This window comes from Rhodococcus spelaei, from assembly GCF_006704125.1.
Taxonomy (GTDB): domain Bacteria; phylum Actinomycetota; class Actinomycetes; order Mycobacteriales; family Mycobacteriaceae; genus Rhodococcus_G; species Rhodococcus_G spelaei.
This window is the reverse complement of record NZ_VIGH01000001.1, coordinates 1-230,686: the sequence shown is the minus strand read 5'-3', so window position 1 is coordinate 230,686 and position 230,686 is coordinate 1. Positions and strand designations below refer to the sequence as shown.

The 230,686-nt window shown below is 69.0% G+C and carries 193 protein-coding genes, 1 tRNA gene and 4 pseudogenes (1 of these 198 cut by a window edge); 99 read left to right on the top strand and 99 right to left on the bottom strand.

What is annotated here, in order from left to right; all coding sequences use genetic code 11:
• The 17 genes and pseudogenes from FK531_RS00995 to dnaA all read right to left on the bottom strand — a co-directional run.
• Positions 1–26 (bottom strand) — tRNA-Ile (locus FK531_RS00995) (it extends 48 nt beyond the left edge of the window).
• Positions 27–126: 100 nt separating this feature from the next.
• On the bottom strand, positions 127–1,488 hold the full coding sequence (locus FK531_RS00990; RefSeq protein WP_142094793.1) for a DUF3566 domain-containing protein: 1,362 nt from the start codon (positions 1,486–1,488) through the stop codon (positions 127–129).
• Complete coding sequence (gene gyrA / locus FK531_RS00985; protein WP_142094792.1) at positions 1,489–4,002, bottom strand: DNA gyrase subunit A; 2,514 nt, start codon at positions 4,000–4,002, stop codon at positions 1,489–1,491.
• Positions 4,003–4,205: 203 nt separating this feature from the next.
• On the bottom strand, positions 4,206–4,757 hold the full coding sequence (locus FK531_RS00980; protein WP_142095295.1) for a GTP-binding protein: 552 nt from the start codon (positions 4,755–4,757) through the stop codon (positions 4,206–4,208).
• 16 nt (positions 4,758–4,773) lie between these two features.
• The gene (locus FK531_RS00975) at positions 4,774–5,148 is read right to left on the bottom strand and encodes a DUF742 domain-containing protein (RefSeq protein ID WP_142094791.1); all 375 of its coding nucleotides are present in this window, start codon (positions 5,146–5,148) and stop codon (positions 4,774–4,776) included.
• A 13-nt stretch (positions 5,149–5,161) separates the two neighbouring features.
• Entirely contained in the window at positions 5,162–5,602 is a 441-nt protein-coding gene (locus FK531_RS00970) for a roadblock/LC7 domain-containing protein (RefSeq protein ID WP_142094790.1), read from the bottom strand.
• Entirely contained in the window at positions 5,599–8,331 is a 2,733-nt protein-coding gene (locus tag FK531_RS00965) for a sensor histidine kinase (RefSeq protein WP_142094789.1), read from the bottom strand. Before FK531_RS00965 ends, FK531_RS00970 begins: the two co-directional genes overlap by 4 nt.
• Positions 8,332–8,654: 323 nt before the next feature.
• Positions 8,655–10,664, bottom strand: coding sequence for a DNA topoisomerase (ATP-hydrolyzing) subunit B (gene gyrB / locus FK531_RS00960; RefSeq protein WP_142094788.1), 2,010 nt, complete (start codon positions 10,662–10,664; stop codon positions 8,655–8,657).
• A gap of 187 nt (positions 10,665–10,851) precedes the next feature.
• Positions 10,852–11,796 carry an alpha/beta fold hydrolase gene (locus FK531_RS00955; RefSeq protein ID WP_142094787.1) on the bottom strand — a complete coding sequence of 315 codons (945 nt, stop codon included), beginning with the start codon at positions 11,794–11,796 and terminating at the stop codon, positions 10,852–10,854.
• Between the two features lie 31 nt (positions 11,797–11,827).
• Positions 11,828–12,931: a PDR/VanB family oxidoreductase gene (locus FK531_RS00950; protein ID WP_142094786.1), complete on the bottom strand. Its 1,104-nt coding sequence runs from the start codon at positions 12,929–12,931 to the stop codon at positions 11,828–11,830.
• A 7-nt stretch (positions 12,932–12,938) separates the two neighbouring features.
• Positions 12,939–13,847 carry a metal-dependent hydrolase gene (locus FK531_RS00945; protein ID WP_142094785.1) on the bottom strand — a complete coding sequence of 303 codons (909 nt, stop codon included), beginning with the start codon at positions 13,845–13,847 and terminating at the stop codon, positions 12,939–12,941.
• A gap of 83 nt (positions 13,848–13,930) precedes the next feature.
• Positions 13,931–14,509 (bottom strand): COG4705 family protein, encoded by a 579-nt coding sequence (locus FK531_RS00940; RefSeq protein WP_220126916.1) that lies wholly within the window; start codon positions 14,507–14,509, stop codon positions 13,931–13,933.
• 321 nt (positions 14,510–14,830) lie between these two features.
• A complete protein-coding gene (locus FK531_RS00935) occupies positions 14,831–15,379 on the bottom strand; it encodes a DUF721 family protein (protein ID WP_142094784.1) in 549 nt (182 codons plus the stop codon).
• 38 nt (positions 15,380–15,417) lie between these two features.
• On the bottom strand, positions 15,418–16,608 hold the full coding sequence (recF, locus tag FK531_RS00930; RefSeq protein WP_142094783.1) for a DNA replication/repair protein RecF: 1,191 nt from the start codon (positions 16,606–16,608) through the stop codon (positions 15,418–15,420).
• Positions 16,609–17,550: pseudogene (gnd, locus tag FK531_RS00925) on the bottom strand (phosphogluconate dehydrogenase (NAD(+)-dependent, decarboxylating)); the annotation flags it as partial.
• Positions 17,551–17,553: 3 nt separating this feature from the next.
• Positions 17,554–18,738, bottom strand: coding sequence for a DNA polymerase III subunit beta (gene dnaN / locus FK531_RS00920; protein ID WP_142094781.1), 1,185 nt, complete (start codon positions 18,736–18,738; stop codon positions 17,554–17,556).
• 636 nt (positions 18,739–19,374) lie between these two features.
• Entirely contained in the window at positions 19,375–20,937 is a 1,563-nt protein-coding gene (gene dnaA / locus FK531_RS00915; RefSeq protein WP_142094780.1) for a chromosomal replication initiator protein DnaA, read from the bottom strand.
• Positions 20,938–21,541: 604 nt separating this feature from the next.
• Here dnaA and rpmH point away from each other — a divergent pair.
• Genes rpmH through FK531_RS00890 form a run of 5 tightly spaced genes read left to right on the top strand, consistent with a single transcriptional unit; the run spans position 21,542 to position 24,144 of the window.
• Positions 21,542–21,685, top strand: coding sequence for a 50S ribosomal protein L34 (gene rpmH / locus FK531_RS00910; RefSeq protein ID WP_072754329.1), 144 nt, complete (start codon positions 21,542–21,544; stop codon positions 21,683–21,685).
• A gap of 22 nt (positions 21,686–21,707) precedes the next feature.
• Complete coding sequence (rnpA, locus tag FK531_RS00905) at positions 21,708–22,085, top strand: ribonuclease P protein component (protein ID WP_142094779.1); 378 nt, start codon at positions 21,708–21,710, stop codon at positions 22,083–22,085.
• Positions 22,082–22,462, top strand: a complete 381-nt coding sequence (gene yidD / locus FK531_RS00900) for a membrane protein insertion efficiency factor YidD (protein WP_142094778.1) — start codon at positions 22,082–22,084, stop codon at positions 22,460–22,462. The genes rnpA and yidD overlap by 4 nt, the downstream gene beginning before the upstream one ends.
• A 4-nt stretch (positions 22,463–22,466) precedes the next feature.
• Positions 22,467–23,543: a membrane protein insertase YidC gene (gene yidC / locus FK531_RS00895; RefSeq protein WP_142094777.1), complete on the top strand. Its 1,077-nt coding sequence runs from the start codon at positions 22,467–22,469 to the stop codon at positions 23,541–23,543.
• 37 nt (positions 23,544–23,580) lie between these two features.
• On the top strand, positions 23,581–24,144 hold the full coding sequence (locus tag FK531_RS00890) for a Jag family protein (RefSeq protein WP_142094776.1): 564 nt from the start codon (positions 23,581–23,583) through the stop codon (positions 24,142–24,144).
• 1,091 nt (positions 24,145–25,235) lie between these two features.
• Here the strand turns inward: FK531_RS00890 and FK531_RS00885 are convergent.
• Positions 25,236–25,469 (bottom strand): hypothetical protein, encoded by a 234-nt coding sequence (locus FK531_RS00885; RefSeq protein ID WP_142094775.1) that lies wholly within the window; start codon positions 25,467–25,469, stop codon positions 25,236–25,238.
• Positions 25,470–26,528: 1,059 nt separating this feature from the next.
• On the opposite strand from FK531_RS00885, the gene rsmG reads away from it, so the two are divergent.
• From rsmG to FK531_RS00865, 4 genes are all read left to right on the top strand, one after another.
• Positions 26,529–27,200, top strand: a complete 672-nt coding sequence (gene rsmG, locus FK531_RS00880; RefSeq protein ID WP_142094774.1) for a 16S rRNA (guanine(527)-N(7))-methyltransferase RsmG — start codon at positions 26,529–26,531, stop codon at positions 27,198–27,200.
• Between the two features lie 61 nt (positions 27,201–27,261).
• Positions 27,262–28,266: a ParA family protein gene (locus FK531_RS00875; protein WP_142094773.1), complete on the top strand. Its 1,005-nt coding sequence runs from the start codon at positions 27,262–27,264 to the stop codon at positions 28,264–28,266.
• Complete coding sequence (locus FK531_RS00870; protein WP_142094772.1) at positions 28,266–29,378, top strand: ParB/RepB/Spo0J family partition protein; 1,113 nt, start codon at positions 28,266–28,268, stop codon at positions 29,376–29,378. The genes FK531_RS00875 and FK531_RS00870 overlap by 1 nt, the downstream gene beginning before the upstream one ends.
• Before the next feature lie 233 nt (positions 29,379–29,611).
• A complete protein-coding gene (locus tag FK531_RS00865; RefSeq protein ID WP_181762766.1) occupies positions 29,612–30,292 on the top strand; it encodes a GNAT family N-acetyltransferase in 681 nt (226 codons plus the stop codon).
• 155 nt (positions 30,293–30,447) lie between these two features.
• Here FK531_RS00865 and FK531_RS00860 read toward each other — a convergent pair whose 3' ends face one another.
• From FK531_RS00860 to FK531_RS00840, 5 genes are all read right to left on the bottom strand, one after another.
• Positions 30,448–31,647 carry an N-acetylmuramoyl-L-alanine amidase gene (locus tag FK531_RS00860; protein WP_142094771.1) on the bottom strand — a complete coding sequence of 400 codons (1,200 nt, stop codon included), beginning with the start codon at positions 31,645–31,647 and terminating at the stop codon, positions 30,448–30,450.
• A 107-nt stretch (positions 31,648–31,754) separates the two neighbouring features.
• Positions 31,755–32,078 (bottom strand): thioredoxin, encoded by a 324-nt coding sequence (gene trxA, locus FK531_RS00855; protein ID WP_142094770.1) that lies wholly within the window; start codon positions 32,076–32,078, stop codon positions 31,755–31,757.
• A gap of 64 nt (positions 32,079–32,142) precedes the next feature.
• Positions 32,143–33,132, bottom strand: a complete 990-nt coding sequence (gene trxB, locus FK531_RS00850; RefSeq protein ID WP_142094769.1) for a thioredoxin-disulfide reductase — start codon at positions 33,130–33,132, stop codon at positions 32,143–32,145.
• A gap of 44 nt (positions 33,133–33,176) precedes the next feature.
• The gene (locus FK531_RS00845; RefSeq protein ID WP_142095293.1) at positions 33,177–33,788 is read right to left on the bottom strand and encodes a TetR/AcrR family transcriptional regulator; all 612 of its coding nucleotides are present in this window, start codon (positions 33,786–33,788) and stop codon (positions 33,177–33,179) included.
• A gap of 145 nt (positions 33,789–33,933) precedes the next feature.
• Positions 33,934–35,163 carry an oxidoreductase gene (locus tag FK531_RS00840; RefSeq protein WP_142094768.1) on the bottom strand — a complete coding sequence of 410 codons (1,230 nt, stop codon included), beginning with the start codon at positions 35,161–35,163 and terminating at the stop codon, positions 33,934–33,936.
• A 94-nt stretch (positions 35,164–35,257) separates the two neighbouring features.
• Between FK531_RS00840 and FK531_RS00835 the strand changes: the two genes are divergently transcribed.
• On the top strand, positions 35,258–35,827 hold the full coding sequence (locus tag FK531_RS00835; RefSeq protein WP_142094767.1) for a TetR/AcrR family transcriptional regulator: 570 nt from the start codon (positions 35,258–35,260) through the stop codon (positions 35,825–35,827).
• A 15-nt stretch (positions 35,828–35,842) separates the two neighbouring features.
• On the opposite strand, the gene FK531_RS00830 is transcribed toward FK531_RS00835, so the two are convergent.
• The 5 genes from FK531_RS00830 to FK531_RS00810 form a co-directional block, all read right to left on the bottom strand.
• Positions 35,843–36,574 carry an RsmA family anti-sigma factor gene (locus FK531_RS00830; protein ID WP_142094766.1) on the bottom strand — a complete coding sequence of 244 codons (732 nt, stop codon included), beginning with the start codon at positions 36,572–36,574 and terminating at the stop codon, positions 35,843–35,845.
• 91 nt (positions 36,575–36,665) lie between these two features.
• Entirely contained in the window at positions 36,666–37,262 is a 597-nt protein-coding gene (gene sigM, locus FK531_RS00825) for an RNA polymerase sigma factor SigM (RefSeq protein ID WP_142094765.1), read from the bottom strand.
• A 70-nt stretch (positions 37,263–37,332) separates the two neighbouring features.
• Complete coding sequence (murJ, locus tag FK531_RS00820; protein WP_142095292.1) at positions 37,333–41,031, bottom strand: murein biosynthesis integral membrane protein MurJ; 3,699 nt, start codon at positions 41,029–41,031, stop codon at positions 37,333–37,335.
• A gap of 404 nt (positions 41,032–41,435) precedes the next feature.
• Entirely contained in the window at positions 41,436–43,850 is a 2,415-nt protein-coding gene (locus tag FK531_RS00815) for a glycoprotein (protein WP_142094764.1), read from the bottom strand.
• On the bottom strand, positions 43,847–44,443 hold the full coding sequence (locus tag FK531_RS00810; RefSeq protein ID WP_435531008.1) for an NUDIX hydrolase: 597 nt from the start codon (positions 44,441–44,443) through the stop codon (positions 43,847–43,849). The genes FK531_RS00815 and FK531_RS00810 overlap by 4 nt, the downstream gene beginning before the upstream one ends.
• A gap of 74 nt (positions 44,444–44,517) precedes the next feature.
• Between FK531_RS00810 and FK531_RS00805 the strand changes: the two genes are divergently transcribed.
• Entirely contained in the window at positions 44,518–45,969 is a 1,452-nt protein-coding gene (locus FK531_RS00805) for a CCA tRNA nucleotidyltransferase (protein WP_142094762.1), read from the top strand.
• Positions 45,970–46,028: 59 nt separating this feature from the next.
• On the opposite strand, the gene FK531_RS00800 is transcribed toward FK531_RS00805, so the two are convergent.
• Positions 46,029–47,552 carry a glycoside hydrolase family 183 protein gene (locus tag FK531_RS00800; protein ID WP_142094761.1) on the bottom strand — a complete coding sequence of 508 codons (1,524 nt, stop codon included), beginning with the start codon at positions 47,550–47,552 and terminating at the stop codon, positions 46,029–46,031.
• A 175-nt stretch (positions 47,553–47,727) separates the two neighbouring features.
• On the opposite strand from FK531_RS00800, the gene FK531_RS00795 reads away from it, so the two are divergent.
• A complete protein-coding gene (locus tag FK531_RS00795) occupies positions 47,728–48,225 on the top strand; it encodes a hypothetical protein (RefSeq protein WP_142094760.1) in 498 nt (165 codons plus the stop codon).
• On the opposite strand, the gene FK531_RS00790 is transcribed toward FK531_RS00795, so the two are convergent.
• Together FK531_RS00790 and FK531_RS00785 are read right to left on the bottom strand one after the other, a co-directional pair.
• Positions 48,222–49,526: an MFS transporter gene (locus FK531_RS00790; protein WP_142094759.1), complete on the bottom strand. Its 1,305-nt coding sequence runs from the start codon at positions 49,524–49,526 to the stop codon at positions 48,222–48,224. The two genes, FK531_RS00795 and FK531_RS00790, sit on opposite strands and share 4 nt — an antisense overlap.
• A gap of 9 nt (positions 49,527–49,535) precedes the next feature.
• Positions 49,536–50,483 carry an NAD-dependent epimerase/dehydratase family protein gene (locus tag FK531_RS00785; RefSeq protein ID WP_142094758.1) on the bottom strand — a complete coding sequence of 316 codons (948 nt, stop codon included), beginning with the start codon at positions 50,481–50,483 and terminating at the stop codon, positions 49,536–49,538.
• A 135-nt stretch (positions 50,484–50,618) separates the two neighbouring features.
• On the opposite strand from FK531_RS00785, the gene FK531_RS00780 reads away from it, so the two are divergent.
• The 8 genes from FK531_RS00780 to FK531_RS00745 all read left to right on the top strand — a co-directional run bounded on the left by FK531_RS00780 (position 50,619) and on the right by FK531_RS00745 (position 57,856).
• Entirely contained in the window at positions 50,619–51,317 is a 699-nt protein-coding gene (locus FK531_RS00780) for a TetR/AcrR family transcriptional regulator (protein WP_142094757.1), read from the top strand.
• A gap of 58 nt (positions 51,318–51,375) precedes the next feature.
• A complete protein-coding gene (locus FK531_RS00775; RefSeq protein WP_142094756.1) occupies positions 51,376–51,981 on the top strand; it encodes a YqgE/AlgH family protein in 606 nt (201 codons plus the stop codon).
• Between the two features lie 130 nt (positions 51,982–52,111).
• Entirely contained in the window at positions 52,112–52,618 is a 507-nt protein-coding gene (locus FK531_RS00770) for a sigma-70 family RNA polymerase sigma factor (RefSeq protein ID WP_142094755.1), read from the top strand.
• Complete coding sequence (locus tag FK531_RS00765; protein ID WP_220126915.1) at positions 52,615–53,349, top strand: anti-sigma factor family protein; 735 nt, start codon at positions 52,615–52,617, stop codon at positions 53,347–53,349. The genes FK531_RS00770 and FK531_RS00765 overlap by 4 nt, the downstream gene beginning before the upstream one ends.
• A gap of 81 nt (positions 53,350–53,430) precedes the next feature.
• Complete coding sequence (locus FK531_RS00760; RefSeq protein ID WP_142094754.1) at positions 53,431–55,182, top strand: thiamine pyrophosphate-binding protein; 1,752 nt, start codon at positions 53,431–53,433, stop codon at positions 55,180–55,182.
• The gene (locus FK531_RS00755; protein WP_142094753.1) at positions 55,142–55,813 is read left to right on the top strand and encodes an SRPBCC family protein; all 672 of its coding nucleotides are present in this window, start codon (positions 55,142–55,144) and stop codon (positions 55,811–55,813) included. The genes FK531_RS00760 and FK531_RS00755 overlap by 41 nt, the downstream gene beginning before the upstream one ends.
• Before the next feature lies 1 nt (position 55,814).
• The gene (locus tag FK531_RS00750; RefSeq protein ID WP_142094752.1) at positions 55,815–56,855 is read left to right on the top strand and encodes a 3-oxoacyl-ACP synthase III family protein; all 1,041 of its coding nucleotides are present in this window, start codon (positions 55,815–55,817) and stop codon (positions 56,853–56,855) included.
• Positions 56,852–57,856, top strand: coding sequence for an aminotransferase class I/II-fold pyridoxal phosphate-dependent enzyme (locus FK531_RS00745; protein WP_142094751.1), 1,005 nt, complete (start codon positions 56,852–56,854; stop codon positions 57,854–57,856). Before FK531_RS00750 ends, FK531_RS00745 begins: the two co-directional genes overlap by 4 nt.
• Positions 57,857–57,923: 67 nt before the next feature.
• On the opposite strand, the gene FK531_RS00740 is transcribed toward FK531_RS00745, so the two are convergent.
• Positions 57,924–58,919, bottom strand: a complete 996-nt coding sequence (locus FK531_RS00740) for a bile acid:sodium symporter family protein (RefSeq protein WP_142094750.1) — start codon at positions 58,917–58,919, stop codon at positions 57,924–57,926.
• An 85-nt stretch (positions 58,920–59,004) separates the two neighbouring features.
• On the opposite strand from FK531_RS00740, the gene FK531_RS00735 reads away from it, so the two are divergent.
• The gene (locus FK531_RS00735) at positions 59,005–59,865 is read left to right on the top strand and encodes a LysR substrate-binding domain-containing protein (protein WP_142094749.1); all 861 of its coding nucleotides are present in this window, start codon (positions 59,005–59,007) and stop codon (positions 59,863–59,865) included.
• A 119-nt stretch (positions 59,866–59,984) separates the two neighbouring features.
• On the opposite strand, the gene FK531_RS00730 is transcribed toward FK531_RS00735, so the two are convergent.
• The 8 genes from FK531_RS00730 to FK531_RS00695 form a co-directional block, all read right to left on the bottom strand.
• Positions 59,985–61,100 carry an NDMA-dependent alcohol dehydrogenase gene (locus FK531_RS00730; RefSeq protein WP_142094748.1) on the bottom strand — a complete coding sequence of 372 codons (1,116 nt, stop codon included), beginning with the start codon at positions 61,098–61,100 and terminating at the stop codon, positions 59,985–59,987.
• 38 nt (positions 61,101–61,138) lie between these two features.
• Positions 61,139–62,569, bottom strand: a complete 1,431-nt coding sequence (locus tag FK531_RS00725) for an aldehyde dehydrogenase family protein (protein ID WP_142094747.1) — start codon at positions 62,567–62,569, stop codon at positions 61,139–61,141.
• A gap of 251 nt (positions 62,570–62,820) precedes the next feature.
• Complete coding sequence (locus FK531_RS00720; RefSeq protein ID WP_142094746.1) at positions 62,821–63,336, bottom strand: HugZ family pyridoxamine 5'-phosphate oxidase; 516 nt, start codon at positions 63,334–63,336, stop codon at positions 62,821–62,823.
• Positions 63,330–64,154: an ABC transporter ATP-binding protein gene (locus FK531_RS00715; RefSeq protein ID WP_220126914.1), complete on the bottom strand. Its 825-nt coding sequence runs from the start codon at positions 64,152–64,154 to the stop codon at positions 63,330–63,332. Before FK531_RS00715 ends, FK531_RS00720 begins: the two co-directional genes overlap by 7 nt.
• Complete coding sequence (locus FK531_RS00710; RefSeq protein ID WP_220126913.1) at positions 64,154–65,215, bottom strand: FecCD family ABC transporter permease; 1,062 nt, start codon at positions 65,213–65,215, stop codon at positions 64,154–64,156. The genes FK531_RS00715 and FK531_RS00710 overlap by 1 nt, the downstream gene beginning before the upstream one ends.
• Positions 65,212–66,174, bottom strand: coding sequence for an ABC transporter substrate-binding protein (locus FK531_RS00705; protein ID WP_142094745.1), 963 nt, complete (start codon positions 66,172–66,174; stop codon positions 65,212–65,214). Before FK531_RS00705 ends, FK531_RS00710 begins: the two co-directional genes overlap by 4 nt.
• A gap of 149 nt (positions 66,175–66,323) precedes the next feature.
• Positions 66,324–67,289: a DUF1648 domain-containing protein gene (locus tag FK531_RS00700; RefSeq protein WP_142094744.1), complete on the bottom strand. Its 966-nt coding sequence runs from the start codon at positions 67,287–67,289 to the stop codon at positions 66,324–66,326.
• A gap of 119 nt (positions 67,290–67,408) precedes the next feature.
• On the bottom strand, positions 67,409–67,918 hold the full coding sequence (locus tag FK531_RS00695) for an SdpI family protein (protein ID WP_142094743.1): 510 nt from the start codon (positions 67,916–67,918) through the stop codon (positions 67,409–67,411).
• A gap of 218 nt (positions 67,919–68,136) precedes the next feature.
• On the opposite strand from FK531_RS00695, the gene leuS reads away from it, so the two are divergent.
• The 3 genes from leuS (at position 68,137) to FK531_RS00680 (ending at position 73,243) form a co-directional block, all read left to right on the top strand.
• Positions 68,137–71,019, top strand: coding sequence for a leucine--tRNA ligase (gene leuS, locus FK531_RS00690; protein WP_142094742.1), 2,883 nt, complete (start codon positions 68,137–68,139; stop codon positions 71,017–71,019).
• A 253-nt stretch (positions 71,020–71,272) separates the two neighbouring features.
• Entirely contained in the window at positions 71,273–72,739 is a 1,467-nt protein-coding gene (locus tag FK531_RS00685; RefSeq protein ID WP_142094741.1) for a glyceraldehyde-3-phosphate dehydrogenase, read from the top strand.
• Between the two features lie 129 nt (positions 72,740–72,868).
• A complete protein-coding gene (locus FK531_RS00680) occupies positions 72,869–73,243 on the top strand; it encodes a nuclear transport factor 2 family protein (RefSeq protein ID WP_142094740.1) in 375 nt (124 codons plus the stop codon).
• Between the two features lie 337 nt (positions 73,244–73,580).
• Here the strand turns inward: FK531_RS00680 and FK531_RS00675 are convergent, their stop codons facing one another.
• A complete protein-coding gene (locus FK531_RS00675) occupies positions 73,581–74,180 on the bottom strand; it encodes a hotdog family protein (RefSeq protein ID WP_142094739.1) in 600 nt (199 codons plus the stop codon).
• Positions 74,181–74,404: 224 nt separating this feature from the next.
• On the opposite strand from FK531_RS00675, the gene FK531_RS00670 reads away from it, so the two are divergent.
• The 6 genes from FK531_RS00670 (at position 74,405) to lipP1 (ending at position 81,303) form a co-directional block, all read left to right on the top strand.
• Positions 74,405–75,568, top strand: a complete 1,164-nt coding sequence (locus tag FK531_RS00670) for a 3-ketosteroid-9-alpha-monooxygenase, oxygenase component (RefSeq protein WP_142094738.1) — start codon at positions 74,405–74,407, stop codon at positions 75,566–75,568.
• A gap of 53 nt (positions 75,569–75,621) precedes the next feature.
• Positions 75,622–76,803 carry an acyl-CoA dehydrogenase family protein gene (locus FK531_RS00665; RefSeq protein ID WP_142094737.1) on the top strand — a complete coding sequence of 394 codons (1,182 nt, stop codon included), beginning with the start codon at positions 75,622–75,624 and terminating at the stop codon, positions 76,801–76,803.
• A 43-nt stretch (positions 76,804–76,846) separates the two neighbouring features.
• Positions 76,847–77,761: a biphenyl-2,3-diol 1,2-dioxygenase gene (gene bphC, locus FK531_RS00660; protein WP_142095288.1), complete on the top strand. Its 915-nt coding sequence runs from the start codon at positions 76,847–76,849 to the stop codon at positions 77,759–77,761.
• 79 nt (positions 77,762–77,840) lie between these two features.
• The gene (locus FK531_RS00655; RefSeq protein WP_142094736.1) at positions 77,841–79,319 is read left to right on the top strand and encodes an FAD-dependent oxidoreductase; all 1,479 of its coding nucleotides are present in this window, start codon (positions 77,841–77,843) and stop codon (positions 79,317–79,319) included.
• Between the two features lie 203 nt (positions 79,320–79,522).
• Positions 79,523–80,380 (top strand): IclR family transcriptional regulator, encoded by an 858-nt coding sequence (locus tag FK531_RS00650; RefSeq protein ID WP_142094735.1) that lies wholly within the window; start codon positions 79,523–79,525, stop codon positions 80,378–80,380.
• Complete coding sequence (lipP1, locus tag FK531_RS00645) at positions 80,377–81,303, top strand: LipP1 family hormone-sensitive lipase (RefSeq protein WP_142094734.1); 927 nt, start codon at positions 80,377–80,379, stop codon at positions 81,301–81,303. The genes FK531_RS00650 and lipP1 overlap by 4 nt, the downstream gene beginning before the upstream one ends.
• A gap of 1 nt (position 81,304) precedes the next feature.
• On the opposite strand, the gene FK531_RS00640 is transcribed toward lipP1, so the two are convergent.
• On the bottom strand, positions 81,305–81,922 hold the full coding sequence (locus FK531_RS00640; RefSeq protein WP_142095287.1) for a PadR family transcriptional regulator: 618 nt from the start codon (positions 81,920–81,922) through the stop codon (positions 81,305–81,307).
• Between the two features lie 198 nt (positions 81,923–82,120).
• On the opposite strand from FK531_RS00640, the gene FK531_RS00635 reads away from it, so the two are divergent.
• Positions 82,121–82,636 carry a flavin reductase family protein gene (locus FK531_RS00635; protein ID WP_142094733.1) on the top strand — a complete coding sequence of 172 codons (516 nt, stop codon included), beginning with the start codon at positions 82,121–82,123 and terminating at the stop codon, positions 82,634–82,636.
• A 23-nt stretch (positions 82,637–82,659) separates the two neighbouring features.
• Here FK531_RS00635 and FK531_RS00630 read toward each other — a convergent pair whose 3' ends face one another.
• The gene (locus FK531_RS00630; RefSeq protein ID WP_142094732.1) at positions 82,660–84,285 is read right to left on the bottom strand and encodes an AMP-binding protein; all 1,626 of its coding nucleotides are present in this window, start codon (positions 84,283–84,285) and stop codon (positions 82,660–82,662) included.
• Positions 84,286–84,413: 128 nt separating this feature from the next.
• On the opposite strand from FK531_RS00630, the gene FK531_RS00625 reads away from it, so the two are divergent.
• From FK531_RS00625 to FK531_RS00615, 3 genes are read left to right on the top strand one after another with little or no spacing between them, the layout of a single operon-like run.
• A complete protein-coding gene (locus FK531_RS00625; RefSeq protein WP_142094731.1) occupies positions 84,414–84,785 on the top strand; it encodes a nuclear transport factor 2 family protein in 372 nt (123 codons plus the stop codon).
• A 17-nt stretch (positions 84,786–84,802) separates the two neighbouring features.
• Positions 84,803–86,464: an FAD-binding protein gene (locus FK531_RS00620; protein WP_142094730.1), complete on the top strand. Its 1,662-nt coding sequence runs from the start codon at positions 84,803–84,805 to the stop codon at positions 86,462–86,464.
• 18 nt (positions 86,465–86,482) lie between these two features.
• Positions 86,483–86,740, top strand: coding sequence for a hypothetical protein (locus tag FK531_RS00615; protein ID WP_142094729.1), 258 nt, complete (start codon positions 86,483–86,485; stop codon positions 86,738–86,740).
• Positions 86,741–86,818: 78 nt separating this feature from the next.
• Here the strand turns inward: FK531_RS00615 and FK531_RS00610 are convergent, their stop codons facing one another.
• A complete protein-coding gene (locus FK531_RS00610; protein WP_142094728.1) occupies positions 86,819–87,667 on the bottom strand; it encodes an alpha/beta fold hydrolase in 849 nt (282 codons plus the stop codon).
• Positions 87,668–88,073: 406 nt separating this feature from the next.
• Here FK531_RS00610 and FK531_RS00605 point away from each other — a divergent pair, with 406 nt between their 5' ends.
• From FK531_RS00605 to FK531_RS00595, 3 genes are all read left to right on the top strand, one after another.
• A complete protein-coding gene (locus FK531_RS00605; RefSeq protein WP_142094727.1) occupies positions 88,074–89,591 on the top strand; it encodes an MFS transporter in 1,518 nt (505 codons plus the stop codon).
• Between the two features lie 214 nt (positions 89,592–89,805).
• Entirely contained in the window at positions 89,806–90,498 is a 693-nt protein-coding gene (locus FK531_RS00600) for a PaaI family thioesterase (RefSeq protein ID WP_142094726.1), read from the top strand.
• Between the two features lie 95 nt (positions 90,499–90,593).
• Complete coding sequence (locus FK531_RS00595) at positions 90,594–91,775, top strand: NADH:flavin oxidoreductase (protein WP_142094725.1); 1,182 nt, start codon at positions 90,594–90,596, stop codon at positions 91,773–91,775.
• A gap of 10 nt (positions 91,776–91,785) precedes the next feature.
• Here FK531_RS00595 and FK531_RS00590 read toward each other — a convergent pair whose 3' ends face one another.
• From FK531_RS00590 to FK531_RS00580, 3 genes are read right to left on the bottom strand one after another with little or no spacing between them, the layout of a single operon-like run.
• A complete protein-coding gene (locus FK531_RS00590; RefSeq protein WP_142094724.1) occupies positions 91,786–92,463 on the bottom strand; it encodes an SDR family oxidoreductase in 678 nt (225 codons plus the stop codon).
• 22 nt (positions 92,464–92,485) lie between these two features.
• Positions 92,486–93,274, bottom strand: coding sequence for an ABC transporter permease (locus FK531_RS00585; protein WP_142094723.1), 789 nt, complete (start codon positions 93,272–93,274; stop codon positions 92,486–92,488).
• On the bottom strand, positions 93,271–94,239 hold the full coding sequence (locus tag FK531_RS00580) for an ATP-binding cassette domain-containing protein (protein ID WP_246097741.1): 969 nt from the start codon (positions 94,237–94,239) through the stop codon (positions 93,271–93,273). The genes FK531_RS00585 and FK531_RS00580 overlap by 4 nt, the downstream gene beginning before the upstream one ends.
• Before the next feature lie 140 nt (positions 94,240–94,379).
• Between FK531_RS00580 and FK531_RS00575 the strand changes: the two genes are divergently transcribed.
• Positions 94,380–98,663 carry a bifunctional nitrate reductase/sulfite reductase flavoprotein subunit alpha gene (locus FK531_RS00575; protein WP_142094722.1) on the top strand — a complete coding sequence of 1,428 codons (4,284 nt, stop codon included), beginning with the start codon at positions 94,380–94,382 and terminating at the stop codon, positions 98,661–98,663.
• Positions 98,664–98,673: 10 nt separating this feature from the next.
• On the opposite strand, the gene FK531_RS00570 is transcribed toward FK531_RS00575, so the two are convergent.
• A complete protein-coding gene (locus FK531_RS00570; protein WP_142094721.1) occupies positions 98,674–99,711 on the bottom strand; it encodes a MerR family transcriptional regulator in 1,038 nt (345 codons plus the stop codon).
• Between the two features lie 13 nt (positions 99,712–99,724).
• Positions 99,725–100,390 (bottom strand): HEAT repeat domain-containing protein, encoded by a 666-nt coding sequence (locus FK531_RS00565; RefSeq protein ID WP_181762765.1) that lies wholly within the window; start codon positions 100,388–100,390, stop codon positions 99,725–99,727.
• Positions 100,391–100,542: 152 nt separating this feature from the next.
• On the opposite strand from FK531_RS00565, the gene FK531_RS00560 reads away from it, so the two are divergent.
• The 6 genes from FK531_RS00560 (at position 100,543) to FK531_RS00535 (ending at position 107,685) form a co-directional block, all read left to right on the top strand.
• Entirely contained in the window at positions 100,543–102,147 is a 1,605-nt protein-coding gene (locus FK531_RS00560; protein WP_142094719.1) for a GMC family oxidoreductase, read from the top strand.
• A 29-nt stretch (positions 102,148–102,176) separates the two neighbouring features.
• The gene (locus FK531_RS00555) at positions 102,177–103,691 is read left to right on the top strand and encodes an aldehyde dehydrogenase family protein (RefSeq protein WP_142094718.1); all 1,515 of its coding nucleotides are present in this window, start codon (positions 102,177–102,179) and stop codon (positions 103,689–103,691) included.
• Positions 103,692–103,860: 169 nt separating this feature from the next.
• Positions 103,861–104,142, top strand: coding sequence for a hypothetical protein (locus FK531_RS00550; RefSeq protein WP_142094717.1), 282 nt, complete (start codon positions 103,861–103,863; stop codon positions 104,140–104,142).
• 72 nt (positions 104,143–104,214) lie between these two features.
• A complete protein-coding gene (ggh, locus tag FK531_RS00545) occupies positions 104,215–105,555 on the top strand; it encodes a glucosylglycerate hydrolase (protein WP_142094716.1) in 1,341 nt (446 codons plus the stop codon).
• Between the two features lie 54 nt (positions 105,556–105,609).
• Positions 105,610–106,350 carry a glycoside hydrolase family 25 protein gene (locus FK531_RS00540; RefSeq protein WP_142094715.1) on the top strand — a complete coding sequence of 247 codons (741 nt, stop codon included), beginning with the start codon at positions 105,610–105,612 and terminating at the stop codon, positions 106,348–106,350.
• A 45-nt stretch (positions 106,351–106,395) separates the two neighbouring features.
• Positions 106,396–107,685 (top strand): DUF2254 domain-containing protein, encoded by a 1,290-nt coding sequence (locus FK531_RS00535; protein ID WP_142094714.1) that lies wholly within the window; start codon positions 106,396–106,398, stop codon positions 107,683–107,685.
• 69 nt (positions 107,686–107,754) lie between these two features.
• Here the strand turns inward: FK531_RS00535 and FK531_RS00530 are convergent, their stop codons facing one another.
• The 3 genes from FK531_RS00530 to FK531_RS00520 all read right to left on the bottom strand — a co-directional run bounded on the left by FK531_RS00530 (position 107,755) and on the right by FK531_RS00520 (position 111,181).
• On the bottom strand, positions 107,755–108,525 hold the full coding sequence (locus FK531_RS00530; RefSeq protein WP_142094713.1) for an amino acid ABC transporter ATP-binding protein: 771 nt from the start codon (positions 108,523–108,525) through the stop codon (positions 107,755–107,757).
• 2 nt (positions 108,526–108,527) lie between these two features.
• The gene (locus tag FK531_RS00525) at positions 108,528–110,276 is read right to left on the bottom strand and encodes an ABC transporter substrate-binding protein/permease (RefSeq protein ID WP_435531007.1); all 1,749 of its coding nucleotides are present in this window, start codon (positions 110,274–110,276) and stop codon (positions 108,528–108,530) included.
• Between the two features lie 110 nt (positions 110,277–110,386).
• Positions 110,387–111,181, bottom strand: coding sequence for an LLM class F420-dependent oxidoreductase (locus FK531_RS00520; protein ID WP_142094711.1), 795 nt, complete (start codon positions 111,179–111,181; stop codon positions 110,387–110,389).
• Positions 111,182–111,281: 100 nt separating this feature from the next.
• On the opposite strand from FK531_RS00520, the gene FK531_RS00515 reads away from it, so the two are divergent.
• The 7 genes from FK531_RS00515 (at position 111,282) to FK531_RS00485 (ending at position 119,220) form a co-directional block, all read left to right on the top strand.
• The gene (locus FK531_RS00515) at positions 111,282–111,761 is read left to right on the top strand and encodes a nitroreductase family deazaflavin-dependent oxidoreductase (RefSeq protein ID WP_142094710.1); all 480 of its coding nucleotides are present in this window, start codon (positions 111,282–111,284) and stop codon (positions 111,759–111,761) included.
• Positions 111,762–111,963: 202 nt separating this feature from the next.
• Positions 111,964–113,037 (top strand): ABC transporter ATP-binding protein, encoded by a 1,074-nt coding sequence (locus FK531_RS00510; RefSeq protein ID WP_142094709.1) that lies wholly within the window; start codon positions 111,964–111,966, stop codon positions 113,035–113,037.
• A gap of 133 nt (positions 113,038–113,170) precedes the next feature.
• Entirely contained in the window at positions 113,171–114,454 is a 1,284-nt protein-coding gene (locus FK531_RS00505) for an ABC transporter substrate-binding protein (RefSeq protein WP_142094708.1), read from the top strand.
• 59 nt (positions 114,455–114,513) lie between these two features.
• The gene (locus FK531_RS00500; RefSeq protein WP_142094707.1) at positions 114,514–115,578 is read left to right on the top strand and encodes a carbohydrate ABC transporter permease; all 1,065 of its coding nucleotides are present in this window, start codon (positions 114,514–114,516) and stop codon (positions 115,576–115,578) included.
• A 143-nt stretch (positions 115,579–115,721) separates the two neighbouring features.
• Positions 115,722–116,603 (top strand): carbohydrate ABC transporter permease, encoded by an 882-nt coding sequence (locus FK531_RS00495; RefSeq protein ID WP_142095285.1) that lies wholly within the window; start codon positions 115,722–115,724, stop codon positions 116,601–116,603.
• 13 nt (positions 116,604–116,616) lie between these two features.
• Positions 116,617–116,808 (top strand): hypothetical protein, encoded by a 192-nt coding sequence (locus FK531_RS00490; protein WP_142094706.1) that lies wholly within the window; start codon positions 116,617–116,619, stop codon positions 116,806–116,808.
• A gap of 159 nt (positions 116,809–116,967) precedes the next feature.
• The gene (locus FK531_RS00485) at positions 116,968–119,220 is read left to right on the top strand and encodes a transglycosylase domain-containing protein (RefSeq protein ID WP_435531006.1); all 2,253 of its coding nucleotides are present in this window, start codon (positions 116,968–116,970) and stop codon (positions 119,218–119,220) included.
• 88 nt (positions 119,221–119,308) lie between these two features.
• Here FK531_RS00485 and abc-f read toward each other — a convergent pair whose 3' ends face one another.
• From abc-f to FK531_RS00470, 3 genes are all read right to left on the bottom strand, one after another.
• On the bottom strand, positions 119,309–120,925 hold the full coding sequence (abc-f, locus tag FK531_RS00480; RefSeq protein ID WP_142094705.1) for a ribosomal protection-like ABC-F family protein: 1,617 nt from the start codon (positions 120,923–120,925) through the stop codon (positions 119,309–119,311).
• Positions 120,926–121,212: 287 nt separating this feature from the next.
• On the bottom strand, positions 121,213–122,310 hold the full coding sequence (locus tag FK531_RS00475; RefSeq protein ID WP_142094704.1) for an inositol-3-phosphate synthase: 1,098 nt from the start codon (positions 122,308–122,310) through the stop codon (positions 121,213–121,215).
• A complete protein-coding gene (locus FK531_RS00470; RefSeq protein ID WP_142094703.1) occupies positions 122,303–122,863 on the bottom strand; it encodes a PadR family transcriptional regulator in 561 nt (186 codons plus the stop codon). Before FK531_RS00470 ends, FK531_RS00475 begins: the two co-directional genes overlap by 8 nt.
• A 330-nt stretch (positions 122,864–123,193) precedes the next feature.
• Here FK531_RS00470 and FK531_RS00465 point away from each other — a divergent pair, with 330 nt between their 5' ends.
• From FK531_RS00465 to FK531_RS00455, 3 genes are all read left to right on the top strand, one after another.
• On the top strand, positions 123,194–123,619 hold the full coding sequence (locus FK531_RS00465; protein ID WP_181762764.1) for a DUF5318 domain-containing protein: 426 nt from the start codon (positions 123,194–123,196) through the stop codon (positions 123,617–123,619).
• Positions 123,620–123,828: 209 nt separating this feature from the next.
• Entirely contained in the window at positions 123,829–126,378 is a 2,550-nt protein-coding gene (locus tag FK531_RS00460) for a transglycosylase domain-containing protein (protein ID WP_435530997.1), read from the top strand.
• A gap of 78 nt (positions 126,379–126,456) precedes the next feature.
• Positions 126,457–128,019, top strand: coding sequence for a glycosyltransferase family 87 protein (locus FK531_RS00455; protein WP_142095282.1), 1,563 nt, complete (start codon positions 126,457–126,459; stop codon positions 128,017–128,019).
• A 12-nt stretch (positions 128,020–128,031) separates the two neighbouring features.
• On the opposite strand, the gene FK531_RS00450 is transcribed toward FK531_RS00455, so the two are convergent.
• Positions 128,032–129,414, bottom strand: a complete 1,383-nt coding sequence (locus FK531_RS00450; protein WP_246097739.1) for a hypothetical protein — start codon at positions 129,412–129,414, stop codon at positions 128,032–128,034.
• A 188-nt stretch (positions 129,415–129,602) separates the two neighbouring features.
• Here FK531_RS00450 and rpsF point away from each other — a divergent pair, with 188 nt between their 5' ends.
• The 5 genes from rpsF (at position 129,603) to dnaB (ending at position 134,468) form a co-directional block, all read left to right on the top strand.
• Positions 129,603–129,890: a 30S ribosomal protein S6 gene (rpsF, locus tag FK531_RS00445; protein ID WP_142094701.1), complete on the top strand. Its 288-nt coding sequence runs from the start codon at positions 129,603–129,605 to the stop codon at positions 129,888–129,890.
• 83 nt (positions 129,891–129,973) lie between these two features.
• Entirely contained in the window at positions 129,974–130,495 is a 522-nt protein-coding gene (locus FK531_RS00440; RefSeq protein WP_142094700.1) for a single-stranded DNA-binding protein, read from the top strand.
• Positions 130,496–130,555: 60 nt separating this feature from the next.
• Positions 130,556–130,798 carry a 30S ribosomal protein S18 gene (rpsR, locus tag FK531_RS00435; protein WP_114720111.1) on the top strand — a complete coding sequence of 81 codons (243 nt, stop codon included), beginning with the start codon at positions 130,556–130,558 and terminating at the stop codon, positions 130,796–130,798.
• A 13-nt stretch (positions 130,799–130,811) separates the two neighbouring features.
• Complete coding sequence (rplI, locus tag FK531_RS00430; RefSeq protein WP_142094699.1) at positions 130,812–131,267, top strand: 50S ribosomal protein L9; 456 nt, start codon at positions 130,812–130,814, stop codon at positions 131,265–131,267.
• Positions 131,268–131,828: 561 nt separating this feature from the next.
• Positions 131,829–134,468 (top strand): replicative DNA helicase, encoded by a 2,640-nt coding sequence (dnaB, locus tag FK531_RS00425; protein ID WP_142094698.1) that lies wholly within the window; start codon positions 131,829–131,831, stop codon positions 134,466–134,468.
• A gap of 64 nt (positions 134,469–134,532) precedes the next feature.
• Here dnaB and FK531_RS00420 read toward each other — a convergent pair whose 3' ends face one another.
• The gene (locus FK531_RS00420; RefSeq protein WP_181762763.1) at positions 134,533–135,129 is read right to left on the bottom strand and encodes a DUF416 family protein; all 597 of its coding nucleotides are present in this window, start codon (positions 135,127–135,129) and stop codon (positions 134,533–134,535) included.
• Between the two features lie 389 nt (positions 135,130–135,518).
• Here FK531_RS00420 and FK531_RS00415 point away from each other — a divergent pair, with 389 nt between their 5' ends.
• From FK531_RS00415 to FK531_RS00400, 4 genes are all read left to right on the top strand, one after another.
• On the top strand, positions 135,519–135,743 hold the full coding sequence (locus tag FK531_RS00415; protein ID WP_220126912.1) for a S1 domain-containing protein: 225 nt from the start codon (positions 135,519–135,521) through the stop codon (positions 135,741–135,743).
• An 85-nt stretch (positions 135,744–135,828) separates the two neighbouring features.
• Complete coding sequence (locus FK531_RS00410) at positions 135,829–136,404, top strand: DUF2716 domain-containing protein (RefSeq protein ID WP_142094695.1); 576 nt, start codon at positions 135,829–135,831, stop codon at positions 136,402–136,404.
• Positions 136,405–136,420: 16 nt separating this feature from the next.
• Complete coding sequence (locus tag FK531_RS22825; RefSeq protein WP_142094694.1) at positions 136,421–136,636, top strand: PLDc N-terminal domain-containing protein; 216 nt, start codon at positions 136,421–136,423, stop codon at positions 136,634–136,636.
• 210 nt (positions 136,637–136,846) lie between these two features.
• Positions 136,847–138,463: an FUSC family protein gene (locus FK531_RS00400; RefSeq protein WP_435530996.1), complete on the top strand. Its 1,617-nt coding sequence runs from the start codon at positions 136,847–136,849 to the stop codon at positions 138,461–138,463.
• Between the two features lie 101 nt (positions 138,464–138,564).
• Here the strand turns inward: FK531_RS00400 and FK531_RS00395 are convergent, their stop codons facing one another.
• The gene (locus FK531_RS00395) at positions 138,565–138,819 is read right to left on the bottom strand and encodes a hypothetical protein (protein WP_181762762.1); all 255 of its coding nucleotides are present in this window, start codon (positions 138,817–138,819) and stop codon (positions 138,565–138,567) included.
• 247 nt (positions 138,820–139,066) lie between these two features.
• Here FK531_RS00395 and FK531_RS23020 point away from each other — a divergent pair, with 247 nt between their 5' ends.
• The gene (locus FK531_RS23020; RefSeq protein WP_220126911.1) at positions 139,067–139,444 is read left to right on the top strand and encodes a cupin domain-containing protein; all 378 of its coding nucleotides are present in this window, start codon (positions 139,067–139,069) and stop codon (positions 139,442–139,444) included.
• 127 nt (positions 139,445–139,571) lie between these two features.
• Here the strand turns inward: FK531_RS23020 and FK531_RS00385 are convergent, their stop codons facing one another.
• From FK531_RS00385 to FK531_RS00355, 7 genes are all read right to left on the bottom strand, one after another.
• Complete coding sequence (locus FK531_RS00385) at positions 139,572–140,120, bottom strand: RNA polymerase sigma factor (protein ID WP_142094692.1); 549 nt, start codon at positions 140,118–140,120, stop codon at positions 139,572–139,574.
• Positions 140,121–140,255: 135 nt separating this feature from the next.
• Positions 140,256–140,687 (bottom strand): hypothetical protein, encoded by a 432-nt coding sequence (locus tag FK531_RS00380; protein WP_142094691.1) that lies wholly within the window; start codon positions 140,685–140,687, stop codon positions 140,256–140,258.
• A 98-nt stretch (positions 140,688–140,785) separates the two neighbouring features.
• Entirely contained in the window at positions 140,786–141,721 is a 936-nt protein-coding gene (locus tag FK531_RS00375; RefSeq protein ID WP_246097738.1) for a C39 family peptidase, read from the bottom strand.
• 120 nt (positions 141,722–141,841) lie between these two features.
• Complete coding sequence (locus FK531_RS00370) at positions 141,842–142,960, bottom strand: hypothetical protein (RefSeq protein WP_142094690.1); 1,119 nt, start codon at positions 142,958–142,960, stop codon at positions 141,842–141,844.
• Positions 142,961–143,155: 195 nt separating this feature from the next.
• Positions 143,156–145,057, bottom strand: a complete 1,902-nt coding sequence (locus FK531_RS00365) for an Hsp70 family protein (protein WP_142094689.1) — start codon at positions 145,055–145,057, stop codon at positions 143,156–143,158.
• Between the two features lie 433 nt (positions 145,058–145,490).
• Positions 145,491–146,903: a GTPase gene (locus FK531_RS00360; protein ID WP_142094688.1), complete on the bottom strand. Its 1,413-nt coding sequence runs from the start codon at positions 146,901–146,903 to the stop codon at positions 145,491–145,493.
• Positions 146,900–148,744: a dynamin family protein gene (locus tag FK531_RS00355; protein ID WP_246097736.1), complete on the bottom strand. Its 1,845-nt coding sequence runs from the start codon at positions 148,742–148,744 to the stop codon at positions 146,900–146,902. The genes FK531_RS00360 and FK531_RS00355 overlap by 4 nt, the downstream gene beginning before the upstream one ends.
• Positions 148,745–148,977: 233 nt before the next feature.
• Here FK531_RS00355 and FK531_RS00350 point away from each other — a divergent pair, with 233 nt between their 5' ends.
• Positions 148,978–150,243 carry a DUF7373 family lipoprotein gene (locus FK531_RS00350; RefSeq protein WP_246097734.1) on the top strand — a complete coding sequence of 422 codons (1,266 nt, stop codon included), beginning with the start codon at positions 148,978–148,980 and terminating at the stop codon, positions 150,241–150,243.
• A gap of 72 nt (positions 150,244–150,315) precedes the next feature.
• Here FK531_RS00350 and FK531_RS00345 read toward each other — a convergent pair whose 3' ends face one another.
• On the bottom strand, positions 150,316–150,816 hold the full coding sequence (locus tag FK531_RS00345) for an SRPBCC family protein (RefSeq protein WP_142094687.1): 501 nt from the start codon (positions 150,814–150,816) through the stop codon (positions 150,316–150,318).
• Between the two features lie 78 nt (positions 150,817–150,894).
• On the opposite strand from FK531_RS00345, the pseudogene FK531_RS00340 reads away from it, so the two are divergent.
• Positions 150,895–151,521 (top strand): annotated as a pseudogene (locus tag FK531_RS00340) (class I SAM-dependent methyltransferase).
• A 9-nt stretch (positions 151,522–151,530) separates the two neighbouring features.
• Here the strand turns inward: FK531_RS00340 and FK531_RS00335 are convergent.
• The 3 genes from FK531_RS00335 to FK531_RS00325 all read right to left on the bottom strand — a co-directional run bounded on the left by FK531_RS00335 (position 151,531) and on the right by FK531_RS00325 (position 154,709).
• Positions 151,531–152,466 (bottom strand): alpha/beta hydrolase, encoded by a 936-nt coding sequence (locus FK531_RS00335; RefSeq protein WP_142094686.1) that lies wholly within the window; start codon positions 152,464–152,466, stop codon positions 151,531–151,533.
• Between the two features lie 135 nt (positions 152,467–152,601).
• On the bottom strand, positions 152,602–153,762 hold the full coding sequence (locus FK531_RS00330; protein ID WP_142094685.1) for a hypothetical protein: 1,161 nt from the start codon (positions 153,760–153,762) through the stop codon (positions 152,602–152,604).
• The gene (locus FK531_RS00325; RefSeq protein WP_142094684.1) at positions 153,762–154,709 is read right to left on the bottom strand and encodes a metal-dependent hydrolase; all 948 of its coding nucleotides are present in this window, start codon (positions 154,707–154,709) and stop codon (positions 153,762–153,764) included. The genes FK531_RS00330 and FK531_RS00325 overlap by 1 nt, the downstream gene beginning before the upstream one ends.
• A gap of 156 nt (positions 154,710–154,865) precedes the next feature.
• On the opposite strand from FK531_RS00325, the gene FK531_RS00320 reads away from it, so the two are divergent.
• Together FK531_RS00320 and FK531_RS00315 are read left to right on the top strand one after the other, a co-directional pair.
• Positions 154,866–155,468, top strand: coding sequence for a TetR/AcrR family transcriptional regulator (locus FK531_RS00320; RefSeq protein WP_142094683.1), 603 nt, complete (start codon positions 154,866–154,868; stop codon positions 155,466–155,468).
• A gap of 23 nt (positions 155,469–155,491) precedes the next feature.
• A complete protein-coding gene (locus FK531_RS00315) occupies positions 155,492–156,361 on the top strand; it encodes an alpha/beta fold hydrolase (RefSeq protein ID WP_142094682.1) in 870 nt (289 codons plus the stop codon).
• A 16-nt stretch (positions 156,362–156,377) separates the two neighbouring features.
• Here FK531_RS00315 and FK531_RS00310 read toward each other — a convergent pair whose 3' ends face one another.
• The 4 genes from FK531_RS00310 to FK531_RS22180 form a co-directional block, all read right to left on the bottom strand.
• Positions 156,378–157,199, bottom strand: coding sequence for an acyl-CoA thioesterase (locus FK531_RS00310; protein WP_142094681.1), 822 nt, complete (start codon positions 157,197–157,199; stop codon positions 156,378–156,380).
• A 125-nt stretch (positions 157,200–157,324) separates the two neighbouring features.
• Positions 157,325–158,167 carry an SGNH/GDSL hydrolase family protein gene (locus FK531_RS00305; RefSeq protein WP_246097733.1) on the bottom strand — a complete coding sequence of 281 codons (843 nt, stop codon included), beginning with the start codon at positions 158,165–158,167 and terminating at the stop codon, positions 157,325–157,327.
• A 165-nt stretch (positions 158,168–158,332) separates the two neighbouring features.
• On the bottom strand, positions 158,333–159,112 hold the full coding sequence (locus tag FK531_RS00300) for an enoyl-CoA hydratase (protein WP_142094679.1): 780 nt from the start codon (positions 159,110–159,112) through the stop codon (positions 158,333–158,335).
• Between the two features lie 110 nt (positions 159,113–159,222).
• Positions 159,223–159,384, bottom strand: a complete 162-nt coding sequence (locus tag FK531_RS22180) for a DUF8730 family Cys-rich protein (protein WP_181762761.1) — start codon at positions 159,382–159,384, stop codon at positions 159,223–159,225.
• A 109-nt stretch (positions 159,385–159,493) separates the two neighbouring features.
• On the opposite strand from FK531_RS22180, the gene pepN reads away from it, so the two are divergent.
• Positions 159,494–162,013, top strand: a complete 2,520-nt coding sequence (gene pepN / locus FK531_RS00295) for an aminopeptidase N (protein ID WP_142094678.1) — start codon at positions 159,494–159,496, stop codon at positions 162,011–162,013.
• A 161-nt stretch (positions 162,014–162,174) separates the two neighbouring features.
• Here the strand turns inward: pepN and FK531_RS00290 are convergent, their stop codons facing one another.
• Complete coding sequence (locus FK531_RS00290; protein ID WP_142094677.1) at positions 162,175–163,650, bottom strand: alanine/glycine:cation symporter family protein; 1,476 nt, start codon at positions 163,648–163,650, stop codon at positions 162,175–162,177.
• A 74-nt stretch (positions 163,651–163,724) separates the two neighbouring features.
• Entirely contained in the window at positions 163,725–164,192 is a 468-nt protein-coding gene (locus FK531_RS00285; protein WP_142094676.1) for a hypothetical protein, read from the bottom strand.
• A gap of 97 nt (positions 164,193–164,289) precedes the next feature.
• Between FK531_RS00285 and FK531_RS00280 the strand changes: the two genes are divergently transcribed.
• Positions 164,290–165,474: a winged helix DNA-binding domain-containing protein gene (locus tag FK531_RS00280; RefSeq protein ID WP_246097731.1), complete on the top strand. Its 1,185-nt coding sequence runs from the start codon at positions 164,290–164,292 to the stop codon at positions 165,472–165,474.
• A 37-nt stretch (positions 165,475–165,511) separates the two neighbouring features.
• On the opposite strand, the gene FK531_RS00275 is transcribed toward FK531_RS00280, so the two are convergent.
• The 3 genes from FK531_RS00275 to FK531_RS00265 all read right to left on the bottom strand — a co-directional run bounded on the left by FK531_RS00275 (position 165,512) and on the right by FK531_RS00265 (position 168,767).
• Positions 165,512–166,330 (bottom strand): alpha/beta fold hydrolase, encoded by an 819-nt coding sequence (locus FK531_RS00275; RefSeq protein WP_142094674.1) that lies wholly within the window; start codon positions 166,328–166,330, stop codon positions 165,512–165,514.
• A gap of 87 nt (positions 166,331–166,417) precedes the next feature.
• A complete protein-coding gene (locus tag FK531_RS00270; RefSeq protein ID WP_246097729.1) occupies positions 166,418–167,011 on the bottom strand; it encodes a class F sortase in 594 nt (197 codons plus the stop codon).
• Positions 167,012–167,030: 19 nt separating this feature from the next.
• The gene (locus tag FK531_RS00265; protein WP_142094673.1) at positions 167,031–168,767 is read right to left on the bottom strand and encodes a hypothetical protein; all 1,737 of its coding nucleotides are present in this window, start codon (positions 168,765–168,767) and stop codon (positions 167,031–167,033) included.
• Between the two features lie 613 nt (positions 168,768–169,380).
• On the opposite strand from FK531_RS00265, the pseudogene FK531_RS00260 reads away from it, so the two are divergent.
• Positions 169,381–169,728 (top strand): annotated as a pseudogene (locus FK531_RS00260) (transglycosylase family protein); the annotation flags it as partial.
• A gap of 247 nt (positions 169,729–169,975) precedes the next feature.
• On the opposite strand, the gene FK531_RS00255 reads toward FK531_RS00260, so the two are convergent.
• Together FK531_RS00255 and scpC are read right to left on the bottom strand one after the other, a co-directional pair.
• Positions 169,976–170,890: an alpha/beta hydrolase gene (locus FK531_RS00255; RefSeq protein WP_142094671.1), complete on the bottom strand. Its 915-nt coding sequence runs from the start codon at positions 170,888–170,890 to the stop codon at positions 169,976–169,978.
• 70 nt (positions 170,891–170,960) lie between these two features.
• A complete protein-coding gene (gene scpC / locus FK531_RS00250; RefSeq protein ID WP_181762760.1) occupies positions 170,961–172,472 on the bottom strand; it encodes a succinyl-CoA:acetate CoA-transferase ScpC in 1,512 nt (503 codons plus the stop codon).
• Between the two features lie 159 nt (positions 172,473–172,631).
• On the opposite strand from scpC, the gene FK531_RS00245 reads away from it, so the two are divergent.
• From FK531_RS00245 to FK531_RS00215, 7 genes are all read left to right on the top strand, one after another.
• Positions 172,632–173,099 carry a nitrobindin family protein gene (locus FK531_RS00245; RefSeq protein WP_142094669.1) on the top strand — a complete coding sequence of 156 codons (468 nt, stop codon included), beginning with the start codon at positions 172,632–172,634 and terminating at the stop codon, positions 173,097–173,099.
• 47 nt (positions 173,100–173,146) lie between these two features.
• Complete coding sequence (locus FK531_RS00240; protein ID WP_142094668.1) at positions 173,147–174,037, top strand: patatin-like phospholipase family protein; 891 nt, start codon at positions 173,147–173,149, stop codon at positions 174,035–174,037.
• Positions 174,038–174,041: 4 nt separating this feature from the next.
• On the top strand, positions 174,042–175,730 hold the full coding sequence (locus FK531_RS00235) for a DEAD/DEAH box helicase family protein (protein ID WP_142094667.1): 1,689 nt from the start codon (positions 174,042–174,044) through the stop codon (positions 175,728–175,730).
• Positions 175,731–175,835: 105 nt separating this feature from the next.
• On the top strand, positions 175,836–176,639 hold the full coding sequence (locus FK531_RS00230; protein WP_142094666.1) for an SDR family oxidoreductase: 804 nt from the start codon (positions 175,836–175,838) through the stop codon (positions 176,637–176,639).
• A 137-nt stretch (positions 176,640–176,776) separates the two neighbouring features.
• Complete coding sequence (locus FK531_RS00225; RefSeq protein WP_142094665.1) at positions 176,777–177,181, top strand: VOC family protein; 405 nt, start codon at positions 176,777–176,779, stop codon at positions 177,179–177,181.
• A gap of 38 nt (positions 177,182–177,219) precedes the next feature.
• Positions 177,220–179,343 (top strand): thiamine pyrophosphate-dependent enzyme, encoded by a 2,124-nt coding sequence (locus FK531_RS00220; RefSeq protein WP_142095276.1) that lies wholly within the window; start codon positions 177,220–177,222, stop codon positions 179,341–179,343.
• An 84-nt stretch (positions 179,344–179,427) separates the two neighbouring features.
• A complete protein-coding gene (locus tag FK531_RS00215) occupies positions 179,428–180,933 on the top strand; it encodes a hypothetical protein (RefSeq protein WP_142094664.1) in 1,506 nt (501 codons plus the stop codon).
• Here FK531_RS00215 and FK531_RS00210 read toward each other — a convergent pair.
• Together FK531_RS00210 and FK531_RS00205 are read right to left on the bottom strand one after the other, a co-directional pair.
• Positions 180,926–181,624, bottom strand: coding sequence for a rhomboid-like protein (locus FK531_RS00210; RefSeq protein ID WP_220126909.1), 699 nt, complete (start codon positions 181,622–181,624; stop codon positions 180,926–180,928). The two genes, FK531_RS00215 and FK531_RS00210, sit on opposite strands and share 8 nt — an antisense overlap.
• Before the next feature lie 52 nt (positions 181,625–181,676).
• Entirely contained in the window at positions 181,677–183,011 is a 1,335-nt protein-coding gene (locus FK531_RS00205; protein ID WP_142095274.1) for an ABC1 kinase family protein, read from the bottom strand.
• A 187-nt stretch (positions 183,012–183,198) separates the two neighbouring features.
• Here FK531_RS00205 and FK531_RS00200 point away from each other — a divergent pair, with 187 nt between their 5' ends.
• Positions 183,199–184,665: a glycoside hydrolase family 183 protein gene (locus FK531_RS00200; RefSeq protein WP_142094663.1), complete on the top strand. Its 1,467-nt coding sequence runs from the start codon at positions 183,199–183,201 to the stop codon at positions 184,663–184,665.
• 48 nt (positions 184,666–184,713) lie between these two features.
• Positions 184,714–185,193 (top strand): hypothetical protein, encoded by a 480-nt coding sequence (locus tag FK531_RS00195; protein ID WP_142094662.1) that lies wholly within the window; start codon positions 184,714–184,716, stop codon positions 185,191–185,193.
• A 40-nt stretch (positions 185,194–185,233) separates the two neighbouring features.
• Here FK531_RS00195 and FK531_RS00190 read toward each other — a convergent pair whose 3' ends face one another.
• Positions 185,234–185,707 carry an alpha-isopropylmalate synthase regulatory domain-containing protein gene (locus FK531_RS00190; RefSeq protein ID WP_142094661.1) on the bottom strand — a complete coding sequence of 158 codons (474 nt, stop codon included), beginning with the start codon at positions 185,705–185,707 and terminating at the stop codon, positions 185,234–185,236.
• A gap of 326 nt (positions 185,708–186,033) precedes the next feature.
• On the opposite strand from FK531_RS00190, the gene FK531_RS00185 reads away from it, so the two are divergent.
• The 3 genes from FK531_RS00185 (at position 186,034) to FK531_RS00175 (ending at position 188,571) form a co-directional block, all read left to right on the top strand.
• Positions 186,034–186,813 carry a hypothetical protein gene (locus FK531_RS00185; RefSeq protein WP_142094660.1) on the top strand — a complete coding sequence of 260 codons (780 nt, stop codon included), beginning with the start codon at positions 186,034–186,036 and terminating at the stop codon, positions 186,811–186,813.
• Between the two features lie 185 nt (positions 186,814–186,998).
• Positions 186,999–187,712, top strand: coding sequence for a hypothetical protein (locus FK531_RS00180; protein ID WP_142094659.1), 714 nt, complete (start codon positions 186,999–187,001; stop codon positions 187,710–187,712).
• A gap of 232 nt (positions 187,713–187,944) precedes the next feature.
• On the top strand, positions 187,945–188,571 hold the full coding sequence (locus tag FK531_RS00175; protein WP_142094658.1) for a hypothetical protein: 627 nt from the start codon (positions 187,945–187,947) through the stop codon (positions 188,569–188,571).
• Positions 188,572–188,634: 63 nt separating this feature from the next.
• Here the strand turns inward: FK531_RS00175 and FK531_RS00170 are convergent, their stop codons facing one another.
• The 3 genes from FK531_RS00170 to FK531_RS00160 all read right to left on the bottom strand — a co-directional run bounded on the left by FK531_RS00170 (position 188,635) and on the right by FK531_RS00160 (position 192,731).
• Positions 188,635–189,642: an NAD(P)H-dependent glycerol-3-phosphate dehydrogenase gene (locus tag FK531_RS00170; protein WP_142094657.1), complete on the bottom strand. Its 1,008-nt coding sequence runs from the start codon at positions 189,640–189,642 to the stop codon at positions 188,635–188,637.
• Positions 189,643–189,735: 93 nt separating this feature from the next.
• Positions 189,736–190,377, bottom strand: coding sequence for a YdcF family protein (locus FK531_RS00165; RefSeq protein WP_181762759.1), 642 nt, complete (start codon positions 190,375–190,377; stop codon positions 189,736–189,738).
• 125 nt (positions 190,378–190,502) lie between these two features.
• A complete protein-coding gene (locus FK531_RS00160) occupies positions 190,503–192,731 on the bottom strand; it encodes an MMPL family transporter (protein ID WP_142094656.1) in 2,229 nt (742 codons plus the stop codon).
• 254 nt (positions 192,732–192,985) lie between these two features.
• On the opposite strand from FK531_RS00160, the gene FK531_RS00155 reads away from it, so the two are divergent.
• Together FK531_RS00155 and FK531_RS00150 are read left to right on the top strand one after the other, a co-directional pair.
• Positions 192,986–194,191, top strand: coding sequence for an RNA-guided endonuclease InsQ/TnpB family protein (locus FK531_RS00155; protein WP_142094655.1), 1,206 nt, complete (start codon positions 192,986–192,988; stop codon positions 194,189–194,191).
• Entirely contained in the window at positions 194,191–195,975 is a 1,785-nt protein-coding gene (locus FK531_RS00150; RefSeq protein WP_142094654.1) for a cholesterol oxidase substrate-binding domain-containing protein, read from the top strand. Before FK531_RS00155 ends, FK531_RS00150 begins: the two co-directional genes overlap by 1 nt.
• Before the next feature lie 30 nt (positions 195,976–196,005).
• Here FK531_RS00150 and FK531_RS00145 read toward each other — a convergent pair whose 3' ends face one another.
• Positions 196,006–196,521: an Lrp/AsnC family transcriptional regulator gene (locus FK531_RS00145; protein WP_142094653.1), complete on the bottom strand. Its 516-nt coding sequence runs from the start codon at positions 196,519–196,521 to the stop codon at positions 196,006–196,008.
• Positions 196,522–196,641: 120 nt separating this feature from the next.
• Between FK531_RS00145 and ald the strand changes: the two genes are divergently transcribed.
• The 3 genes from ald (at position 196,642) to FK531_RS00130 (ending at position 199,311) form a co-directional block, all read left to right on the top strand.
• Positions 196,642–197,748 carry an alanine dehydrogenase gene (gene ald, locus FK531_RS00140; RefSeq protein WP_142094652.1) on the top strand — a complete coding sequence of 369 codons (1,107 nt, stop codon included), beginning with the start codon at positions 196,642–196,644 and terminating at the stop codon, positions 197,746–197,748.
• A gap of 100 nt (positions 197,749–197,848) precedes the next feature.
• The gene (locus tag FK531_RS00135) at positions 197,849–198,649 is read left to right on the top strand and encodes a crotonase/enoyl-CoA hydratase family protein (RefSeq protein ID WP_142094651.1); all 801 of its coding nucleotides are present in this window, start codon (positions 197,849–197,851) and stop codon (positions 198,647–198,649) included.
• 44 nt (positions 198,650–198,693) lie between these two features.
• Positions 198,694–199,311, top strand: coding sequence for a ribonuclease H family protein (locus FK531_RS00130; protein ID WP_142094650.1), 618 nt, complete (start codon positions 198,694–198,696; stop codon positions 199,309–199,311).
• 39 nt (positions 199,312–199,350) lie between these two features.
• On the opposite strand, the gene FK531_RS00125 is transcribed toward FK531_RS00130, so the two are convergent.
• Both FK531_RS00125 and FK531_RS00120 read right to left on the bottom strand, forming a co-directional pair.
• On the bottom strand, positions 199,351–200,265 hold the full coding sequence (locus FK531_RS00125; RefSeq protein WP_142094649.1) for an amidohydrolase family protein: 915 nt from the start codon (positions 200,263–200,265) through the stop codon (positions 199,351–199,353).
• A gap of 306 nt (positions 200,266–200,571) precedes the next feature.
• Entirely contained in the window at positions 200,572–201,573 is a 1,002-nt protein-coding gene (locus FK531_RS00120) for an oxidoreductase (RefSeq protein ID WP_246097727.1), read from the bottom strand.
• A gap of 236 nt (positions 201,574–201,809) precedes the next feature.
• Between FK531_RS00120 and FK531_RS00115 the strand changes: the two genes are divergently transcribed.
• A complete protein-coding gene (locus tag FK531_RS00115) occupies positions 201,810–203,369 on the top strand; it encodes an AMP-binding protein (protein WP_142094647.1) in 1,560 nt (519 codons plus the stop codon).
• 84 nt (positions 203,370–203,453) lie between these two features.
• Here the strand turns inward: FK531_RS00115 and FK531_RS00110 are convergent, their stop codons facing one another.
• Positions 203,454–206,927, bottom strand: coding sequence for an indolepyruvate ferredoxin oxidoreductase family protein (locus FK531_RS00110; protein ID WP_142094646.1), 3,474 nt, complete (start codon positions 206,925–206,927; stop codon positions 203,454–203,456).
• A 160-nt stretch (positions 206,928–207,087) separates the two neighbouring features.
• Here FK531_RS00110 and FK531_RS00105 point away from each other — a divergent pair, with 160 nt between their 5' ends.
• From FK531_RS00105 to FK531_RS00095, 3 genes are all read left to right on the top strand, one after another.
• Positions 207,088–207,600, top strand: a complete 513-nt coding sequence (locus FK531_RS00105) for an Lrp/AsnC family transcriptional regulator (RefSeq protein ID WP_142095272.1) — start codon at positions 207,088–207,090, stop codon at positions 207,598–207,600.
• 30 nt (positions 207,601–207,630) lie between these two features.
• Positions 207,631–208,578 (top strand): DNA-3-methyladenine glycosylase family protein, encoded by a 948-nt coding sequence (locus tag FK531_RS00100; RefSeq protein ID WP_142094645.1) that lies wholly within the window; start codon positions 207,631–207,633, stop codon positions 208,576–208,578.
• 197 nt (positions 208,579–208,775) lie between these two features.
• Entirely contained in the window at positions 208,776–210,194 is a 1,419-nt protein-coding gene (locus FK531_RS00095) for an MFS transporter (RefSeq protein WP_142094644.1), read from the top strand.
• Here FK531_RS00095 and FK531_RS00090 read toward each other — a convergent pair.
• Positions 210,106–211,962, bottom strand: a complete 1,857-nt coding sequence (locus FK531_RS00090; RefSeq protein ID WP_142094643.1) for a helix-turn-helix domain-containing protein — start codon at positions 211,960–211,962, stop codon at positions 210,106–210,108. The genes FK531_RS00095 and FK531_RS00090 overlap by 89 nt on opposite strands.
• A gap of 112 nt (positions 211,963–212,074) precedes the next feature.
• On the opposite strand from FK531_RS00090, the gene FK531_RS00085 reads away from it, so the two are divergent.
• A complete protein-coding gene (locus FK531_RS00085) occupies positions 212,075–213,475 on the top strand; it encodes an FAD-binding oxidoreductase (protein WP_142094642.1) in 1,401 nt (466 codons plus the stop codon).
• Between the two features lie 7 nt (positions 213,476–213,482).
• Here the strand turns inward: FK531_RS00085 and FK531_RS00080 are convergent, their stop codons facing one another.
• The gene (locus FK531_RS00080) at positions 213,483–214,112 is read right to left on the bottom strand and encodes a TetR family transcriptional regulator (protein ID WP_142094641.1); all 630 of its coding nucleotides are present in this window, start codon (positions 214,110–214,112) and stop codon (positions 213,483–213,485) included.
• Between the two features lie 68 nt (positions 214,113–214,180).
• Here FK531_RS00080 and FK531_RS00075 point away from each other — a divergent pair, with 68 nt between their 5' ends.
• Positions 214,181–215,368, top strand: a complete 1,188-nt coding sequence (locus tag FK531_RS00075; RefSeq protein ID WP_142094640.1) for an alpha/beta hydrolase family protein — start codon at positions 214,181–214,183, stop codon at positions 215,366–215,368.
• Positions 215,369–215,437: 69 nt separating this feature from the next.
• Here FK531_RS00075 and FK531_RS00070 read toward each other — a convergent pair whose 3' ends face one another.
• Positions 215,438–216,181: an SDR family NAD(P)-dependent oxidoreductase gene (locus FK531_RS00070; protein ID WP_142094639.1), complete on the bottom strand. Its 744-nt coding sequence runs from the start codon at positions 216,179–216,181 to the stop codon at positions 215,438–215,440.
• Positions 216,182–216,206: 25 nt separating this feature from the next.
• Positions 216,207–217,127, bottom strand: coding sequence for a 3-oxoacyl-ACP reductase (locus FK531_RS00065; protein ID WP_142094638.1), 921 nt, complete (start codon positions 217,125–217,127; stop codon positions 216,207–216,209).
• Positions 217,128–217,349: 222 nt separating this feature from the next.
• Here FK531_RS00065 and FK531_RS00060 point away from each other — a divergent pair, with 222 nt between their 5' ends.
• Positions 217,350–218,954 carry an acyl-CoA synthetase gene (locus FK531_RS00060; protein WP_142094637.1) on the top strand — a complete coding sequence of 535 codons (1,605 nt, stop codon included), beginning with the start codon at positions 217,350–217,352 and terminating at the stop codon, positions 218,952–218,954.
• A gap of 97 nt (positions 218,955–219,051) precedes the next feature.
• Here FK531_RS00060 and FK531_RS22175 read toward each other — a convergent pair whose 3' ends face one another.
• The 4 genes from FK531_RS22175 to FK531_RS00030 all read right to left on the bottom strand — a co-directional run bounded on the left by FK531_RS22175 (position 219,052) and on the right by FK531_RS00030 (position 226,016).
• Positions 219,052–221,826, bottom strand: a complete 2,775-nt coding sequence (locus tag FK531_RS22175; protein ID WP_181762757.1) for a beta strand repeat-containing protein — start codon at positions 221,824–221,826, stop codon at positions 219,052–219,054.
• Between the two features lie 325 nt (positions 221,827–222,151).
• Positions 222,152–224,374: a beta strand repeat-containing protein gene (locus tag FK531_RS00040; protein ID WP_142094636.1), complete on the bottom strand. Its 2,223-nt coding sequence runs from the start codon at positions 224,372–224,374 to the stop codon at positions 222,152–222,154.
• 254 nt (positions 224,375–224,628) lie between these two features.
• Positions 224,629–225,123: a nuclear transport factor 2 family protein gene (locus FK531_RS00035; RefSeq protein WP_142094635.1), complete on the bottom strand. Its 495-nt coding sequence runs from the start codon at positions 225,121–225,123 to the stop codon at positions 224,629–224,631.
• 23 nt (positions 225,124–225,146) lie between these two features.
• Entirely contained in the window at positions 225,147–226,016 is an 870-nt protein-coding gene (locus FK531_RS00030; protein WP_142094634.1) for an LLM class F420-dependent oxidoreductase, read from the bottom strand.
• A 202-nt stretch (positions 226,017–226,218) separates the two neighbouring features.
• Here FK531_RS00030 and FK531_RS00025 point away from each other — a divergent pair, with 202 nt between their 5' ends.
• On the top strand, positions 226,219–227,103 hold the full coding sequence (locus FK531_RS00025; protein WP_142094633.1) for an IclR family transcriptional regulator: 885 nt from the start codon (positions 226,219–226,221) through the stop codon (positions 227,101–227,103).
• Between the two features lie 28 nt (positions 227,104–227,131).
• Here the strand turns inward: FK531_RS00025 and FK531_RS00020 are convergent, their stop codons facing one another.
• Positions 227,132–227,647 (bottom strand): flavin reductase family protein, encoded by a 516-nt coding sequence (locus FK531_RS00020; RefSeq protein WP_142094632.1) that lies wholly within the window; start codon positions 227,645–227,647, stop codon positions 227,132–227,134.
• A gap of 159 nt (positions 227,648–227,806) precedes the next feature.
• On the opposite strand from FK531_RS00020, the gene FK531_RS00015 reads away from it, so the two are divergent.
• The 3 genes and pseudogenes from FK531_RS00015 to FK531_RS00005 form a co-directional block, all read left to right on the top strand.
• A complete protein-coding gene (locus tag FK531_RS00015) occupies positions 227,807–228,688 on the top strand; it encodes an alpha/beta fold hydrolase (protein WP_142094631.1) in 882 nt (293 codons plus the stop codon).
• Positions 228,685–230,379, top strand: a complete 1,695-nt coding sequence (locus FK531_RS00010) for an FAD-binding protein (protein ID WP_142094630.1) — start codon at positions 228,685–228,687, stop codon at positions 230,377–230,379. The genes FK531_RS00015 and FK531_RS00010 overlap by 4 nt, the downstream gene beginning before the upstream one ends.
• Positions 230,380–230,443: 64 nt before the next feature.
• A pseudogene (locus FK531_RS00005) lies at positions 230,444–230,686 on the top strand (hydroxylase); the annotation flags it as partial.

Genomic DNA, 230,686 nt, shown 5'->3' with positions numbered 1-230,686 from the left:
GCTCTAACCGCCTGAGCTATAGGCCCGTACTCGGTGCGAAAAACGTGTCTCTCGAACCGAGGCATGAGATTACCCCACCGACCCGCGGCCGCCCAAATCGGGCCGGTGGGGAATCGAAATGCCAGGTCAGTCGCGGTCCGCCAGCGTCACCTCGACACCACCGACCAGGTCAGTGCAGAGGTTGTAGATGAACGCACCGACGGTCGCAAGGGCGGTGAACAGTACGACGTTGATCACACCGATCAGCGCCGAGTATCCGAACACCTGTCCCGCCGTGACGAGCCCGCTGTTGCCGGTCTCGGACACGATGTCGGTGAAGGCATTGTTCAACCGGTCCCAGACACCCATGCCGTCGAGCACGAGGTACAGGAACCCGACGGCGAACATCCAGACGAAGAACAACGCGACCGAGAGAACGAGGGACACCTTGAGGGCGGACCAGGGGTCGATCTTGCGGATCTGGACGGACGCCCGCAGCGGATCTCCGACCGGCGCGGTCGCAGCGACCACCAGCGACGGCTGCTTGCCGGACACCGGCGCGTGCACCGGCTCAGCGGGGATCGGATGCTTGACCTCGGAGAGGTCGGGCAGATCCTTGGCGAGGTCGGTCCGGTCGATGTGCCGGGTCGGGCCGTCGATCACGGCCGCTTTCGCCTTGGCGGTCTCCCGCTGCGTGGCGCGCGCGGCCTGGTCGGCACCCACGGGCGGGCGCGTGGCGGGCGGCACGGCGCCGGGCGTTCCCTGACCCGCCGGTCCACCGTTGACCTGGGTGCCGCGCTGCCACGGCGGGGTCTGACCCTTGCCGGTCGCGGCGCCCGGACGGGTTCCCGCGGCCGCGGTTCCCTGTGGGCGGACCGCACCGGACGGCTGGGCTGCCGGACGGGCGCCGGTCGCGGGCGGCTGCTGGGTGGGTCGTCCCGTGGGCGCGGTGGGCGGCTGGGTGCCGGCCACCGGCTCGGCCGGGCGCTGCGTGGGGGGCTGGGCCCCCGCAGTGCGACCGTTCTGCGGCGCCGGCGCGGCCGCCGGCTTGGACTGCCCCGTCGGTGCGGTCGGGGCGGGAGTGGGGGCCGCGGACTTCGACGGCTCGGGCGCCGGACCTGCCGGCTGCGTGGGTGCGGCAGATTTCGCCGGCTGCGCGGCGGGAGCCGGGGTGGCCGGCTGCGCAGTACCCCCTTCAGGACGCTGTGCGGACGGCTGCGCCGGGGCACCCGACTGTCCGCTGCCCGTCGGCGCCGACTGCGGCGCGGCGGGAGCCGCGCCGGCAGCGGGGGCAGCGGTCGGCTTCGCGGGTCCGGTCGAGGGCTGCGCGCCACCGCCCTGGCCCGCCGGGGCGCCCGTGGCGGGCGACTTCTCCGCCTGCGAGGGGACCGGGGTCGGCGCTGGTGCGCCGCCCGGTCGGTCCCCCTGCGCCGGCGCACTCGGCGCCTGCTCGGCGGGGCCGGTGGCGGGTGCCACGCGGTCGCTGCCGGGCTGATGGGGAGTGCTCACTTACGACTCCTTCGGTGCGTCGGTCGCGGCGGCGTCGGACTCGTCCGGTTCGTCGGCGTTGCGCGCGATCGCGAGCAGTGTGTCGCCGTCTCCGAGGTTCATCAGACGCACGCCCTTGGTCTGGCGGCCTGCCTTCCGGACCTGCTTCGCAGCGGTACGGATGACACCCCCGCCCGAGGTGATGGCGTAGAGCTCGTCGTCGTCGTTGACGATGAGCGCTCCGACCAGGGTGCCACGGCGCTGGTCGTACTGGATGGTGAGCACGCCCTTTCCGCCGCGCCCCTGGACCGGGTAGTCCTCCATCGGGGTGCGCTTGGAGTACCCGCCGGACGTCGCGACCAGCAGGTAGGTGCCCTCGCGCACGACGTTGAGTGACAGCAGCTCGTCCTCGCCGTTGAACCGCATGCCCTGCACGCCGGAGGTGGCGCGACCCATCGGCCGCAGCGCCTCGTCGGTGGCGGAGAAGCGGATCGACTGCCCCTGCGCGGAGACCAACAGCAGGTCGTCCTCCGCGGAGCAGAGCACGACGCCGACCAATTCGTCCTCGCCGCGCAGGTTGACCGCGACGATCCCGCCGCTGCGGTTGGAGTCGAAGTCGGTCAGCTTGGACTTCTTGACCAGGCCGTTGCGGGTGGCGAGCACCAGGTAGGGCGCGTCCTCGTAGGTCTTGATCTGGATGATCTGCGCGATCCGCTCGTCCGGCTGGAAGGCGAGCAGGTTCGCGACGTGCTGGCCGCGGGCGGTGCGGCTGGCCTCGGGCAGCTCGTACGCCTTGGCCCGGTAGACCCGCCCCTTGGTGGTGAAGAACAGGATCCAGTCGTGCGTCGAGCTGACGAAGAAGTGCTTGACCAGATCGTCCTGCTTGAGCCCGGCGCCCTGCACGCCCTTACCGCCGCGCTTCTGCGAGCGGTAGAGGTCGGTTTTGGTGCGCTTGGCGTAGCCGGTCTCGGTGATCGTGACGACCACGTCCTCGCGCGCGATCAGGTCCTCGTCGGAGACGTCGCCGTCGGCGGCGATGATCCGGGTGCGGCGGTCGTCGCCGTACTTGTCGACGATCTCCTTGAGCTCGTCGCGCACGATCGCACGCTGCCGCTCCGGCTTGGCCAGGATGTCCTCGAGGTCCGCGATCTCGCGCTCGATCTCGGCGAGCTCGTCGACGATCTTCTGCCGTTCGAGGGCCGCGAGGCGCCGCAGCTGCATCGCCAGGATCGCGTCGGCCTGGATCTCGTCGACGGTGAGCAGGTTCATCAGGCCCGCGCGGGCGACGTCGACGGTCTGGGACGCCCGGATGAGTGCGATGACCTCGTCGAGCGCGTCGAGCGCCTTGACCAGGCCACGCAGGATGTGGGCCCGCTCCTCGGCCTTGCGCAGCAGGTAGCGGGTGCGACGGACGATCACTTCGAGCTGGTGGTTGACGTACAGGCGGATCATCTGGTCGAGCCGCAGGGTGCGGGGTACGCCGTCGACGATCGAGAGCATGTTGCAGCCGAAGCTGGTCTGCAGCTGGGTGTGCTTGTAGAGGTTGTTGAGCACGACCTTGGCCACCGCGTCACGCTTGACGGTGACGACGATCCGCATGCCGACGCGGTCCGAGGACTCGTCGTGGATGTCGGAGATCCCCGCGATCTTCGCGTCGCGCACCTGTTCGGCGATCGAGGTGATCAGGTTGTCGGGGTTGACCTGGTACGGCAGTTCGGTGATGACGATCGTGGTGCGCCCCTTGGCGTCCTCCTCGATCTCGACGACGCCGCGCATACGGACCGAGCCACGACCGGTGCGGTACGCGTCGTTGATGCCCTGGCCACCGACGATCAGGCCGGCGGTCGGGAAATCGGGTCCCTTGATCCGCTCCATGACGGCCTCGAGGGTGACTTCCTCGTCGGCCGCGTAGTTCTCGAGGGCCCAGTAGATCGCCTCGGCCACCTCACCCAGGTTGTGCGGCGGGATGTTGGTCGCCATACCCACCGCGATGCCGCCGGAACCGTTGATCAACAGGTTGGGGACACGGCTGGGGAGAACCGTCGGCTCTTGCGTCTTGCCGTCGTAGTTCGGCGTGAAATCGACCGTGTCATGGTCGATTTCGCGGAGCATCTCCATCGCCAGCGGCGTCAGGCGGCACTCGGTGTACCGCATGGCGGCGGCGCCGTCGTTGCCTCGGGAACCGAAGTTGCCCTGGCCGTCGACGAGCGGGTAGCGCAGCGACCACGGCTGCGCCATCCGGACCAGGGTGTCGTAGATCGAGGTGTCGCCGTGCGGGTGGTAGTTACCCATGGTGTCGGCGACCGGACGCGCCGACTTCACGTAGCCGCGGTCGGGGCGGTAGCCGTTGTCGTACATCGCGTAGAGGACGCGACGGTGCACGGGCTTGAGTCCGTCGCGCACGTCCGGCAGCGCACGACCCACGATCACGCTCATCGCGTAGTCGATGTAGCTGGACTGCATCTCCTGCTGGATGTCCACCGGCTCGATGCGGTCGTGCCCCGGTTCCTCCGGCGGCAACGTGGTGTCAGTCATCGGCTCCTCTTCTTCTCAGCGAACGGTCCTGGTAGAGCCTGCGGACCCGGGGCGTGCGAAGCGTCGAAGTTCGTAAGCTCCGATGCCGGCATCGCGCAACCCGTCAAGTCTATAGGTGCAGGTCAGCCAGACCCGGCAGCACTCGCTGATTGTCCGGCATTCCGCGTCGAGTCGGGGGTGCCGCGAGGGGCCGACGGCCGGTTCTAGCCGACCGGCTGGGCGAGCCGGGTGAGCGCGTACTCGGTGATCGCGACCAACGCTCCCTTCGCCGACTCCCGGCTGCGGGCGTCGATGGACAGGATCGGCACGTCCGCGGGCACCGCGAGGGCCTGCCGGATCTCCTCGAGCGGGTAACGCGGCGCGTCGTCGAACTCGTTGATCGCGACGACGAACGGCAGCTTGCGGGCCTCGAAGTAGTCGACGGCGGCGAAGGACTCGTCCAGCCTGCGCGTGTCGATCAACACGATCGCCCCGATGGCGCCCCGGATCAGGTCGTCCCACATGAACCAGAACCGCTGCTGGCCAGGCGTGCCGAACAGGTACAGCACCAGGTCCTCGGCGAGGCTGATCCGCCCGAAGTCCATGGCCACGGTCGTGGTCGCCTTCTGCGGGGTGGCGGCCAGGTTGTCCACGCCGTCGGAAGCGTTGGTGACCAGCGCCTCGGTCCGCAACGGGACGATCTCCGACACCGCGCCGACGAGGGTGGTCTTGCCGACGCCGAATCCACCGGCGACGACGATCTTGGTCGAGGTCACCCGGTCGCGCTGCGGGCTAGATGTTGCGTAGTCCACCGAGGACCCTTTCGATAAGTTCACGACGTTCGCTGTCGCTCGAGTCGTCTTGCAGCGTTGCCAGGATCCGCAGGTGACCGGCGGCGACGAGATCCGCGACGAGCACGCGCGCCACACCGATCGGCACACCCACCCGGGCGGCGATCTCGGCCACCGAGGGCGACTGCGCGCACAGCGCGACGATCGTCGCCTCGATGTCCCCGAGGTCCGGGGCCTGGTTGTCTCGGGACGGCAGCACCTGGATCAGGGCCTCGAGGGCCAGTTCCACAGCCGGTTTCGTCCGTCCCGAGGTGAGCGAGTACGGCCGAACCAGGCTCGGTCCGCGCTCGGTCACCTCGTCGTACTCGTCGTTCATGGCCACATCCCGGTCAGGTCCCGAGCACCGATCGCGGCGTCGCCTCCACGGAGCTGCCGACCCGGTCGACGAGCAACGCCATCTCGTACCCGACCTGCCCGATGTCGCATCCGGAGGAGGTCAGCGCTGCCAGGTGCGACCCGTCGCCGACGCTCATCAGCAGCAGGTAGCCACGCTGCATCTCGACGACCGACTGCAGGACGCCGCCGCCGTCGAAGAGGTTCGAGACCCCGGTGGACAGGCTGGCGAGCCCTGAGGTGACCGCCGCGAGCTGCTCCGCACGGTCCTGCGGCAGATGCTCGCTGCCCGCCATCAGCAGGCCGTCGGCGGAGACCAGGACCGCGTGCGAGACGCCCGGGATCTCCCTGGCGAAGTTCGACACCAGCCAGTCGAGCGGGCGGGCGCCGCCGAAGCCCTGTTCCCCGTTCGAGACGGTTCCCTGATCGATGCTCATCTGTCTCCTCCGATGCTGGTGCGCTCGGCCATGCTCGCTGCGCGGCCCTCGCGAATTCCCTTTTGGTGGCGGCTCAGATTGTCACGGACCGCTTCCGGGTCCCGCAGCCGCGGGCGGGCCGTGGCCCGGTCGGCGGTGTCGACCCCGCCGGGCACCAGCCGATGACCCGGCGTGCGCTGCGGCAGACCCGACTCGGTCCTGGCCTCCACCGGCGCCTCGCTTGCCCGGTGCGCGGCAGTCCAGCCCTGATCGGCCGCCGACGTCCACTCGCGCTTCGCCGGGCCGTCCGACGTGATCGGATCCGTCAGCCAGTCCGTGACCATGCCGGAGAAGATCGGCGTTCCGGTGGTCGTAACGTCCTGGGACGCAGTGGCATTCGGCCGAGCCTGGAAGAACGACGCGGTCTTCGCCGCATTGGTCCGGTAGCGGTGACGCGTCGCCGGGGGCGAATCGACGTCCGCCGATTCGGTCCGCACGGGTTGGGCCGATCCGAACCCCCCGAAGCCCTGGCCGGCCGGGGCGGACACCGGCGGCAGGGGCGCGGACGGAGGCGGCGTCGCGGACGGAACCTGTTGCGCCGGAGCCTGTTGCGCCGGAGCGGGGGTCGGTGGCAGCGGCGCGGGGACCGCGGCACCGGGCACGCGCTGCGGCAGTCCGGTCGCACCGGGGGTCCGCTGCGGCAGGACGCCGGGCGGGTTCGGTGCGGGAGCAGGCGCCGGCCGGGCGGTCTCGGTCACCAACGGCGGCATCTCGTCGGAGCGGACGACGGTCACCTGGGGCAGGCCGGCGGTATCCACGCGCTGCATTCCCGCGGTGTCCACGAGCTGCATTCCCGCGGTGTCGACCCGGGGTATCGGGCCGGTGTGCCCCATTTCGAGCGGCGACACCAGCAGGCTGTCGGGAATGTGCACACTCGCGGTGACGCCCTGGTCGCGCGCGGTCTCGAAGGTCCGCCGCAGCCGCACCGTGATTCCGTGGCGGGCCGCGAGTCGGCTGACCACGAACAGGCCCATGTGCCGGGCGGTCTCCGGGCTGACCTCGCCACCCGAGGCGAGGCGGTCGTTGATCACCGCCAAGTCGCCTTCGGGGATACCGATTCCGCAGTCGACGATCTCGAGCAGCGCACCACCGTCGACGGCGCGCGCGAAGGTGATCTTCACCTTGCTGTCGGGCGGGGAGGCACGCAGCGAGTTGTCGAGCAACTCGGCGAGCAGGTGCACGACGTCGGTCGCGACCGCGCCGCTCAGTGCGCCGTGCGGCGTGGACCCGACCTGCACGCGCTGGTAGTTCTCGACCTCGGACATCGCGGCGCGCACGGTGTCGCCGAGCTGAACCGGCGCAGACTGGGCACGCCGAACCCGGTTGCCCGAGAGGATCAGCAGGTTGTCGCCGTTACGGCGCATGCGGGCGGCGAGGTGGTCGAGCCGGAACAGGCTCTCGAGGCGCTTGGGGTCCTTCTCCTCGAACTCGAGGTTCTCGATCAGGCCCAGCTGCTGGTCGACGAGCGACTTGCTGCGCCGGGCGAGGGTCTCGAACATGTCGCCGATCTGCAGGCGAAGGTGCGCCTGCTCGCCGGCGAGCTTGAGTGCCTGCCCGTGCATGTCGTCGACGGCCCGGGCGAGCTGGCCGATGTCCTCGGTGGTGTGCACCGGGATCGGTTCGAAGTCGGTCACGGCCGAGGAGTCGCCGACCTTGATCCGCTCGATCGCGTCGGGCAGGTCCTCGTTGGCCACCTGCAGCGCGCCGAATCGGAGCCGGCGAATCGGTCGGATCAGCGACCGTGCGACGAGCAGCCCGAGGACGATCGCGGCGAGCAGTGTCGCGAGGACGATCGCGGCGTCACGGATGGCCGCCGACCGCGTCTCGTCGGCGCGCTGGGTGACGGTCGCGGTGATCGCGTCCGAGGACTCCTTGATCAGCGAGCCGTAGATCGCGACGCTCTTGAGCAGTGAGGTACGCAGCTCCATCAACGGCAGCTGGCCGCCGACCGCCGCGTCGATCATGTCGGTGCGCTTCTGAACTCCCTCACGCAGGGCGTTGATCTTGGTGTCCTCGAGCGGGAAGGAGCGCGCCAGCGTGTCGATCATCGCGAGCTCCGCACCGGACGCGGAGATCAGGTGGGTGAGCGGGGCGGTCGGGTTCTTGAGCAGCAGGACCGCGCCGCTGACCTGATCGGCGAGGCGGCGCTGCGAGGACCACGCGCCGACCAGGCGGGTGTGCTCGGCGAGCACCGCCGGGTCGTCGATCGGGGCGACGATCTCGTCGATGACGCGGGTCAGGTCGGAGCGGACGGCGGTGGTGTCGTCGGCGAGGGTCGCGGGGACGGTACCGCCGGGCTTGAACTGGTCACGAAGGCTCTTGATGCTCGCCAGCGACCGGCGCAGCTGGTCCGCGACCGGCGCACTGAGGTCGGGGTTGTCCGCGGCAGCGGTGACCTTGGCGATTCCCGCGTCCACGGCCTGCAGGTCCTCGGGCATCATCGTGTTCGCGGCGAAGCCGGCGGACGCGGTACCGAAGGCCGTGCCGAGGTCGACGATCGCCGGGACGTCGGCGACCTGCTTGGCGGCGGAACTGAAGTTGACGGCCTTGCTCAGCTCGTCCTGCACGCGCAGGCCACCGAGCACCATCGCCACGGTGAGGGGAATCACGAGGACGGCACTGACCTTCCAGCGCAGGCCCCAGCCCTCGAGGTTCCACGGCCTGTTGACAGGCGGCGATTGGGTCTTCATCTTCCAAGCTCACTTTCCACCCAGGCCCGGCACGAGGCCCCGCGCTCGCGCCACTCCCCTGGACCACTGAAACGGTGTTCGGCGGGGGGAATCGAGAACAGATTCCTAGGCGGTACCGGAGTGTAGAGGCTCCGACCCCACGGACAGAAGTCCTAAAGTTCCCAAGTCGTTATCGCGTCGTGACCAACCATGCGACATAGCCGGCAAATCAGGACGCATCAGTCACAGTGGTGCCGTCACATCCCATCAGCTCCACAGGCCCCCCGAGCCGGGCAGCAAAGTGATCTGCATCACAATTCTGCCCGGCTCGGGGTCTCAGCCACTCAGACGTCCAGGAAACGGACATCCTTGGCGTTGCGCGTGATGAAGCTGCGACGCGCCTCCACGTCCTCACCCATCAGGATGCTGAAGAGTTCGTCCGCGGCCGCGGCGTCGTCGAGCGTCACCAGCCGAAGCACTCGAACACTCGGATCCATCGTGGTCTCCCACAGCTCCTTGGCGTTCATCTCGCCGAGACCCTTGTAGCGCTGGATGCCGTCGTCCTTGTTGATCTTCTTGCCGGCCTTGAGGCCCTCTTCGAGCAGACCGTCGCGCTCACGGTCCGAGTACGCGAAGTCCGGCTCGGACCGCTGCCACTTGAGCTTGTACAGCGGCGGCTGCGCCAGGTAGACGTGACCGTGCTCGACCAGCGGTCGCATGAAGCGGAACAGCAGGGTCAGCAGCAGCGTCGCGATGTGCTGGCCGTCGACGTCGGCGTCGGCCATCAGCACGATCTTGTGGTAGCGCAGCTTGGCGAGGTCGAACTCGTCGTGGATGCCGGTGCCGAACGCGGTGATGATCGACTGGACCTCTGCGTTCTTGAGGACGCGGTCGATGCGGGCCTTCTCGACGTTGATGATCTTGCCGCGCAGCGGCAGGATCGCCTGGTACATCGAGTCGCGGCCGGACTTGGCCGAGCCGCCTGCGGAGTCGCCCTCCACGATGTAGATCTCGGACTTGCTCGGGTCGTTGGAACGGCAGTCGGCCAGCTTGCCCGGCAGCCCGCCCAGGTCCGTGGCGCTCTTGCGGCGGACCAGCTCGCGCGCCTTGCGGGCCGCCAGCCGGGCCTGCGACGAGGAGACCGCCTTGTTCACGATCGTCTTCGCGTCGGCCGGGTTGGACTCGAGCCAGTGCGAGAGGTGCTCGTTGCATGCCTTCTGGACGAACGACTTGACCTCGGTGTTGCCGAGCTTGGTCTTGGTCTGGCCCTCGAACTGCGGCTCGCTGACCTTGACCGAGATGATCGCCGCCAGACCCTCGCGGATGTCGTCGCCGGAGAGCGCCGGATCCTTCTCCTTGACGAGCTTCTTCTCCTTGGCGTACTTGTTCACCGTCGCGGTGAGCGCCGCCCGGAAGCCCTCCTCGTGGGTGCCGCCCTCGTGGGTGTTGATGGTGTTGGCGAAGGTGTGCACCGACTCCGAGTAGCCGGAGTTCCACTGCATCGCGACCTCGAGCTCGTGCCCGGTGCCCTTCGCCGTGAACCCGACCACCGAGTTGTGGATCGACTGCTTGGTGCGGTTGATGTGCCGCACGTAGTCCTCGAGGCCGCCCGGGTAGTGGTAGGTCCGGGTGCGAATCGACTGCACCTCGGGGGTCTTGACCTCGCCCGCCTCGTACTCGGCGTCGGCGGCGACCTCCTCGTCGGTGATCCGCTCGTCGGTCAGGGTGATGGTCAGGCCCTTGTTCAGGAAGGCCATCTCCTGCAGCCGCCGTGCGACCGTCTCCGCGTTGTAGGTGGTGGTCTCGAAGATGTTCGGGTCGGCCCAGAAGCGAGTGGTGGTACCGGTTCGCTTGGTCGGCTCGCCCTGGACCAGCGCGCCCGGCTCGGCCATCGTGTAGGTCTGCGACCACTCGCTGCCGTCGCGGGCGATCTCGAGCTCGACCTTGGTCGAGAGCGCGTTGACCACCGAGATGCCGACGCCGTGCAGACCACCGGACACCGCGTACGAATCGGAGTCGAACTTGCCGCCGGCGTGCAGCTGGGTCATGACGACCTCGACGGTCGGGACACCGGAGGCGTGCATCTCGACCGGAATGCCACGGCCGTCGTCGACGACCTGGATGCCGCCGTCCGCGAGCAGCGTGACCCCGACCGCGCTGGCGTAGCCGGCCATCGCCTCGTCGACCGAGTTGTCCACGACCTCCCAGATCAGGTGGTGCAGACCGCGCTCGCCGGTGGAGCCGATGTACATGCCGGGTCGCTTGCGGACCGCCTCGAGTCCCTCGAGGACCGTGATGGAAGAAGCGCCGTAGTCCTTGTTCGGAGTGCTCTTGTCTGACTTCTGGGCAGCCACGGGAGGTCTACTCTCCTTCTCATCTGCACGACGGTCTCATCGGCAAGGCGATCGCGGCCGGCGAGCGGCCGCGAGGTACCCGCCCATCCTACTGGTAGCGGTACGACAGAACGCCTCTACGACACCCCTGAGCTGCCCGTAGACGCAGTTTCAGTGACTGACCTGAGTGCGGAACTGGTCCGCGTCGTCAGGCGGTGACTGTGGAGCCGTCCGTCGCGGCAGCGTTCTCGATGCTGTCGACGAAGCCGGCGGCGATCCGGGCGAGGTCGGCGGAGTGCGAGAGCGGTGCCCAGTGCCCGGCCGGGATCTCGGCGCGACGCAGGTCGGCGACCCACCGCTGCGTCTCCTCGAACCCGAACGGCAGTACCGCCTTGTCGCGGGTGTTGACGATCAACTGGACCGGGATCTCGGTGCGACGCTCACGCGGGCGCAGCAACCGGTCCCGGGTGTTGGCCCGGTAACGCTTCACGCCGTTCGCGGCGTCGCGGCCGATCGTCGCGGCCGGACGCGCCAGAGCCGGATCCATCCCGTCGAACAGGGCCAGGAACCGGGGCCAGCGGGGTGCCAGGAGCCTGCCGGTGACCAGGGCGGGGAGCACCGGGATGTGGAAGAGCAGGGCGTAGAACGACGCGGCGAACTGTGCGAGCACCTTGCCGACGCCCGCCGGGGTGGGACTGGTCAGGTTGCGGCGCATCCAGTGCCCGAGGTGGTCGAAGCACCAACCCGACACGGAGGTCAGCGACGCGATCCGGCGGTCGGCGCCGGGCGCACACACCGCCTCCCACGACTCGAGCGAACCCCAGTCGTGCGCGAGCACGTGGACCGGCGCATCCGGGCTGACGGCGTCGATCACCGCGAACAGGTCGCTCGCGAGCAGTTCGAGTCGGTAGTCCGCGACCGCGGTCGGCACGGTCGACTGACCCGCCCCGCGGCTGTCGTAGGACACCACCCGGAAGCGGTCGGCGAGCAACGGCACGACGTGCTCCCACAGCCGGTGGGTGTCCGGCCACCCGTGCACCAGGACCAGGGTCGGGCCGTCGGGGTTGCCCTGTTCGAACACCGCCAACTGAACGTCGCCGTTGCGCACCGTGCTGGCGACTGCGGGTCGGGAACCGTTGCTGCTGTTGCTCATTCGTCGTTCCTCTGGTTTCGGTGTGACGGATTCACAGGTCCAGCACGAGGCGGTCGCCGGACGCCCGGGACACGCAGATGAGCATCTCGTCCTGCTGCTGCGCCGGGGTGAGTCGGGTCTCGCGGTGCTCGGGTTCGCCGGCGAGCACGCGAACCTTGCAGGTGCCGCAGAAGCCCTGCTGGCAGGAGTACGCCACCCCTGGCAGACGCTCCTTGACCACCGTGAGCACGGACTCGTCGGCGGGCACGGTCAGCACCTCGCCGGTGCTCGCGAGCTCGACCTCGAACTCGGTTCCGTCGAGAACCGGCGGGGCACCGAATCTTTCGAAGTGCAATGCGGTGGCCGGAGTCGCCGGGAACCCGGTGCGCACCAGCTCCAGCATCGGCGTCGGACCGCAGCAGTACACGGCTCCGCCCGCGGTCGCCCTGCCGAGCAGGTCGTCGGCGGTCGGAATGCCGTACTCGTCGTCGGGTCGGACGAAAACCCTGTCCTGTTCCCAGGTTTCGATCTCGTCGAGGAAGGGCATCGACTCGCGCGAGCGTCCCGAGTACACGAACTGCCAGTCCATTCCCGTCCCGCGGGCGGCCCGGACCATCGCGAGAATCGGGGTGATGCCGATGCCTCCGGCGACGAACAGTGCGCTGCCGTGCCCGACGAACGGGAATCCGTTGCGCGGTCCCCGCACCGTGACCGTGGTGCCCGGTTGCAGCCCGTGCATCTCGATCGACCCGCCGCCGCCGTCCGGAATGGCCCGCACGGCGATCCGGTAGTGGGTGCGGTCGGCGGGGTCGCCGCACAACGAGTACTGACGGCGGCGACCGGACGGCAGGTGGAAGTCGAGGTGGCAGCCGGGCTGCCAGGCCGGCAACTCGCCGCCGCCCGGGGCGGCGAAGGTCAGGGCCGCGACGTTCTCGTCCTGCGCCACGATCGTCCGGTCGGTGACGACCATGGTAATCGCACGGTCGGGGTTGTGACCGGCGTGCTCGGGCCTGTAGTCGAAGCGGCTCACCGCACCGAGATAGCGGTCCGCGAACGACTGAAGCAGGCTCATCACCCGGTCGTTGCGGTCACGCCCGCGCAGATCCCGCGGCGCACCCGAGGTGGTGATCGACCGATCCGTGTTCATCGTCGCCATCGCGGCGTCACCGGGCCGCGGCCTGGGCTGCGGGCGAGGTGGCGAGGTAGGCGACGGCCTGCGAGGTCGACCCCTCGTGCGACGGGTGGTACGAGCGGCTGAAGTATCGGCCCATCCGGACGACGAGTTCCTTGGGGCCGGGCAGCACGCCTCGTCTGCCGGCAGCCAGGTAGTCCGACACGTGCGGCTTGCGGCGCTGCGGGGCCCACTGGGCCAACTCGGGGTCGTTCGCCATCAGGAAACGGGTCCCACGAACCCACAGGTAGACGATCGCCGGCGTGGCAACGAGCTGGGTGCGCAGGCGTCGTGACTCGCGTTTGTCGAAGTAGCGCATCACGTCGTAGGCGACCGAGCGGTGCTCGACCTCCTCGGAACCGTGCCAGCGGAGCAGGTCGAGCATGGTCGGGTGCGGGTTCGCCCGGTCGAGCCCCTTCGCATTGAGCACCCAGTCGCCGAGGAACGCGGTGATGTGCTCGATCGCCGCGATCAGCGCGAGCCGCTCGATCAGGTAGTTCTCCGTGCGCCTCGCAGTGAGCGGTCGCGGCCCCAGCAGTTTGAAGAAGACCCATTCCATCTGCGCGGTGAACGGCGTGGGGTCGAGGCCCTGCTTCTTTAGGTGCTCCAGCACGCCGGAGTGCGACTGGGAGTGCATGGCCTCCTGGCCGATGAACCCGGCGACGTCGTCGCGCAGCTTCTCGTCCTCGATCAGCGGCAGCGCTTCCTTGAACGTGTCGACGAACCAGTCCTCACCGGCGGGCAACAGCAGGTGCAGCACGTTGAACACGTGCGTGGCGAACGGATCGCCGGGAATCCAGTGCATCGGCAGGTCTGACCAGTCGAACTCGACGTTTCGGGCCTGCAGCAGGATGTGGTCGGGCTCCGTCGCGGTGGGCGCGTGTGCGGCTTCCGGTGACATCGGATTTCCCCTCCGGCGATCGGGCCTGCCGGTCGCCTGTGGCACAGTTCACTCACAAGAACGGAGGTAACCGTAACACGAGGTTATAGATAAATATAGGCCCAGCCCGTACCCAACCCGAGACCGTCCGCCCAACGCGAGGCCAGCCAGTCGGTCGCCGACGCACCCAAGGGGCGGGTCACCGCATACGATGACCAGAAAGCCGCCACCGCACTCACCCCGGCCCACCGATATGCCATGGCAGGCAAGGCAATTGCAACCGCGAACAGCAGCATCGACGCGAGGTACCCGAGATGCAGCGTGGTGACGGTCAGGTCGCCGGCCACGGTTCCCAGGGCGAAGGTCACCATGACTGTCGCCCAGTAGAACGCTTCCCTGCGACGGGTCGTGATGCTGTGCACGGACAGCGTCTTCTCGCTGCGGTACCAGAGGGCGAAGACCCCGGCCAACACGACGGCGAACCCGATCGTCGACACGGCCAGCGGAATCCCGATGGCGAAATCGACGAGGTCGGCGACCATGGTGCCGAAAATGCTCACCATCACCACGGCGGACCAGTAGGTCCACACCACGTACCGCGAACTCCGGAACTGCGCTGTCAGGCTCGCGATCAGCAGTACACCGGCCCCGCCCACGGCGATTGCGGGCGGAAACCGGTCCATGAGGAAATCGGAGAAGGTCTCCCCCCATACCCGTGGAGAGGACTTTGACCACCCAGAACAGCGCGGTGATCTCGGGAACTTTGGACAGCAGTGAGCCGTCGGGCGAAACATCAACTGTTGCAGGCTTTGTCATCAGCGCACTCTGGCACGAACCGCTGGCAAATCACTGTGAGGCAATCTGCTTGCCAGGCAACCAGATTCACCCGCATGAACTGGTCCTGTCCGACAACCTGGACCGAAACCTAGTGCAGAGCAAAAGAACTGGACACGCCATTCAAAAGGTCCGTGCGATCCCCCGAGAACCGGACCCGCCCCGACCGGTCAGCCGTAGGTGTCCCTCGGTCCGCGCCCACGCACGTGGCGTTCACCCTTTCTCCAACTCGGCGCGGTCGGACCGGTGATCCGGAGGGTCGTGACGACGCCGTCGCCGACCGCCGCCGCGATCTTGGCGAGAATCTGCGACTGCATCATCCGGAGCTGGGTGGCCCAAGCGGTCGACTCGGCGGAAATGCTCAGCACCCCGTCCCGCAGCCCGACCGGCTCGGCATGGGTGGCGATGTCCTCGCCGACCACCTGTGGCCAGCGGCCGAGGACCGTTCCCTCCGACACCTTCGGCGACCAGCCCCGACTCTTGGCGACCGCGCCGGTGAGCGAGCCGAGAGTCTGGGGGTCGCGGCCGTCCGGGCCCGCGCCCGACCAGCCTCGCCGGCCGCCGCTGCGGAGCTTGGCCCGCGGCGACGATCGCCCCTGGCCGACGGACTTGCCGCTGGCCTTCGCCGCGGCCCTGGCCTCCTCGAGGGCGCGCCGGGCCAGATCGATCCCGCGCAGTTCGGGCTCCGGCGCGGAGCCGCCGGTCGGTTCGTCGGCCATGGGCGCTCCCTTCGGTTCGAAGTCGATGATAAGTCCGCTCAGCCGAGCTTGGAGGTCCGCCCCGACGGGGTGTCGACTGCCTCGACCGAGAACCGCGCGGCCTCCAGTTCGGCGGGCACGTCCTCGGCGACCGCGGCGGTGATCAGCACCTGCTCCGCGTCGGCCGCGACCGCGGCCAGCGCCCGGCGCCGGCGCCGGTCCAGTTCGGCGAAGACGTCGTCGAGCATCAGTACCGGGTCGGTGCCGTCCGAACGCTGAAGCGCGAACGCGCCGAGCCGTAGCGACAGCGCGAACGACCACGACTCGCCGTGGCTGGCGAACCCCTTCGCCGGCTGGTCGCCGAGGTGGAGTTCGAGGTCGTCGCGGTGTGGGCCGATCAGGCAGACTCCGCGGTCGATCTCGCGCTGCCGCGCCTGTGCCAGTTCGTTCAGGAAACTCGCCTCGAGCAGTTCGACGTCCTCGCGCACCCACGCGCGGCCCGGCTCCAGCAGTTCCGGCGGCAACGAACGGCCGAGGCTACTGCGGTAGGCGATCGACGCCGGCCGCGACTCGGGTGCGATGTCGCGGTAGGCGCCGGCCACATGCGGGCCGAGCTCGTCCACCAGCCGGAGTCGCCCGGCCAACAGCTCGGCACCGTGGACGGCCAGGTGTCCGTCCCAAACATCAAGCGTGGCAAGGGCACTGGCGCCGTCAGTGGATCGCGATCCACGACGCAGCGCGCCCCCCGCGGTCTTGAGCAGCGCCGACCGCTGACGCAGCACCTTCTCGTAGTCCGCCCGGACGGCGGCCATCCGCGGAATTCGCGAACACAGCAACTCGTCGAGGAAACGGCGCCTGTCCCCTGGGTCTCCCCGAACCAACGACAGGTCCTCGGGCGCGAACAGCACCGCGCGCAGCACTCCGAGGATCTCCCGCGGCCGCCGCACGGGGGATCCGTTCATTCGGGCCCGGTTGGCCTTGCCGTCGTTGATCTCGACGTCGATCGCGAGTTCGCGGGAGTCGTTGACCACCACGGCACCGATCTGTGCCTGGCTCGCGCCGGCCCGGATCAGCGGGGCATCGGTCGAGACCCGATGCGAGGACAGTGTCGCGAGATAACCGAGCGCCTCGAGGAGGTTCGTCTTGCCGTGCCCGTTCGGCCCGAGGAACAGGGTGGTACCCGGGCCCGGCTCGAGGGTGACTGCGTCCCAGGACCGAAAGTCCCGGACCGAGAACTTGCGAACGAACACCTAGCCGGATTCCGAAACCCGCTGCACGGCGTGGCCACCGAACTGGTTGCGCAGTGCGGAGACCGCCTTCATCGCCGGGGAATCCGACTGGCGGGACGCGAAGCGCGCGAACAACGCCGCCGAGATGACCGGGGCAGGCACCGCGTGGTTGATCGCCTCCTCGACGGTCCACCGTCCCTCGCCGGAATCCTGGGTGTAGCCGGAGATCGCGGCGAAATCGGGATCCTCCGCCAGCGCCTTGACCAGGAGGTCCAGCAGCCAGGACCGCACCACGGTGCCCTTGGTCCAGGCGCGCAGCACTCCGTGGACGTCGGTGACGAGGTCCTCTGCCTCGAGCAGTTCGTAGCCCTCGGCATAGGCGTGCATCAGTCCGTACTCGATGCCGTTGTGGATCATCTTGGCGTAGTGGCCGGCTCCCACCGGACCGGCGTGCACGAAACCGTCCGCGCGTTCACCCTCCGGTCGCAACGCGTCGAAGATCGGCATGGCCCGAGCCACGTCGGCCTCGGATCCGCCGACCATCAGCCCGTATCCGTTCTCGAGACCCCAGATCCCGCCGGACACTCCGCAGTCGAGGTACCCGACATCGTTCTTCGCGAGCAGGTCCGCGTTCGGCTTGTCCTCGGTGAAGCGGGAGTTGCCACCGTCGATGACCAGGTCGCCCGGCTCGAGCACCTCGGCGAGTTCGGCGATGGTCTCGCGAGTGATGTGGCCGGACGGAACCATCACCCACACCACTCGCGGGCCCCCGAGAGCGCCGGCGAGATCGGCGAGCGAGGCGACGTCGCTCACCTCGGGACGCGGGTCGTACCCGATCACCTCGTGTCCGTGCGCGCGCAGCCGTTCGCGCATGTTGAAACCCATCTTGCCGAGGCCGACCAGTCCCAGTTGCATGCTGCTCAAGTCCCTTCGCTCGGTAGGACGATCTCGTGTGGGCGGGTGGGGTCAGCCCGGCAGCCGGACCGGCATCAGCAGGTAGGTGTAGTCGCTGTCGGGTGCGGCGAACGCGCCGTTCTCGCCGGGCTGCGGCTCCTCCTCGGCGGCGGGTCGCAGGACCGCGGGCCGGCTCGGGGTGGTGAACCCGAAGGTGACCCGGTCGCTGTGCAGCGAGCTCAGCCCCTCGGTCAGGTAGGCGGGATTGAAGGCGATGGTCAGCCCCTCACCCTGGAACTGCGCCTCGAGGGCTTCCTCCGCGCGGCCCGCGTCCTCGCCACCGGCCGAGAGCAGCAGACCGTCCTCGGAGAACTGCATCCGGACCTGGGCGCCGCGTTCGGCGACCAGCGCGACACGCTTGATGGCCTCGACCAGCGGTGTGACCTCGACCGTTGCGATCGCGGTGTGTTCGGGCGGCAACAGCTGACGGAACTTGGGGAACTCGGCATCGAGGAGACGGGTGGTGGTGCGCCTTCCTTCGCCGACAATGCCGAGCAGCCCGTCCGAACCGACCGAAGAACCGGCTCCGAACGCGAGCTCGACCGGCGAATTCGATCCGCTGCCAAGGGTTTTCGCAGATTCGGAGAGAGTCTTGGCGGGGATGAGGACGGCGGCGCTGGTGTCCGGGTTGGTGGGTGTCCACTCGATCTGACGGACCGCGAGACGGAACCGGTCCGTTGCCGCGAGCACCACGTTGGTGCCCTCGATCTCGACCCGGATACCGGTGAGCATCGGCAACGTGTCGTCCTTGCCGGCCGCGACGGCAACCTGACCGATCGCTTCCGAGAAGACGTCGCCCGGAAGGGAACCGGTCTGCTGCGGGAGTTCGGGGAGCTGAGGGTAGTCCTCGACCGGCATCGTCGGCAGGGAGAACTTGGCGCTTCCACATGCAATGAGGACTCGGGTGCCGTCGACGGTGACGTCGACGGGCTTGGTGGGCAGCGAACGGGTGATGTCCGCGAGGAGCTTCCCGGACACGAGCGCCTGACCGGGTCCGGAGATCTCTGCGGAGATACGAACCTGCGCGGACACCTCGTAGTCGAAGCCGGAGATGGTCAGGCCCTGCTCGTCAGCGGAGATCAGGACGCCACCGAGGACCGGGACCGGAGGCCTGGAGGGGAGGCTTCGAGCCACCCACGCGACGGAATCCGCGAAATCTTCCCGAGCGACCCGAAATTTCATACTCCCGAGCTCCATCGCTGGGTTGATCCTCTCCGTAGGCATCGAACGACATGCCGCGCCTGTGTGAACAGGCGGCAGATGCACACCGTATGCCCTCGGGCCCGAAGTTGAAAGCCGAAACGGCGGCCGCGGCAGCGGCCTCGGTCGGGTGTGAACAGCCGTAGTCCACAGGACCTGTTTTCAGAGGATTAATTACAGGTAGAGACCAGCAGTAGTAATAGGCACTGTGGATTCTGTGGATCGACGTCGTAATCCGCAGGTGGGTCGGCGTGGCGGGATGGGGATCGGCCGTGGAGCGACGCGAGGACGGATCGGCGTGGTTGTGGACGGAAGAATTGTCATTCACGGCGATCCCAGATTCATCCACAGATCATGAGGGTTGTCCACATGGTTATCCACAGGTGTGTATAGGTTTCGCAGAATCACAGAAGTACTCGGAATGGGCGGCCGGTCGGTCCGGCCTCGTCGCGCAGTCGGGGGTACGCGGTGCAGTCGTGCAGCGCGCGGCACCGCGGCAGGACCGACGTCCACGGCTCCGGGCCGAGTCGTCCTCACAGGTGTCTGTGGGTTTCGCGGTCGGCTGGACGTAGACGCGAGGGTGCGCCGGTGTCTTGTGATCGAACGACGCCGGGCCCGCTCGGCCCGTCTACGTCAGCGCTTGGATCGCTGCTTGATCCGCGCGGTCAACTCCTGCACCTGGTCGTAGACCTTCCGGCGCTCGGTCATCTCCTTGCGGATCTTCTTGTCGGCGTACATCACGGTGGTGTGGTCACGGCCGAACGTCTGGCCGATCTTCGGCAGCGACAAGTCGGTGAGCTCGCGGCACAGGTACATCGCGATCTGCCGGGCCTGCGCGAGCGGTCGCGCCTTTCCCGGGCCGCAGAGGTCCTCGATGCTGGTGGTGAAGTACTCCGCGGTCACGGCCATGATGGTCGCGGCATTGATCTCGAGAGTCGACGAGTCCGGCATGAGGTCGCGCAACACGACCTCGGCGAGCGTGAGGTCGAGCGCCTGACGATTGAGAGAGGCGAACGCGGTCACCCGGATCAGGGCGCCCTCGAGTTCGCGGATGTTGCGTTCGATCCGGCTTGCGATGAGCTCGAGCACGTCGTGCGGCACGTCGAGCCGGTCCATTCGCGCCTTCTTGCTGAGGATCGCGATGCGGGTCTCGAGTTCGGGCGGCTGGACGTCGGTGATCAGGCCCCACTCGAACCGGGTGCGCAGACGCTCCTCGAGGGTCGCAAGCTGCTTGGGCGGCCGGTCGGAGGTGATCACGATCTGCTTGTTGGCGTTGTGGAGAGCCTCGAAGGTGTAGAAGAACTCCTCCTGGATGCCCTCCTTACCCTCGATGAACTGGATGTCGTCGACGAGCAGCACGTCGGTCTCGCGGTACCGGCGCTTGAACGCGACCTTGCGGTCGTCGCGCAGGCTGTTGATGAAGTCGTTGGTGAATTCTTCGGTGGAGACGTACTTCACCCGCATGCCGGGGAACAGCCGCTGGGAATAGTGGCCGGCGGCGTGCAGCAGGTGCGTCTTCCCGAGACCCGAAGAGCCCCAGACGAACAACGGGTTGTACGCACGGGCGGGCGCCTCGGCGATGGCGACCGCGGCGGCATGCGCGAAGCGGTTCGAGGCGCCGATGACGAACGTGTCGAAGGTGTACTTCGCGTTGAGGCTGTTGCCGCCCGACGAGGCCGGCGTCGTGGTCGGCGGCTTGGTGAAATACGACGGCCAGGACTCGTGCACGCTGGCGATCGCCTCGCGGTCCTCGTCGATCTCCTCGTGATCGAGCGGTTCCGGTTCCGGAAGCTCGACCTCGCCCGCCCCCGGCCTGCGGCGGCGGAAGGTGGGCAGGCTGCCCGCGACGGGCTCGGTGTAGGACGGCTCGGCGGGCCGCGCCACGACCGTGGCGGGCTCCGGTTCGAGGACCTCGTCGGCCGGCGGCGCGATCCGCACGCCGAGTCCCTCCACGTCCTCGGCGAGGTGTCGGTTCAGTGCCTGGAGGATGGGTTCGCGCAGGTCGCGTTCGATAGCCTCCTGCACGAAGGAGGACGGGACCGACAGCAGCGCGAAACCCTGCGCGAGCGTCAGCGGCCGCACCAACGCGAGCATCGCCTTCTGCGCCTTGGTCAACGGCGGTCCGGAGGCGGCCGTCGTCAGTTCCGCGAGGACATCCACCCATACCTGTGCCAGGGTGTTTGTTTCCTCGTTCAACGTCGGTCCTCCCAGGTCAGTGCCGTCAGGCGGAGTCCGTCCACGTGTCGGTCAGGACTGCTGGCCGATGGACTCCACCCCTGGGGATAACTTCCCCGCACAAGGGTACGAATATGCCACCTGATCTGTAATTCCACACAATTATCCACATGTGTGGATAAAGCACAGGGCTGTGAGTACATCCGTGGACCCATGCGGGTGGTCGGTGGCGACAAGCGGTTCACCTGCGAAGACGGCTCGGGTTCGGCGTGTCGGGGCGATCGGTCGTTCGCCCCGACGCCGGTCCGGCCTGTTACCGGGCTTACACGGAGGGCTCGGACAACGGGCGGGGCGAGCAACCGCGGCACCGACTGCACAGGGTGGGCACAATCGGTGACCGGAAGCAAGCACCCCGGCGCAGTCGCGTGTCCGTGGGCATCCTGGTTTGACCTCGCCGACGGCGCTGCGTACTCTCGTACAGTCACCTGAGTTCGAGGTGGAGGTTTCCTGCTGGCTGCATTCTGCCGGCGTTAACGGAGCCGCCGCCGGATTCGTCGTCGGGGACCACCAATTTTCAGCTACAGATGGCGTCGAACGGCGCCGATGATCTCGAGGAGTGTTGACCGTGGCCAAGGGCAAGCGGACGTTCCAGCCGAACAATCGCCGCCGCGCGCGCGTTCACGGCTTCCGTCTCCGGATGCGTACCCGTGCGGGTCGCGCCATCGTTTCGGCGCGTCGCCAAAAGGGCCGCGCCTCCCTCACCGCCTGATTTCCGGGCGCGGGAGCTCGGGGTGTTGCCTGAGCCGCACCGGTTACGTCGACGGTCGGACTTCTCGTCCACCGTTCGTCGTGGTCAGCGTGCGGCCCGCCGGGACGTGGTCGTCCATGCCCTGGCGGGAACTCAGGCCGAGTCGCTGATCAGCGACCCGGGTCCGCGTTTCGGATTGGTGGTAAGTAAAGCTGTCGGGCCGGCGGTGATTCGACATCGAGTCGCACGCCGGCTTCGTCATATCTGCGTGAGCCTCGTTCGGGAGGTGCCTGAGGGCACCAACGTCGTCATTCGCGCCCTGCCCGGCGCCGCGACGGCGTCCTCGAAGGATCTCGACCGGCAGTTGCGGTCCGGCCTTCGCAAACTCGATCTCCTTGTGTCCGTGGGTAATTCGGTATGACCGACACTCGTGGCGAAGCGCCGTCCGGGTTGCCGGCGTCAATTCGACGCGCCCCGGCCCGCGCGCTGATCTTCTGCATCGAGCTCTACCGCTCCTACATCTCGCCGATGCGACTGCCGACCTGCCGGTTCACGCCGACCTGCAGCGAGTACGCGGTCGACGCGCTGCGTCAGCGCGGCCTGGTGATCGGCCTGGGGCTGACGGTCGTGCGCCTGCTCAAGTGCGCACCCTGGCACCCGGGCGGCTGGGATCCGGTACCGCCGCGCAAGTCCCGCCGCGACCACGACCACCGCGCCGCCGATGCGGAGCGAGCCGGTAGGGATACTGGCAAGCAACCCCACGCTCTGGTGGACGCGAACGAACAGAGGAGTACCTAGAGCCGTGCTCAACTTCATCTACTATCCGGTGTCCGGGATCCTCTGGGTCTGGCACAAGGTCTTCGGGGCGATTCCGTTCCTGGGACCGAACAGCGGCATCACCTGGGCACTGTCCGTGATGTTCCTGGTGTTCACGCTTCGCGCGATTCTCTTCAAGCCCTTCGTCAAGCAGGTGCGCACCACCCGCCAGATGCAGGAGCTGCAGCCGCAGATCAAGGCGCTGCAGAAGAAGTACAGCAACGACAAGCAGCGCATGGCGCTGGAGATGCAGAAGCTCCAGAAGGAGCACGGCTTCAACCCGGTCATGGGTTGCCTGCCGGTGCTGCTCCAGGCACCGGTCTTCATCGGCCTGTTCCACGTCCTCCGTTCGTTCAACCGCACCGGGACCGGCGTCGGCCAGCTCGGTATGTCCATCGAGGACAACGCGAACACCCCGAACTACTTCTTCAGCGTGTCCGACGTCCAGTCGTTCCTCGACGCCCGGCTGTTCGGCGCGCCGATCTCGGCTGCGATCACGTCCAAGCCGGACCAGCTCGCGGCGTTCGGCGTCCCCATCCCCAGTGTCTGGACCATCGCGGTGGTCGCCGTCCCACTGATGATCGTCGCGTCCGTCGCGACGCACTTCAACTCGCGGGCCTCGGTGGCGCGGCAGAGTGCGGCGGCGGCGGCGAACCCGCAGTCGGCGATCATGAACAAGCTTGCGCTGTGGGTCTTCCCGCTGGGCGTGCTCGTCGGTGGCCCGTTCCTGATGATCGCCATCCTGCTGTACTGGGTGGCCAACAACATCTGGACCTACGCGCAGCAGCATCTCGTCTTCCGGCGTATCGACGCGGAGGAAGAGGAGAAGAAGAAGGTCGCGCTGGAGCGGCGCGCGGAGAACGCCCCCAAGCCGGGTGCTCGCCCGGACCAGGCGAAGAAGCGCAAGGCGCCGCCTGCGGCGGGTGCCGACTCCTCCCCTGCCGCCGACTCCTCCCCCGAGACCGCCGCGGAGGCCAAGGACGACAGTCCGAGTCAGACGCCGAAGCCTGGTGCACGACCTGCAGGCAACCGGGGCAAGAACCCCAAGCGCAAGCGGCGCTGACCGACGGAAACGCTGACTCAAGGAAAAGAGAACGACGATGGCGAATGATCCGGAAACCGGACGGGACGGAGACGACGAGGTCGTGGCGGTCGAGACCAAGGTGGAGACGGCAGACGTCGAGCCGGACACCGGTGACGTCGAGGACGAGTTGGTCGAAGAGGGCGAGATCGCCGGCGACTACCTCGAGCAGTTGCTCGACGTCCTCGACTTCGATGGCGACATCGATCTCGACGTCGAGGGCGATCGGGCGATCGTGAGCATCGACGGCGGCGACGACCTGAGCAAGCTGGTCGGCCGCAAGGGCGAGGTGCTCGACGCGCTGCAGGAACTGACGCGGCTCGCGGTGCAGCAGTCCACCGGAGAACGCAGTCGCCTCATGCTCGACATTGCGGGCTGGCGTGCCGGCCGACGCGCCGAGCTGACCGAGATCGGTGTGGCCGCTGCCAAGCGGGTGCTCGAGTCCGGCGAGCGCGAGTCGCTCTCCCCGATGACTCCGTTCGAGCGCAAGATCGTGCACGATGCGGTCGCGAGTGTCGACGGGGTGTCCAGCGAGAGCGAGGGCGTCGAGCCGTCGCGCCGGGTGGTTGTCCTCAAGGACTGACCGCCCTCCCCCGAGTGTCGCCGATGGCCTCCGACCCGTTTCGGTCGGGGGCCATCGGCGTTTTCATTTACGTCACCGTGACGAATGATCCCGGAGTGGATGGGTCGGCGAAACTCGCAGCGATTTGGGGGGTTTCACGTGAAACTGCGTGATGCGGTGCCGGGGCTCCTGGTCGGGCAGTGCGTGCCACGGTTCCTCATGGAGCCGATGGGCTTCGCTGCATGACACTCGGCCCGCCGGGGTGCGGGTCGGTTCGCGGGACTCGGTGGGTGCATGAGCGCACCCCTGTGTTCTTCCGGATCCCGCCGCTCGGGGTCGGGACTGGCCGGTCGATGCCGATCGAGCTCGGGTACCTAGTCCGCTTCACGTGAAACCACCCACGCTTCGCGCCGCCAGGGACCGACTGTTGCGGACGTGCCTGGCACCTTCCTTATTCGGGTCCCGATAGAGGCCTCTGGAAACGTAGGCGCAGATTGAATCGCAACGCACCGGTCGCTTCGCGCTGTCGACGCAATCTCCGAATCCCCTTTGCTGAGGTGCGCCATCGCTGCGCCATGACTCCGGGGACCCGTGCGAGCGGGAACCGGCTGGGACCCTTCTGTGTTTCACGTGAATCAATCCGAGCCGCCGCCGAGCCGCCGCCGAGCCGCCGATCGGTGCCCGATGGGCTGGCGTCGGATCGCTGCCGAGGACGGGTGGCCGACCTTCGTCGCGGGGGTCCGTGCAGGGCAAGTATCGATGCCCGTGGCGGATTGGTTTCACGTGAATCACTCGGATTCGGCCGATTGTGGTCTGCGACTGCCGGAACGAAATCAACTCCGGCTATGGCATCCGAGGATGGGCACCACGCCGTCCGTGCCGGAAGGGAACTGTCGGATCCGCGCATGGGTTCGCGAGCCGGGATGCGATCTTTGGTCGATCGGTGCGAGCGCGGATCGTCCCCCGGCCGGCAAGGCCGTGCCAGGGGAACAGGAGGACGGCAAGCTGCCTATGTGCGGGAGGTAGTTCGATGTTTCACGTGAACCATGCCCGCACATCGTCGGGGCGCGGTGTCGACAAGGTGACGCACCGCGCCAGGGAGGCGTTCACTCCTACTCACGGTGCGGATCAGTTGGCTGGTCCGTCGTCGTCACCACCGAAACAAACAGACGTCCCGCAATCGAGACGACAGAGTGCGAGAGCGAGACGACCACCTCGTTCTCTCGCTCGAAGACCAGGTTCGCAAAGGTGGAGGTGTGATTCGACAGATCGCGGTGCAGTTCCGCCAGTGTGTCGTACGGGCCGAGTTCGAGGGTGTGGACCTCGTACGAATGATCCTCGCTCATTCGTCTGAGGGTACCGAGAGGAAAGCCATGGGCGTAGTGACCACTCGCCGCACGCGACGCAGCCGTGCGATGTTTCACGTGAATCGGCGAGGCAGCTTGTCGCTGCTCCCCTCCCCCACCGACATGGGGTCGAGTGCGGCCTCGCGTGGCGGCGGGTGGTGCTCGCACCGAACACACCAGTGAGCCACCGGGCATTGCGGTCCGGTGCCTTTCGTCCAATCTTCCGTCGGACCACTCGAGGCTCCTCCCCGCCGACCGACCATGTTCTCCCGCGTCGGGCCGAATGACACAGGAGGCTCGACCCGGTTAGGGTCGGCGCCGGCCCGGGTCCATACCCGCGACCGGACCCGACAGAGTGAGTCACTGTGGTCGCCCGCTACCGCTCTGTGCCCTGATGCCGTTCTGGGGGCGCTCGTGCCGGTGAGCAGAGGACCACCCGCGCGGGCCAGTTGGGCCTGTGGTCGTCGGTGGCGTTGTCGAGGAGCGCATGTTTCACGTGAATCAGTCGCGGTCCGGGTACACCGGCAATGCCACCGGCAGTGAGTCCAAGTTCGCGGCTTCCACTGGTACGGACGGCACCGGATGTGCCTCCCAGTTCCGGTTCGCCTCCTGCTGCGCGGCCGATGTCCCCCGAGAGTTGTCGTTGTTGCCGAAGCGGACTCAGTGTCAGCTCCCCCGGAACGCGCGGAACTTGCCGAGCGACAGCGCCTTGTCTCGTGTGCCGCCGGTGCTCGGGCGGCTCCATCCAACGGACCGCGATCGCTGTGCAGTCGTGGGTCCTCGCCAACACAGTCTGCCGTCTCGGATCGCAACGCCGGCCGGTCAGGGGAGCCCGAGTCTGGGCAGGTCTTGCGATGCTGCAACCGGGTGGCCATCAGGCAGAGAGTTGTCGGCGCGCCGAGCTCACTGTTGGAAGGTCACCGTCCGGGACACGGGACGGTCCCCAGAACCTTCCCCACCCTCACTCGGCACTGTTGGCGTTCGGAGTAAGTCGAGTCGGGTGATTGCGCAGTCGATTTCGGCGCTTCGGTTTGTGCTATCCCGAGTCGGCACGGGAAGATGTTTCACGTGGAACAGACCGAGTCCGAGGACATGCCCGAGGCCGCCGGAACCGTTTTCGGGGACCGGCTCGACATCGCCAGAAAGTACCGCGACTCCCTCGCGACCGACGGCGTGGAGCGGGGATTGATCGGTCCGCGCGAAGTTCCCCGGCTCTGGGATCGGCACCTCCTCAACTGCGCGGTGATCGGTGAGCTGATCGCCGAGGGTGAGTCAGTCGTCGACGTCGGGAGTGGGGCCGGTCTGCCCGGCATTCCGCTCGCGATTGCCCGCCCGGATCTCCGGATCACCCTCGTCGAGCCGTTGCTGCGCCGATCGGTCTACCTCGCCGAGTTCATCGAGTCGGTCGGACTCGACGTTCGGGTGGTGCGGGGCAGGGCGGAGCAACCCGGCGTCCTCAAAGAGGCTGGCGGTGCGGACGTGGTGACGTCGAGGGCTGTCGCGCCGCTGGAGAAGCTCGCCCGGTGGTCTATCCCGCTCGTGCACGAGCACGGGCGGATGCTCGCAATGAAGGGATCCAGCGCGGCGGAGGAGATTTCACGTGACCGCGCTTCCCTTACGCGGCTGGGAGCTGGCAAGCTAGAGATCGTCGAATGCGGTGTCGACATTCTTCCCACTCCGACGATTGTGGTTCGTGCGGAACGTGTTCCGCGGCGGTCCCATCGACGATGAGGATGGTCGAGCCGGTGGGTTCCGTCGTGGTGATCGAGTCAGTTCAGTGAAGGAGCAATACATGTCGGGTGGACCCGAAATCTCTGTTTCACGTGAAACGGAACACAGCCCCTCGAGATCCACCAACGACAACTCCACCAACAGGACCGAACCCCACTCCCCCAGTCCGTACGCGGGCATCTCCGTGGAGGAGACGCCGATCGGCGCGGCGGCCCAGCGCGCCAGCCAGGTGCTCCACCCCGCCAGCGTGACGTTGCCCAAGCCGGACCGCAGGCGGATGCTCACCATCGCGAACCAGAAGGGCGGCGTCGGGAAGACCACCACCGCGGTGAACCTGGCGTCGGCGCTGGCCGTCCAGGGGCTGACTGTGCTCGTCGTCGACCTGGACCCCCAGGGCAACGCCAGTACCGCGCTCGGAGTCCCCCACCACTCCGGGACCCCGTCGAGCTACGAGCTGCTCATCGGCGAGGCGACGGCCAACGAGGCGATCCAGCAGAGCCCACACAGCGAGCGACTGTTCTGCATCCCCGCGACGATCGACCTGGCCGGCGCGGAGATCGAGCTGGTGTCGATGGTGGCCCGCGAGAACCGGCTCAAGAACGCGCTGTCCGAGACTGCGTTGTCCGAGATCGACGCGGACTTCATACTCATCGACTGCCCTCCGTCGCTCGGTCTGCTGACCGTCAACGCGCTGGTCGCGGCCAACGAGGTTCTCATCCCCATCCAGTGCGAGTACTACGCGCTCGAGGGCGTCGGGCAGCTGCTCCGCAACATCGAACTGGTCAAGTCGCACCTCAACCCCGACCTCCACGTCTCGACCGTGCTGCTGACCATGTACGACGGCCGCACCAAGCTGGCGGACCAGGTCGCCGAGGAGGTGCGCAACCACTTCGGTGACGCCGTCCTCAAGGCCGTCATCCCCCGCAGCGTCAAGGTCTCCGAGGCGCCCGGCTACGGCATGACAGTCCTCGATTACGACCCGGGTTCACGCGGCGCCATGAGTTACCTCGACGCCGGCCGCGAACTCGCCGCCCGCACCGCATCGATCAACGCGCAGGAGAACTAGTGAGTCAGAGAAGCAAGGGCGGGCTCGGTCGCGGCCTGGCGGCGCTCATCCCCACCGGCCCCGATGCCGGCCCGCGGCTCGGCAGTGCCGCCGCCGACGTCATCATCGGCAACGCGACGGCCCCGGTCGTCACGAAGCCCACGGCGGTCGAGGACGCCCCGGTCGAGGCTGCGACCGACGGCAAGGCCGAGAGCAAGACGGTGAGCAAGGCCGAGAGCAAGACCAACGGCAAGGTCGTCGACTCCGCGCCGGCGACGACGGTCGAGCTGAAGGCCGCCGACACGGTCGACCTCTCCCCCGTCGGGGCGAGCTACCGGGAGATCCCGGCCGCACAGATCGAGCCGAATCCGAAGCAGCCGCGCTCGGTCTTCGACGAGGAGGCCCTCGCCGAGTTGGTGCACTCGATCCGTGAGTTCGGCTTGATGCAGCCGATCGTGGTCCGTCGGATCGCGGCGGACCGCTACCAGCTGGTGATGGGTGAGCGGCGTTGGCGGGCGAGCCAGGCCGCGGGACTCGAGAAGATCCCGGCCATCGTCCGCGAGACCAACGACGGCGCCATGCTCCGCGACGCCCTCCTCGAGAACATCCACCGGGTGCAGCTGAATCCGTTGGAAGAAGCGGCGGCTTACCAGCAGCTGCTCGAGGAGTTCAACGTCACGCACGACGAGCTCGCCACCCGGATCGGGCGGTCGCGTCCGGTCGTGACGAACATGATCCGGCTTCTGAAGCTCCCGATTCCGGTTCAGCGTCGGGTCGCAGCCGGGGTGCTGTCCGCCGGCCACGCCCGGGCACTGTTGTCGCTCGAGGCGGGTGCCGATGCGCAGGAGCTGCTCGCCGCGCGGATCGTCGCGGAGGGGCTGTCGGTTCGGGCGACCGAGGAGGCCGTCACCCTCGCGAACCGCGACGGTGCTGCGCTGCCCACTCCCCCGGCCAAGCGCAAGCCGATCCAGATGCCCGGGCTGCAGGACGTCGCGGATCGGCTCTCGGGGGCCTTCGACACCCGGGTGACCGTCAGCCTCGGCAAGCGCAAGGGCAAGATCGTCGTGGAATTCGGGTCGGTGGACGATCTGCAGCGCATCGTCGACATGATGGAGAACCACAGCCCCGAGTAGGCGTGAAATTCCAGGTCCAGGAACCCCCGGGAGATCCGTCACTGTGACAATATGGCCGGTCGATCGGGGGACCTGGATCGAGGATTGTGTGAAATCTACTGTCGTGCAACAGTTCTAGACATGAACCGGCCGACGCGGGCCGGGGCCGACCGTATCGCCTATCCTTGAGGGTGCAGAACGTGTCATGTGCGGGCGCTGGCCCGCACTGCGAGCTCTTGGAGGCGGAGTCTTCGGTGTCGATGCGCATCAACCCGCTCACCCTTGACGGTCTCGACCAACTTCCCCGCCACTCCCGTCGTTGCGTCTTCTGGGAAATGGACCCCTCCGCCCTTCGCCGCTCCCGGGAGTTCTCCGATCCGGAGTTCGAGAAGGAAGCATGGCTGTCGATGGTCATGCTCGAATGGGGGTCGTGCGGCCAGGTCGCCACCCTCAACGGCAAGCCCGCCGGCTGCGCCCTGTACTCGCCGCCCGGCGACGTGCCACGCGCCAAGCTCTTCCCCACCTCACCGGTAAGCCCGGACGCGGTCCTGCTGACCACGATGCGGCTCGAACCGGCCGCCCGGCTGGACGGAGTGGGCCCCAGCCTGATTCAGGCCGTTGTGAGCGATCTGGTGCGTCGTGGTGTGCGAGCCCTCGAGGCGTTCGGCATCGTCCGCGGTCCGGAGGACGAGGAGTCCGCGGGCAAGGCAGGTCACGAGTGCGGCCCTGCGGAGTGCATGATCGAGGCCGACTTCCTCGAGGACATGGGCTTCGAAGTCGTTGCCGCACATCGCCGTTATCCCAGACTTCGGCTCGAACTGGACCGCGACCACGGATGGAAGGCGGATGTGGAGGCGGCCCTCGAGCAGCTGCTGATCGCCGCCTCGTTGACAGTCGTCGACATCGAGCACAAGTCCACCGTCGGCGCCCACTGATCCGCCGTTCCGTGCGCTCCCCCACCGAGTGAACGGAAGCGTTCGATCCGATCAGACGAACGGCACGTTCACTCGGCGGACCCGCGCCGGACCGCGGGGCGGGAAGTCGGTCGGGTTGTAGGGATCGAGTCGGCAGTACGGAGGACTCGGAGGGGTCAGGCCGGGTCGGCCTTCGCGAGCTCCTCGGCGAGCAGTTCCTTGAACGTGTAGGTGCCGGTCGGCTGGTCGTCCTGGCCGAGCAGGTACAGCCGCTTCACCGCGATGAGGATGGCCTCGGCGATGATGTCGCGGTTGCGCGGATTGATCAGGGTCTTGACGTCGGAATCATTTGTGAGATAACCGATGTCGACCTGAACGGTCGGCATATTTGTCAGTCGCAACACATCCCAGGTCCGACCGTGCGTCCGGCAGTCCTGCAACGGTGCGCGCGCGACGATTTCGCGCTGGATGAAGCTCGAGAGCACCTGTCCGATGCGGGAGGTGGCGCCGTGCGAGTTGCCGAAGTGGAAACTCGCGACACCGTTGGCGTGCGGGCTCGAACTTGTGGCGCAACGCAGCGAGATCATCAGGTCCGCGTCGAAGGCGTTCGACCGCTCCGCGCGTTCCGCCGGCGACGGGTTCGCGTTCTGCGGGCGCGAGAGGAAGGTCTCCATGCCGGTCGCGGCCATCCGGCCCTCGAGACGGCTGGCGAGGTCCCACAGGATCTGTGCCTCGGAGATGGGTCCGTTCGGGGTCTGGAGCAGTGCACCCGTCGCGTCGCCACCGAGGTCCGGGTCGATCACGATGCGCTTGCCGCTGAGCTGCGGGCCGGACCTCCGGACCGACTCCTCCTCGGTGATCGCGTGCGGCGAGCCGCCGGTCACCCGGGTGCCGAGCAGGTCCAGCGACCGCAGGGTGGCGGGACCGCAGATGCCGTCCGAGGAGATGCCGATCTCGCGCTGGAAGGACGAGAGTCCCTCGTGCGTCTGCGGCCCGAAGTAGCCGTCCACCCGGCCGGGGTAGAAGCCGAGGTCCTGAAGGCGGGTCTGCAGGGTCGCCACGTCGTCGCCGTACAGGGGCGCCGACAGCTGGTAGGCGAGGGTGCGAGCGCCGAGGCGGTAGGAGGCCTCTTTGAGCGAGCGGTACGTCGCGGCCCCGACCACACCGTCGACGAGCAATCCGCGCTGCTGCTGGAAGGCGCGCACCGCGCTGTCGAGATGGTGGTCGAAGACCGCGTCGGGCGCGATCCACTGGGAGCCGTTCACCGGGTCGCGGCCGACGACGGCAGCACCGTTGTGCAGGAAACCCAGGGTCGACAGGGTGCCTCGAATCTCGGCTACGGCGGGACCGTGGTCGCCGTGACGGAGTCGATGCATGTCGTGCTGGCCTTTCCTTCGTCCTGACGACGCGGCGAAGCGCCCGCGTCGATCGATTGTCGCAGAAGCCCCCGAGATTCTGGCAATCTCGGGGGCCGCGACGTCGGTTACAGGATGTCGGAAAGGTCCTTGAGCAGGGCGGCCTTGCCCTTGGCGCCGACGATCTGCTTCACGGGCTTGCCGCCCTGGAACAGGATCATGGTCGGGATGGACATGACCTGGAAGTCACGCGCAGCCGACGGGTTGGCGTCGATGTCGAGCTTGGCGACGGTCAGCTTGTCGCTGTGCTCGCCGGCGATCTCCTCGAGGACCGGCGCCACCATCTTGCACGGCCCGCACCAGGTCGCCCAGAAGTCGACGAGCACGGGCTTCTCGGAGTCGAGGACGTCCTGCTTGAAGGAGTCGTCGGTGATGGTGATCGTGTTCGCCATGGGTTCTCCTCTGGTGACGGAACTACGGGGATGGTCGGGTGTCGGGCCTCGCGGTTACCCGGGCTCAGGCCTCGACGGAGACGGGCTCGCTCGCGGCGTCGACCGTGTTCGCGGTGATGTCACCGCGCTCGGCCAGCCAGCGCTCGGCGTCGATCGCGGCCGATGCACCGGTGCCTGCCGCGGTGATGGCCTGACGGTAGGTGTGGTCGACGAGGTCGCCGGCCGCGAAAACACCCTCCACCGAGGTATGGGTGGTCGGCGACTGTACGCGCACGTAGCCCTCGTCGTCGATGTCGACCTGGCCCTTGACCAGTTCGCTGCGCGGGTCGTGGCCGATCGCGACGAACAGACCGGTGACCGGCAGCGTCGACTGTTCGCCGGTGACCGTGTCTCGCAGCACCAGGCCGGTGACGCTGGTCTCGCCGAGCACCTCGATCGGCTCGGCGTTGGTCACGATGCGGATCTTCTCGTTGGCCTTGGCCCGCTCGAGCATGATTCGCGAGGCCCGGAACTCCTCACGGCGGTGCACGAGGGTTACGGAGCGAGCGAAGCGGGTGAGGAAGGTGGCCTCCTCCATCGCCGAGTCGCCGCCGCCGACGACGGCGATGTCCTGGTCCTTGAAGAAGAATCCGTCGCAGGTGGCGCAGGCGCTGACACCGCGGCCGAGCAGTGTCTCCTCGCCCGGAATGCCGAGGTAGCGAGCGGCGGCACCCATCGCGAGGACGACGGCGTGGGCGTAGTAGGTCTCGCCGTTGGCGACGACCTTCTTGACCTCGCCGGTCACGTCGATCTCGTCGACGTCGTCGGTCCGGATGTCGGCTCCGAAGCGCTTGGCCTGCTCACGCATCTCGTCCATCAGGTCGGGGCCCATGATGCCCTCGCGGAACCCGGGGAAGTTCTCCACCTCGGTGGTGGTCATCAGGGCACCGCCGAACTGGGTGCCCTCGAACAGCAGCGGCTGGAGTTCCGCGCGGCCGGCGTAGACACCGGCGGTGTACCCGGCGGGTCCGGAGCCGACGATAATCAGGTCGCGAACCGAGGTCGGAGTAGTCATGCGGGCCTTCCAGGTGAGTGAACGTTGTCTGGCTCAACACCAGACTAAGGGGTGATGTTCCCGGCCTTCGAGGCCGAGGCGGCGAGTGTCACATAGGGCTCGATCAGCCCGGCAGCCCCGGCCTGCACCGCTGCGACCTCCGCGCCCGCCTCGATCTGCCGGGTCGCGGCGTGTACGACCGCGTTGATAAGTTCGCCCGTCCCGACCGGATCGCTCGCACCGAGCTCGGTGAGGGCAGCGGTGAGGGGTGCGATCAACTGGCGGTGCATCGCCGCGCTGGTCTCGTCGATGCGTTCGCGCGGCGCGATGGAGGAGATCGCCGACGCGATCGCATGCTCGCCCTCGGCGACCAGGTCGAGGTTCGCCCGGACGTAGGCCAGTACCCGGCGATCGGGTGCGCCCGCGGCGATCATCTCCCGCTCCACCCGTTCCGACCAGCGCGGAAACGAGTCCTCGATGAGCGCGTCGAGGAGGTGCTGACGCGACTTGAAGTACTGGTACATGCTCGATCGGGCCAGCCCTGCCTTGGCCGCGACCTCTGCGAACCCCGGGATGTCGGGCGTGCCCTCGGCGAGGAGTACCCGGGCGGCGTCGAGGAGCGCGCGCTGCTGGGCTGCCCGGTGTTCGATCACGGTGGGTGCGCTGATCCGCGGCAACGCTCCCCCTCCGGATGCTGGCGGTCCGGGCGCTGCGCTCGGACCGCGGTCGGGTGACCCCGTCACGGGGTCGCCTCGGTCGAGCACATCGTAGTCAAGGGGGACCGGCGCGGTGGCAATCCGTGCCTTCTCCGGATCCGGACTGCTAGTGAACCGGAACGCTCGGCAGCGGCAGGTGCGTGATCGCCTCGCGGACCACGCACCGCGTCCCGCTGTAGATGGTCGGCATGCACTTGTTGCAGTGGATGCAGTGGCCCTCGACGGCCTGTTCGTCCCGAAACCTGTTGACGAGATCCGGTTCCCGGAGGATTGCGCGTGCCATCGCGACGAACTCGAACCCCTCGTCGAGCGCGTTCTCGATGGTGTCGACCCGATTGATGCCGCCGAGCAGGATCAACGGCATCGACAGGATCTGACGGAACTGCCGAGCGAAGGGGAGGAAGAAGGCCTCCTCGAATGGGTACGTGGGGAACAGATGCGGCCCGTACACCCTGAGGCCGAGCCCGACCAGTTTCGGTTGGGACGCAACGAATTCCGCCATCGGAACCTCGCCGCGGAAGAAGTACATCCCGTTGAGCAGCGAGCTGCCGCCGGTCAACTGCAGGGCGTCGAGATGACCGTCGGACTCGAGCAGCTTCGCGATCTGCAGGCTCTCGTCGAGCCACAGCCCCTTCGGCACGCCGTCGGACATGTTGAGTTTGGCCGTCACCGCGACCTTGTCGCCGACGACGGCGCGGACCCGCTCGATCACCTCGCGGGGGAAGCGAGCCCGGGCTGCGAGGCTGCCGCCGTAGCCGTCACGTCGCTTGTTCAGGTTCGGGCTGAGGAAGGAGCTGAGCAGGTAGTTGTGGCCGACGTGCACCTCGATCGCGTCGAACCCGGCCTCGACCGCGACCCGCGCCGATCGCTCGAAGTCCGCGGTGACCTCGGCCAGCTGCTCGGTGGAGGCTCCGCGAACCAAACCCATTGCAGGAGCGCTGATCCTGGTCGACGGTGCCAGGGTTGCGCGCTTGTTGGACAGGGTGTTCGCGACCAGTCCGGCGTGACCGATCTGGGCGGCGGCCAGGGCGCCCTCGGCATGCACGGCCTCGGTCAGTCGGGTCAGGCCGGGCAGGCTGGCCTCGTTCAGCACCAGGGTGTCGCGGTGCACGCGGCCGCCCTCGGACACCGCGCAGTAGGCGACGGTGGTCAGTGCCGCGCCGCCCGCGGCCACCGCCCGGTGGAACTCGATCAGCTCGTCGGACACGGTGCCGCGCGGCATGACGCCCTCGAACGTGGCGGCCTTGACGATGCGGTTTCGCAGTGTCAGCGGTCCGAGCCGGGCGGGCTCGAAGATCCGCGGGCGGTCGGTCGGGGCGGGTACAGCGGTCGTCATCTGGATCCTTGCGCTCGGCCGGAATTACGGTGCCACCGGACTCGTAATTGGGAGGGTATAGCCCCAGCCGCCGTCATGGAAGAGAATTCGGGCAATGAATGCCACCGGATCGGGACGACCCCGCGACCCCCGCATCGACGCCGACGTACTCGCGGCCACCCGCGCCCTGCTGGTGGAGGTCGGCTTCGACCAGCTCAGTGTCCGTGCGGTGGCGAGTCGAGCGGGCGTGAGTCGCGCTGCCATTGCCCGGCGTTGGGAGTCGAAGGCGCAGCTCGTCCTCGACGCCGTGCTGGGGGTGACCCCCGACCTCACCCCGTTCGAGGGCGCGGACCGCGCCGGCTGGATTCACTGGGTGGTGACCGGGAGCTCGGCGCTGTTCCGGCAGCCGGAGGTCCGCGAGGCGGTTCCCGGACTCCTCGCGACGCTGCGTGAGCACGACCAGCTGCGCGGCGCGCTGTGGCGGAACTTCGCGGGCCCGGCCGCCGCGCTGTTCCCGGGATCGGCGGTGCCGGAGGCCGGCGACCCCGACACCGCGCGGGCGCTGCTGGTACTCGGCGCGGGCGCGGCGCTGTTCCTCTCGCTGATCGCGCCGGAGGAGGACACCCCGCAGATGCGCGCGAAGGTACTCGAGATCCTGCTGCCGGTGGCTGCCGTATCGGACTGACCGGCCGAGCCGCGCTCAGCCGATGTCGGCCCGGGCAAGGGTCGCGGGATCGCTTGCAGTGCAGCCTGTTCCGACCACCAGTGCGGTGATCTGCGGTGGGCGTGGGCCCGCGAACAGCATCAGGATTCCGGCCGCGCCGCGCAGTCGGACGGGTCCGGAGCCGAGCAGCGGCCGCGTCGGGTCGATCCCGTTCGCGAGCAGGCAGTCCTCTCTCGACCGCCGGTTGTCCAGCGGTCCCAGGGCCGAGTGGCCGAGCACGCTCAGGGCGACCGTCGGCTGCAGCGCGTCGCCGAGCTCGACACCGGCCCCGTCGGGGGGTGCGCTCGACGGCTGTGCAAGCAGGGGTGCGGCGGGCTCCGGCGAGCCGGTCCTCAGGTGGGCGATGCCGACGCCTGCCCCCGCGAGCACGACGAGGGCGGCGGCGGCCGCGGCCGCCAGGCGGACCGGATTGCGCCTGCGACGAGCGGACAGGGCGACTGCGGGAGGCGGAGCCTCGGCGACCGCCGACTCGATCCGCGCGAGGACATCGGGTGGGATCGGCGGTGCGGGTGTATCGAGAGTTCGCAGCGCACCCAGTTCCGCACGGACCGCGTCGAGTGCGGCGAGAGTGCGTTGCGCGTCCGGGTCGCTCTCCGTGGCCGCCCGGAGGCGTTCGGCGAACTCGGGGGGCAGCGCGTCCGCGTGAAGGTCGGCGAGTAGTTCCGGGTCGAATGGGGGGTACAGAGTGTCCTCTCCCGGGGCGACCATTGACACCTCCCTGCCAGGTGGAGCTACTGGATGGACCGTACTCGGTGCGGGGCCGGCCGCTGTGCGTCGGTTGCGATCCCCGTCACGAGAATTAGACCCCGCCGGGCGTGATTTGGTTCCGCTCGTTCTGCATATATTTGAGCCGCTGCGCGAGTTTGCCTCGGGCGCGGGCACATCGGCTCTTCACCGTGCCCTCGGGAACACCGAGCAGGGCCGCGGCCTCCGCCACGGAGTAGCCCTCCAGGTCTACCGCCACGACGGCCGCGCGTTGCTCGGGTGGCAGCGTGAACAAGGCATCCTGGATCGCCATCGACGTCTCGCGGTCGGCCATCTCGTCGCGCGCCCCGGCCGGCTCGTACTTCTCGTCGTCCGACAGCGGCACCGTCGGTCGGGCGCGGTTGCGCCGGATCCGGTCCAGGCATGCGTTCACGACGATCTTGTGCAGCCAACTGCGCACCGCCGCGTCCGCCCGGAAGCTCGCGGCGGTTCGGTGGGCGGAGAGCAGGGCCTCCTGCAACGCGTCTGCGGCGTCCTCCGTCGTGTAACTGGTCCGCTTCGCCGTCAGCCACAGGTGGTCGTGGTGCCTGCTCAGTAACTCTGCAAAGGCGCGTGCGTCCCCCGACGCGTGCGCCGCCAGCAACTGGGCATCAGTCATGCCCTCGCCGGCGATCCCCCTGTTGATTCGCACGCGCGGATGCTAACCGACCGGGAGGTCTGCGGCTACTCCCTCGACGCTGAGCTGGGAGTTTGCTGTGTGATCAGGAAGCCTTCGTGAATCCCAGTTCGGCGATCGAGGTCTGATTCTTCCCACCGTCCGCGCCGAGCTTGGTGATCCACACCAGCACCCGGGACGCGTTGCCGTCCGTTGTCACCGGGATGGTCGTGACACCGTCCTTGAGCACGCCGGTCCCGATCACCTGGGTCTGGTCCAACGTCGGGTTGTCGCTCGGGGCGGTACGAATCTCGACGGTCGTGCCGACGCTCGGTGAGGTGATCGAGACCTCTTTGAGGGCGGCCGGTTGCGAGAGGTTCACCAGCAGGCCGACGCCGGACTTGAACGACGGGAACTGCTGGAAGTAGGTGTCCGTGCTCCACTTCGTCGCCGGGTTGCCGTCCACCGCCAGTCCTGCGGTCGCCGGGTTGTCCGCGGACCCCTGCGGGGAGAAGACCGTGGCACCGGCGGGCAGCACGGGAGTGAGTGCCGCTGCGGGCGGCGCGGCGGACCGTGACGGGGCGTCGCTCGGGCCCGCGGCGCTGGTCGTGAGGCCGATGTTCTGCTCGTTCAACGGTTCGGTCGAGCTGCCGCCCGCGAACAGGTTCGCCAGCCACCAGCCGGCGATCGCCAGCACGATCACGGTGAGCACACCCAGTGCCGCGAGGGCGATGAGCATCCGGTTGCTCCGGACCTTCCGCTGCACCGCCTCCTCAGGATCGGCAAGGGCATGGCCGGACGCGCCGGCGGGCCGCTGGCCGAGCCGCAGCGCAGGCATGAGGTCGGTCTTCTGGTCGACGACCGAAGCCTGGTCGAGCACATGCTGGACGGTGGCCGCGGTGCGGATTCCGCCGCCCTGCTCGAGCGAGCGGACCGCGACGGCGGAGATCTCGAACGGGACCTCGGGGCGGACCTTGCGCGGTTCGACCGGCTGGCCGTCGTCGCCGCGGTCGGCGAGCTTCATGCCCCCGACCGTGTTCGCCGGCCGGTCCCCCACGGCAGGAGCCGGGGCACCGGCCTCAGGTGCAGGCGCCGGCTCGCCGAGCGGCCAGCGAGCGGTGATCAGGCCGTAGAGCATCGCGCCCAGGCCACGCACGTCCGAGCTGGCGTCCGCGTCGGCCAGGGTCGCGGGGAAAGCGAGCACCGCGTCGCCGCTCGCCGAGATCCGGACCCGGTCCGGATGGTCGATCGACAGCGCGCCGCCGCCGCGATGGGCGGCCTCGGCCGCCGATGCGAGGGCACGGATCGCCCGGGCCGCGCCGATCGGCGACGGCACCGTCTCGGCCATCTCGCGCAGCGACCGGCCGGGGGTCCACTCGGCGACGACGATGCCGCCCGAGCTGCCCCGGACGACGTCGAGCACTCGGGCCAGGCCCGGGGAGTTGATCCGGCCGAGCCGGAGGGTGCGCGAGAGGACCGCCTGCGGACCTTCGGCATCGGGGGTGTCGGACCCCGCCCGCTGATCGGCGTCGACGAAGGTCAGTGCCACCTCGCGGTCGAGCTTGGTGTCGTGCGCCTGCCAGAACTTGAGCCCGCGGGCACCGCCGTGCGGGGCCAGCAGCCGGTACCGCCCGCCCGCGACGGACGCGCCCGCCATGAGCTTGGGTCCGCGCTGGGTGCGGCGAGTCGCGGGATCGCCGACTCGCATCGGAGGCAGCGGCGGCGAACCGATCGGGATGATCCCGGTGTCGACCGTGAGGTCGCGTTCGGGTCGCACGGGATCCGCAGGCCGCTTCTCCGCGCGGGACCCGGCGTTCTCGCCTGTGCGGGTTGTGGATTCGGGTGCCGACGCCTCCACCGTGGACCCGGCAGCCTTGCCGCCGGCAACGTCTTCGTCGCTCACCCTCGCTCCTTCGCGCATCTGGCTGGAATTCTCCCCGTCAGAGATCGGCGCCCCGGTACGCCCGGCACCAGGGTACGGGAGTTGCTGCCTGCTATTGGGTGGTACCTGAGCACGACCTATCACGGGAAGCAACTCGGTGTCGGCCTCGTACAGCGCAACCGAATCGGCGGTGGCCGTTGTCGGGGCCTTCGGTGCCCGGCCGAGCAGCCGGTTGACCAGACGCGTCACCGCGACCGTCCCGGCCACGACCTCCGGGATCCCGGCGACCCGCAGCAGTGCGAACGTCAGGCCGAGCATGATCACCGCGGAGATGCCGACCTGGACGAAAGCGCCGGGCCCACCGAACTTGTCGCCGAGCCGACCCAGACCGAGCAGCTGCTCGGCGGCGAGCATGGTGATCCCGCCCGCGACAGACGCGACCACGACCAGGAAGGCGGTCTTGCCGACGTTCGCCATCCGCAGCGACCCGAGGCTGCGGCGCAGCAGCACACCGCCGATGATCGCACCCGCGGTGAAGCCGAGACCGTTGGCGACACCGAGCAGGCTGACCACCTGGTTGTCATCGGAGGCCACCGACGGCGCCAGCAGTGACAGGCCGACCTTCACGCTGGTGATGCCGAGGATGATCCAGGTGGGCGTCCAGGCCTGTTCGCGGGCGTAGAACACGCGCAGGTGGATCAGGACCAGCGCATAGGGAATCAGAGTGAAGGCCGACCAGCTGACCGCGTGTCCGAGCCGCTCGGCGTCGTCGGAACCGAAGTTCCCGTAGCCGAACAGCGCGTGCCCGACCTGCGGTCCGGCGAAGGTCAGGAAGATCACGACCGGCACCAGCGAGACCATGGTCAGCCTGGTTGCGACCGACAGGTCGTCGACGACGGCGGGGGTGTCCTCGGCGGCCGCGTTGCGGCTCAGCCTCGGCATGATCGCGGTGAGCACCGTGACGCCGAGGATGCCGTACGGCAGCTGCAGCAGCAGCCACGCCTGCTGGTAGATGACGGGTCCGGCGGCATCGACGGACGCCGCGACCCGGGTGCCGATCGTGAGGCCGATCTGGCTGATCAGCACGTACAGCACGATGGCGACGCCCATGCCCGCGAACAGCTTGAGCCGGTCGTCGATTCCCCACAGCGGTTTGAGGCTGATGCCCTGGCGCCGGATCGCGGGCAGCAGTGTCGCGGCCTGGACCACGACACCGAACGTGAAGCCGAGACCGAGGACGAGGAGTCGCGTGGTGGTGACGTCGTCGCCGCCGGGCAGCAGCCAGTAGATGCCGAGCACCACCAGCACGGTCAGGTTGTTGAGCACCGGAGCCCACGCGCCCGGCCGGAACACCTGTCGGGTGTTGAGCAGCGCCGTCAGCAGCGCGGACATGCCGTAGAAGAAAATGGCAGGCAGCAGCAGGAAAGCGAAATGGGTGGACAGCTGCTCGTCGACCTTGCCGTGCTCCGGCAGGAACAGCCGGGTCAGCAACGGGGCGGCCGCGACGGCCGCGAGGGCGACCGTGCCCAGGGTGACGATCGAGATCGTGAACAGTCGTCGGACGAACGCGGTGCCACCGTCCGCGTCCTCCGTCTCCGCCCGCACCAGGACCGGGACCACGATCGCGGTGAGCACCGCGCCGAGCACCAGCTCGGAGATCATGTTCGGCATCGTGCTGGCGACGGTGAACGAGCTGGCCGCCGCCGCACCGAGCGTGGTCAGCAGCAGAACTTGCTTGAGGAAGCCGGTGATCCGGCTGACCAGGGTCGCGATGGCGATGGAGCCGGTCGACGCGATCAGTCGTGAGTTCGAGTTGGGGTTGTCGTCCCCGCCGTCGCGATCGGTGGGCGGCTCGGGCGCCGCGGGCGGAGGGGTCGTGGCGGCCGGAGCATCCGCCGGCCGCCGTGCCGGGTCACCCGACAGGTAGCGCTGCGGGGCGGCGCGCTGCGGGACCGGCTGCGGACGGGTCTGCGGGGGCTGCCCCTGCTGGGGATAGCGAGGCTGCTGGGGTTGTTGAGGCTGTTGCGGGTACTGAGGCGGGTAGGGCTGCTGCTGTCGGGGACGAGGCTGTTGCTGCGGGTGGGGCTGTTGGGGATACGGCGGACCGGGGTAGGACCGTTCCCAGGGCGCGGGAGACGTCGGGCCCCCAGCCGCGTCCGCTCCCGGGCGCCGCACGCCGGCACCTTCAGGACGCTCCGCGGGACCGTCTGGTCGCTGCGCACGCTCCGCTCCGGGACCGTCTGGTCGCTGCGCACGCTCCGCTCCGGGACCGTCTGGTCGCTGCGCACGCTCCGCTCCGGGACCCGGTGGCCGCTGCATGCTCCCCGTCATCGACCTGAATACCCTTCATCCGCTGGGTCCGGCTGACCCCGGAACCGGTGCCAGAGCCTCCGTCCAGCAAGTAGCAACAGTAGTGCGCCCGCGCCGCCGGTGATGATCACGAGCAGCTTGCCGTACGCGTTCGAGCGAACCGACACGGACGCGGGTTCACCCAACTCCCGGTCGTTCGTCGTGGTCAGCGCGACGTTGATGACCATCTTCCCCGTATCGGCCACCTTGGCGGGTACCTGCAGCGCCCGACTGCCGCGCGCCGGCAGTTGTTGGTCGCCGATGTCGGTGATGGTCATCTCCGGCGGCGCCGAGATGCGCAGTCGCACCGTGATCCCGACCGGCAGGTCGTTGCGCGCGACGAACAACAGCGGACTCTGCTCCGAGGCCAGCGTGTACGCACCGCCCGGCGCCAGCACTGTCACCGAGCCGTAGATCCGCCCCAGCGCCGCCTGGACCTGCGCGACCCGCAGGCCGGCTGCCGCCGCGGCGGGCGACCGGTCCCCGCTCCGCCTGCCGGAGGTGCTCATCGCGCGCAGCAGGTCCTCGCTCAGCGGTGCGGTGTATCGGATCGGGGTCAGGGCCGACTGCGGATCGTTGACCAGCGTTGCGGTCAACGCGTCGATCTCCGGCGCTTCCGCGGCCGAACCGTCCTGCACCGACGTCGGTGCGCCGTCCTTGACGGCCTGTTCCGGGTACGCCAGGTCGAAGGGCGGCGGTGGCACCGCGCGGTCCACGAGCTCGGACAGGGCGCGCGGGGTCGCCAGGCCGGACCGCAGCATCGTCGACACGGTGGACAGGACCGCCCGAGCTTCGTCGCCGTCGACCGTCCACTGCTGCGGCGGGACCAGCAGCAGCGGGCGCGGGTTCGCGTTCGCCAACCGGGTCTGGGTGGACCGAGTGGTCAGCGATGTCCAGGTGACCGCGCCGAGTGCGTCCTGCAACCGGGCGGTCCGAGAGTCGTCGGTCAGGTCGTAGCGGCCGTGCTCGGGCGCGAACGTCGGGGTCTGGGGGCTGGCTCCGACCGCCGCGAGCGCGGTGGCCGCGGACACGTCGAACAGTGCCGCGTTCAGCGGGCCGCCGTTGTTGCCGCCGGTCAGCGGGACCTTCGGTTGGGTGGTGCTGTCGGCGACGGCATTGGCCGCGAGCAGCGTGGTCGGTCCGAGGCCGGGCAGCGCGGCCGCGGTCGCCGGATCGAGGACGCCGGCGTCCGGCCAGGTCAGGCCGCGCAGCGAGGTGATCCCGAGCAGGGTGTCGACGATGTCGGCGGGGGCGGTCACGGCGCGCGCGGTCAGGGTCTGGTCGCCCACTCGGTGCAGCGCCGCCAGGTCCACCTGCGCGAACGGGACGGCAGTCGTGCACATGTGCGCGGCGAGCTTCCGGAGCCGGTTCAGCCAGTCGCCGGCCGCGGCCTGTCCGGTACCGGGATGGGTTCGGCCGGTCGGGTCGGCCGGATCGTCGACGACCAGGTATCCCCCGGACATGTTGCCGACCGTGATCAACAGGTCGGGGTCGATCGCCAGGCACATGCTGTCGGCCAACTTGTGGTCGCGGTCCACGCCGTCGCCGGTCGCGAACTCGGCGGCCGCGACCAACTGCTCGAGCCGACCACCCGACGCGAGCGAGGTGGCCAGGTCGTCGTCGACGAGCCGCACCTTCTCGTCGGTGGAGCCGGGTATCCCGGCGGCGAGTCGCGGCTTGTCGGCGAGCGGCCACATCAACGTCACCGCGACCGGGTCGGCGGTGGACGGCGGTACCGGCGCCGCATCGGAGCGGTTCGGATCGCCACCGCCGCTGGTGTCACGGGGCACGCCGAGCACGGGGAGCAGGAAGCGGGCGTCGTCGAGGCGAGCCTGGCCGCCGTACTCCGGGGTGCCGTTGACGTTGACCAGCATCGGGTAGACGCCGGGATCGGTGATCCCCAGCGACGATCCGGTCGCCGCGCGCAACGGCATCGACAGGGTGAACTTCTCGGACTGCCCGACCTCCAGCTTCTCGCGGATCAGGGCGAACTTTCCGATCACGTCGAACTGCTCCTGGCCGGCGCTGAGCACGGTCCGCAGTTGGTCGGGCGCCGACACCGCGCGCGCCCGCTGCAGTCGGACCTGCACGTCGCGGATTGGTCGGTCGCCGACGTTGCTGACGCTGCCGACGACGGTGACCACCGGATCGCTGGAGGTGGTCACCGCCGACGGGGTCACCGAGTCGACCGACAGCGCGACGAACCGCTGCTGCGTGGGACCGGTGGTGGCGTGGGGGACGCTCGTGCGGCCGGTCGCGGGAGTGCTCGAACCCGGGTCAGGCGCTGTCGTCGTCGGCGCGGCGCCGACCGAGGCGAGCAGTCCGGGCGGTGCAGCGGCAAGAGCCAATGTGGTCAGGGTCGTCACGGTGAGGCGACGTAGGAACGTCCTCATCCGTTCTCTCTGGTCGTTCGGCCGGTTCCGGCGCCCATCCGGTCGATCAGCGCGCCCGCGACCTCGGCCAGCCGGCGCTCGTCCGCGTAGGCGAGTCGGGAGCCCAACTCCGCGAGCGGAACCCACGCCACCTCGGTGACCTCGACGTCCTCGTCGGACAGTTCGCCGCCCTGGAACCGGAGCAGGTAGTGGTGCACGGTCTTGTGGACGCGACGCCCCTCGGTGACGAACCAGTAGTCGATGCTGCCCAGTTCCGCGAGGACGGTGCCGCGGATCCCGGTCTCCTCGGCGACCTCACGCATCGCGGTCTGCTCGGCGGTCTCGCCCTGCTCGATGTGTCCCTTCGGCAACGACCACAGCAGCCGACCCCGACGATCGGTGCGCCCGATCAGGGCCGCGCACTGCTTGTCCCGGGGGCCGTCGAGGCCGTCGACGACGAGGCCGCCCGCGGAGGTCTCCCGTACCGTGCGCATCCGCGCGTTCGTGCGCTCACCGTGCCCGCTACGACGCCGCGGGTTGCGGCGGCTGCGGTTCGCACGTTCGGCAGGAGACACCCAATCAATACTAGTTGGCGTGTTCGACCCGCCCCGAATCCCACACCGGGTGACCGGCGCGCAGTGTCTGCGGCCGCGAGAACGGTCCGCGGAGGTCGGTAAGCTGCACAGTCGTGGTTTCCCCTACTCCTGACGCCGACCGACGCGCCCGACTGCTCTCGGCCGCGACGGAGACACTGCGCGACCTCTCGGACGTGCTGACTCCTCTCGGTGCGCGGTTCGCCGCCGCCGGACACGAGCTGTACCTGGTCGGGGGGAGCGTGCGGGACGCGGTGCTGGGCCGGCTGGGCACCGATCTCGACTTCACCACCGACGCGCGTCCCGAGCAGGTGCAGGCGCTGCTCAAGGGCTGGGCCGACAACCAGTGGGACACCGGTATCGACTTCGGCACCATCAGCGCCGCGAAGGCCGACCAGCAGATCGAGATCACGACCTTCCGCACCGACGCGTACGACGGAGTGACCCGCAACCCGGAGGTCCGGTACGGCACCTCGCTCGAGGAGGACCTGGTCCGCCGCGACTTCCGCGTCAACGCGATGGCCGTGCGGATCGGGGCGGACGGCACCCAGGAGTTCGTCGACCCGCTGTCGGGGATGGACGACCTGCTCGCCGGCGTGCTCGACACCCCCGCCGCCCCCGAGATCTCGTTCAACGACGATCCGTTGCGGATGCTGCGGGCCGCCCGGTTCGTCTCGCAGCTCGGCTTCGCCCTGACGCCGCGGGTGCACCAGGCGATCGTGGACATGGCCGGCCAGATCGACCGGATCACCGCCGAGCGGGTGCACGCCGAGCTGGACAAGCTGATCCTCGGCGAGTACCCGGTGGACGGCATCAACGTCATGTGCGAGACGGGGCTCGCGGCGCGGGTGCTCCCGGAGATCCCGGACATGGAGCTCGAGATCGACGAGCACCACCAGCACAAGGACGTCTACCAGCATTCGCTGACGGTCCTGCAGCAGGCGATCGACCTCGAGGAGGGCGACCCCGACCTGGTGCTGCGCTGGGCCGCGATCCTGCACGACATCGGCAAGCCGGACACCAAGCGCAACGAGCCGGGTGGCGGCGTCAGCTTCCACCACCACGAGGTGGTCGGCGCGAAGATGGTGCGTAAGCGGTTGCGGGCGCTCAAGTACTCCAAGCAGATGGTCGACGACGTCGCGCAGCTGGTGTTCCTGCACCTGCGCTTCCACGGTTACGGCGAGGGACAGTGGACGGATTCGGCGGTGCGCCGGTACGTCACCGACGCCGGCGACCTGCTCCCCCGGCTGAACAAGCTGGTCCGGGCCGACTGCACCACCCGCAACAAGCGCCGGGCGGCCAAGCTGCAGGCCACCTACGACGATCTCGAGCGGCGGATCGCGCTGCTGGCCGAGCAGGAGGACCTGGCGCGGGTGCGCCCCGACCTCGACGGCAACGCGATCATGGAGCTGCTCGGCATCCCGGCCGGACCCGAGGTCGGGAAAGCGTGGACCTTCCTCAAGGAGCTGCGCCTGGACCGGGGGCCGCTGCCCCGCGAGGAGGCCGAGGCCGAGTTGCTGAAGTGGTGGGCCTCGACCGAGCGCTGACGCGCCCGTGCGCGCCGTTCACCCCAGTCGGGGTGAACGGCGCGCACAGTGCAGCGCCGTCAGTCCAGCTTCGCGTGCATCAGGTAGACGTTGTAGCTGTCCCACTCCGACATCGTGAAGTACAGGTCGTGCTCGGTGGACCACGGGTGGATGAAGCCGCCGTACATCTTCGGGTAGTCGGAGGAGCGCACCATCGGGACGCCTGCCGTCCAGGCGCCCTGCGGACTTGTCGCCTGGCGCAACACGATTGCGCCCGCGACGGTGTCGAGGTAGCTCATCTGCCAGAGCTTGCGGGACTCGTCGTAGTGCACGGAGAGTTCGGCCGCGGTGCCGCTCAGGATCGGGGTGGGATCGGATTCCCCGACCGGGGTCCAGTTCCCGTCCTTCCAATACTGGTACGCGGTCTTGTTGAGTACCTGGTCCTTGGCGACCCGGGCCACCGCTACGGTACCGAGCCGACCGTTCGGGGTGCCGAACATGTACACGTGGTCACCGGCCGGGACCATGCTGGCCACCTGGAAGTGGTTGAGGCCGAAGATGTTCTGCCACAGGGCATATGGGTCCTTGGTCCAGGTCTGACCCTGGTCGTCGGAGTAGGCGATGCCACCGCGGTTGGTGTACCACATACCGGGGATCATGCTCCAGCGCCGAACCGACATGTAGCTCATGTACTGCCGGTCGCCGATCGCGAAACCGGACGTCGGGATGGTGGTGGTCTCCCAGTTCTTGATCTTGCGGCTGCCGAGCACCTCGACTGCGTGGCAGCGGCTGTCCTGCACCATGGAGTCGATGGTCATGCCGTCGGCGAGGTTGCGATCAGTGCTGTGCCCCAGCACATTCGAGCGCCAGTCCTGCCCGTTCGCCCCCGGCGGCGCCCAGTCCTTGCCGAAGGTGTCGCCGAACACGATCGACACCTCGCCGGGCTTGGACTCCCAGGTGATGCCGAGGTCGGTGCCGTTGACCTGCCAGCGCTTGTCGGTGCGGTTGATCGAGCCGTGCCCGGTCAGCTGCGCGACAAGCGACACGTCGCTGACCTTCGGTGCGGGCGCCGGGGCGGCTGCCGGTCCGGGATCGATCGGCGGCGACTGCGGCGCGGGGGCCGGCGGAAGTGGTTGGCCCGGACCGGGAATCGGGATCGGGATGGGCTCGGGGTCGGGTCCGATCGAGAAGCGCGGCACCGACGATCCCCACGCCCCGGATCCGGAGGAGGACGAACCCGACTCGTTCGACGAGGAACCGGACGATCCCGCGGAACCGGACTCGGGTTGATCGGGCGTGGTGTCTGTGATGTCCGGGCAGGGGTCCGCGCAGGGGTCGGCGGGCAGCGGCGCCTGCGGCACCCGGGTCCGGTCCTGCGGCGGGTCGGGCACCGGGACCGGGACGATCTCGGGCCAGGGGAACTTGATGTCCAGGCCGCCGGGCGGCGCGGACTGGTCGCCCTTCGCCGAGGGGTCGAAACCCACCTCGCCGCAGGCGTTGGTCGGCGCGGCGCTCGGTGCGGCGGCCGCGGGTACGACCGTCAGCAGCGAGCCCGACGCGGCCAGCGCCAGCACGCACAGTGGTGATCCGATCCGACGGAACATGGTGCCCCCTGCGACCCCGGTCTGCGTGGCTTTGCGGCCACCCGAATTCCGGACAATTTACCAGCGAAGCCACCCCCGGTCCGGCACCGTCGAACGTTCGACCGACGATGATCGCGCAATGTGCCTGTCCTCGGCCGGGCGGGAACCGGCCGCCCGGATGGCGCGTCCAACACGTATGGGCTTGCTGGAGTACACGTTCGGAACCGGAGACGGCGATCCCTCCGTCTGGCTGTCCGAGGCGGATCTCGATCTGGGTGATCCCGGCGCGCCGGACGCCGTCGTCCTGGACTTCGACGGTGACGGACTGCTCGACGATGCGCTCTGGGACAGCGACGGCGACGGCCGCGCCGACAGATCCGTCCTCGATGCCGGTGAGCCGAGTGCCCGGTACTTCACCGATCCGACCGGCCTGGGCACCTGGGAGGCCGAGTGCGCGCCACCCGGCGTTGCGGACGAACGTGGGATCGACACCGACGGTGACGGTGTGGCGGACGCGGCGCTCGAGCCGCCCGGACCCGGCGGCGGGCACTGGTCGATGCTGGTCGACGAGGGCGGCGACGGGGCGATGGACGTGCGGTTGTCCGACACGGACGGCGACGGCCGCCTCGACACGGTGACCCGACCGGCCGGGTCGGCGAGCGCGCGGAAGGCGGAGGTGGGCGACGAGCGTTAGCGACGACGCGAACGCGTGCGAAGCGAGTTCGCCGCGACCGCAGCCAGGCCGACCGCGTACACCCCGGCGCCCGCGAGCACCAGACCCAGAGACCGGCCGTCGGGCGCGATCACCGTCGCGGCCGCGGCGATCGCGGCGATGAACGCGATGTTGAAGACCGTGTCCTGCAGGGCGAACACCTGCCCGCGCCGGGTGTCGTCGACGTCGATCTGCATGGCCGCGTCGCCGGTCAGCTTGATCGTCTGGCCGGCCAGCCCGAGAAGGAACGCGCCCGCGAGCAGCATCGGCTGGGTCAGCGCCGTGATCAGTCCGAGTTGGACGGCGATCGCCGCGACCAGACCCAGTGCGACGGTCCGCGGTCGCCCGAGCCGGGGGATCAGGAAGGGGGTCGCGGCGGCGGCCACCAGCATGCCCGCGGCGGTCGCGCCGACCGCGACGCCGAACCCGGCCAGACCCCCGGGCAGTGAACCCGACGTCGCCGGATCGCGCAGGACCAGGACCATCACCAGCGTGTTCACCCCGAACACGATGCGATGCACGCCGATACCGATCATCGCGGTGGTCACTCCGGGGGCGCGCCAGACGGCGGTCGCGCCGGTCCGCAGGCCCGCGGCGACCGCGCGTACGGCGGCCAGTCGGGTCGGGCCCGATGCCGCCAGCTCCGCCTCGCCGGGGCCGAGGCCGTGGGTCGGGAAGCCGGCGGCCGCCACCGCGCCGACCGCGGACCCGAGGGTCGCGGCCGCCACCGCCACCCCGGATCCCCAGTCGCCGCCGCCGAGCAGTCCGATGATCGCGACGGCGGCGCCCGCGCCCGCGGCCGCCATCCCGGAACCGGCGGTGGCGAGGACGGAATTGGTTGGCACCAAACAGGACTGGCGTACCACGTGCGGCAGCGCAGCGGACACCCCGGCGAGCACGAACCGGCTGACCCCGACCGCTGCGAGCGCGAACAGCAGCAGCGGGGCGTTCGGAGCATTGGTGAGCAGCAGCGTCGCCGCCACCATGATCAGCGCGCCACGCAGCAGGTTCGCCCACATCAGGACCGCACGCCGGTCCCAGCGGTCGAGCAGGGCGCCGGTGAACGGTCCGAGCAGCGAATAGGGCAGCAGCAGAACGGCGAAGCCCGCGGCGATGGCCAGCGGGTCGGTCTGTCGTTCCGGGTTGAACAGGATCGCCCCGCCGAGCGCGGCCTGGAACAGGCCGTCGCCGAACTGGCCGGCGAAGCGGACGGCGGTGAGGCGCACCAGCCCTGGCGAGCTGCGGAGCACCCCGCGCAAAAGTCCTCGGGGTGCCTTCGCCACCGCACGACCCTATCGCGGGGCAGGTGCCGCGTCCCGCGCCCGCCACCATGCCACGGTCGCGGCTGCCGCCTCGGGCAGCGGCGTCGGGGCCAGGCCCAGCAGTTGCTCACTGCGCGTCGAGTCCAGCACGAACGGGCGCTCGAACTGGTACAGCATCTCCGCGAGCTCGCGGGTCGGCCCGTGCACTGCCCCGATCGCGCGCACCGCCCACGCGGGCAACACCCCGACCTTCGGGTCGCCGGTACCGGCCGCGTCGGCGAACGCCTGCACCATCTGCCGCTGGGTCACCGCCGGTCCGGTCGGGGCGTGCAGCACGCTGTTCCACCGCGTCGGGTCCTCGGCCGCGGCGATCATCGCGGCGGCGAGGTCGGGCACGTAGGTGAACGAGTGCGGGACGTCGAGGGCGGCCAGCACCCGAACGGTCTTGCCCGCCAGCACGACCGGAACCATCCGCTCCCCCGCGTGCGCGGTCAGCGCGTGCGGGCCGAAGAAGTCGGATGCCGCGACGCTGACCGTGGGCGTGGCCGAATCCTCACGTTGCCGGAGCAGTTCGGTGCGCACACCGAGCTTGCCGGTGGTGGCGGTACGGGGGGTGTCCTCGGTGATCGGACCGTCGACCGGTCCGTAGGAGTACAGGCTCTCGGGGAACACGACCACCGCGCCCGCCCGCCCGGCGGCGGCGAGCACCGCACGCTCGGTGGCGGGCAGTTCGCGTCGCCACGCGGCCGCGGAGTACACCGAGCCGTGGGTGCAGTGGTAGACGGCGGAGGCGCCGTCGAGCGCCGCGTCGAGCGCGCCGGGCTTCGAGACGTCGACCTGCACCCGGTGGACGTTCGGGTGGTCCGGCCCGGAGCCGGACCGCGTCAGCACCCGGACCTGATGACCCTGCTCGGCGAGTTGGACGGCGACCGTCCATCCGACGGGACCGGCTCCGGTCACGACCTGCACTGTCGACATCGCGATCTCCATTCCTCGAATTCCCGATTCAGAGAGCAGTGCTCTCGAATTCCATGATCCACGCCCACCCGGCGCCTGTCAAGAGCACCGCTCTCTAAAGTTGACGGTGCTCGCCCCGCGCGTCAGGCTGGGAGCGTGACCGGTACCCCGAGACAGCGAGCGCGTGAGCAGACCCTGGCCGACATCACCCGGATCGGCCGCGACCATCTGGCCCGCGACGGGGCCGCGGCACTGTCGCTGCGGGCGGTCGCCCGCGACCTGGGCGTGGTCTCCTCGGCCGTGTACCGGTACGTCAAGAGCCGCGACGAACTGCTCACCCTGCTCGTGGTCGAGGGCTACAACGAGCTCGGCGACGCCGTCGACGCGGCGGTCGAGGCGCTGCCCGCCGACGATCCCCGGGCCCGACTGCGCGCGCTCGGTCATGCGGTCCGGGACTGGGCGCTTCGCGAATCGGCTTGCTACGGACTGCTGTTCGGTAGTCCGGTGCCCGGATACCAGGCGCCGGCCGAACGGACCACCGGCCCCGGTACCCGGGTGGTCGTGGCGTTGGTCGCGCTCTTCGACGCGGCGCACCGGTCGGGCCGACTCGCCGATCCGACCGCACTGCCGATCACCGAGTCGCTGCGCGCGAACCTGCGCGTCATCCGAGCCGAGATGGGACTGGAGCTCCCGGACGAGGTGCTCGCGCGCGGGGTGCTGGTTTGGTCGTCGCTGTTCGGCGCCGTGAACTTCGAGGTGTTCGGCCAGTACGGCGCCGACACGTTCACCGATCCGCGCGCCCTGTTCGACCACCACCTGTCGGTGCTCGAGGAGATGGCCGGACTCCGGCCCTGACACGGCTGCCCCGACGTCACGAGGCACATGCCCGGCTCGGCGATGCGATGATTACCCGGTGGAGCACGCTGAGGAACCCGACGATCGCACGGCGTCGACCGAACCGGTCGTGCGCCCCGGCAGCCTGCTGGTCTCCGCGACCGACCTCACCGAGCCCGCGTTCCGCCGCACGGTGGTCTACGTGATCGAGCACAACGACGCCGGCAGCCTTGGCGTGGTCATCAACCGCGCCTCCGAGACCGCCGTGCACACCGTGCTACCGCAGTGGGCGGAACTCTGTGCCCGGCCGAAGGCGCTCTTCATCGGCGGTCCGGTCAAGAGGGACGCCGCGTTGTGCCTGGCCACGCTCCGCACCGGCGCGAAGATCGACGGCGTGCCCGGACTGCGCCGGGTGGACGGTCGGGTGGTGATGGTGGACCTGGACTGCGACCCAGGACAGGTCGGGCCGCTGATCGAGGGGACGCGGGTCTTCGCCGGGTACTCGGGCTGGACGATGGGCCAACTCGACGGCGAGTTGCGGCGCGACGACTGGATCGTGGTCTCCGCGCTGCCGTCGGACGTCATCGGCCCGCCGCGTGCGGACCTGTGGGCCCAGGTCCTGCGCCGTCAGCCGCTCCCCCTCGCCCTGCTCGCGACCCACCCCATCGACGTCGAGCGCAACTAGCCGCCACCACCCTCCTTCGGTGTGAACGGCCGGCGGGTCGAGTCGAGCGCAACCGATCCCCCATGGCCCGCGCGAGCGGCCTCGTGAACCCTTCCGGCCTTTGTATCGTGTATACGGCTGGAGGTGTCCGATGCCGGAAGACCAAGCAGAACTGATGCGCGTTCTGTACGGCGAGCATGCGTCGGCACTGTGGAGATATGCCATGCGACTTACCGGTGATCGGGCGCGGGCCGAGGACGTGGTCCAGGAGACACTCCTGCGGGCCTGGCAACGACCCCACGTACTGGACCAGAGCGAGAACTCGGCGCGGGCCTGGCTGTTCACCGTCGCGCGGAACCTGATCTTCGACGACTACCGCAGCGCGAGGTCGAAACGTGAGATCGGGACGGACAACCCGCCGGAGCAGGCCAGCCCGGACGCGACCGATGCGGCGCTGGACTCCTGGCTGATCGCCGACGCGCTCGTGCAACTCTCGCCGGAGCACCGGGGCGTGCTGGTCCGCTCGTACTACCGAGGGATGTCGACCCACCAGATCGCCGACGACCTCGAGATCCCGGAGGGCACCGTGAAGTCGCGAATGCACTACGCGCTACGGGCACTTCGATTGATTCTGCAGGAAATGGGGGTGACGCAGTGACCATCGAACTGGATCCATACGCGCACTGGGACGCCGCCTACGTGCTCGGTTCGCTCAGCGCCGCGGATCGGGACGAATTCGAGCACCATCTCGCCACCTGCGTCCGGTGCTCGGTCGCGGTCGCGGAGGTCGCGGGCGTGCCCGCACTGCTGGCGAAGGTGCCGGCGGACACGGCACTCGAACTAGGTTCCGCCCCGACTGCCCCGACTGCCCCCGGCGACGAGCCCCCCGCGGACCTGCTCCCGAAATTGATGGCCCAGACTCGGCCGCCGCGTCGGCGCGCCAGGTACGCCGTGCTCACGGCGGCCGCCGCCGCGGTCGCGATCGCGGTCGGGGTCGGGGTGGCCGTGCTGCCCTCGCAGACCGAGGGTCCGTCGCCGAACGCCCCGCACGGGCCGTCAGCGCCGGTGGTCGCCCAGCCGATGCTTCCGGTCACCCCGAGTCCGCTGACTGCCGACGTCTCGCTCGTCGAGCAGGAGTGGGGCACGCGGGTCGACGTGACCTGCCGCTACGCCGCGCCACCCGGGGGTGGATACGGCACCGACAAGAACGAGTACGCGATGGTGATGACCGACAAGAACGGGGTCAGCAAGCAGTTGGCGACGTGGATGGCCGCGGCCGGCCAGACGGTCACCCCCTCGGCGACCACCAGCGTGCCGATGCTCTGGATCGACCGGGTCGACATCCGTTCGGTGGCAACGGATCAGGTGCTGCTCACCAGCACCTTCTGAAGTTCCCGCGATTGATCTGAACCGTTCGTAGCGTTGAACCGTACCTACCAGTGCACGCATGTGCGCACGGAAGGTGGACCGATGAGACAAGCCGTACCGGTGGTACGACGGGGCGAGCCCCGCGTGGTCGACTACCTGGTGGACGCCCTTGCCGGCTTCGGGGTGCAGCACGTCTTCGGGGTGGACGGCGCGAACATCGAGGATGTCTACGACGCGCTCTTCTACACCCACAAGAACATCGTCGGAATTGTCGCGAAGCACGAGTTCTCCGCCGCCACAATGGCCGACGGCTACGCCCGCACCTCTGGCCGGCTCGGCGTGGTGATGGCCACGTCCGGCGGTGGCGCGCTGAACCTGACCGCCGGCCTCGGTGAGGCGTTCACCTCCCGGGTTCCGTTGCTGGCCTTGGTCGGTCAGGCTCCGACCGCACTCGAGGGCCACGGCGGATTCCAGGACTCGAGCGGTCGGGCCGGTTCGATCGACGCGGTCCGCCTGTTCTCCGCCGTGTCGCGCTACTGCGCCCGGGTCGAGTCTGCGGCCGACGTCTCCCAGCATCTGAACCGGGCGGTGTCGGCGGCGCTGCGTGGCGGTCCCGCAGTACTCCTCCTGCCCAAGGACGTTCAGCAGTCCGCGATCGCACCCGAGCAGTGCCGACCGATCGTGCCGAGACCGGCGGTCGTGCAGGACAAGGTCGGCCTGGACCGGCTCGTGACCCGGCTCGCGCAGGCGCGTCGACGCGGCAAGGTGCTGGTGATCGCGGGCGACGAGGTGGCGCGGGCGGGCGCCCGACGCGAGCTCGCGGACCTGGTCACAGTGCTCGACGCCTCGGTCGGGGTCAGCCCCGACGCGAAGGACGTCGTCGACCCGACCGCGCGCGGTTACTGCGGTGTCGCGGGCAGCATGGGACATCCGGAACTCGTGGACGCGCTGCGATATTCGGAGCTGTGTCTGCTGATCGGCACGCGGATGCCGGTGATGGCGCGGACCGGCCTCGACGAGGGGTTGCGCAGCACACCGGTCGCCTCGCTCGGGTACGCGCCACCGTACGTGCCGTCGACGCACGCTGTCACCGTCGACCTGCGGACCTCGCTGCGGTTGCTCACCGAGGCGCTCGGACCGGTCGGTACGTCGCAGGCTGCGACCCGGACACCGCGCCTGACAAGCCTGCAGGTGCCCGTCGCCACCGGGCCCGGGTTGCGGTACCGGGACGCGGTCGCGGCGATCGAGCGACATCTGCCGTCGGGCACGGACGTGTTCGCCGACGCCGGGAACACCGGAGCCGCAGTGGTGCACCATCTCCCGGCCGTTCGAGGGGGACGGTTCGTCGTGGCGCTCGGCATGGGCGGCATGGGCTACGCGTTCGGTGCGGGAATCGGCTCCTGCTTCGGCCGCCGGCGCCGGACCTTCGTGATCGCGGGCGACGGCGCGTTCTACATGCACGGCATGGAGATCCACACCGCGGTCGAGCACCGCCTGCCCGTGACCTTCGTCGTGTTCAACAACAACGCCCACGCCATGTGCGTCACCCGTGAGCAACTCCTGTACGAGAACCGCTACAGCTTCAACAGGTTTCAGCCAACCTTCCTCGGCGAGGGCATCGCGGCGATGTTCCCGACCCTCGACACGTACTCCGCCTCGACGGGGGCCGAGTTGGAGGACGCGTTGTCCGCGGCCGCCCATTCGCTCGGGCCGGCGTTCGTGGCGGTCACCTGCGACCCGGACGAGCTCCCACCGTTCCTCCCGTTCCTTCCACCCCAGCAGAGCCCGGCCCAGCCAGAGAAGGAGGACACCCGTGACCAGTACCAGAACCACTCCCCTGCCAGCGCTCAGTGACATTGCCCCCGAGGATATTCCGACGGTGCACCGGATCGAGAACACCAGCCGGGAGGAGGGCACCGCGATGGTCGTAGACATGCTCCGCTCGGTGTACCCCCACCAGCAGATGTACGGCGACTACATCACCGTCCACGACTACATCGACTGTCCCCCAAGGGAACTGTACGACTACCTGGCCGACACCCGCAGCCTCGAGGAGTGGACGGGCAGTCTGCGCGGGTTCACCGAGACCGACGAGCCCGGACTGTGGCTGGCGTACGACCGGATCGGCGACGACCAGACCGAGATCTACACCCGGACCGTCGCGAACCCCGAGGCGATGACCGTCGACTATCACTGCGCGTGGGACCAGGGCAGGCATCTGTGGATGGTCTACCTGATGCGGGTGATCGACGCACAGGTGGTGCTGGACAAGCCGGGATCGGTTGTGCTGTGGACGAACTGTCACCACCCGTTCTACGAGAACAACCCGTACCCCGACGCCGCACCCGCCGACCGTAAGCCCTGGGTGGGCGACTTCTGGGACATGTTCCCCGCCGGGCACCTGGTCGAACTGCACAATCTCAAGGCCATTGCCGAGTACCGGCACGCGAACGGCCTGCCGGTGACGCCCGAGTGGATGCAGTGACATGAACGAGACCACCGTCAGCCTCGTGGACGTCGCCAGCTACCTACCGGAGAACCGTGTTCCCGCGGAGTACTTCCTCGAGTTCTCGAACAAGCGACAGCCGAAGGGGCCGATGTTCCGGGCCCCCAAGTTCCGGCATCACGTCGCGGACGACGAAACCGCCGCAGACATGGTGATCCGGGCGACGGCGCCGCTGGCCGAGCGGCACGGCGCCGACGTGCTCGCGAACGTGGACGTGCTCATCACCCACACCCAACTCCCCGACCTGGCGGTGGTGGGCTGCGGCGGCGAGGTGGCGCACCGGCTCGGTGCCCAGCCGGACTGGGTGATCGACCTGCACAACAGCGGCTGTGCCTCGTTCGTGTACATGATGCAGATCGCGGCGCAGATCCTCCGGAGTGGGGGTGGACGCAGCGCTCTCATCGCAGCCACCCAGAACTGCGCGGGGCAGGTGTTCACGCAGACCGAGGTCCGCGGGCTGGCTCAGGCGCCGGTGCCGGGTGACGGATGCGGGGTCGGCCTGCTCACCCTCTCCGACGACGCACCGGTCCTGGGCACCGAATGTCGTTCCTACGGTGAGTTCTTCGGTGACATGACCGGTGAGGTCGATCCGCCCCGCAAGTACTGGGAGCCCGGCACCGGCCAGTACCACATCTCGTTCACCGAGAACAAGATCGCGAAGGTCTTCGCGCGCGGCAACCGACTGGTACCCGAGATCTCGCTGGCCCTGTGCGACCGGCTCGGCATCGACCCGAAGACCGTGGACACCTTCGTCACGAACCAGCCCAACCGACTGTTCCTGCGCAATTGGCGTGACGCACTGGAACTCCCGCAGGATCGGCACCCCGACACCTTCGACGAGTGCGGCAACCTGTTCGGCGCGGGGATCCCGGTGACGCTGGACGTGGAGAACCGGGCCGGACGGATACCGAACGGGTCGCTGGTGTTGATGTCGGCGTTCGCGCACGCGGGCGACTTCGCGGGTTCGGCGGCGGTCCGCTGGGGCGCGGCGCCCGACGGAACGGGGGGAGCGGGTCGATGAGTGTGCTGGCGCTGGACACCCCGAGGTTCGAACTGGCGCTGAGCGAGAACCCCTTCCGTCCCCTGCGCTCGGTGCGCCGCGCGCTGGAGCGGGCCGCGGCGGAGGCCAACCGCTACCCGGAGTTCCTGCCGCGCAGGCTGCCCGCACTGATCGCGGCGCGGCTCGGACTCGATCCCGCTCAGGTGGTGGTCGGTGCGGGCGCGACCGGCGTGGCACTGCAGGTGCTGCAGGCCGTGGCACGGCCGGGTCAGCGAATCGTGTTCGCGTCGCCCACCTTCGACGGCTACCCGATCCTCGCCTCCATGGTCGGCGTCGAGCAGGCAGCGGTGCCGCTGGGCCCGGACGGGCAGCAGGACCTCGGGGCGATGGCGTCCGCCGTCGACGACCGGACCGCGCTGGCGGTCGTGTGCCGGCCGCACAACCCGACCGGCACGGTGGTCGAGGCCGATGCGCTGCTCGACTTCCTCGCGGCCGTTCCCGACCGCGTGGTGGTGGTCCTGGACGAGGCGTACGTGGAGTTCCTGGCTCCCGAGCTCACCGTGGACGCGCTCGAACTGGTGCGGAGGTTTCCGAATCTTCTGGTGTTGCGCACCTTTTCGAAGGCCTACGGGTTGGCGGCACTCCGGATCGGGTTCGGCTTCGGCTCGCCCGGCCTGATCGAACGCGTGCACCGGTTGCAGTTGCCGTTCGGGATGGGAGGTCTCGCGGAGCCGGCGGTCCGGGCGTCGTTCGAGGCGCAGTCCGAGCTGGCGGAGCGGGTCCGTGCGATCAACACCGAACGCGACCGGATGCGCGGCGGGCTGTCGGCGTTGGGCATCGAGACCCCGCGCAGTCATGCCAATTTCCTGTACCTGCCGGCCTCGGACCGCCCGGTGGCCGCACTGCTGGCCGGTGCGGGTGTCGCCGCGAAGACGTATCCCTCCGGCGCGGTGCGCATCGCCGTCGGCGACCCGATCGCGGGCCGTGCCGTCCTCCACGCCCTCGCGCCGACCCGCCGCTGACCGCCGGTGAATCACCGACCGCTGGTGATGGGATCCCTCATTCGGTCTGACTGGTTGACGGTTCCCGTCACCCGGGCTGGGCGGGCGCACCCTCGAGTTCGGTGCGGCGGGCGAAATGCTGCGCCAACGCGGCGCAGACGATCAGCTGGATCTGGTGGAAGACCATCAGCGGCAGCACGATCAGCCCGACGGGCTGACCGGCGAACAGCACCGAGGCCATCGGGAGGCCCGTGGCGAGGCTCTTCTTGGAGCCGCAGAAGATGATGACGATCCGGTCCGGCAGTGAGAACCCGAGCGCCCGCCCCGCGAACGCGGTCGCCCCGATGACGATGGCGAGGATGCCGCAGCACACCGCGACCAGCGCGACCACCCGCCACACCGACAGCCCGGACCAGGCGTGCTCGATCATGCCCGCGCTGAACGCCGAGTACACCACCAGCAGGATCGAACCGCGGTCGACGAGCTTGGTCGGTTCGGCGTACCGCTTGAGGAAGTCCTTGACCCAGGGCCGGATCAGCTGCCCGACGATGAACGGGATGAGCAGCTGCACCACGATGTCGACGATCGACGAGGCGTCCACGTGTGCCTCGCCGGTGGTGTTCATCAGGAGGATCACCAGCATCGGGGTGATGAAGACGCCGATCAGGTTCGAGGCCGACGCGCTGACGATGGCGCCCGCCACGTTGCCGCGAGCGATCGAGGTGAATGCGATCGAGGACTGCACCGTCGAGGGCACCAGGCAGAGGTAGAGGACGCCGGTGTAGAGCTCGTCGGTGAGCACCGACGGCACCAGCACCCGTAGCGCCAGGCCGATCAGAGGGAACAGCACGAAGGTGGAGGCGAACACGACCGAGTGCAGGCGCCAGTGCTTGAGACCCTCGAGGGCCTCGCGGGGATGGAGCCGGGCGCCGTAGAGCAGGAACAGGAAGCCGATGGCGATCTTGGTGGCCCAGCTCAGCACGGTCTCGCCGCTGCCGGACGCCGGGAAGATGCTGGCCAGGACCGCGACGGCGACGATCGACAGGATGAACCCGTCGATGTAGAACCTGCTGAGAAACTTCACGCCCTGAACGGTAATCGCGCACCGCGGCATCGTGAAAGTCGATGTGAACGTTTAGTTCCATCGCGAATCGTGATAAATCTGGGTCATGCTGGATCCCGTGCTGCTGCGCAGCTTCGTGGCAGTCGAGCGCGCGGGAGGGTTCACCGCCGCCGCCCGACGGCTCGGCCTGCGCCAGTCCACGGTCAGCGGCCACGTCGGGCGGCTCGAACGCAGCGTCGGCCGGGAGCTGTTCCGCCGCGACACCCGCAACCTCGAGCTCACCGCCGACGGCGCCGCGATGCTCGGCTTCGCCCACACCATTCTCGACGCGTCACAGCAGGCAGAGGCGTATTTCGCGGAGTCGGAGCTGTCCGGACTGCTGCGCTTCGGTGCGTCCGACGACCTGGTCGCGGCCGAGCTGCCCGAGGTGCTGCTCGAGTTCCGTCGGAGCCATCCGAGGATCGACCTCGAGCTGACGGTGGGACTCAGCGAGAACCTCGGGGCCAAGCTGGCGGCGGGCGAACTCGACATCGCGTTCGGCATGCGTCGACCGGGCGAGCGGCACGGCGAACTGGTCTGGCGCGACCGCCTGGTGTGGGCAGGATCTCCCGGCGCGGCGGTCGGCGAGCTGGCGACCGGACCGGTTCCCCTGGTGACCTATCCCCCGCCGAGCATCACCCGGCGCGCGGCGATGGAGGCGATGGAACGCGCTGGGCTCGTCTGGCGGACCGCCTGCGTCACCGACAGCCTGCTCGGGTTGCGGGCCGCCGTGCTCGCCGGCCTCGGTTTCATCGTGCACTCGGAGTCGCTGCTGCCGGACGGACTCGAGCCGTTGCCCGGTCACGTCCTGCCGGACCCCGGCGACGCCGACTTCGTGCTGATGCGCCGGCCCCGACCCGCGACCGGCCCGGAGGCCGCACTGACGGCGCTCATTCTTGCCAACGAGCGCCGCCTGCGCCGCACCTGATCGCCGCCCCTCCCGGCCCTCCCCCGCCCGGGTGAAGGTTGCCAGCACCCAGTCAGACCGAATGATGGTTCCCTTCACCCTGAGGTGGAGGCGGGCGGGTGGGGGCGGGGCGGCAGGGTTCAGAAGCGGATGACGCCGCGCAGGTTCTTGCCCGCGTGCATGTCGTCGAACCCCTGCGCCACTTCGTCGAGGGTGTAGGTGGTGGTGACGAGGGCGTCGAGTTCGAGCTTCCCGGACGTGTACAGGTCGACGAGCCACGGGATGTCGGCGGACGGGGCGGACGCGCCGAACAGCGAGCCCTGCAGCCGCTTCTGGTACAGCGTCAGTTCCATCGGGCTGATGGGGATGCCGACGTCTGTCATCTTGCCCAGGCCGGTGACCACGCAGACGCCGGCCTTGCGGATGGCGGAGAACGCCTGCGCGATGTGGTCGCCGGTTGTGACGCCGACGGTGACGATGGCCGCGTCCGCGCCCTGGCCGTTGGTCAGCGAGCGGGCGACGTCGGTGGCTTCCTCCATCGTCGAGAATGCCTGGGTGGCACCGAACTTCAGTGCGCTGTCCCGCTTGAACGCGACCGGGTCGACGGCCAGGATGTGTGCGGCCCCGGCGTGCGCGGCGCCCTGGACGGCGTTGATGCCGATGCCGCCGATGCCCATCACGATCACCGTCTGGCCGGGGTACACCTGTGCGGAGTTCACTGCGGCGCCCCAGCCGGTGCCGACGCCGCAGCCGAGCAGGCACAGCGTCTCGAGCGGCAGGTCCTTGTCCACCTTGATGGCGGAATCGGTGCTGACGGTGGTGTATTCGCTGAACGTCGACAGCCCGCAGGTCTGTGCGACCGGTGCGCCGTCGAGGCTGAGGCGGAAGCTCGTCGGGTCCTCCGGACGGCTGCCGGTCATGATGGCCGCTCCCCGGTCGCAGAGGTTCTGCAGGCCCTTCGCGCACCAGCGGCACTTCCCGCAGCCGGCGACGAACGAGAAGATGACGTGGTCGCCCTCGGCGAATCCGGTGGTCTCGGGCCCGACGTCGACGACGACGCCGGCGCCCTCGTGACCGCCGCAGATCGGGTAGACGCCGACGGCGTGGTCGCCCTTGGCGACGTGGTCGTCGGAGTGGCACAGGCCCGAGGCGACCATCTTGACGGTGATCTCGCCGCGCCGGGGCGCGTCGAGGTCCATCTCGACGACCTCGAAGCGGCCGGGGGCGCTGCGGATGACGGCACCGCGTGTCTTCACGGTGACTCCTCTCTGAAAAGTGAGGTGGCAGGGGGTGTTTACGGCTTGATCGCGGCGGCCATCATGGCGCGGAACTGCTCCGTGAACGGCGGCAGCATGCCCCACTCGCCGCGCAGGTCCGGTCCGGCCGAGCGGAAGACCGAGCGTGCGTGGCTGAACTCGAGGAACCCCTCGCGGCCGTTGTAGTGGCCCATGCCGGAGGCGCCGACGCCGCCGAACGGCGCGTCCTGCAGACCGCCCTGCATCATCACGTCGTTGACGGTGACACCGCCCGACTGGGTGCGGGCGATGACGGACTCCTGCTCGACGGTGTCGTGCCCGAAGTAGTACAGCGCCAACGGCTTCGGTCCGGCGTTGACGGCTTCGACGACCTCGTCGATGTCGCCGTAGCCGAGCACCACCACGGCCGGGCCGAAGATCTCCTCCCGGCGGATCACGGCCTCGGCCGGCGGGTTCACCACCATGCGCAGCGGGCGACGCCGATTCGACTGCGGCACCGGAACGTTCGGTGCGGTCTCGACGCGGGCGCCGAGCCGGGCCGCGTCCTCGACGTAGCCGTCGACGCGGGCGGCGTGGCGGTCGTCGACGATCGCCACGACGTCCGCGTTGTCCTCGATGGTCGGCACCAGTGCGCTGTAGGCGCCGCGCAGTGCCTCGACGAAGTCGTCGAGTCGCTCGGCGGGCACGTACACCGTGTCCGGACTGACGCAGATCTGGCCGCCGTTGGTCCACTTGCCGACGGCGATGCGGTGCGCGGCGTCGGCGAGGTCGGCGCCGGTGCCGATGACGGTCGGCGACTTGCCACCGAGCTCGAGGGTCACCGGCACCAGGTTGCGTGCGGCGTTGGCCATCACCAGTTTGCCGACCGCCGAGCTGCCGGTGAAGACGATGTGGTCGAACGGGAGTGAGGTGAGCGCGTCGGCGACGTCCGGTCCGCCGGTGACGATCGCGACGACCTCCGGGTCGAATGCGGCGGAGACCGCGTCGGCCAGCACCTCGGCGGTGCGCGGCACCAGTTCGGAGGGCTTGAGCACCGCCTGGTTGCCGGCGGCGAGGGCGCCGGCGAGCGGGCTCATCAGCGTGTACACCGGCGCGTTCCAGGTGCCGATGATGCCGACCGAGCCCTTCGGCTGGTGCAGCACCTCGGCGGTCGCGCCGAGCTGGTCGTAGGGCGCGTAGGCGTCCCGCCCGTCGGGGGCCAGCCACGACTCGAGGGTGTCGCGGGAGTACTTGAGCGCGGTGATGGAGCCGACCACGTCGTTCATCAGGGAGTAGCCCTCGGGGCGTCCGCCGAAGTCGTCGTCCATGGCCTTGGCGAGGTCGTCGGCGCGGTCCACGAGCAGGTCGATCACCTGCTGGATGCGGGCACGACGCTCGTCGGCGTCGGGCGCTCCGGCGGCGAGCCGGGTCTTCCGCTGACGGTCGAGGATGGTCGAGATCTGTTCGTGCGCTTGGATGTTGCGTTCCATCGTGCGGACGCTAGAACGTGGTCCAGGTCACGCCCGGTGCGGTCCCGGTGAGTGGGACGAGGGTGTCGGCTGTCAACGGCCGTCGACCACGGATTCGCATCCGTGCTGAACATGCCATGAAGTTCACTGGCACGTTGCCTGCGGGCTGGTATGTCTGGCATCGGCGACCGGGTCGACGCAGGCTTCTACGGCTTCCCTGTCCGCGCGATTGTGAAGAGCGGCCACCGGGTGACGGTGGCCGCCCGGCCCGGTCACGCGCCCTGCGCGGCGCCCGGCTTCTTGTCGATGACGACGTGCTCGAAGCGGCTGCCGTCGAAGCTGACCTCGAACGCCTTGCCGAACCCGACGACGTAGCGGCCGTCGCGCGGGGTCAGGCGGAACAGGTGGAAGTCGAGGCCGCGGAGCAGCTGGACCATCTTGGGGTTGGTGCTCTCGCCGAACTTCTCGAAGACGTCCTCGTTCCCGTCCTCCGGCTGCTGCTCGACGTCGCAGACGAAGCTGGCCCGCTCCACCCCGAAGATGTTGGCCGCGGTCGACTCGTCGCCGTGGATCATCACCCGCGCGGTGTCCGCGTCCCGCAGGTACCGGTAGTGGTCGGCGACCTCGCTCACGTAGACGTAGAGGGCGCCGTCGTGCACGACGAAGGGCGCGATCGACTGGAACGGCTCCCCGGTCTCGTCCTTGGTCGCGATGACGACGGTCTTGCGTGCGGCGAGGAAGTCGCGGTAGCCGGTCAGCGACTTCTCGAGTTCGGTATCGGTCAGCATCGGTTCTCCTCGGGGCTGGGGACATTCGCGGCAATGGTCCATTGCCGTCGGACAAGGTGAATTCGGGGGTGGCCGGTGGCGGGATGCGCCTGCACCTCGGCCTCCATGCCGTACACGTCGCGGATCAGGTCGGGGGTGAGCACCGCGGTGGGGCCACCGTCGGCGACGACCCGACCCCCGGACAGCGCGACGATGCGGTCGCTGAACGTCGCCGCCTGGTTGAGGTCGTGCAGCACCATCAGCACGGAGATGCCGAGGGTCCGGTTCAGCGAGGTGACCACCTCGAGCACCTCGTGCTGGTGCGCGATGTCGAGGTAGGTCGTCGGCTCGTCGAGCAGCAGCACCCGCGGCCGTTGCGCGAGAACCATTGCGAGCCATGCCCGCTGCGCCTCACCGCCGGACAGTTGCGCCACCGGACGATCCGCGAGGGCCCCCAGTTCGGTGTGCGCGATGGCCCAGTCGACGGCCTCCCCGTCGTCGGCGGTGGACCGTTCGTACCAGCGGCGATGCGGGTGCCTGCCGTAGCCGACGAGTTCGCGCACCGTCATGTCCTCCGGCGCGGTGTTCTTCTGGTTGAGCAGGCCGATCGCCCTGGCCCGCCTGCGCGCCGACCAGGACGTCAGGTCGGCCCCCTCGAGCCGGACGGTCCCGGTGCGGGGGGCGAGCCGGCCGCTGAGCGCCTTGAAAATGGTGGACTTGCCGGACCCGTTCGGCCCGATCAGGGTGACCACCTCGTTCGACCCGACCGCGATCGAGACGTCGTCGACGATCCGCTTGTCGCCGTACCAGATTCCCAGACCCTGGGCCTCGAGCAGCATCACCGGGCACCCTGCCTGCGCATCAGATACAGGAAGTAGGGGGCACCGATCGCCGCCATGATGATACCGGCGGGAATCTCGGTGGGGCTGAACGCGGTTCGTCCCACCGTGTCCGAAATCAACACCAGCAGCGCCCCGACGGCGATGCTCATCGGTATCAGCACGGCATGGTTCGAGCCGACGATCATCCGCGCGATGTGCGGAACCACCAGGCCGACGAAGCCGATGATGCCGACCGCGGACACCGCGATCGCGGCCAGGAACACCGCCACCAGCGACAGCAGGATGCGGGTGAGGTTGACGCCCTCACCGAGGTTGCGGGCGACCTCGTCGCCGAGCCTCATCACGTTCGCCGAGCGGACGCACAGCATTGAGACGACAAGGCCGATCACGATGTAGGGCAGGATCATCCAGACCGAACTCATGCTCTTCGCGGCGAGGCTGCCGTTCATCCACTGGATCGCCGCCGGCAGGCGTTCGCTGTAGCGCAGCGACAGGAACGCGATGAATGCGCCGGCGAGCGCGTTGACCGCGACACCGGCGAGGATGATGTTCAGCGGTTTGATGCCCTCGCGCCGCCACGCCAACGCGTAGACGATCGTCGCGGCGACCACCCCGCCGACGAAGGCGGCCACCGGGATCATCGAGTGGTAGGTCGGGGCGGCCAGCAGGATCACCAGGACCAGGGCCGCGGCCCCGCTTGTGACGCCGGTCAGCCCCGGATCGGCGAGCGGGTTGCCCATCACCGTCTGCAGCAGCACACCCGAGACCGCGATCGCCGACCCCACCAGCAGGGCCAGCAGGACCCGCGGCAGCCGCACGTCCCACACGATCGTGTCGGACGGCCCCGGCTCTCCTGCGCCCGACAGGATGGTGAGGATCTCCCCGGGTGAGATGTGCACGCTGCCGAGGCCAAGGCTGACCACCGTGGCCACGGCCAGCAGGATCCAGGCGGCGGGCAGCGCCCACCGGGACCGCCCGCGGGTGGGGGTCGCCGCCGAACTCGCTGTCGACGGGTCTCCTTCGGGCGGCGCGGTTTTCGCGGTCGACGGGGCGCTCACAGGTCGAGCGCACCCGCCAGGGTCGGCACGGCCCGGTCGAGTCCGGCGACCGAGGTGTAGCCGAAGGTGGCGTAGTCGAGGACGTGGATGCGGTCGTTCGCGTGCGCGGGCAGGTTCGTCCACGCCGGGTTCTTCGCGACCTCCGCGTCGAACGCGGCCTGCCCTGCGGCGACGTCGCCGGAGCGCAGCACCAGCACCACGTCCGGCGCCGCGGCGATGATGTTCTCCAGGTTCACCGCGCTGAAGGTTTCCGTCGCGCCGAGCGCCGAGTCGGCGACGTTGTCGGCGCCCGCCAACTGGATCAGGCTGCCGAGGAAGGTGTTGTTGTTCATCACCATGAAGGAGTCCGCGGCGCCGATCAGGACCAGCACCTTCGGGGCCTTGCCCGGTGTCCCGGACTCGGCGAGGTGCGTCGCGTGGGTGTCCATCGTGGACAGGACCTCGGTGGCGCGGTCCTGACGGTCGAAGGCCTCACCCAGAACCTGCACCGCGAACCGGAGGTCGCCGAAGCTCTCGGTGTCGAGGTACGCGCCGGGTGTGCCGGTCGAGGTGAGGGTGGCCGCGACCGCCTCCCGCGCCCCCTCGGCCGCGACCACCAGGTCCGGGTCGAGGCTGACGATCTTCTCCACGTCGAGGGCTTTCACCGTGCCGATGCGTGGGACGGCGTCCAGCGTCGTCGGCAGCTGCTGCGTCGTCGTGGACGGCACGCCGGCGACCGGGACACCGAGCAGCGTGAGCACCTCCGCCAGCGGCACCGAGGCCGTGACCACCGTGGCGGGCGGGGTCGACGGGAACTGCGCGAGGGCCGCGTCGAGGCGTGCGGTGACCTCGGCGGCGCTCGCGGTGCTGGTGGCGGCGGCCGCGGTCGACGCGGGGGCATCGGTGCCGCAGGCGGTGGCGCCGGCGAGGGCGGCGAGGCAGACGAGGGCTGCGGCGATCGGCGTGGAACGGTGTCGCACGGTGGCGCACTCCTCGGATGGTCGGCGAAGCTCGGCAATTAGGTGAGGGTACCCATATGCAGGGCAGCCTGCGCTAAAGACTTCTTCGCGAACCCTTGAGCTGTCAAGTTGGGGTCCCCGCGCCCCGCGACAGCTCCCTGCGAACCGCCCTACCCGTGTCGACGGTCGGCGAGCGCGTTGAGCGCGCCGGCCATCTCCGCCGCCCGACCCGTGGTGACCGTCAGCCGCTGCCCGTTCGCGGCGGTGAACACGACGGCGGGTCCCGTCTCGGTGACGACGCCGTAGTTGCCGCGCCCCTTGGCTCGCAGCCCCCAACCACCGAAGTCGCGGAACGGCGCCACCTCGGTGACCCGCGCGCCCTCGAGCTCGTCGACGCCGTACCCGAGCGCGCACATGCCCATGTTGAACACCCGCAGGCCCGACTCGTCGACGACCACCCGGAACCGCAGCAGCCCGATCACCAGCGCGCTCACCGGCATGAACACCGCCATCAGCCACCACGACCCCGCCATCCGACACAGCCCGACCGTCACCAGTGCGGCGACACCGACCAACACCGCGGTGCTGCCGGTCCCCAGGCCGACCCGGGCCACAATCGGCAGGTCCACCGGACCGCGCGGCAACCGGGCGTCGGGCCGGTCGGCGGCCGACGGCCGTTCGCGGTGATCACGCAGCAGCGCCGCCCCGACGACACCGACCGCGCCGCCCACCAGGATTCCGACCACGATCGACGTCGTCGACAGCCGCGCGTCGGACGGGTCGGCGCGGTCCAGATTCGCGGCGACCAGCCCGAACCACAACGCCAGCGTCAGCCCGGTGACGGCGGACCCCACGATCAGCATGGTGCGCCGCATCATCAGCATCGCCTGCGCGAGGGCGGCGACCGCGCTGGAGCCGCCCCCGACCAGGAGGATGATCAGCACGAACGTCCACGCCGCCGACCCGGTCGCGGTGAAACTGTCGGCACTGCCGCCCGCGTTCCAGTGGATCGCGAGGGCGTCCGGCAGCCGGGGACGCCACAGTCGTGCCGTGACCAGCACCGTCGCGGCGGACAGCAGCGGAAGCCCGATGCCGAATGCCACCCCGGCCGGGTCGAACGCCCTCGATTCGCTCATGGCCGCCGATTCAACCAGGCTGCGCTCCGCGCCTGTGTGTCAGCGGCGAACTCCGCTGCGCTCCGCGCCTGTGCGCGCCGTTCACCCCAATAGGGGTAATCCGCGCGCACAGTTCGGGGTCAGTGCGGCAGGCAGGCGCCCTTGAGGGAGCAGGAGCCGCAGGAGTCCTCGCCGCAGTCGGCGGCGGCGGCCGCGTCCGCGCGCGACTCGGTGGTGATGGCGGAGATGGTGGCGGACGCCTCCGAGGCGTCAGGGCTGGGGGCGCTGCCGCAGCCGCAGGCGTCACCGCACCCGGCGGGGGCGGCAGCCGCGGCGGCGCGCGCTCCGACGGTTCCGCCGTATGCGGCGGTGACGAGGGCCGCGACCACGGCGACCGCGGCGACCCCGAAGCCACCCACGGTCCCCAGCGTCAGCGCGCCGATACCGCCGATGACCAGCAGCAACGCGGCCGCGGCCATGGTCGGGCCTGCGATGCGGTTGGCGAGGGCGAAGGTCTCCTCGGATGCGAGGGTCTCGGGGGTGCGGACACCGGCCCAGCGGTTGCGCGGCAGTCGACCGGTCAGCCCGGCGACCGCGACGGAGCCGACCACGATGGCGAGGACGAACAGGACGCTAGCGACGATGACCACGGATACCAGGGTACGGCGGGGGCCGTTCCACGGGGTGCCGAGGGTGACGCTTTAGGCTGGTGGGCAGGACTCCCGGCCCGAAACCGGGCGGGGTGCCCGTGACCGCGGAGCTCGCGGCGACCCCCCAACCCGTGTGCCCACGGCGATCCTGAGCCCGGGCCGGTGGGTGTCCGGGACGGCAGGCTCCTCAACCCCCGCGCAGAGAAGACAGCGAACCAGTGACCGAGTCAGTGCAGCAGCCAGGCGGCGACGCGACCCCTCAGCACCGTTACACCGCGCACCTCGCGGGCCAGATCGAGGCGCGCTGGCAGGACCAGTGGCGGGAGCGCGGCACCTTCAACGCCCCGAACCCGGTCGGCGACCTCGCCGGTGAGCTCCCCGCGGACAAGCTGTTCGTCCAGGACATGTTCCCGTACCCGTCCGGCGCGGGCCTGCACGTCGGGCACCCGCTCGGCTACATCGCCACCGACGTGTTCGCCCGGTTCCACCGGATGAACGGTCGCAACGTGCTGCACACCCTCGGCTACGACGCGTTCGGCCTGCCCGCCGAGCAGTACGCGGTGCAGACCGGTACGCACCCGCGGACCACCACCGAGGCGAACATCGCGAACATGAAGCGGCAGCTGCGCCGCCTCGGTCTCGGGCACGACGAGCGTCGCTCCGTCGCCACCACCGACGTCGACTTCTACCACTGGACGCAGTGGATCTTCCTGCAGATCTACAACGCCTGGTACGACGCCGACCTGAACCGTGCGCGGCCGGTCGCCGAGCTGGAGGCCGAGTTCACCTCCGGCGCCCGCGCCACCGCCGACGGTCGCGCCTGGGCGGAGCTGTCGGCCGCCGAGCAGCACGCCGAGATCGACTCGTACCGCCTTGTCTACCAGTCGGATTCGATGGTCAACTGGTGCCCCGGCCTGGGCACCGTGCTGGCCAACGAGGAGGTCACCGCCGACGGGCGCTCCGAGCGCGGCAACTTCCCGGTGTTCCGTAAGCACCTGCGGCAGTGGATGATGCGGATCACCGCGTACTCCGACAGGCTGACCGACGACCTCGAGCACCTGGACTGGCCGGAGAAGGTCAAGTCCATGCAGCGCAACTGGATCGGGCGCAGTCAGGGCGCCCGGGTGAAGTTCGCCGCGCATCGCGAACACGGCGGCGGTTCCGTCCAGGCAAACGGCGCGGCCACCCCGGACTACGACGTCGAGGTCTTCACCACTCGCGCCGACACCCTGTTCGGTGCCACCTACGTCGCGCTCGCGCCCGAGCACGACCTCGTCGACGAGCTGGTCGCCGACGTCTACCCCGACGGCACCGACCCGCGCTGGACCGGCGGTGCCGCCACCCCGACCGAGGCCGTCGCCGCGTACCGCGCCGCGATCGCCGCGAAGTCCGACCTCGAGCGGCAGGAGAGCAAGGAGAAGACCGGCGTCTTCCTCGGCTCCTACGCGATCAATCCCGTGAACGGACACAAGGTTCCGGTGTTCATCGCCGACTACGTGCTCACCGGCTACGGCACCGGCGCCGTGATGGCGGTGCCCGGCCACGACCACCGGGACTGGGAGTTCGCGACCGAGCTGGGCCTGCCGATCGTCGAGGTCATCGCCGGCGGCGACGTCACCGAGGCCGCGTACTCCGGTGACGGCCCGCTCGTGAACTCGGAGTACCTGGACGGGCTGAGCATCGCGGATGCGAAGAAGACCGTCATCGCCCGCCTCGAGGCCGACGGCCGCGGCGAGGGCACCGTGCAGTACAAGCTGCGGGACTGGCTGTTCGCGCGGCAGCGGTACTGGGGCGAGCCGTTCCCGGTCGTCTACGACGAGCAGGGTCTCGCGCACGCGCTGCCGGATTCGGCCCTGCCGGTGGAACTCCCGGAGGTCGAGGACTACGCGCCGGTGTCGTTCGACCCGGACGACGCGAGCTCCGAGCCGTCGCCGCCGCTGGCGAAGGCGTCCGACTGGGTGAACGTCGAGCTCGACCTCGGCGACGGGATGCAGAGCTACCACCGCGACACCAACGTGATGCCGCAGTGGGCGGGCAGCTCCTGGTACCAGCTCCGATACATCGACCCCACCAACCAGGATGCGTTCTGCGCCAAGGAGAACGAGCAGTACTGGATGGGTCCGCGCCCGGAGCTGCACGGCCCGAACGATCCCGGCGGACTGGACCTGTACGTCGGCGGTGTGGAGCACGCGGTGCTGCACCTGCTGTACTCGCGGTTCTGGCACAAGGTGCTCTTCGACCTGGGGCACGTCAGCTCGTCGGAGCCGTACCGTCGCCTGTTCAACCAGGGCTACATCCAGGCGTACGCCTTCACCGACGCACGCGGTGTGTACGTGCCGGCCGCCGACGTCGTCGAGGAGGACGGCAAGTTCTTCTACGAGGGCGCCGAGGTCAACCGTGAGTACGGCAAGATGGGCAAGTCCCTGAAGAATGCCGTTGCGCCGGACGAGATCTGCGACGAGTACGGCGCCGACACGCTGCGGGTGTACGAGATGTCGATGGGTCCGCTGGACACCTCACGGCCGTGGGCGACCAAGGACGTCGTCGGCGCGCAGCGATTCCTGCAGCGCGCGTGGCGCACCGTCGTCGACGAGGAGTCCGGCACGGTGCGCGTGACCGATGCCGCGCCGACCGACGAGACGCTGCGGGCGCTGAACAAGGCGATCGACGGGGTCGCCGCGGACTACACGGGGCTGCGCGACAACACCGCGATCGCGAAGCTGATCGAGCTGACCAACCACCTCACGAAGGCGTACCCGGACGGGGCGCCGCGGGCGGCCGTCGAGCCGCTGGTGCTCATGCTCGCGCCGGTGGCGCCGCACGTCGCCGAGGAGCTGTGGGCGCTGCTCGGGCACGAGCGTTCCCTCGCGCACGGTCCCTTCCCGACCGCGGACGAGAAGTGGCTGGTCGAGGATTCGGTGGAGTACCCGATCCAGGTCAACGGCAAGGTACGCAGCCGCGTCACCGTCGCCGCGGGCGCCGACCCGAAGACCATCGAGGCCGCGGCCCTCGCGGACGAGAAGATCGTCGCCTTCCTGGAGGGCAACGCCCCCCGCAAGGTGATCGTCGTCCCCGGCAAGATGGTCAACATCGTCAAGTAGGCGCTCCGCGCCCGTGAGTCCTTCTGGTCCCCTGACGGGCCAGAAGGACTCACGGGCGGCGAAGCCGCCTGGGACCGGCTTGGCGACCCGCGGAGCGTTTCAATATGCTGGGGTCTGCGCATGCCTTCTCGGCGCCCGTCGCGAGCTGGTCCTCAGCGATCCAGAGCGCGGCGGCGGGCGAGTGGCATGCGTCGTCCGGTCGCCATCCCGACCCGTGGACGCGTCACAAGAGCCAGATCGGCAGAGGAGCGCAGTGAGCACAGCGGAATTGACACAGTGGAACTCCGAGGAGGCTCTTGCGGAAGCAATGATCCCGATCATCGGCGGTCTACACCGCACGCACTCGGTGACCATTCTGCTCCACAGTCGCTCGCTGGTGAACAAGTCGGTCATCAGCATCCTGCGCACCCACCGCTTCGCCCGGCAGATCCGTGGTGACGAGCTGTCCGTCGAGGAGACCTTCCCGTTCCTCGCGGCGCTGACCGAGCTGAACCTGCGGCCGTCCAAGATCGACCTCGGCCTGCTGGTCTCGGCCTACCGCGCCGACGGCGCTGGGCAGTCGATCCCGGAGTTCGTCGCGCAGAGCCTCGCCGACCTCGTGGGCGGCGCGGAGACCAGCCCGGCGAAGCCGCAGGACGTGGTCCTCTACGGCTTCGGGCGCATCGGGCGCCTCGTCGCCCGCCTGCTCATCGAGAAGGCCGGCTCGGGCAACGGGCTGAACCTGCGTGCGGTGGTCGTCCGCAAGGGCGGCGACGACGACCTGGTCAAGCGCGCCTCGCTGCTGCGCCGCGACTCCGTGCACGGGCAGTTCAACGGCACCATCAAGGTCGACGCCGAGAACAACACCCTGATCGCCAACGGCAACGTCATCAAGTTCATCTACAGCAACGATCCGACGAGTGTCGACTACACCGAGTACGGCATCGAGAACGCGATCCTGATCGACAACACCGGCATCTGGAGGGACCGCGACGGCCTGTCGAAGCACCTGCGTCCCGGTGTCGCGAAGGTGGTGCTCACGGCGCCCGGCAAGGGTGACGTCCCGAACATCGTGCACGGCGTCAACCACCGCAGCGTCGACTTGGACGAGACGATCGTGTCCTGCGCGTCCTGCACCACCAATGCGATCGTCCCGCCGCTGAAGACGATGGACGACGAGTTCGGTGTGTCCCGCGGCCACGTGGAGACGGTGCACTCGTTCACCAACGACCAGAACCTGCTGGACAACTACCACAAGGCCGACCGTCGTGGCCGCTCCGCGCCGACCAACCTGGTGCTCACCGAGACCGGTGCCGCGTCCGCCGTCGCGAAGGCGCTGCCCGACCTGAAGGCCAAGATCACCGGGAACTCTATCCGCGTACCCACGCCGGACGTGTCCATCGCGATCCTGCACCTGCAGCTGAATCGTGAGACCACCAAGGACGAGGTGCTCGAGCGCCTCCGGCAGGAGTCGCTGACCGGCGCGCTGAGCCGCAATCTCGACTACACCGCCGCGACCGATGCCGTGTCCAGCGACTTCATCGGCTCGCGCGCGGCGAGCATCGTCGACGCGAACGCGACGATCGTCGAGGGCGACACCGCCATCCTCTATGTCTGGTACGACAACGAGTTCGGCTACTCCTGCCAGGTCGTGCGCACCGTGCAGTACCTGTCGGGCGTGGAGTACCCGATCTACCCCGTGCTGGACGCCGCGGTCACGGAGCCAGTTTCCGCTCAGTGACATCGGCCCCGGGAGGCCTCCCGGGATTGGCACAGCAGCATGAGTGAAGGCGTCGAGAGCAGCCCGGTTTGGGCTACTCTCGACGCCATCATCATCTGCAACGTGTTCTAGAACTGAAGGGGTACCGGCATGGCGCCGTCACGCGAGAGCATTCAGGCCACCATCGAGTCGTACGTGAAGTCGGTTGCGGGGGGCACCGTCGACGACGTGCTGGCGCTGTACGCGCCGGGCGCGACGGTCGAGGATCCGGTCGGCACCGATCCGCGCACCACCGAGGCTGCGATCCGTGAGTTCTACGGCATCATCGAGCCGCTCGAGCAGACGGCCGAGCTCGGCGTCGTGAAGATCGCTGCGGACCACGCCGCGTTCAACTTCACCCTCGTCACGCACATGGGTGAGCAGAAGGTCGAGATTTCCGTCATCGACGTGATGACCTTCGACGACGACGCCAAGATCACCAGCATGAAGGCCATCTGGGGCCAGGAGGACATGGTCGCCCACTGACCGACCTGGCGTTCGAGTACCTCGACGTCGTACGCATGGCGAAATAGCGCGTCCGACGGTACCGTCGTGGTGAGCTGACAGGGGCCGCGATCTCATCGGAGATCGCGGCCCCTGTCGTGCTCGTCAATGCTGTTGTGCGAGTCGGGGAAAGGAGGGTTTTCGATGTCGAGTTCAGATCTCGCCGGGTGGATCATCTACTCGCCGTTCGTGGGAATCGTGAAGCTGGGTCAGCTCATCGGTTCGGGTTCGGCCGGTCAGTAGCCGGTGCCTGCGTCGAGAGTGCAGTTGGCGGGACGTCGCCCGAGAGGCGACGCCGACTACTGCACACTCGACGCTCTCAGTCGGCCCGGGCGAACGTCGCCCACGCCCTCGCCGCAACCTGTCCGGTCGGCCGAATCGCCGTGAGTGCCACGTCCACTCGCCGCTCGCCGTCCGCGATGTACTCCTGCACCACCGCACCCGTGCAGGCCAACGTCTCCCCCTCCGGCACCGCCCCGACCGAACGGGTCCGGAACCGGCGCACCGACTCGGGTCCGAGCCAGTCGGTCGCGTAGCCGGCCAGCCGGTCCGCGGCGGTCGAGTCCGCGCCGTCTCCGTGCGTCCACGCGTCCGCGACGAGTCGGCCGTCGGCGTCGCGGAACTCTGTGAGTCGATCCGCGTCGTTCCCGCGCGAGGTCATGATCAGTCGGTCGCCCGCGTGCGGCGGAAGCCCGAAGAACCGACAGTCCCGCTCGACCGGACCGTCACCGGCCGGCGACGGCGCGGTGTCGGCGAATCGCTCGAGGCACAGGTAGGTCGGCGGCACGACCGGTAGTTCGGCGTCCCGGTACGTGCGGTGGGTCGAGCCGGTGGTTTCGGCGAATTCGAGAATGCTCGCGCGCTCGAGCGCGACGGTGCACGGCGTGGACGCCGGTACCTCTGCGGTTGTGGCGGTCATGTCCGCACCTCTCTCGGTCGGTTGCTCCGATGCGAACGTATGCCCGTGCCGAACCGGCCGGATCCCCGGTTCCCGCTGATCGGGAGGTGCGGGAGGTCGCCGTGCTGGGCCGGACGGAAAGGCTCCCGCTGATCGGGAGGCCCTCCTGAAATCACCCGTCGCGACCCCGAAGTATGAGGTGCATCACACCATCCGGTGACACGTGCGTGAGAGAAGAGGTAGCGATGACGCTGCAATCCAAGTCCGACGCCGACGAGGTCAGGATCATCGAGGCTGCGGCGGCCCCGACCCGATTTGCCCGCGGCTGGCACTGCCTCGGCCTGCTGAAGACCTTCCAGGACGGCAAGCCGCACCAGGTCAACGCGTTCGGTACCTCACTCGTGGTGTTCGCGTCCGAGTCCGACGGCAAGATCAACGTGCTCGACGCGTACTGCCGGCACATGGGCGGCAACCTCGCGCAGGGCACCGTCAAGGGCGACTCGATCGCCTGCCCCTTCCACGACTGGCGCTGGGGCGGCAACGGCAAGTGCACCGACATCCCCTACGCCCGCCGCGTCCCGCCCCTGGCCCGGACCCGCTCGTGGACCACGCTCGAGCGCAACGGGCAGCTGTTCGTCTGGCACGACCCGCAGGGCAGCAAGCCCACCGACGACGTCACCATCCCGGAGATCGAGGGCTACGGCACCGACGAGTGGACCGACTGGAGCTGGAATACCCTGCTCGTGCAGGGTTCGCACTGCCGGGAGATCGTCGACAACGTCGTCGACATGGCGCACTTCTTCTACGTGCACTACTCGATGCCGACGTACTTCAAGAACGTCTTCGAGGGGCACGTCGCCACCCAGTACATGACGTCCAAGCCGCGTGAGGACATCGACAACGGCACCAGCTTCGACGACCCGGACTCGATCCTGCGTTCGGATGCCTCGTACTACGGGCCCTCCTACATGATCGACCGGATCTGGAACGAGGTGAACGGGATGGTCGTCGAGACGGTCCTGATCAACTCGCACTACCCGGTCTCCGACGACTCCTTCCTGCTCCAGTACGGCGCGATGGTGCGCAAGCTCCCCGGAATGTCGGACGAGGAGAACGCCGGCATCGCCGCCCAGTTCACCGCGGGCGTGGAGATCGGTTTCGAGCAGGACATCGAGATCTGGAAGAACAAGTCGCCCATCGACAATCCGCTGCTGTCCGAGGAGGACGGCCCGGTGTACCAGTTGCGCCGCTGGTACAAGCAGTTCTACGTGGATGTCGAGGACATCACCGAGGACATGACCACCCGCTTCGAGTTCGAGATCGACACCACCCGCGCGCTCGAGAGCTGGGCGGTGGAGATCGCCGAGAACGTCGCGAACGGGGTAACGCCTATGGCCGCCGACGCCTGATCCGTCGAAACATTCTGTACCGCAAGAACTCTGCACGAACAGTAAGGAACACCATGACTCACAAGGTTCTCGACAACATCGCCGAGATCGCGGATCAGCTGCGTGACCAGGCTCCCGAGGCGGAGGAGCTCGGCAAGCTGCCCGACGAGACCGCGAAGAAGCTGCGGGCCGCCGGCCCGATCAAGATGCTTCAGCCCGCACGCTACGGCGGATTCGAGGCCCACCCCCGCGAGTTCGCGGAGACCGTGATGAAGGCCGCGTCGCTCGACCCGGCGACCGGCTGGGTCTGCGGCATCGTCGGCGTGCACCCGTGGCAGCTGGCGTTCGCGGACCCGAAGGTGCAGGAGGAGGTGTGGGGCGCCGACAACGACACCTGGATGGCGTCGCCGTATGCCCCCACCGGCATCGCCCGACCGGTCGACGGCGGCTACATCTTCAACGGTCGCTGGCAGTTCTCCTCCGGCACCGACCACTGCGACTGGATCTTCCTCGGCGCCATGCTCGGTGACACCGACGGCAACATGGCGCTGCCGCCGACCATGCTGCACATGATCCTGCCGCGCAAGGACTACACGATCGTCGAGGATTCGTGGAACGTGGTGGGCCTGAAGGGAACCGGGTCCAAGGACATCATCGTCAAGGACGCGTTCGTGCCCGACTACCGTGTGATGAACGGCGACCACGTCATCGACGGCACCGCGCAGCGCGAGTACGGCGTCACCGAGACCCTGTACAAGATGCCGTGGTCGACGATGTTCCCGCTGGGCATCTCGTCGGCGGTCGTCGGCATCGCCGAGGGTGCGCTGGCCGCTCACCTGGACTACCAGCGCGACCGCGTCGGCGCCCAGGGCACCGCCGTCAAGGACGACCCGTACGTGCTGTTCGCGATCGGTGAGGCCGCCGCGGACATCAACGCCGCCCGCCAGGAACTGCTCACCAACGTCGACAAGATCTGGGACATCGTCGAATCCGGCAAGGAGGTCACCTTCGAGGACCGTGCCGCAGTCCGTCGCACCCAGGTGCGGGCCGCATGGCGGGCGGTGGGCGCCGTCGATCAGATCTTCGCGCGTTCGGGTGGCAACGCGATGCGGATGGACAAGCCGCTCCAGCGGTACTGGCGTGACGCGCACGTCGGTCTTGCGCACGCCATCCACGTACCGAGCACCGTCTACCACGCGTCGGCAGTCAGCTCGCTGGGTATCGAGCCCGCCGACACTCTCCGGTCGATGATCTGACCGTCCGAGCCAATCTCACAGAGGGACAACAGCTATGACTGACATGCAGACCAGGACCGACATACGGGGCCTTGGCTACGTCAAGATCCAGACCAACGACATGGACCGATGGCGCACCTTCGCGTTCGACGTCCTCGGCTTCGCGAAGGGCAGCGGACCCGACGCCGACGCCCTGTACCTGCGGATGGACGAGCGGGCCGCTCGCATCGTGGTGGTGCCCGGCGAGACCGACGAGATCGTCACCATCGGCTGGGAGGTTCGTGACCACTCTGCCCTCGTTCGGGTGCAGGAGCGGGTCGAGGCGGCCGGTATCGCCGTCAAGCCCCTCTCGCTCGAAGAGGCTGACGCCCGCCGCGTCGAAGAGGTCATCACCTTCCAGGACCCGGCCGGGGCCACCCTCGAGGTCTTCCACGGCGCCGTCCTCGACCACAGCCCCGTCGTCACCCCGTTCGGTGCCCGGTTCGTCACCGGCGCACAGGGACTCGGCCACGTCGTGCTCCCCACGACGGACCCGAACGGCACCTTCGACTTCTACTCCGAGGTCCTCGGATTCCTGCCCCGCGGTGCGTTCCGTATCCCGGCACCGCCGGAGTTCGGCCCGATGCGGGTGCGCTTCATGGGCGTCAACGAGCGGCACCACAGCCTCGCGCTGTGCCCGTCCCCGCACGGTGGTGCGCCCGGACTGGTTCACATCATGGTCGAGGTGGACACCCTCGACGCGGTGGGCCAGGCCCTCGACCGCGTCGTCAAGGACGGCTTCTCGGTGTCGTCGACCCTGGGCCGGCACACCAACGACAAGATGGTCTCCTTCTACGTCCGTGCTCCCGGAGGATGGGATGTGGAGTTCGGAACCGAGGGAATGCGGGTAGACGAGACGTACTACTCCGCGGAGGAGATCACCGCCGACAGCTACTGGGGCCACGACTGGTCCGGCAGCGAGCCGCTGGCGGCGATGTAGGCAGCACTGTTCCTCGCGGGCGGTTCCGGCACCGGGACCGCCCGCGAGGTGTATCCGGACCGATGTGAAAGGTATTGCCATGACGAGTAAGTCGAGCGACGTGCGTCCCAGGCCGGCCGCCGGGATCGAACACTGGGACTACGAGGCCGACGTCGTGGTCGCCGGATTCGGTGTCGCCGGGGCGTCCGCAGCCGTCGAGGCGGCCACCGCGGGTGCCGACGTGCTGGTGCTCGAGCGGACCGGTGGCTGGGGTGGCGCGGCCGCGATGGCCGGCGGGTTCATCTACCTCGGCGGCGGGACTCCGCTGCAGAAGGCGTGCGGGTTCGACGACACCGCCCTGAACATGAAGGCCTTCATGAAGGCCGCGCTCGGTCCGGGCGTCGACGAGCCCAAGATCGACGCCTACTGCGAGGGCAGCGTCGACCACTACCACTGGCTCGCCGACGAGTGCGGCGTCCCGTTCAAGGCGAGCTTCTGGGGCGAGCCCGGCTGGGAGCCGCCGGGTGACGACGGCCTGCAGTACACCGGTGGCGAGAACGCGGCGCCCTTCGCCGCGACCATACCGCCGGCCCCGCGCGGCCACGTCCCGCAGATGCAGGACAAGCACGTCTCCAGCGAGAAGGGCGGCGGCTACATGCTGATGAAGCCGCTCACCGACAAGGCCGCCGCACTCGGGGTGCGGGCCGAGTACGACATGCGAGTGCAGACGCTGGTGACCGATGAGGACGGCCGTGTCGTCGGTGTCGTCGCCAAGCAGTACGGCAAGGAGGTGACGGTCCGGGCCCGCCGCGGGGTGGTCCTCGCGACCGGTAGCTTCGCCTACAACCAGGCGATGGTCGAGGCGTACGCGCCCCGACTGCTGAACCGTCCCGCCGCCTCGATCGAGGAGCACGACGGCCGCGCGATCCAGATGTCGCAGGCTCTCGGCGCGGACCTCGCGCACATGGACGCCACCGAGGTCGCGTTCTTCTGCGACCCGCAGCTGTTCATCCGCGGCATCCTGGTCAACGGTCGCGGCCAGCGCTACATCAACGAGGACACCTACCCGGGGCGGGTCGGGCAGGCCACGCTGATCGAGAACCAGAACCAGGCGTTCCTGATCATCGACGAGGAGGCCTACGAGGCCGGCATGGCGGCGCCGAGTTCGAGTCCGCAGCTCAAGCGGAAGCCGCGCTGGGTGTGCGAGACGGTTGCGGAACTCGAGGCGGAGATGGGACTGCCGGAGGGTGCGCTGCAGTCCACCGTCGAGGTGTACAACCGGCACGCCCAGCAGGGTGCGGATCCCCTGCTGGGCAAGAAGGCCGAGTGGGTCAAGCCGATCGGCTCGCCGATCGCCGCACTCGACCTGCGGAACAGCACCGGGGGCTTCACCCTCGGCGGGCTGCGCACCAGCGTCGACTCCGAGGTCCTGCACGTCTCCGGCGACCCGATTCCCGGGCTGTTCGCCGCGGGCCGCTGCACCGCGGGTGTGTCTGCGGGCGGTTACGCGAGCGGTGCGTCGCTCGGCGACGGCAGCTTCTTCGGACGACGGGCGGGCCGGTCCGCAGCCAAGGCCTGAGGTAGAAACCGCAGGTCACGCACCCTGGGCCCCGGACCGAGTCGCTCGGTCCGGGGCCCTTCGCGCTGTCCGGGGCAGAAACGTACCGCGCGGTCGTGTGACAACAGACACAGGGCGTGGTATCAATAGGCATATTCCTAATAGGAATACAGCGGCCGGGAACAGATAGTCGGCCGTCGCCCCATCTCCCCCCGGAGGCTCCGATGGCCACACTGGTCGACGCCAACACCCCGACCGCGGTACTCGACCGCGTCTCCCTCGTCCTGGACGCGTTCGACGGTCCCGGACGACTGACGCTCGCGCAGATCGTGCGACGCACCGGACTGCCGCGCTCGTCGGCGCACCGGATGCTCGAGCGGCTCGTCCAGCTGCGCTGGCTGCGCCGTCAGGGCCGCGACTACGAGTTGGGCATGCGGCTGGTGGAACTCGGTTCGCTTGCCGTGCACCAGGATCGGCTGCACCGCGCGGCGCTGCCCTTCCTGCACGAGCTGCATCGGGTGACCGGGCAGGTCGTGCACCTGGCGATTCTCGACGGACCCGACGTGGTCTACCTGGAGAAGATCGGTGGACGTCTCGCCGCGGCCATCCCCACCCGCGTCGGTGGCCGCTACCCGGCGCACTGCACCGCCGTCGGGAAGGCGCTGCTCGGCTACGCCGACGAGGACCAGTTGCCCGCCGTCGAGGCGGATGTCCTCGGCCGCAAGACCAAGTTCTCGATCTCGACCGGCGCGCAGCTGCGCACCGAGCTGGCCAAGGTCCGGGCGCACGGCATCGCCTTCGAGCGCGAGGAATCGCTGTCCGGATTCGGTTGTGTCGCAGCGCCGATCGGCAACCTCGGTGAGGCCGTCGCCGCCGTCTCCGTCTGTGGACCGATCTCCCAGATGAAGCTCGACCATCGGCTCGCCGCCCCGGTCCGGATGACCGCGCTCGGCATCTGGCGCAACATCGAGGGTGGACCCGTCCGGGTGCAGCCCACCCTGCAGCAGTCCCGCCCGCTGGCCGGCGGGTCGGCGCGTCCCCGCCCGATCGCGGCCCCGATGCCGGACCTGCAGTACGCATGAGTGCCGATGCCGAGGTGGTGGCACTGCTCGAGGTGCTCGAGGCCGGATTCCCGAAGATCGAGGCGATGACCGGCGCGCAGGCTCGCGACGCCATCCGCGCCAGGTACCGCGCGCCAGCCGAGCCCGAGCCGGTGGCGCGAGTCGAGGATCGCACGATCCCGGGTCCCGCCTCCGAGATCCCGGTTCGGATCTACCGGCCTGCACCGGAACTCGACAGTGAATCGAGTCCCGTCATCGTGTTCGCCCACGGGGGCGGGTTCGTGTTCTGCGACCTCGACACCCACGACGGGATCTGCCGGGCCATGGCGAACGGTGTCGGCGCGGTGGTGGTGTCGGTCGACTACCGGCTCGCACCGGAGTCGCCCTGGCCCGCGGCGCCGGACGACGTGTACGCCGCGGTCGAGTGGGCGGCCGCACACGCCGAGGAGCTCGGCGCGGACGCGGAGCGCCTGGTGGTCGCGGGTGACAGCGCCGGTGGCAATCTCGCTGCCGTCGTAGCGCTGATGTCCCGGGACCGTTCCGGCCCGTCGATCGCCGCTCAGTTGCTGCTGTATCCGGTGATCGCCGCCGACTTCGGGACGCCGTCCTACCGGCAGTTCGCAACCGGCTTCTACAACACCCGGGCCGCGATGGAGTGGTACTGGGACCAGTACGCCCCGGTTGCCGATCGTCGGCATCCCTACGCGTCGCCGCTGCAGGCGGACCTCGCCGGACTGGCGCCGGCTGTCGTGGTGACTGCCGGTTGCGACCCGCTCTGCTCCGAGGGCGATGCGTACGCGGATGCGCTTGCCGCCCACGGTGTTCCGGTCACGCATCGGCGCTACGACGACGCGATCCACGGGTTCATGACGCTGACCGTGCTGACGGTGGCCGGCCTCGCGCAGAAGCAGGCCTGGGCGGATCTGCGCGAGCTGGTCCGGTAGCTCACTCGAGGTCGGGGTTCTCCGCCTCGGTCTCCTGCTCCACCTGTCGCCACACGCCGGGGGCCGGCTTCGGGAAACCGGCGTCGTCCCCGTCCTTGACCTGGGCGAGGACGGCGTCGGCCTTGTCGATGTCGGCGATCAACTGCTCGGCGAGTTCGCGTTCGGCCGCGTAGTACCGCTCCGACCAGCGCAGCACGATCTGGGAGTACGCCCAGGCGGGTTCCTTGTCCGCGCCGAGCGCGTCGGCCGCGGCGCGGCGCTCCATCTTCTGCACGTACTCGATGTGTTTGCGCAGGATCTCCTTGAGCCGTTCCGGCTTGTTCAGGTGACCGAGCCAGATGCGCAGCATCACACCGTGTTTGAGGATCGGCGGGTCGATCGGCGCCTCGTTGGACCAGCGCCCGACCGCCGCGGTACCCGACTCGGTGATCTTGTAGAGACGGCGGCCGCGGACCCCGTTGTCGTGCTGCACCCGGGAGGTCACGAAGCCGTGCTTCTCCAGTTTCTTCAGCTCGGTGTAGACCTGGCTGAACGACGGGCTCCAGTAGAAGAACTTGATCGACCAGTCGGCCCACTTCTTGAGCTCGTAGCCGGAGAGCTCCTCGCCGAACGCGAGCATGCCGAGGACCGCCCAGCTCGTCGCGGGGAGGCCGGGGAGGTCGGACTCGGAGGCCGATTCGGTCGGTGCCACCTCGGAAGACTAACAATCGGACCGCCGGCCGAGGCAGGGTGAGCAACCGCTGACCGGGACACCGGATGGCGCCACGGGGTGCGAGTGCCCGATGCTGTAGCTGCCCGTTCCGTCAGGAGGAGACCCATGAGCGCAGAGATCACGGCCGTTGCCGACCAGGACCGCCTGTCGGCGCCGGACGCCGCGACGCTGAGGAAGGTGATGAGCCACTTCTGCACCGGCGTCGCGGTGATCACCGCCCACGACGGTGACCGCCCCCTCGGCTTCACCTGCCAGTCGGTCGTGTCGCTGTCGCTCGAGCCGCCGTACATCTCGTTCTGCCCGACGAAGACGTCGACGAGCTGGCCGTTGCTGCGGGAGGCTCGTCACCTGTGCATCAACGTGCTCGCGCACGACCAGAAGGACGTGTGCTCGACCTTCGCGGTCAGCGGCGGCGACAAGTTCGCGAACGTGGACTGGAGCCCGGCGGGCAACGGCGCCCCCGCGCTCGGCGGGGCGTTGGCCCGCATCGAGGCGACCGTCGAGGTCGAGCACGAGGCCGGCGACCACACGATCGTCATCGCCCGGATCACCGACCTCACCGCAGACGACGAGGGTCGTCCGCTGCTGTTCTTCAAGGGCGGGTTCGGCGGCTTCGCCTGATGCGGCCCCGCGCAGTGGTGCGGTTACGGAGTCTGGGCACTCCGTAACCGCACCACTGCGCGGAGCGCATTCCGGTCGGACTTGCCGGACGGGGTCCGTGGCAGCTCGCCGAGCGTGACCACCCGGGCGGGCACCTTGTAGCCGGCCAGCAGCCGGCGGCAGTGCTCGCGCAGTTCGTCCTCGTCGACCGCCCGGCCGGGTGCAGCGACGACGAACGCGATCGCCCGCTCCCCGAGTCGCTCGTCGGGCGCCCCCACCACCGCGACCTCCGCGACCGCGGGGTGCCGGATCAACGCCTGCTCGACCTCGGCGGGGTAGACGTTGAAACCGCCGACGATGAACATCTCGCCGATCCGGTCGACGACTCGCAGCGCACCCGTCTCGTCGAGTACCCCGATGTCCCCGGTGTGCAGCCAGCCCTCGTCGTCGAGGGCAGCGCCGGTCGCCGTCTCGTCCTCGAAGTAGCCGGTCATCACGTTGTACCCGTGGATCAACACCTCACCGGCCTCGCCCGGCGCGAGGTCGGTTCCCGCGCGGTCGACGATCCGGATCCGAACGCCGGGCAGCGGCGGGGCTGCGAGAGTGCGCACCTCGTCGGCACGGGGATACTGGGCGGTGACCGTGCCCGCCGCCTCGGTCAGGCCGTATCCCGTTGCGACGAAAGGTATTCCGAGCCGTGCACGAATGTCCTCGAGCAGCCGCGTGGACACGGTGGCGGCGCCGGTCACCGCGAGCCGCGGCGCCGGGTCGAGCCGACCGCGACGGGCCGAGGCCGCGATCAGGTCGGTGAACAGCGTCGGCGGTCCCGAGACGACCGTGATCCGCTCCGCCTCGATCCGGTCGAGTACGGCGGCGGGATCGAAGACGTCGACGGGGACGTAGCAGCCTCCCACCACCAGCGCCGCCAGCAGTCCGGCGTTGAGGCCGAACGAGTGCGACAGTGGGTTCACCCCGAGGATCCGGTCCCCCGCCCCTATTCCCAACCGCTGCGCCAACGCCCGGTACACCCGGACCACCTGGCCGTGCCGCAGCACCACACCCTTGGCCGCGCCCGCCGAGCCGGAGGTCGACATGACGTAGGCGACGCCGCCTGTGGTGGCCGGGGAATGACGCCGCGACGACCGTAGGTCGAGCCGCAGCGGTCGGTCCGCGCCGGACAGGAACTCGGACCAGCCAGTCACCGGTCCGGCGGCCCCGTTGTGGAGGTCGACGATGTGGCGCAGGTCCGGCAGGTCGCGGGCCGGTCGGTCCCCGGCCGGTGGACCCGCCACGGTCCACAGCAGGGAGGCGTAGCCAGTGCCGAGGAATCCGTTGTCCACGAACAACATCCGGCTGCGGGTCCGGCGCAGATGCACCGCCGCCTCGTCGCCGCTCGCACGGGTGTTGATCGGCACCACCACGGCACCGATGGAGTGCGCGCCGAGCGCGACCACTGCCCAGCGGGCGGAATTGGGCGCCCACAGGCAGACGCGGTCGCCGTGCACCACACCCGCCGCAGCCATCGCCCGACCCGCCCGGGAGGCCGCGGCGGCGAGCTCGCCGTAGGTCAGCCGCTCGCCGCAGTCGGCGACAGCCTCCCAGTCGGCGTTCCGGCGCGCCGACTCCGACAGCACCGACCACACGGTCGCGGGAGCGGGCGTCGGAGTCATCGTCGTCGGACGCTACCCGACCCAGTTGTGACGCCGCACACCTCCCGCTGTGCGGGAAACACCTCTCGCGGCGCCCGCCGGGGCGTGGTTACCGTCACACGTCAGCCCACACAGCTTGGAGTATCGAAATGGCCTCACCAGACGACATCCGCGCCGCGGTCACCCGCTATCTGGCCGCGGTCGGCGGCGGGACCTCCGCCGACGTCGCCGCCCTGTACGCCGACGACGCCACCCTCGAGGACCCGGTCGGCACCGAGCCGAAGGTCGGGCGCGAGGCGATCGAGAAGTTCTACAGCGCGCTGGACGCCGTGCAGAACACCACCGAGCTGCTCTCGCTGCGGGTCGCGGGCAACAGCGCGGCGTTCCACTTCCGCGTGGTCACCGACACCGGCGAGCAGACCGTCACCATCGAACCCATCGACGTCATGACCTTCGACGACCAGGCCCGCATCACGAGCATGCGCGCGTTCTGGTCGCCCGAGGACATGGTCGTCGCCTGACCCCGAAGGGCAATCGAATGTCTGCTAGCGAACAGTCCTGGGACCACGAGGTCGACTTCGTGGTCGTCGGCAGCGGCTGCGGCGGCCTCACCGGCGCCCTCGCCGCCGCGGATCGGGGAATGGACACCCTGATCGTCGAGAAGGCATCCGTGTACGGCGGCACCACCGCCCTGTCCGGGGGCAACATCTGGATCCCGAACAACCCGACGCTGAAGCGGGAGGGCCTCGAGGACTCGCGCGCCGACGTCCGGCGCTACCTCGATGCGGTGGTCGGTGACCGGGTCCCGACCGAGAACCTCGACGCGTTCATCGACCACGGCCCGGCGACCATGGAGTTCCTGGAGCGGACCAGCAGGCACATGCGCTTCCAGTGGTGCGCCGGCTACTCGGACTACCACCCCGAACAGCCGGGCGGCCGTGCCGCGGGCCGCACCATCGAGCCGCTGCCGTTCGACCTCAAGGAGCTCGGTGAGGACGAGAAGGGGCTGCGCCCCGGGTCGCTCGCCACTCCGGCCGGGCTGTACATCACCTCGAAGGAGTTCGCGAAACTCAACATGGTGATGCGCACCTGGGCCGGCCGCCGGGCCGCGCTCGGCACCGGATGGCGCGCGGTCAAGTCCCTGGTGCTGCGCAGGCACATGGAGACCCTCGGCCAGGCACTGATCGCGCGGCTGCGGCTGGCGGTCAAGGAGGCCGGCATCCCGCTGTGGCTCGACTCCCCGATGACCTCGCTGGTCACCGACGGGGCCGGCGCCGTGACGGGTCTGGTCGTCCGGCGCGGCGGCCCCGAGTTCCGGATCCGGGCCCGCAAGGGGGTGCTGCTGGCCAGCGGCGGTTTCGAGCAGGGCGAGCAGATGCGCAAGCAGTACCTGCGCGAGGGCGGCACCGACAACTACAGCGCGGGTTCGGTCGACAACACCGGCGACGGCATCGTGGCAGGTGAAAAGGTGGGCGCCGCACTGGATCTGATGGACGACGCGTGGTGGATGCCCTCGTTCAAGCGGCCCGACGGCATCATGCACGTGCTGGTGTCGGAACGCTCCATCCCGCGCTCGGTCATCGTCGACCAGTCGGGCAGGCGCTTCACCAACGAGGCGGCGCCGTACGTGACGTTCGTACACGAGCAGATCGCCGGTCGGCACGACCCGATCTGGTTCGTCTTCGACGGAAAAGCCAAGAACCGCTACCAGTTCGGTGGCGTCATGCCCGGCCAGAAGTTTCCGAAGTCGTGGTTCGCGACGGGTCTGATGCATCGCGCGGACACCGTCGAGGAACTGGCCGCGGCGATCGGTGTTCCGGCCGCACAGTTGGCCGCCACGGTGAACCGGTTCAACGGCTTCGCGCGCAGCGGCAAGGACGAGGACTTCGGCCGCGGCGACAGCGCCTACGACAACTACTACGGCGACCCGACCCTGCCCGCTCCGACCTTGGACGTGCTGGACAAGGCGCCGTACTACGCAGTGCGCATGCAGGCCGGCGACCTCGGCACCAAGGGCGGGGTGGTCTACAACGAGCACGGCCAGGTGCTGCGGTCCGACGGCGCGGTGATCGGCGGTCTCTACGCCACCGGCAACACCTCCGCCGCCGTCATGGGCAACGACTACGCCGGCGCGGGCGCCACCATCGGCCCCGCCATGGTGTTCGGCTACATCGGCGCCCGGCACGCGGCCGAGGCCTAGCGGGAAAGAGGCTTTGCCATGCAGGAATTGAGCTGCACCAGCTGCGGGAACCGGGTACTGGTGGAGAGGTACAGCCCCACCCACACCAGCGTCCAGTGGCTCGCCGACGCGGAGTCCGCCTGTCCCGAGTTCGCTCGGCGGGCGGCGCTCGGCGAACACAGCAACTGGATCCCGACCTGCTCGGCGTTGCGTGACTCGATCGAGCAGGCCACACGCGAGGGTGTGCTCGAGACCGACGCGCCCCGCAGCTACCCGGTGCCCGGCCGCCTGCGCTGACCGCCGAACCCCGTGACCCGATGTCACTCGTCCAGTTCGACTGCACGAGTGTGACATCGGGTCACAGTCGTTCTCGGGTCAGCGACCGAGGAACTCCAGGGTGAGGCGCTCGAACTCGTCCTTGCGCTCGATCTGCGCCCAGTGCCCGCAGCGGGAGAAGACGTGCAGTTCCGAGTTCGGCATCTGACGGAACGGGAACAGCCCGCCCTCGTACGGCAGCATCCGGTCGTCGCGGCCCCAGATCAGCAGCGTCTCCTGCCGCACCTGCGCGGCCCGGGTCCACAACTGCGGGCGGTCCGCGAACCGCGGGTCGGAGAAGGTCTGGAAGATGGCGAAGGTGTTCGCGATGGCGCCCGGTTGCAGCGCGTTCGCGAGCCGCTGGTCGATGAGTTCGTCGGAGACCACCGCGGGGTTTCCGACCATGGTGTCCACCCAGGCGACCATGCCCTCGCGGGTGGGGTTCGCGAGGAACTCGAACAGTCGTCGCGAACCCTCGCTCACCGCAGGTGCGAAACTGTTCACCGCGAGTCCGCCGGGACCCATCAGCACCATCCGCCGAACCCGATCCGGGTGTGCCAGTGCGAATTCGGTGCCGACATTGCCGCCCATCGAGTTTCCGACGATATCGACCCGGTCGATCCCGAGCGTGTCGAGGAAGTACCGGATCGCGTCGGCCGCGACGCGCGGGTACACGTCGTTCCACTCCAGGGCCGGACTGCGCCCGAAGCCGGGCATGTCCAGGACGATCGTGCGGTAGTGCTCGGCGAACACCGGAAAGTTCCCGGCGAAGTTGGACCAGCCGCTGACCCCCGGTCCGGATCCGTGCAGCATCAACAGGACCGGACCGGAGCCGGCCTCGTGGTAGTGCAGGGTGTAGTCGCCCTCGAGGGTCTTGCTGGTGAGGTCGAAGTCGAGCGTGGCTGTCATGTTTTCCCTTCCGGTGGTCGGCGTCACAGTCGTATGCCCAACGTAGCGAGCATCCGGGCCGGGTGAACCCGGCCGATTCCGCTGATCGGGAAGGTGTCCGCGCGGGTGGGTGGGTGTGGTCCCCGCGCGCCCCCGGGATCGCCGCGTGGCGGCGGACCTCGGAGTCTGCTACTCGCCCGATTTGCGTCCTTGCCTGGGGCTTTCGTTTCCGAGTGAGCGCAATTCCAGGCCGATCTCCCGCTGGGCGGAACGACGCATGGCGCGACGGTGGGGCGAGCAACTGTGATGTCGATTACACATTCGATTCCGGTATCTGCCGAGTGAATGTGATCACCCAGAAGTCGCCCGGCTCGACAGCGCGCATTCAGACGCCCGAGTTCCGCGCCGCATCCGAAAGGACCACACGATGGTCGCTCACGCTCAACCCGCCGACCTGCCAGGCCCGCCGTCGGCCGCCGCCCAGCGGTGGACGCCCCGGCTGGTCTTCTCCCTCGCATCGATCGTGCTGCTACTCGAGATGCTCGCGGTCAGCTACATGATGATCTCGATGGCACTGCCCGCGATCTCGGCGCACTACCAGACCACCCAGGGCGCCTGGCTGTTGACGTCGTTCCTGCTCCTGGGCGCCGTGACCGCCCCGCTGATCGGCAAGCTCGCCGACATGTACGGCAAACGCAAACTGCTGCTGGCATGCGTCGCCGGTGCGGCTCTGGGATCGTTCGTCTCCGCGATCGCGTCGAGCTACGGGGTGTTGATCGCGGGCCGAGCCCTGTCGGGTCTGCTCGTTCCCTGCCTGTTCCTGAGCTACTCGCTGATCCGGGACGTCTTCCCGCCGAAGACGATCGCGCTGGCGGTCAGCATCGCGACCAGCGGCATGGGCCTGATCGCGATCCCGGCGCCGTTCCTGACCGGCTGGCTGATCGACAACCACGGTTTCCGCAGCATCTTCTGGTTCTTCGTCATCGGCCTCGTGGTGCTCGGCGCGATGATCGTCGTCTCCACCGACGAGTCGACGGTGCGGCTGAGGTCGAGCCTCGACCTGGTCGGGGCGGTGCTGCTCGGTGCCGGCATCGCCGGTGTGCTGGTCGCGGTGAGCTTCGGCCCCACCTGGGGTTGGCGGAGCGGATCTACGCTCTCCTACCTGGTCGGCGGCGCTGCCCTCCTGGTTGCCTGGTCGGTCTCGGCGAAGGTCGTGCGTGAACCCTTGATCGACCTGAAGGTGCTCGGCAAGCGGCCGGTGCTGCTCACCGCCGTCGGCGCCGGTTTCGTCTACGGCTCGAGCGGCCTGTTCACCATCCTGCTCCCGATGCTGGCGATGACGCCCGCCGTCCTCGGGCTCGGCTACGGATTCGGTGTCAGCGCAGAGGGTTTCGCGATCTTCCAGGCGCCGATCGGCGGCATGGTCGTGGTCGGCGGGCTCATCGTCGGCATGCTGGTCGGACGCAACGTGCGACCGCGACCGCTGATGATCATCGGTCTGCTGGGGATGGCGGCGGGCTTCCTGCTGACCGCGTTCGCCCACGACGACAAGGGTCTGCTGATCGCCTTCGCCGGCCTGTTCGGCACCGGCATGGGCATGGCCTACGCATCGATCCCGAACCTGCTGATCGAGGCGGTCCCGCCGCAGCTGCAGGCCAGCACCGCGAGCATCGTGGGTGTGTTCCAGAGCGTGTTCCCGGCGATTCTGCCGGTCATCGCGTTCACCGTGATGAACAACTCCCACATCGCGCCGATCCCCCTGGAGATGACGCAGGGCGTGGTGTTCTACACCGACAAGGGATTCCAGATCGCCTTCCTGATCGGCGCCGTCGCCGCGGTCCTCGGTGCGCTGGTCGCGTTGGCGCTGCCCCGCCGCATCGAGCAGCTCAGCGTGCCGGGCGCGGACCGGACCGTCGAGCCCGCGCTGGCGCCCGCCCTCGACTGACCCCGCGGCACCCTCCTGCTCCTCCCCACCCACGGTGATGGGAACCATCAGTCGGTCTGACTGGCTGTTGGTTCCCATCACCCGTTCGGCGCGGGTGTGGTGCAGAGTCGGCTGTGCCTGCCTCAGTAGAGTGCAGATCGCATGCATGACCAGTCGTGCACCAGGACCGTTGCCTTCGTGCCCGGTGTCGACGTCCCGCACCAGTGAGGCTCTCGTGACAGATTCGATCGCTCGTCAACAGCAGCTCTACGTCCAGGACGGGATGTCCGACGAGGAGATCGCACGGCAGGTGGACCTGTACGAACCGCTCACCGACAGCGTCCGCGAGCTGATCGAGGTCGCGTTGCTGACCGAGGTCGAGGACGAGGCCGATCTGCGCGCCGCGCACGAGCACCTCGACGCGGCCAAGCAGATCCTGCGCAAGCGCGTGAACCCCGGACCGTACGGCGTTCGCTGGGGTGCGTCCGGCCAGAAGCGGGCCTGGGGTAACGCCGCCGCCGGGCTCCGCAACGCGGTCGCACCCCCGCTGGTGCTCCGCCACGATCCGGACGGTCGCGCATGGTGCGACTTCGATCTCGGCGCGCAGTACGAGGGTCCGGCGGGACTGACACACGGCGGGGTGTCCGCGCTCATCCTCGACCAGGTTCTCGGCTCGGCCGCGGAGGCCGGTGGGGCCCCGGGCATGACCGGGACCTTGACCCTTCGTTACCGCAGGCCGACCCCGCTCGGCGCGCTGCACGCCGAGGCGCGGATCGACCGCATCGAGGGTGTCAAGACGGTCGTCGTCGGCCACCTCGCCGGCCCCGACGGTGTGTGTGTCGAGGCCGAGGGGATCTTCATCCTGCCGAAGTGGGCGCGAAACCAGGACCCGTCGACGATCAGTACACCGGCGCCGGACGGGTTCTGAACCGAGGGCGAATTCCTCCCACTGAGCGGTCCGTTTCGCTGCGCTCGATCGGCTGCACGCCTACCGTCGGGCACACTCGACCCGAAGGAAGATCCGTGAACCATCCCGATGTGCTGGCACCGGCCAAGCTCGGCCCGATCACGCTGCGCAACCGCGTCATCAAGTCTGCGACATTCGAGGGCCTGACGCCGAACGCACTGGTCACCGACGACCTGATCGAGTTCCACCGGCGACCGGCCGCGGGCGGGGTCGGAATGTCGACCGTCGCGTACTGCGCGGTCGCGCCCGAGGGCCGCACCGAGTACGGCCAGCTGTGGATGCGACCCGACGTGGTGCCGGGGCTGCGGCGGCTCACCGACGCCATCCACGCGGAGGGCGCTGCGGCGTCCGCTCAGCTCGGCCACGCGGGGCCCGTCGCGAACGCCAAGTCGAACGGCCTTCCCGCGCTGGCGCCGTCGATGTCGTTCAACCCGCTGAGCATGAAGATCACCAAGGCCGCGACGCTCGACGACATCCGGCGCATCACCGCCGCGCACGGGAGCGCCGCGAAGCTCGCCGTGGAGGGAGGCTTCGACGCCGTCGAGATCCACTTCGGGCACAACTACTTCGCCAGCTCCTTCCTGAGCCCGAAGCTCAACCGCCGCAAGGATTCCTACGGAGGCTCGCTGGAGAACCGGGCCCGGATCGTGCTGGAGACGGCGCGCGCGGTCCGCGACGCGGTGGGCGGGAAGGTCGCGATCCTGGCCAAGCTGAACATGGACGACGGGGTGCCCGGCGGCTTCCGGGTGGACGAGGCGATCCAGGTCGCGCAGTGGCTCGAGGCCGACGGCAGCCTCGACGCGCTCGAGCTGACCATGGGCAGCTCGCTGCTCAACCCGATGTACCTGTTCAAGGGCGACGCCCCGATTCGCGAGTTCGCCGCAGTGATGCCGCAGCCGATCAAGCTCGGCGTGCAACTGGTCGGCAAGAAGTTCATCCGCGAGTACCCCTACACCCCGCTGTTCATGCTCGAGCAGGCCCGACAGATCCGGGCGGCCGTGGCGATGCCGCTCGTGCTGCTCGGCGGGGTCACCGACCGGGACGGCATGGACACCGCGATGGCGGAGGGCTTCGAGTTCGTCGCGATGGCCCGGGCACTGCTGCGCGAGCCGGACCTGGTCAACAAGATCGCCGCGGACCCCGGCACCCGGTCGCTGTGCGACCACAACAACCGGTGCATGCCGACGATCTTCACCGGAGCACGTTGCGTACTCGTCGACCCGGACCCGGTGCGGTGAACGAGCCGCGCTAACGCGCGATCGGTCGCAGCACGATCTCGGTTGGGTGCGCGTCCCGCGGCGTCTCGACCGCCTGTCGGACGGCGCGGGCGACAGTCTCGGGGGTGAGGAACCGGTCCGGGTCGTACGCACCACCCTCCGTCGCGACGATGGCCTGCTGCATGTCGGTGGCGATCCGGCCGGGATGGATCGAGGTCACCCGCAGTGCCGGTTCCTCCAACCTCAGTGCGTCACCGAACGCCCGCAGCGCGAACTTGCTCGCGGCGTACGCCCCCCAACCCGGGTTCGCGCGCAGCCCGGCACCCGAATTGATCAGCACCACATGACCGTTCGCGGCCCGCAGCGCGGGCAGCAGCAGCCGGGTCAGCTCCGCGACCGCGATCACGTTGACCTCGAACGCCCGGCGCCAGGTCGGCGCCCCGGTCTCCGCGACGGTGCCCAGGTCGGCCACCCCGGCGTTGTGCACCAGCACGTCCAACCGGTCGATGCCCGCTGAGGCGGCGGCGACCGCCGTGTAGTCGGTGAGGTCGACCGGCCACCCGCGGGACCCGGGTAGGTCGGCCAGAATCGGTTGCAGCGCGGTGGAAGTGCGGGCGCCGAGCAGGAGGTCGTGGCCGGGGGCCAGTTCGCGGGCGATGGCGGCGCCGAGGCCGCGGCTGGCGCCGGTGATCAGTGCAGTCGGTCGCATGGCGTCGACGTTAGCGGAACCGCTACGCGTTCTCCTTGGCGAACGTGCGGGCCCCGATCGTCGCGAGCACCACCGCGAGGATCACGGTGACGGCCGTTCCGACGTACACGTCCGACGAACCGAAGTCGCCGCGAAACAGTGCCCGGGCCGCGTCGACGGTGTGCGAGAGCGGGTTGATTCTCGCGAGGGTCTGCAGCCAGCCCGGGCCCAGCGTCATCGGCAGCAGGATGCCCGAAAGCAGCAGCAGCGGAACCGAAACCATGTTCAGCACCGAGGCCAGCGAGTCCTCCGACCGCGTTGCCAGCGCCAGCGCGTACGAGGCGGACGACATCCCCGCGGCGATGATCGCGACGAGGATCAGCGTGAGCACGAATCCGAGGATGTTGGGACGCAGGTCGAACAGCGCCACCGCGACCAGCACCAGGATGGTGGCCTGCACCATCAGCACCACCATGTCCTTGAGCACCCGCCCGAGCAGCAGTGCGGCCCGGCTGGCGGGGGTCACCCGCTGGCGCTCGATGATCCCGGCGCGCAACTCGTAGACCATCGAGAAGCCGGCGAACATCGACCCGAACAGGCCGATCTGGATGATCAGGCCGGGGGTGAACACCAGCCAGGGGTCGGTGCCCGCGCCGACCGAGCCGCCGACGCCCTCGAGCAGCGGACCGAACAGCACCAGGTACAGGATCGGCTGGCTCAGCCCGATCAGCACCCACAGCGGGTTCCGCAGGTTCGCGCGCAGGTGCGACCAGAAGATCAGGCCGGTCTCGCGTGCCGCCGAGGTGACGGGAAAGGTGTCGGTGAGGGTCATCCCTGGTCTCCATCCCTGAGAGAGCGGCCCGTGACGGTGAGGAACACGTCGTCCAGGCTCGGGCGTTTGACGGTCAGCGATCCGGGCACGATGCCGGCCGACTGCAGTGCATGTAGCAGCGGGACCACCGCTGCGTCACCCTTCTCCACGGTCAGGTGCACCAGGTGACCCTCGGTGAGTTGCGAGCGCAGCTCGAGGGCGCCGTCGGCCACCTCGACCGCGCGGGCGGCCAACTCGGGCGAGATCTCGAGACTGATCACGTCGCCGGAGATGCGGCGCTTGAGCTCGTCCGGGGTCCCCTCGGCGACGATCTCCCCGTGGTCCATCACCAGGATCCGGTCGCACAGGGCGTCGGCCTCGTCGAGGTAGTGGGTGGTCAGCACGATGGTGGTGCCGCGTTCGCGCAGCGACCGGATGTGGTCCCACAGATTCGCCCGGCTCTGCGGGTCGAGGCCGGTGGTCGGCTCGTCGAGGTAGATGAGGTTGGGCTGGTGCACCAGCCCGAGCGCGATGTCGACCCGTCTGCGTTGGCCGCCGGAGAGCTGCTTGCACTTACGTCCGCCGAGGCCGTCCAGGTCGAGCGTGTGCAGCAGGGACTCGGCGTTCGCCACCGCCGATCTCTTGCTCAGCCCGAAGAGCCTGGCCTGCAGGACCAGCTCGTCGATGACCAGTTCCTCGTCGTGCGTGGCACCGCCCTGCGCGACGTAGCCGATCCGGGACCGCACCAGCCGCGGGTCCCGCAGCAGGTCGGCCCCGGAGACGACGGCGTCGCCCGCGGTCGGCTCGATCAGGGTGCTGATCATCCGGAGGGTGGTCGTCTTACCCGCGCCGTTGGGGCCCAGCAGACCCAGGATCTCGCCCTCGCGAACCTCGAAGTCGATGCCCCTGACCGCCTCGACCGGCCCGGTCTTGGTGGTGAAGGTCCGGGCGAGACCCGTGACGCTGATCATGGCGGGGGTGCTCATGTCGGCCACACTAAGCCGCCCCACCGACATTTTCTTCCCGCTGCCGTGTTCCGGCCACGCACTCGTAGCTCGTACGTACGGAGACGAGGCCGTCATCACCCCGCAACAATGGAGCCAAGATTCGGAAACATCCGCAGTCCATGCTCTCCTCAGCCGTTGTGTCACCGACCGGAGGGAGTCGAACCGTGGACGTGGGATCCGACACCACCAGTGTGGAGACGCTGTGCGCCTACTGCGGGGTGGGGTGCGGGGTGGTCCTCGAGGTCACCACGGACCCGGAGACCGGGCGTCGCCGGGCAGCGAAATCGTCGGGCCGGAAGACGCACCCGACGAACTTCGGGCGTCTGTGCACGAAGGGTGCGACGACCGCCGACATGCTCGCGGGCCCCGGGCGCATGGAGACGCCGTACCGACGGCCGGAGCGGGGTGCGCCCATCGAGGCCGCCGACATGGACGCCGTGATCTCCCAGACCGCGTCGCGATTGCGGGCGATCGTCGACGAGCACGGACCCGATGCGGTCGCGCTCTACGTGTCCGGGCAGATGTCCCTCGAAGCGCAGTATCTGTCGAACAAGCTGGCCAAGGGGTTCATCGGGACCAATCAGATCGAGTCGAACTCGCGGTTGTGCATGGCCAGCGCCGGCACGGGATACAAGCAGTCCCTCGGCGCCGACGGCCCGCCCGGCTCGTACCAGGACTTCGACCACGCCGACGTCTTCTTCGTGATCGGCGCCAACATGGCCGACTGCCATCCCATCCTCTTCCTGCGGATGATGGACCGGGTCAAGGCCGGCGCGAAGCTGATCGTCGTCGACCCGAGGCGCAGCGCGACGGCCGACAAGGCGGACCTGTTCATGCAGATCGCACCTGGCACCGACCTCGCGCTCCTCAACGGGCTGCTGCACCTCATCGCCGAGAACGGACACACCGACCTCGAGTTCATCGCCGAGTTCACCGAAGGCTGGGACGCGATGCCCGACTTCCTCTCGGAGTACACACCGCAGCGGGTCAGCGAGGTCACCGGCATTCCCGAGGCCGACATCCGCACCGCTGCGCAGTGGATCGGTGATGCCGGCAATTGGATGAGCTGCTGGACGATGGGGCTGAACCAGAGCACCCACGGGACGTGGAACACCAACGCGATCTGCAACCTGCACCTGGCCACCGGCGCGATCTGCACACCCGGCAGCGGCCCCTTCTCGCTCACCGGGCAACCGAACGCGATGGGCGGCCGGGAGATGGGCTACATGGGCCCCGGACTGCCCGGGCAGCGTGCGGTGACGTCCGCCGCCGACCGTGACTTCGTCGAAGACCGATGGGGCATCCCTCGCGGCACCCTGCGCACCGAGATCGGCGGCGGCACGATCGACATGTTCTCCCGTATGGCGGACGGTGAGATCAAGGCCTGCTGGATCATCTGCACCAATCCCGTTGCCACGGTGGCCAACCGCAAGACCGTCCTCGCCGGACTGGAGAAGGCCGAACTGGTCGTCACCCAGGACGCCTTCCTCGACACCGAGACCAACGACTACGCCGACGTCCTGCTCCCGGCCGCGCTGTGGACTGAGTCGGACGGCGTGATGATCAACTCGGAACGCAACCTCACCCTGTTCCAGCAGGCCCTCGACCCGGTCGGGCAGTCCCTCCCGGACTGGCAGATCATCGCCCGGATCGCCTGCGAGATGGGCTACGCGGACGCCTTCACCTACTCCTCGGCGGAGGAAGTCTTCGAGGAGATCAAACAGTTCTGGAACCCCAGGACCGGGTACGACCTCCGCGGAGTCACCTACGAGCGGCTGCGCGAGACTCCGATCCAGTGGCCGAGCCCGCCGGGTTCCGACACCGACCGCCACCCGATCCGCTACCTCAACGACGGTGTGAGCCAACAGCTTCTGGTCCGCGAGGACGGTGCGACGCCGCGCCTGGCCTTCCCGACCCCCAGCGGACGGGCGTCGTTCTTCGCCCGCCCGCACATGCTGCCCGCCGAGATGCCCGACGACGACTACCCGTTCCTCCTCAACACGGGCCGGCTCGCGCACCAGTGGCACACGATGACGAAGACCGGCAAGGTTGCGAAGCTGAACAAGCTCAACCCGGGCCCGTTCATCGAGATCCATCCGGAGGATGCGCAGCGCCTCGGCATCACCGACAAGGATCGGATCGAGGTGGCGTCCCGTCGCGGACGCGCCGTTCTGCCCGTGGTTGTCACCGACCGCGTCCGGCCCGGGAACTGCTTCGCCCCGTTCCACTGGAACGACGTCTTCGGCGAGTACCTGGCGATCAACGCCGTCACCAACGACGCCGTCGACCCGGATTCGCAGCAGCCCGAATTCAAGGCCTGCGCGGTCACCCTCACGAAGGTGACCCCCGCCGCGGACGAGGCACCCGCCGCGAGCCCCGCAGCCCCGGCGGACACGTCACTCGCCACCACCGGACAGCCCTCGACGCAGGAGATCAGTGTGGCTCGACTCGACACCCTCGCCGGCCTCTTGGGCGTCGCCGACGAACCCGCGGCCGAGCCGGGCACACTGCAGCGCCGCTACCTCGCCGGGCTGATCGCCGCGCTGCGCACCGACGCCGCCGGCGGCGCCGCGGGCGTGCCGGTGTTGCCGGCCGATGCGCCGTTCGATCCCGGCACCCGGGCGTGGGTGGACGGCATCCTGGCCGGATTGTTCTCCCGTACAACGGTTCCCGACGGCGGCCCGGTCGATCTTCCCGGCAGGACCGAACCCCCGGTTCTGGACGCCGAGCCCGCTCCCGAGCGGGCACCGATCGTGGTGCTGTGGGCGTCGCAGACCGGCAACGCAGAGGAGGTCGCCGCCACCTGCGCCACGGCGCTCGCCGAGTCCGGACTGCCGGTGGCGCTGCACGACATGGACGAATTCGCCGCTGCCGATCTCGCGGAAACCCGGGAGTTGTTGGTGATCACGAGCACCTACGGCGACGGCGACGCGCCCGACAACGGGGCCGGCCTGTGGGACGCACTGTCCGGCGACACGGCGCCTCGCCTGCCCGACACCCGCTACGCCGTGCTCGCGTTCGGTGACTCCAGCTACGACGACTTCTGCGGCCACGGACGCACACTCGACACCCGGCTGGCCGAGCTCGGCGCCACCCGCATCCTGGACCGGGTCGACTGCGAACCCGACTACGAGGACACGGCATCCGCGTGGCTCAGCGCGGTGACAGACGCTCTCAAGTCCACACACGCCTTCGTCAGCTCGGGACCCGGCGGCGGTGCCGCCCCCGCGTCGACGACGATCACCCCAACGACGCAGGCGGCGGCGCCGTCGGCGGCGGCCCCGCAGTACAGCAAGAAGACGCCACTGACCACCATCCTGAAGCGCAACGTCACCCTCTCTCTTCCCGGGTCGACGAAAGACGTGCGGCAGTTCGGTTTCCACCTGCCGGCAGGCACCCTCGAGTACGAGGCCGGTGACGCACTCGGGGTGTGGGCCCGCAACAGCCGCCCGTTCGTCGACGAGTGGCTCTCCGCGACCGGACTCGACGGTGACGGGACGGTCGAGCTGGCCGAGCACGGCGCGATGACCCTGCGCTCCGCGCTCGTCGATCGCCTCGAGATCACGCGCATCACCGACGACCTGCTCCGCTTCGCGCACGAGCGCACCGGCGACGACGAGCTCGCCGAATTGATGAAACCCGAGAACAAGTCGCTCCTCGACGACTGGTCGTGGGGACGGCAATCCCTCGACCTTTTCGCCCGTTCCCCCTTCCGCGCGTCCGTCGACGAGTGGCTCGGTGTCCTCAAACCGCTTCAGCCGCGGCTGTATTCGATCTCGTCGAGCCCCAAGGAGAACCCCCGCGAGGTGCAGCTGACGGTCTCCGCCGTTCGGTACAACCTCCACGGCATCCCGCGGCGGGGAGTGTGTTCGACCTACCTCGCCGACCACGCCGAGGATGACGACATCGACATCTTCGTGCAGAAGTCGCGTCACTTCCGGCCCCCAGCCGATTCGGACACGCCGATGATCATGGTCGGGCCGGGCACCGGAATCGCCCCGTTCCGCGCCTTCCTGCACGAGCGACGCGCGTTGGGTCACGACGGACCGAACTGGCTGTTCTTCGGAGAACAGCACGCCGCCACCGACTTCTACTACCGCGACGAGATCGAGGAACTCCGTGCGGACGGATTTCTCACCGAACTCGACCTGGCGTTCTCGCGGGATCAGTCCGAGAAGATCTACGTCCAGGATCGAATGCGTGAACGGGGCGCGCTGCTGTGGGAATGGCTGCAGAACGGGGCGCACTTCTACGTGTGCGGCGATGCGAACCGAATGGCCAAGGACGTTGACCAGGCACTCTGCGGCATCGTCGCCCAGCACGGCAGGCTGGCGCCACGCAGTGCCGAGGCCTACGTCAAGGCACTCGCCGCCGAAAAGCGTTACGTACGCGACGTCTACTGAGGGTCCTTCCTCACTGCGCTCCGGTATCCGATCGTCGGCGCCGTCTGCGTCCGTGGTCCTGCGTGTTCACGATCGCGGCCGCAGTGGCCGCGATCGTCCGGTCACCGTCGTGGGCCAGCAGGCCGAGGGCCGCTCGTGCCGCGGTGCCGGGAATCTCCGCGAGGGCCTGCGTGATCCGCAACCGCGTCGCCGCGTCGGACGTGTTGTCGAGCCTGTCCTGCATGACTGCGACGAGGTCGTCGGCCGAGGGTGACAGCTCGGTCAGACCGCCCAGGACCTCGGCAGCCTCGACATCGCGTCGCCCCTCGACAACCATCTCGAGGAGGGCGGGCATCGAGTCGATGTCTCCGCGCGAGCCGAGAGCGAGCGCCGCACGTCCGCGGACCGTGGCGTCCGAATCGTCGAGTGCTCGTCTCAGGTGGACCGCCGCCTCGGCGGTGTGCACTGCCGCCAACGCGGCGGTGGCGCGACGTCGGACGTCCACCGTCTCCGAGTCGAGACCGTGCGCCAGCGCTGTCACCCCCGGATCGGCGGCCCTCGCCAACGACCAGTGCAGCGCTCCCGCCACATTGGGGTCGTCCTCCGACAACACCGCCTCGACGAGCACTTCGACGGGCAGCGACACCGTCCCGTCCTGAGCCAGGATCGCCTGTTGACGGCGGGCCGCCGAGTTCGATTCGAGCGCTCGCAACAGCGTGACGATCCGCAGGACATCGTCCCATTCCGCCGGTGACGCGGCGTCGACGTGTTCGAGCTTCGTGAGCAGTTCCGCCTCGGCAGCGATGCGCCGGCGCGTGTGTCGTATGAGGTCTCCCACCAGATCGGCCGGGGCGAAATCGGGTTCGTCCAGTGCACGCATGGCCTCGTTCAGCGACAGCCCGAGAGTCCTCAGGCTCTCCACGTGGAAGAGCCGGCGGATGTCGTCGGCGGAGTACTCGCGGTACCCGCCCGTCGTGCGCCCGGTGGGCTTCACCAGTCCCAACGAGTCGTAGTGACGCAACATCCGCGTGCTGACGCCGGTCCGCCGTGAGACCTCACCGATCAACATCCCGTCTCCCCCACTACGTGTCCGGGCCGGCGACCGCGACCCGCTTGGCCATCTCGAGCGACAGGGTGAACCCGCTGTCGGGGTCGCGGCAGAGCTGCGCTGTGGCCTCGGCGTGCGCACGAATCCGCGCATCGGGACTCGACTCGGCTGCGTCGAGGACCGCCAGGGAAGGTTCCCCGAGGGCCGCCAGCGCACGGCTCAGGCTGAGCTGCACGGGGTGGTCACCGCGTCCGAGCTCGGTCACCAGGTTGTCGGCCAGCAGTGCCTCGCTGCCGGGCGGCACGAGTGCCGTCGCTGCCCGCCACGCGCTGCGCGCGACCTCGTCGTCCTCGTCGTGCAGCAGCGCCGACACCGCGGGCCAGGCGATCCGGTCTCCGATCTTGGACAGGGTGTGCAGTGCCTGACTGCGAGCCTGTGGGGTGTCGGATCCGAGCTCGTCGATCAGCATGGGCACCGTGACCTCGGCGGGCAGGCGGCACAACGCCCAGGTCAGCATGTCGCGGACGAAGAAGTCCGGCTCGACGGCACACCGAGCGACGAGAGTCTCCGTCAGGCTCGGATCGCGGCGCGTGCCTGCGGCGAGTGCCGCCCGCAGCCGGCCCGACGGGTCGGCCGTGTCCAGAGCGTCGATGAGGTGGGCACCCGGCCCACCGTGGTTGGTTGTGTTCACGACAACCACCTCCTTCGTCGACCATTCGAGTCCTTGTCACAGTGTGAGGGTCAAGCCTCGTGTGCGTCGTAAGCGTGTGGCGGGGCCTCTGTGTCCATAGACTGGACCTGGTGTGAGACGCACGTCACATACTGCGTCCCCCATCGACGCCGAGGAGTGCCGTGGCCGAACAGGACGACTTCGAGCAAGCGGTGTTCAACTACGTCATCGTCGGGGCGGGCAGCGCGGGCTGCGTGCTCGCGGCCAGGCTGACCGAGGATCCCGACGTCTCCGTGCTGCTGCTCGAGGCGGGCGGGGAGGACGATGCCGACGAGATCAAGATCCCGGCGGCGTTCTCGTCCCTGTTCAAGACCAAGTGGGACTGGAACTACGAGACCGTTCCACAGAAGCACATGGATGCCAGGCCGGCGTACTGGCCGAGGATGAAGGCCCTCGGTGGGTGCTCCTCGATGAACGCGATGGTCTACATCCGTGGCAATCGAGCGGACTTCGACGGCTGGCGCGACGAGCACGGCGCCCGGGGTTGGGGATACGACGATGTACTCCCCTATTTCGTTCGCGCGGAACACAATTCCCGTTTGTCCGGCCCGTGTCACGGCACCGACGGCCCGCAGCATGTCGAGGACCGCCGGTACACCCACGAACTGTCCGACGCCTGGGTCGCGGCCGCGGTCACTGCCGGGTTGAAGCCGACCGACGACTTCAACGGCGCCGATCAGGAGGGCGTGGGCCGCTACCAGGTGACCTGCCACAACGGTCGGCGCTGGTCCACCGCGGACGGTTACCTGCGGCCGGCACTCGGCCGTCCGAACCTCACCGTGCGCACCGGGGCGCAGGCGACGCGGGTGGTACTGCGCGGTACCCGGGCCGTGGGGGTGCGGTACCTGTCCGGTGGGGACGAGGTCGTCGCGCGCGCCTCGGTCGAGGTGATCCTTTCCGGTGGCGCGGTCAACAGCCCTCAGTTGCTCCTCCTCTCCGGCATCGGGCCCGCCGAGCACCTGCGGGAGGTGGGCATCGACGTCGCGGTGAGCCTGCCGGGCGTTGGCGAGAACCTGCACGACCACCCGGCCGCGGGGCTGATCTGGTTCACCCGGGGTACCAGCGCGCTGACGGATTTCACCACCCCGGCCCGGCTGGCGCAGTGGCAGCTCACCCACCGCGGCCCGCTCACCTCGAACGTCGCCGAGGTCGGGGCGTTCTTCGCCAGCGGAGACGGCCTGCCCGCGCCGGACCTGCAGGTGCACGTCGCGCCGACCGGTTTCTATGACAACGCCCTGCGCGACTTCCCCGGCCGGGGCTTCACGTCCGCGGCAACCCTGGTCAGCGTCGGCAGTCGCGGACGGCTGCGGCTGCGTTCGTCGGACCCGACGTGGCGGCCGGACATCGACCCCCGGTACTACGAGGACCCGGCCGACCTGGACGCGATGGTCGTCGGGCACCGGCGGTTGCTCGACATCGCGCGCGAGGCTCCGATCGCGGGGTTCCTGGACCGCCCGTACCTGCCCGCCAAGACGGACGGGCTCACCGACGCCGAGCTCGCCGCACACATCCGGGCCACGACGCAGACGCTCTACCATCCGGTCGGTACGTGCGCGATGGGCGACGGGGAGAACGCTGTCGTCGACCCACAGCTGCGGGTGCGCGGGGTGGACGGGCTGCGGGTGGTCGACGCCTCGGTGATGCCGACCGTCACCCGGGGAAACACCAACGCCCCCACCATCATGATCGCCGAGAAGGCCGCCGACCTCATTCGCGGCGACCGCTGACCCACCCGCCTCGAATCGAAGGACATGCGATGACCACTCTGGAGACCGGAACCCCGGGCACCGGCGGAACCCATTCCGCCCCCGATGCTTTCGATTCCCTCGATCCGGCGACCGGCGAGGTCGTGGGCACCCACCCGATCGCCGACACCGCGGCCGTCGATGCCGCGGTCGCGCGGGCGCGGGAGGCCGCACAGTGGTGGTCGGGCCTCACCTTCGCGCAGCGGCGCACCCACCTGGACGCCTGGGCGGGGGTGATCACCCGGCGGATCGCGCAGCTGGCGGACGTCATGCGCGCGGAGACCGGCAAGCCGCACTCCGACGCGCAACTCGAGGCCGTGATGGCCATCGGACATCTCACCTGGGCGGCCAAGAACGCTCCGAAGGTGCTGGGCCGCAAGCGTGTTCCGTCGGGAATGGACATGATCGACCATGCCGCGACGGTCGAGTACCTGCCGCTCGGGGTGGTCGGGGTCATCGGCCCGTGGAACTACCCGGTGTTCACGCCGATGGGTTCGATCGCCTATGCCCTGGCCGCCGGCAACGCGGTGGTGTTCAAGCCCAGCGAGTTCACACCCGGTGTGGGGGCCTGGCTGGTCGACACCTTCACCCAGGCCGTGCCGGACCACCCGGTCCTGCAGTTGGTCACCGGCCTCGGCGCCACCGGCGAGGCGCTGTGCCGTTCGGGCGTCGACAAACTGGCCTTCACCGGGTCGACCGCCACCGGTAAGAAGGTGATGGCCGCCTGTGCCGACACCCTCACCCCGGTGGTGATCGAGGCGGGCGGCAAGGACGCGCTGCTGGTCGACGCCGACGCGGACCTCGATGCTGCTGTCGACGCGGCGCTGTGGGGTGGGATGTCGAACGCCGGGCAGACGTGTGTGGGCACCGAGCGGGTGTACGTCCACGAGGGTGTGTACGACGCGTTCGTCGCCCGGCTGACGGATCTCGCCGCCACCATTCGGGCGGGCACCGACCCGGATGCGCAGATCGGCCCGATGACCATGCCGACCCAGTCCGCTGTGGTGCGCAGGCATGTTCTCGATGCCCTCGACCGCGGCGGCCGCGCGGTCGTGGGTGGTCCGGACTCGGTGGGCGAGAAGCTGATTCAGCCGACCGTGCTCGTCGACGTGCCGGAGGACTCGATCGCCGTCACCGAGGAGACGTTCGGCCCGACCCTCACCGTCGCGAAGGTCCGCGACATGGACGAGGCCGTCCGCCTGACCAACGCGTCGCGCTACGGACTCGGCGCCGCGGTGTTCAGCAAACGCCGCGGGATGGAAATCGCCCGGCGGATCAGGTCCGGGATGACGGCGGTGAACTCGGTGATCGCGTTCGCGGCCATTCCGTCGCTGCCGTTCGGTGGGGTCGGGCAGTCGGGATTCGGCCGGATCCACGGACCGGACGGTCTGCGCGAGTTCACGTTCGCGAAATCCGTTGCACGCCGTCGGATGCCCGCGCTGATGGCCATCACGAGCTTCACCCGCACCGCGAAGACGGACAAGATCCTGACCACCCTCACCACGCTGAGACACGGCCGTGGCTGAGGGTCGGCATCCGGAGGGGTGGGAGCGACGCGCGCCGCCCGTCCACGGTCAGCGGAAAGGTACAACGTCAGCTACATTCTAGTTACGAGACTGGTGCCACCTCGGTGCCAGGTCGTGGTCGTCGCGACGATCACGGCCGGGCAACCGATCAGGAAGGAAGTCGCGAGCTATGGGATCTGGCAAGGACAAGGACAAGAAGGCATCGAGCTCGACGCCCGCCACGAAGCCACTGGCGGTCGGGGACCAGGTGGTGACCAGCGCCGATCCGGTCCTGCCGGACGGGGATCCCTCCGAGCAGCCCGGGGTGATCGTCGATGACTTCGCCGGCAGCCTGGCAGACGACGCCGACTACGGCCGCGACTGGGCGCACGCGCGGCGGTGGGCGATCAAGCTCGACGACGGGCGGCTGGTGTTCCGCTCGTCGGAGGAGGTCGAACGCCCCGCAGGGTGACCCGCGTCGCGTTCTCGCCACGCGCACCCTCCCCGGCGGGCGCAATGCCGGGCGGGGACGCAGACTAGGGGAATGTCCGCCGACCCAGGATTCACCCCGACGCAGCTCGCGGCCCGTGCCGCGTACCTGCTTCGGGGTAACGACCTGGGCACGATGACCAGCGCCGCGCCGCGGCTGTACCCGCACATGTGGAGTTGGGACGCCGCCTTCGTGGCGGTCGGCCTGGCACCGCTCAGCGTCGAGCGGGCGGTGGTCGAACTCGACACCCTGCTCGACGCCCAGTGGCGCAACGGGATGATCCCGCACATCGTGTTCGCGGGCGGCGTCGACGGCTACTTCCCCGGCCCCGACCGCTGGGCCTGCTCCGCGCTCGCCGCCGCGGCCCCCGCCTCGCCCCGGACCTCCGGCATCACCCAGCCGCCCGTGCATGCGATCGCGGTGCAGCGCATCCTCGACCACTCCCGCCGGCACGGCCGCAGCACGCGGGCGGTCGCCGAGGAGTTCCTCGACCGCCGGTGGACAGACCTCGTCCGCTGGCACCGGTGGCTGGCAGAGGCCCGCGATCCGAAACAGTCGGGGAGGCTGACGCTCTATCACGGCTGGGAGTCGGGCATGGACAACTCGCCCAGATGGGACGCTTCCTACGCCAACGTCGTCGCGGGCCCCGTCCCGGCCTACCGACGCGAGGACACCGCCGTCGTCCTCGACCCCACGCAGCGGCCCACCGACGGCGAGTACGACCGGTACCTGTGGCTGCTCGAGGAAATGAAACTTGCCCGCTACGACGACGCTGAACTGGTGTCCACCATGAGTTTTGCCGTCGAGGACGTCTTCGTCAGCGCGATCTTCTCGCTGGCCTGCGAGGTGCTCGCGACCATCGGGGAGGAGCACGCGGCGCCACGGTCGGACGTGCGCGAGCTTCACGAGTGGGCCGCCCGGTTCCGTGGCGGCGTGGTCGCGACCGCCGATCCACGCTCGGGCGCGGCGCGGGACTTCGACCTGCGCACGGGGCGGTGGATCGGCACCGAGACGCTCGCGATGTTCGCGCCGCTGCTGTGCGGTGGCCTCGACCGCGAGTCCGAACGCGCGCTGCTGCGGATCTTCGAGGGGCCGCGCTTCTGCGGGCATCCGGACCTGAGGTACGCGGTGCCGCCGTCGACGTCGCCGGTGTCGGGAGACTTCCGGCCGCGCGAGTACTGGCGGGGACCGGTGTGGCCGGTGATGACGTGGCTGTTCTCCTGGGTGTTCGCCCGTCGCGGTTGGGCGGAGCGGTCGCTGCACCTGCGCAGCGAGGGGCTGCGCCAGGCTAGCGACGGCAGCTTCGCCGAGTACTACGAACCGTTCACCGGAGAACCCCTCGGCAGCATGCAGCAGTCGTGGACCGCCGCCTCGGTCCTGGACTGGCTCGGCTGAGTGTTCATTCGCAGTTTCGTTGCCCCGAAACGGGTATCGGTTTAGTCTCGGGCGATGACGTCGCAGCGCCGTGCCCGTGCCCGAAAAGTGATTCGCCTCGCCCCGCTGTTGTTGGCGGGTGCGTTCGTCCTCGGCGTGCCCGGTGTGGCGACCGGGGAACCGGTGAAGGGACCGGACGTCGCGTCCTGGCAGCACCCGGGCGGCTCGGGCATCAACTGGTTCGCGGTGCGGGCGGCGGGCCACAACTTCGCGATGGTCAAGGCGACGGAGGGGCTGAGCTACGTCAACCCGTACTTCATTCAGGACGGCATCGGCATGCGGGCCGCGGGGGTCGCGCGCGGCGCGTACCACTACGCCGACGTCTCGCAGTCGCCCGAGGCGCAGGCCGCCTTCTTCGCGGGTACCGCATTCCCGATCGTCGGTGGCGGCCTGCCGCCGGTGCTCGACCTCGAGGACACCAAGGGTCTGCCGCCAGCGGCGGTGATCGACTGGACCCACCGCTACCTGAACTCGGTGCAGGCGCTCACCGGCCGACAGCCGATCATCTACACGTACCCGAACTTCTGGCGCACCGCGATGGCCAACACCACCGAGTTCGCCAACTACCCGCTGTGGATCGCCGACTACAACGGGCAGAACGCGCCCGGTCCCCTGCCCGGCGGCTGGCGCGACTGGACGTTCTGGCAGTACACCAGCACGGGCCAGATTCCCGGCGTGAACGGCAACGTCGACCTCAACTACTACAGCGGCCGGCTCGGGTCGATCGACAACTTCTCGAATCCGTTCGGTAGCTGACCGAACCGCCGGGCCGGGGCGCCCGCCCGGCGTAGGCTTTTCAGGGTGCTGAGGCGCGAGGCTGCCTGGGAGTACCTGCGCGGCGCACTGTGGGTGCTGCCGGCGATCGCGGTGGTGATCGCGTTGGTGCTCGGGTCGATCCTGTCGACCCTGAATCCGCAGCCGGGCGCCTGGCTGCACCGGCTCGCCTTCCAGGGCACACCGGACGACGCCCGCACCCTGCTGATCGGCATCGCGGGAACGATGATCACCGTCATCGCCCTCATCTTGGGGCTCACCGTGGTGGCCCTGCAGTTGTCGTCGACGCAGTTCTCGCCGCGGATCCTGCGGAACTTCCTGCGCGACCGGTCGAATCAGTTGGTGCTCAGCGTCTTCGTCGCCACCTTCGCCTACAGCATCGCGGGCCTGTACACGGTCGGCGTCTCCGCCGGGAGCCGCACTGCCGACTATCCGCGGCTGGCGGTGAGTTGGGCGATCGTGCTGCTGTTCCTGAGCCTGGCCGCGCTGGTGTACGAGATACACCACCTGACGCACTCGCTGCAGATCGACGACATCATGCGGAACGTGGAGCGGGGCACACGCGACGTCGTGCGACGCGGGTTGCCCGCGGTGTCGGACGCGGGGTTGCCCGCAGTGCCGGAGTCGGCGACCGTGATCGTGTCCGCACACACCGGCTACGTGCAGACCGTGCACCCCGGCGCGATGGTCCCGCTCGCCGCGCGGCACGCGGTCACCGTTCGGATTGCGCCGCGGGTCGGCGACCACATCACCGCGGGCAGCACACCGCTCGCCTGGGTGTGGAGCAGGTCCGGTCCGGTCGCGGACCTGTCCGAAGTGGGACGCACAGTCGAACGGGCTGTCCGAATCGGGTTCGAGCGGACCCTGGAGCAGGATGCCGCGTTCGGCCTGCGTCAGCTGGTCGATGTCGCGTCAAAGGCGTTGTCCCCGGCCGTGAACGATCCGTACACGGCGGTGCAGGCGGTCGACCACCTGAGCGGGATCATGGTCTCGCTGTCCCGCCGCGAGCTCGGTCCGCTGGTCCTTCCCGCCGGTTCGGACGGTGACACCGTCGGTGTGCCGGCGTACAGCTTCGCCGACTACCTCGACCTGACCTGCGCTCAGATCAGGCGGTACGGCGCGCGTGAGCCCACGGTCCTGCTCGCACTCGTCCAGCTGCTGCGGGACTGCACGGCCGCGACGGCCGACGACGGTCGCCGCGCGGCGATCGGGCACCAGCTGAGCCTGCTCGAACAGGACGGGACGCGCGAGATAGTGCAGCCGGCCGACCTGACTGCTGTCGCCGCCGCGGCGGGCGCGCTCCGCGCACAGCTGTAGGCGACCTCCGAACTGTGCGCGCAAAGTACCCCAACCGGGGTGAACCGCGCGCACGGGCGGCGGAGCCGCCTACAGCACCTGCGAGAGGAACGCCTGCAACCGGTCGGTCTGCGGGTCGTCGAACAGCGCCTCGGGCTTGCCCGTCTCCACGACCACCCCCCGGTCCATGAACACGACGGTGTCGGAAACCGTTCGAGCGAAACCCATCTCGTGGGTCACGACGATCATCGACATACCGGTCGAGGCGAGGTCCGCCATCAGCGCGAGCACGCCCTTGACCAGTTCCGGGTCCAGCGCCGAGGTGGCCTCGTCGAAGAACATGATCTCCGGCTTCATGGCCAGCGCACGGGCGATTGCGACCCGCTGCTGCTGGCCGCCGGACAGGTTCGCGGGCCGGGACTCGGCCTTCTGTCGCAGTCCGACCAGTTCGAGTTGCTCGAGCGCCGCCGCGCGGGCCTGTTCCTTGGACAGTCCGCGGAGCTTGCGGGGCCCGAGCGCGACGTTGTCGAGCACGGTGCGGTGCGGGAACAGGTTGAAGTGCTGGAACACCATGCCGATTCGCTGCCGCAGCTGGTCCGGGTTGTCGGCGAGTACCGACCGCCCGTCGATCAGGATGTCGCCCTGCTCCGGTTCGTGCAGGCGATTGAGCACCCGCAGCAGCGTCGACTTGCCGGACCCGGACGGCCCGATCACCGAGGTGGTCTTACCGGCGTCGACGTGAATGTCGACCCCGCGCAACACCTTGTTCTTCCCGAACGACAGGTGCAGGTCGGTGCCGCTGAGCGAGCCGGAGGCGGCGGGTGTCGGGTCGGTCGATCCGGACGTGACGGCAGTGGTCACCGCTATCCCCTCTCCACGACGATGGCTTGGTCGAGCGGATCGAGGGTGCCCGAGGTGTCGGACTTGCCGGTCCGGAGCCGCTTGTCGATGTAGTTCACCAGGTGGGTCAGCGGAATCGTCAGCACCAGGTAGAACAGGCCCGCCGCGACCAGTGGCGACAGATTGCCCGTCTGCGCGTTCAGATCCCGTCCCACCGCGAACAATTCGCGTTGGGTGGCGAGCAGCCCGAGGAAGTAGATCAGCGACGAGTCCTTGATCAGCGAGATGAACTGGTTCATCAGCGCGGGCAGCACTCGCCGCACGCCCTGCGGGATGACCACCAGGTTCATCGCCCGGCGGTGGCTGAAGCCGATCGCCCGCGCCGCCTCGAGCTGACCCGGCTCCACGCTCTGGATGCCGGACCGGAAGATCTCGCCGATGTACGCGGCCGCCAGCAGCGACAGTGCCGCGGCACCTAGCCAGTACGGATTGTTGCCGGTCAGCCCCTTGACCACCGGTCCGACCCCGAGCCCGACGATGAGGATGATGACCACCGCCGGCAGGCCTCGGAAGACGTCCGTGTAGACCCGGGCCGGCCAGCGCAACCAGCGGGTGCGAGAGATGCCCGCGACCGCGAGAAGCATGCCGAGCACGGTGCCGACCACACCGGAAGTCACGGCGAGGATCACCGTGTTCGGCAGTCCGGTCTTGAACAGGTCGGGGATCGCCTTGCGGTACAGGTCCCAGTCGAAGAAGGTGTCGCCCAGTTGCGCGAGAGTCGACTTCTGTTGCGCCTGCTCGCCGGTCGGGTTCTGCTGCGCGTGCTGGGCCGCGAGCGCGGCGAAGTCGGGCAGCTGGGGTGCAGGTTCGGCCTTGCTGCCGGGCTTCCAGCCGGTCGGCAGCTGTCGCGGCACCCACTCCGAGTACAGCCTGGACCATGTGCCGTCAGCGATCACCGCGTCCAGTCCGGAGTTGAGGGCGTCGATGAGCGGCTGGTTGCCCTTGTTCACCGCCCAGCCCACGAAGTTGTTGAGGCTGAAGGTGTTCTGCACGATCGACGTCGCGTCGCCCGGCTTGATCGCACCCTCGGCCTGCTGGGACGGGGCGACCCAGGCGTCGATCTGTCCCGACTTCAGGTTCGCGTACGCGGTGTTGTAGTCGGGGAACTTCACCGGGTCCAGCTTGAGGGTGTTCACGACATAGTCGTCCTGCACCGTGCCCTGCACGACACCGATCCGGGTACCCGCGTTGAGGTCCGAAAAGCCGTGCACCTTACCGCCGTTCGGCGCAACCAGCGAGAAGTAGCCGAAGTCGTAGCCGTTGGTGAACCCGACCGTCCGGCGTCGCTCGTCGGTGGTGGTGATGGAGGACGAGCCGACGTCGAAGCGCTTGTTCGCGACCTGGGAGAGCAGACCGGCGAACTCGGTGCCCGAGAACTCGATTCGCAGTCCCAGCTTGTCTGCGATCGCTCGGAGCAGTTCGTTGTCGAACCCGGTGAAGGTGCCAGCGGAGTTGACGCAGATGCTCGGCGGGGCGTCGGACAGCGTGCCGACGCTGATCTTGCCGGGGGTGATCAGGCCGAGGGCGCCCACGTCGATCTGGTCGAGGGGCTTGGTCGTCGCGGTGGTGTAGCGGTCCTCGCCCGCGGCGGCCGCGGCAGCGTCGAGGTTCGTCGGTGCCGCCGCCGCGCTGCCGATGCCGGGCGGCGAGCACAGGTCGGTCGTCGAGCCGTTCTGACTGCCGCACCCGGCGGCGGCGACAGCGAGCAGCATCGCGAGCACCGCCAGGACCCATGCCTTCACCGAACGTGACCGCAGCATGGGTGGAGCCTAGTCCCGGTCGACGCCCGGCACCGGGATCCGAGCGTGGGGTGCCGGACTCGTCAGGCCAGGCCGGCGAGCGGCTCGGGATAACGCTCGTCGCGCCAGCGGACCGCGTCGGCGAGTGCGGTCAGGTCGTAGTCGGGGCCGCCCGCGCTGACCGTGAACAGGGTCGCCCCGGCCTGGAGGAAGGCCGGCGCGGTGTCGCGGCCGGGCCATGCCACCGATCGTTCGATGCGGCCGGGCTCGCGTCCGACGTCGGCGCAGTGCGAGGCCAGCACCTCGGACTTGTGCACGAGCGCGTCGAGGTCGGCGAAGCTGTGCCAGATGTCGGCGTACTCGGCCACCAGGCGCAGCGTCTTGCGCTCGCCGCCACCGCCGATCAGGATTGGGATGTGCCGGGTAGGGGCCGGGTTGAGTTCGCGCAGTCGGCTCGCAATGCGGGCCAGGTTGTCGCCGAGCAGGCGCAAACGCGTTCCGGCGGTACCGAATTCGTAGCCGTACCGGTCGTAGTCCTTCTCGAACCAGCCGCCGCCGATGCCGAGGATCAGCCGGCCGCCGCTGATGTGGTCGACGGTGCGGGCCATGTCCGCCAACAGGTCCGGGTTGCGGTAGCCGCCGCCGGACACCAGGGCGCCGATCTCGACGCGCTCGGTCTGCTCCGCCCACGCGCCGAGCATCGTCCAGCACTCGAAATGCGCGCCGTCGGGATCGCCGTAGAGGGGAAAGAAGTGGTCCCAGTTGAAGACGATGTCGACGCCGAGATCCTCCGCGCGCAGCACCGCATCGCGGATCAGGGCGTAGTCGGGGGCCTGCTGCGGCTGGAGTTGGAAACCGATGCGAACCGGGCGAGTCATGTGCCACTCCCTTGACGTCGAGGTGAGCCAAGGCCAACGGTAGTCCGGGAAGGACCCGATCGCAGTCGAGTCACGCAGTGCTCTGGACAAGGGGGCCACAGTGAAGGTCGTCAGTGAACCCGGACCGCCGGCGGGGGTCCGCCGCACCCTCGCCCGACTACCGATCGGCCTGTACCGGGCCCACCTCGGGTGGCTGCTCGGCGGTCGTTTCCTGCTGTTGCACCACCGCGGCCGCAAGTCCGGACGCCCGCGTCAGGTGGTGCTCGAGGTGGTCGAGCACTCGCCCGACCGCAGCTACGTGCTGGCGTCCGGATTCGGCACCAAGTCCGACTGGTACCGGAACCTGCTCGCCGCACCGGACACGACCGCCCAGGTCGGGCGCCGCGTCCTCGCCGTGCACGCCTCGCCCATCGGGGTCGACGAGGGGGCGGAGTTGATGGCGCGGTACGCGGGCAGGCATCCGCGGGCGGGCCGGGCGCTGTGCAAGCTGATGGGCTTCGAGGTGGACGGCAGCCGGGCCGACTTCCTCGCGGCGGGCCGTCGCATTCCCTTCGTGCGGCTGTCGCCGACCGGGGGCTGATCGGTCGGCGACCCGCACACCTCTTTCGTCGCCGGCTCACACGCGCTGCACGCCGAGCGGGGATGAGCCGGCGACAGAACCTGTGTGCCGCGCGCGAAGCGCTCGTCAGGGCCGCCTCGGACTTTGCGATACTCTGCGCCGGACCACCCTCAACTCGGATCGTCCGGCACGTTCCTGCCGGTGAAGGGATCGACGAACACCCATGGCGACAGTCACCTACGACTCCACCACCTGCCTGTTCCCCGGTTCGGACACCCCCGCGGTGGACCGGCTCGACTTGCACATCGAGGACGGCGAGTTCCTCGTCCTGGTCGGGCCGTCGGGGTGCGGCAAGTCCACCTCGCTGCGGATGCTGGCCGGCCTCGAGGACGTGCACTCGGGCCGCATCCTGATCGGCGACCGGGACGTGACCGCGTCCGAGCCGAAGGACCGCGACATTGCGATGGTGTTCCAGAACTACGCGCTGTACCCGCACATGTCGGTCGCCGAGAACATGGGTTTCGCGCTCAAGCTGGCGAAGACGCCGAAGGCCGAGATCCGCCAGCGGGTCGAGGAGACCGCGAAGATGCTCGACCTGTCGCAGTACCTCGACCGCAAGCCGAAGGCACTCTCGGGCGGTCAGCGCCAGCGCGTCGCGATGGGCCGGGCGATCGTCCGCAGCCCTCAGGTGTTCCTCATGGACGAGCCGCTGTCCAACCTCGACGCCAAGCTGCGTGTGCAGACCCGCACCCAGATCGCGCAGTTGCAGCGACGACTCGGCACCACGACGGTCTACGTCACCCACGACCAGGTCGAGGCGATGACGATGGGCGACCGGGTCGCGGTGCTCAAGGACGGCATCCTGCAGCAGTGCGCTGCCCCGCGTGAGCTGTACTCCCGGCCCGCGAACGTCTTCGTCGCCGGCTTCATGGGTTCGCCGTCGATGAACCTGTTCACGGTGCCCGTCGCTGACGGCGGAGTGCTGCTCGGCGACACCCTCATCCCGGTGCCCCGCGCCACTCTCGCCCGCGCCGGCAACGCGGAGGTCGTCCTCGGGATCCGCCCGGAGCACCTCGAGCTCGCCGACAGCGGCATGGAGATGGAGGTGGACGTGGTCGAGGAGCTCGGCTCGGACGCCTACATCTACGGCCGCATGGCGGTCGCGGGCGCCGCGCAGACCGTCACAGCGCGGGCGGACTGGCGCAAGCCGCCGCAGAAGGGCGACCGGGTGAACCTGCACGTCGATCCCGCCGAGGTGCATCTGTTCTCGGTGTCGGACGGGTGCCGGCTGGGGTGAACCTGACCGATCCAGTGCGGGGGTAATGACCGGATTCCGCACGCTCGCGTGCCACAGTAGGCGACGACACATGCCTCGGTCCGGTGGAGCTGGCGCACGACGAGGGCCGGATATCTCTTTCGAAAGGTGGACCATGCGTTCCTTCAACACGCGTTCACGCGTAGCGGTGGCGGCCTCTGCCGTGGCGCTGCTCGCGCTCGCCGGGTGCTCGAGCAGCAGCAACGGCGGCGGCAGCGTCGACGAGGCGGCAGGCAAGAATCTCGACGGTCGCGGCGCGATCTCGTTCGCGATGGGCAAGAACGACACCGACAAGTTGCAGCCGGTGATCGAGAAGTGGAACGCCGCCCACCCGGACGAGAAGGTCTCCCTCAAGGAGCTCCCCGGTGAGGCCGACGACCAGCGCAACAAGCTGGTGCAGTCGCTGCAGGCCGGCAACGACGACTACGACGTGATGGCGCTCGACGTGGTCTGGACCGCGGAGTTCGCCGCGAACGGCTGGCTGCAGCCGCTGGAAGGTTCGCTCGCGCTGGACACCTCCGGTCTGCTTCCCGCGACCGTGGCGACCGCGACGTACCGCGACAAGCTGTACGCCGCGCCGCAGAACACCAACGCCCAGCTGCTGTACTACCGCACCGACCTGGCCCCGGCCGCTCCCGCGAACTGGAAGGCGCTGACCGACAGCTGCTCGGTCGCCAAGGCCAAGGGCGTCCAGGACTGCCTGGTCACCCAGCTCAAGCAGTACGAGGGCCTGACCGCCAACACCACCCAGTTCATCAACTCGTGGGGCGGCGCCGTCGTCGGACCGGACGGCAAGACCCCCGAGGTCGAGTCCCCGCAGTCCAAGGCCGGGCTTCAGGCCATGGTCGACGCCTACACCGGCGGCCAGATCGCCAAGCGCTCCACCGGTTTCACCGAGGAGGAGACCAACCTCGCATTCGTCGGCGGTGAGTCGATGTACGCCTACAACTGGCCGTACATGTTCACCAACGCCGAGAAGGACGGTTCCGCGGTGAAGGGCAAGTTCGCGGTCGCGCCGATCGTCGGACCGACCGGCCCGGGTGCGTCCACCCTCGGCGGCTACAACGACGGCATCAACGTCTTCTCCAAGAACAAGGCCACCGCGCGGGACTTCGTCGCGTTCATCCAGAACCAGGAGAACCAGGTCTCCTTCGCGAACGCCTCATTCCCGCCGGTGCTGAAGTCGGTCTACGACGACGCCGCGCTGGTCGCGAAGTACCCCTACCTGCCGGTGCTCAAGACGGCGCTCGAGAACGCCAAGCCGCGTCCGGTCACGCCGTACTACAGCGCAGTCTCGAAGGCCATCCAGGACAACGCGACCGCCGCACTGACCGGGAAGGCGACCGTCGACCAGGCGGTGGCCGACATGTCCGCGGCGATCACGCAGGCAGCCAAGTAACACCGACCGGCCCGTTCGGTTCGGCAGATCCATTCGAGACGAGGACCAGGTAGACAACGATGGCTGACTCTGCCGAGCCGAGGCCAGCCGACGAGGGCGCCGTCGCGGCCGGAGTGATCGACTCCGGCCGCGACGTCCCCGTCGGGGACGGTCCCACACCGGACCGCCCGCGCGCCCCCAAACGGAAGCGCGACTTCCGGGCGGTGTGGCTGATCGCCCCGACGATGGTGATCCTGGCCGTCGTCATCGTGTACCCGGTCCTACGCGCGGTGTACCTGTCGTTCCAGCGCGACAAGGGCGTCGACCCGGTCACCGGCCGCTTCGTCGAAGGCGGCTTCGCCGGCTTCGACCACTACCTGATGTGGCTGACCGGCAACTGCGGTTCCGGCGCCGGCACCTGCCCGCCCGGAACCCTCGGCTCGGACTTCTGGCCCGCGGTCGGCATCACCTTCTTCTTCGCGGTCGTCACCGTGTCCATCGAGGTTCTCCTCGGGCTGTGGATGGCGACCGTCATGAGTCGCAGTTTCGTCGGCCGCTCGGTGCTGCGGGCCAGCGTCCTGATCCCGTGGGCGATCCCGACGGCGGTCACCGCCAAGCTGTGGTTCTTCATCTTCGCCGAGAACGGCATCGCGAACCGGCTCCTGGGCACCTCGATCGGCTGGACGACCGATCCGTGGGCCTCCCGGTTCGCGGTCATCATCGCCGACGTCTGGAAGACGACGCCGTTCATGGCCCTGCTCATCCTCGCGGGCCTGCAGATGATCCCCCAGGACATCTACGAGGCGGCGCGCGTCGACGGTGCCACCGCCTGGCAGCGGTTCAAGTCCATCACCTTGCCGCTGGTCAAGCCGGCGCTGATGGTCGCGGTGCTGTTCCGCACCCTCGACGTGCTGCGCATGTACGACCTGCCGGCGATCCTCGCCGGCACCAGCGGTGCCACGCCGACCACGACGGTGTCCATCCTGGCGGTCGCCGGCATCCGCCAGGACCAGATCCAGAGCGCGTCGGCCCTGTCGACGCTGATCTTCCTGATGATCTTCGCGGTGGCCTACATCATGGTGAAATTCCTCGGCGCCAACGCGGTGCGCACCCAGGACGCGCAGCGGAAGGGGGGCGATCACTGATGGGACGGCACCGCAAGCCCGACGATATCGACGACGAGCACCACGACACCGCCGCCGACACGCACCTCGACTCCGCCCCGAGCGTGGTCGAGTACCGCCGCAACGACCAACTCGAGACGGTGGTGTTCCCGACCGTGTCCGTGATGGAGGAGACCGTGCCCCCGGCGGCAGTTGCGACCGAACGTGTCCGCCGCCGCAGCGTCGGTCCGGCGATTCGCAACTACATCGGGGTGATCTTCATCCTGGCGTGGGGCCTGGCCCCGTTCTACTGGATGGTCGTCACCGCGTTCCGCAACTCCGAGCACACCTTCGACACAACGCCGTGGCCGACGTACCTGACCCTCGACAACTTCCGCGCGGCACTGTCGACGGACAAGGGCAACGACTTCCTCGGCGCGATCGTGAACAGCCTGATCATCGGCGCGGTCACCACCGCCGTCGGCCTGCTGCTCGGCGTGTTCACCGCGTACGCGTTGGCGCGCATCGACTTCCGCGGCAAGTTCGTGGTCACCGGCATCATCCTCGGTGCGTCGATGTTCCCGACCATCGCGCTGGTGACGCCACTGTTCCAGCTGTTCGGCAATCTGGGCTGGATCGGGCAGTACCAGGCGCTGATCATCCCGAACATCTCGTTCGTGCTGCCGCTGACCATCTACACCCTGACCTCGTTCCTGGCGGACCTGCCATGGGAACTCGAGGAGGCGGCCCGGATCGACGGTGCCTCGCGAGGCCAGGCGTTCCGGCTGGTGATCATGCCGTTGGCCGCGCCCGCACTGTTCACCACCGCGATCCTGGCGTTCATCGCCACCTGGAACGAATTCATGCTGGCCAGCCTTCTGTCCACGGAGCGGACCGAGCCGGTGACGGTGGCGATCGCGCGCTTCGCGGGCGCGAATTCGTGGGAGCAGCCGTACGCGGCGATCATGGCGGCGGGCACCATCGTGACGATCCCGCTGGTGATCATGGTGCTGCTGTTCCAGCGTCGGATCGTGTCGGGCCTGACCGCGGGTGGCGTCAAGTCGTGAGCGTGGGCGGCCGGTGAACCGGGCTCGGCGGCGACAGCAGCTCGAGATGCTGATCGGGCTGCTCGGCTTCTTCACCGTCGTGGTCTTCGTCGCCGCCGCGGCGGGCATCGTGCGCGGCAACCCCGGCGTGACGCCGTCGTTGGTCCTGCTCGGCTGTGCGGCGGCGCTCGCGCTGGCGGTCAGGGCCTGGCGAAGGGCTCGGTGAACGTTCGGCGTTTCGGATGGACGTTCGGTGTCGCGTGATGTGAGGATGCGGGAGAGACCTTTCTTCTTCTGACCGATCAGGAGACTGCATGTGAGCTCCCCCTCCGACGCGACCTCGGAACCATCCACGCCCCCGGACGACCCGGGCGGTGGTGGTCCGCTGGCGGGAGGGGCGCCCGCCGCGGGGTCGGTCGGAGACCCCCCGTCGACGTCGGGAGGTGGACCGGACGTCACGTCGGGCGGGGAGCCGCCGGGCAAGCCGCCCCGACGCAGGCGACGGAAGCTGCTGTGGGCGGCGGCAGCGCTGGTGCTGCTGCTGATCGTCGTGCCTGCGGCCGTGTTCGCGGTCGGGTACTGGCGCGCGGAGGTGCCCCGACCGTCGGACATGCGGACCAACCAGGTCGCGACGATCTTCGCCTCGGACGGCTCGACGATCACCAGAGTGGTTCCGCCCGAGGGGAACCGCACCGAGGTGAAGCTGGAGGAGATTCCCCAGCACGTGCAGCAGGCGGTGCTCTCCGCCGAGGACCGCAACTTCTACTCCAACCCCGGTTTCTCGCTGTCCGGGTTCGCCCGAGCGGCCCGCGACAACCTGCTCGGCAAGGACAGCGCCGGCGGCGGCTCGACCATCACCCAGCAGTACGTGAAGAACACCCTGGTCGGCGCCGACCGCAACGTGGTCCGCAAGATGCGTGAGCTGGTGATCTCCTCGAAGATGGCGCGGCAGTGGTCCAAGGACGACATCCTCGCCGCGTACCTCAACACCATCTACTTCGGCCGAGGTGCCTACGGCATCGCGGCCGCCTCGAAGGCGTACTTCGGCAAACCGGTCGGCGAGCTGACGGTCGCGGAGGGGGCGGTGCTCGCGGCGGTGATCCAGAGCCCCACCTCGCTCGACCCCGAGACAAACCATGCCGGTGCCGAGTCGCGGTGGAACTACGTCCTCGACGGCATGGTGTCGATGGGCGCACTGAGCTCCGCGGACCGGACCGCGGCGACCTTCCCGCCGGTGCTGCCGCTGTCGCAACTCGTCGACGCCAATGCCGCGCGGGGCCCGGAGGGGCTGATTCGGACCCAGGTACTCAAGGAACTGGCCGCCGCGGGCATCAGCGAGCAGGAATTGAACACCGAGGGCCTGCAGATCACCACGACCATCGACCCGAAGGCGCAGGAGGCCGCGCTCGACGCCGTCCGGACCACCCTGGACGGTGAACCGCCGGAGTTGCGCACTGCGGTGGTCTCCATCGACCCGCACACCGGTGGTGTCCGGGCCTACTACGGCGGCGCGGACGGGGCCGGTTTCGACTACGCGCAGTCGCCGCTGCAGACCGGCTCGTCGTTCAAGGTGTTCGGTCTGGCCGCGTTGCTCGAGGACGGCCAGGGCCTGCAGACGATGTTCAACAGCGCCCCGCTCACCGTCGGCGGGGTCACGATCACCAACGTCGAGGGCGAGTCCTGCGGCACCTGCACCATCGCCGAGGCGCTCAAGCGCTCGCTGAACACCAGCTTCTACCGGATGACGAGGTCGTTGCAGGACGGCCCGCAGAAGATCGCCGACGTGGCGCACCGGGCCGGGGTCCCCACGCAGATACCAGGTGTGGCGGGCGAGAGCCTCAGTCAGGACGGCGGCCCGCCGGAGGACGGAATCGTGCTGGGCCAGTACCAGACCCGGGTCATCGACATGGCCTCCGCGTACGCGACGTTCGCCGCGTCGGGTGTGTACCGGACGCCGCACTTCGTGCAGCGGGTGGTCACCGCCGATGGCCGGGTGCTGCTGGACCGGGCGCCGGATCCGGGTCAACAGCGGATCGATCCGGCGGTTGCCGACAACGTCACCCAGGCGATGATGCCGATCGCGGCGTACTCGCGCGGGCACGGTCTGTCGGGTGGCCGCCCCTCCGCCGCCAAGACGGGCACCTCACAGCTCGGCGACACCGGCAAGAACAAGGACGCGTGGATGGTCGGGTTCACGCCCTCCCTGTCCACCGCGGTGTGGGTGGGCACGGAACAGTCGCAGGCGCTCGTGAACAGTTGGGGTGGACCGATTTACGGGTCGGGTCTGCCGTCGGACATCTGGAAGGAGACGATGGACGGCGCGCTCCAGGGCACCGACTGGGAGTCCTTCCCGTGGCCGAAACCGATCGGTGGTCAGGCCGGCGTTCCGACCTACTCCGGCGGCACCACCGGCACTTCGGCTTCGGGCACCGGCACGGGCACCGGCACGGGCACGGGCACGGGCACCGGTGCCGGCACGGGCGGCACGCCGGCGGCCCCGGTCCCTCCTGCCGCGTCGCCCGAGGCCCCGGTCGCGCCCGCCCCGGCTCCCCCGCCGGCCCCGGTCGCGCCCGCCCCGGCTCCCCCGCCGCGCAGCGTGGAAATCCTTCCGGGCGTGGTCATTCCGCTGCCCGGCTGACCTGACCGCCCCTTTCACCACGAGCATTGAACGGGGGTTCGCGTGTGACCCGCCGGTCGGCGGATCTCGCACATGAACCCCCCGTTCATCACAGCGGGAGGGCGAGCCGGTGACCGCGGAACCGTTGCCGCATGCGCCGGTCGTGGGTGACCAGGACGACCGTGCCCGCGAACGCGTCCAGCGCGTCCTCGAGTTCCTCGGCCAGCGCCGGTGACAGGTGGTTGGTCGGCTCGTCCACCAACAGCAGGTCGGCGCCGCAGGTGACGAGCAGCGCCACCTCGAGGCGTCGCCGCTGCCCGAAGGACAGATCCGCCAGCGGCCGGTGCAGGTCGTCGGGCCGGAACAAGCCCAGCGAGAGCAGTTCCGCGGCTGCGTCCTCCGGATATCCCGGCCGGTGGGCGGCGAAGGCCTGCGTGAGTGTCTCCCCCGCGGGCCAGGCGCCGCCGGACTGCCGGAGGAAGCCGGCGCGCGCCGGCGCGCGCACCTCGCCGCTGTCGGGCACGAGCGTGCCCGCGATCACCCGCAGCAGCGTGGTCTTGCCCGCGCCGTTCGGACCCGTCACCAGCAGTCGGCTCCCCGGGTGCAGCTCGAGGTCGGGGATGGACAGCCGCGACCCGACGCGCACGTCGTGCAGTCGGACGATCGGCCCGTCGGAGGCACTGCCGGTCTCCCGCGCGAGCGACGGCGTGAAGGTCAGCGGATCCGCGGGTCGCTCGACGGGTGCCTCGATGAGGCGTTGAATTCTCTCCTTGGCGTTACGAATTCGTCCTCGAGCCCCGTGGTCGCGTCCGCGTGCGCGGAAGGCCCCGTGTCCGAAGCCCGCCTTCTCCTGCTTACGCGGGATCGACTCGAGCCGCGAGGCGTTCACCGAGACGAGGTGCTCGCTGCGGGTGAGTTCGAGCCGCCATTCCTCGTATTCCTGTAGCCGCGAACGACGTTCGGCTGCCTTGGCGGTGAGGTAGCCGTCGTATCCGTCCCCGTAGCGCCGGATCCCCCGGTCGGCGACCTCGAGGATCACCGGCGTCAGGCGAGCCAGGAACTCGCGATCGTGGGTCACCGCCACCACTGTTCCGCGGTGGGTGACCAGACGTTCCTCGAGCCACGCGACGGCCGCGTCGTCGAGGTCGTTGGTGGGCTCGTCGAGCAGCAGCAGTTCGGCATTCGACGCCAGGCTCGTGGCGAGCGCCAGCCGGGCCCGCTCGCCGCCCGAGAGGGTGCCGAGCCGGCGTGACCGGTCGAGGTGCGGCAGGCCGAGTGCGTGCAGGCCCACCTCCACCCGATCGTCGACCGCGTAGCCGTCGATGCTCTCGAAAAGTGTGGTCGCATCGTCATATTCGGCGAGCAGCGGATCCAGCCGGACCGCGTCGACGCGGGCCAGCCGCGCTTCGAGGGCACGGATCCGGGCCTCCATCGCGCGCACGTCGCGGAGGATGTGGTCGATCGCGGCGGCGACCGTCGGGTCGCCGGGCAGGTCCAGCGACTGCGCGGCGTGGGCGATGCCACCGGGTGCGACGACCCGGACCTCGCCGTTGTCGGGAGGTAGGCATCCGGCGAGCAGTGCGAGCAGAGTCGACTTGCCGGATCCGTTGTCGCCGACGACGCCGACCTTCTCGCCTGGGGCGATCGACAGGTCCACCGAGTCGAGAACGAGGCGGTCCCCGAATCGCTTGGAGGCAGAACGAAGGGAGAATTGGGGGACGGGCATGGTGCGGTCCTTTGCCCCGGACCGGGTCCGGGTGATCGAGAGGAAGGAGTCCTCGCACGCCCACTGGTGACGAAAGTGGTTGCGTGCGCTCAGGACTCGCCGCGGAGCGTGCTCGACGCGGCGTCCCGATCTAGGAATTCAGTGTGCCCATGCCGACCAGGGTAGCGTGGCGGACCGGTGTCGTCCACCGATATACCCGCCGACCTCCAGGGAGGGTGGACCGGAAACGACTGTGGCGGTGGGCGAGTCCTCGGACTCACCCACCGCCACAGTCGTGGTGTTCGTGGTTACTCGGCTTCGATGATGAAGGCCTCGAGGTCGGCACGAGCCTTGTCGTCGGCCATCTGGATCGGCGGCGACTTCATCAGGTAGGCGGAGGCCGGGTAGACCGGTCCGCCGATGCCGCGGTCCTTGGCGATCTTCGCGGCGCGGACGGCATCGATGATGATGCCGGCCGAGTTCGGGGAGTCCCAGACCTCGAGCTTGTACTCCAGGTTCAGCGGGGCGTCACCGAAGGCACGGCCCTCGAGGCGCACGTATGCCCACTTGCGGTCGTCGAGCCACTCCACGTAGTCCGAGGGACCGATGTGGACGTTGCGGTCGTGGACCTTGCCGGCGAGCGAACCGGTGAGGTTCGACGTCACGGCCTGGGTCTTGGAGACCTTCTTGGACTCCAGGCGCTCACGCTCGAGCATGTTCTTGAAGTCCATGTTGCCGCCGACGTTGAGCTGGTACGTGCGGTCCAGCACGACGCCGCGGTCCTCGAACAGCTTCGCCATCACGCGGTGGGTGATGGTCGCGCCGACCTGGCTCTTGATGTCGTCGCCGACGATCGGGACGCCGGCGTCCTTGAACTTCGCGGCCCACTCCGGGTCGGAGGCGATGAACACGGGCAGGGCGTTGACGAAGGCGACGCCTGCGTCGATCGCGCACTGCGCGTAGAACTTGTCCGCGGCTTCGGAGCCCACCGGCAGGTAGGACACCAGCACGTCGACCTCGGCGGCCTTGAGGGCGGCGACCACGTCGACCGGCTCCGCGTCGGAGAGCTCGATGGTCTGCGCGTAGTACTTGCCGATGCCGTCGAGGGTCGGGCCGCGCTGGACGGGGACGTCGAGCGGCGGCACGTCCGCGATCTTGATGGTGTTGTTCTCGCTGGCGAGGATCGCCTCCGAGAGGTCGAACCCGACCTTCTTGGCGTCCACGTCGAACGCGGCGACGAACTGCACGTCGCGGACGTGGTACCGGCCGAACTTCACGTGCATGAGGCCGGGGACGGTGGCGGTCTCGTCCGCGTCCTTGTAGTACTGAACGCCCTGGACCAAGGACGAGGCACAGTTCCCCACGCCCACAATGGCCACGCGCACCGCGGTGCTGTTCTCACCCATGGTCGGGTTCTCCTTCTTTCTTGGGTGCTGCTGTTGATGTTTGCTCGGCCGCGATCAGCTCGTTGAGCCAGCGCACCTCGCGCTCACTCGATTCGAGTCCGAGCTGATGGAGCTGACGGGTGTAGCGATCGAGCGAACTGCTCGCCCGCCCCACCGCGTCACGGAGGCCCTCCCGGCGCTCCTCGACCTGGCGTCGCCTGCCCTCGAGAATTCGCATCCGCGCTTCGGCTGGGGTGCGACTGAAGAAGGCGAGGTGGACACCGAAACCGTCGTCCGTGTAGTTCTGCGGACCGGTGTCGGCAACAAGTTCAGCGAACCGCTGCCGTCCCGCTGGGGTCAGCTCGTACACGCGGCGGGCGCGTCGCTTGACGGTGCCCGTCGGACCGGCGTCCTCGGCGATCAATCCGTCGGCCTGCATCCTGCGCAGCGTCGGGTAGAGCGAGCCGTAGGAGAAGGCGCGGAAGGCGCCCAGCAGTCCGGTCAGCCGCTTGCGCAGCTCGTATCCGTGCATCGGCGACTCGAGGAGCAGCCCGAGAATTGCCAGTTCGAGCATCGCGTCCACCTCCCGAGTCGTCCGAACCTAACGCATTGATGCGATGCCAAACTATATCGCAGCGATATATACGGCGACACTTCTATCGGAGTTAGCTGTGACACGGTGTCACAGCCCGGTGTGTGGCGGATCGAAGTCGTCGGACATCCCTTCGGTCCCGGGCCTCGGCGTGTCGCGCCGGACTCGACGAAGGCGGCGCGCATCGCCGACCGCGCGTGTGGGGATCGTCACGCCGGCGAACCGCAAACCCGCAGGTTCGAGTGCGGCGTGTCGCGGCGGAACCCCCGTCCGATCCGAGACTGCGCGGACTTGCCCACGTACTCTGGTCACGTGCGATTGCAGCGGCAGGTGGTGGACTACGCGCTTCAGCGGCGATCCCTGCTGGCCGAGGTGTTCTCCGGCCGGACGGGTGTCGCCCAGGTGTGCGACGCCGGCCCGTACCTGCTGCGCGCAGCGAAGTTCCACGGCAGGCCGTCCGAGGTGACCTGCCCGATCTGCAGGAAGGAACAGCTCACCCTTGTCTCGTGGGTGTTCGGCGACAAGCTCGGGGCGATCTCGGGCTCGGCGCGCACCTCGGAGGAACTGGTCCGCCTCGCGACCACCCAGGAGGAGTTCTCGGTGCACGTCGTCGAGGTCTGCCGAACCTGCAGTTGGAATCACCTGGTGCAGTCCTACGTACTCGGATCGGTGCCGGCACCCAAGCCGGCCCGGACCCGGTCCCCGCGCTCCCCGAGCCGACGCACCGCGAGCGAGTGAGCCCGACCGACAGCACCGATCCTGCCTGAACCAAGTGACACAGCCGTGTCTACGCGAACACTGGAGATTCGTACGTGAGTTCCCCTTACAACAACCAGCCGGGCGGACGACCCACCGGACCAGCCCGGCCGAGCGGTCCGCCGCCGTCCGGACGGCCGGGCGGGTACCCACAGCCCGGTCGGCCCGTAGGGGGGCAGCCGCCCCGCCCTATGCAGGGACCGCCGCCCGGCGCCCGGCCCGGTCCGGGCATGCCGCCGCAGGGTCCCCGGCCAGGAGCCGGTGGACCTCCGCCCGGCCAGTACGGCCAGGCGCCCCGTCAGCCGCAGTACGGGCAACCGCCCCGCCAGCCGCAGGGTGGCGGACAGGCGCCCCGGCCCGCGCAGGGCGGCGATCAGGCAACCCGGCAGACGCAGGGCGGCGATCAGGCAACCCGGCAGACGCAGGGCGGTAGCCGAGGACCCGGCGGACCGTCCGGTCCCGGTGGCCGACCGCCTGCCGGCCCGCCGCCGTCGGCTCCTCGTTCGGGCGGATCGTCCGGCGGGCAGCCTCCGAAGCAGCCGAAGAAAACCAAGTCGAGCAGGTGGAAGATCGTGCGCCGGACCCTGTACAGCCTGGTGGCGCTGGGCCTGGTGCTCCCGCTGTTGGCGTTCATGGTCGCCTACATGGCCGAGGACGTGCCCAAGCCGGGCGACATCAAGACGAACCAGGTCGCGACGATCTACGCCAGCGACGGCAGCAGCGTGCTCAGCACCATCGTGCCGCCGGAGGGCAACCGCACCGACGTGACGGTCGACCAGATCCCGCTGCACGTGCGCAACGCGGTGCTCTCGGCCGAGGACCGCGACTTCTACACCAATCCCGGCTTCTCGGTGTCCGGCTTCGCCCGCGCCGCGCGCGACCAGGTGCTCGGCAAGGACAGTGCGGGCGGTGGCTCGACGATCACCCAGCAGTACGTCAAGAACGCGCTGGTCGGTAACGAGCACTCGATCACCCGCAAGATGCGCGAGCTGGTGATCTCCTCGAAGATGGCGCGGCAGTGGTCCAAGGACGACATCCTCGCCGCGTACCTCAACACCATTCCCTTCGGGCGTGGCGTGTTCGGTATCGCTGCGGGGTCGAAGGCCTACTTCGACAAGCCGGTGGAGCAGCTGACGGTGGCCGAGGGTGCAGTCCTCGCGGCGACCATCCAGCAGCCTTACGGGCTGGACCCGTCGACCAACCCGACCGGTGCCGAGTCGCGCTGGAATTACGTCCTCGACGGCATGGTCAGCGCCAAGACGCTCAACGCGAACGAGCGTGCGGGGCAGAAGTACCCGCACGTCGTCCCGCTCTCGGAGGTCGACAACGGCAGCCAGGGCAGCGGCACCAACGGGCTCATCCGCGCGCAGGTGGTCAAGGAGCTCGAGGCCAACGGCATCAAGGAGCAGGTGCTCAACACCGAGGGCCTGCAGATCACCACGACGATCGACCCGCAGGCGCAGCAGTCGGCGGTCGACGCGGTGACCAAGAACATGGAGGGCGAGAAGCCCGAGGTGCGGACCGCGGTGGTCTCCGTCGACCCGAAGACCGGCGGGGTCAAGGCGTACTACGGCGGAACCGACGGTGCCGGGTACGACTTCGCTCAGGCCGGCCTGCAGACCGGTTCCTCGTTCAAGGTGTTCGGCCTCGCGACGGCGCTCGACCAGGGCATCCCGCTGTCGAAGATGTACGACAGTGGTCCGCTCACCCTCGGCGGCGTCACCATCACCAACGCCGAGGGCGAGTCCTGCGGCACCTGCACCATCGCCGAGGCGCTCAAGCGGTCGCTGAACACGAGCTTCTACCGGCAGATGCTCTCCATCGAGAACGGCCCGGACAAGATCGCCGCCATGGCCCACAAGGCGGGCATCCCCGAGCAGATCCCCGGCGTCGCCGGCACCAGCCTGCAGGAGTCGACCGGGCATTCCGAGAACGGAATCGTCCTGGGCCAGTACCAGTCCCGGGTGATCGACATGGCCTCGGCCTACGCGACCCTCGCCGACTCGGGTGTCTACCGCGCGCCGCACTTCATCCAGAAGGTCGTCACCGGGGACGGCACCGTGTTGCTCGATCGCGGCGCCACCAGCACCCCCGGCGAGACCCGGATCAAGCCCGCCGTGGCGGACAACGTGACGGCGGCGATGCAGCCGATCGCCGCGTACTCGCGCGGCCACGGGCTCGCGGGCGGTCGCCCGTCCGCGGCTAAGACCGGCACCGCGCAGCTCGGTGACACCGGCCAGAACAAGGACGCCTGGATGGTGGGCTTCACGCCGTCGCTGGCGACCGCGGTCTGGGTCGGCACGGAGCAGGGTGTGGCGCTGAAGAACAGCTCGGGCGGACTGATGTACGGCTCCGGGCTGCCGTCCGACATCTGGAAGGCCACGATGGACGGCGCGCTCAAGGGCACGCCCGTCGAGAGCTTCCCGACCCCGGAGGCCATCGGCGGCCAGGCCGGTGTGCCCGCGTACAGCGCGCCGTACACCCCGCCGAAGACCACCGCGCCGCCGACCACGACCGGCTCGCCGCTGACCATTCCGCCCGTGGTGGTGACGCAGCGACCGGTGGAGATCCTGCCCGGCGTGACCATCCCGATCCCCGGGATCAAGCCCGCCCCGACGACCCAGGCGCCGGCGCCGACGAACACCGGTCCGGCACCCGGACAGCCGACCGTCGGTCAGGACGACGGGACCGGTGCAGTGCCCGGCAACCGGCAGGGCGCGCCGCGCGCACAGGGGCAGTAGCCGATCGGTAACGTCGCCGGGGTGGCCGATGACGACGAGGGCAGTACGCGGGACGACCCGCGCCCGCACGACCTGCTCCTGGCGTCACCCGCCCCGCTGGCGACGGACCGGCGCTCGGACACCGAGCGGGACCTGCCCGGCCGCACGGATCCGCTGACCGCCCAGCTCAGCGAGGTGGTCGGTGGTCCGGTCGGGCGCCGCGCGCTGGTCGGGCGGGCCCGGTTCTTCACGCCGCTGCGGGTCGTCCTGTTGCTGGCGGTGGTGTTCCTGGGGCTCGGCTGGTCGACGAAGGCCGCGTGCATCCAGCAGGCACCGAACGGTCCCGGCGGGGTGCTGGGCCTCGACTGGAGCGGGAGCCGGCAGTACACGGCGCTGTGCTACTCGGACACGGTGCCGCTGTACGGCGCCGAACGACTCGACGAAGGCGCGTTCCCCTACAAGAAGTCGTGGGAGGAGACCACTCCCGACGGCGCGGTGCAGCAGCGGTACATGGAGTACCCGGTGCTCGCCGGGTTGTACCAGTACGCAGCGATGAATGTCGCGAAGGCCTGGCACGCGACCCCGTGGCTGCCGGGGGCGCTGCAGGTGGTCCTCTACTTCAACGTCGTCGCCTTCGGGCTCGCGCTGGCCTGGCTGGTCACCATCTGGTCGACCGCGGTGCTGGCGGGCAGGCGGATCTGGGACGCCGCGCTGGTTGCCGCGTCGCCGCTGGTGGTCGTGCACGCGTTCACCAACTTCGACCCGCTGGCAACGGCTTTCGCGGGTGCGGGGCTACTGGCGTGGGCACGGAAGCGGCCGGTCCTGGCCGGCGTGCTGCTCGGGTTGGGTGGCGCCACGAAGCTCTATCCGCTCATGCTGCTCGGGCCGCTGCTGGTGTTGTGCCTGCGCGCCGGTCGGATGCGCGACTGGTTCCGGCTCGCCGCGGCCGCGGCCGCCGCCTGGCTGGCGGTGAATCTTCCTCTCGCGCTGGCTTTCCCGTCCGGGTGGCGCGAGTTCTTCCGGCTCAACTCCTCGCGTGGGGCCGACCCGGACTCGGTCTACAACGTGATCAGCTCCTTCACCGGGTGGCACGGGTTCGACGGGCAGCTGGCGCGGGGAGAGAATCCGTTGATCCTGAACACGGTGTCGCTGTTGCTGTTCGCGGCGGTGTGCGTCGGGATCGGGTACGTCGCGCTCACTGCGGCCAGGCGACCACGGGTGGCGCAGCTGTGCTTCCTCCTGGTCGCCGGATTCCTGTTGACCAACAAGGTGTGGAGCCCGCAGTACTCGCTGTGGTTGGTTCCGCTGGCGGTGCTGGCGTTGCCGCACCGGCGACTGCTGCTGGCGTGGATGACGATCGACGCGCTCGTCTGGGTGCCCCGCATGTACTACTACCTCGGCGTCGGCAACAAGGGCCTGCCCGAACAGTGGTTCACCGCGACGGTGGTGGTGCGTGACCTGGCGGTCCTGGTGCTGTGCGCGGTGGTGATTCGGCAGATCTACCGTCCGGAGCTGGATCTGGTGCGGGCGCGCGGGGTGGACGACCCGGTCGGCGGCGTGCTGGACGGGGCCGACGACGCGCAGCCCGCGTGGTTGCCGCGCCGGCTGCGTCCGGCGGGGCGGCCGGTGGCGTGGTCGACCTCACGAATCCCGGTGGGCTGAACCTGATTTCGGTTAGCCGGTGGCGGTGGTGGCGAGCGCCTGATTCGGTGTCGCGCCGGGTCCGCGAGGGTCGGCCGTGATCCGGTCCTCCCACCGCGGTCGGGCGCGCAGGAACACGACGAACAGCACGACGAGCAGCGCGGCCCGACCCCACACCCCGAACTGGACGACGAGTTCCCACGCGGGCACGTTCGACCCGGTGGACAGGGCGTGGAAGTAGCGGAACACGCCCACCCCGATCGCGAGGTCGGCCACCAGGTACCCGACGATCGTCCACCGCGGTACCCGGATCAGGACCAGGAACGGGATCAGCCACAGGGTGTACTGCGGTGAATGCACCTTGTGCAGCAACAGGAATCCGCAGAGCATCGCGGCACTGACCACCACCCATGGATAGGTGCCCTCGCGCAGGTAACGCGTGTAGCCGAGCCACAGTGCCAGTGCGAAGGTGGCGGCGATCAGCAGCGGCGACGCGATCGAGACGAACTGGGCGTACGCGCTGTCAGGGCCGTCGGCCGAGCCGAACAGCGGCCGGATCCCCCAGTACCAGACGGAATTGGTGGTGATGTCCGCCTCGCGCGCGCTCTGGAAGGTGAACGAGGCGCGCCACCCGTCGAAGCCGAGGACGGCGAACGGGAGGTTGATCGCGACCGTGGTGGCGACCGCCGCGCCCGCGACGGCGAGTGCACCCTTCGGGTCGAAGCGCCCGGTGACGCCCGGCGGCAGCTCCTGGCCACGGAGGCCGCCGGTGAACACGTAGGCGATCAGCGGGAGCAGGAAGATGCCCGGGTAGATCTTCAGGCACAGTCCGACCGCGAGCAGTACCGCGGCCCCGACGGCGCGCAGGCGTAGCGGGATCCGCTGGTAGTAGACCACCACGAAGGTGGCGGCGGTGGCGGCGGCGACCACCGGCAGTTCCCAGTTGTGGAAGGCGTAGAGGACCAGCGGCGGTCCGAGCGACCACAGCAGCGCCGGCGGACCCGCGAGCCGGCCCAGCATCCAGGCGGTCGCCACGCCGAACGGCACCAGGATCAGGGCCGAGTGCAGCAGGAACTGCGCGTCGTTGTGGGCACCGATCGCGCCGAGCCACATCAGCAGGCCGCTGAGTACCGGGTATTCGACGGTCCCGCCGGTGAGGTGCCCGGCGCTGCTGATCGCCCCGTCCAGGTAGGGGAAGACGTGGTTGTCGATGTCGCGGCCGATCCACAGGTACTGGATGTCGGAGTAGCAGACGCTGCTGTCCTTGATCCGGTCGAAGATCAGGCTGCGCCCGAGTTCGTCGAACGGGGCGCCCGCACACCGGGCCTTGTTCAGGTAGGCCAGGGCCAGTGTGAGGCCGCAGGCGAGGGTCATCGCGACCACCGCAGGTGTGCTCGCCCAGCCCCTCGTCCGCATGGGTCCAGACTAGGGGCTGGGGTCGATCGCGGCGCCGTGAACCGGTTTCGGGCCACCCTCGGGAAACGGGGCGATTTCGCAGGTCAGGGGCCGCTCGTGTAACCTGCAAAGGTTGCTGACGCAACGACCCTCCTGTCACGGATCGTCCGTGACCGTTTTCACTAGTCCATAGGAGGTGATGAGGTCTTATGCGTCGTTACGAATTGATGATCATCCTGGACCCCAGCCTGGACGAGCGCACCGTCGCTCCCTCGCTGGATACGTTCCTCAACGTCGTTCGCCAGGAAGGCGGCACCGTCGACAAGGTCGACGTCTGGGGCAAGCGTCGTCTCGCCTACGAGATCGCCAAGCACAGCGAAGGCATCTACGCGGTGATCGACATCAACGCGACCCCGGCCACCGTCAACGAGCTGGATCGCCAGCTCGGCCTGAACGAGTCGGTGCTGCGCACCAAGGTTCTGCGCCACGTCAAGTGATTTCTGGCTGCGCCGAGTAATTGTCGGGACTTGGTCCTAGTCTCGGCGCAAACAGGATTCCACACACTGCAGGAGGAACCCACATGGCAGGCGACACCGTGATCACCGTCATCGGAAACTTGACGGCTGATCCCGAGCTTCGATTCACCCCCGCGGGGGCCGCGGTCGCGAACTTCACGGTCGCGTCCACTCCCCGCACCTTCGACCGGAATTCCAACGAATGGAAGGACGGCGAGGCGCTGTTCCTGCGCTGCAACATCTGGCGCGAGGCGGCGGAGAACGTGGCCGAGTCCTTGACTCGCGGTTCTCGGGTGATCGTCAGCGGACGGCTCAAGCAGCGGTCCTACGAGACTCGCGAAGGTGAGAAGCGCACTGTCGTCGAGCTCGAGGTCGACGAGATCGGCCCCTCGCTCAAGTACGCCACGGCCAAGGTCAACAAGGCCAACCGCGGTGGCGGCGGCGGCGGTGGATTCGGTTCCTCGGGTGGTTCGGGCGGCGGACGCCCGGCTGCCAACGCCGGTGGCGGCGACGACCCGTGGGGCAGCGCCCCGCAGGCGGCCGGCTCCTTCGGTGGCGGTGGTGGAAACGACGAACCCCCGTTCTGATCCCAGCTCTCTGCGCCGGGATCGAGCGCGAACGAACATTGAGAAGTACGGAGAAGGACAATGCCGAAGCCGCCGCTGCGCGACAAGGTGATGAAGAAGAAGGTCTGCACCTTCTGCAAAGAGAAGAACACGCAGATCAACTACAAGGACACGACGCTGCTGCGTAAGTACGTCAGCGACCGCGGCAAGATCCGCGCGCGTCGTGTCACCGGCAACTGCGTCCAGCACCAGCGGGACGTGGCCGTTGCCGTGAAGAACTCGCGTGAGGTCGCACTGCTTCCTTACGTCTCGACGGCTCGCTAAGGAAAGGGAAGACATGAAGCTGATCCTCACTGCAGACGTGGACAACCTCGGTGCGCCCGGCGACATCGTTGAGGTCAAGGACGGTTACGGCCGCAACTACCTGCTGCCCCGCGGTCTCGCGATCGTCGCCACCCGTGGCGCCGAGAAGCAGGTCGACGGCATCCGCCGTGCCCAGGAGGCCCGCGCGGTGCGCGGCCTGGACCACGCCAAGGAGCTCAAGGCCGCGATCGAGGGCCTCGAGGGTGTGTCGCTGACGGTGAAGACCGCCGGTGACTCGGGCAAGCTGTTCGGCTCGGTCACTGCGGCCGACGTCGCCGGCGCCATCAAGGCCGCGGGTGGCCCCGTGGTCGACAAGCGCAGCCTCGAGCTGCCGAAGGCGCACATCAAGGCGACCGGCAAGCACCAGGTGATCGTGAACCTGCACCCCGACGTGGTTGCGAAGTTCCACCTGAACGTCGTCGCCGGCTAGTCCGACCGACCCGTTCAACCGTTGGGCCCCCAGACTCCGGTCTGGGGGCCCAACGGCGTTGTGAGGGGGTGCGGATCCGCGCCCACGGGTGTGACCTGCGCGTTGTGACGGTCAACTAAACGAGCGTCCATCTGGTGTTAATTGTCACTGTGTGCCATTTCACATTGCGTGGAAACGTGAAATGCGCAACACGCCAGGACCGTGGTGCGGAAAGACACGCCGAAAGACTTTTCATCCACAGGCGTGTGAACAGAAAAAGGGCCTGCTACCAGCTGATTGTGCAGATGTGATCCTGGTTATCCTCAGCTTGTCCCCAGGTGGTGAACAACCGCCTACTGGGGATTCCACAATTCATCCACAGCTGTGTACACAAGCCGTGTTGTACCGCGCGGTTGCTGTGCATAACGTCGTCGCGGGCGCGCCCACCGGCGGCCGCGCGGGAGCCTCGATCGGACCCCGACGCGGAGTTGTCGGTGTGGGCGCGTATCTATTGCGTACGGGACGCGCGGGCCGGGACTCCGGTTGGCGCGTCCGGGACTTGGCGGAAAGGACGGTTATCGCGTGGCGGTTGTCGACGATCGTGGGCATTCGGACTACCCGGAGCCGGACGAGGCCCCCCGGGAGGACTTCGGACGCCAGCCCCCGCAGGACATGGCCGCCGAGCAGTCGGTGCTCGGCGGCATGCTGCTGAGCAAGGACGCGATCGCCGACGTGCTCGAGCGGCTGCGCCCCGGCGACTTCTACCGCCCCGCCCACCAGAACGTCTACGACGCGATCCTGGACCTGTACGCGCGCGGCGAGCCCGCCGACCCGGTGACCGTGGCCGCGGAGCTCGAGCGTCGCGGTGAGCTGCGCCGCGTGGGTGGTGCGCCGTACCTGGTGACGCTCACGCAGACCGTGCCGACCGCCGCGAACGCCGGCTACTACGCCGAGATCGTCGCGGAGAAGTCGATCCTGCGCCGACTGGTCGAGGCCGGGACGCGGATCGTGCAGTATGGCTACGCCGGCTCCGAGGGCCAGGACGTGGCCGAGGTGGTGGACCGCGCGCAGGCCGAGGTGTACGACGTCACCGAGCGCCGCACCAACGACGACTTCGTTCCCCTCGAGGAGCTGCTGCAGCCGACGATGGACGAGATCGACTCCATCGCCAGCCGCGGCGGACTCTCGCTCGGCGTGCCCACCGGGTTCACCGAACTCGACGAGGTGACCAACGGCCTGCACCCCGGGCAGATGATCATCGTGGCGGCGCGGCCTGGTGTCGGTAAGGCGCTCGCGCTCGACACTCCCCTGCCGACACCGACCGGGTGGACGACGATGGGCGAGGTCCGGGTCGGCGACCAGCTCATCGATGCGCAGGGCCAGCCCACGACCGTCGTCGCCACCACCGAGGTGATGGTCGACCGGCCCTGCTACGAGCTGGAGTTCTCGGACGGAACCGTCCTGGTGGCCGACGAGCAGCACCAGTGGCTGACGGAGACCCGGGCGTCGCGGCGGTCGGCACAGCAGGCTGCGACTGGATACAACCGGTACAAGAACCAGCGCACCTTCGCGGAGGTGCGCACCACCGCGGACATCGCGGCGACGCTGCACTGCCCGACCGCGGACCAACGGGTCAATCATTCGGTGTCGAACACGAAGCCGTTGCAGCTGCCGAAGCAGGATCTGCTGGTGCCGCCGTACACCCTCGGTGCGTGGCTCGGCGACGGTACCTCTGCCGCCGCGCAGATCACCTCCGCCGACCCCGAGATCATCATGCTGATCGAGGCAGAGGGCCTCGTGGCGGTACCGTCCGAGTCCGCGGCGCTGCGCTACAGCCTGAGGCTGCCGCCGCCTGAGCCGATCGAGCCCCGTGACTGTGTCGTGTGCGGAAAGTCCTTCGTGCCCTTCACGAGCGAGGTCCGAACCTGCGGACAGTCCTGCGGCGGCAAGGCGCGGTTCCTGTCGGATCCGGTCCCCGCGCCGGCCTGCCCGCGATGCGGCGGTAAGTCGATCGGATTGCGGATGTGCCAGGCCTGCCGCAACGAGGTCGGTACCGTCCGGGCGCGCCTGCGGACCATTGGAGTGTTGGACGACAAGCACATTCCGACCCAGTACCTGCGCGGGTCGGAAGCGCAGCGGCGCGCGGTGCTCGCCGGACTGCTGGACACCGATGGCACTGTCACGCACGGCGGCTCGGTGCAGTTCGCCGTCACGAGCGAGCGGCTCGTTCGTGATGTCGAGGAGTTGATCGTCGGACTCGGCTACCGATGCCAGATGAGCACCAAGCGTGTGAAGGGGCGAACGGAGGCTTCCTCGACGGCGTTCACACTGACCTTCGCGACCGACGACGAGGTCTTCGGTCTGACGCGGAAGGCGTTGCTGCACAAGGAACGACGCGCGAGTCACAGCACGTCGCGGTCGGGATCGCGGTACATCACCGACGTGCGCAAGATCGAGTGCGTGCCTGTCCGGTGCGTCGAGGTCGACAATGCCGAGCACTTGTACCTGGCCGGTCGGTCGATGGTCCCGACCCACAACTCGACGATCGGGATGGACTTCCTTCGGTCGTGCTCGATCAAGCACGGCATGGCCAGCGTCATCTTCTCCCTGGAAATGGGAAAGACCGAGATCGTCATGCGCCTGTTGTCGGCGGAGGCGAAGATCAAGCTCTCCGACATGAAGTCGGGCAAGATGAACGATGAGGACTGGACGAAGCTGGCGCGGCGGATGAGCGAGATCAGCGAGGCGCCGCTGTTCATCGACGACTCCCCCAACCTGACCATGATGGAGATCCGGGCCAAGGCGCGCCGGCTCAAGCAGAAGCACGACATCAAGTTGATCGTGCTCGACTACCTGCAGCTGATGACCTCCGGCAAGAAGGTCGAGTCGCGCCAGCAGGAGGTCTCGGAGTTCTCCCGCTCGCTGAAGCTGCTGGCCAAGGAACTCGAGGTCCCGGTGGTCGCCATTTGTCAGCTCAACCGTGGTCCGGAACAGCGAACGGACAAGCGCCCCATGGTTTCCGACCTCCGTGAGTCCGGATCGCTCGAGCAGGACGCCGACATGGTGATGCTGCTGCACCGGCCCGACGCCTTCGAGCGGGACGATCCGCGTGGTGGCGAGGCGGACATCATCCTTGGCAAGCATCGTGGTGGCCCGACCGCGACAATCACTGTGGCACACCAGCTTCACCTGTCGAGGTTCGTCGATATGGCGCGGGGGTAGGTGTTGTTGCTGCTGTCGACTTGCAGTGAGGACTAGCGAAACGCGACGCTGGTTTAACTAAGCCTTAGGGTAGCGTTCCAGCCCACTCCTGACCGTCAGCTTCAGCGTCTGCACGGAGCTTCTGCCAGGTCGATGGAGCCGATTCGGCAGCAGCCAATGCGCGATCAAGCGCAGTGAGCGCGCTCTGGACGATGCCTGACGCCAAGATCCGCGTCTCGCTGCCAGCAGCGTTCAGGTCGAGTGACGGGTTGATCTGTTGCACCGCGTAGTCGGCGAGCTCGTAGACCTGGTACGCGGCCAACGCCGCCTCCTGCGGATCATCGGTCAGCCACGTCCCGACCGCGTACGCCGCAGCAGCAGCGGCGTTTTGGCCGTAGCCGGTCTCGAGAATCCAGCTGTCCTCGTCCGAGGGAACCATGGCCCCGGCTTCATCCTGATACGCCCGAACATCCGCTTCCACGCCCGAGGCAACTTCCCAGGCTGCGGCCACGATCACTCCCAGCCGGGATCCCAGCTCCACGGCTTCCACCGAGCGCGCATAGCGCTCGAAGAGCGGGAGCAGACGTTCCGCGCAGGAAGCAGCGAACGCGGTCTTCGACCTACGGTCCAGCGCGGCGAGCCGCTTGCCAAAGGCGAGTTCGTCATATGTCTGAAGATTCATCACTCGGACCGTACCGCTGTCGTAGGACTCGTGACGGGCGCGGCGGAAGGACGGAGGTGCACGGCGATGAGGAACGACAGGAATCGAATGATCCGGTGACGCAGCTACATTGACGGGCTCGGCCGACATGCCCGGATTTCGGCAAGGTAGCGCGGCGTGTCGCGTCGTTTTCGTAGCAACTAGACAGCTGCTGTGCGCAGGACGGGTAACCACGACTGGTTGATGGCGGTTGACTGAGGTATCCGATCGCCTCACTCGCCGGAGTCCCGCTCTGTTTGTGGATCGTCTTGAATGACGCTTGTCGAGGGACCACGGATGAACGAACTTCGTACCGAAGTCGGGTGTTTCGGACAGTCATTCCTTGCCGATGCCGTGAGATCGTCATGGTCGTGGGACAGACGAGGGGAACGGTGCGGGAGTGGCACGCCGAGCTGGGGTGGGGAGTGCTGGACTCCCCGGACACCACTGGCGGCTGCTGGGCGCACTTCAGCAACATCGACGGGACCGGATTCCGCGCGTTGACCGTCGGTGCGACAGTCGATCTCGACTGGGAGCGGGCGGAGCAGGACGGATACTCGTTCCGGGCGACCCGGGTAAAGCGGTTGGAGCCGTGACGATCGCAAAGCCGCGGGCAATGAACCTCACGGAGGTGGTACCCGGCGAGATCGGACCGAGGGGCAGCCGAAGGAGGTCGCCGCAATGATGAGGCACACGCTCGACTTCGGCAGTCCGCTGCCGCCTGGCTGGACCACGCTGGAAGACAATCGGTACTGGGATCGGTTCACCGACCGGTTCGGGTTCCGGCCCGGCGTCACCGCATCGGACTGGCCGGCGATTGCCGAACCGACACCGTCGATCACGTTCGATCTCACCGCGCCTGCGGACATCGCGGGCGCCTGGTCGAGCCGTTTCGATGCGGTGAATGCCGAGGCATTGCGCTGTTTCGTCACCGAGTTCGCTGAGGACCCGACGTTCGTGGTGCTGGACTGGCAGCACACCAGCTACCGACTCGACGCGGCAGTCCATGCCACAACCCGTGACACCGAGTGGCGGGTTCCTGTCTACCCCAACGGGGACTACTACATCTTTCTGCGCGACGACCTCAGCGAAGGGACATTCGGGCACCCCTGGGAACAAACCCTGTGCGTGTACGGCGAACGCCTCCTGGGATCACTTGCTCGCACCCTCGCGACATGGCTGCCCGTCAAGCGAGTCGACGGCAAACAGCCAGATTCCGTGCAGCGCAACCAAACCCCGCCTTCGGGCCAGCGGTAGGAGTTTCGGTATCGAGATGAATCCAACGATCCCGCTCGGGTTCGACCTCGCCACAACGGGCATCGTGACCCAGTGGGCGGTCCTGACTGTCTCTGCTCTCGTTTCGGTATTCATGTCCCAACTCGATCGTCTGGGATCGAAGTTCTGGTGGTCCGCTCTCATCGTCGCGCTCCCAGCGCTGGGCGCGTCCGCGTGGTTCTTCGGTCGCCGCCGCCGTGCTGTCGATGGCTAGTTCGGGCTCCCGGCGTTGAATCCGTCCTGTCCAGCGATCGTCAAACGGGACGCCTCCAACCAAGGCGAATGCGGATGGTGAAACTCCAGCGGGCGATCACCGCCTCCCCGGATGACGGGATCCGATATCCCGCGCCGACCCCGTGAGTTGCGCCTCATTACAGGTTGCGGATTCGGGTACCGGATCATCTTCGTCCTAATCTGAACGGTCGTGTCCCGAGGTAGCGACGATCAGCAGACGAGTGTCGTCGACCTGCCGATTCCCACCCCCGCCCCTCCGTGGTCGGCGATGCTGGCAGTGCCGCGTCAGGGCCGGCAGTGGCCGGGCGTCGCGCGTGCTGCTGTGACGGTCGCCCTGCCCGGGCTCAGCGGCGTCGCGCTCGGAGCCGGCGCGGTGTCCACGATCGCGACTCTCGGTGCCTTCGCTGTCGTGTACGGCGAGGGCCGGCCGTACCGCGTGCGCTGGCGGACGGTCGCGATCGTCGGCGCAGTGCTCGTCGCGTTGGCGGGAATCGGTGCTGCGGTCGGGTCGGGGGTGCACGGATCCGCCGGATCTGCGCTGTCGCCGATGGCGCTCGTACTGACGATGTCGGTGGTGGTGGCTGCGTGCGCGTTCGTCGTCGACGCGCTGCGACTGGGCGCGCCCGGTGCCTTCCTGATGGTGTTGGCACTGGAGATCGCGTCCGCGCTTCCTGCCGTCGGGGTGTCGGTTGGGGAGACCGTCGCGTGGACGGCGATCGGTGCGGGTACCGCACTGGTGGTCGCGATGTCCGGTGTCCTGGTCCGGCCGCGCACTCCGGAGCGGACGGCGGTCGCGGCCGCGGTTGCCGCGGTCGATGCTGTGCTGGAGGACAACTCGCCGGTGCGCCGCCGGGCTGCGGTGCGCGACCTGCATGCGGCATGGCAGTGCCTGCACGATGCCGGACTCGTCGGGTCGGGTCATTCGCTGGTGCGGACACTGCAGGTGGCTCACGTGCGCTGCGCCACCGCGCTGCACGGTGTGGATCACGACGGTGTGGATCACGACGAGGCGACCCCCGAGGATGACCTTCAGCAGCAGATCCCGCTGCGCCGGCCGTCGATTCGCTACCGCCTCGTCCGCGCAGCGCACCCGCGGGGCCGATCGGCGACCGTTGTCGTGCGGCTGCTCGTCGCCGGCCCGGTGGCCGGGGCCGTCGCACTCGGGTTGGGGTTCGGCCGGCCCGACTGGGCGGTGATCACGGCCGCGATGATCCTGCACCAAGGACCCGACCGGATCCTCGGCACGTACCGGGCCGCGCACCGGTTCGTCGGTACCGTGCTCGGGCTCGTCCTGCTCGTGGGCCTGTCGTGGTTCGATCTGCGCGGGGTCGTGCTGGTCGTGGTGCTGGCATCGGCGATGGCCGGCATCCAAGCGTTCCTGGTGCGCAACTACAGTCTCGCGATGGTGTTCATCACGCCGCTCGCGATGCTCCTCGGCGTACTCGGCACCCCGGTCGACCTGGTTGCGGCCGCCTCGGAGCGCTTCGTCGAAACCGTGGTCGGAGTCGGTGTCGCGCTGGCAGTGCTGTGGGGCGTGCTGCCCCGCGCGCACCGCAGGATCCTGTCCGACGCGGACGCGCAGGTCTCCGACACCATCTCCCGGATCACCCGTACGACCGGGGCCGGGGAGCTTCCCGAACTGCGCCGCGACCTCGAATTCGAGTTGCATGCCTCCACCACCGCGGCGATCACCGCGGCTCACACGGATGCCGAATGGACTCGCGAACGCTGGCCCGAGCATCGTCGTCTGCACGAACTCGGCTACCGGATTCTGACCGCGCCGCGGCTGCCCGACAGGGCCAGGTAGGACTCGGATCGTCGGCGTTCCCTGCACTGTGCAAGTCCGGATGCCGGCAGAGGTCCAGGCTCCGATCCCCGGATGCGTCGCGCCCTAGTTGCTCGAGGCATTCAGCGCCAGGCGGCCGGGAGCACCGGCCGGTCTGCCCGCGGTGGTGACGCGGGGAGCTTGGATGTGGGTGACGGCCTTGACCACTTTGGAGTGGGAAGGTGGTCATGGCGCAGTTCGTGTTCGGTCCTGTGGCCCGAGTGGATGATCGCGAAATCGACGTCGCGCCAAGCCATGTAGTTGTTGGTGTCGAGCACGACATTGCGTGCGAGCTCCTCCGCCGGCATGTCGTCGACCATCTTCAGGGGAACGGCCACGACTGCGAAGGAACCGGCCGCGATAGTCCCTCGCACTACCTCGATCCCCGAATTGACCCATGAAGTAGGCATCTGAATGCACCTGATCGACAGTCGTTTGCTGTCGTAGGTTCATTGATGTCAGCAAGAGAGCCTGGCCAGATCCGGGCCGAGCAGCATGGGAGTAGCTATGAACGTCGTTGCGAGCCAGCCAGTTTCACCAGTCCTGGTCCGGCCGGAGAATGTTGAGGTCGTTCAGGATGGCGCGTTGAGCCTGATCGGTCTGCTCGCCGACGCGGGCGAGACCGGCGGCGCCCTCACCGCGAACAGGGCGACGTTCCGCGAGGGTTCGCCGGGGGCTCCCGCGCACTTCCACACCAAGGCGACCGAGATGTTCTACGTCCTGGAGGGCACGATGCGATTCCTGGTGAACGACGAGATCGTGACCGTGGGCAAGGGCGGCTTCCTCACCGTTCCGCCGACTGTGCCGCACGCGTTCTCGGTTTCTCCGCGCAGAACCTGCAGTGGGTGGTCAGCGCCTATGCCGTGGCCTTCGGTGGTTTCCTGCTGCTCGGCGGACGGGCGAGCGACCTGCTCGGACCGCGGCGGATGTTCGCTGCCGGGCTCCGGGTCGCCCGACATCTGAATGCGCCTCTCAATCGGTCTTTCAGATGCGTAGGTTAGCCGACGTGAACAACGCGGACGTGCTCCCCAGCCCGAAGGCGGCGCCGTCGGGGGACGTCATCGTCACGTCGGTGGTCCCTGCGTCGGGCTTACGACAGTGAGGTGCGCATCGGACCGAGTGTCTCGGCGAGTTGCTTTCGCGCACGGTGGATTCGGGTCTTGACGGTGGCGACGCTGACCTGTTGGTGTTCGGCGATGTCGGCGTACGGCAGGTCAGCGAACTCGGCGAGGACGATCGCGACGCGGAAGTCCTCGGGGAGCTGGTTCAGTGCGTGGTGGACGGCGTCCACGCGGGCGATGTGGTCGTCGAAGGGGGCGCTGTCGTCGACGAGGTCGATGCCCTGATCGTCGTCCGTGTCGTCGAGGGTGACGGTGTTCTTGCGTCGCCGCACGAGCGCGAGCGCGGCATTGGCGGCGATGCGGTGCAGCCAGGTGTTGAATCGGGCGTCGCCGCGGAACTTGTGCAGGTTCTGCCACGCGGCGATGAGGGTGTCCTGGAGAGCGTCCTCGGCGTCGTGGCGGTTGCCGGTGATCTGCAGGCACACGTGCCAGGCGTTGGTGCGGTAGCGGCTGGTGAGTTCGGCGAAGGCGCCGTGGTCACCGGTGCGGCACGCGGCCAGCAGTTCCGCGTCGTCCATGACCACCCCAGTTCCTGATGCTGTCGGTGCATGACCCCGTGCTGCACCGAAAGCGAATCGTACCCGGCAGGGCCCTGGACACCGTTGCGCGAGGGCTGTTTTGCCTGGATTGCGCAGCAGGTGGGTGCCTCACTGTCAGTACACGTCGCCACCGAAGTCGCCGAGGTCGACCGCGTCCGAGTCGTGGTGGTCGATGCCGCCGTGATAGCCGGGGAGCTCGTCATGGTCGCTGTCGTGCTGGATGCTGCCACCGTGATCGACCGGCAGGTCGTGGTCGTCGCTGTCGCTGTCGTGGCGGACGCTGCCATCGGATGCATCGCCGGCATCGAGCTCGGGTCCGTCCGTGTCGTCGTCGAGCAGGAGGCCGTCCGTATCGTCGTCGAGGACGATCTCATCGTCGTCGGGAACGACGGGGGTGTCGTCCATCTCCGGGACGAGGTCGGCGTCGACGGCCGGGGTGGTGGGGTCGAGCGCGATGGTGAGGGCACGCTCCCACACGTCGTCGGGCAGTGGCGGCAGCGCGTCCGTCAGGCCCAGCGTCGTCAGCAGCGGGTCGTCCTGGTCCATCACTCACCTCGTTGTCTTCTCGTGAACCGGTGCACCGGCTGTGTGGTTCGGTGGATTGTCGAGGTCACGAACCTGTGCCATGACCATTGTGCCTGCTCTCATCGTCGCGGCGGTCCCAGGCGGATTATTGCGGACCGGTCGACCGGCACCGCCGCACGGCGGGGCCGGTCGATGAGGCCGTCGTCGGGGGCGTCGGTGACGAGCATCTGGTGTCCGGAGTCGGCCCACGCGTCCTCGAACTGCTCGATCGGGACTTCGAGCTGGTTGCCCGACGGCACACCGGGGTCGGAGAGGATGACCACCCCACGGGTGTCGTCGATGCCGGCGACCACGAGGACGTGATCGGCGGTGTCGTCCTCGCCGCTCTCCTGGTCGGGATGCCAGATCTCCCCGGAGTCGACCATCGCAATCACCCCGTATCCGTTGTCGAGGCGCTCGCGCAGATCGTCGAGGGAACCGTCGGTCAGCGTGGCCGACACGCCCTGGTCCTCGAGCAGGGCTTCGATGTTCGGCAGGGACATCCCCTCCGCGGGATCGCCCATCAGACCGAGTTCGGTGGCGCGGTCGACGAGCAGCTGTGGGTCGGTGATGGTTTCGCCGGTGTACTGGGCGACGACCTGGGCGACGGCGGACGGCCCGCAGTACCCGTCGACCTGCTGGTAGAACCAGTTCAACGTCCAGGCCACGGGGTTGCCGTGCACCCCGTCGTCCGCGGTCGGTGCCGGTGTCGGCTCGGGCTCCGGCTCGTCGTCGGTGAGGTCGATCTCGTCGAGCCCCAGCGCAGCCGCCGGCGATGAGATTTCAGCGTCCAGGTTCGTGCGACTTGTGAGGCCCGGATCGTCGAGGTCGGCCGACGGCTCCCCCGTGCCGTCCCCGGTGGGCAGGTCCGGGTGGTCGGGAAGGCCGGGGGCAAGGTCGATCTCGGCTGGGATCGGCTCGAGGACCGAGGGGGTCTCGTCGATCACCGCGGTGTGCTCGACGTCGGCGGCGGTGGACCAGGCGCCAGCGCCCATGTCCGGGTCGAGATCGTCCATCGGGTCGGACCCTTCGGTATCGGTGGGTGATGCGGGCTCGGGATGCCTGCGGCGAGATACGCCGCGCTGCACGCACCCGGTGCGAGGGCAGGGTGCGTGCAGCGCGAAGTCGCCTGCGGGTCAGACGAGGTCGCCGGGGACCTCGTGGGCGGCCGGCGGCTCGTAGGAGTTGGCACCGGACTGGGTGTGGTAGCTGTCGTCGGCGGGGATCAGCGACTCGAAGGTGCTGATGTCGCCGAGCGACCCGACCCCGTTGTCGGCTGCGGTGAGGTAGGTCTCCTGGCTGCCGTCGTTGTCGTCGTCGGAGGTGACCAGATCGAACTTGCCGTCGCCGTCGGTGTCGACGAGGGTGGCGTTGACGATGCCGTCGCCGTCGGTGTCCAGGGCGACCGTGTCGAAGCGGCCGTCGCCGTTGCTGTCGACCAGGTGCACGTCGGGCTGTCCGTCGCCGTCGGTGTCGAACTGGCTGGCGGTGATTCGGGCGCCGTCGATCTCGTCCTCGCGGACAGGCCGGCCGGTGGCCGGGTCGTGGAAGGTGGCCAGGTCGACGGCCCCGTCGTCGTCGAGGTCTTCGGCGACCCGGATGGTGCCGTCGGCGCGGGGGGCGGCGGCGGTCTCGTAGGTGCCGTTGTGATCGGTGTCCTGCTCGACGAGGGTGATGTTGCCGTCGTCGTCAACGTGGGTGATGGTGTCGATTCCGTCGACGCGGGAGTGGATGACGTCGACGTTGCCGTCGCGGTCGACGTCGCGGGGCGAGTAGTAGTCGACGTTGCCGTCGACGCCGATCGCGGTGTTCAGATCGGGTGTGGCGGTGGCCGCGGGTGCCGGCTCGGCCGGGGCGCCCTCGGCGGAGGTGGTCACCGAAGTGGTGGCCGAGGTGGTCGCCGACGTGGTTGTGGTGGTGCTGTACGACGCGGTCTCGGGGTCGCCGACGACGCCGGAGTCCGCAGGCGCGCTGTCGGCGCCGATGCTGCCGAGGTCTTCCAGGGTGGCGTCGATGTCGTCGAGCTTCTGGTTCGGATCGGTCACGGTGGTCTCCTCGGGGGCGGTGGCAGTGGCAGTGGCGGTGGCGGCGGGTGCGCCGGTGGAGTTGGCGATCTGCTCGAGTTCCTCGGACAGGGCGTCGGAGGCGGCGTCGAACTTCTCGTCGGGGCTCAGGGTGGGGTCGGTGGCGATGTCGTTGAGCTTGGCCTCGTACTCGGCGGCGTCGGCTTCGGTGTACTCGTCGGTGTTGCTCATCGTCTTGTCCTCACTTGGTCTTCGTCGGCGGGTCTCGATCGCTTGTTGGTAGTTGGATGCGGCGAGCGACGGGAAAGGTTCCCGCGAGTTCGAAAGAAGTTTCCGAGCGGACGGAATCGTGCGGAAACGCCAGCTCACGGACGGCGAAGGCCGCCGACCCGGTGTGGGTCGGCGGCCTTCGGTCGAGCGGTCCTGCTAGTTGATCAGTCCGGCTCGGGTCAGGAAGGTCTTGGCGCCGTCGAGGCCCTTGAGGGTCGTCGAGGACGCCATCACGCCGGTGGAGCTGTTGGCGTACGTAAACGAGTAGCTGTTCTCGCCGATCGGGCCGTCGATGTGCGCTGCGGCGGTGCGGGCGGTGTTCTCGACGAGCACGTTGTCGGCGACGGCGGTGTCGTTCTGGACGCCCTGCCGCAGACCCGTGACCGACTTCTTCGCCGCACGGGTGTCGACCGACACGATGACCGATGCGTAGTCGCCAGTGAAGACACCGGCCGTCAGTGCGCTGCCCTTCTTGATCGGGCAATTCAGTTTCATGCCGCCGTTCTCCGTTTCCCCGACGGTCTTGCAGGCGTCGAGTTCGCTGCGCAGTGCCGGCGGAAGTGCCGCGACGACAGTCTCTTTCGTCGTCGGCGGGGTGCCTGCGCTGCTGTCGCCGGACAATGCCGGGTCACCGGAGGATGTCGCGTCGGTGCCCTGCGCGCCGGCGGTGTTCAGCTCGGTGGCCGCGGCGTTCCTGGGTGGGTTGTCGCCGCCGCCCTTGAGTGCGAAGGCGGCGACACCGCCACCGACGGCGAGGACCACGACGGCGGCGGCCGCGACCAGTCCCCACTTCTTCTTGCTCCCCGCGCCGGCGCCGGCGGTCGTGGTCGGCTGCTGCCACCCTCCGTGCGCGGTATTCGGGGTACCGGCCTGCGGAGCCCAGGGCTGACTGGCGGTCTGGGGCGGGTGGATCGGTGCGGTGGCGGGAGCGGGTGCGGCCGGCGCCGCGGCGGGTGTGCCGCCGAGGCCGCGCACGATCGGCGCAGCGGCCGCGAGTGCGCCCTGGGCGACAACGGTTTTGGGGTCGTCGAGGGTGGCGATCGGGCCGAGCTCGGCGAGCCGTTCGTGCACGAGCGGGATCCTGCTGCTGCCGCCGGTCAGGTACAGCGCCTCGAGCTGGTCGGGGGCGGTGATATGGGCGTCGGCCAGGGTCGCGCGGGTGAGGGCGGTGGCCTTGTCGAGGGTCGGGGTGATCAGTTCCTCGAACTCCTCGCGGGTGATCTGGAACTTCTCGGTGCGTCCCTCCCCGGTGACGGTGATCGTCGCCGACGGCGCTTCCGAGAGCAGTTCCTTCGCCCGGCGGATCGAGTCGTCGAGCGCGTACCGCACGTCCATCGGCGCCCGGGTGCGCAGGAATCCGAGCATCTCCGGGTCACGGACGTCGAGTTGCTGGTCGACCCACCGACGCAGGTAGGCGTCGAGATTCTTGCCGCCGAGCCCGTTGTCGCCGCGGGCGGCGACGATGTCGAAGGTCCCCGCCTCGTTCGCCTCGAGGACGGCGATGTCGAGGGTGCCGCCACCGAAGTCGAACACGGCGATCCTCGCGCCGGGGGCGAGGGTGTTCGCCCGCGTGTAGTAGTGCGCCGCAGCGCGCGGCTCGGAGACGGTGGTGATCTTCGAGGCGTCGAGCCCGAGTTGCGCGGCGGCGTCGAGAAGGACCTGGATCTCCCTCGGCGACCACGCCTCCGGGTGCGTGAGGACCAGTTCCGCCGGTGCCTTGCCCCCGTGCGCGCCGGTGGCCCGCGACATCACGGAGTCGAGCACCGCCGCGACCGGCACCGACGCCGGCATGTCGTAGCCGTTGACGTTGACCATGCCCTGGGCGATGACCCGTTTCGGGGACGGCATGAACGCGGCCGGGTTGGATTCGGCCCGATCGGTCGCGACGTCCCCGACCTCGATGCGGTCCGGGGACTCGACGAACACCGCGGACGACATGGTGGTGCGGTTGTGGCTCAGCTGCAGCGACTCGACCGACCCGGACACCGGGCCGGTGTGGGCCGCGGCGGTGTTGGAGGTTCCGAAGTCGATGCCGAGCACCCACTCACGTGACGACATCAGAGGCCGCCCTTCGCGATGCCCCGAGGCGAGGTCGGGGGCGGGCACGGGCACACGGGGCGCAGGCTCATTTTTGTTCGGTCCTTCCACAACAGTCGGTCGACTCGTTAGATGCGCGGGGGAGCGCGAAAGGTTCCCGGCCGTTTGCGTCCGGCCAATCCCCCCCACAAACCTTGTTGGCCAGGCGGCATCATCGCACGGGGAAATTCCACGACCGGACACCGCACGGATGTCAGGTGAGCACTTCGTCCACGAGCGCGAACCCGATCGCCCACACCAGTCCGATCAACGGCGCCGCGACGATGTCGGCGTACGATCGCACACGCGCTGCGGTGGTCATCGGATTCTCCGCTTCGTGCATGAACTGTCAGGTCGAACAGTTGGATGCGCGTCGACGGCACAAAGGTTCCCGCCTCGGTCACGTCGGTAGCGGTCAGCGGGCGAGCAGGCCGTAGGTGCGGATGAGGACGACGAGGGCGGCGTCCTCCGCGGCAGTCATCGTGGACAGGGCCTGGGTGTGTGCCCAGGCGAGCTTCTGCTGCGCCTGAACCCGGACCTGGTCGGCGGTCGCGTCCGGGGGGAGTCCGAGTTTGCCGGTCGCAGTGGGCTGTTCGACCAGTTGTCGCAGTTCCTCGGTGACCGGGGAGGCCGGGTCGGCGGCGAGCATCGCCTCGAGGTGCTCGAACAGCACCACGGTGTGCAGGGCGGGATCGGAGCGCACCTGGTCGGTGACGGCACGGATCTGGTCGCGTGCCGGGTGGGTGTAGGCGAGCTGGTCGAGTTCGCCGATGATGCGGCGGGCCCGGCGGACCCCGGCGAACGCGCCGAGGTGGTGGGTCAGGACGCTGCGCAGTGCCGGCACCCCGGACTGCGCGACGAGCCACTCGTTCAGTGCCGCAGCACCACTGGCGGCGACAGTGCGGCCGTGGATCATCCCGTACTCGCCGAGCAGGTCGACCAGCCGGCCACGCACCTCCGACGGCACCGGTGCCGGATCGTCGGAGTCGAGCAGGTCCAGCAGGTCGAACGCCCCGATCCCGGACAGTGCCGCCAGGGCGCGGGCGTCGTTCTCGGTCAGGGAGCCGGTGTGGGAGGTCTCGGCGAGCAGGCCGGCGATCGGCATCACCGTCATCACGGTGCCGCGCAGCTGGGCGGCGAGCGTGGCCGCATGCTCGGCCGCGTGCTCGAGAGGATTGCGGACACCGAGCGCGCCCTCGCCGAATCCGTCCGCCCGGGAGAGCACGCCGAGCGTGGTCAGCGGGGTGAACCCGAGCTGGGCCAGGAACGCCATCTCGTCGGCCCGCGGAGTCGAATCGAACAGAAAGACCGCAGCGTCGGCGTCGACGGACGCGGTGCGGGTCTGCTCGAACCCGTCGATCAGCACCCGGTGGGTGCGGGCCTCGTTCTCCGTGGTCAGCGTCGCCAGGCCGGGGGTGTCGACGAGGGTGTAGTCGCGGATCGCCGCCGACGGCAGCCACCGGTGCAGGTACGCAACATCTTCCGGTGGAACCGGCAGGGCGGTGACCTGACCGCGGACCGTCTCGACCGGCCGCCGGTTGCCGTCGAGAAGGACCATCTCGGCGCGGGCCGGCGCCCCGTCCTGGTAGACGGCCACGACGCTGGTGGCCTCGAGTGCGGCGGTCTCTGCGACCGGCGCCCCGATCAACGCATTCACCAGGGTGGACTTGCCTGCCTTCAGGCGGCCGACGACCACGATCCGCGGCGGTGACCACAAGATCGCGCCGATGCGGTTGGCGTGGGCGGCCAGGTCCGGACCGAGCGCGGCGAGCGCGTGCAGGCCCCGGTCGAGGCCGGCGCGAACCGGATCGAACGGCGGTGCGGTCATCGAATCCCCCCACTGGCCGTGGTGAGTTCGCCGATCAGGGCCTCGGCGCGGGTGATGTTGTCGGTGACCACCTTCAGGTTGCCCTGGAGTCGGGTGAGCTTCTTCTCGCGGGTCGCCTTGTCGGTCCGGGTGATCTCTTCGGCGTCCTTGATCTGTTTCTGAAGGTGCTCGATCGAGGTCTTGAGATGGTCGCGGTAGCGGATGACGATCTCGGGCCGCGCCAGCGCGAGGGCGGAGTCGAGGCTGCGGGCGGTGGTGGTCTTGGTGGTGCCGATCGTCTCACGCATCCACGACAGCAGGTTCGTCTTGCCGGCACGCATCGCCTTGAAACCGAGGTTGAACCCGACCCAGGCGACGCCGACGACGGCACCGACCCCGACGAGGGCGGTCACGCCGATCAGGCCGCCGAGCATCGACGAACCCATCACCCCCATGGTGATCATCGACGGGTCCAGCAGCCCCTGGCGTTTGCCCGTGACCTGGTGGGTTTCGAGTTTGCGGTCTGCCAGCGTCGCGAGGACCTGCTGCGCGATCTCGTTCCACACCACCTCGGAGTCGAACCGGGGCGCGACGATCCTGTCGTGGAGCTGTTCGAGGAAGACGGTGATCGACCCGGCCATCGCCGCCTGGAAGTCACGTTCCATCTCGGCGGTGAAGTGCTGCGGGTTCTTGCGCAGCACAGCCATGCCGTTCTTGTTGACGGCGGCGGTCCACTTCTCCCGCACCTGATCGAGGCTGCGGTCGAGCTCGTCGGTGGCGTTCTGCCGAATCAGGGTCAGATCACGCTGCAGATGCAACTCCCACTGCTGGGAGTGGTCCTTGAGCGACTGCAGTTCCTCGAGCTGGCTCGTCAGGTCCGGGATGACCTGTGCACCATTGGTGGCCGCGTCGATCTGGGTGGTCATGTCCGCGGCCAGGGTGCGCAGCCCCTCGACGGCGGTCCGTAGCCCGTTGGCCGTCGGAAGATCCTCGGCGACCGCGAGTTTGGTGTGGATCAGCGAGCGCAGTTCGACGATCCCGGACCGTTCCTCGGCCAGGTCGCGGCCGTGACCCGGCGGCATCTCCGCGGCGGCGACCGCCCGCAGACTGGACACCCCCAGCACGGGCACGTCGCGGCCCAGATGCGCCCGCAGCAGCGCCCGGTTCTCCTCGACGATCGGCTTCCAGCGGCGCACGTTCTTGTCGGTCTTGGTCACCACGACGATCAGCGCCTCGAGAGAGGATCCGGTCTCGCGGATGAACGCCATCTCCGGCGCGGTGATCGGGGTGCTGGCGTCGCACACGATCACCAGCACGCACGCCTGCGCCGCGGACGCCGACGCCAGCGCCGCATAGGCGGGGTCCAAGCCGCCGACGCCGGGCGTGTCGAGCACCGCCACCTCCCCGAGACGGCTGTCGGTGACCGGGACGATCGCCCGGGTCGGCAACATCTCGACGCGGGGGTCGAGGACATGGGCGCCTTCGCAGGACACCCAGTCGGCCAGTTCGGCGTGGGGGATCTGTTCGGTGCGGTCGGGGAACAGCAGTTGCGCGGTCCCGCCGGGCTGCTCGTCGGTCGCGTTCCCGAGCGCGATCGTCGTCGACGTGGTCACGTCCACCCCGACCGGGGAGGCGCCGCGCCACCCGACGAGGGCGTTGACCAGGGAACTCTTGCCGCGTTTGACCTCGCCGACGACCACCACGGAGCGGGTCTGCCCGGCGCCGGAGGCGCGCTGGGTGGCCAGGTCGCTGAGTGCGTCGTAGCCGAAGCGGCGCAGGATCTTCTCGGTGATCGAGCCCAACAGCGCGTCGGCGCGTTGGGCCGGTGACGCGACGGAGTTCGGCGGTGCTTCGGTGTCCACGATCGCCTCCCCGGGTGCGCGCCGGGTGGCCACCGGTGCGGATCAGACACTAACGCGGCCCGCCAACCGCTGCCGCGTGCAGGGCGCACCCACCTTGCGGCGCGCTGTGAGGCAGGTCACCTTGTCGCGGGGTGGGAACCTTTCGGTCCTGAGTGCGCATCCAACCTGAGGACATCACCCCGCCGCGACGAGCAACAAGGATCGCCGTGCGGGACGACGAAAGGACACCTCAGGTGCGAACGACGACATGGATGCCGCGGGCCGCGGCCGTGCTCTGTGCGGGGGTGCTGCTGGCCGGCTGCAGCGACACCGCCGACGATCAGCCGACCGCCAAGTCCGGCGGCGACGCCTCCGCCGCGGCGGTGGACCCCGCAGCCCTCGACACCGGCAGCTACCCGACCAGTCCGGCCCCCGAGTTCGGGCGGGCCACAGACGCGACGATCGTCGAGGTCGAGGGCCAGCGACTGGCCGAGTTCACCATCGTCCCCTTCGAGATTGACGCGCAGCTGACGTCGCCGGGAACTCCGGGGAAGGTTCTGCGTAGCGGCAAGGAGTTTCGGAGCATCTCGTCCGAGGCCGCCGACATCCTCGCCAACGACAAGATGCTCTACGGCTACCAAACGAACGCGAGCACCCCGACCGCCACCAACACCGATCCCTCCAAGTCGGTGCTGCACGCGGTGCTGCGGTTCAACAACGCGCAGGACGCCGCCAAGGCCGCGCGAGAGATCCACACACAGCTCACCACCGTCGACACCGGGGCAGGGGTCAAGACACCCGAAACCATCGACATCCTGCCCAACACGCTCGTGTCCACTTCGGAGAGCCGCTACCTCGCCGGCCCCGAGGTGTCCGTCAACGCCTTCACGCCGCACGGCGACTACCTGATCTACACCTGGGCGAAAGCGCCTGCTGCAGAAAAGGACTGGACCGCGAAGACGGTGGCGAAGGCGTTGGATCTGCAGGCGCCGCTGATCGACAAGTTCCCGGCCCAGCCCACCAAGGAGCAGAACGGTGGCAAGACGGCGGAGCGGCCGATGATGGACCAGGGGAAAGTCTTGATCTACGCGATCCCGGAGCAGGACGCGATGGAGGCGCAGTTCGGCGACGACATGGCCGCCTACGGTCCGCGGGGTATGGCGCACCGCTCGATCAACCCGCCGCTGACCTACCGGGTACTCACCGAAACCGGATCCCAGCACAACGCCGTCGCCAAGACCGTCGTCTATCGAGCCAAGGACGACGCCGGCGCCCAGCGGATCTTCGACGAGTGGATCAACGACCTCAAGTCCCAGGGCTTCGCGGATGCGCCGTCCCCGCAGGGCCTCTCGAACGCCACGTGCGTCACTCAGGACACTGTCCAGGGCACTGCCGACTACTGCCTCGTCGTCAAGGGCCGTTACGTCGGTGAGGCTCACGCACTCGACAACAAGAAGGACGCAGACCAGCAGATCTCCGCGCAGTACCTGATTCTGGAGAAGGCCAACCAGAACGCTTGACCTGAGCTGAACCGAAACGCCTGTGGCACCGCATCCTGCGGGGCCACAGGCATTTTCGTTGCAGCGGCCGACCTAGGCGCCGGGCGAGCGCTCGGCCGAGTCCGACGTGAGGAGTTGCCCGGACAGCTGCTCCAATGCCTGCCTGGCGTAGCCGCGCCACATCGGGGTGATCAGGGGCATGACGGGCGCACCGAGACCCTTCGGGTGCAGGGCCCATCGCCAGGTGATCAGGGTTCCGGTGCCGCTCGGCGCGAACTCCCAACATCCGTCGATGGTGTCGACCAGCGGCCGCAGCGGACCGGTGATGTCGCTCAGTCGGTAGCTGAACGAGTGCGGGGCATCGACCTCGGTCAGCACCTCCTGCATCGTTCCGCCGTCAGTGGTGACGACTGTGCGTGACTGTCCGACGTTGCCCCAGATCCCGTCCTGTCCGCGGATCTGTTTGATCGGCGGCAGCAGGCCGTAACGTCGGGAGAAGATCGCGGTCAGCGGGATCGGCAGTGTCAGGTCGAAGGCTCGCTGGAGCGTGACCGGAATCGCGCGTGACTGCTCGACGATGACCGCAGTGGACATCGCTCGAGACTACCGCGGGTAACACGGCCGGCCATCGGTTTCGGCGTACGGGGCACCCGGTCGGCGATCATGGACGGCATGGCAAACACGAGCGTCCAACCAGGCGACACCGTCCGAGACGCGTACTCGGCCCGATCCCGGGAGTAGGTGGATCTCTTCGGCAGCATCGCCTCCACTCACCCGTCCGATCGGGCCCTGGTGAGCAGCTGGGCCGCCACCCTGACGGGCCCCGTGATCGACGCCGGGTGTGGTCCGGGGCAGTGGACAGACTTCGTGGCCGAGCGCGGAATAGCCGTCAGCGGTATCGATCTGGTGCCCGAGTTCGTTGAACGAGCTCGGATTCAGTATCCGGACCTCTCCTTCGAACTCGGCGGCTTCGAGGCGTTGGACGCCCCGTCGGAATCACTGGGTGGTGTGCTTTCCTGGTACTCGCTCATCCACCACAGCCCGCAGGACATCCAGACTCCGCTCGCCGAGTTCGCGCGCGTGATTCGGCCGGGCGGCGGCTTGTTGGTGGGTTTCTTCGAAGGAGCAACCGTAGGGCCCTTCGACCATGCCGCGACTACTGCCTACCGATGGCCGGTGGCCGACCTCAGTCAGGAGTTGGTCGTGGCCGGCTTCGAGGTGATCGAGACCCATACGCGAACGGGAAGCGGCTACCGGCCGCACGGCGCAGTCACCGCACGCCGGCAGAGCACCGAGTGAGGTCGGCTCTCACTCCAACTCGACACTGTCGGGTCGGGTGACCCGCTCGAGCAGCCATGAATGGACACCGCTGAGCGCCGTCCTGGCCACGCCCGTGGGGTGGCCCGTGAACCCGTGCGGCGACTCGGGATAGATCCGGAGCTCGACGTCATTGCCGGCGGCGGAAAGCCGACCTGCCATCGCGAGGTTGTCCTCCAGCAACACGTCTTTGCTCCCGACGACGAGCAGCGCGGGGGGAAGGCCGCCGAGGTTGCCGTAGACCGGCGAGATGTCCGGAGCAGTGCGGTCTTCCACGTGCCCGACGTAGGCCTCGAGAAAGTACTCGTCCGCGATCCGACGCCCGGCCGGAGTCTGCGCGCTCAAGTCATAGGTGCCGAATTGGAGTGCGGCGCCGGTGAACCCGTCGACTACTCCCCTGTCCCTCAGCCGGAGCAGCGTTGCCAGAGCGAGCGTCGCTCCCGCCGATCGCCCCCCGATCGCCAGTCGGGACGATCCGAATCGGGTATCAGCGTGTTCGACGAGCCAGAGCGCCGCCGTTTCACAGTCGTCGGGTGCGGCCGGCCACGGGTGCTCGGGTGCCAGCCGGTAGTCGACGCTGACGACGGCGATGCGGAGAGCGTCTGCGAGCTCACGGTTACGCACGTCTTCTCGCGCCGCGGAGTCCATGTAGAAGCCGCCACCGTGGATGTCCAGATAGACGCCCCGTGCTCGGCCTTCGGCGGGAGTGAAGATCCTCACCGGGACACGCGCTCCCCCGGCTTCGGCCGTCTCCTCGATCGCCGGTGGATCAGCGGGAGGAGGAGGGGTCCTTCTCGTCCGAACTTCCCTCAACTCCTCGGGAGTGCCTGGGCCGCGGCCCGCCACCCTCGAGCGGTAGAAGCTCCGAGCTTCGTCGACCTGATCCGCAGGGACCTCAGTCATCAGATCGTCCAGCGTGAACCGCACGCGCCCTCCTCACACCACTCGCACGCCGCCCCACACCGCCGGGCCTCGAAAAGCCTACGGGAGTTCGGGTCTCGATCGTGCAGTCGACGCGCGGCTGGATCCCTCGGCCGGGGATCCAGCCGCGCGCCGGGTCGGCTACGCGGTGCCGGTTGCCGCGAGTTCCTCGTCGGTGTCGGTGCTGACCGCGTCGGACTTCTTGTGCGGCACAGTGAATGTGGCCACCACGGCCAGAATCGCGACCACGAAGCACGCGAGCGCGTACCAGAGGTTGCCGATCGGATCGCCGTTCGGCGTGACCCCGTCGACGGCGTCGAAGAACGCGGGCAACGCGGTGATCCACAACAGCCCCATGACGACGAGGTACACGAGGGCGTAGACCTGCACGAAACGGTTCCTGTACGGCGGCACGTCGGAGGCACCCGCCCGCAGCGCCGACCACCGCCGCACCATCACCACGACCGCGACCGCCGACAGCACGGCGAGTTCGGCGGCGTAGAGGAACCCGCGGACGGTGTCGCTGCCCACGCCGAAGACGGTCGCCGGCAGCGGCAGCACGAACACGCCGACGGACGCGGTCAGACCGATCACGACCGTGCGCCACACCAGCTGCAAGCCGGAGAAGCGCCGGCCGGCGTCGACGTGGCGGCCGACGAAGAACTGCACACACAACGCCAGCGACATCGGCCACAGCGCCGCGAACACCACGACGCTGGGCAGGGGAACCGAATCGAAGAAGGGCAGGTTGACCTTGTTGTCGAGGGTCCACTCCCACCAGCGCAGTTGCGGTCCGAGCTGGTCGAACACCTCGTAGAACGCATGGTGGACGAAGCCGACACACACCGCGCCGAGGAGCACCCCGTACCGGCGGAAGATCCCCAGCATGCGGACCAGCTCGAACGCCAGGGTCGCCATCAGCGGGTAGATCGCCACGATGTACAGCGGGAGCCGGCCCCACAGGAAGTCGACGGTGAACACGTTGTGCGCGAACATCGTTCCGAGGTAGTCCTCGGTGCCGAACGTGGCCGGGAAGTAGATCGGCGGCTCGATCACGAACAGGAACGCGGTCGCACCGAACCAGAGCACGAGGTTGGTGGGATCACCGTGCCGCCGCAGCCGCAGGATCGCGTAGACGAGCGCGAGCACTGCGCCGAGCACGATGGTGAACTCGAGGACCGGCAGGGTCCAGTTCTCCAGGGCCGCGGGGTTGCGGAACTCGACGAGGCCACCCGCCTCCTGACACGAGAACCCGAGCCTGGTGGCGAGTTCGGCGAAGGTGTCCGAGCAGTGGTCGGCCATCAGTTCGCCTCCGCCGAGGCGGCCAGCGGACGCGTCTCGTCGGAGCCGGTGTACCAGCGTGTGCAGTCGTATCCGGCGTCGTAGCGGGTGAACCAGTCGTCGGCGAGGGCGGGCAGCTTCTCGTGTGCCGGGTTGTGACCGGGCATCTGGCTGAGGACGGCGCCCTTGAGTGCAGCCAGCTGCTCACCGATGTTCAGTCCGTCGAAGGCCCGCGGCATCGGCCCCTTGGTCAGGTACGGCGCGAAAGCGGTGAGCACCCGCTGCTTGGCCCGGTGGCGGGCGAACATCGACATCGAGTCGACCTTCCGCTCGGAGAGCGGCACGTGCTGGTTGAAGCCGGCGCACGCGATCCGGATCGACTTCATCACGTGCGCGAAGATCGAGGCTGCCATCCGCATCCGGTAGAGCTCGTTGCCGACGACGGAGTTGTAGATGATCAGCGCCGAACTGCGGTGCTCGACCTCCTCGACGAAGTGCCAGAGGAACAGGGATGCGACCCGGTCGTCGCCGGGCGCGAACAGCGTCGCCTCGTTGTCGAGCATCAGCTTGAACACCGGAGTGAAGGTGGCCTCGAGGTCGGCGGTGTACGCGAGCCGGTAGTTGATCGAGGTGCGTTCGGTGAGCAGATCGAATTCGCCGTTCACCGCGTCGAGGGTGTTCTGCAAGCCGGGGTAGGCGCGGATCAGGCCGGCGACGTGCTGGCGGTGCGCGGTGGAGTGATGGCCCTCCTGGCGCATGAACGCCGCCGCCTCAGCGGCCACCTCGGGGTCGGTGATCAGTGGCTTGGCCTGCAGGATCAGCTTCACGATCATCTTCTCGAAGCCGATCGCCAGGAACGAGACCGCATTCGACATGCTCGACCAGGCCGGGTTCTCCGGGTTCCAGCAGAACGGGACGTCCTGGTCCTCGAACCCGAAGTCCATCTTCCGGGGTTTCAGATCCGTCATGCGCGCTTCCTCGATTCGTCGGTGCGGGCGCACCCCAGGGCAGGTGGGGGCCGCGTTGACGCGATCATACGAATAGATGCCGAAGTGTATGATGACTTTCGCCGAATTCGCTGCGGAGCAACCGCCGACCAGCGCGGTCCTGGTACCGTCCGCCCGGTGGCGCGCAGACGTGGATGGGGTGGCCGGCCGCCGGTCGACGACGAGGAGGCCGCCCACCGCATCGTCGACGCCGCGGTCGAGGTGATCGCCCGGACGGGGGCGGCCATCAGCATCGCCGACGTCGCGGAGTCGCTCGGCGTCATCCGCCAGACCGTGTACCGCTACTTCCCCAGTGCCGACGCCCTGATGCGCGCCGCGGCCATCGCGTCCGTCGACGGCTTCCTCGACCGGCTCACGCGGCAGGTGAGCGGCCTCGCCGACCCGGTCGACGCGATGACCGAAGGCGTCGTCTACACCCTCACCGAGGTGCGCCGGACGCCGCACCTGGGCATCCTGCTGTCGAGTTCCTACTCGACGATCCACCCGGACGGCCTGACGTCCGACGAGGCGCAGGCCTTCGGTATGACGATGATCCGCCGCTTCGACGTCGACTGGGAACGCCACGGGTACGACGACGCGTCACTGCAGGGCCTGGTCGAGTTCGTCCTGCGAACCATGCAGTCGTTCTTCGTCTCTCCCGGCAATCCGCCACGGACCGACGACGAGCTGCGGCGATACCTGCGACGCTGGATGGGAACGGCAATCGCCGCTCAGGTGTGAATCCGGTCGACCAGGATGGCGTCATGGAAGAGATCCGCATCGACCTCCCGCAGGTCTCCCTCTCGGCACTGACCTGGGGATCGCCCACCGGGCCGCTCGCGATCCTGCTGCACGGGTTTCCGGACACCGCCCACACCTGGCGTCACCTCGGACCGGCGCTCGCAGCCGACGGCTGGTACGTGGTCGCGCCGTTCCTGCGCGGGTATGCACCCTCCGATGTGCCGGCCGACGGGCGCGGGGACGTGGCCGCCCTGGTCTCGGACGTCCTCGGGATCTATCGGCACCTGGGCGGTGGTCCGGACGCGGCGATCATCGGTCACGACTGGGGCGCAACCGCGACGAATGCGATTGCTGCGCATGGAGATTCCCCGTTCGCGAAGGTCGTCGCAATGGCGGTGCCGCCGTTCTCCGCCCTGCGGTCCCGTCGGGTGCTGCCCATCCTCCCGCGGCAGCTCCGCAACAGCTGGTACATGGCGTTCAACCAGCTGCCGTGGGTGCCCGAGCGCAACTTCGAGCGACTGGTACGCAAGCTCTGGCGTGACTGGTCGCCCGGCTACGACGCCTCCGAGGACCTGCCCGCAGTGCTGGCCGCGACGGCGGACGCGGCCCATCGGAGTATGGTGATCGGCTACTACCGAGCACTGTTGCGCCCCTTCGGTTTACCGGCGGTGGACCACCACGAGAAGGGGGCGGAGATGCGACCGCCGCGCACGCCGATGCTCTACCTGCACGGCGCGAACGACGGCTGCCTCGACCCGAGGTTGGCGGCGCTCGCCGAACCGTCCCTGCCCGTCGGAAGCACATTCGCGATGATCCCCGGTGCCGGGCACTTCCTCCAGCTTGAGCAGCCCGAGGTCGTCAACCGGCTCGTGCGGGACCACCTGCGCGGCTGAACAACCCGCCGCCCGATCAGCCCTTGAAGTACACCAGCTGGTGCGTCGTCGCCAGCAACACCCCGTCGCGCCCCCACAACTCCGCGGACTGGTCGAAGTACCCCTTGCCGAACCGCTGGGCGCGGGCGGAGCCGAGCAACGCGTCGCCGGCCTGCTCAGCGAGCGTGGCTGCGTCGGCGTGGAAGTACACGGTCAGCGTGACCGTGCCGGCTGGCAGGTACTGCCCGCGGCGCAGGAACACTCGCGGAAAGAAGATGTCGCACATGGCCGTCAGTGCGGCGAAGTCGAGCGGTCGGGCCGGCTGGTCGCGCATCCACAGCGTCGACGTGGAGGTCGGGTGCTCGACGGCCTCGGTCTTCGGGATGCCGCCCTCGACGAATCGCATCTCGTAGTTGCGCGCCCACGCGATGAAGTCCGGGAAGGATTCGGGTGCAACGGAATCCGCATCGGGTACGGACGGCGCGGTGATCTCGTCGGAGGACCACGTGTCGCGGCGGGTGCCGAACACGGCGGTGGCGGTGGTCGCGACGACCCCGTCCTGGGTGAGTTCGAGCGCCCAGTGCTGGGTGGACCTGTTGGTCCGGACCGGCCGGGCGGAGATCTCGAACGCGCCCTCGGCGACCGGACCCGCGAAGTTGACGGTCAACGACAGGGGGTCGCCGAGGCTGTCCGGGTGCTGCGCCGCCGCGCGCAACAGGGTCGCTGCGGTGATGCCGCCGAACGGACCGACCATGTTGGCGTAGTTCGCGGACGTGTGCCCGGTGAAACGGCCGTCACCCGCCGGGGTCAGTTCGACGGCGTCGTCGAAGGGGTGTCGCGGTGCGGCGGTGTCGGTCACGGTGGGCTCCTCGCAGGTGCTGACGGATCGTGCCCAATTATGACGGAGTGCATAATCGGCACGCATCCGCCCTGGCGTCCGGTCCGAGGGAACCGGAGGCCAGGGCGGACCGTCGGTGAGCCTGGTTACTGCCCGATCGCCGCCATGACCTGGTTCGCGAGGGCACGCTCGCCGTCGGCGTTCGGGTGCACCGGAACCGGCTGATTGGCGAAGATCATCGGCTCGACCAGGCGCTGCCCGACCGGCTTGCAGCCGTCCCTCCCCTCGGACGCCTGCGCCATGTCGACGTACGTCGAGTCGGTCGCCTCGGCGGCACGCTTGACGGCGTCGTTCAGTGTGGTCTGCAGGTCACGCAGGTACCCGACGTCGCCCTCGGCGATCGGCATCTGCGGCGCGCAGCTACCGCTCGCCGGCAACAGCAGCGGGTAGCCGGCGATGAGGACGCGGGCCCGGGGCGACTTGGCGTGGATGTCATGCAGCGCGGTGACCAGCGCGGGGTAGGTCTTGGTCAGGATCGGGGCGGTCAAGCTGTTGCCGTACTGCGCACGGCAGGGGTCGAAAGCGCCGGGGTGCAACACCATTGCGCCGATGCACGACGCCATCGCTCCGGCGAAGGTGTCGTTGTTGTTGCCACCGATCATCAGCGTCACCAACTCGGTCGTCGGCGTCAGTGCCTCGAGCTGCGGCCGCGTGCCCGGGTACTGGGCTCGGTAGAAGTCGTCCGTCTTCGCGCCCCCGCAGCTCACGTCCGTGAGTCGGTAGCCGAGTTCCGCGGCGACGATGTGCGAGAAATTCGCCCCCGACTGCCAGCACGGCAGCGGCTGCGAGGGAATGATCGGGGAAACGCCGGATCCGGCGCTGAAGCTGTCGCCGAGATTGACGTACTCGAGGCCGGGTCGCGGATCGGCCGACGCCGACGCACCCGACGCGATACCCGTGACGGCGACCAGTGCCCCCACGACCGCCACTAACCGCCTGACTCCGGCCTTCACCCTCACGGTGTTCTCCCCCTGTCGAATGTCCATGCGGACTCGGCGGCGCACCGGCCCTCTACCGTGACGCCAATGACAAGCGGAAACCGTAACTCAGCGTTGCGACACCGGTAGCAGTTTCGACGCCGATCCGCCGCCGCTCTACTTCCCCCGCCACTCCGGCGTGCGCTTGTCGAGGAACGCGCTCATCCCCTCCTGCGCGTCGCAGGTGACGGCGTTCGTGGCCATGGTCTCGGCCATCGCCCGGTAGGCCTGATCCTGCGGTAGGTCGATCTGCCGGTAGAACGCCTGCTTCCCGATCTGCAGCGTGAGCGGGCTGGCGCCGGTGATCTTGGCGGCCAGCGCGCGGGTCTGTGCGTCGAGCTGATCCGGCTCGACCACGAGGTTGACCAGGCCCCAGTCGGCGGCCGTGTCGGCGTCGATGGTCTCGCCGGTCAACAGCATTTGCAGCGCGCGCTTGCGGCCGATGGACCGGCTCAGCGCGACCATGGGCGTGGAGCAGAACAGTCCGATCCGCACTCCGGGCGTCCCGAATACCGCCGCCGAGGACGCGACCACCAGGTCACACGACGCCGCCAGCTGGCAGCCGGCCGCGATGGCCGGACCCTGCACCGCGGCGATCACCGGCTGCGGGATCTGCTGGACGGTGTCCGTCATCTCGGTGCACACGTCGAAGATCTCGCGCTCGTCTTCGAGGGTGCGGTCGATCATCTCGGACAGGTCGTGCCCGGCGGAGAACACCGGCCCGGCGGCGGAGATCACGACGACGCGCACGGCCGGGTCGACGGAAAGCTTGCGCAGCGCTGCAGTGACCTGGCGCATTACGTTGGTGGACAGCGGGTTCCGCTGTGCGGGACGGTCCAGGACGACGGCGCCGATCCCCGTGTCGATGTCGAATTCGGTTCTGACGGCGTCGTTCACGGCGCACCTCTTCCGGTCGCGGATACGTCTCGATGCTACGACGGTTCGGGGCCGGGGACGAGGACGTTTCCGTGGGATTCCTCCCGCAATCCGGGAGGAATCCCACACGATCAGCGGCGGAACAGGCTGCGCAGGAAGCCGCCGCCCGCGGGCTTGCGTTCGCACGTGCAGCGCCTGTCGGCGGGGACACGGCGCATCACGTCGTCGACGTGGTTGCCGCAGCCGGTCCAGGTTGTCTTGCCGCAGTGGGAGCAGGGGGTGGGTCGGCACATGGGGCATTCCTTTCGTTGTTCGTGTCGATAATACCCGTGGGGGTATATTGGGGAGGTCGGGGCGGTCGCTGCCGACCCCCACGCCGACGGGCCTGGCAGGATCGGACGCGTGAGCACCGCGAACCTGACCCGTGCCGAGACCGCCGCGCGATCCGCCGCGGTCACCGTCCGCGCCTACCGCGTCGAACTCGACGTGCGGTCCGCCCCCGACCAGGCCAGTCCCGGCTTCGCGACCACAACGACGGTCGAGTTCGACGCGACCACCCCCGAGACGTGGCTCGACTTCATCGGTCCGGCCATCGGGTCGGTGACCGTCAACGGGCAGGACGTCCCGGTCGAGTACGACGGCTCGCGTATCACTGTCCGCGACCTGCAGCCGTCCAACGTGGTGGTCGTCGCGGCCACCGGTGCGTACAGCCGGTCGGGTGAGGGCCTGCACCGCTTCCTCGACCCCGTCGACGGCCAGACCTACCTGTACACGCAGTACGAGCCGGCGGACGCACGCCGCGTGTTCGCGTGCTTCGAGCAGCCGGACATGAAGGCGCCGTTCGCTTTTGCCGTGACTGCCCCCGCGGGGTGGCAGGTGGTGTCCAATCGTCGGGCGGCCGAGCGCGCTGGGGACGCCGCCGCGCAGACCGTGACCTTCTCCCCCACCCTGCCCATCTCCACGTACCTCACCGCTGTGGTCGCCGGTCCCTATCATCGGGTCGAGTCCTCCTGGAGCCGAGGCGATCTCACCGTTCCCCTGGGCGTCCTGTGCCGGTCGTCGATGGCGAAGTACCTGGACGCCGACACCGTCTTCGAGGTGACCAGGCAGGGACTGGACTTCTTCGCCGAGAACTTCGACTACCCCTATCCCTGGGGAAAGTACGACCAGGTGTTCGTGCCCGAGTACAACCTCGGCGCCATGGAGAACCCGGGCTGCGTCACCTTCACCGAGGCCTACGTCTTCCGCGGCGCGGCGACCCCGGCCCAGTACGAGGGTCGGGCAAACACGATCCTGCACGAGATGGCGCACATGTGGTTCGGCGACCTCGTCACCATGGTGTGGTGGGACGACCTGTGGCTCAAGGAATCGTTCGCCGACTACATGGGCGCGCTCGCCAGCGCCGAGGCCACCGAGTGGACCGACGCCTGGGTGGCGTTCGCGAATCGCCGTAAGGCGTGGGCGTATTCGCAGGACCAGCTGCCCACGACCCACCCGATCGTCGCGGACATCGTCGACCTGGAGGCCGCGAAACTCAACTTCGACGGCATCACCTATGCCAAGGGTGCGAGCGTGCTCAAGCAGCTCGTCGCCTACGTGGGCAGGGACGCCTTCTTCGAGGGCGCGCGTCGCTACTTCCGCGCACACGCGTACGGCAACACCACCCTCGCCGACCTGCTCGGGGAACTGTCCGTGACGTCCGGCCGCGACCTGCAGGCCTGGGCCCGGGCCTGGTTGCAGTCCACCGGGATGTCGACTCTGACGCTGGAGGCGTCCGGCGACGGTCACGAGATCACGCAAACGGACCCGCGTCCGCACCGGCTGGCCGTCGGCCTCTACGACTACGACGACGCGGGCGATCTGGTCCGCCGTGACCGGGTGGAGGTGGACATCGTGGGCGAGCGCACGCCTGTCGCGCTTTCCGCTGCTCCGCTGCGCCTGCTCAACGACGGTGACCTCACCTACGCGAAGATCCGTTTGGATGCGGATTCGCTTGCCACCGTGGAGCGTTCCCTCGACCGCGTCCGCGACCCACTGGCCCGGGGGCTGATCTGGTCGGCACTGTGGAACGCCACGCGGGACGGCGAGCTCGACGCGCGACGGTACCTCGCCATGGCGCGGGCCTTCACGCGCGCCGAGTCGAACACGGCGCTGGCGGCTGCCGTGCTCGCCAATGCGTCGTACGCGATCGGGCACTACCTCAAGCCAGTCGACCGGGAGCGGTGGCGAGGCGAGTGGCTCGAATCATGCTGGGCGGCACTGCACCTCGCGGACGCGGGATCTGGAACGCAGCTGGCGTGGGCGCGTGCAGTGGCCACCGCCGCGACCGTCGACGACCGTCGCGCTCGCGAGATTCGCGAGATCCTCGACGGTGCGCTGCCGGCACCCGCGGGACTGGCGCTCGACCCCGACCTGCGCTGGGCGCTGTGGACCGCGCTGTCGGCCACCGGCCACGCCGTTGCGACCGACCTCGACGTCGAACTCTCCTTCGACGCGACGGCGTCCGGACGCACCGCTCATCTGCGGGCACTCGCCGCCCGGCCGGACGCCGGGGTGAAGGCTGACGCGTGGTCGGCAGCGCTGACCGATACCGGGCTGACCAACGATCACCTCGACGCCGTCATCGGTGGCTTCAGGGCCGGCGAACACCACGAGCTCACGGCCCCGTTCGAGGAGCGGTACTTCGCCGCGATCGGCTCGGTCTGGGCCGAGCGGAGCATCGAGATCGCGAGGCGCATCGTGCTCGGGCTGTTCCCCGCGTCCGACTCCCTGGCCGGGGTGGACGCCTGGCTGGCCGCGCACCCCGATGCTCCGGCCGCGCTGCGCCGGCTTGTGGTCGAGCAGCGCGACCACCTGGACCGGGATCTGCGCGTGCGGGCACGAAGTGCCCGCACGTCTGCCGGAGAACGCGAAACGCACTAGCACTCACCGCGGCTCGTCGATCGCTACGCACTGGTGTCAAGCCCACCGCTCGCCCGTGGCGGGTGTCCCGGAACCGATGGGCGGCAACGGAAACCTGACTGGACTGCCCGATCGACACGCTCACCGAAGCGCCCGGCACGGCCTCGACCGAGCAGCTGCGACTACCGGCTCCCCTGAGGTCGGTCCCCGGCCACCGCGACTGCGCCGGGGGTGTGCCACACCGAATCGGGGAGTTCGCCGGGCAGGTCCGGGTTGTCGACATCGGTGAACACCGGGTCCAGTCCGGCGCTCACCTGCCTGTCGTAGTCGCGGAACGCGCCGAACGCCCACTTGCCGAGCAGCACGATCGCGACCAGATTGACCAGTGCCATCAGTGCCATCGCAACGTCGGCGAGCGCCCACACCGCGGACAGCGCCAGCACCGAACCGACGCCGACGGCCGCGAGCACCAGGAGGCGGAAGACCCGCAGCGCGCGGGGCCCGGCGCCGAGGAAGGTCATGTTCACCTCGGCATACGAGTAGTTGCCGAGAACCGACGAGAACGCGAAGACGAATACCAGCACCGTCATCAGCCACCCCGACCACGACCCCAGCTCGTGCTGCACGGCGGCCTGCGTCAGGGATGCCCCCGTGCTCGAGGCCGGGGTCGCAGGGTCGTACACGTCGGGGCCTGCCATCAGGATGATCATCGCGGTCGCCGTGCACACGATCATCGTGTCGACGAACACGCCGAGGGACTGCACGAAGCCCTGTTTGACCGGATGCGACACGGTTGCGGTCGCAGCGGTGTTCGGGGCGCTGCCCATGCCGGCCTCGTTGGAGAACAGGCCGCGCTTGACACCGTTGAGCATCGCGGCCGCGACACCGCCCGCGACACCCGCGGCGGCCTCACCGATTCCGAAGGCGCCACCCAAGATCCAGCCGATCACCTCGGGCACGCGTCCGATGTTCATGACGATGATGACCACGGCGAGCAGGGCATACAGCCCGGCCATGAGCGGCAACACCACCTCCGCGACCCGCGCGACGCGACGGATGCCGCCGAACAGGACGGGCGCCGCGAGAAGCATCAGGACCACGGCGGTCCACTTCTGATCGACGGTGTGCGCCTGCGCCAGCACGTCGGCGATGGTGTTCGCCTGCACCATGTTGAAGGCGAACCCGAACGTGACGATCAACAGCACCGCAAACAACACCCCGCCCGCACGGGAACGCAGCCCGCGCTGGATGTAGTAGGCGGGCCCGCCGCGAAACGCCCCGTCCGGACCGCGGACCTTGAACAACTGCGCGAGGGTCGCCTCGACGGCGGCGGTCGCCATGCCGACGAGCGCGACGCACCACATCCAGAAGATCGCGCCGGGTCCGCCGAGGGTCAGCGCGATCGCCACGCCGGCGATGTTGCCGGTACCGACCCGGGACGCCAGCCCGACGCAAAACGCCTGGAACGACGAAATCCCCTCCGCGGAGCCCGACCGGGACGACGCGAGCTGCCGAACCATCGTCCCGAATCGGCGGAACTGGATGCCGCGGGTGCGGATCGTGAAGTACAGCCCTGCGCCGACCAACAGATAGATCAGCACGTACGTGTACAGCACCTTGCTGATCGGGTCGATGAACTGCTGCTGGATGAAGTCCATGACGTAGATGTAGGCCAGTGAGTGCCGACAGTCCAGTGGACCCGCCGCAGCGAGCGACTACCTCTGTGCCCGGTTCATACTCCGCGATCAGTCGGCAACAGGGGAGGAGGATCCGGAAACTCGTCGGGGAACCGGTACTCGCAGCCCAGTTCGTCGGCGGACCGGGTGCCCCGGTTGTCCCGAAACCACGTCACGCAGGCATCCGCGACGAGCGGGACGTCGTGGCTGAAGAGATATCCGTCGGTGCAGTCCTCGAAATGGTCGTCGAAATACCAGTGATCGAGCACCAGCGAGTCGGTCGAGTAGTCGCCGAACATCAACTGGTCCATAGGTTTGCGAGACCGTCGCAGCATCAGAACGCCGTCGGCGAGCACCTGCAGCTGCGCACACACCACGTCGTCCTCCTCGTCGCCGACCAGGTGAAGGCTGTGCGGGCCCAGGTTCAGGGTGAACCCGACCGGCTTGTCGCCGAGCGAGTCGACGAGCCAGTCGACCATGTCGACCCACTTCGAGAGCTCCGACGCGTCTGTCGATTCCGTCATGGCCACCCCTGTCGTGATCGCTGAGTCCGGGGCCGAACGTAGCGCGACGGTCCGACAGGTCTGTGTGCTCGACCGCGACGTGGGTCAGACTGAATACGTGACCGCACCCGTACGCAGTGTCGATGTTGCCGAACGCCGAGCCCGCCTGGCCCAGCGGCACTGCCTGGCGCCGACGGCCCGCGCCGCAAACGTGACCGAGGCGGCGCGCAGCCTGGTGTGCCTGCACGGCACCGACCCCGCGACGATCTACCTGTCCGTGCGGGCACGGGTCGAGGGGATGACCGTCGCCGATCTGGACCGGGCTCTCTACGAGGAGCGTTCGCTGGTCAAGCATCTCGCGATGCGGCGGACCCTGTTCGTGTTCCCTCGTGACGCGATGCCGTTCGCTCAAGCCGGCGCGAGCAACCGGGTCGCCGACACCGAGCGCCGGCGCCTCGTGCGCGAGGTCGAGAAGGCCGGCCTGGTCGACGACGGGGAGGAGTGGCTGACCGCGGCGGGTGCCGCCGTTCTCGATGTACTCTCGAACTGCGAACCGTCGTCGTATCGCGAACTGCGCGAGCAGATTCCATTACTGGACAGGTCGATGGCCCACGGGGAGGGTCGGAGCTGGGGCGGGCGGGTGTCGGTGGGCCCCCGGGTGCTCACCGTCCTCTCCGCCGAGGGTCGGATCGTGCGTGCCACCAACGACGGTCCGTGGCGGGTGTCCCGGAACCGGTGGGCGACAACCGAGTCGTGGCTGGGCTCGCAGCTCGAGCCCGTGGACGATGTGGACGGCGCGGCCTGGTTGGTGGCCGAATGGCTGCACGCGTTCGGGCCCGGGACCGAGGCCGACATCAAGTGGTGGCTCGGATCGACTGTGACGATGGTGCGGAAGGCGTTGTCCGCCTTGGACATCGTCACCGTCGACCTCGACGGGCAGACGGGCTACCTGCTTGCCGACGATCAGGACCCGGTCGCCGCGGTGCCGCCGTGGGCGACACTACTACCGGCGCTGGACCCGACGACGATGGGCTGGCGGGACCGCCAGTGGTACCTCGGTCCGCACAAGGAGCTGCTCTTCGACAGCTTCGGTAATGCCGGGCCCACCGCGTGGTGGGACGGGCGGATCGTCGGAGGCTGGTGGCAGGACGGGGACGGTCGGGTGGCGGTGCACCTGCTCGAGGACGTGGGTACGGAGGCCCGCCGGGCACTCGACGCCGAGGCGCAGGCACTGTCCGAGTGGCTCGGCGGTGTCCGGGTGCTGGCGCGCTTTCCGTCGCCGTTGGCCAAGCAGTACGCCTGACCCAGTCGGTGTCCGTTGTTCGGGCCGGACCGACGTCTCACTGCTCGGCCAGCTCGAGTAGGTCGTTGTTCAGGTCGTCCTTGTGGGTGACAAACAGCCCGTGACCACCGGTCGGGTATTCCTTGTAGACGGCGTGCCGAATCAACTGGGCGGTGCGGCGACCGGTCAGTGCGACGGGCGCCGACTGGTCGGCGGCCCCGTGCACGATCAACGTCGGGACGGTGATCTTCCGCAGCGACGGCCGGTGGTCCGTGTGATACGCCGAGCGCCACAGCCCGATCGTCCCCATCGGGGTGGCGGACAGGCACTGCCGCAGGGTGATGTCGATCAGCGCCGGCGACACCTCGTTGCCGAGGTGGGTGGCGAAGAAGCCCTGGGCGCGATTGGCGAACCACGCAGGCCGGTCGTCCCGCAGCGCCTGGACCGTTGCCTCGCACACCTCCTCGGGCACGCCCTCGGGGTTGTCTTCGGTCCGCTCGAGATACGGCAGGGTCGCGGCGACAAGCGCCACCTTCGCGATCCGATCCTCGCCGTGGCGTTGCAGGTAGCGCGCCACCTCGCCGCCACCAGCGGAGTGCCCGACGACGGTGATCTCCCTCAGGTCGAGCAGATCGATCAGGTCGGCGAGGTCGTCGGCGAGGGTGTCCAGGTCGTATCCGGTCGCGGGCCGGTCGGACCGACCGTGACCACGCCGGTCGACGAGCACGCAGCGGTAGCCCTGTTCGACGAAGAACGGGACCTGGTACTCCCACATGTCCGCGCCGAGCGCCCAGCTCGCGACGAACACGATCGGTCGCCCTGTCCCGTAGTCCTCGTAGGCGAGTCGGACGTCGTCACGAGTCTCGAAGTACGGCATGGTGTCTCCTTCATCGGTGGGTTGGTGAGACCCATGCTCACTCCACCGATGGGGCCCAGTCGATTACCTGGTAGGTAATGGGGCTGACTACCCCGGTGCGGACCCGACCAGCTGCGCGACGACCACGTAATTGTCGTCGGTCGATTCGCCCTCGCGCACATCGCAATTGGCCAGGATCAGTCGTCCGGGAACGGATGCGCGCAGCTGATGGTCGACGAGCAGCGAGCCCTTCGGCAGCGGCCCCACCGTCTGGACGTGGTACTCCAGCACGCCGGCGGACGTGCGCAACGCCACGCGGTCGCCCACCTCGACAACCCGCAGCGACCGAAAGGGTGCCGTGCTCCTGGTGTAGTTGTGGCCCACGACCACCACGGTCTGGTCGGTACCGGTGCCGGGGAGACCGCTTTCGGACCACCACACCGGACGTTCGTCCACCGGATTCAGCTGCTGTCCGCTCGCCCCTCCGCGCGTCAGCCCGTCCGGATTGAGAGGACTGCTGAGGTAGGTGACCCCCGCGCTCGACCGCAGCTCGATGTGGACCGGCTCGGTGGGGGCCACGGCCGCGCCGACCGGTGGAGCCGCAATGATCTGCGACTCCACCGGTGAGCGGTCCGGTGGTGGCGTCCCGGATCCGTGGACAGTGCCCGAGCAGGCGGAGACGAGGAGCACCAGGGCAGCCACCACCGACAGGCGGTACGCCCTACGACGAGGCAGCGCCGCCCGCTTCGCCGGTGCGCTTGCGGCGCAGGACAACTACGGTTCCTGCTGCGATGGCGCCGAGTATGCCGACGCCTGCCACCACGGCGGGAACGCTCACTCCGGCGCCCGTCGACGACGAGTCGCCGAGGGCGAGGTCGACCGGCGGCAGTGCGCCCGCGAGCGCCCGGTTGCCGTCGGCGTCGGTGACGTAGTAGTCGACCACCTCGAAGGACCCCTTGCTGTTGGAGAATCCGACCAGCTTCACGCCGGTCTTGTTCGAGACGGCCGTGGCGTCGTTGACCTTCGTGACGCCGTCGCCGCTGTGGGTCTCCTCACCGATGGTGATTGATCCGTCGAGATCGGAACCGTCCTCGATCTCCTTGATGTCCTTCGCCTTCAGCTCCTCCTCGGCCTTCTTCGCCTTGTCGGCCTCGGCCTGCGCGGCCTCCGACTGGGCCTTGGCCTCGGCTGCCTTCGTCGCTGCAGCATCGGCCGCCGCCTGCGCCTTCTCCGCCGCGATGTAGAGGTCCTGCGCCTTGAGGCTCGCGGCCTCGGCGTCCTTCGCCTTCTTCGTCGCCTCCTCGGCCTTCGCGACCGCCTCGGAACGCTTCGCGGTCGCCGACTCCCCGGCGGCGTCCGCTGCTGTCTGCGCCGTGGTTGCGGCATCGGCCGCGTCCTTGGCTGCGGCCTTGGCCTGCGCGGCCTTCTCGGCCGCCTCGTCGGCGGCCTTCTTCGCTGCGGTGGCCGTCTCGGATTCGGCGTCGGCCGCCTTCTGGGCGTTCTGTGCGGTGCTCTCCGCCGCAGCCGCGGCCTTCTGGGTCTCCTTGGCCGTGACGGCCAGCTTGTTCGCTTCCAAGGCCGCCCGCGCGGCTTCCTTCACGGCGGCAGCCGCTTTTGCGAAGTCCCACTGCTTCGCGGCCTCGGCCGCCTCCTTCTCCTTGGCCGCAACCTTCTGCCGCATCGCGTCCTCGGCGGCCTTTGCCTGGTCCGCCTTGGCCTGCAGTGCGGTCGCCTCGGCGCGGGCCTTGTCGGCCTCGGCCGCCTTGGTTCCGGAACCGGCAGCCGCGGCGGCTTTTTCGAGTTCGTCCGCGTGCGCTGCCGCGTCGTTCGCCGCGGTCTGCGCGGTCTCGGCGGCCGCTTTCGCCTCGGCCGCCTGCGCGTTCGCGCTCCTGGCGTCGTCCTCCGCGCTCTTGGCTGCCTGCTCCGCGGTCGCGGCCTGGTCCTTGGCCCTGGTCGCCTCCACGGCTGCCTTCGTGGCAGCCACGCTGGCCTGGGTGGAGGCCTCCGTTGCCTGCGTGGACGATTCGCCCGCCTTCACCGACTCCGCGTCCGCCGTCGCAGCCGTGTCGGCGGCCTTCTTGGCCTCCTCGGCGGTAGCGGCGGTGTGTGCCTCGGCCTCGGCGATCGGGTCGGCCGGATCCTTCTTGTCGGCACCGGCCTGGGTCTTCTGGTCGGCAGTCGCGTCTGCCTTCGGGTCCACGGTCTTGTCGGTGACGGCGGTGTCGCCGGTGATTGCGTTGTCGGGGACCGTGTTTCCGGCCTCGGTGCCGTCGGTGCCTGGCATTGCGGGGCACGCGGTATCCGGGGTTGCCGTCGGTGTACAGGTGGTCTCGGTCCCCGCGTCCGTCTGTTGGGCCAACGCAATTCCCGGTCCGCTCACCGCCATGCCGAGCGCGAGAAGCGCTCCGGCCGCGGCTGCGCGGGCTCTGCGTTGACTGGCAATGGACTGCTCCGACATGGATACAACCTTTCGGCCTTCGTTACGAAGACACAGATTCGAGACGATCCTGGCGCCCGTCGAACCGGCCGAACTCCACCCCTTGTCGTTCCTATGGGCGAATCCGGCCATGGGTTAGCGTTTACTTCGCCATTGCCTTGCGGAGCGTTACGACCGACGCCCTCGACGACAACGGCCCCGCTTCTCGGTGAGGGGCGGGGCCAGTTGTCTGCCTGAGGTTGTCAGGCCTTGGGCGCGATCATCGGCAGAGTTCTGCGGTCGTGCTCGCGCGCCGTCGGGGCCACGCAAGCCCCCGATGAATGTGATCTGCCTCACTATAACGTAACGATAACGAACGCCTACTCGATAGATCACGATGCGCCGTCACCAGCGGGAATCGGGTGTACAAATCCCGGTATTTGGACACGTGTCGATATCGGTGCCCTTGTCGCCGGGTGGTTTCCAGGGCGGTGCACCGTCCGTATGGTCGGTGACGGCCCGGAAGTCAGGGCCGCTGCCGGACCGCCGCTGAGCCTGCCCCGCGGATCCGGCCCCGAGAACCGCAAGTGGGGCAGCGGCGAGGCAATCACGACAGACATCGACCTCGTCTGCGGGTGCGAAAGGATTCTCCTAGATGACCACGAACCGCATTCAGACCAAGGCCGCCAAGGCGAAGAAGACCCTCGGCTGGGTCGTCATGACCGGAGCCCTCGTCGCGGTCCCGATGGGACTCGCCTCGGGCACTGCCAACGCCAGTGGCCACAACTGGGACGCTGTCGCGCAGTGCGAGAGCGGCGGCAACTGGAACACCGCCACCGGAAACGGCTTCTCCGGTGGCCTGCAGTTCACGCCGAGCACCTGGGCCGCCTACGGCGGATCCGGCTCGCCGGAGAGCGCGTCACGGTCGGAGCAGATCGCGGTGGCCGAGAACGTGCTCGCGGGCCAGGGTCCCGGCGCGTGGCCGGTGTGCGGCCAGTACCTCTGAGCTGCAACACAAGTGACTCCATGACGTCCCGCTGACAGCGGTGCGCGGAACGGTCGTCGCCCCCACTCCTCGTGAGTGGGGGCGACGACCTTTTCTGCTGTCCGGGATCGGTTGACCTCCACGACCCGAACCGACCTCGGGGCCCGGCCGTCCGGTGTCGAGCGCTCGCGCCCGGGTACTCGGCTGGACACCGCGGCACCGGAGCTGGCGGGGCGATTCGTCACCATGGGCGGCTGATCGCCGATCAGGGACGGGCGCGGTAGGCGTCGCCCAGAGCGGCGGCCAATGCGCGCATCTGCTCCTGCCGATAGGCGCGGGAGGTGGCAGATCGAGGGTCCACCAGATCGAAGCCGTGGTACGCGCCGGGCACCACGTGCAAGGCGCACGGCACCCTTGCGTCGTTCAGACGCGCGGCGTAGGCGACGTCCTCGTCGTGGAACAGGTCGTGGGTGCCCACCCCGATCCACGCCGGCGGCAGACCGGCCAGATTCCCGTACCGTGCCGGTGCTGCCAGTGGCGGCACGTCGGCAGCTCCGCCGAGGTACGCGCGCCACCCGTACCGGTTGCTGGCGACGCTCCACACCCGAAGCCGGCGACCGTCGATGTCGGTGCGTTGCGCGGTCCGGTCGTCGAGCATCGGGTACGACAGCAGCTGGAACGCCGGTTCGATCTCGCCGCGGTCGCGGGCAAGCAGCGCGAGCGCCGCAGCCAGGCCACCTCCGGCGCTCTCGCCCGCGATCGCGATCCGGGACGCGTCGACGTCCGGCTGGTCGGCGAGCCAGCGCAGTCCGGCGTAACAGTCCTCCAACGGGGTCGGGAACGGGTACTCGGGCGCGAGGCGGTACTCCACCGACACCGCGACCGCCCCGAGATCGTTCGCGACGCGCCGGCACATCGAGTCGCCCATCGAGGCGCTGCCGATGAGATAGCCGCCGCCGTGGACGAACAGCAGCCCCGGCATCAGCGGCTGTAGCGTTCTCGGTCGGAACACCCGGACGGTGACGTCCGCATCGACCCGGACGACGTCACCGTGCTTGGGGGGCACCGCGCCGGCGAGCCTCGTCAATCGCCGGATCGGGCCCGCGGTGCGTGGCGTGACCACGCTGCGCGGCAGGAACCGTGCCAACCGCAGTGCGGGGTCGAAAGCGTTCTCGGACACCGGCCCTCACTTCCCGTCCCGAGGCTCGAGACGATGAGGATGCTAGAGGACGCGGGGCGTTCCGGAGGTGCTACGGCAGCATCGACCCGGTCGCCAGGAACCGCTCGTGGAACGAGAACGCCTCGCCGAGAAGGTGCGGGGTGTGCCCGATGCCGGGAGTGGCCTGGGCTCGGGCGACGTAGTCGTGCAGCAGCGGCCGGAACTCGGGATGCGCGCAGCGGTCGATGACCACCTGCGAGCGTCGTCGCGGGGAGAGCCCGCGCAGGTCAGCGAGGCCCTGCTCGGTGACCAGCACCTGGGTGTCGTGCTCGGTGTGGTCGACGTGCGGGACCATCGGCACGATCGACGAGATGGCGCCGCCCTTCGCGGTGGACGGGCTCAGGAACATCGACAGGTAGCCGTTGCGGGCGAAGTCGCCGGAGCCGCCGATGCCGTTCATGATCTTGGTGCCCATCACGTGGGTCGAGTTCACGTTGCCGTAGATGTCGGCCTCCAGCATGCCGTTCATCGCGATGATGCCCAGGCGCCGCACCACCTCGGGGTGGTTGCTGATCTCCTGCGGGCGCAGCGTGATGTGCTCACGGTAGAAGTCGATGTTGTCGGTCAGTTCGGCGAGGCCCTTCGCGGACAGGGCGAGGGAGGTCGCCGACGCGTGCGCGACGGCGCCGTCCTTGATCAGCCGCAGCATCGAGTCCTGGATGACCTCCGAGTAGCACGTCAGGGCGCGGTAGCCGCCGCGGTCGAGGCCACCGAGGACCGCGTTGGCGACGTTGCCGATGCCGGCCTGCAGTGGCAGCAGCGTGTCCGCGGGGAGCCGGCCCGCCTTCACCTCGTGGGCGAAGAAGTCGAGGACGTGTCCGGCGATCGCGAGGCTCACGTCGTCGGGCTCGGTCAGTTCGCTGGCGCTGTCGGGCACGTTCGTCTCGACCACCGCGACCACCTTGGCCGGGTCGACGCGGTAGGTCGGCTGTCCGATCCGGTCCTGCACCCGGGTGATCTCGAGCGGCTTGCGGTTCGGCGGCAGTGCGGTGCCGTAGTAGACGTCGTGCATGCCCTCCATCGCCGCGGGCACCCAGGAGTTGACCTCGAGGATGATCCGGTCGGCGACGTCGAGCCAGGTCTTGTTGTTGCCGATCGACGCGGAGGGGATCAGCTCGCCCGACTCGGTGACGCCCGCGACCTCGACCACCGCGACGTCGACGTTGCCGTAGTAGCCCTCCCACACCTGCTGCGCGACGTGCGAGAGGTGGATGTCGACGTAGTCCATCCGGCCGTCGTTGATCTTGCGTCGGGCCGTCGCCTCGGACTGGTACGGCATCCGCAACGCGATGCCGTCGACCTCGGCCAGGATGCGCTCGGTCTCGGTGGAGACGGAGGCGCCGGTCAGCAGGTTGACGGTGAAGTTCGATCCGGCTCCGCGCGCCGCGTGGATCCGGTCGGCGAGGGCCGGGATCACGACCTTCGGCGTGCCGGCGGACGCGAACCCGCTGATGGCGACGGTGTCGCCGGGGTGGATGGCCGTCGCGGCCTCGGCGGCCGAGGTGACCTTCTGGCGGAACAGCGAGCTCTGGATTCGGTTCACTGTCGACTCGATCCGTGGACGCTCGCTATCACCAACACGGCCAACAGGTTATCTGGTTGACATAATCGTCCAGAATGTGGGCCACCGCACTGCGGCGGCGAGCCTCGGGCAGAATGCCGGACTGTACAGGTCGACGGCTATGCCATGGAGGTCCCGGGGATGAGTGACATGCAGGATCCGCTCGGCGAGCTGGCGCCGTTCGTGGGGCACTGGATCGGCGGCGGCGACGGCCACTACCCGACGATCGACGACTTCTCCTACGAGGAGGAGCTCGAGTTCACCGCCACCCCCGGCAAGCCGTTCCTCGCGTACCGGTCGCGCACCTGGTCGCCGGGTCGAGGTCGACCGATGCACACCGAGAACGGCTACCTCCGCCCCTCGGGTGGTGGGGTCGAACTGTTCGTCAGCCAGCCGACCGGGTTCGTCGAGATTCAGCGGGGCGAGCTGCGCGACGGCGTGCTGGAGCTGTCGCAGCTGACGCTGGCCGCCTCCCCGGATGCGAAGCCCGTTCACGAGATCCGACGTCGGCTCCAGGTTGCGGGCGACGAGCTCACCTACGACCTGTGGATGGCGCACGCCGAGACCCCGCTCACCCATCACCTGCGGGCGCGGTTGACGCGGCAGTAGCAGGCATCGCTCGACGAGCGCCGCGTGGGGACGAGGAAGGGCGTGAGATGGCAACGCTGGCACTGGTATTGGCAGGCGGGGGAGTCGCGGGGATAGCCTGGGAGACCGGCTTCCTCCTCGGCGTCGAGGACGAGTCGCCCGGCGTCGCGCGTGCACTGCTCGCGGCGGATGCACTGATCGGGACCTCCGCGGGCGCGACAGTCGCGGCGCAGGTCAGTAGCGGGCTGACCCTCGCCGACCTCTTCGAGATCCAGACGGCCGGCGTCAGTCACGAGATCCCCGCGGAGGCCGACTTCCAGTCGATCGGCGAGATGTTCGCCGCCGCACTGGCCGACGACTCCGGCCCGGCTCGGCAGCTGCAACTGATCGGCGAGGCGGCGAGGCGGGCCCCGACCGTGGAACCGGCCCGCCGCCGCGCGGTCATCGAGGCGCGGCTGCCCTCTGCAGAGTGGCCCGCCCGCCGGCTGCTGATCACCGTGACAGACACCGACACGGGCGAACTGGTTGTCCTGGACAGGGATTCCGGCGTCGGCCTGGTGGACGCGGTCGCGGCCAGTTGCGCGGTACCCGGGGTCTGGCCTGTCGTCACCATCGGTGGCCGCCGGTGCATGGACGGGGGCGTCGGCAGCTCGACCAACGCCCAACTCGCCGCGGGCAGCGATGCCGCTGTGGTCCTCGTGCCGGTCGCCGAGCCGGGCCCCTACCTGCTCGGCGGCAGTCTCGACGACGACCTGACCCGTGGCCGGGTGGCGACGGCGAACCTGGCCGTCTACGCCGACGCCGACTCGGTCGCTGCCATGGGACCCAATCCCCTTGCCCCCGAGAGTCGTCGGCCGTCGGCGATCGCCGGCCGTAGTCAGGGCAGGCGCCAGGCGGCGCAGGTGGCCGAGTTCCTGGCGAGCGTGCGGGAGCCGGACGGCGTCGGCACGGTGGGCTGACGCGGTGGTGACCAAGTCCCGCCGAAGGAAGACCCGGTCGGTCGCGAAGGCGGCAGCTCCCGTTGCCGCTGCGGGGGAACGCATCTGGGTGCTCGACGTGCCGTTCCGCGCCCCCGCTCCCGGCGCGCACTACAACGGCGCGATCAAGGCGCACGTCTACGTCGGCGACAGTCTGCCCGACGAGTTGACCCGGTACGCGGCCAAACCCTACTCGTACCAGCAGTGGACGGAGGACGAGCTCAACGGGACCCGCGGCCCGTCCGCCACCGCGGCGGCGAAGCGGCTCCGACCCGAACAGGTGGAGGGCGCCGCCGCGATCGTCGCCGCCGCGGCCGCGGGCTCGCGTGGATTCTGCCTGTCCGACGACCCCGGGCTGGGCAAGACGCTGACGGCCGTCGCGGCGGCCAAGGAAGTCGCCGAGCAGCGCGGCGGATCCGCCATCCTCGTCACCGTCGATCGGCCGACCTCCATCACGATTCCGCACTGGCGGGCCTCGATCGCGGCGGTCGGGGACGGCGGTTTCCGGTGGCTGATCATCTCGCCCGACCAGCTGAAGAAGCTCATCGCCCGCAACGGCAGGCCGAAGTTCCGGTTCGACGTGGTGATCAACGACGAGGCCCACCTCTTCCGGCACGACTCACAGCGCACCGACTACCAGCGGCGGGTCGTCCGGCACCTCGACCCGCCGGACAAGGCGCCGTTCGTGATCTCGATGACGGCCACCCTCGGGCACCATCCGGGTGAATGGCGTTATCTGTCATCGCTTCTCGCGCAGGTACACGACGAACCCCCGGGACGCTGGGACGACCTCGGGGCGCGCCTCTCCGAGTCGGGGGTGCCGCTCGAGCGCCGGCTCGGTCGCTGGCAGTGGACGGCCGAGGCGAAGTCGTCGGCCCGTAGCCAGGCGGATGCGGTGGCCCGGGTGCGCGAGTGGATGACCTCGGCGGATCCCGCGGTCATGATGCACCGGTCGGCCCCGTGGGGTCAGGCCCCGATCGACGGACTGGGGGTCGACCTGAGTGTCGCCGAACGCGAACAGTACGAGATGGACTGGGGTGAGTACCGCCGCGAAATGCGCATCGCGCGAACGGGATCCGACGGCGCTCGCGGCCGCGCGGCGCTGATCCGATTCCGCCAGAAGGCGGGCATGATCCGCGCGCCACACACCGCCGCACTGGTCGCGGCAACCGCCGAGCGCGGATACCAGTGCCTGGTCGCGACGGAGATGGTGAGCACCGGTGCCGAGCCGGTCGCCGACCTGCTCGAGGAGCGGGGCATCAGCGTGTCCCGGATCTTCGGAGGTCGCCGCGACGCCGAGAACGAGCGCCTGCGCTTCCAGCGCGGCGACTCCCAGGTGGTCGTCTTCAACACCACCTCGGCGATCAGTCTGCACGCCGCCGAACACCTCGCGGACGGTTCCCACGCGACCGACACCCCGCGACTCGGGTTCTTTCACCAGCCGCGCTACTCCGGGATCGCCGCGCGGCAGACCATCGGTCGGGCCCACCGCGACTACCAGGTCTGCCCGTGGTCGCTGCTGTACGCCGTGGACACGGTGGAGGAGCAGGCGGCAGTCACGATGGTCGACCGGCTGATGGTGCTGTCGGCCGGTGTCGACGGCGATCTGGGTGCGCTCGCCGCGATTGCCCGCCTGTTCGACGCCGACTGGCTCGGGGAGCAGGCCTTCGACTGACGTTCCCGATCGACTGACCGCTGGATGGGAGGAAGTCCGCCGCGGCGCCCGACGATGCGCCTAGCGTGGGTGGCACTGTCAGGACTTCGATTCGAGGAGAACTTCATGGCGACGTACGTGCTCACCGGCGCGGCCTCCGGGCTCGGTGCGGCCACCAAGGCGCGGCTCGAGGCGGACGGCCACCGTGTCATCGGTGTCGACCTCCACAATGCCGACATCAACGTCGACCTGGGCAGCGCCGACGGGCGCAGCGAGGCGATCGCTGCGATCACCAATCTGCTCGACGGCAGCCTGGACGGCTTCGTTCCGTTCGCCGGGCTCGCGGCCGCCGCCGGTCGTCCCGCCAGCTCGTTGATCGCAGTCAACTACTTCGGCGCCATCGAACTCCTCGAGGGCCTGCGGCCGCTGCTGGCCGCGGGGGAGCAGCCGTCCGTGGTGCTGATCAGCTCCAATTCGTCCACCACCCAGCCGGGTTGGCCCGTCGCGCTCGCCGACGCCTGCCTCGACGGCGACGAGGCGAAGGCCAACGCGGTCGCCGAGTCGTTCGGCGAGCTCGCCGCGATCCAGACGTACCCGGCCACCAAGGCCGCCCTCGCCTACTACGCGCGGACCAAGTCCGCGGAGTACATCGCACAGGGCATCCGTCTCAACGCGATCGCGCCTGGATTGATCGACACCCCGATGACGCAGGAGGGCCTCAAGGACCCGTTGATCGGCGCCGGCATGGAACAGTTCCTGGCCACCATTCCCGCCGGTCGTGGCGGCAGGCCGGACGAGGTTGCCTCGTTGGTGGCGTTCCTGCTCGGACCCGAGTCGACCTACTTCGTCGGCTCGGTGGTGTTCGCCGACGGCGGTACCGACGCCGCGTTCCGCGGACGGGACTGGCCGAAGATGTGGGAAGTCGGGTAGCCGCGGCGCCCCCACCGGCTCGACATTGCGGGGCGGACCTGTCGCGATGAGTTTCCGCGGCGAGCCGGGTCTGTACAACCGACACCCCCGCGCCGAGTATGTGACTCAGGCGTCCCACCGAACGAGCGGAGCCCACGATGTCCCGAATGCTGTTTGCGAATCTGCCGGTCAGCGATGTGACTGCCACCCGGAAGTTCTTCGACGGACTCGGATTCGAGTTCAACGAGACCTTCAGCGACGAGCACACCCTGAGCATGGTGGTCAACGACATGACCACGGTGATGTTCCTGGAGGAGCCCCGATTCCGGGACTTCATCGCCGACGAGATCTGTGACACCGCGAGGGCGCGCGAGGTGCTGATGTGCGTGTCCGCCGACAGCCGTGCGGAGGTCGACACGCTGGTCGACGCCGCCGTCGACGCGGGCGGCAGCGCGTGGATGGAGCCGCAGGACCAGGGCTTCATGTACGGCCGCGCATTCCGCGACCTCGACGGGCACGTCTGGGAGGTCATGTGGATGGATCCGAGCGCGATCCCGGGCTGACCTCGGCCACCGAGTACTTCGCCGGCGCCGTCCGTGAGATGACGGCGCCGGCTCGGTCGCGCGGTCCGTCCGACCCGATCCGAGACGGTTCGGCGCTGACCGTGCGCCGCTGCCTCGAACTGTTCGACGCGCAACTCGGCAGCAGGCACCTGGACCTCGCCGCACGTCGGCTCCGCGCGCGCGGACAGGGCTACTACACGATCGGGTCGGCCGGGCACGAGGGCAACGCCGCACTCGCGGCCGCCCTCCGGCCCACTGATCCGGCGTTGCTGCACTACCGGTCCGGTGCCTTCTTCCTGGAGCGGGCCCGGCAGGTCGGGGGCAGCGACCCGCTGCGGGACGTGTTGCTGGGGGTGGTCGCGGCCGCAGAGGACCCGATCTCCGGCGGCAGGCACAAGGTGTTCGGCCGCCATGACCTCGCCGTGATCCCGCAGACCTCCACGATCGCCTCGCACCTGCCGCGGGCGGTCGGGCTGGCATTCTCGGTCGCTCGGGCCGACCGGCTGGGGGTCGAGCCGGCCTGGCCGGTGGATTCGGTGACCGTGTGCAGCTTCGGGGACGCCTCCGCCAACCACTCCACCGCGACGGGGGCGATCAACACGGCGGCCAACATCGCGTATCGGGGCCTGCCGTTGCCACTGCTGTTCGTGTGCGAGGACAACGGGCTCGGAATCAGTGTTCCGACCCCGCCGGGCTGGATCGCCGCGGCCTACTCGAATCGCGCAGGCCTCGAGTACTTCGCCGCCGACGGATGCGACCTCGCCGAGGCCTTCGACGTATCGCAGCGGGCCGTCAATTGGGTTCGCGCCCACCGTCGCCCGGCGTTCCTGCATCTGAGCACGGTGCGACTGTTCGGGCACGCGGGGTCGGACGTCGAGTCGGCCTACCGCAGTCCCGCGGAGTTGGCGGCCGACCTGCGGCGCGATCCGCTGGTGGCCACCGCCCGACTCCTGGTCGCGGCCGGCGCCCTGACACGCGCGGAGGTGCAGGACCGATACCGGAACATGGACGAGCGGGTGGAGGCTGTCGCGGGCGAGGTGTCCGGTGGGGCGCCGCTGCGCTCGGCGGCCGAGGTGATGGCCCCGCTCGCTCTGCCCGATCCCACAGTTGTCGCGCGCGAACTGGAAAACCGTTCCGACACCGGGGAATCGGCGGAGCCGCTGACGCTCGCCCGCGCGATCAACCGCGCGCTCGTGGATGTCCTGACGCGCCACCGCGAGTCGCTCGTGTTCGGCGAGGATGTCGCCCGCAAGGGTGGGGTGTACGGGGTGACCCGCGGGCTCGCCCATACCTTCGGGCAGGCCCGCGTCTTCGACACCCTCCTCGACGAGCAGGCCGTTCTCGGGCTGGCGGCCGGCGCGGGGCTCGCCGGGCTACTTCCGGTGCCCGAGATCCAGTACCTCGCCTACCTGCACAACGCCGAGGACCAGATCCGTGGCGAGGCAGCGACACTCACCTTCTTCTCGGCCGGGCAGTACCGCAACCCGATGGTCGTGCGGGTCCCGGGGTTCGGCTACCAGGAGGGCTTCGGCGGGCACTTCCACAACGACGACGCGGTGGCGGTACTGCGCGACGTGCCGGGCATCGTGGTGGCCGCGCCGGCCCGCCCCGACGACGCGGCCGCGATGCTGCGCACCTGCGTCGAGGCGGCGCGGACCGCGGGCACGGTCTGCGTGTTTCTCGAGCCGATCGCCCGCTATCACACCCGCGACCTGTACGAACCCGGCGACGCCGGCTGGCTGGCGCCCTATCCGACCGAGCACGTGCCGATCGGTCGGGCGCGCCGCTACGGCGACGGCGACGACCTGACGATCGCGACGTTCGGCAACGGCCTCTACCTGAGCCTGCGGGCCGCACGAACACTGCGGCGCCGCGGTATCGGGGTTCGCGTCCTGGACTTGCGCTGGTTGGTACCCCTGCCGGTCGAGGACCTGCTGCGCGAGGCGGGTGCCACCGGCCGGCTGCTCGTGGCGGACGAGACGCGTCGATCGGGTGGTGTCGCGGAGGGCGTGCTCGCGGCGTTGGTGGACGGCGGGTTCGGTGGTGTCATGGGGCGGGTGGCGAGTGAGGACAGCTTCGTGCCGCTCGGTGGCGCGGCGAGACTGGTGCTGCTGTCCGAGGAGTCGACCGTGGCGGCGGCGGTCGACCTCGTGCGGCGGTGAGCGTTCGGCGCGCCCGGTGGGCCGAGGCGTGGCAGTATCGCGTGGATGTTGGACAGTCGACCAGTTTCCCGCCGGGTCAGTCTGATGGTCGCCGCGACCGCCGTCGCGGTGGTCGCCGCCAGTGGCGTCGCGGGTGCCCAGTCGTCCGTCCCGACAGGTGAACCCGGCTCGGTGGCGCTCGAGCCGATCGGTGAGGTGCGTGAGGTCCCCGCGGACTTCTTCGGCGTCAACGGTGCCCGGATCATCTCTCCCGAGAACGCCGCGCAGTGGCACGACCCGGTCTTCCGGCAGGCTCTCGCCGGCCTGGGTGCGGGTCTCGTCCGGGTCCAGGGCGGTAGCACGTCGCAGTGGATCGACTGGCGGACAGGCCTGTTCGACGAGCGTCCGGACGGACAGTTCGTCGGGCAGAACGAGGGCCGCCGGCCACTGCTGCTCACCGACTGGGCGGACATCGTCCGCACCGCCGGAGCGACACCCATCTTCGATCTGAACGTCCTCACCTCCACCGTCGACGAGCAGATCGCCATGCTGCGGGAGGCGAGGCGCCTCGGCATGGAGGTGCGCTACGTCGAACTCGGCAACGAGTTGTGGGATCCGGGCAAGTACTACCGCCAGGTGTATCCGACCGGGGCCGACTATGCGCGGGCGATGAACGGCTGGATCACGCAGCTGCGGACCGCGTTCCCGGACATCGAGATCGCGGTGTCCGGCGCCGACGACTCCTCGATGGTGAGCAGCGTGCTCGGCGAGCGACTGCAGGACTGGAATGCCGGCCTGTACGCGAACATCCGCGGAGCCGACGCGGTCGCCCTGCATCCGTACTGGGTGCCCGACCCGGTGCAGGCGGATGTCGGCTCCACCGCTGCGGGTGGCGTGGCCGCGTGGAATGCGTTCGCGGACAAGGTGGTCGCGAAGGTCCCGTCGGCAATGAAGGTCTGGCTCACCGAGTACAACCAGATCAACACTCCGCTCGGCGAGATCCCGGGGTTCCCGCAGCACCTGGTGACGGGGGTGCCGCAGACCTGGGCGGTGGGGCTCGGCGTCGCCGGATTCGCGCTCGCCGGACTCACCGACCCTCGGATCGAGATGTCGGTGATCCACGCCGCCCTCGACGGGCTGCCGTCCGAGCGTTCGCGGGCAGCCAACGGCAACGAGGAGATTCACGCGATGCTCGCCGACGGTTCGGGCAACTCGACCGAGTTCGGTCGGACCGCCGTCAACGCAACGCTCACCCCGATCTACACCCGCGCCCGCGGGGGAGCGTCCGTCCGACGGCTCCGGGCCGACGCGGCGCCGGAGGTCACGGCGGCGCTGGGGTCTCCCCTCGGTGTCGCGAGGGTGCCGGGGGTGCTCGGGGCCCAGTTCCTCGGGGACCGGCCCGGTGCCTTCCTGGTCAACCTCACCGATCGGCCCGTGCGGGTGAGCCTGCCGCCCGAGCTCTCGGGTGGCTCGACTGCCGACACGATGACCGCCCCGCCGTTGGCCAATCCCGCGTTCACCCCGACCGACCGCGTCACCGAGACCCGCACCGAGGTCACGCGGGAGGCGGACCTTCCGGCGTACTCATTGACGCAACTGTCCGCTAACTGATGCGGGTCATCGCTTGCAGCGCCGTCGGCCAGGAGCGAGCGGTGGCGATGGGGTCCCACACACCGTGCCGTGCGCGGGTGAGGGGATAGCAGGCGAGTCCGATCACCACCGCCGAGAGGTGCCCGACATCGGTGAACGTCGCCCCGGAGAAGAGCGGAGTCGCGAAGAATACGAGTACACCGGCCAGGTACACGTAGCGCCACGGCTTGATGATCCGGTAGGTCAGCACGCCCACCACACCGGCGAGCGCGTAGCTGACGCCGACGTCGAGCGTGAAGGCCGCCTTCTCCGGGGCGCGGCCGTCGTTGATGGCCCAGTACAGGACACCCTCGCTGAGATAGGTGGCGCCGACGTGGGCGATCACGCAGACGAGCACCCAACGCAGCGTCCCGAGCCAGCGTTCGGCGGGCACGTGGAAGATGTTGAAGATGATGAAATAGGTGATCCAGCCGCCGCCGGAGAGCCAGAACGCACTGGTCACCAGCACCCGCAGCGGGTCCTCTTCGAGGTGGTGCAGGTTGGTCGAGCGGCTGCCGAGCACGTGCCGCTCGGCACCGGGGGACAGGCGGGCGACCACGATCGTGGTCACCAGCAGGATCGCGAGCCATATGAACGTGCCCGGCGCGCGCCGGATGTACACCCACACCTCGTGTGGGAGAGCTGCGAGTCGTTGCCGGGCCGAGACCGCCACCACACCAGTGTGACCGACCCGGCCCGGATCCGCGCGCCTCGCGGGGGGGGGTTCAGCCCTCCGGCAACTCGACGCCGAGTTCGGCCGCGCGTTGCGAGACGGCCTCCGGAAAGACGTTCTTGTACAGGTAGAGGTCGCGGCCCATCACCCAGCCGGGTGCGAGCCGGGTGGCGTACCGCTCGAAGTAGCCCAGCTGCTTGCCGAACAGCACCAGCTCTTCGGGACTCGCCACGCCCCACTGCTTGCCGATCTGGACCAGGCTCATGATGAGGTCGCTGAGCCGGAGCTCGGCGAGGTCGCGGGCGAAGACCGGTGCGAGCAGCGCTCCGACCTGGTTGCCGATCTCCGCGTCGCTGGCGTCGACCTCCGCGGTGTACCCGAGCGACCGGATGCCGCGGGCCATCCGGGAGTAGTCGCCGTCGATCAACGTCGCGTAGAACATGTCGCGCAGGATCGTTCGCCACACCTCGGGCAGCTCGCCGACAATGCCGAAGTCGAGCATCGCGATCCGGCCGTCGTCGAGGACCCACAGGTTGCCCGCGTGCACGTCGCCGTGGAAGGGGCCGTGCACCAGGATCGACTCCATCCACGCCTTGACGCCGCGCCGGATGAGCAACTGGGTGTCCGTGGTGCCGTCGGGTTCGATGCGGTCGAGCGGCGTGCCGTGCATCCGCTCCATGCAGATCACGTGGGGTCCGCAGTACGGCCAGTACACCTCCGGTGCCGTCACCCACCGGTTGTCGCCGAACGCCCACAGGGCGTCGCGGAAACGAGTCTGCCGGTCGGCCTCGACGGCGCTGTTGAGCTCGGTCATCGTCGCGTTGTGCAGATCGCGGACGATGGCGGTCGCATTCGCGACGCGGAGGAACTCGCTGAACCGTTCGAACAGTCGGGCACCCCAGTACGCGGTGCGCAGGTCGATCAGCATCCGGCGGTGGATTCCGGGGCGCTGCACCTTGATGACGGCCTCCGTCCCGTTCGGCAGCACGCAGGCGTGCACCTGGGCGACCGACGCGGCGGCCAGCGGCTCGTCGTCGAAGCTCGTGAACAACTCCTCGACCGGCATCCCGAGATCCGCTTCGATGACGGCGCGGGCCTGCGCGGCGGGGACGGGCGGGACGTCGTCGAGGCATCGCAGACAGGCATTGGCCAGCGGCGTGGGAAACACCCCGGATGAGGAGGCCGCCAGCTGCCCGAGCTTGACGAAGGTGGGGCCGAGGACCTCGAACGCGTCGACGACACCTTCCGAGGCGGCGTCCGCCCAGCTCATCTCCCGGCGGGTGAACGGCTTGGTCACCACTGCAAACAGTGTGCATGCCAGGATCACCGTCCCGACCACCAGTGCGCGCCAGAGTTGGGCCAGGCCGAACTGGTCGAGCCTGGGCATGCGCACGGACAGCGCTTCCTGCGGCGGTCCCGACGAATACGGGCCGACCTGACAGGGCAGGGATTCGGGCACGGACGACACCTCGCTTCTGATCCAGCCCGACAGCCTAGGGGCGCGGACGAGAAACGTCGATCCTCCTCCACGGTGGCGGGCATCCGATAGTGCACCCTGATACCGAGGAGGATCAATGCGCAGGAATCTGGTCGGGGTCGTTGTTCTCGTGGTGCTTACGGCGTTCGGGGTGTTCGGAGCGGAAGGCGGGGCGGTCGCCGGGCCGGGGGCGGGCGGGGCACCGGGTACCGGACCCTGCGCGAGCGACCCGCCTGCGACCACTGCGCCGCTGCTGCCCGAACGCCTCGAAGTGCCGATTCCGTTCCCGGTGGTGACGCAGGTGCCGTATCCCGCGCCGGTCACCCCGACCACCCGGATCGCGGCGCCGGCGCTGCCCGCGAACCCGTGCACCGACCCGTGCCCGGACCTCACCGACGGGGCGGACCAGCTTCCCGGCGGGCTGTCCAGCGACCTGGGCGTGCCCCAGATCGGGGTCAAGTTCACCCCCTTCCACCTGGGCATCCCGGTTCCCGGGCCGGACGCCGGTCCGCTGCCCGAGCGGCCGCCGGTGGTCCATCCGGCCACCGAGAGCGCCACGCTCGCGGCGGCCCGCCCGGCGCCACGGGTCGGCGCGGTCACGACGGTCGCGAAGGAGACCGGCGCAAGCTCGGTGAACCGGACCGACAAGCGGTGGCAGGTCAACGGCACGGACCTGGGCATCATGTGGGAGAGCGAGCCGGGGAAGGTCGCGGTGGCCTTCGGCGACACGGTCGGTCGCGGGTTTCATCCGCCGGGCGGCCAGGGCGAGGACTGGCGCAGCAATGTGCTTGCGTTCAGCACCGACCGAAACCTTTCGGACGGAATGACTTTCGACTCGATGGTGCAGGACAGTCGATGCCACGCCGCGGAGATTCTCAGCAGCCGCAAGCTCGACAACGTGGAGATCACGACGATCCCCACCTCCGGATTCGCGATCGGTTCCCGTCAGTACCTGAGCTACATGTCGATCCGCACCTGGAACAGCATCCCCGGCACGATGTTCACCAACCACGGCGGAATCGCCTACTCCGACGACGGGGGTCAGAACTGGACGAAGGACCCGTATGCCCAGTGGGACAACATCTTCGGTCTGGCACGGTTCCAGGTGTCGGCGATGGTCCCGCAGGGTGGTTACGTCTACATGTTCGGAACGCCCAACACCCGGCTCGGTGAGGTCGGGTTGGCGCGGGTGCCCGCGGATCAGGTGCTCAACAAGTCGGCATACCAGTACTGGAGCGACGGCTCCTGGACCGCGGTCGGCGGGGCGGGGTCCGCGACACCGATCCTCAGCGGGCCCGCGGGCGAACTGTCGGTCCGGTACGACGAGACGCGGGCGCGGTGGCAGATGACCTACCTCGACACCTCGAAGGCGGCCATCACCCTGCGTGAGTCGGACGCCCCGCAGGGTTCCTGGTCGGAATCGGTACCGCTCGTCGGCATCGACCGTTATCCCGAGTTGTACGGTGGCTTCATCCATCCGTGGTCGACCGCCACCGACCTGTACTTCACGGTGTCGACGTGGTCCGACTACAACGTATTTCTGATGCACGCCGAATTGCAGTGAAAGTCAGACACATTCGGTTCCGAACGATTCGAGGAGACGATCGAGACGATGTGGCCAGCCGAATGGCCGCGGGCAGCCCGCGACATCGCGTCCGCCACCGACGAGGCCGTGACTGCGGCGCGTGTTCCCGACCGAGAGGCTTTCGAGGAGGCTGCTGAGAAGTTGCGTCGCCTCGACCTCGAGCAGGTGCGCGCGGTGCATTCGGCGATGGTCCGCGAACTGCTCGAGGACCTGCACCCCGACGGGTTGACCGGCGAGTCCGTCCAGGCGGTGCTCGAGCGGTGCGCCCGAGGCACGACCGCGTGGGTGTCAGATCTGCAGGTTCCGTTGCTGGTCGCGGTGCTGACCGGTGCGCTCGGACTCACCGATCCCGACGAGGAGAACATCCCGCGGGATCGGTTCGCGGTGGCCAGGCACGCACTGCTCGTGCTGGCCGACCTGCTGTCGGCGGCGAAGGCTCCCGCAGCGGGGTACCTACGCCGCGCGATCGGGGAGGTTGCCCGAGCCGAGACCGTCGAGATGCCCTGATCTGTAACGCTTCCCGTCGTCGGGCAGGCCCCGGTCTCGCTCAGCCGTGCAGCAGGTTCGCGCCCGCGATCATCGCCTCGATCGACGACTCGGTCGCGGTGGAGCCCATCCCGAGTGCCCAGTGCCTGCGCCCGTCGTGTTCGCACAGCAGGAAGGTGGCGGTCCGGCCGTCCGCGACCCGGATCTGGTGGAAGGACAGGATCTCGAGCTGGAATCCGGCCTCGTACAGCATCGTGGTGAGGGCCGAGACCGGCCCACCGGCGACGGTGGTGGCCTGGCGGATGGTGTTGCCGATTCCGAGGGTGGCCTTGAACTCGCTGTTCCCGGCGCCGACCGGGGTGACGGACCAGCGGCCGAACCGGACCGGGCCGTTCGTCGGCGAGTAGGTGGCGAGGAAGGTGCGCCAGTTCATCCCGGCGCAGTCGGCGCGCATCTCGCGGGGGAGTGGGGTGCCGTAGCGCAGCGTGAACGGGTCGGCGGGAGTGCTGGAGGTGAAAGCCTGGAGAGTGTTCATCGACGTGGTCTTCCTGGAATGAAGGGAGGACCAACTGGTAGCTCAACGACCCGCAGCGAGGGGTCGGTCCGAATCAGACCCCGCTACGGCGGCGAACTACGAGGATGCGCGTCATGGCCGCCACCCTAGGCGCGATCGTGACCGAACGCAACAATTCGGACTGGCCGGCGCCCGCGGCGGGTGACGGGCGCCACACGGATGTCGTTCGCGAATCGGACATTGAGTTGGACGCTTGTCCGATATAACTGAGCGCGAATGCGACGGGGGGGCGAGCGTTACGACAGCACACCCTCGTGCACGTTGTTCCATTCGACTGGAGGATCTGCATGTCACGTAAGGCGATGCGCCGCACCGCATCCATCGTTGCCGCCACCGCGCTTCTCGCGGGTGGCCTCGCCGTCGGCGCGGGCACTGCCGCGGCCGCCGGCTCCGCCGACCTGGGCAGTGCGGGCTCGTCGGATACCGCGACCCCGCCCGCCGAGCAGAAGCCGCACTCGGCCACCAAGAAGACCGACAACATCTCGGTGACCAAGAAGGTCGTCGGCGACGGGACGGTGGCGCCGGGTCAGAAGGTCACCTACCGGACCGTCATCTCGGTGCCGAGTGGTGTGGACCGGCTCGTCAACAAGATCACCGACTTCCATCCGGCCGGCTTCGAATACGTCGAGGGCAGCGCGAAGATCAATGCCTGGAACGTGATCGGAGGCCAGAAGGAAACGGCGGTCAAGCCCACGGTGAACGCGGCGGACAACAGCGTGTCGGTGACGGAGCCCTTCGTCGGGTGGCTGACCTCCTCGATCGAGGCCAAGACCGTCACGCTGGAGGTGAGCTACCTGGTTCCGTCGAGCGCCAAGGCCGGCACCGCCCTCGACAGCGGCGTGACCTTCGACGTGCTGGGCTTCCTGGCTACCCAGAAGTTCAACCCGATGGGTGTCTTCGTCACCGTCCGTGACGCCAACCTGGTCGAGAGCGTGACCGGCGGATCCGCCGAGCTCGGGCTGGGCTCGTCCGAGGGTGGCACCGGTTCCGCCGGCTCCGCGATCATCACCGACCCGGCCGGTTTCGTGGCCGACGTGATCAGCGGCGTCATCAAGAACGGCAGCTAGCCGCGGCAACCGCGAAGGGGCCGTCCGGCGTGCCGGGCGGCCCCTTCGCGGGCCCGGGGTGGGTGCACCCCGGACCGGTCAGCGACCCGGTGGCAAACCAAGCGGGCGCTTGTTTTAGGGTTGTTAGACGCAATCTTTACCCGGCCGTCATGGTTCACCGCGTCATCCCGAATGGAGATCTGCATATGTCCCGTTTCTCGCTGCGCTGCGCCGCATCCGTCGCCGCCGCTACCGCACTGGTCGTCGGCGGCATGTCGCTGGGTGCCGGTACGGCCGTCGCCGCCCCGGAGGGTTCGTGCACGAAGAGCAACGTCCTCATCTCCAAGAAGGTGCTCAACGGGGGAGAGGTGGCCCCGGGTGGTGAAGTCCGCATCCGCACCGTCTTCTCCGTCAGCTCCGGGATTGACCGCATGATCAACAAGGTCACCGACTTCCATCCCGAGGGTTTCTCGTACGTGAAGGACTCGGCCACCCTCGATACCTGGCATCTCATCGGCCTGGCGCAGAAGACGGAGTCTGTGACCCCGGCCCCGAACGCCACCGACAACTCCATCTCGGTGAGCAACGGCGCGGGCTGGTCGGTCTCGACGACGGGCAACAAGACGGTGACTCTCGAGGCGAGCTACCTCGCCCCCAAGGACGCCAAGGTCGGGTCCGAGGTTGCGGTCGGTGCGGGGTTCAAGAGCGGTCTGCTCGGTGAGAACAAGTGCGACAAGTTGGCCACCGTCAAGATTCGCGGTAAGAACATCGTCGAGGGCGCGACCTCCGGCTCCGCTGACCTCGGCTTCGGCTCCGCCGACACCGAGGGTGGCTCCGGCTCGGCCGGCTCGTCCATCATCACCGATCCGGCCGGCTTCATCGGCAGCATCATCGGCAACGTGATCAAGAGCGCCAGCTAGTTTCGCGGAAATCAACGAGGGCCGTCCGGGATACTCCCGGACGGCCCTCGTCGATTTCGTCGCAGGCACTGCCTCCGGGATACCATGTGGTTTCCAAACGAATGGTCAAGCACTGCAGAATTATTCGATTCACGCACGGAACAGCGCGCGCGTCCATACGATGACGCGACGCGCGTCCGGGAGTCGGGGCTACCGGGCGTCGCGTGGCCACCCCAGTGAATGGAGATTCTGCATGTCCCGTACCACGATGCGCCGCGCCGCATCCGTCGCCGCCGCCACGGCCCTGCTCGCCGGTAGCTTCGCGACCGGAGCGGCCACTGCCTCGGCCGCTTCGATTCTGTCGGACCTCGGCTCCACGGCGAGTGCGCCGGATGTGCCCGCCTCGGCCACGGTGACCGTCGACAACCTCGTCGTGACCAAGGCGATCGTCGGGAGCAATCAGATTGCGGCCACCGGCCAGGTGACCTATCGGACCACCATCTCGGCCACCTCCGGTCCGGACCGGCTCATCACCAAGATCGTCGACCTCAATCCGGTCGCCCTCGTCTACGTCGAGGGCTCCGCCAAGGTGACGTCCTGGCAGAACGGCGCGATGACCTCCGAGTCCGTCACGGCGACCGCGTCCGCGAACGCCGGCGTCGCAGTGAGCAATGCGGCCGGCTGGGTGGTCTCGGCGATCGGCAACAAGACCGTCACCTTCGACGTCACCTACTCGGTGAAGTCCGTCGGCGTCAGCACCGGCATCTTCGACAGCGGCCTCGCCATCGACGTGGCGGGATTGCCCGAGCAGCAGTGGCCGGCGATGGGCGTCAAGTTCAACCTCGTCGGATCTGTCACCCCCAGCTTCGGAAGCAGCTGATCCCGGCACAGTCGACGCATGTCGACAGGGGCCGCCCGGGCATTCCCGGGCGGCCCGTGCCGCTCACGCCATGTCGTGCTCGTCCCCGGGGGCGACCTTCCGCAGTCCGCGGTAGGCGTCCGCGGGCGTGCGTCGACCGGCGACGACGGCCTCGACCTCGGCCGCGATCGGCATCTCCACGTCGAAGTCGCGGGCGAGTTCCATCACCGTCGGCGCGGTCTTGACCCCCTCGGCGACCTGGCCCAGTTCGGCGACCGCCTGGTCGACGGTCAATCCTCGGGCCAGGGCCTCACCGACCCGACGATTGCGCGAGGCGGGGCTCATACAGGTGGCGATGAGGTCGCCGACGCCGGTGAGCCCGGCGAACGTGCGCGGGTCCGCGCCCATCGTCTCGCCCAGCCGGGTCATCTCGGCGAGCCCGCGCGCGAGCACCATGGCCCGGGTGTTGTCGCCCACGCCCAGGCCGTCGGCCATGCCCGACGCGATCGCGACGATGTTCTTGAGCACCCCGCCGAGCTCGCAGCCGAGTACGTCGGTGTTGCGGTAGACACGGAAGACCCTGGAGGCGAACAACGGTTGCAGGGCGCTGGCCACCCGATCGTCCTGTGTCGCGACGACCGCCGCGGCGGCCATGCCGTCGGCGATCTCCTTGGCGATGTTGGGGCCGGCCAATAGACCGACGGGGTGGCCGGGCAGGCATTCGGCGATCACCTCGGTGGGTCGCTGCCGCGTACCGGGCTCGAGTCCCTTCGCCAGGGACAGGACGGGCACCCAGGCCCGGACCTCGTTGCTGATCTCGGTCAGTGTGCTTCGGACGGCGTGTGACGGCACACCGACGACGAGGACATCCGCCTCCCTGGCGGCCTCGACGAGGTCGTCGGTCGCCCGCAGACCGGCGGGCAACTCGCGGTCGCCGAGGTAGCGCGAATTGCGACGTTCGGTGTTGATCTCCTCCGCGGCCGCCGAACTCCTGGACCACAACAGGGTCGGGGTGTTGTGTGCGGCCAGGCCGGCCACCGTGGTTCCCCACGATCCCGCGCCCAGCACCACCACCCGCACCGGCCGCGCCATCAGCGAACACCCTGCGTGCGATCGACATGTGCCGTCATGGCTTCAGATTTCCACCACGGCAGCCGATCCGGTGCGGAATCCCGCGAACTGAAATCAGAACGGTGCGACGACACCCGCGATCGGGATGCGCCCGCCGACCGCGACGCGGAAGTCCACCATGGCGCGCTGCAGATGGTCGGGCGAGGTCACGACCACCGCGCTGGTGGCGCCACGTTGGGCGAGGATCGCGTTGGTGTTCTGCGCGTTCTCGACGGTCGAGCGTGAGGTGTACTCCTCGGTGATCCGGAACGGGGGAATCCCGTGTGCGATCAGCCAGTCCCGCATCGCGCGGGACTCGGTGATCCCGTTCTGCGGCACGCCCCCGCTGACGATGATCGGGGAGAGCGGGTAGCGATTGGCAACCTGGAGGGTCGCCTGCAGGCGGGACACGAGCAACGGCCGCATCGTCCCGTCGGGGAGTAGTCCCGCGCCGAGCGCGACGATGTTGGTGCCGAACGGGTTCAGGTCGAGGACCACCGGGTACTGGGTGGTCAGGGTCTCGAACCGGGTGCAGGTGAGGATCACCTCGCGGAACGGCGTCTGGCACCCGCCGACGGTCGACAGCACGCCGTTCACGAGCGTGGTCGGAGTGACGTCGGCGCTCGCCGTGGCGGGCAGTGCGGCCCCGGCGGCGGCCGCGAGGAGAGCGGCGGCAATGATCCGGCGCGGACGTAGCGATCGCGAATACAACGGCATGGCACTCCTTCTCGAGCGGACGATCCTCCAGGAATGGTGACAACCGCAGTCGAGTGTGCCGCAGCGATCGCAATCTCGCTCGGCTTACGAATTGTTCGACGTGTCGGAAGGTCCGACGCGCGGCTTCAGTCCGCGGCGCGAGCCAGCGCCGACGGCCACCAGATCGCGCGACCGATGTCGTGCGAGAGCGCGGGGACCAGCACGCTGCGCACCACGATCGTGTCGAGCAGGACGCCGAACGCCACCGCGAAGCCGATCTCGGCGAGGAACACCAGCGGGAGCACGCCGAGCACCGCGAAGGTGGCGGCGAGGACCACGCCCGCCGAGGTGATCACACCCCCGGTGACCGCCAGCCCCCGCAGCACACCGGTACGGGTGCCGTGGGTGAGCGACTCCTCGCGGACCCTGGTCATCAGGAAGATGTTGTAGTCGATGCCGAGGGCGACGAGGAACACGAACGCGAACAACGGGAATGCCTGATCGGCGCCCGCGAAATGGAAGACGTGGGTGAAGAAGAACCCGCACACGCCGAGCGTCGCGGCGAAGGAGAGGACCACTGTCGCGATCAGGATCAGCGGCGCGAGCAGGGCGCGCAGCAACACCGCCAGGACCACGAAGATGACCGCGAGCACGATCGGGATGATGAGGTTCCGGTCGCGCACCGATGCGGCCTGTACGTCCACAGTGGTGGCCGAGCTGCCACCGACCAGTGCGTCGGCCCCGGGAACGGCGTGCACGGCCTCGCGCAGGCGTGTGACCGTGTCGAGTGCCTGCGGCGAGTCGTAGGAGTCGGCGAGGGTGGCATTGACGACAGTGCGCCCGTCGATCGGTTGGACCGTCAGTATCGCTGGTGGGCAGCCACTCTCGGGTCCCCCGGTGCCCGGTGTGGTGCCCAGTTTGGCGAGCTCTGCCAGTTTGGCGTAGTCCACCTGCAGGCATACCGACCCGGGTTCTGTCGCCACCCCGGGCACCGTGCTCGCGACGGCGATCACCTCGTCCACCCGATCGGCATTGGTGGTGATCACCGCCGGTGCGCCGGTACCGGGATTGAACTTCGCGTCGTAGATCTGCTGCCCCTGGACCGCGTCGGGGTTGTTGGTGAAGTTCTCGGTGTTGGTCAGTCCGGTGGTCTGCAGGCTGCCGATGCCGACCGCGAACAACACGATCAACAGTGCCGTCGCGCCGATCCAGGCCGGGCGATTGCGTCGCCCGACCGCCGCCGCGATCCGGCCCCAGAGCCCGTGCGTGGCCAGGTCCGCGGCGTGGTCGACGCGCGGGATGCGCGGCCAGAACACCCAGCGGCCGGCGATCGCCAGGAACACCGGAAGGAAGGTCATCATGACCAGGTAGGTGCAGCCGATGCCGATTGCCGCGACCGGTCCCAGGCTCTTGTTCGAGTTGAGCTCGGAGAAACTCAGACACAGCAGGCCCAGGATCACGGTGAGCGCGGAGGCGCTGATCGCGGGTGCGGATTCGCGCCAGGCCCGGATCATCGCGTCGAACCGGTTCGGGTAGGCGTGCAACTCCTCCCGGTACCGCGAGATCAGGAGCAGTGCGTAGTCGGTGCCGGCGCCGAGAACGAGCACCGACAGGATGCCCTGGCTCTGTCCGGTCAGTGTCAGCAGGTCCGCCTTCGCGAGCGCGTAGATGACCATCGACGACAACCCGAGAGCGAGGACCGCGGACAACAGCGGGAAGAACCACAGCACGGGAGAGCGGTAGACGACGAGCAGGATCGCGATCACCACGAGCACGGCGGCGCCGAGCAGGGCGCCGTCGAGTCCCTGGAAGGCATCGATGAACGCCACGAGCAGCCCGCCCGGTCCGGCAGGCAGAACCTCGAGTTCGCTTGTCGCGGCGGACTTTGCGGCGTCCATCACGTTCTGTTCGTTCTGTGCCAGCACGTCGCCCTGGACGTCGGTCCCGTCCGATTTGGCCACGAGTGGCACGTACTGCGAGGCCGCGGTGCCGTCCGCGGAGTACTGGGTGGGGGTCATGCCGGACTTGTCGACGCCGTCGACCGCCGCGATGGCCTCGCGGGCCCGGGCGATCGAGGCCTTGTCCTCGGCCGTCAAGGGGGTGTCGCGGTGATAGACGACGAAGCCGGGCACGGTCGTCACGGTCACGAACCGTGCGGACTCGTCGGCGACGACCGTCGACTCGGCGGAACTGGGTAGGTACGAGGCGTTGTCGTTCTTCTGGACCTCGCTCAGCTTGCCCTGGAACGAGCCACCGGCGAGTCCGGCGAGGAAGGCGACCGCCGCGAGCGCGATGACGACGTACACCGGCCAACTCCGTCGGACGGACGGGGGCCCGGCGGGGGCAGGTTCGGTGTCGAGGTCCGTGTCGGTCATCGGGTCTCCATCCGAATGCGCGGTTCGGGCAACGCCAATGCGGTCCAGTACACCATGCGTCGGCGGCCCGCCGCGCGCGGTCGGCGTGGTGGCTTCCCGAATCGAGCGCATTTCGATGCCAGTGGCCTCGGAAATGCTCTAAGTTGTCCCGCATGACTGAGATTTCTCGGCGCATGCCCGGTTGTCACGGTCGGGATAGCCGGTCAGGTGTTGGGGTGCCGCGGATGTCGGACCGTGATGGGAGTGTGTGGTTCGTGATCGTTCGCTACCGCTACCGCGCCTACCCGACCGGTGACCAGCAGATGATGCTGGCCCGGACGTTGGGGTGCGTTCGGGTGGTTTTCAACGACGCGCTCCAGGCCCGGCAGGACGCTCGCACGGCCGGGGTGAAGATCACGGACACCGAGGTGCAACGCCTCGTGGTCACGCTCGCCAAGGCCACCCCCGAACGGGCATGGTTGGGCGAGGTGGCGTCGGTGGCGTTGGTGCAGGCCTGTCAGGACGCGCGCCGCGCCTATCGAAACTTCTTCGATTCAGTCGCCGGGAAACGGAAGGGCCGGCGGGTCGGGGAACCGAGGTTCCGGTCCCGTAAGGACAATCGGCAGTCGATCCGCCTCACCCGCAACGGGTTCGGGGTCACCGACCGGGGTGTGCGGTTGGCGAAGATCGGTGACGTCAAACTCGAATGGTCCCGGAACCTGCCGTCCGCCCCGTCCTCCGCCACCGTCGTCCGGGAGGCCGATGGCCGGTATTTCGTCTCCTTCGTCGTTGAGGTCCTCGAAACTCCGCTCACCCCGAGCTCGACGGTCGCCGGTATTGACTTGGGCCTCACCGATCTGGCGGTGATCGTCCGATCGGACGGAACCCGGGAGAAGATCCCCGCACCCCGCCACCTGCGGGCGGCGGAAAGGCGTATCGCCCGCGGGCAGAGGGCGTTGGCCCGCAAGGAGAAAGGCTCGAAGAACCGGGGTAAGGCCCGCCACCGGCTGGCGGTCCTGCACCGCAAGGTGAGGGAAACCCGTCTCGACCATCACCACAAACTCGCGCACCGACTCGTTCACGACAACCAAGTGATCGCAGTCGAAGACCTCGCCGTCTCCGGGCTCGCACGAACCCGGCTGGCGAAGTCTGTGCACGATGCCGGATGGGCCACCCTCGTCCGACTGCTCGAAGAGAAAGCCGACCGCTGCGGTCGGACGGTCACCAAGATCGACCGCTGGTTCCCCTCGACCCGCGCCTGCTCTCAATGCGGGGTGGTCGGGGACAAGAAGCCGCTGCACGTCCGCGCCTGGACATGCGGGTGCGGTGCGCATCTCGACCGCGACTACAACGCGGCAGTGAACATTCTCGACGCCGCCGGGCTGGCGGAGTCGCTAAACGCCTGTGGAGCAGATGTCAGACTCCGGCTTGCCGGAGCGGTCAGCGTTGAAGCAGGAACCCACCGAACGGAGGCAGTGTGATGCTGCGACGCGTAGGAATCCTGGCCGTTCACGGCGGGGAGGATGTCAATGCTCAGAATCTCTCCCGGCGGGGCTTTCTCGCCGCAGCGGGCGCGACCGCGCTGACCGGACTGGCGTGGACGCCGGCGCAGGCGCTGTCCTCCTCCGACCCGCGCGCCACGCTGCCCGTTCCGCCGGGTTTCCCCGACGGCATCGCGCTGTTCCAGCAGGGATACGAGAACTGGGTGCGGGAAATCGTCTTCGACGAGGTGTGGACGTGCACGCCCCGCGACGCGGGTGACGTGGTCAGGCTGGCCAACTGGGCGCACGCCAACGGCTACCGTCTGCGCCCCCGGGGCTCGATGCACGGCTGGAGCCCGTTGACGTTGGTGCCGGGTCAGAACATCGACCGCGTCGTCCTGGTCGACACCGTCACCCGGATGAACTCGATCACCGTGCACAACTCGCCGGAAGCCGGCCACTCCACCGTCACGGCCGCCCCGGGCGCGATGCTCGGCGCGGTGCTGAGTGAACTGCAGGACCACGGCCTGGGTTTCGCGAACTCGCCCGCCATCGGCGAGTTGACCATCGCCGGGGTCCTGGCAATCAACGCGCACGGCGCCACGCTGTCCGCCGACAACGAGACATCCGTCCCGGGTGCGTCGTTCGGGTCGCTGAGCAACCTGATCACCGCTCTGTCCGCAGTGGTGTGGGACGACGCCGAGGGCGCGTACGTGCAGCGGGACTTCCTGCGCTCGGATCCCGAGATCCGGCCGCTGCTCACCCATCTCGGCCGCACGTTCGTCACGTCTGTGACGCTGCAGGCAGGGGCGAACTACCGGATGCGCTGCCAGTCGTTCGTGGACATCCCCTGGCAGGAACTGTTCGCCCCGCCGGGCTCGCCCGGCCGCACATTCGAGAGCTACATCGCGAAGTCCGGCCGTGTCGAGGCGATCTGGTTTCCCTTCACCGACACCCCGCTTCTCAAGGTGTGGACCCCAACCCCGACCAAGCCTCCGAAGTCACGCGAGGTGACCGGACCCTACAACTACCCCTATGCCGACTCGATTCCGAAGCCGGTCACCGATCTGCTCGCTCAGATCCTCGGCGGCGTCGGTGCGGCCACCCCGCTGTTCGGTCAGGCCCAGCTGGGTGTCTTCCAGGCGGGACTGGCGGCCACGAACGGCGCGGACCTGTGGGGTTGGTCCAAGGACGTGATGTTCTACCTGCGGGCCACGACGGCGCGGATGACCGCCGCGGGCGGGGTGGTGATCACCAAGCGTTCCAACATCGCGAGGGTGATCAACGAGTTCACCACGTGGCACGACAGGCGGCAGAAGGAACTGCAGGCGAAGGGGCAGTACCCGATCAACGGTCCGTTCGAGGTGCGACTGTGCGGGCTGGACGACCAGTCCGAGGTGATGGTGGAATCCGCTGGTGGGCCGGTCATCTCGGCGCTGCGTCCGCGGCCCGACCATCCCGAGTGGGACACCGCGATCTGGATGAACGTCGTCGGCGCGCCGGGCACACCGGGTCAGGCGGCCTACTTCCGTGAGGTCGAACAGTTCATGCGGTCCAACTACAGCGGCGACTACGCGACCTTCCGGCCCGAGTGGTCGAAGGGCTGGGCGTTCACCGACAAGGCGGGTTTCGTCGACGACGAGACCATCGAGACGGTGATTCCGCAGACGTACCGGGCCGGTGTGCCCGCAGGCGACAACTGGGACTCGGCCCGGGCGGCGTTCAACGCCCACGATCCGCACCGGATCTTCTCGAACCCGTTGCTGGACAAGCTGCTTCCGTAGTCGAGGCGCAGTGCTCCGGCGGTTGGCGACTCAGCTGCCGGAGCGCGGCCGGATGTGCTCGAACACCAGGATGGTCTCCGTCGCAGCGACTTCGGGCCGCGCGGACAGGTGGTCGAGCACGAAGTCGCGCAGGGCGGCGGTGTCGCGCATCGCCACGTGCAGGAGGTAGTCGTCGGCGCCGGCGATGAAGTAGACGTCGAGTACCTCGGGGACGATCGACATCCGCTCGGCGAACTGAGCCATGTGTGGCCGGGCGTCGGCGCGCAGTCGGACGGAGATCATCGCCTCGAGGTCGCGACCGAGCGCGGCGGGATCGACGTCGGCGTGAAATCCGCGGATCACGCCGCGTTCGACGAGCGAACGCACCCGGGCCAGACAGGTCGACGGCGCGATCCCGGCCATCTCGGCCAGCGCGTTGTTGGGGGTGCGGGCGTCGCGGGTGAGCTGTGCGAGCAGCACGTGATCGGTCTCGTCCAGACGCGCCCGCCGAACATCGTTCGATCGAGCGGGACCACGGGACCCATCCTCCGAACTTTTCCGGGTCATGGATCGAGTCTAGAGAATTTTCAACGGCCATCTAGGCGTCATTGCGCTGCGAATTCATAATCGTCAGTAGAGCGGATCGGCACGTCCGCGTCGATCCGCGCCGAGACCCGAGGACGCGACATGAGGATCGGAATCCCCCGCGAGGTCAAGCCCTACGAGTACCGCGTCGCCGTCACGCCGGCCGGCGTGCACGAGCTCGTGGCACGGGGGCACGAGGTGCTCGTCGAGGAGAGGGCCGGCGTGGACTCGTCCTTCGGTGACGAGGACTACCGCGCGGCGGGTGGGCAGATCCTCGCCGACGCCGCCGACGTGTGGGCGGCGGCGGACCTGTTGCTGAAAGTGAAAGAGCCGGTTGCCGAGGAGTATTCGCACCTGCGCCGCGATCAGGTGCTGTTCACGTACCTGCATCTCGCGGCCTCGCGAGCATGCACCGACGCGCTGATCGACTCGGGCACGACGGCCATTGCCTACGAGACGGTCCAGGCCGCGGACGGGTCGCTACCGCTGCTGGCGCCGATGAGCGAGGTCGCGGGGCGACTCGCCCCGCAGGTCGGCGCCTACCACCTGATGAGCAACTGTGGGGGGCGCGGCGTCCTGATGGGCGGCGTCCCCGGGGTGCGGCCGGCCGGGGTGGTGATCCTCGGGGGCGGTGTCGCCGGTCAGAACGCGGCCGCCGTCGCGGTCGGGATGCACGCCGAGGTCACGGTGCTCGACCTGAACCCGGCCCGGTTGCGCGAGATCGACGCCCGGTACGGCGGGCAGGTGCGGACCATCGCGTCGAACAGCCTCGAGGTGGAGCAGGCCGTGCTGGGTGCGGACCTCGTCATCGGTGCGGTGCTGATTCCCGGGGCGCGGGCCCCCGAGTTGGTGTCGAACGAGCTCGTCTCCCGGATGCGACCGGGCTCGGTGCTGGTGGACGTCGCGATCGACCAGGGTGGCTGCTTCGCGGACTCGCGGCCGACCACGCACGCGGAACCGACTTACCGAGTACATGATTCGGTGTTCTACTGCGTGGCGAACATGCCGGGCGCGGTGCCGCGAACCTCGACGTACGCGCTCACCAACGCGACCCTGCCGTACGTGCTCGAGCTGGCCGACCTGGGCTGGCGTCGGGCCACCGCCGCGGACCGGTCGCTGGCCGCCGGGTTGAGCACCCATGACGGGGCGGTGCTGTCCCGATCGGTGGCCGAGGCGCACGGCTACCTGGCCAGCGCACTGGCCGGCTGAGACGGCTCCGCCGCAGTGGTGCGGATAGGGAGCGTGGGCACTCCGTATCCGCACCACTGCGCGATGCGCATACGCTGGGCGCGACCGGAAGGAGCCCCGCATGAGCGACGCGATCGAGGTCCGGCGGGACGGCGACATCGTCACCTGGACGCTGAACCGACCCGACACCCGCAACGTGATCTCCGATCCCGACATGGTCGAGGCATTCGAGCGCGCGATCGCGGACGTGAACGTCGACCGGACCGCCCGGGTGGTGGTGCTGACGGCGAACGGGCCCGCGTTCTCGTCGGGCGGCAACGTCAAGCACATGCGCGATCGCGTCGGCATGTTCGGCGGCGCGCCCGCGGAGCTGCGCGACGGCTACCGGCAGGGCATCCAGCGCATCCCTCGGGCGCTCTACCACTGCGAGGTGCCGGTGATCGCGGCGGTGAACGGGCCCGCGGTCGGGGCGGGCTGCGACCTGGCGTTGATGTGCGACATGCGGATCGCATCCACGGCGGCGACGTTCGCGGAGAGCTTCGTCAAGCTCGGCATCATCCCCGGTGACGGCGGCGCCTGGTTGCTGCCCCGGGCGGTCGGGCTGGCGCGGGCCGCGGAGATGGCGTTCACCGGCGACTCGATCGACGCGGCCACCGCGCTGGAGTGGGGTCTGGTGTCCCGGGTCGTCGAGCCCGACCAGCTGCTCGAGGCGGCGCACGAGCTCGCCCGCCGAGTCGCACTGAACCCTCCGCAGGCGTTGCGGATGACCAAGAAGCTGCTCCGCGAGGGACAGCATCAGAGCCTCGAATCGCTGCTGGAACTGTCCGCCTCCATGCAGGCCCTCGCGCATCACACCCGCGACCATCAGGAGGCGGTCGCCGCGATGCTCGAGAAACGGGTCCCGGGCTTCATCGGCGAGTAGCGCAGGTACGCCTTTGTCGGCGTCTCACCGTAGAGTGTCCCAACGTGATCATCGTCAGCACAGACGGCTCCTGCCTGCGCAATCCCGGTGGCGCGATCGGCTGGGCGTGGGTCAATCACACCGGCCCCAGCCAGTCGGGTGGTGAACCGTCGGGAACCAATCAGGTTGCCGAGTTGCGAGCTGTGCTCGAGGCGATCAGGGCGCACCCCGGATCCGAGCCGATGGTGATCGAGTCGGACTCGCAGTACGCGATCAAGTGTGCCTCCGAATGGGTGTCCGGCTGGAAGCGCAAGGGCTGGCGGACGGCGTCCGGCGAGCCGGTCAAGAACATCGACCTCGTCCGTGGAATCGACGAGGCGCTCGGCGAGCGACCCGGCCCGGTGCGGTTCCGTTGGGTCCGTGGCCATGTCGGCAATCATTACAACGAGGAAGCGGACAAGCTCGCCGGCGAGGCGGCCCGCGCGGTTGCGGCGGGCGCGCCCGCTCCGGCCCCGGTGGCGTCGGTGACCGGGGCAGAGACGCCGGCGAAGACCGTCTCGCGCGCCAAGAGCGTCGCGCGGACCGTCACGAGGGTCGAACGCCCCACGGCCAGGGCTGCCGCCGCCGCGCAACCGGCCCTCTTCGACCTGCCCGCACCGGACGATTCGCTGACCCTGTTCTGACCCGCACTGTTCTGACCCGCACCGGTTCGAGGCGAACGGTCAGAGGTCGAACAGTCGGACGGCGTTGTCGCGGCACACCCCGCGCACCCAGTCGTCGCCGAGCCCGAGTCGCGCGACCGCCTCGAGCGCGTGCGCATACGGATAGGGGATGTTCGGGAAGTCGCTGCCGAACAGGATCCGGTCCCCGAGGTCGCGCAGCGCCGGCAGGTCGGCCGGCCGCAGCGGAGCAGCCTCGCCGATGAAGTCGGTGAAGGCCATCGTGGTGTCCAACAGCAGGCGGTCGTATTGCTGTGCGAGGTCGAGGAATTCGGTGTACTCGGGCATGCCCATGTGCGCGATGACCAGGCGCAGTCGCGGAAACCGGGCCAGCAGGGCGGCGATGGGTGCGGGCCCGGTGAACCGGCCCGGCGCCGGGCCGGAGCCGCAATGGATGACGATCGGGGTGCCGGTGTCCTCGAGCAGGCCCCACACCCCGTCGAGCTGTGGATCGTTGGGGTCGTAGTCGCCGACCTGGATGTGCGACTTGAACACTCGGGTCCCGGCTTCGAGGGAGGTCCGGACGTACTCGGTGGCGCCGGGTTCGGGGTAGAAGGTGGAGGTGTGCAGGCAGTCCGGGTTGCGCGCGGCGAACTCGACCGACCACTGGTTGAGCCAGGCCGCCATGTCCGGCTTGTGCGGGTAGATCATCGACGTGAACGCGCGCACGCCGTAGGAGCGCAGCCGGTCGAGCCTGACGTCCTCGTCGTGCCGGTACCGGATCGGCCACTCGACCCCGGTGAGCGGGCCCGCCGAGTCGAAATACGACCACACCTTGTCCATGACCCGCTTCGGCATGAAATGCGTGTGCACGTCGACGATGTGGTCGAGGTGGTGGTCCGCGCGGAACCGAGTGACCGCATCGACGTCGGCGTGGCGGTCGTCGTCCCGGATTTCCGCTTCGGGGTTTTCGCACATGTTGTCCACCCTGTCATGTGGCTGCCAGTGTCCGGCGGACGGTCGACATCCGCGGCTGGCGTGAATACCGTGATGGACGGTCCGTTCACTCCGGATCGCCCGTCACGACGAAAGGACGTCCATGCTCACCACCGTGATCAACGCGATTCTCGGAGCGACCGGAACCGTCGCCGCCGGCAGCAGCGGCTACCAGATCCCGCCGGGCACCCTTCCGTTCGGCAGCTGACGGGCCCGTCATCTGTCGCGTGAACGGACCGTTCAGGTCTTCTACGAACCCGAACGGTCCGTTCACGCGGTCCGGGGGGGTCAGAAGCCGTCGGCGACGCGGACGACGGTGCGGCCGGACTGGCCGCCGCCGCGGATCCGGTCCAGCACGGACACGACGTCCCGGACCATGACCTCAGTGGTGAGGGCGTCCAGGTGCCGCGGCCGCAGGTCGGTGGCGATCCGCTGCCACAGTGCGCGGCGGCGGTCGATCGGCAATTGGACGGAGTCGATGCCGAGCAGGTCGACGCCACGCAGGATGAACGGCATCACCGTCGTGTGTAGGGCGGCACCGCCGGTGAGGCCGCTGGCAGCGACCGCGCCGCCGTACTGCACCGTGCTGAGCACGTCGGCCAGCGTCGCGCCGCCGACGCAGTCGACCGCGGCCGCCCACTGCGCCTTGCCCAGCGGTCGGGGTTTCGCGTCCGGGTCGACGGGCAGTCGGCCGATCACCTGAGCTGCGCCGAGCGACGTGAGCAGCGCGTGGGCCTCCGGCTTGCCGGTGGACGCGACCACCTCGAACCCGGCGGCGGCGAGCAGATCGACGCTGACGCTGCCGACACCACCGGACGCCCCGGTCACCAGCACCGGGCCGTCTGCGGGCGTCAGCCCCCGGTCGACGAGCGCCTGCACGCTCATCGCGGCGGTGAATCCGGCCGTCCCGACCGTGGCGGCCTCCCGCGGTGTCAGGCCCGACAGGACCACCACCTGGTCCGCGGGCACGCGCGCGTACTCGGCGTAACCGCCGTGCCGCGCGGTGCCGATGTCGTAGCCGTGCGCGACGACCGGGTCGCCCGGCGCGAAGTCGGGTGACTCCGAGGCAACGACCTCGCCGGCGATGTCGATGCCCGGCACGATCGGGTACTCGCGCACGACGCCGCCGCGCGGGGTGACGGCGAGGGCGTCCTTGTAGTTCACGCTCGACCAGTCGACGCGGATCAGCACTTCGCCGGGCGGCAGTCCGGTCTCGTCGAGGGATTCCCGGGCCAGCGTTATCGCCCCGTCGGCTTCACGGGCGACGAGGGCGGAGAAGGTGAGGGTCACCCTGTGCAGACTATGCGGTTGCCCGACCGCCCAACATCCCCGCGCGAGTTCCGCGTAGTGCGTCGCGAGCAGATCGGGGTCGGACCGGACGCTGCTGGAAGTCGACCCGGCCTGCTTCTGAGCCGGCATCCCGCTGACTCGTGAGCAAAGGTCACGAATGGGGCGAATCTGCTTCACGCGACAGCCTTCTGAGGTATGAACGGTGTGAATTGACGTTCACTTCAGGAGGTCGCTTCGTGTACGTGGGGAACTTCGCAGCCAGCACGCCGGACAAACCGGCAATCATTCGACCCGCCACCGGTGAGCAGCTGACCTACCGGGAGCTCGACGAGCGCTCGACCCGCCTGGCGAAGTACCTCCGCGCGGTCGGTGCCCGGCCCGGTGACCATCTCGCCCTGATCTCGGGGAACGACCTGCGGGTGATGGAGGTGTACTGGGCGGCACTGCGGTCCGGGCTGTACATCACCGTGGTGAACTGGCACCTGACGCCGGCCGAGGCGGCGTACGTCGTCGACGACTGCGGTGCGTCCGTGCTGGTGGTCGCCGCGGATGCCGCCGCCGCGATCGATCTGACGCCCGGCGCCTTCCCGCGCGTCAGCCATCGGCTCGCGTTCGGGGGCACGCTGGACGGCTTCGACGACTACGACCAGGCGATCGCGCAGTTCGACGCGTCCCCACTCGCGGACCAGCCCCGCGGGCAGGACATGCTGTACTCGTCCGGCACCACCGGCCGTCCCAAGGGCATCAAGCCGAAACTGTCGGGCGGCCAGGTGCACGACACCATGGATCCCTACACGGCGGTGTTCGCCCCGATGTACGGATTCGACGCCGACACCGTCTACCTCTGTCCGGCGCCGCTGTATCACGCAGCGCCACTGCGGTTCTGCGGCACCATCACCTCGGTCGGCGGCACCGTGGTGCTGATGGACCGTTTCGACGCGGAGGAATCTCTCGCGCTGATCGAGCGGTATCGGGTCACGCACAGTCAGTGGGTGCCGACCATGTTCGTGCGAATGCTCAAGCTGCCCACGGAAGTCCGGGACCGCTACGACGTCTCCAGCATGACGGTCGCCGTGCACGCGGCCGCGCCGTGCCCGCCCGACGTGAAGCGCGCGATGATCGAGTGGTGGGGTCCGGTGATCCACGAGTACTACGCCTCCACCGAGGGATCCGGCGCGACGTTCATAGACAGTGCGCAAGCCGTCGAGAGGCCCGGATCCGTCGGCCGAGACGGCGTGTTGGGTATCGTCCACATCTGCGACGAACTCGGTGTCGAGGTGCCGACCGGACAGACCGGGACGGTCTGGTGGGAGCGGGAGGAGCGGCCGTTCGAGTACCACAACGCCCCGGCCAAGACCGAGGCGGCGACGCATCCCGCTCATCCCACGTGGACCACCAGTGGCGACATCGGCCACCTCGACGAGGACCGCTTCCTGTACCTGACCGACCGGGCCGCGTTCACGATCATCTCCGGTGGCGTGAACATCTACCCGCAGGAGTCGGAGAACGTTCTGACCATGCACCCCAAGGTGTTCGACGCCGCCGTGATCGGGGTGCCGAACGAGGAGATGGGGGAGGAGGTCAAGGCAGTCGTGCAACTCGAGTCGGGGTACGAGCCGGGTCCGGAGCTGGAACGTGAACTGCTCGACCACGTCCGCAGTCGGGTCGCCCACTACAAGGCGCCGGTCAGCATCGACTTCACCGACGAGCTGCCTCGCACTCCCACCGGGAAGCTCGTCAAGCACCGGCTGCGAGCGCGCTACCTGTCCCCGCCGGCCACCGCCGACCGGTCGTAGTTTCGAGTGCCTCACCCCACGGGTGATGGGAACCAGCAGCCGGTCAGACCGAACGATGGTTCCCATCACCATGGTGGGGGGCGGTCAGTGGTCGACGCCCAACTCCCGTAGCCGATTCCGGTACACCTCGACGTTGGCGAGCTTGACGGACTCGTAGCCGCGGACCAGATCGGGGAGGCCGGCGATCTCGGTGGCACGGTCGTACGAGCCGGAGGTCAGCGCGGCCGCCAGGTCGCGCACGGTCGCGGTGTAGTGGGCGAGCAGCTCCCGCTCCACCTTCCGGACGTGGGCGTAACCGAACGGGTCCAACCTGGTGCCGCGCAGTACCTTGCCCTTCGCCAGGACCTTCAGCGCCACATGGGACTTCGGTCCGATCCCGATCTTCTTGGTGCGGCCCAACGCGCGGAGAGCCGGAGGGTGCAGCTTGTAGGTGAGGTTGGCGCCGCCGGGTACCTGCTCCTGGACGTTCGCGACGAAGTCGGGATCGACGAGCAGCCTGGCGACCTCGTACTCGTCCTTGTATGCGGTGAACTTGTACAGGCCGCGGGCGACGGCCTCGCTGAACTCGGTGCTATCGGTGACGGCACGCTCGGCCGCCCACGCCCGCTGCACCGTCTCGACGTACCGGCGGGCGACCTTCTCCGACTGGAAGTCGACGAGCTGAGCCGTCCGCAACTCCACCAGTCGCCGCACTTCACCGTCGAAGGTGGTGCCCGCCAACAGGTATGCGGGCACCGGCTTCGGCGCGCGGGCGGCGGGTCTCGTTGCGGACCGGAACGCGTCCGGGTCGGCGATCGCGGCACGGCCCCACCGGAAGGCCGCGACGTTTGCGTCCACGGCCACCCCGTTGATGCCGATGGCTTCCTCGATAGCCTCGGCCGGCAACTGCAGGCCGCCCGCCTGGACGGCGGCACCGATCAGCAGGAAGTTCGCCGCGGACGTGTTGCCGAACAGTTCCTGCGCGGCCGCGAGAGCGTCGAACGAAGTGAGCGATCGGGACACCGCGCCCAGCCGGTCCAGCAGCAGCTGCTCCTCCGGGTGGTGAACGGTCTTGTCGTACACCATGTCCCCGGTCGCGGTCCTGCTGGTCGAGGCCACGACGACGGTGCTCACGGGGTCGCCGTAGCCGAGGTTCTTCGGGTCGGCGGCGGTCAGCAGGTCGAACGCGATGATCGCGTCCGCGCTACCGGGAGTGAGCCGGTTCGACGGTTCCAGCGCCCCGGTGGAGAACCGGAGGTGAGAGACCACGGGACCGGCCTTCTGGCTCAACCCGATCTGGTCCAGGGACTCGACCTCGTAGCCCGCGCGTAGGGCGGCGGTCGCCAGGACCTGGTTCACGGTGACGATGCCGGTACCGCCGATGCCGGCCAGGAAGACGTTCCGGGTACCGACCGGCGCCGGCAGGTCCGGTGCGGCCACCGCGGGCGGCGCGGGCCGGGACTTCCTGGGGAGTGCGGTCTTTCCCGGCACCTGCTCGACGGTGACGAACGACGGGCAGTCGCCGTCGAGGCAGCTGTAGTCGGTGTTGCAGGACGTCTGGTCGATCCGCGTCTTGCGCCCGAACTCGGTGTCCACCGGCTGCACGGAGAGGCAGTTGGACTTGGTGCCGCAGTCGCCGCAGCCCTCGCACACCGCCTCGTTGATCACCACGCGGGTGGTCCGCACCGGGAGCGTGCCGCGCTTGCGCTGCCGGCGCGCGTCGGCAGCGCAGTGCTGGTCGTAGATCAGCACGGTGACGCCCGCGATGTCGCGCAGCAGCTTCTGTGCCTCGTCGAGCCGGTCGCGGTGCCAGAGCATGGTGCCCTTCGCGAGCGCCTTCCTGTTGTGCCGCTTGGGATCGTCGGCGCAGATGACGATCTGCCTGACACCCTCGGTGGCGAGCTTGTGGGTCAGTTGCGCGACGGTCAGCATGCCCTCGGCGTCCTGCGCGCCGGTCATCGCGACGACCTCGTTGTAGAGCAGCTTGTAGGTGATGTTCACCCCCGCGGCCACGCATGCCTGCACCGCGAGCTGGCCGGAGTGGAAGAACGTGCCGTCACCGACGTTCTGGAACAGGTGCGGAATGTCGGTGAAGGGTGCCTGGCCGATCCACTGGCTGCCCTCGCCGCCCATCTGCGTCAGCCCGGTGACCTTGCTGTCGTCCCGGTTCGAGATGGTGACCATGGTGTGGCAGCCGATGCCGCCACCACCGATCGAGCCCTCCGGCAGTGCGGTGGAGCGGTTGTGGGGGCAGCCGCTGCAGAAGTACGGGGTCCTCTTGGTGGGAAGAACCTCCAGCGAGAGTTGCGGGGGCAGGGGCTTCTTCAGCTCCACGACGTCCCGGAGCGCGCGGCGCAGCGGGCCGAGCAAGCGTCCGGCGGTCAGTTCGCCGTCGACGGGCATCAGCGGGCGTCCGGCGGCGTCGCGCTTCCCGACGATCTGCGGGGCGGCCATGGTGCCGTAGAGGATCTCACGGATCTGCGTCTCGAGGAAGGCCGTCTTGTCCTCGACCACGACGATCCGCTCCAGGCCGGCCGCGAACTCGCGCACCCGGTCGGGGCCGAGCGGTGTGGGCATTCCGATGCGCAGCAACCGGATTCCGGCGCGGTGCATCGCCTGTTCGTCGACACCGAGGTCGAGCAGTGCCTGCCGGAGCGAGTCGAAGGTGGTGCCGGTGGCAGCCAGTCCGATCCGCGCGGAGCCGGGGTCGACCTCGATCACGTCCAGGTTGTTGGCGGCACCGTAGCTACGGACGATCTCGGCACGCGGGCCGTACAGGTCGGCCTCTGCGATCACGCTGTCCGTGGGCACGGACATCGGCCGCTGCAGGTACGTGAACGTCCGCCCCTCCCACTCGACTTCGGGGACGGTGATGTCGAGGTTCGAGACCGTGCCGTCGACGGTCCAGGCGCCGTCGGCGAGGTCGGCGACGATCTTGAGTGCGACGATACAGCCGGACGCGCGGGACAGGGCGACGCCGTGCATGCCCATCGTGACCAACTCGGTGGCGTTGCGGGGGAACAGGACCGGGATGCCGAGCGCGGCGAGGGACCGTTCGCTGACCGCGGGCACCGTGGACGACTTGGAGGCCGGGTCGTCGCCGACGAGCAGCAGCATGCCGCCGCGGGCGCTGACGCCGTACATGTTGGCGTGCCGCAGGGCGTCGGTGGCGCGGTCGACACCGGGACCCTTGCCGTACCAGACGCCGACCACTCCGTCGTGGGTGGCGGTGCCGCCGAACGCGGTCAGATCGGCCTGGCTGCCCCAGACGGAGGTGGCTGCGAGTTCCTCGTTCAGGCCCGGGACGAAGGTGATGTCGTGCTCCGCGAGGACCGTCGGCATGCCGTGCAGCATCTTGTCGACGCCGCCGAGGGGGCTGCCCTGGTAGCCGGAGACGAACGTCGCGACCCGGCGGCCGGCGCGCAGGTCCCGCATGTGCTGTTCGACGAGCAGACGCGCGATGGCCTGGACGCCGGTCAGCAGCACCGGCCCGGTACCCGGCCGGTAGCGGTCGTGGAGGTCGTACGGGGTCGTGGCGGTGGTGACGGACGTACCGGGGCGATCGGCGAGTTCGGTCATCTGCGGCCACCTGTTCCACGTCGCTGTAGTGTCACCGGCGAAATTTCACTTCGTCCGGTTCAGCAATGATTGGCCGGGGTGCCCGCAGCGTCAACAGTTGGATGAACAGCATGGCATCATGACTAGTTGTGATGCGCATCACTTCAAGGAGGTCAGCATGGTGATCAGCATCGACAAGCTCGACGCAGCGTTGGTGCAGGAGCTGACGGACGATCCGCGCGCCCAGATCATGGATCTCGCCAACCGGCTCGGCGTCGCCCGCAACACCATCGCGTCCCGGATGCGGCGGCTCGAGGAGTCGGGGGTGGTCGCCGGGTATCGCCCCGAGGTGGACCTGCCGACGCTCGGGCTGCCGGTACAGGCGTTCGTCGGGGCCGAGACCGTCCAGGGGCGGTTGCAGGCGGTGATCGAGGACCTGCGCGCCATCCCCGAGGTCCTCGAGGTGCACACCACCACCGGTCGCGAGGACCTGCTGATCCGCATCGCGGCCCCGTCGCACGAGGAACTCCTGCACGTGCTCGAGGGGATTCTGAGCGTGGACGGGGTCGCGCACACGTCGACCACCCTCGCGCTGACCACGCCGGTCAAGTACCGGACCCAGCCGCTGATCGATCACATCACCCGCGAAGCGGGGCACGGCAGGTCCGCGGCGGCGTACCGGCCGGAGGACTGAAGTCGCGAACCCGGGCCTATCGTGGATGCCATGTCCGTCCTTGTCGCCGCGTCGGGTGAGGCGGCCGTGCCCGTGGACACCGTGCACCGTAGCGATCGCCCGCTGCTGCTGGCCGCGTCCCTCGCGACGCTCGGTCGGGGCCGCGCCGACCCGAGTCACCGGGTCACCGCCGACGGCGCCCTGTGGCGGACCTCGCTGATGCCGTCCGGGCCGGTGACCTGTCGGCTCACCCAGTTGGACGCGACCTCGGTGCATTGCCGGGCGTGGGGTGACGGCGCCGTCGAGTTCGTGGATGCGCTCCCGGATCTGCTCGGCGAGCACAGCGCGGCAACGGATTTCGCACCCGAGCACCCCGTGTTGGCCGAGGCGCACCGGCGGCTGCCGGGGCTGCGGATCCCCCGCACCGGGCGGGTGTTCGAGGCGTTGGTGCCCGCGATCCTCGAGCAGAAGGTGCACGGCATCGCGGCCCGCGCGTCGTGGCGTCGACTGGTCACCGCGTACGGAAGCCCCGCCCCCGGACCGGCGCCGGACGGGATGCGGGTGCCGCCGCCGGCGCAGGTGTGGCGTCGCATCCCGTCGTGGGAGTTCCATCGGGCGGGCGTGGACCCGAAACGGTCGCGGACCATCGTCACCGCTGCCGTAGTCGCCGACCGACTCGAGCAGACCGTCGCGATGGAACCCGCCGAGGCCGCGGCGCGACTGCGGGCGGTGCCCGGCGTCGGCCCCTGGACCGCGGCCGAGGTCGCACAGCGCGCACTCGGTGACGCCGACGCGCTGTCGGTGGGCGACTTCCACCTCGCCGCGATGGTCGGGTGGTCGCTGCTCGGTCGACCCCTCGACGACCCCGGCATGGTCGCCTACCTCGAACCGTTGCGGCCGCATCGGTACCGCGCAATCCGCTTGCTCGAGGTCAGCGGACAGGCCGTCAAACCGAAGTTCGGACCCCGGACGGCGGTAACTGATCATCGCGATCATTGATCGCCGTATGTCCCCATCGCAGTGATCGCCACTCGATCCGGAGCTGATCAGCAAGGACAGCAAATGGAGGTTTACTCCACTAACTGTGGGCAATTGTGGAGAGATGCTCCGTGGTGGCTTCCGCGTCCGGTTCGTAGGGTTCCCCACGGTCACGGGTGATGTCCGATTCCCCCGTCACGTTCGGAGGAGCCACACCCATGACGACCGCAGGCACCCCGGCGGACGCCGACCTCGAGGACACCGCCCTCGAACAGCGGGTGGTGCGCAAGGTCGCGCGCCGGCTCATCCCGTTCCTCGCGGTGCTGTACTTCGTCAACTACCTCGACCGCACCAACATCGGGTTCGCGAAGCTGACCATGAGCGACGAACTCGGCATGACGACCACGATGTTCGGGCTCGCGTCGGGACTGTTCTTCGTCGGCTACCTGATCTTCGAGGTGCCGTCGAACCTGGCACTGCACCGGTTCGGCGCCCGCATGTGGATTGCCCGGATCATGTTCACCTGGGGCATCCTCGCCGCCGCACTCGCGTTCGTGCCGAACGTCGCGAGCCTGTACGTGGTGCGGATCCTGCTCGGCGTCGCCGAGGCCGGCTTCTTCCCCGGAGTCCTGCTCTACCTGACGTTCTGGTTCCCGGCGAAGTATCGGGTGCGGCTGATGGGTCTGTTCCTGCTGACCCTGCCCGCGTCCTCGGCGATCGGGGCGCCGCTGTCCGCCGCGATCATGCAGTGGGGTGACGGACTGTTCGGGTTGTCCGGGTGGCGCCTGATGTACCTCGTGGAGGGCCTGCCCGCCGTGCTCCTCGCGTTCGTCACGTGGTTCTACCTCACCGACAAGCCGCACCAGGCGAAGTGGCTCGACGACGAGGAACGCGAGTGGCTGGTGCGAAACATGGACGCGGAGAAGGCTTCCGCCGCGGGCGAGCACACGACTCCCGTGTGGCGCACGTTGCGCAACCCCCGGGTCATCGCCCTCGGCATCGTCTACTTCGGTGTCACCTACGGCCTCTACGCGCTGAGCTTCTTCCTGCCGACCATCGTGGCCGGGTTCAAGGAGACCTTCGACACCGACTTCACCGTGTTCGAGACCGGTCTGATCGTCGCTGTGCCGTTCGTCATCGGCGGCGTCGCGATGGTGCTGTGGAGCCGGCACTCGGACCGCACCGGCGAACGCGTCTGGCACGTCGCCGCCCCCGCACTACTGGCAGCGGTGTCCATTCCGGTTGCGCTGTATCTGAACTCGCCCTTCGCCGTGATGGCCGTCGTCTCGCTCACCGCGATCGGCGTGCTCTGCGCGATCCCGGTGTTCTGGTACCTGCCGACGACCTTCCTGTCCGGCGTCGCGGCGGCTGCCGGCATCGCGATGATCAACTCGATCGGCAACCTGTCCGGGTTCGGCGCCCCGTACGTCACCGGTTGGCTCACCGACCTCACCGGCAGCGCCAAGGCCGGCCTGTGGGTGGTCGGCGTCGTGCTTCTCGTCGCCGCGATCCTCGTGGTCGCCCTCGGCCGCACCGCCGCCGGGCGGTTCAGTCGAGCCGACAGGCACCCGACCGAAGCCGCAGCAGCAGTTGCAGATCCAGCGCTCGATCGGGATCGCGCCACTGCTTCCCGATGAGCCGGTCGATCGACTCGAGGCGCTGGTAGAGGGTGTTGGCGTGGATCGCCAGATCCGCCGCCGTCGCCGCGTGCCTGCGGTTGTGCTCCAGGTAGGACGCGAGGGTGTCCAGTAGCGGCACTCCGCGCTGCTCCTGCTCGCGCAGGAGTGGGCCCAGCATCTGTTCGGTGACCGCCGTGAGCTCCGCACGTCCGGTGCGGCTCAACAGAATTCGGTAGATCCCGAGCCTCGATGCGGCCGCGACCTGCGAGCCTCGCCCCAGCGTCTCGAGTACGTCCACCGTCTGCTGCGCCTCGCTGTAAGCGCGGGCCAGTCCCTCTCCGCCCCCGGCCGGATCGGCGAGCCCGACGGTCGGGGCGGTGTCGGGCTGCGTCCAGATCTCGAGGACCGCAGCCGGGGCCAGGCCGGGCACCAGCACGATCACCCGCGAACCATGTTCGGCGACAACGGTTCCCTGCGGCAGCGGTATGTCCTCGATCTGGGACCGGGTGCGCGCCACATCCGACTCCGGGCGCGCCACCGCCACCGTGTAGCGGCGGTCGGGATTCAGGCCGGCCAACCGGAACTGCTGCTGCGATTCGTCTGCGGTCGGCGCCGGCCGGGTGATCAGATCGACCACCAGCGCGTCGCGAGCCCGCCTGCCGGCCTCGTGCGCGGCCCGTTCGCCGACGAGCGCCAACGCGATCGCCGGTGTCGCGCGTTCGAGGATCAGCGGCAGCACGGGTACCGGGTCGGAAGGTGCGAGCAGCAGCAGAACCCCGAGTCGGTCGCCGGCCGCGCGCACCTCGCGTCCGACGAGCGAGCGGCCCTCGCGCGTGGCGATCGCGACCTGCCGGTCGGCGCCGGAATCGAGGGCGTCGAACACCGACGCCACCGCGTCCCGGTGTCCACCCAGCCCGGCGGGCACCTCGTCCGGGCCCAGGACGAAGTACGCCGGGCATCCCGCCGACTCCGACACCTCCGCGACGAGTTCACGGACCCCGCCGCCCCGCAGCACCACCTGCGTCAACGCCCGATCCCAACGCAGGGTCCGCTCCAGCAGGTCGGTGCGGCGCGCGAGTTCGGTGTTCGCGTCCTCGAGCGCCGCCACCGTCTCCTTCGAGCGGGCGATCGAGCGGGCGTTGTCGATCGCGACGGCGGCGTGCGCGGCCAGCGCCGACAGCAGGACCACCTCGTCGTCGCTGAACGTACGTTCCTGCCGCTTGCACGCGCACACCGCGCCGAGCATCCGGCCGCCGTGCCGCAACGGCACGGCGAGGAGCCCGCGCATGTTCTCCGACCGGGCCGCGACGTCTGCCGGGCCGGTGTGCGGGAAGGTCGGGTCCGCACGGTAGTCCGGCGTCCACAGCGGCGCGTCCTGGGCCATCACCCGGCCCATCAGTCCCTCGGTCCGCGACAGCGACAGTCCCACGAGCCGCGACGTGAACGCGCCGCTCGCGACCTCGATCACCACGTTGTCGCCGGACACCAGGCCGATGTAGACGAGGTCGACGCCGAGCAGCCGCCTCGCCTGCGCCGCGATCTCCGTCAGCAGGGCAGCGGGGTCGTGCAGGGTAGTCAGCTGCGAGGCGATGTCGTTGAGGGCGGCGAGTTCGGTGGCGCGTTGCCGGCGCTGCTCGAGCTGCAGCCGCAGCGCGAGGGCCGCCTGGGTGTCGCGTTCGACGGCGGGGGCCCGCTCGGGGGCCGCGGCGAGCAGTCGGTCGCGGTGCGCGATCAGCTGCTCCGGTGTGGCCTCGTCGAGGAGAAGGTGCAGCCAGCCGTCGTCCATCGTGAGTCTCCTCTTCCCGGGCGGGTCTGTGGAGACATCATCCATCAGATCCGGGGTTTCACGGAGAATCAGTCTATGGAATGGGGCCTGACGTGGGACTACCGTCGTGACCATGACTGTCGACGCCACCTCGACCCGCATCGCCGAGTTGTCCGAGGAGTTGACGTCCGCGATCCCTGCCGACCGCGTGGTCACCGACCGAGACGTGATCGAGCCCTACCTGCACGACGAAGCCGAGTGGGCACCGTACGGGACCCCGCTCCTCGTCGTCCGGCCGCGCACCGCCGAGGAGGTGCAGGTGGTGGTGCAGCGCTGCATCGCGCGGGGCGTCCCGATCGTCTCCCGCGGCGCGGGCACGGGTCTGTCCGGTGGGGCCAACGCGATCGACGGGTGCGTGATCATCTCGTTCGACAAGATGAACGCGGTCAAGGAGATCGACCCGCTCGAGCGGCTCGCGGTGGTCGAACCGGGCGTCGTCAACGACGACCTGCGCGCCGCCTGCGCGGTGGAGGGACTCTGGTACCCGCCGGACCCGTCCAGCGCGGCCTGGTCCACCATCGGCGGCAACGTCGCCACCAACGCCGGTGGATTGTGCTGCGTGAAGTACGGCGTCACAAGGGATTACGTGCTCGGCATGCAGGTGGTCACCGGGACCGGCGAACTGGTCCGGCTCGGTCGCCGGACGGCCAAGGGGGTTGCCGGGTACGACCTCGCCGGCCTGATGGTCGGTTCGGAGGGCACACTCGGCGTGATCACCGAGATTACCGTCAAGCTGCGGCCGCTGCAGGACCCGCAACGGACCGTCGTCGGGTACTTCGACTCCATCGTCGACGCCGGTCGGGCGGTCCGAGCCGTCGCCGAGACCGGCCTGACGCCGTCGGCCCTCGAACTCATCGACCGGCAGTGCCTGCTCGCCGTGGACGCCTGGAAGAACATGGGACTGTCCGCGGACGCGAACGTCCTGCTGCTCGGCCGGATCGACACCCCCGGTGCTGTCGGTGACGCGGAGGCCGAGCAGTTGCAGGCCTGCTTCGACGGGTCCGCGGCCACCTGGAGCGCGCAGTCCAGTGACCAGCAGGAGGCCGACGCGCTGTTCCTGGCCCGGCGGCTGGCGTACCCGGCGATGGAACGGCTCGGTCCGGTGCTGACCGAGGACATCTGCGTCCCGAAGGCCGTCGTGCCGGAGATGCTCGAGCGGATCGAGCAGATCGGCGAGCGGCACCGGACGACGATCGCCAGCATCGCGCACGCGGGCGACGGCAACCTGCATCCGCTGTTGATCACCCCGCGTGACGACGAGGACGCCCGCATCCGAGCGCAGGCAGCATTTGTCGAGATCATCGACGCTGCAATCGAATACGGCGGAACGGTGACTGGCGAGCACGGTATCGGCCTGCTCAAGATGGACGGACTGGCCAAGGAGCTGGACCCGGTGGTCATGGACATGCATCACGCGGTCAAGCGGGCCCTCGATCCGCATGGAATCATGAACCCGGGCAAGGTAATTCGATAGCAGGCACCTACGGGGCCTCGAGCAGGGCCAGGGCCAGTCGGGTGAGCTCGGGCTCGAGGTCGGCAAGGTCGGAGGCGGCCGGGTCGCGCTCCCACGCCGCGAGCGAACCGATGACGAACCGGGTCATCAGCGCCACCCGGCGGGTCCGGTTGGCCGCGGGCAGATGGGTCAACGCGTCGGCCATGTCGGTGAACAGGTTGTGCACCACCGCGACCGCCTCGCCTTGCGGCTGGCGGGCCAGTGCGTCGTCGTCGAGCGCGAAGACGTCGAGCCGGATCGTGGCCATCCACTGTTCGTTGAAGCGCGCCCAGTAGCTCGGCTGTTGCCTGCGTAGCTCGGTGACCAGCGGGCCGACGTAGCCCTCGACCATGGCCGGGAGGTCGTACTCGCCGCGGTCGTGGGCGGCGGCGAGAAACGCAGCACGATCGACGGTCACCCGTTCGGTGTGCAGCCGCCAGACGGCCTCGAGCAGGCCCTCCCAGGACCTGAAGTGGTAGGTGATCGCCGAGTTGTTCTTGTGTCCGGCGGCCCGGACCACCGCGCTGGCCGGGACCCCGTGCACGCCCCGCTCGGCCACGAGGCGCTCGGCGGCCTGGAGGAGACTGAGACGCGCAGTTGACAGTGTAGTTTGCGTCACGGTACTAAGAAACCCTTCTTACTGTCTTGCCAGGGCCACCCGCCCGGCACACCGCCTGAGAGGCCGCCATGCGTCCATTCCGCGTTTCCGTCCAGATAATAGGCGCGCTGGCAGTCACTGCCGTCGCCGTGACAGGCTGCTCGAGTGCTGACGGCAATTCCGCCACCGCCGCCTCACCGGTGCCGAACGGCGGCGACGTGCTCTCCTCCGCGCCGCTGACGAACGCGGCCGTGTTGCCGAGTGCCGGCCGCAGCGAGCTGATCACGTACGCGTCGGAGAACGGCCAGGGCAAGCCGATCGTCGTCTCGGGCACGGTTGCGATCCCGTCGGGCGCCGCACCAGACGGCGGCTGGCCGGTGATCAGCTGGGCGCACGGGACGACGGGTATCGCGGACACCTGCGCACCCTCGGGTGACACCGTGGACGGTGCGGTGCACGACTACGTCGGGCAGGTCAGCACCACCCTGGACCAGTGGGTGAAGAACGGCTACGTCGTGGTCCAGACCGACTACGAGGGCATGGGTACGCCCGGCGACCACACCTACCTCAACGCGACGTCCGAGTCGAACGCCGTCACCGACATCGTCCGGGCCGCACGACATCTCGATCCCTCGGTCGGCAGCAAGTGGTTCGTCGGCGGGCACAGTCAGGGCGGTGCGGCGGCGATCAGCGCGTCGGACCAGGCGGTGGACCGGGCGCCCGAGCTCACCCTGCTCGGCGCGATCGCGGTCGCGCCCGGCAGTGGGTTGAGCCAGACCCCGAAGTACATCGCGACCGGCAACCAGGCGGTGGCCCCGGTCCTGTCCTTCCTGCCGATCACGCTGCTCGGTGCGGCGGCCGCGGACCCGGCGGTGGTGCCGGATCAGATCGTGACCCCCGCCGCGGAACCGTTGATGCGGGCCGCCCGCACCGGATGCATCGGCGACATCCGCGCCGCGATCGGTGACATCCAGGTCAATTCGGTGATCCGGCCGGGCGCGGACCTCGGGCCGTGGACGGACTACCTGGCCAAGCAGGAGCCCTCGAATGCCAACCCCAAGGTGCCGGTGCTGTTCGCCCAGGGCACCGCGGACGCTCTCGTGACGCCCGCCGCATCGCAGGTTCTGGTGAAGCAGTTGTGCGCCAAGGGAACCGATCTCGAGTACCGCAGCTACGAGGGGGCCGACCACCGCGGCTCCGTCGCCGCCTCGCTGTCGGACGCCACCGCGTTCACCAAGGCACTGCTGGCGGGGGAGAAGGTGCAGTCCACCTGCTGAGGCGGCTCCGCCGCCCGTGAGTCCTTCTGGTCCGCACTCGGGCCGGAAGGACTCACGGGCACGAAGTGCCTACCGCAGCTTGATGCTGCCGCCGTCGACCATCAGGGTCTGGCCGGTCATGTAGCTCGCGTCCGCGCTGGCGAGGAACACCGCGACCCGTCCGATGTCCGATTCGGGATCGCCGAACCGGTGCAGCGGGGTCTTGGCGAGTAGCACGTCCTCGACGCCGGGGTTCGCCTTGATGTACGCCTCGACGCCCTCGGTCAGGGCGAGCGGCGAGATGATGTTGACGTTGACGTTGTCGGGTGCCCACTCGTTGGCGGCGACCCGGCTGATGGCGCGGATGGCCTCCTTCGCCGCCGCGTACGAGCCCTGCGTCAGCTGGCCCTCGATGCCGGCACCGGAGGCGAAGTTGATCACCGACCCCTGATTCGCCGCGAGCTGCGGGTGGGCGGCCTTCATCAGCCAGAACGTCGGGTAGAACCCGGTGCCGAACGACAGGTCGAGCATCTCCTGCGTGGTCTCGAGCAGCGGCGCCTGACGCGACGCGTGCGCGTTGTTGACCAGGACGTCGACCCTGCCGAAGGCCTCGACCGCGGCAGCCACGATCGCCGCCGCGCTCTCCTCCTTGGAGATGTCCGCGTTCAGGAAACGTCCGGCTCCGTCGAGTTCGTCCTCGAGGGCCTTGCCCGCGTCGTCGTTGATGTCGACGAACAGGACCTTGGCGCCCTCCTTGGTGAACGCCCGGACGATGCCGCGTCCGATGCCGCCGGCGCCGCCGGTGACGATCGCGACCTTCTCTGCAAGCCTCATGTCGAGCTCCTTCGAGTTGAGTGGATCAGTCGACTGCGAGTGCGGGCTTCTCCAGCTCGGCCACGCTGTATGCAGCGTAGGTCTCGTACTGTCCGCGTCCGACGAAGTACGACGAGAGCTGCTCGTCGAGCTCCTCGACGGTGAAGGCGGAACCCGCTGCGTCGAAACGGTTCTCGACCTTCGGCGAGGCCATCAGTGCGACCATCTTGCCGTACACCACGAAGACCTGGCCGGTGATCTCGTGCGAGGCCGGGGAGGCGAGGTAGCTCACGAGGGTGCCGACGCGCTCAGGGGCGAGTGCATCGAGGGTGCCGGTCTCCTCGGCCTCGCCGAACGCCTCGGCGGTCATGGCGGTGCGGGCGCGGGGGCAGATGGCGTTGGCGGTGACGCCGTACCGTGCGAGGCCCTGCGCGGTGGACAGCGTCAGCGCGGTGATGCCGGCCTTGGCGGCCGAGTAGTTCGGCTGTCCGGCCGAGCCGAAGAGGAAGGCCTCGGAGGAGGTGTTGACGATGCGCCCGTAGACGGGTCCGCCGGCGGCCTTGCTGGCGTTGCGCCAGTAGACGGCGGCGGCGTGCGAGGTGGCGGCGTGGCCCTTGAGGTGCACGCGGATCACGTCGTCCCAGTCGGACTCGGACAGGTTGAAGATCATCTTGTCGCGCAGGATGCCCGCGTTGTTGACCAGGATGTCGAAGGAACCGAAGTTCGAGGTGGCGGCGGCGATCAGGCGCTCGCCCAGGGTCCAGTCGGAGACGTCGCCGAGAACGGCGACGGCCTGTCCGCCCGCGGCCCGGATCTCCTCGGCCACGGACTCCGCGGCCGGTCCCATGTCGTTCACGACGACGGCGGCACCGGCGGCGGCGAGAGCAAGTGCCTCCGACCGTCCGAGCCCTGCGCCTGCGCCGGTGATGACGGCGGTACGGCCCGCCAAGCTCACTGATTCACCCATCGGAGTCTCCTTGCTGTTCGTTGGTTCTATCGGAAATTAGTATTCGTTCTATTTTCTGGCAAGGGCCGGTCCCACTCCGGCGCCACGGTCCCGGTGACCGAGAGTGACCTCTGCCACGTTTACCCGATCCGGGATGCTCGGTCACATCCGTGACCGGCGGCGCCGCCCGGCGCCCCGGGGCCCACCGTCACCCTTGCTACCGACAGAACCGAAGGGCAATCGATGTCGTTGAACCTTGCAGACCTGTTCGAAGCCGCGGCGGACGCAGTCCCCGACCGCGCCGCAATCGTGTGTGGCACACAGCGGCGTACCTTCGCCGAACTCGACGAGCGGTCCAACCAGCTCGCGCACTACCTCGCGGACGCCGGCGTGGGCCCAGGCGACCACGTCGGCATGTACATGCGCAACAGCACCGAGTTCGTCGAGGCCCTGTTGGCCTGCCTGAAGATTCGGGCGGTCCCCGTGAACATCAACTACCGGTACGTGGACGCGGAGCTGACCTACCTGTTCACCAACGCCGAACTGGTCGCGGTGATCGCGGACGGCGAGTTCGTCCCCACCGTCGCCGCCGTCCTGCCGGACGCCCCGAAGGTCGGTCTGGTCGTGACAGTCGGCCCGGCCGCCGAGGCCGACTGGGGTTCGGTGACCGCCGTGGACTTCCAGTCGGCCGCCGACAGCGGCTCGGCAGTCCGGGACTTCCCCGAGCGCAGCAACGACGACCTGTTCATCATCTACACCGGCGGCACCACCGGCATGCCGAAGGGCGTGATGTGGCGGCAGGAGGACTTCTTCCACGCCGCTCTCACCGGCGGCAACCCGTTCGGCGATCCGTATTCCAGTGCCGCCGAGATGGCCGCCGCCGTCCCGCACATTCCGCCGATGACCTGGATGCTGACCGCGCCGCTGATCCACGGCGCAGCGCTGTACTCCCTGTTCACCGCGTTCATGGTCGGTGCCACCCACGTCCTGATGCCGAAGTTCGACGCAGCCGACTGCCTGGCTCTGATCGAGCGGGAGCGGGTGATGACGATGACGGTGGTCGGCGACGCCATGGCCCGGCCGCTCGCCGATGCCATCGACGCCGACGGCGGGGACTACGACCTCAGCTCGCTGCTGGTGGTCGGGTCGGGTGGCGCATTGTTCTCCAAGAGTGTGCGGGACCAGCTGACCGCGGCGCTGCCCAATTTGATCGTCCGGGACGGGTTCGGCGCCTCGGAGTCCGGCGTCGACGGGAACCTGGAGATTGGTGCCGACGGCCTGCTGCGGATCGCCGCCAAGCCCACCGTCCGCGTCGTGGACGAGCGGATGCGTCCCCTCGAGCCGGGGTCCGATGAAGTCGGGTACATCGCCCGCTCGGGCAACGTTCCGATCGGCTACTGGGGTGACCCGGAGAAGTCCGCGGCGACGTTCCCGGTGATCGACGGGGTGCGGATGTCGATCCTCGGTGACGTGGCCCGGGTCGATGCGGACGGGTCGATCGTCCTGCTCGGTCGCGGCTCGATGTGCATCAACAGCGGCGGCGAGAAGGTCTATCCGGAGGAGGTGGAGATGGCGATCAAGAGTCATCCCGCCGTGATGGACGCACTGGTCGCCGGCGTCGAGGACGCCCGGTACGGGCAGAAGGTCGGCGCGGTCGTCCAGGCCCGGGAAGGGTTCGAGGTACCGGACCTCGACGAGCTGCTCGAACACTGCCGCACCCAGATCGCCGGCTACAAGGTGCCCCGAGTGTTGGTCGGGGTGGGGGAGATCCGACGGTCCCCGGCAGGCAAGGCGGACTACCGGTGGGCGCGAGCGACACTGGAAGGTGAGTCCGCGGGACGCGGGTAGCGGACCGGAGGGAGTTACACGAAAGGGGCGAGCCCCCACCGGATTTCTCCGGTGGGGGCTCGCCTGTGTTCTAGCGGGTGCTAGCTCTGGTGGGTGGCTAGCTGGATCCGAACAGTGCGCTCAGTGAGCCGTTGCCGCCGCCGGTGCCGGGGTTGCCGCCGCCGGTCTCGACGGTGACGGTCTTGGTGACGGTGGTCGCGGTGGCGTTGACGGTGACCTCGGCGGTCAGGGTCTGGCTACCCGCGGTCGGGGTCCAGGTGCAGGTGGCCTTTCCGTTGGCGTCGGCGGTGGTGGTGCAGACGGTCGCGGTGCCGTTCTTGACGGTGACCGGGGTGTTGGCGTCGGCGCCGGTGATCGTGATGGTTGCCGGGGTGCCGGCGGTCGGTGCGGTCGGGTTGACCGCGATCACTGCGGTGCCGGCGGGGAGCGGGGTGACCGTGACGGTTGCCGGAGCGGAGGCGGGCGAGGAGCCCACGTTGTTGGTGGCGATCGCGGTGATCGAGACCGTGCCCGCTGCGCCGGTGGTGATGTCGCAATGGAACGCACCCGAGGCGTCGGCGGTGGCGGTGCAGTTCTTGTCACCGGCGGTGACCTTGACCGACGAGTTCGCCTCGGCCGTACCGGAGACGGTGACCGTGCCGCCCGCGACAACCGAGTTCGGGTTGACGGTCAGGTTGGCCGGGGCCGCTGGTGCGGTCGGTGCCGGGGTGACCGTGACGGTGACCGGAGCGGAGGCCGGGCTGGCGCCGACGGCGTTGGTGGCGATCGCGGTGACGGTCACCGTGCCGGCGGCGCCGGTGACGATGTCGCAGTGGAACGCACCCGTGTTGTCGGCGGTGGCGGTGCAGTTCTTGTCACCGGCGGTGACCTTGACGGACGAGTTCGCTTCGGCGGTACCGGAGACGGTGACGGTGCCACCGGCGACAACCGAGTTCGGGTTGACGGTCAGGTTGGCCGGGGCCGCGGGTGCGGTCGGTGCCGGGGTGACGGTCACGGTGACCGGAGCGGAGGCGGGGGACGAACCAACGTTGTTGGTGGCGATCGCGGTGACGGTCACCGTGCCGGCGGCGCCGGTGACGATGTCGCAGTGGAAGGCGCCCGTGTTGTCGGCGGTGGCGGTGCAGTTCTTGTCACCGGCGGTGACCTTGACGGACGAGTTCGCTTCGGCGGTGCCGGAAACGGTGACCGTGCCGCCCGCGACAACCGATGCCGGGTTGACGGTCAGGTTGGCCGGGGCGGCGGGTGCGGTCGGTGCCGGGGTGACCGTGACGGTGACCGGAGCGGAGGCCGGGCTGGCGCCCACGTTGTTGGTCGCGACGGCGGTGACGGTCAGGGTGCCCGCGTTGCCGGTGGTGATGTCGCAGTGGAACGCGCCCGATGCGTCGGCGGTGGCGGTGCAGTTCTTGTCACCGGCGGTGACCTTGACCGACGAGTTCGCCTCGGCCGTACCGGAAACGGTGACCGTGCCGCCCGCGACAACCGATGCCGGGTTGACGGTCAGGTTGGCCGGGGCCGCTGGTGCGGTCGGTGCCGCGGTGACCGTGACGGTGACCGGAGCCGAGGCCGGGGAGGAGCCGACGGCGTTGGTCGCGATCGCGGTGACGGTCACCATGCCGGCGGCGCCGGTGACGATGTCGCAGTGGAACGCACCCGTGTTGTCGGCGGTGGCGGTGCAGTTCTTGTCACCGGCGGTGACCTTGACCGACGAGTTCGCTTCGGCGGTACCGGAAACGGTGACCGTGCCGCCCGCGACAACCGATGCCGGGTTGACGGTCAGGTTGGCCGGGGCCGCGGGTGCGGTCGGGGCCGGGGTGACCGTGACGGTGACCGGAGCCGACACGGGGGACGAACCAACGGCGTTGGTGGCAACCGCGGTGATCGAGACCGTGCCGGCGGCGCCGGTGACGATGTCGCAGTGGAATGCACCCGAGGCGTCGGCGGTGGCGGTGCAGTTCTTGTCACCGGCGGTGACCTTGACGGACGAGTTCGCCTCGGCCGTGCCGGAAACGGTGACCGTGCCACCCGCGACAACCGATGCCGGGTTGACGGTCAGGTTGGCCGGGGCCGCGGGTGCGGTGGGGGCCGGGGTGACGGTTCCGGTCTGGGCGGGTGAGGTGGAGCCCGCGTTGGTGGCGTCGCCGAGGTACTTCGCGGTGACCGAGTAGGCGCCGGCGGCGGAGGGGGTCCACGCGTAGGTGGCGGTGCCGTTGCTGGCGGCGGCGGTGCCGAGGACGGTGCCGTTGTTGGCGAACTCGACTGTGCCGGCGGCGTTGTTGGTCACCGTCGCGGTCAGGGTCGAGGCCTTGCCGGCCTGCGGGGCCGGCGCGATCGCGACGGTGGTCGTGGTGGCGGACTTGCCGACCGTGAGGGAGGGTCCGGCGTTGGCGGTTTCGGAGCTCAGGCCCTGGTTGGCGCTGATCCCGGCGCCGGTGATCAGGGCGATGTCGCGGGCGCAGCCGGCGCCGACGGTGTACTGGACCGAGTAGTCGATGTCGCGATTGCCGGCGCCGCGGATCCAGGAGCCGGTCATGTTCACGGAGGTGGCGTCGCTGGTGGTGCCGACACCGCTCCCGCTGACTTTCGAGGAGTTGGTGACGTAGGTCAGGCAGGCGGGGCGGATGTCCTTGAGGGCAGTGATCGTCGGGGCGAGCCAGCCGTTGTAGTGGATGGCGTTGGTGACGGTGATCGTCTCGCCCACGGCGGGGGTGCCGTTGCTGATCGTTCGGTTGAACGTCCAGTCGCCGGAGTTGGTCGACTTGTTCACCGGGGCGGCGGACGCCTCGGTGATGCCGAACATCCCGGCGAAGCCGACCGCCATGACTGCGGTGCTGGCGCCGGCTGCGAGCCGTCGTAAGTTCTTGTTCTTCGACACTGTCGAACCCTTCTTGGGTGCCCCGGCCGTCAGCCGGACATGCGTCCAGGTTGGCCCTGATCGAGGTCACGGTACGGCATCGGTTGGGATGCGATCCGGGATTTGCTCGACATTCAACTGAACGACCGATGCCCCCGGCCGGAGCAGGGCGACAGTAGCGGGCTGGGCTCCGGGCACGCCCGCTACTGGCTGAAGGTTCGCGAGGCGGTCCAGGCGTGGGAGCGGTCGCAGTATCGGGTATCAGGTACGAAAGGGGCGAGCCCCCAACGGATTTCTCCGGTGGGGGCTCGCCTGTGTTCTAGCGGGTGCTAGCTCTGGTGGGTGGCTAGCTGGATCCGAACAGTGCGCTCAGTGAGCCGTTGCCGCCGCCGGTGCCGGGGTTGCCGCCGCCGGTCTCGACGGTGACGGTCTTGGTGACGGTGGTCGCGGCGGCGTTGACGGTGACCTCGGCGGTCAGGGTCTGGCTACCCGCGGCCGGGGTCCAGGTGCAGGTGGCTTTGCCGTTGGCGTCTGCGGTGGTGGCGCAGACGGTCGCGGTGCCGTTCTTGACGGTGACCGGGGTGTTGGCGTCGGCGCCGAGGACCGTGATGGTTGCCGGGCTACCGGCGGTCGGTGCGGCCGGGTTGACGGTGATGACCGCGGTGCCGGCGGGGAGCGGGGTGACCGTGACGGTTGCCGGAGCGGAGGCCGGGGAGGAGCCGACGTTGTTGGTCGCGACGGCGGTGACGGTCAGGGTGCCGGCGGCGCCGGTGGTGATGTCGCAGTGGAATGCGCCCGAGGCGTCGGCGGTGGCGGTGCAGTTCTTGTCGCCGGCGGTGACCTTGACGGACGAGTTCGCCTCGGCCGTGCCGGAGACGGTGACGGTGCCGCCCGCGACGACGGATGCCGGGTTGACGGTCAGGTTGGCCGGGGCGGCGGGTGCGGTGGGTGCCGGGGTGACCGTGACGGTGACCGGAGCGGAGGCCGGGCTGGCGCCCACGTTGTTGGTCGCGATCGCGGTGATCGAGACCGTGCCGGCGGCGCCGGTGGTGATGTCGCAGTGGAAGGCGCCCGTGTTGTCGGCGGTGGCGGTGCAGTTCTTGTCACCGGCGGTGACCTTGACGGACGAGTTCGCCTCGGCCGTGCCGGAAACGGTGACGGTGCCGCCCGCGACGACGGACGCCGGGTTCACCGAGAGTGCGGTGGGTGCCGCGGGTGCGGTCGGTGCCGGGGTGACCGTGACGGTGACCGGAGCCGACACGGGGGACGAACCAACGGCGTTGGTGGCAACCGCGGTGATCGAGACCGTGCCGGCGGCGCCGGTGACGATGTCGCAGTGGAACGCACCCGTGTTGTCGGCGGTGGCGGTGCAGTTCTTGTCACCGGCGGTGACCTTGACGGACGAGTTGGCCTCGGCGGTGCCGGAGACGGTGACCGTGCCGCCCGCGACAACCGATGCCGGGTTGACGGTCAGGTTGGCCGGGGCCGCGGGTGCGGTGGGTGCCGGGGTGACCGTGACGGCGACCGGAGCCGACGCCGGGCTGGCGCCGACGTTGTTGGTGGCGATCGCGGTGATCGAGACCGTGCCCGCTGCGCCGGTGACGATGTCGCAGTGGAACGCGCCCGAGGCGTCGGCGGTGGCGGTGCAGTTCATGTCACCGGCGGTGACCTTGACGGACGAGTTCGCCTCGGCCGTACCGGAAACGGTGACCGTGCCGCCCGCGACAACCGATGCCGGGTTGACGGTCAGGTTGGCCGGGGCCGCTGGTGCGGTGGGGGCCGGGGTGACGGTTCCGGTCTGGGCGGGTGAGGTGGAGCCCGCGTTGGTGGCGTCGCCGAGGTACTTCGCGGTGACCGAGTAGGCGCCGGCGGCGGAGGGGGTCCACGCGTAGGTGGCGGTGCCGTTGCTGGCGGCGGCGGTGCCGAGGACGGTGCCGTTGTTGGCGAATTCGACTGTGCCGGCGGCGTTGTTGGTCACCGTCGCGGTCAGGGTTGAGGCCTTGCCGGCTTGCGGGGCGGGTGCGATCGCGACGGTGGTCGTGGTGGCGGACTTGCCGACCGTGAGGGAGGGTCCGGCGTTGGCGGTTTCGGAGCTCAGGCCCTGGTTGGCGCTGATCCCGGCGCCGGTGATCAGGGCGATGTCGCGGGCGCAGCCGGCGCCGACGGTGTACTGGACCGAGTAGTCGATGTCGCGATTGCCGGCGCCGCGGATCCAGGAGCCGGTCATGTTCACGGAGGTGGCGTCGCTGGTGGTGCCGACACCGCTCCCGCTGACTTTCGAGGAGTTGGTGACGTAGGTCAGGCAGGCGGGGTGGATGTCCTTGAGGGCAGTGATCGTCGGGGCGAGCCAGCCGTTGTAGTGGATGGCGTTGGTGACGGTGATCGTCTCGCCCACGGCGGGGGTGCCGTTGCTGATCGTTCGGTTGAACGTCCAGTCGCCGGAGTTGGTCGACTTGTTCACCGGGGCGGCGGACGCCTCGGTGATGCCGAACATCCCGGCGAAGCCGACCGCCATGACTGCGGTGCTGGCGCCGGCTGCGAGCCGTCGTAAGTTCTTGTTCTTCGACACTGTCGAACCCTTCTTGGGTGCCCCGGCCGTCAGCCGGACATGCGTCCAGGTTGGCCCTGATCGAGGTCACGGTACGGCATCGGTTGGGATGCGATCCGGGATTTGCTCGACATTCAACTGAACGACCGATGAGACCGGTCGCGCAGGGCGACAGGAGGAGGCAGGGGCCGGTGGACACCCTCGAACGTGATCGGCGCAAGGTCGCCGGAACGCCGTCTCGGGCGTCCCGGCGAGGTTGATCGCGCGGGCCCTGTTCAGGGTTGGGCGGTGACGCCCGCCGCGAGGATCTCGCGGGCCTCGGCGCGACCGTCCAGCAGTCGGTTGGTCCGCACGGTGACCTTCCACTGTCCGTCGATGCGGGCGAACTCCCAGCGGTTGGCGGTGATCCGGGCGACGCGGTTGGTCTTGGACTCGCCGTCGTGCATGACCAGCTGCGAGTGGCAGGTGGCCACCGCGGTGTCGCCGTCGAGGACGATGTGCGGCGGGCCGACGAGGTGCGCGCAGCCGCCGTGGATGTAGGACTGGTGGTTGCGCGAGTGCACCATCGCCTCGATTTCGCTGTGCCCGGTCATCGAACCGGTGTCGACGTCGTAGACGCCGTCCTCGGTCCACAGGCCGGCGACAGCCTCCGCGGAACCGCTGTCCACCGCCGGGCCGTAGGCGCTGATGATCTGCATGATGTCGAGCTTGTCCTCGAGCAGCTGGACGCGCTCGACGAGTCGGCCGACGAGCTCGGTGGAGTCGGTCATGTGGTGTTCCCTTCGGTTGTGGCTCAGTCGAATTCGATGCCGAGCGGCCGTGCGAGCTGCTCGAGCGCAGCGAGTTGGTCGCAGTAGTGGGTCGAGCTGGTCGCGTCGACGGTGACGCTGGCGACGGTGGCGCCGGCGTCACGCAGTCGAGTCAGGGCACGCAGCGCGGCGTCGGGGGAGCCGGCCGGGTCGAGGGCACGGCCGGCGCTCAGCACGATCTCCATGCCGGCGGGCACCGGGTGCTTGGCGAGCATGGCCGTCAGGTCGTCGAGGCGGAGGCCGAACGGCACCCAGCCGTCACCGAGCTCGACCGCCCGGCGCAGCGAGCGGGGCGTCCGCCCGCCGATCCACAGCGGCAGGTGCTGCTGCATCGCGTGCGGCTCGACCACAATGTCCTCGAAATCGTAGAACTCGCCGTGGTATTCGGGGGTCGGCTTGCCCAGCGCCGCGCGCAGCGCGCGCAGCGCGTCGTCCGCGCGGGCGCCGCGGCCCTCGAAAGGGGCGCCGAGTAGATCGAACTCCTCGCGGAGGCTGCCGACGCCGAGACCGAGGGTCACGCGTCCGTCGCTGACCCGGTCGAGGGTGCCGTATCGCTTGGCGATCTCGAGGGGGTGGTGGTAGCCGAGGACGAGAACCTGGGTGACCAGCCGGATCCGGCTGGTGCGGGCGGCGAGGAAGCCGAGGGTGGCGAGCGGGTCCCAGTAGGTGCCACCGCGCTCGGTGGCGATGTCGGTCGGCACGGCGATGTGCTCGCTGCATGTGACGTGGTGGTAGCCGAGCCGGTCCGCGGCGGCCGCGATCTCTGCGACCTCCGCGATTCCCGCGCTCGTTTCCCAGGCCGCGCGGGTGAGGGGGTGCTGGATCAGCACCGGGCTGACGATCCCGATTCGCATGTGTCTCTCGCTCCGTTCGGTGAGGGTCGGCCCCGACCGTTCCTATCCCAGTATCGGTCGCTCGGGCGCCGGTCTCCCGCTGACCGAGATCGCCCGATTCTCGCCCAGGTGTTCCTGATCACAGATTATTTGGTACAGTTTCAGAATTCATTTCAGTTTTGCGGATCTGGTGCCCATCCGATCCGGATCGACAGGAGTCGCCATGACGGTCATCACCGAAGCTCCGGCGCGCAGCGACAAGCGTGAGGTTCCGCCCTCGATGGTCGAGCGCATGACCCTGATCCTCGACGCCTTCGACGGTCGCGCCGCGCGACTGACCCTCGAAGAGGTAGCCGGCCGGTCCCGGTTGCCGAGATCGACCGTGCACCGCATCCTCGACTCACTGGTGAAACTGAACTGGGTCGAACATGCGGCCTTCGGGTACCGCCTCGGCAGGCGTGCCCTGGGCGTCGGCGGTGACGGCGGGCACGCGGAGGTCCGGGAGGCCGCCGCGCCGCTGCTGCACGACTTGCACATGCAGACCGGCATGGTGGTGCACCTGTCAGTGCTCGACGGACACGAAGTGATCTACCTGGACAAGGTGGGCGGCCGGCTGGCCAGCTCGATTCCTTCCCGGGTGGGTGGCCGTGTGCCTGCGCAGTCCACCGCCGCCGGCAAGGCGATGCTCGCCTGGCTCGACCCGGAACGCATCGACGCCCTCTTCGGCACCCGACCCAATCGCTGTACGGAGCGGACCATCACCGATCTGGGCACCCTCCACCTCGAGCTCAACCGGATCCGGCAGCGCCGGGGTCTGGCATTCGAGCGCGAGGAGTCGGCCCGCGGGGTGGCCTGCGTCGGTGCCGCCGTCCGCGGACACGAGGGGCCGGTGGCTGCTGTCTCGCTGTGTGGTGACGTCCGCACCGCTCAACTCGAACGCGTCGCTCCGCTGGTGGTGGACGCGGCCCGTGAGATCGGCCGGACACTGTTCCCCGAACTCGGTAACGCGCGCCGCGCGTCGCAGCCCGTCACGCCCGTGCTCGACACCTGGTCGCCGGAGGCGCGCAGTCGGTTGGCGGCGTTGGGTCAGACCAGCGGCTGGATCTGAGTCGGAGGGGTGTTCGTCGCGGCGGGCCTCACACGGAGTCGGCCGTAGCCGGGTCCAGCCCGAACCCGCCGCGGAAGAACACCATCGGACGGTCCTCCCGGACCGACTCGAGTTCGAGCACCCGGCCGAGCACCACGTCGTGGTCGCCGGCCAGGTGCACGGCGTCGACCTCGGCGTGCACCCGCACCAGGACCTCGTGCAACGACGGCGTCTCCCAGCGGGACCGTTCCCAGTCGAGTCCGTCGAACTTGGCGCCGCGGCTCGATCCGAACCGGCCGCAGACGTCGCTCTGGGACTCGGCCAGGACGTTGACCGTGAACCGTCCCGTCCGCCTGATCCGCGGCCATGCACGGCCGCGGTGATCGGCGCAGAAGAGCACCAGCGCCGGATCCAACGACACCGATGCGAACGACTGGCACGCGAACCCGACGGGTCCGTCCTCGTCGAGCCCGGTCACCACGGTGACGCCGGACGCGAACTGACCCATGATCCGGCGCAGCTCGGCGGGATCGTGGGTGACTGTGGTCATGGTCTCTTGACGCATGGTCCGAGCGTAGAAATGCGGTGTCCCGGGGGTGGGTGTGGATCCCGTTCAGTGGAACCGCCCTCGGGTGGTCCCGCAGCGCACTGTGTGGCCCGAAATCATCTCGCTGATTGGGACCGACCCTGACTGAGACCGACCCAAACTGAAAGCGTCGATGCCATGACGAGTGAACTCACCTACGAGGGCACCAAGCGGGAGGTCGCGACCGACCTCGGGGTGCTCCGATACCACGAAGCCGGCGACGGTCCGCCCCTGCTCCTCCTGCACGGCTCGGGGCCGGGCGTCACGGGTTGGCGCAACTACCGCGGCGTCCTCGGTGACTTCGCCGAGCACTTCCGGTGCCTCGTGCTCGAGTTCCCCGGCTTCGGCGTCAGCGACCCGGGCGACGGACACCCGATGATGATGGCCGGCGCCTCGGTCGGGAAGTTCCTCGACGCGATCGGTATCACCGAACCGGTGCACATGATCGGCAATTCGATGGGGGGCATCGTCGCCACCAACGTTGCCATCAACGCGCCGCAGCGGGTGAACAAGCTCGTCACGATCGGCGGCATCGGCAAGAACGTCTTCGCGCCCGGACCGGGTGAGGGCATCAAGCTGCTGTCGGAGTTCACCGACAACCCGACCCGCGAGGGCCTGATCCGGTGGCTGCACTCGATGGTCTACGACCCGGCGGTGGTGACCGAGCAGCTGATCGAGGAGCGCTGGGCGCTCGCCACCGAGCCGCTCACCCTCGAGATCGCCGCACGGATGTACAGCACGAAGGCGTTCGCGGCGAACGCGGCGGCCGCCAAGGCGTCCGGGGCGACCCCGTACTGGGCGCAGCTGCACAAGGTGCAGGCGCCGACGCTGCTGACCTGGGGTCGCGACGACCGCGTCAGCCCCGTCGACATGGCGATGCTGCCGATGCGCGACATCCCGAACGCCGAACTCCACGTGTTCCCCAACTGCGGCCACTGGACCATGATCGAAGCCAAGCAGGCGTGGGTGTCTGCAGTACTGGCATTCCTCACCCGCGACGAGAAAGCGAACAACCAGTGACCGAGCAGAACTGGGACAAGACCGTCGACTTCCTGATCGTCGGCAGTGGCGGCGGCGGCATGAGCGCCGGCGTCACGGCGGCCGATCTCGGCCTCGACACCCTGATCATCGAGAAGGGCAAGAAGTTCGGCGGCTCGACGGCGATCTCCGGTGGCGGCATCTGGATCCCCAACGCACCCACCCTCACCCGCAAGGGGCAGGTCGACGACCCGAACGCGATCAAGGGCTACCTGCGCAACCTGACCGACGGCTCCGGTGTCTCCGATGCCCGGATCGACGCCTACGTCGACAACGGTCCGAAGCTGATGGAGCTGCTCGACCGCAACAAGAACATGAAGCTGTACTGGGTGAAGGGCTATTCGGACTACCACCCGGAGAACGAGGGCGGCAGCCCGCTCGGCCGCACCATCGAGTGCATGCCGTTCGACACCCGGAAGCTGAAGGAGGACGAGCAGTTCCAGCGTCCCAACAGCATGAAGGGCCCGCTGGGCCTGTGGGTCACGTCGAAGGACTACCACGACCTGGCGATGGTCAAGCGGACCTGGGCGGGACGCCGGGCGTCGATGGTCGCGGCGTGGCGAGTGGGGTCGAACGTGATCCGTCGCCGGCACATGGCCACCGGTGGCCGTGCCCTCGCGGCGCGGCTGCGCATGGTGCTCAAGGATGCCGGGGTCCCGCTGTGGCTGCGCACCTCGATGACCGAACTGGTCACCGACGCCAACGGCACCGTGATCGGTGTGGTCGCCGAGCGTGAGGGCAAGACGGTCCGGATCGGGGCGCGGCGCGGCGTGCTGCTCGCGACCGGCGGCTTCGACCACAACCAGGAGATGCGCGACAAGTACCTGCCCGAGCACGGCCGCGCGGACGTCAGCTCCGGTGCCCGGGAGAACAAGGGCGACGGCATTCGTGTCGGCCAGGAACTCGGCGCCGCGGTCGACCTGATGGACGACGCCTGGTGGATGCCGTCGGTGCTCCACCCGATGGGTGCGGTGATCCCGTTGGTCTCCGAGCGGTGCATCCCGCCGTCGGTGATCGTCAACGCCAAGGGCGAGCGGTTCACCAACGAGTCCTCGCCGTACGTGAACTTCGTGCACGACCAGCTCGAGGGCGGACACGTCCCGGCGTGGTTCGTGATGGACACGAAGGCGAAGAACCGGTACCCGTTCGCGCAGGTGCTGCCGAACATGCCGTTCCCGCAGGGGTTCTACGACTCCGGGGTGATCCACAAGGCTGACACGCTGCGCGAGCTCGCCGAGAAGATCGGGGTCCCGGCCGACAAGCTGCTCGCCACGATCGACCGGTTCAACGGCTTCGCCCGGTCCGGCAAGGACGAGGACTTCGGCCGCGGCGACAGCGCATACGACCGCTACTACGGCGACCCGACCATGAAGAACCCCAACATGGACGAGATCGTCAAGGGCCCGTTCTACGCGATCAAGTGCGAGGCCGGCGACCTCGGGACCAAGGGTGGACTCGTCACCGACGAGAACAGCCGGGTGCTGCGCGGCGACGGTTCCGCGATCGCGGGACTCTACGCGACCGGCAACACCACCGCCTCGGTGATGGGGAACGAGTACGCGGGCGCGGGCGCCACCATCGGCCCGTCGATGGTCTTCGGATATCTCGCAGCCAAGGCGGCCGCCGCGAATACGCTCCCACTCAACGAGAGCACCCCAGCCGCGTCCAGCTGACGCTGAGACGTTCACATACAGGAGGCGGCTCGCCGCCGGATCATCAGTAGAGACGAGGAAAGTCATGGGTCAGGTCCTGGATCGGATCGAACAGTACGCGGACGAGATCCGCGCGGGCGGCGTCGAGGGCGACAAGCTGATGCGCCTGTCCGATGCGAACGCCAAGCGGCTGAAGGAGTCCGGGGCGATCCGGATGCTGCAGCCGAAGCAGTACGGCGGCCTCGAGGTGCATCCGCGGGAGTTCGCCGAGACCGCGATGGCGATCGGTGCGATGGACGGCGCGACCGGCTGGGTCACCGGCATCGTC

Bases quoted from the DNA above. Each gene is read 5' to 3' on its own strand.
- gyrA (WP_142094792.1), bottom strand. From the start codon at position 4,002: ATGACTGACACCACGTTGCCGCCGGAGGAACCGGGGCACGACCGCATC.
- FK531_RS00975 (WP_142094791.1), bottom strand. From the start codon at position 5,148: ATGAACGACGAGTACGACGAGGTGACCGAGCGCGGACCGAGCCTGGTT.
- FK531_RS00970 (WP_142094790.1), bottom strand. From the start codon at position 5,602: ATGAGCATCGATCAGGGAACCGTCTCGAACGGGGAACAGGGCTTCGGC.
- FK531_RS00965 (WP_142094789.1), bottom strand. From the start codon at position 8,331: ATGAAGACCCAATCGCCGCCTGTCAACAGGCCGTGGAACCTCGAGGGC.
- FK531_RS00955 (WP_142094787.1), bottom strand. From the start codon at position 11,796: ATGAGCAACAGCAGCAACGGTTCCCGACCCGCAGTCGCCAGCACGGTG.
- FK531_RS00950 (WP_142094786.1), bottom strand. From the start codon at position 12,931: ATGGCGACGATGAACACGGATCGGTCGATCACCACCTCGGGTGCGCCG.
- FK531_RS00945 (WP_142094785.1), bottom strand. From the start codon at position 13,847: ATGTCACCGGAAGCCGCACACGCGCCCACCGCGACGGAGCCCGACCAC.
- FK531_RS00940 (WP_220126916.1), bottom strand. From the start codon at position 14,509: ATGGACCGGTTTCCGCCCGCAATCGCCGTGGGCGGGGCCGGTGTACTG.
- FK531_RS00935 (WP_142094784.1), bottom strand. From the start codon at position 15,379: ATGGCCGACGAACCGACCGGCGGCTCCGCGCCGGAGCCCGAACTGCGC.
- dnaN (WP_142094781.1), bottom strand. From the start codon at position 18,738: ATGGAGCTCGGGAGTATGAAATTTCGGGTCGCTCGGGAAGATTTCGCG.
- yidD (WP_142094778.1), top strand. From the start codon at position 22,082: ATGACCGACACTCGTGGCGAAGCGCCGTCCGGGTTGCCGGCGTCAATT.
- FK531_RS00890 (WP_142094776.1), top strand. From the start codon at position 23,581: ATGGCGAATGATCCGGAAACCGGACGGGACGGAGACGACGAGGTCGTG.
- FK531_RS00885 (WP_142094775.1), bottom strand. From the start codon at position 25,469: ATGAGCGAGGATCATTCGTACGAGGTCCACACCCTCGAACTCGGCCCG.
- rsmG (WP_142094774.1), top strand. From the start codon at position 26,529: ATGTTTCACGTGGAACAGACCGAGTCCGAGGACATGCCCGAGGCCGCC.
- FK531_RS00875 (WP_142094773.1), top strand. From the start codon at position 27,262: ATGTCGGGTGGACCCGAAATCTCTGTTTCACGTGAAACGGAACACAGC.
- FK531_RS00860 (WP_142094771.1), bottom strand. From the start codon at position 31,647: ATGCATCGACTCCGTCACGGCGACCACGGTCCCGCCGTAGCCGAGATT.
- trxA (WP_142094770.1), bottom strand. From the start codon at position 32,078: ATGGCGAACACGATCACCATCACCGACGACTCCTTCAAGCAGGACGTC.
- trxB (WP_142094769.1), bottom strand. From the start codon at position 33,132: ATGACTACTCCGACCTCGGTTCGCGACCTGATTATCGTCGGCTCCGGA.
- FK531_RS00840 (WP_142094768.1), bottom strand. From the start codon at position 35,163: ATGACGACCGCTGTACCCGCCCCGACCGACCGCCCGCGGATCTTCGAG.
- FK531_RS00835 (WP_142094767.1), top strand. From the start codon at position 35,258: ATGAATGCCACCGGATCGGGACGACCCCGCGACCCCCGCATCGACGCC.
- FK531_RS00830 (WP_142094766.1), bottom strand. From the start codon at position 36,574: ATGGTCGCCCCGGGAGAGGACACTCTGTACCCCCCATTCGACCCGGAA.
- FK531_RS00815 (WP_142094764.1), bottom strand. From the start codon at position 43,850: ATGAGGACGTTCCTACGTCGCCTCACCGTGACGACCCTGACCACATTG.
- FK531_RS00800 (WP_142094761.1), bottom strand. From the start codon at position 47,552: ATGTTCCGTCGGATCGGATCACCACTGTGCGTGCTGGCGCTGGCCGCG.
- FK531_RS00795 (WP_142094760.1), top strand. From the start codon at position 47,728: ATGGGCTTGCTGGAGTACACGTTCGGAACCGGAGACGGCGATCCCTCC.
- FK531_RS00785 (WP_142094758.1), bottom strand. From the start codon at position 50,483: ATGTCGACAGTGCAGGTCGTGACCGGAGCCGGTCCCGTCGGATGGACG.
- FK531_RS00770 (WP_142094755.1), top strand. From the start codon at position 52,112: ATGCCGGAAGACCAAGCAGAACTGATGCGCGTTCTGTACGGCGAGCAT.
- FK531_RS00760 (WP_142094754.1), top strand. From the start codon at position 53,431: ATGAGACAAGCCGTACCGGTGGTACGACGGGGCGAGCCCCGCGTGGTC.
- FK531_RS00750 (WP_142094752.1), top strand. From the start codon at position 55,815: ATGAACGAGACCACCGTCAGCCTCGTGGACGTCGCCAGCTACCTACCG.
- FK531_RS00745 (WP_142094751.1), top strand. From the start codon at position 56,852: ATGAGTGTGCTGGCGCTGGACACCCCGAGGTTCGAACTGGCGCTGAGC.
- FK531_RS00735 (WP_142094749.1), top strand. From the start codon at position 59,005: ATGCTGGATCCCGTGCTGCTGCGCAGCTTCGTGGCAGTCGAGCGCGCG.
- FK531_RS00725 (WP_142094747.1), bottom strand. From the start codon at position 62,569: ATGGAACGCAACATCCAAGCGCACGAACAGATCTCGACCATCCTCGAC.
- FK531_RS00720 (WP_142094746.1), bottom strand. From the start codon at position 63,336: ATGCTGACCGATACCGAACTCGAGAAGTCGCTGACCGGCTACCGCGAC.
- FK531_RS00715 (WP_220126914.1), bottom strand. From the start codon at position 64,154: ATGCTGCTCGAGGCCCAGGGTCTGGGAATCTGGTACGGCGACAAGCGG.
- FK531_RS00700 (WP_142094744.1), bottom strand. From the start codon at position 67,289: ATGAGCGAATCGAGGGCGTTCGACCCGGCCGGGGTGGCATTCGGCATC.
- FK531_RS00680 (WP_142094740.1), top strand. From the start codon at position 72,869: ATGGCGCCGTCACGCGAGAGCATTCAGGCCACCATCGAGTCGTACGTG.
- FK531_RS00675 (WP_142094739.1), bottom strand. From the start codon at position 74,180: ATGACCGCCACAACCGCAGAGGTACCGGCGTCCACGCCGTGCACCGTC.
- FK531_RS00670 (WP_142094738.1), top strand. From the start codon at position 74,405: ATGACGCTGCAATCCAAGTCCGACGCCGACGAGGTCAGGATCATCGAG.
- FK531_RS00665 (WP_142094737.1), top strand. From the start codon at position 75,622: ATGACTCACAAGGTTCTCGACAACATCGCCGAGATCGCGGATCAGCTG.
- bphC (WP_142095288.1), top strand. From the start codon at position 76,847: ATGCAGACCAGGACCGACATACGGGGCCTTGGCTACGTCAAGATCCAG.
- FK531_RS00655 (WP_142094736.1), top strand. From the start codon at position 77,841: ATGACGAGTAAGTCGAGCGACGTGCGTCCCAGGCCGGCCGCCGGGATC.
- FK531_RS00650 (WP_142094735.1), top strand. From the start codon at position 79,523: ATGGCCACACTGGTCGACGCCAACACCCCGACCGCGGTACTCGACCGC.
- lipP1 (WP_142094734.1), top strand. From the start codon at position 80,377: ATGAGTGCCGATGCCGAGGTGGTGGCACTGCTCGAGGTGCTCGAGGCC.
- FK531_RS00640 (WP_142095287.1), bottom strand. From the start codon at position 81,922: ATGCTCGCGTTCGGCGAGGAGCTCTCCGGCTACGAGCTCAAGAAGTGG.
- FK531_RS00635 (WP_142094733.1), top strand. From the start codon at position 82,121: ATGAGCGCAGAGATCACGGCCGTTGCCGACCAGGACCGCCTGTCGGCG.
- FK531_RS00630 (WP_142094732.1), bottom strand. From the start codon at position 84,285: ATGACTCCGACGCCCGCTCCCGCGACCGTGTGGTCGGTGCTGTCGGAG.
- FK531_RS00625 (WP_142094731.1), top strand. From the start codon at position 84,414: ATGGCCTCACCAGACGACATCCGCGCCGCGGTCACCCGCTATCTGGCC.
- FK531_RS00620 (WP_142094730.1), top strand. From the start codon at position 84,803: ATGTCTGCTAGCGAACAGTCCTGGGACCACGAGGTCGACTTCGTGGTC.
- FK531_RS00615 (WP_142094729.1), top strand. From the start codon at position 86,483: ATGCAGGAATTGAGCTGCACCAGCTGCGGGAACCGGGTACTGGTGGAG.
- FK531_RS00610 (WP_142094728.1), bottom strand. From the start codon at position 87,667: ATGACAGCCACGCTCGACTTCGACCTCACCAGCAAGACCCTCGAGGGC.
- FK531_RS00605 (WP_142094727.1), top strand. From the start codon at position 88,074: ATGGTCGCTCACGCTCAACCCGCCGACCTGCCAGGCCCGCCGTCGGCC.
- FK531_RS00590 (WP_142094724.1), bottom strand. From the start codon at position 92,463: ATGCGACCGACTGCACTGATCACCGGCGCCAGCCGCGGCCTCGGCGCC.
- FK531_RS00585 (WP_142094723.1), bottom strand. From the start codon at position 93,274: ATGACCCTCACCGACACCTTTCCCGTCACCTCGGCGGCACGCGAGACC.
- FK531_RS00580 (WP_246097741.1), bottom strand. From the start codon at position 94,239: ATGAGCACCCCCGCCATGATCAGCGTCACGGGTCTCGCCCGGACCTTC.
- FK531_RS00575 (WP_142094722.1), top strand. From the start codon at position 94,380: ATGCTCTCCTCAGCCGTTGTGTCACCGACCGGAGGGAGTCGAACCGTG.
- FK531_RS00570 (WP_142094721.1), bottom strand. From the start codon at position 99,711: ATGTTGATCGGTGAGGTCTCACGGCGGACCGGCGTCAGCACGCGGATG.
- FK531_RS00555 (WP_142094718.1), top strand. From the start codon at position 102,177: ATGACCACTCTGGAGACCGGAACCCCGGGCACCGGCGGAACCCATTCC.
- FK531_RS00550 (WP_142094717.1), top strand. From the start codon at position 103,861: ATGGGATCTGGCAAGGACAAGGACAAGAAGGCATCGAGCTCGACGCCC.
- ggh (WP_142094716.1), top strand. From the start codon at position 104,215: ATGTCCGCCGACCCAGGATTCACCCCGACGCAGCTCGCGGCCCGTGCC.
- FK531_RS00540 (WP_142094715.1), top strand. From the start codon at position 105,610: ATGACGTCGCAGCGCCGTGCCCGTGCCCGAAAAGTGATTCGCCTCGCC.
- FK531_RS00525 (WP_435531007.1), bottom strand. From the start codon at position 110,276: ATGCTGCTCGCTGTCGCCGCCGCCGGGTGCGGCAGTCAGAACGGCTCG.
- FK531_RS00520 (WP_142094711.1), bottom strand. From the start codon at position 111,181: ATGACTCGCCCGGTTCGCATCGGTTTCCAACTCCAGCCGCAGCAGGCC.
- FK531_RS00510 (WP_142094709.1), top strand. From the start codon at position 111,964: ATGGCGACAGTCACCTACGACTCCACCACCTGCCTGTTCCCCGGTTCG.
- FK531_RS00505 (WP_142094708.1), top strand. From the start codon at position 113,171: ATGCGTTCCTTCAACACGCGTTCACGCGTAGCGGTGGCGGCCTCTGCC.
- FK531_RS00500 (WP_142094707.1), top strand. From the start codon at position 114,514: ATGGCTGACTCTGCCGAGCCGAGGCCAGCCGACGAGGGCGCCGTCGCG.
- FK531_RS00495 (WP_142095285.1), top strand. From the start codon at position 115,722: ATGGAGGAGACCGTGCCCCCGGCGGCAGTTGCGACCGAACGTGTCCGC.
- abc-f (WP_142094705.1), bottom strand. From the start codon at position 120,925: ATGCCCGTCCCCCAATTCTCCCTTCGTTCTGCCTCCAAGCGATTCGGG.
- FK531_RS00475 (WP_142094704.1), bottom strand. From the start codon at position 122,310: ATGGGTGAGAACAGCACCGCGGTGCGCGTGGCCATTGTGGGCGTGGGG.
- FK531_RS00470 (WP_142094703.1), bottom strand. From the start codon at position 122,863: ATGCTCGAACTGGCAATTCTCGGGCTGCTCCTCGAGTCGCCGATGCAC.
- FK531_RS00460 (WP_435530997.1), top strand. From the start codon at position 123,829: ATGCAGGGACCGCCGCCCGGCGCCCGGCCCGGTCCGGGCATGCCGCCG.
- FK531_RS00450 (WP_246097739.1), bottom strand. From the start codon at position 129,414: ATGCGGACGAGGGGCTGGGCGAGCACACCTGCGGTGGTCGCGATGACC.
- rpsF (WP_142094701.1), top strand. From the start codon at position 129,603: ATGCGTCGTTACGAATTGATGATCATCCTGGACCCCAGCCTGGACGAG.
- FK531_RS00440 (WP_142094700.1), top strand. From the start codon at position 129,974: ATGGCAGGCGACACCGTGATCACCGTCATCGGAAACTTGACGGCTGAT.
- rpsR (WP_114720111.1), top strand. From the start codon at position 130,556: ATGCCGAAGCCGCCGCTGCGCGACAAGGTGATGAAGAAGAAGGTCTGC.
- rplI (WP_142094699.1), top strand. From the start codon at position 130,812: ATGAAGCTGATCCTCACTGCAGACGTGGACAACCTCGGTGCGCCCGGC.
- FK531_RS00420 (WP_181762763.1), bottom strand. From the start codon at position 135,129: ATGAATCTTCAGACATATGACGAACTCGCCTTTGGCAAGCGGCTCGCC.
- FK531_RS00410 (WP_142094695.1), top strand. From the start codon at position 135,829: ATGATGAGGCACACGCTCGACTTCGGCAGTCCGCTGCCGCCTGGCTGG.
- FK531_RS22825 (WP_142094694.1), top strand. From the start codon at position 136,421: ATGAATCCAACGATCCCGCTCGGGTTCGACCTCGCCACAACGGGCATC.
- FK531_RS00385 (WP_142094692.1), bottom strand. From the start codon at position 140,120: ATGGACGACGCGGAACTGCTGGCCGCGTGCCGCACCGGTGACCACGGC.
- FK531_RS00380 (WP_142094691.1), bottom strand. From the start codon at position 140,687: ATGGACCAGGACGACCCGCTGCTGACGACGCTGGGCCTGACGGACGCG.
- FK531_RS00375 (WP_246097738.1), bottom strand. From the start codon at position 141,721: ATGGACGATCTCGACCCGGACATGGGCGCTGGCGCCTGGTCCACCGCC.
- FK531_RS00370 (WP_142094690.1), bottom strand. From the start codon at position 142,960: ATGAGCAACACCGACGAGTACACCGAAGCCGACGCCGCCGAGTACGAG.
- FK531_RS00365 (WP_142094689.1), bottom strand. From the start codon at position 145,057: ATGTCGTCACGTGAGTGGGTGCTCGGCATCGACTTCGGAACCTCCAAC.
- FK531_RS00360 (WP_142094688.1), bottom strand. From the start codon at position 146,903: ATGACCGCACCGCCGTTCGATCCGGTTCGCGCCGGCCTCGACCGGGGC.
- FK531_RS00345 (WP_142094687.1), bottom strand. From the start codon at position 150,816: ATGTCCACTGCGGTCATCGTCGAGCAGTCACGCGCGATTCCGGTCACG.
- FK531_RS00330 (WP_142094685.1), bottom strand. From the start codon at position 153,762: ATGGCCGACCACTGCTCGGACACCTTCGCCGAACTCGCCACCAGGCTC.
- FK531_RS00325 (WP_142094684.1), bottom strand. From the start codon at position 154,709: ATGACGGATCTGAAACCCCGGAAGATGGACTTCGGGTTCGAGGACCAG.
- FK531_RS00315 (WP_142094682.1), top strand. From the start codon at position 155,492: ATGGAAGAGATCCGCATCGACCTCCCGCAGGTCTCCCTCTCGGCACTG.
- FK531_RS22180 (WP_181762761.1), bottom strand. From the start codon at position 159,384: ATGTGCCGACCCACCCCCTGCTCCCACTGCGGCAAGACAACCTGGACC.
- FK531_RS00290 (WP_142094677.1), bottom strand. From the start codon at position 163,650: ATGGACTTCATCCAGCAGCAGTTCATCGACCCGATCAGCAAGGTGCTG.
- FK531_RS00285 (WP_142094676.1), bottom strand. From the start codon at position 164,192: ATGACGGAATCGACAGACGCGTCGGAGCTCTCGAAGTGGGTCGACATG.
- FK531_RS00275 (WP_142094674.1), bottom strand. From the start codon at position 166,330: ATGCCGTACTTCGAGACTCGTGACGACGTCCGACTCGCCTACGAGGAC.
- FK531_RS00265 (WP_142094673.1), bottom strand. From the start codon at position 168,767: ATGTCGGAGCAGTCCATTGCCAGTCAACGCAGAGCCCGCGCAGCCGCG.
- FK531_RS00245 (WP_142094669.1), top strand. From the start codon at position 172,632: ATGAGTGACATGCAGGATCCGCTCGGCGAGCTGGCGCCGTTCGTGGGG.
- FK531_RS00240 (WP_142094668.1), top strand. From the start codon at position 173,147: ATGGCAACGCTGGCACTGGTATTGGCAGGCGGGGGAGTCGCGGGGATA.
- FK531_RS00230 (WP_142094666.1), top strand. From the start codon at position 175,836: ATGGCGACGTACGTGCTCACCGGCGCGGCCTCCGGGCTCGGTGCGGCC.
- FK531_RS00225 (WP_142094665.1), top strand. From the start codon at position 176,777: ATGTCCCGAATGCTGTTTGCGAATCTGCCGGTCAGCGATGTGACTGCC.
- FK531_RS00220 (WP_142095276.1), top strand. From the start codon at position 177,220: ATGACGGCGCCGGCTCGGTCGCGCGGTCCGTCCGACCCGATCCGAGAC.
- FK531_RS00215 (WP_142094664.1), top strand. From the start codon at position 179,428: ATGGTCGCCGCGACCGCCGTCGCGGTGGTCGCCGCCAGTGGCGTCGCG.
- FK531_RS00205 (WP_142095274.1), bottom strand. From the start codon at position 183,011: ATGCCCAGGCTCGACCAGTTCGGCCTGGCCCAACTCTGGCGCGCACTG.
- FK531_RS00200 (WP_142094663.1), top strand. From the start codon at position 183,199: ATGCGCAGGAATCTGGTCGGGGTCGTTGTTCTCGTGGTGCTTACGGCG.
- FK531_RS00195 (WP_142094662.1), top strand. From the start codon at position 184,714: ATGTGGCCAGCCGAATGGCCGCGGGCAGCCCGCGACATCGCGTCCGCC.
- FK531_RS00190 (WP_142094661.1), bottom strand. From the start codon at position 185,707: ATGAACACTCTCCAGGCTTTCACCTCCAGCACTCCCGCCGACCCGTTC.
- FK531_RS00185 (WP_142094660.1), top strand. From the start codon at position 186,034: ATGTCACGTAAGGCGATGCGCCGCACCGCATCCATCGTTGCCGCCACC.
- FK531_RS00180 (WP_142094659.1), top strand. From the start codon at position 186,999: ATGTCCCGTTTCTCGCTGCGCTGCGCCGCATCCGTCGCCGCCGCTACC.
- FK531_RS00175 (WP_142094658.1), top strand. From the start codon at position 187,945: ATGTCCCGTACCACGATGCGCCGCGCCGCATCCGTCGCCGCCGCCACG.
- FK531_RS00170 (WP_142094657.1), bottom strand. From the start codon at position 189,642: ATGGCGCGGCCGGTGCGGGTGGTGGTGCTGGGCGCGGGATCGTGGGGA.
- FK531_RS00165 (WP_181762759.1), bottom strand. From the start codon at position 190,377: ATGCCGTTGTATTCGCGATCGCTACGTCCGCGCCGGATCATTGCCGCC.
- FK531_RS00160 (WP_142094656.1), bottom strand. From the start codon at position 192,731: ATGACCGACACGGACCTCGACACCGAACCTGCCCCCGCCGGGCCCCCG.
- FK531_RS00150 (WP_142094654.1), top strand. From the start codon at position 194,191: ATGCTGCGACGCGTAGGAATCCTGGCCGTTCACGGCGGGGAGGATGTC.
- FK531_RS00145 (WP_142094653.1), bottom strand. From the start codon at position 196,521: ATGACCCGGAAAAGTTCGGAGGATGGGTCCCGTGGTCCCGCTCGATCG.
- ald (WP_142094652.1), top strand. From the start codon at position 196,642: ATGAGGATCGGAATCCCCCGCGAGGTCAAGCCCTACGAGTACCGCGTC.
- FK531_RS00135 (WP_142094651.1), top strand. From the start codon at position 197,849: ATGAGCGACGCGATCGAGGTCCGGCGGGACGGCGACATCGTCACCTGG.
- FK531_RS00125 (WP_142094649.1), bottom strand. From the start codon at position 200,265: ATGTGCGAAAACCCCGAAGCGGAAATCCGGGACGACGACCGCCACGCC.
- FK531_RS00110 (WP_142094646.1), bottom strand. From the start codon at position 206,927: ATGACCGAACTCGCCGATCGCCCCGGTACGTCCGTCACCACCGCCACG.
- FK531_RS00100 (WP_142094645.1), top strand. From the start codon at position 207,631: ATGTCCGTCCTTGTCGCCGCGTCGGGTGAGGCGGCCGTGCCCGTGGAC.
- FK531_RS00095 (WP_142094644.1), top strand. From the start codon at position 208,776: ATGACGACCGCAGGCACCCCGGCGGACGCCGACCTCGAGGACACCGCC.
- FK531_RS00090 (WP_142094643.1), bottom strand. From the start codon at position 211,962: ATGGACGACGGCTGGCTGCACCTTCTCCTCGACGAGGCCACACCGGAG.
- FK531_RS00085 (WP_142094642.1), top strand. From the start codon at position 212,075: ATGACTGTCGACGCCACCTCGACCCGCATCGCCGAGTTGTCCGAGGAG.
- FK531_RS00075 (WP_142094640.1), top strand. From the start codon at position 214,181: ATGCGTCCATTCCGCGTTTCCGTCCAGATAATAGGCGCGCTGGCAGTC.
- FK531_RS00070 (WP_142094639.1), bottom strand. From the start codon at position 216,181: ATGAGGCTTGCAGAGAAGGTCGCGATCGTCACCGGCGGCGCCGGCGGC.
- FK531_RS00065 (WP_142094638.1), bottom strand. From the start codon at position 217,127: ATGGGTGAATCAGTGAGCTTGGCGGGCCGTACCGCCGTCATCACCGGC.
- FK531_RS00060 (WP_142094637.1), top strand. From the start codon at position 217,350: ATGTCGTTGAACCTTGCAGACCTGTTCGAAGCCGCGGCGGACGCAGTC.
- FK531_RS00035 (WP_142094635.1), bottom strand. From the start codon at position 225,123: ATGACCGACTCCACCGAGCTCGTCGGCCGACTCGTCGAGCGCGTCCAG.
- FK531_RS00030 (WP_142094634.1), bottom strand. From the start codon at position 226,016: ATGCGAATCGGGATCGTCAGCCCGGTGCTGATCCAGCACCCCCTCACC.
- FK531_RS00025 (WP_142094633.1), top strand. From the start codon at position 226,219: ATGACGGTCATCACCGAAGCTCCGGCGCGCAGCGACAAGCGTGAGGTT.
- FK531_RS00020 (WP_142094632.1), bottom strand. From the start codon at position 227,647: ATGCGTCAAGAGACCATGACCACAGTCACCCACGATCCCGCCGAGCTG.
- FK531_RS00015 (WP_142094631.1), top strand. From the start codon at position 227,807: ATGACGAGTGAACTCACCTACGAGGGCACCAAGCGGGAGGTCGCGACC.